Origin of the sequence: Pseudomonas sp. ES4 (genome assembly GCF_050586665.1) — a bacterium.
In the GTDB taxonomy this organism is placed as follows: Bacteria; Pseudomonadota; Gammaproteobacteria; order Pseudomonadales; family Pseudomonadaceae; genus Aquipseudomonas; species Aquipseudomonas frederiksbergensis.
Map to the genome: position 1 here is coordinate 223,947 of NZ_JBOBDO010000002.1, position 226,619 is coordinate 450,565.

Here is a 226,619-nt window from a genome sequence, read left to right on the forward strand (position 1 = left end):
CACTCATTGAGTGGCGTTTTTTGTGAATCCTGGAGCCTTTCTCAAGTTCGGCGCAGGAGTGTATGAGGAGCCACACCAAAGGCCTTGCGAAAAGCATGACTGTAATGGGAAAAATCGGAGAATCCGAAATCCAGTGCAGCTTGGGAAATGCTGCGTACCTGGCCGCGCTCTATAGCCTCACGACTGGCGATCAGGCGCTCTTTCCAGATCTCCGCGACCGGCGTTTTCTGGTAACGGGCGAAAGCGCGTGTGACGGTTCGCGTGGACACATAATGCACTTGAGCGATGCGCTCGATCGACAGGTCCGGATCGGTCAGATTCTGCTGGATGTAGTTCATGATCCGACCATAAAGATCCAGCTCCTCATGGGTCGTCTTGAGATCCTGGAGTTCCAGGCTGATCGCCAGAAGATCCAGCAAGGTGTTGGAGAAGCGGCTGGAAAGCCCCTCGTCTTGAAAGCTTGCAGGAATGCTCGCCGCTTGGTGCAACATCTCGCGCAATGGAATCACCCCTGGACGGCGATCGTCCAGTACCACGGCTGTGCAGCCTGCAATACCTGGCAACCGCTGGCTGAGCAACTGTCGCGGAATGCGGACCAGGTGGTTTTCGGTACCACCCAGGCTGAATCGGAACGTCTGGGATGCGTCATAAAGAAACAAATTGTCCGCCGCCAGCGTTGTCCTGCGCCCTCCCTGCTCCAATTCACCATAGCCACGCCGGGTAAAACCGAGCCATAGATCTTCATCAGGACCACTGCGCAAATGCTGGGGCGAACGCTCCCAAAAATGCAGTGGCGAGGACAGCGTACAGATCTCCAGCGGCCCCATGCCGTGCACCTCCAGCGCCCCGTCGAAATCGCTCTGCGTCAATGGTTTGCTGTCCGCCGCCAGGCAGTGACGGCATACCACTTCTTTCCAGTAATCAAAGCGACGTGGCGCCGCAACGGCGAGGGTTGAATACTGATTGCTATGACTCATGGCATTCACCTCACGGCGGCAGCTGAACAATAAGGGTGACGGTAACGTTAGCTCCCTGTTTAGCAAATAGCAGGCCACTCCACTTTTGTACTGCCAAGGTTATGTGCGCCTGAAATATCAGACCCTTGCGCTCGGGAAGGGGCTGTCACACGGACGACTCCTGCCCATTATCGATACATGCATTCGGAGTGCGCGCACCAATTCAGCTCATCGTGATCCTGTATTCAGGGCCTGTCCTTTCTAGCCAAACGGTTGTCCGTACGAGCCAAGCGTACCGTGCCGTCCCCGCCTAACTTCTACCCCACACCGTGCCCCTTCAACCACAACTGATGAGGTGTCCCATGCAACCGCCAGAGCAGCAGCGACAGTCCGATTCATCCTGGCTTTTGCAGAGGCGCGACTTGGCACCTGAAGAGTTCGCCACCTACCTGTTAGAGCTGGGGACTCTGGTGCTGCAGCGTCGGCTGGTTGCGCCAACCGCAGCCACCCGCGCCCGTCGAAACGTTGAACAGATAACCGCGTACCAAAAATAAAACCAAGGAGCCCACCATGGAATCTGCGATCGATAAGCACCTCAAATGCCCGCGGACGTTGTCTCGTCGCGTCCCCGATGAATACCAGCCCCCCTTCCCCATGTGGGTTGGGCGCGCCGATGAGCAACTGGAACAGGTGGTGATGGGATATTTGGGAGTGCAGTACCGCGGGGAGGACCAGCGTGCGGCGGCCCTGCACGCCATGCGCCACATCGCCGCGAGCCTGAGTCTGCCCGACGGCCCCCTGAGCCATGACCTGACTCACCACACCGACAACAGCGGTTACGACAACCTGATGATCGTCGGTTATTGGAAAGACCCGGCCGCCCATTGCCGTTGGTTGCGCTCGCCTGAGGTGATCGAATGGTGGTCATCGGAGGATCGCTTGAGCGACGGTCTCGGTTATTTTCGGGAAATTGTCGCGCCGAGGGCCGAGCAGTTCGAGACGCTGTATGGCTTTCGCGAGGAATTACCCGGCGTCGGCGCCCTGATGAACACCACCAGTGACGAAATCGAAGAGCACGGTTACTGGGGATCCATGCGTGACCGCTTCCCGATTTCCCAGACCGACTGGATGGCTCCTTCCGGTGAACTGACGGTGATCGCTGGCGACCCGGCCAAAGGTGGGCGCGTGGTCGTGCAAGGCCATGACAATATCGCGCTGATCCGCTCCGGCCAGGACTGGGCGGATGCTGGCGAAGAAGAACGATCGCTCTATCTCAACGAAATTCTGCCGACGCTGCAGGCGGGTATGGATTTCCTGCGCGACAGTGGCAAGGACCTGGGTTGCTATAGCAATCGCTTCGTGAATTACATCGACCTGGACGGCAATCTTCTGAACCTGAGCTACAACATTGGCCACTGGCGCTCCCTGGAAAAACTCGAGCGCTGGGCCGAATCCCATCCGACCCATCTGCGGATCTTCGTGACCTTTTTTCGGGTCGCCACCAGCCTGTCGAAGCTACGGCTCTACCACGAAGTCTCGGTATCCGACGCCAAGGATCAGGTGTTCGAGTACATCAACTGCCACCCGCAGACCGGCATGTTGCGTGACGCGGTGATCCCGACAACCTGAAGTCTGACGCGACCCGGCGTCCACGGGCGGTCTTGATCCGAATTCCGCCCTGACACAGACCTCACCCCCAAACATCTTTTGGCCCCCCATCTCTAGCGCATGGGGTTGGGGGCCCTTTTGTCAGGAAATCGATCATGAAGTTGAGTCACTCTTTACTCGTGCTGTGCATGCTGCCGTTTGTCAAAAGCCAGGCCATCGAGGTAGCTCCCGGTGATTTCGAGCCATTGCCGGCCGGCGCCAACGCCTTGCTGCTCTACTACCAGCACGCCGACCGCTCGGATCTGTACCAGAACGGCCACAAGGTCTCCGACGACGCCAGGCTCAGTTCGGACATCGGCATCCTGCGGTATGTGCACGCCATCGGCCTGTCAGAAAACCTCTCGTGGGAACCGCAGATTTTGTTGCCTTTCGGCCAGATGAACGCCTCAGGAGATATCGGCGCCTTGGGCGATACCCGCGGCATCGGCGATCCGATCATCACCGCGCCGCTGAAGTGGACGCTGCCCACTGCGAACAAGGACATCTTCGCTTTGGCACCCTACCTGTCCGTTCCGGTGGGGAGCTACGACAAAAACGATGCCTTGAACCTCGGCGAGAACCGCTGGCGCGCCACGCTACAGGCGGCGTACATCCACCATTTTTCCCCGAAATGGGCGCTGGACACGGTGGCCGAAGCCTCTTGGGTGTCGGCCAACAATGACTTCGGCCCGTCCGGGGCGAAGCTGGAAGAAAACACCCGCTACGAGTACCAGACCGCCGTGCGCTACAACTGGACGCCGAGCACCACCTTCGCCGTGGGCGGCGGCTACATCACCGGCTCGGCGACCACCGTCAACGGTGTCGATCAGCACGACGGGGTCTCCACTTCCTACGGGCGTTTCACCGTCACGCACTTCATCGAGCCCACGCTGCAGATTCAGGCCCAGATCGGCACCGACATCGAGGTCGAACAAGGCTTTAAGGAAGGCGCACGCCTGAACCTGCGCGTCTTGAAAGTGTTCTGAGCGCGCCACGCTTGGCAGGTTGTCCTTTTCAACCAAATGGCTGTCCTTCTCAGCCAAGCAAAGGCTGAGAAGGATGCCTAACTTGAACCCAGTTACCCACTTGATTGATGTCGCCCCAGGTGCCCGGCGCGAGGTGTTTTGCGAACACCTTCGAACGCTCCCGTACTGACCGAGCCGTTGTCGATCACAGACAAAAGAATAGGAAAATCATGGCCATTGTTCGCCCTACCCTCGACCAACTGCAAGACATCGCTGGCCGGCTGAATATGCAGCTGACCCATGAGCAGGCAGCGGAATACCTGGCACTTATGCAGCCAAGTTTCGACGCCTATGACCTGGTCGACGAGTTGCCGGATTTCACCCCACCGGTGCGCTACGACCGCAGTTCCGGCTACCGCCCGTCTAACCCGCAAAACCTGCTCAACGCCTGGTATTACAGGACTGAAGTAAATGGTGCCCGTGAGGGCAAGCTTGTAGGCAAGACTGTTGCGCTCAAGGACAACATCTCCTTGGCTGGCGTCCCGATGATGAACGGCGCCTCAATCCTGGAAGGGTTTGTACCGTCGTTTGACGCAACCGTGGTGACCCGTTTGCTAGACGCCGGGACGACCATCCTGGGCAAGGCGACTTGTGAGCACTACTGTCTCTCCGGTGGCAGCCACACCTCTGATCCGGCGCCCGTACACAACCCATACCGGCACGGTTTCGCTGCCGGCGGATCCTCCTCCGGAAGCGCTGCATTGGTGGCAGCCGGCGAGGTGGACCTGGCCGTTGGCGGCGATCAAGGCGGCTCGATCCGCATCCCTTCAGCGTTCTGCGGCACCTATGGCATGAAGCCGACCCACGGTCTGGTGCCCTACACCGGGATCATGGCGATCGAGGCCACCATCGACCATGCCGGTCCCATCACCCGCAACGTGCGTGACAACGCGCTGATGCTGGAAGTCATGGCCGGTGCCGACGGGCTCGATCCTCGTCAGGCCGCCCCTCAAGTCGACGCCTATTGCGACTATCTGGAGCGAGGTGTGAGCGGACTGCGGATCGGCATCCTGCAGGAAGGCTTCCAGCTGGCCAACCAGGATCCACGCGTTGCCGACAAGGTACGCGGCGCCATCGCCCGACTCGAAGCCTTGGGAGCTCGCGTCGAAGAGGTCTCCGTTCCCGAGCACAACCTGGCAGGTTCGCTGTGGCACCCCATCGGCTGCGAAGGCCTGACCATGCAGATGATGCATGGCAATGGCGCAGGCTTTAACTGGAAGGGGCTCTACGACGTCGGTCTGCTGGATAAACAGGCCGGTTGGCGCGAACAAGCGGACGCATTATCCGCATCGCTCAAGCTGTGCATGTTCGTCGGCCAGTACGGTCTGGAACGCTACAACGGTCGTTTCTACGCCAAGGCTCAGAACATCGCACGCTTCGCCCGGGCCGGTTACGACAAGGCACTGCAGACCTACGACCTGCTGGTCATGCCGACCGTGCCGATCATCGCCCAGCCCCACCCCGAACCCGATTGTTCGATCACTGAGTACGTGGCCCGGGCACTGGAAATGATCGGTAACACCGCGCCGCAGGACATTACCGGCCATCCGGCCATGTCAATCCCGTGCGGTCTGGTGAACGGTCTGCCGGTGGGGCTGATGTTCGTCGGCAAACACTATGCCGAAGGCACGATTTACCAGGCGGCGGCAGCGTTCGAGGCCGATGTCGACTGGAAGACGTTGTAAGGCTGCCTCCCCCCAAACCTCCCGGACATCAATAAAAAACCGGGGACTGTTCTTCACTTTTTTGACCGTATTAAATCGATGAGGAGTTACACCATGAGCGCCACTGTATCCCCAGCATCCACTTCGACGCCCAGCGAGCGGGCGTGGGCCTTGTTCAAGGTTATGAAAGACAAGGAACTGATTCCAGAGGGCTATATCGAGCAGCTGACCGATTTGATGGAGCACCAATGGAGCCCGGAAAACGGCGCTCGTGTAGTCGCCAAGGCCTGGGTCGATCCGCAGTTCCGGGAGCTGTTGCTCAGAGACGGTACTGCAGCGTGCGCGCAGTTCGGTTTCACCGGCCCGCAAGGCGAATACATCGTGGCCCTGGAGGATTTGCCGCAGCTGAAAAATGTCATCGTCTGCAGCCTGTGCTCCTGCACCAACTGGCCGGTCCTGGGGTTACCGCCGGAGTGGTACAAGGGTTTTGAGTTCCGTGCACGCCTGGTTCGTGAAGGACGCACCGTGCTGCGTGAGATGGGCACAGAGTTGCCAAGCGATGTGGTCGTCAAAGTCTGGGACACCAGCGCAGAAAGCCGCTACCTGGTCCTGCCCTTAAGGCCCGAAGGCTCCGAGCACATGAGTGAAGAAGAGCTTCAGAAACTGGTGACCAAGGATGTGCTGATCGGGGTTGCCCTGCCCCGCGTACGTTGACCCAAAGACTCTTCATCTTCTAACTTTCGGAGGTTTTTATTATGGATGGCTTTCACGATCTCGGTGGTTTTCAAGGCTTTGGCAAGGTTCCCCATGTCATCAATAGCCAGGATTACAAACAAGTCTTCAAACAGGAATGGGAGCACCTGGCTTACAGCCTGATGTTTATCGGTGCCGACCAGTTGAAAAAATTCAGCGTCGATGAAATACGTCACGCCGTCGAACGACTCGATGTCCGCCAGCACGTTGGCACGCAATATTACGAACGCTACGTCATCGCCACGGCCACGTTGCTGGTCGAAACCGGCGTCATTACCCAGGAAGAACTCGATTTGGCATTGGGTTCAACCTTCAAATTGGCCAATCCTCCCCATGACAAGGGCCGCCCCGCCATCACTGGCCGCCCGCCATTTGAAGTGGGCGACCGGGTAGTGGTTCGCGACGAATACGTGGCCGGCCACGTGCGCATGCCGGCCTATGTGCGCGGCAAGGAAGGCATCGTCCGACACCGCACCTCGGAAAAATGGCCGTTCCCGGATGCTATCGGACACGGCGATTTGAGCGCAGCGCATCAGCCCACCTACCACGTTGAATTCCAGGTGAAGGATCTGTGGGGCGATGCTGCGGATGATGGTCTGGTGGTGGTCGACCTGTTCGAAAGCTACCTGGACAAGGCCGTCGATGCGAAAACGGTGGCCGCATGATTGACGGGGCCCTGTCGGGCCGGCTGCCGGTGACGGTCCTTTCAGGCTTCCTCGGCTCCGGCAAGACGACCCTGCTCAACCACATCCTGCGCAATCGCGCAGGCATGCGGGTGGCGGTCATCGTCAATGACATGAGCGAAGTCAACATCGACGCCGAGGACGTAGCGCGCAATGTGTCGCTGCACCGCGGCAGCGATGAACTGGTCGAGATGAGCAACGGCTGCATTTGCTGCACGCTGCGCGCTGACCTGCTTGAGCAGATCAGCCTGCTGGCGCGTCAGCAGCGCTTCGATTACCTGCTGATCGAGTCCACCGGAATCTCCGAGCCGATGCCGGTCGCCGAGACCTTCGCCTTCCTCGACTCGCAAGGTTTCAGTCTGAGCGAACTGGCGCGGCTCGACACCTTGGTCACCGTCGTCGACGGTAGCAACTTCCAGGCGCTGTTGGCCTCGCGGGACACCGTTGGCGGCGAGGACGAAACGGGCACGCCATTACGCCACTTGTCCGATCTGCTGATCGAACAGGTGGAGTACGCCAACGTCATCCTCGTCAGCCGGTTGGACCTGATAGGCGAGAAAGGCTTTCTGGAACTGAGCGCCCTCCTCGCGGGCCTCAATCCGAAGGCGGAAATCCTGCCCATGACCCACGGTGCCGTCGATCTGTCGAAGATCCTCGACACTGGCCGCTTTGATTTGCCGAGTCTGGTGCAGTCACCCGGCTGGATGAAAAGCCTGGAAGCCAGTGACGAGCATCCACCCGAGTCGGACACCTATGGAATAGCTTCCTGGGTGTATCAGGAGCGTGCGCCATTCCATCCGCAACGGCTGCTGGAGTTCCTGCAGTTGCCCTGGCAAAACGGGCGACTACTGCGTTGCAAAGGCTACTTCTGGGTTGCCAGTCGGCATCTGGACATCGGCATGCTGGTGCAAAGTGGCGGGCAATTTCGTTGGGACTATGTCGGGCGCTGGTGGACATTCATCGCGCAATCACAATGGCCTCAGGATGACTATCGCCGCGGAGGGATAATGGCCAAATGGGACGAGATCACCGGGGATTGCCGGCAGGAAATCGTCGTCATCGGTCAGGGTCTCGACCTGGATATGTTGAAGCGGCAACTGGACGCCTGCCTGCTGACCCCGGAAGAGATCATGGACGGTCCACAGACGTGGCCAACCTTGCCAGGCGCAACATCCTTCGACCTCAAGGCATTGTCGCCCTGACCGCTCGGCAGTCTGCCTGGCAATGCACCACTTTAGCGAAGCCCGGCAAGCCTCGTTATAACCTTTGACTTCAATTTCACGGACTGAGAGGCGCTGACTCAGACATAAGAGCGGTGAATACCGTTGGTTCCCCGGCCGTGGCCAGACCCGACGCGCGGCTGACGGTTCGCCTATGACCAATACGAAAATTCATGTCGAGCGCGAGCAACTCGAGATTGAACGACCGCTTCTGGCCGATTTAGTGGCCTTTTGCGAAAGACGCATCTATCTGGATACGGTCGCTCACGAACGTCTGCTTTTGGCCGTTTTCTGCCTGTCGTGATAGGACTACAGCTAGGGATGCCGTTTACCACTAATAAACTGGAGGTGGCTCATTACCGACCTTGATATGGTCGAAAACCTGATCTGGATTTTTCTGGCACCAATATCGGAATAAAAAGCGAGGTTCGATGCCTGCGAAATATTCACCTACCATGCTGTCGGCGGGCACCGTCAGTTTTGGCTCTGACCATTGCTGAGCTAAAACGCCTATTGGTTTTTCAGACGTACAAATTATCCAGGTAGCCTCGCCACCCCTGATGCCTGGCAAGTAGCCCATGGTTTGCACCTTATCTAACAACAGACTTAGCGTTGCGGTGGCTTCGACGTTAATTGATGTCTCATGACTGTGCATATCGTCTCCTGCATGAACGCTATCTCGATCAATGGCAACTTCCAACATGACTACTCCTTTTTACCGCTGTGCTGACACTAGATCGACCAGCGTAGAGACATCAGCGGCTACCTGTCCACAGTCTGCTCTTGGCCGATTTCTGTCTGTCGCCAGCCTCACCGGTCGATTCCCGCCGCTTACAACTTTGGTATCTGGTTAGTCAGGTGCAATGCAAATAATGGGTCAGGTCGAACGCATATAAGTAGTTAGGCCAGATGCGACTTAGCAGATATCGATCACATCTTGACTTCAGCTCGGACCAATCCGGTACTTTGTACGAGGCCCTCTACCAAGCGATAACGTCGTTGGCACAAGAATTTGAAGCAGGGCATTGGAAGACGGAAACAAAAGCTATCGGGCCTAAATCTCTAAACGAGGGCATTACGAAGCCGCCCTTGGGCCTGGACGTAATGTGCGAGTGTCGTCTTCCGACACATAAGCTTGCAGTGTGACGGGATAGACGGTGGTGCTGGAGCCAAAGCAGCTCGCCCCCCAGCACCTACGGCCCGGCTCGCCGGCCGCCCAGGATTACTTCAGTTTCGCCAGCATGGCCACGGCGACTGCCTTGGCCGACTGTGGGTTCTGGCCGGAAATGACTTCGCGGTCTTCGATCACGTTCTCGCTCCATGGCTTGGCTTCGGAGAAGTTAGCACCGGCTGCTGTCAGGCCATCCTGTGGGAACAGTTTCATATGGCCACCGCCGAGGAAACCTTTGGCCTGCTCCTCTTCCGCGTCGGTGAAGGCGGTGACTTTGTAGCCCTTGTAAATCCAATTGGCTGGCGCTGCCGGCTGTTTGCCCGATTCCAGCGCGGAGACAAAACCGCGCGCATCCGGGATCGTCGACAACACGGCTATGGTGCCATGGCAGGTGAAGCCGGTGACCTTGCCTTTTTCATGGAAGTTGGTCAGCAGTTGGCCCAGTTGCTTGTCCTTCAGCAGATCCTGCATCGGGATATGGCCGCCAGGCACGAATACGGCATCGAACTTGTCGTAGCCGATTTTCTGAACCTGCGCGAAGCTGATTGCCGGCGAGTCGCTCTTCGAGGTCAGCTTCAGCGTGGCCAGTAGCGCGAGACTTTCCTGACGGGCCTTTTCATCGCCGCCCCAGAAGCTCACGTCATTGGATTTCTGGTCCGCGGTTGGCGCCTTGCCGCTAGGGGTGGCAAATACGACGGTTTGACCCGCCGCGATGAAGGTCTGCACCGGTTGCATTAATTCGTTCAGGAAGAAACCTGTTTGCATAACCTTGCCGTCAAGCGGGCATAAACGTCATGTTCAATCATGAAATCCCCTCAAACAGGACGCACCAACGCCCGGTTCTACCGGGCGTTGGCCGAGTTGAGAAGCCGCAGGTTCAGCCAGGCATTGATTCGCGGCTGAAAGCGTCCAGCTCCCGCACCAGGCTCTGCGCTGCCAACATCACCAGTTCACGACCTTTTTCTGGCGTCGCCAGCGCCGGGTCCGAGCCCATGCGGCCATCGGGATGGCGTGCGCGGAAGTCCATCGCTTCGCGGATCGGGCCCCAAGGGGCGATCTGCGGCGAGTATTCAGCCGATTTGATCGAATCCGGATAGGCCCATTGTGTGACCGCGATCTCGGACGGCGTGGCGTGCACGCCGTGCCCCGTAGGGAACTGCTCGCGCGCAAGCTCCCCTACCCCCTCAAGGTCCCACCAATTGCACAACTTCAGCGCGAACCCTGCTGGGCGTCGAGCGAAGCTGGCTTCGGCGTAGAGCTCAGAGAACGCCGCCTCGATCGATGCAACGTTGCCACCGTGGCCATTGAGGAAGAGGATTTTTTCAAACCCGTGAGCGGCCAGCGAACGCACCCAATCTCCGATCGCCGCAATAAAGGTCGACGGACGCAGCGAGATGGTTCCAGGGAACCCAAGATGGTGCTGGGCCATGCCGATATTGAAGGTCGGTGCAATCAGGATGTCTGCGTTTTTTTGCGCTTCACCGGCGATGATTTCCGGGCACATCCAGTCGGTCCCCAGAAGACCGGTTGGACCGTGTTGTTCGTTCGAACCGATAGGGATCACGATGGTGCGGCTGCGTTGAAGAAATTGACCGATCTCGGCCCAGGTCGACAGGTGTAAAAGCATTTGAGTTCTCACTTTTAAAGGGTTCCTTGCGGAACATGACAAAGGCGCGGGTGGCAACAGATCAACCCGCACTGTATTCCGGAATCGCGCCGTCACGGGTTTTCGGCTTGGTCGACAGGATCACCAACGCTGCGCACAAAAATACGCAACCCACGATAACGATGCCAAGATTCGCGCTGCCGGTTGCGGTTTTTGCCCAGCCGATCATGGCCGGCCCCCAGAAGCCGCCGGAAAGACCGATGGTATTAATCAAGGCAATGCCGCCCGCCGCCGCCTCGCCCTTGATGTGTTCAGAGGGCATCGCCCACAACACGGTGTAGGCCATAAACATCATGGCGGTTGCCAGGGTCAGCAGGGCCAGCGCGGCCATTAGATTGCCGTCGGCAAAGGGGTACACAAGCAGCAGGATCGCGCCGATCCCCGCAGGCACTGCACAGTGATAGCGTCTTTCACCGACACGGTCCGACCGGCGCCCTATCCAGTACATGCCGCAAGCGGCGGCGACATAGGGAATCGCGGCGTACCAACCCAGTTGCATGGTGTCGTTGACACCCTGGGCCTTGAGGATTGCCGGCAGCCAGAAACTCATGGCGTAGATCGAGAAGATGATGCAGAAATAGGCGCTGGCGAGAATGTAGATTTTCGGGTCGCGCAACACCGCACGGAACGAATGGACACGCCCGGTCGATTCACCCAGCTCACTGGCCAGCAAGGCCTTTTCTTCATGGCTCAGCCAGCGCGCCTCAGCGGGTCGATTGGAAAGGATGAAGAAGGTCAGCACACCAAGGAAGACACACGGCAAGCCTTCAATCAAGAACATCCACTGCCAGCCGGCCAGACCGCCAACGCCTTCGAACGTGGTGATCAACCACGCAGACAGTGGGCCGCCTACAATGCCGCCAATGGGGCCGGCGATAAACACGATCGCAATGGCCCGCGCCATACGTTTCGGACCGTACCAGCAGGACAGGTAATAAATCATGCCCGGTGCAAAACCGGCTTCGAACACCCCCAGCAGAAAGCGCATGGCGTAAAACATCGGCACGTTGCGCACGAACAACATGCAGGCCGAGGTGATACCCCAACACACCAGAATACGGCTGAAGGTTTTCCGTGCGCCGACCTTCGGCAGCATCAGGTTGCTCGGCAATTCGAACAATACATACCCCAGAAAGAAAATACCGGCGCCCGCGCCATAGGCCGCATCGGAAAGCCCAAGGTCATTTTGCATCTGCAGTTTGGCAAAGCCGACGTTGATCCGGTCCAGATACGCAAATACATAACAGATGAACAGGAGTGGCAGCAGCCGCCAGTTGAGCTTGCGGTAAAGGGCTGAAATGGCATCACTTCGTGCCGGCGTCTGAAGAATTGACATGCGAATCTCCCGTTATTCTTGTTGGTCTGCGTTCGTCCCCAAGAATGTTGCACCGGCACCTCAGGACCAGCAAGAGCAACTAAGTTCGTGTAGTGTTGCTCTACAGGCAACGCTACGTCTCTGGAGAGAGTTCCCCGGCATGCGCGAAATCAATCAACAACGGCTTCGGTATTTTCATGAGGTGCTGACGCACGGATCCATTCGTGGCGCGGCCGACAGCATCAATACGTCGCCCTCGGTCATCACACGCCAGATCAAGCTGCTAGAAGAGGAAATCGGCGCAAAACTGTTCGAGCGCCAGGCACGTGGTGTTCAGCCCACTGAGGCCGCGGCGCACCTGCTGGAGTTCTGGCGCGGCTATCGTTCGCACCAGGAGAAACTCGAAGATCAGTTGCAAGCGATCAAGGACCTGCAGCAAGGCCATGTGCGCGTCGTCATCAGCGAAGGCTATGTCGATGCGTTGGTCGACAACGTGCTCGCGCCGTTCTGCAAGCAGTACCCCAAGCTTGATGTGCGGCTGGACATCCTGCCCGTCGACGACGTCCTCAACGAAGTCGCCGAAAACCGTGCGCACATCGGCCTTGCGTACAATCCGCCGCCGCATCCGCACATCGACTATCGCGCGACGTTTTCGCAACCGGTGATGCTGTTGGTTCGCCCGGATCATCCATTGGCATTGCGAGGCGCGGCGGCAACCGTCGAGGATATCCTCGCCTGCCAACTGGTCCTGACGCCCACGACATTCGGTATCGGTCATGCGATCAAGATGCTCGAGTATGCCGAGAAAATCGAGATCCGCCCGGTACTCGTCAGCAACTCCCTCGCGGCGCTCAAGCGCATGGTGGAGGACGGCGGTTTTGCTTCGTTGCTCGGCGAATTCGCGGCCTATCGGGAAATCGCCAACGGCAGCCTGGCGGCGGTATCGATCGACCATCCGTTGCTTCTTGGGGTTGAAGCAAAACTGTTGGTGAAATCCGGTCGACCGTTGGCCGCCCCTGCTCAAGAGCTGCTGAACTGGATGTTGCAGCGCTTGCCGATGTTTGCGTCTGGTACAGGAGTGTCGAGTGCCTGACCTGAGCCCCGCCCGTTCGGCGCCTGGACCCGGCCGCTTGCGCAACCAGCCCCCCTTATCAACCGCCGCCAGTGCCGGCTATGCGCAAAGCGAAGCCGCGACCTCCATTCTGGTCAGCACCGTGCTGTCGATCGTGACGTTCTCCTTTGCGATCTACCTGATTGATGGCGGGCTTGCCGCTGCTTGCCTGCGGGCTCGCGCAGGCGCCGGGCGGAAATCGCTGAGGCGGCAGAGGCGTTGAATAAACGCACTGGAGGCTGATACCACCACCATAAAAAACGGGACGCCAAGCGTCCCGTTTTTGCGAAAACAGATAGCACAAACAACAAGCAACCTGTCGCGAGGGCGCTCGCTCTCGCTGGCCTGCGCAGCAGGCCCATCTGTTGAACCCGTTTCGCCGCTCAGTGGAAACAATCCTCCTCACCACAGGTCAGCGACCGACGCCAGCGTCTCGACCAAAAAACCGCCAGGGTTTCGGCCGTAGCTTCTGGGTCCACGGAAAACAGCCTGCTGGAGGTACGCGGGGGGGCTTTGATATCGGCGTTTGATGGGAAGTGGAAGTCGAGGGCGCGATCGGCGGCTTCGTTGAGTTTTTTTGAATCGGGTTCGTAGGGGACACTGGATCGGTGTCTGGTGGGTTGGGCGTGGAGCATTGATTACATTACGTATCAACTGAAATGCGCGTCAGCGGCATTATCACAAGCGTGCTCTACCTTTAGATTTGGCAGGAATTTTGTGTCTTCAGCGGCGACTCGACTTGACTTGTTTATCAGAGAACCAGATGACGACGCCGATTTATTTATGACGTAACCAAGGTGTCTCTCATGATTCAGAGCATTATGAAAACTGCTAGCCTGACCACCCTTCTTGTCGCGTGTGCAACAGTGTCGCTCGTTCAAGCGCAACCCTTGCCGCTCGGCGAACCCGGGGCTTTGCATAATGAAGACGTGGAGTGGCGCAACTTTCCAGCGTTCCCGAAAGAAGTGAAGCTGGCAGTTCTTGTCGGTGCCCCTAGTAAGCCTGGCCCATACGTTGTGCGAGTCAAAGTGCCTAACGGCATTAAATTAATGCCCCATACACACCCTGAAGACCGTATCTACACCGTAATGTCCGGTGTGTTTTATATTGGTTTCGGGTCTGTATTTGATCCAGACAAGTTAGTGGCTTACGGCCCTGGCAGTGTTGTAGTACTCCCGGCCAATACACCGCATTTTCATTGGGCCAAGTCAGGAGAGTACATCTCTCAAGTGTATGGAACAGGTCCGTTAGGTCTTGAGTATATTGATAGTCATGACGACCCTCGTAATTCGACAAAATAAGGAACCTGCACGGTGGGTCCTATCGAACGGCTGCAGATCAGCCAGGTGGGCAAAAGGCGACACGCGGACACCCACCTTCGAACTACCGATCTGCGCACTCACCCCATCGACCGTCTCAAGCAGCGACTCGCAATCGGTGCACCACCGTAACGATCTTCACGTGTGTTGAAGCCGCCGTTGATGAACTGTTCAAACAGATACCCGTTACCGGCATGAATTTCGAGACTCAAAAAGTGATGACATTTAGTGATTCCTCCGCGTGACTTCAGGAATGTGACGGGAAGTACGGCAGAACGTACTCGCCGAGTTCGTCGAGGATTTCGCCATAGGGTTGACGGCTGACCTTGGGGTTGAGCGCGATATGCGAGACACCGGCAGATTGCGCTTGTTCCAGGTAATTGAGCAGGCCGTTGCGCCCCGCCCGGAAGCCACCTTGGATGCGCTGGAATGGCTGATCCGGGTTGTCGCTGAGATCGAAATAACCACCCAGACCCAACGTTTTGAAGGCATTGCGCTTCTCTGCCTCATGCACGGTGGCGTGCCAACTCTCGCCCAACGATGCCAACCGTTCTGGGCTTTGAACGCCGGCAAGATAGCCATCAAGGTAGGGTCAGTGTCAAAGCTGGCGACGCCTTGATCATGCGTATCGACAAAGCGGGCCTCATACGCACTGAGCTTTAAAAGCTATAAACAACCTCCTACACTGCTGAACACCCGCTCACACCGTATCTGCGCAGCCTCGCTTTCCTGCCGGCCTCTGCATCGCCCTCACATTAGGATCACCGACATGCGCCTGTCCGATTTTATTCTTGAGAACCTTGAGCCGATTCTGCAGGCCTGGGAAGATTTCGCCAGAACCATTGAGACGCCGGGTGCGGACCTCGATAGTGAAGCTCTGCGAGATCATGCCGAACAGATGTTGCGGGCAATTGTAAGTGACCTGCGAACAAAGCAGACGAAGCGAGAGCAAGCGGCCAAGTCTCAAGGCCAAGCCCCTTCAGATGATGAAGAAACCGCAGCTGAAACGCATGCAATGACGCGGCTAATGGCAGGTTTCACGATCGATCAAATGGTGTCGGAATATCGAGCACTAAGAACGAGTGTCGTCAGTCAGTGGATGAGGCAAGTGAAGGATGGCACGCCGATTAATGTCGACGACATGACCCGATTCCATGAGGCCATCGATCAGGCTCTCGCCGAATCCATTGCCAGTTACTCACGCGCGGTGGAGGCGTCACGCAACGTATTTTTAGGCATTCTCGGCCACGACCTGCGCACCCCGCTTGGAGCAATCTTGCTGGGTGCCGATATGTTGAGGCGCTCAGAAGGGGCCGGAGCCCGGGCTACCAAGGTTGCCAATCAGATATATACAAGCGTGCGGCGAGCGAGCCAAATTGTTGGAGACCTACTTGATTTAACACGCTGCCAAATGGGCCCAGGCATTCCTGTCAAAACGACGGATCTAGATCTCTCGCACGTTTGCGAACGTGTTGTCGAAGAAATCCGAGCGTCTCATCCAGAGGCGATTGTCTTGTTCGACGCGAAGACTCCAGTTCAAGGGCAATTCGATGGCGCCAGAATGGAACAAGTCTTCTCGAATGTAATCAGCAACGCTGTACAGCATGGAGATAATCAACTCCCTATCAAGGTGGAGTTAGAGACCTCAGAAGACTGCGCTATTTTTACCGTCCATAACAGTGGAGAGCCCATACCAGAGGACGTTCTCCCGTTTATATTTAACCCTATGGGTCGTTTCTCTCAGCGATCTGCAATTGATCACGGGCCGACAGAGGGGCTGGGCTTGGGCCTGTTCATCGCGTCAGAGATCGTGGCATCACATAACGGTTCAATCGATGTCAGTTCTGACTCAAGTGGAGGCACCACTTTTCTAGTCAAGCTTCCAATAACTGAATCGCCCCAGCTTAAGTAGACACTTTACCGCGGGTCACCCAACAGATTTGTGTCGATTGAAGCCTCAAATATTAGGGGCGTTAGTCGTATCCCGGATTGGATTTAAAACCATCACCCCATCCCACTATCAATGTTTAACTTGTCGCCAACCCCAAACCACATATCTGAGGGTGGCGAAAGGAAAAAATCGACCCATAGCTGCCGGTGAGCACCGACAGAAATCGGCCAGAAGCGGACGGTGGACGGAGCGATAGCAAATGAGTAGCTATGCTTGGTCTACTGCCGAGACTGATTGAGCAGATTGTTATCCACCAAGCCCGTGAAGGCGTTATTACCCCACTTGGGGTCCAATTAGAGTCAGGCCCAAAGAGGAGTCCGCCATGACCTTAGTCGATCGCCTCAGGTATTTACGTGTCGTTCTAATTTTGGCTGGCCTCGCCTGCCTTGCTCTCTACCCACTTATGTTGTTCTGGCCGTCCGGCTGGGCCTGGCACGTCGGTCACTCGGACTACCCGATGATGATCGTTGGCATCTACGCCACACTTGGCGTGTTCTTGATCCTGGCCGCACGTGATCCATTAGCCAATCTGAGCCTGATCTGGTTCACCGTGTGGTCTAGCGCCGTACACGGAGCAATCATGGCCGTCCAGACGGTCACCCAACCGGGGCAAATGGGGCACTTGGCAGGTGACGTGCCGGCGCTCTTCATCGTGACGGTTGCCTTGGCCATCTTGACGCCCCGCTCGCAATTGGCCGCTCGGCCCGGGACACACAAACGGGCCTGAGAGCAGGCATGAAACTACTTTCATCCCGGGTATGCTCACTTGCAAGGCCAGCGCGTCAACGTTAAGGTCTGCGTCATGACTACGCCACGCATCGAATCGACCACAACCTTCACGACCGCCACAGGCGGGTCGTGGGAGGTTGTGTGAGTTAAAACAACTCATAACCCCGAAGACCCGCCAGTGATGGACCGGGTCTTTTTTTTGCCCCCGGATTTATTGGCACAAACGTAAGGAAACGCACATGTATGCACTACTGATTCTCGACATGCAGGTAGGGCTCGTTCACGGCCCGGACAGGCCCTGGGGCCGTGAAGCGCTTCTCGATACATTGAACAGGCTAATCAGAAACGCACGGGAGGCCGGCGCCCCAATCTTTCTCGCTCGCCACCTGGGTCCGGCCGGATCTCCTATTGAGCCGGGCAGTCCGCTCACCGAGCTTGTCCCAGAGTTGCAGCTAATGGGTGACGAAGTGATTTTTGAGAAAAATCGTCCCAACGCCTTTGTGGCGACCGGGTTGGCCGGTCAGCTACGCGAACGCGACTGTGAAGGCATCGTCGTGACAGGAATGAAAACTCAATACTGCGTAGACAGTACTTGCCGTGCTGCCCGCGATTTAGGTTTCGATGCTGTACTCATCGCCGATGGACATACCTGCTCTGATACTCCAACGCTTAATGCAAAGGCCATCATTGCCCACCACAATGCAACCTTGGCGGGGCCATTCTGCCGAGTCGTTCAGGCTGAGGAATGGAGTTTTTAGGACACTCCCCTGATCGACCCAAGCCAAGGGTCGATCAGACCGCGTGGGTGCCGACGCGACGGCTGATATCTTACCCGCGCACCAGATCGCGTCCGATCGACGCTGAGCCCATCAAGGAAGATAAAAACAATGAAAATACTATTCATCGCTTCGCTAGGAATTTTATCGCTGACTCAAACTTCAATAGGCTTCGCGGATAATGCCAATGGAAAAAATCTCTATCTACAGCGATGCAGCATGTGCCACGGAACAGATCTCAAGGCAACAGGACCACTGGCCAATAAAAGCAATCCGCCTACGCCTGATCTAACAACGTCCGCTTTCAAAAAGCGATTGAATGATTATCCAGGCGTGATTGTCTCTTCGATAATACTTCGCCCAAATGGCGACTTGATTCCAAGAACCTTGCGTGAGAATGGTGTAAAGCTTTTGCCGCACTCATGGAGCGTTAAGGATCTGCGCGATTTGAATCAATACATGGGTGGTGTGATTTCACAAAAACGATGACCTTTAAAGTGCCTGGTCCTGTCGCCAGCGCTTGACTCTGTCCCTTGGGGCAACCCCTACCCTGCCTTGTCCATTTCAGGTTCCGCCGTCAGCGGATAAGGCAATCCATGAATATGTTATCGCTGGTCAGAAAAAAACAGCCAAGCGCACTGCGTTGCCGGCAGAGTTTCCACGCACGCCGATCCATCACGAACCGGACAACACCTACTGCCCATGTGGCTGCGCACTGAAACGTATCGGTGAAGACGTCAGCGAGAAGCTGGACTACACGCCCGGCGTGTTTACCGTTGAACGCCATGTCCGTGGCAATTGGGTATGCGATGACTGCGAAACGCTGATCCAGGTACCCCGTTCCGGCGCAGGTCATCGACAAGGGCATCCCGACCGTAGGGTTGCTAGCCCACGTCATGATCGCGAAGTTTGCTGACCATCTGCCTCTTTACCGTCAGGAATCGATTTTCGGTCGAGCTGGCTTGGCGATTCCACGTTCAACTTTGGCTCAATGGGTTGGCGTGACTGGCTTGCAGTTACAGCCTCTGGTGGATGCGTTGCGGGACGTAGTGCTCGGGCAGCAGGTTATCCATGTCGATGAAACACCCGTGCAGATGCTCGTTCCAGGCTCAAAGAAAACCCACCGTTCTTATGTTTGAGCCTACGCCACCAGCCAGTTCTCGGACTTGGCAGCGGTGGTTTATGACTTCAGCCCCAGCCGCGCCGGAAAACATGCACGTAACTTCCTGCAAGACTGGAAGGGCAAGCTGGTGTGCGACGATTTTGGCGGCTACAAAGCCAGTTTTGAACTCGGCGTCACCGAGATCGGTTGCATGGCCCATGCGCGGCGCAAGTTTTTTGAGCTGCACGCCACCAACAAGAGCCAGCCCGCCGAGCAGGCCCTGCGTTATATCCAGTTGCTTTACGAAATCGAACGTGAAGTCCACGACCTAGAGCCGGATTTACGGCGCCGAAAACGGCAAGAAAAAGCGGTACCGGTGATGGATATGCTGCATGCTTGGATAATTGCCCAGCGTGATCTCGTGCCTGAAGGCTCAGCCATCAGCAGAGCATTGGATTACAGCCTGAAACGCTGGGCAGCGCTGTCGCGCTACCTTGATGACGGGACCGTACCCATTGACAATAATTGGGCAGATAACCAGATCCGGCCGTGGGCTCTTGGACGCAAGAACTGGCTCTTCGCAGGATCGCTACGCAGCGGACAACGGGCGGCGGCGATCATGAGCCTGATCCAATCGGCGCGGCTCAACGGGCATGAACCGTATGCTTATTTGAAGGACGTCCTTACGCGCCTGCCGACGCAGCGAGCGAGTGAGATTACGCAACTGCTGCCGCATAGCTGGACTCCCGCCTAATAACGTAAGCTGGGAATGTACGGATGCTCACGTTGAAACTCCACATGGAAGACTTGGAATGACTCGAATTATTGAAATCCTGATGTACACCTTAAAGCCAGGATCGGGATTGGACTTTCATCAAATAATGCAGAATGTAAGTGTTCCGCTTCACCTAGAAGCTGGCATAGATGTCGTTTCTTATGGCAGCTCATTACATGATTGTGACAGCTATCACCTGATTCGTTCCTATGAAAGCGAGAGCCATCGCCAAGTATCTCAAGATGTTTTTTACGCAAGCGATGCCTGGAAACAGGGCCCGAGAGAAGACATTATCAGTCGGATTGAAATCAGTACAACGACAGTTATGGCGCTCGCTCAAGACGTAATTGATGCCATCAGAGCTTCCGTAGATCTATCTAGAGCCGAAGCTCGATCCGCGTAGCTGACATCGACAAAGGCAGACCCCGTAGCCTTAAACACGGGGATCAGGAAGATGTGTTGGCCGGACGGTTACGCCTATCGCGAGGTTGCAATGGGAAGTTTGGTAGCCGTTCCTATCGACTATTCGATATTTCTAAGCGTTGAGGCAAACTATTGGTGAAATCCGGACGGCCGCTGACTGTTCCCGCTCAAGAGCCGCTGAATTGGATGTTGCAGCGCCCGCCAATGTTTGCCTCGGACAAATAAGCACAATGCCTGGCGTCTCCAAAAAAAACCGGAGCCTGATGTAGACTCCGGGTTTTCTGTGAACTGATTAGTCAATAATTAGCTGGCTTTATCCTTCGGGCCGAACGATCTATCTGAATTGAGCGCGACTGGTGAGGTTACTCCGCAAGTGTGACCTTCGCAGTGTGAGTCCTGCGCGCGCGCATGATTCGGAAGGCTAAGAAACCGGCGACGGCGAAGGCGGCATTCAGAGCGACCATCGGTAAGTCCGAGTCGTCCTGAAGTCGACTGAGCAATAGGCCGGAAATAGTCGCGCCAGCCATCTGGGCAAAGCCGATAAAGCCCGCCGCCAGCCCTGCGCGATTCGGGTTGGGAATCACCGCGCCCGCGACCGCCCCCGGCAAGACCATGCCCGCGCCCAAAGTCAGCACCATCTTTGGCAGCATTAGACCAATCACTGATGGGCCAATAAGTTCATGAAATACCAGGACCAGGCTGGCGCCGACCGCAACTAGGCTGGTGCCGATACCCACGATTTTTTCCGGACCGAACTTCATGATGGTACGGTTGGTAAAGATCGCGCCAGCGATCATCCCCGAAACGATGCCGCTGAAAACTAGGCCATACTGGGTCGGGCTCAAGCCGAGTTGACCAACAAACACTCGCGAGGAACCGGCGATAAAGCAGAACATCGCGCCGTAGGTGCAGGCAATGGCAATGGAAAAGCTGCGCAAGGATGAGCCTTTAAGTAACAGGGCGTAGTTGCTCAGAAGCGTTTTTAACCGACCCGCTTGTGGGTCGCGTTGCAAATTGGTCTCCTTGTAGAACAGCGAGGCGATCAGTGCAAGCGCGCCAAACAGTACAGTCGCGAACCCAACCGCGCGCCACCCTCCGGCGTGGGTAGCGATCAGTCCGCCAAGCACCGGTGAGAGCATGATTGCACGTGGTGACAATATGTTGCTCGGCGAAACAGGATGTCGAATTTACCAGGTTCATCAGTTAAAACCCGCATGACGCAATTCGGATCGCCGACATGTGCATGCAGAGTCCGCCAATAAATCGACCGCAGTCGAACGACCCGACCTAGCCTTCTTCGGTCATCAACCGTTACCAACGCTCCTTCCTGGGCTTGGCACCAAAGGCGACGGTGTCCACCTGATTTGAACTGACTAACAAAGTTGGATGATTACTCATCTATGCCTGAGCGTCCTGATTTCTGTTTTCGACAGGGCTTAGGTCGTTGAACTTCAGTCTGAATACTGAATGTACTCGTCGATGCCTGCGTGAAGCCCATCAAGGTCGTTACATTTTCAGATAGATTGCTGTAGGACGTTTCGCTAAAAGCAAAACGCGCCGTAGGATCTGTCCTTACGTCACGGGGGCTATCAGCCAAATCCCACCACTCGTTGTTCATGCAACTGCTGCAACATTGACAATCCGTTATTGAAGAACTCCGGTGATTCGGTCATTCCCGCCTCGCCTGCCAATGCTTGCAAATGCGCCCGTCCATCCAACCTGGGGAATTGCTCGATGCGTTGCAACAATCGAAAGGCCCAAGGGCTCAAGCTAGAAAATTTCACACTGAAGTCCAGATCACGACGCACCAACAGCAAAGTTGGCTGATCCAGCGGCGCATCGGGCTGAAAATCCGGCCCCACCAACTGCACCGGCCAGACATACGCCAACGGCCACGCCAATGACGAGACCTGTAACGGACTATCCAACAACGACTCGCTTTCACCGGATAACAATGGCTCGGCCTCGGACTGTTGCAAAGCCATTTCCACCCATTCGTAGTGCGCAAGCTCCACCATAAACGGTGGCCACGACCCACCGGCCAGTGCTGCAGGCTCAGAGGCGAGAAACTCCACGAACTCCTCAGCGATCTCGCCGAATTTCGGCGTGTGAGCTCGGTAGTCACGCAGGAAAATCCGCACCAGTGCCCGCCACTGTTGGTCACCGAGGATCTTCACCAGCACCGGAAAAGTGCCGCTGATCAACGTCGACAGGTTGGCGAATACTAGGTCGCGATAAATCTGCGCCCGCGCCGGGTCCATCTCGGGTGGTGGCGCGCAGTGGTCGGGATCGCGCAGGTACAGGCCCATGCTGTTTTGCTGCTCGTGCAGTGAACGTTTAGGCACAGTTCATCTCCCCAACCTGCAAATGGCGAATGGTGTCCAGTTCGGCAATTAATTCGGAAAATGCCGGGAAGTTGAAGTCCCGCTCCAGCAAAGTCGGTTGCGCACCAAACCGGGCGTAGGCCTCAGCCAGCAACGACCACACCGCCGGTTTGACTGAGGCGCCATGGGTATCGATTTTCAAAGTGTCCGACTGATCGAAGTGTCCAGCGATGTGCATGGCCACCACGCGCCCGGCATCGATGCCGGCCAGGAATGCATGTGGATCGAAGCCGTGGTTGATCGAATTGACGTAGACGTTGTTGACGTCCAGCAACAGGTCGCAATCGGCCTCGCGCAGCACCGCATTGGTGAACGTTACTTCGTCCATGTCCTGTTGTGGCACGGCGTAATAGGAGACGTTTTCCACCGCCAGCCGACGACCGAGAATGTCCTGGGCCTGACGGATGCGAGCGGCGACGTGATGCACTGCCTCTTCGGTAAAGGGTAGCGGCAACAGATCGTAGAGATGACCGTCGTCGCTGCAGTAACTTAAATGCTCGCTGTATAGCGGCACGTTGTAGTGATCCAGGAAACCCCTCACTTCTTGCACAAAACCGATATCTAGCGGCGACGGCCCGCCCAGTGAAAGCGACAAGCCATGACACGACAACGGATAACGCTCGGCCAATCTGCGTAACGCTGCGCCATGGGCACCGCCAATGCCGATCCAGTTTTCCGGCGCGACTTCGAGAAAGTCGAAATGACCGGCCGGAGCAGCCAATAGGTCATTCATTAAACCGCGTCGCAAGCCGAGCCCGGCGCTGGCTTTGGCTTTGGCTTTGGCTTTGGCGCAAGAGATGAGGGTGTGCATGGTATCGATCTCAAAGTTATCGGTACGGGCTCACAGTTAACCGTAACCGTGTATCGGCCCTGTGTTGCGCACCGCTGGAAAACCGCAGGACTTGTATCGCCGGCGGGTTTGTACACATTGCGGTACAGCCCCGCCGGTGCGCGTTACGCCAAGTCGTACTTCTCGCGCACAAAATGGCCGATGCCGATGCGATCCAGCACAATCATCGGGCACAGGAACGTCACGCGTACGGTGCCCGGCAAGCGACTGATATCGATGGAGCCGGTAATCGTGGCGCGGTTGAGCACTTCGTCATAAGGCAAGCCGGTGACGGCAGCCGCACGCTGCAAGCCGTTTTCGACCGCAATGTTAAGGTTTTCGCCACTGCCAATGAACGTGATCGGCCCGCTCTGCTCGATCTCGTGCTGGCCCCAGCGCTCACCCAGCTCGCGGACTTTCTGAAGCTGCCTGGCATTCATCGGCCGAGCCATGGGCGGCAAGTCGTCGAGGTTTTGCAGCAGGATAGGCCCTTCCAGCGTCAGGTTCTTCACCACTTCCACCACCACTTCGGTTTCCCCGGAGCAGTCGGTGGCATGCCCGGCGATCTCGCCATTGCCCTGCTGGGCGTGCATGTCGCCCATGTACACGCCGGCGCCTGGCACTTTGACCGGGCAGATCAACACGCACCCCTCGCGGATCGAGTTGGTGTCCATGTGACCGTCAGTCTTGGCCGCGTGCAATTCTTCGCGGGTCATGCCGAAACGGTGCGGCGCGCCGATCAGGTACTGGCCGAAATCGGCGCAGTTGTGCGAGTCGGGCAAATCACGGGATGGCAGGGTGCCGATGTTGCCGAGGAACGGCCGCATGTGCGCCGCCACTCCGGGAATGTCTGCGCGCGCCAGGGACAGGATCGAATGTTGCGCGGCGAATTCCGGCAACGCCGACATCTCGGCTGCGTTACCGGCCAGTTGATTGGCGACGTCCTGATTGACGGTCAGGCTGACCTGATTCTGCGCATCGAACACGATCACATAGCCATGGCTGAAGCGAAACGCGCTGACCTCTGCGCCACAGGTGTTACAGCGAATCGAATCCTCGCCAATGCCTTCGACATGGCTGGCTGGATGTTCGGTGCCGCACTTGGCGCAGAATTTGGAGACGAACGGATCGCCGTGGTAACGACCTTCAACGAAGCTCATCACCCCGGACGAAGTGGCCAGCGAGGTGACGCGCATGCGTTTGATCTTGATCGCCACCGCGTCGCCGATTTCCGCACCGGCAATGGCCACCGGTTGCGTCACTTCATGGCCACCCTCGAAGGCCGGCGTGATCATCGGCCCCCAACAACCCGGCGGTGTACCGGTGATCAAGGTGCCGCCGTCGGCCAGCGGCCCAAGCATTGGCTGGCTTGGGCCGATGATGCCGTTGGTGTAGTGATCGACCCGTAGGCGATCGACCGGCGTGGCATTGAGATTGGTTTCAGGCACAAATGTTGTCATTGTGGTCCCCTTGACCGCATCAGGCGCGGAACAGAGTCAGGAGCGAACGGCCGTCGATGAATGAGGCCAAGGAAGGTGGCCTGCATAGTTCAGCGCAGATTTGTATCTGGTCTGTGTTCGACCATGCGCCTGAGTTATAGGGACTGTATCGAGAGTCCGGTTAGATACAGAGAGATACAAACCTATGGTCAACACCTTGTCGGAGCTGGCTTGCCCGCGAGGCGGCCGGGACACGTTGCACCTTCGGCGGCTGATACACCGCCCTTGTGGGCCAGTCAAATCGTAGAGCTGAGCAGGTGAACTCAGCGCAAAGTCCTGGCCATCTCCGTACGCTGGGTGGGGGGCATCGCTCAGTAAGCGTTCTTATCCACCTGATCGATTGGAATAGCGCCTCGACGATACTCGGTGTTGCTCATTGCTGGGGCGCTCTTATACGTATTATCTAGTATCCAATCATGGAAAACTTGGGCCAGTGGAGAGAGCTGCCTGTGTCGCAGGGAAACCAGGTACTCACCCTTATCCGTTTTACCCAGGCCGCCACCGAGCTGTTCCTCACGCAAAGCGCAGTGAGTAAGCAGATGCATGCCTTGGAAGAAAGCCTGGAGATGCCGCTGTTCGAAAGGAAACCGCGTGGTGTCGCGCTGACCACGGCTGGTGAAGAATTGCTCTCAACGGTCGACGTCGTACTTGAGAGGTTGCACCACAGCGTCCGGCTACCGGCGGCGACCAGAATGGAGCATCTTCAGTTGTTTGCGTGGAAGCGAATCGTGCTCTGTCCGGCCCAAAATGGTGATTGCTATGGGCAGGATGCCGTTGATAACTGATGCCGTCGCTACTCCTGTCAGTTGAACCGGCGCTCCGAGAAGGGTGAAGTATAGGAAGGCTTCTCAGTGTAGCGAATTCGCTTCTGTGAACGCACGATCAATGAGCAACGTAGTACTGACGTTTCAGCCAGGACCTCGACGTACGTTTTAACGTACAAGAAAAGCATGGCTGGTAGTAATTTTCAGCAGAACTCGGCGGAACAAAAAAAGAGGCCTAAGCCTCTATTTTCAACGCTTCGTGTAAATATCACGCACAAAAAAACGCCACTCATAGAGTGGCGTTTTTTGTGAATCTTGGAGCGGGAAACGAGACTCGAACTCGCGACCCCGACCTTGGCAAGGTCGTGCTCTACCAACTGAGCTATTCCCGCGTCTTGGTGTGGCGCATTCTATAGATTCCAGAAGCCCCGTCAACCCCTTGATTCAAAAAAGTTTATTTCTTTTCCACGTCGGTCTTCAGATGCGGCCAGGCAGCCCGCAAATACTGGACCATGGACCACAACGTCAGGCCCGCGGATATCAGCAGCAAGGCGTAACCCAGCAGTACCCAGAACGTGAAATCCGACGGATTGGCCAGCAGGATCACCAGCGCCAGCATTTGCGCGGCGGTTTTCCATTTGCCCAGGTTAGACACCGCGACGTGAGCGCGGGCGCCGAGTTCGGCCATCCACTCGCGAAGTGCCGAGACGACAATCTCGCGACCGATGATCACGGCGGCCGGCAGCGTGAGCCACAGGTTACCGTGTTCTTGCACCAGCAATACCAGCGCAACGGCGACCATCAGCTTGTCGGCCACGGGATCGAGAAAAGCCCCGAACGGCGTGCTTTGTTCCAGTCGGCGGGCCAGATACCCGTCCAGCCAGTCTGTGGCAGCGGCAAATGCGAACACCGAGGCGGACGCCAGGTAGCTCCATTGATACGGCAGGTAGAACAGCAAAATGAAGATCGGAATGAGCAGGACGCGTAGTACGGTAATCAGATTAGGGATATTCATCGGCACAACTGGCTACGAGGTGAGGGGGCATTCTACTCGCTGTGCAGATTGGCATAAATCAACTCTGCGAGCTTTTTACTGATCCCGGGTGCTTTGGCGATCTCTTCGATGCTGGCACGAGACAGCTCCTGCAATCCACCAAAATGTTTCAACAAATCGCGGCGACGTGTCGGCCCGACACCGGCAACGCCCTCAAGCGTAGACGTGCGGCGGGTTTTGCCACGACGGGCGCGGTGCCCGGTAATCGCGAAACGGTGAGCTTCGTCGCGTATCTGCTGGATCAAATGCAGCGCGGGGGAATCACCGCGCAAGGTGAATTCGTGGGCAGCATCGTTCAGGTACAGGGTTTCGAAACCGGCCTTGCGCGTGGCGCCCTTGGCGACGCCCAGCAGAATCAGATCAGGCACGGCCAATTCATTGAGCACGTCGCGGGCCATGGACAGCTGTCCCTTGCCACCGTCCACCAGCAAGATGTCCGGCAGCTTGCCCTCCCCGTCCTTCAGTTTGCTGAAGCGTCGGGTCAGGGCCTGATGCATCGCGGCGTAGTCATCGCCCGGGGTGACGCCTTCAATGTTGTAGCGACGGTAGTCGGACTTGATCGGACCTTCGGGGCCGAACACCACACAAGAAGCCACGGTCGCTTCGCCGCTGGAGTGACTGATGTCGTAACACTCCAGGCGCTGTGGCGGTTCGTCCAGGTTCAGCACTTCCGCCAGCGCATCGAAACGTGCAGCAACGTGTTGACGGTTAGCCAGTCGCGCTCCAAGTGCCTGCTCGGCATTGGTGACCGCCAGCTGTTGCCAGCGTGCTCGCGTACCACGAACCCTATGACTGATGGTCAATTCGCGACCACGCAGTTCATCAATGGCCGCGATCAGGGTCGGAAAGTCTTCGTGAACCACGTTGACGATCAGTTCGCTCGGCAGGTCGCGCTCGGGACTGCTGATGAAGTACTGGCCGAGAAACGCCGCCATGACTTCAGAAACGTCCTCTTCAATACCCACCTGCGGAAAGAAGTTCTTGCTCCCCAACACCCGCCCGCCCCGCACACTGATCAAATGAACGCAGGCACCACCTGGATTGACGAACGCTGCGATCACGTCGACGTCGCCCGTCCCGCCTTCCATGCTTTGCTGGTCCTGGACCCGGCGCAGTAATGAAATCTGATCCCGCAGCTCAGCAGCACGCTCGAACTCGAGGTTGATCGCCGCCTCTTCCATGGCTGCGGACAACTCGTCCGTCAGCGCATTGCTGCGCCCCTCAAGGAACATTACCGAGTGCCGGACGTCTTCGGCATACACCTCGGGCTCCACCAATCCGACACAGGGCGCCTTGCAACGTTTGATCTGGTATTGCAGACAAGGACGCGTACGGTTCTTGTAATAGCTGTCTTCGCACTGGCGAACGAAAAACGTCTTCTGCAGCAGGCTCAGGCTTTCACGAATGGCGCCGGCGCTGGGATAAGGGCCGAAATACTTGCCCTTGGCCTTTTTTGCACCGCGGTGGATGCTCAAGCGAGGGAACTGGCCATCCGAGAGAAAGACATAAGGGTAGGATTTATCGTCGCGCAGCAGGATGTTGTAGGGCGGACGCCATTCCTTGATCAGCGTCTGCTCAAGCAACAAGGCTTCGGTTTCATTGGCCGTAATCGTCGTTTCGACCTGAGCGATACGCGCGACCAGCGCCGCGGTCTTGGGTGCAAGACCGGATTTTCGGAAGTAACTCGACAGGCGATTCTTGAGGTTCTTGGCCTTGCCGACGTAGAGCAGGCGTGCTTCGCTGTCGAACATGCGATACACACCGGGACGCCCACTGACCGTCGACAGAAAGGCGCTTGGATCGAAGACTTCAGTCATTTTCAGAGGCTGGCATCGACCATGCCGTGACGAACCGCCAACAGCGTCAACTCGACATCGCTGCTGATCGAAAGCTTCTCGAAAATGCGGTAACGGTAAGTGTTGACGGTTTTTGGCGACAGACACAGCTTGTCGGAAATGATCTGGACCTTCTGACAGCCGACAATCATCAGCGCGATCTGGATTTCCCGCTCCGACAAGGCATCGAAAGGTGAATCATTGGTCGGCTGGAAGGATTTGATCGCCAGTTGTTGCGCGATCTGCGGGCTGATGTAGCGCTGCCCGGCAAACACCAGGCGGATGGCCTGGACCATTTCCGGCAACCCGGCGCCCTTGGTCAGATAGCCCGCGGCACCGGCCTGCAACAACCGGGTCGGAAACGGATCTTCTTCGCACACGGTGACCGCGACGACTTTGATATCCGGGTGACTGCGCAATAATTTGCGCGTGGCTTCAAGACCGCCGATACCGGGCATCTTGACGTCCATCAGGACCACATCGGGTTTCAACTCACGCGCCTTGAGCAGGGATTCTTCGCCTGACTCAGCCTGGCCGACTACTTGCAGGCCATCGATGTCAGCCAGCATTCGTGTAATGCCTGTACGAACGAGATCATGGTCATCGACTACTAGCACCCTAATCAAGCAGACACCTCGCGATATGGTCTTATTGGGTTGCCGACACCTTAGCAAAAAGCAACTGGCAGACCTAGCGGCAAGCGTCATATAAAAAGTTTCAATACATCTTGAAAGGCTTGCCGTATGCGTGTTTCAGCCAGGCGAGGCGTTGATATCACGCTGCATTCTCAGGAAACACTCGTCCGTGCCGACTACCTTGAGGCCCTTTCTCGCATACAACGCTTGCGCAGGATTATTTTCAAAAACCGTCAAGCGCAATGCCGGACGCCGCTCCTTGCACGCCATGGCGAATACCTGATCAATCGTCCAGGAACCGGCGCCCTGCCCTCGAAACGCTTCAATGACATGCAACTCGCGGATGTACAGGGCTTTGGCGTCACGACTCAGGCTGACGAAGCCTAGCAAGGTCTCATTGCGCACAATCAACCAATTTTCGCGCCCTGCCCAGCCAACATCAAAACCTTCGTCCTGCCACAGCAGATCGTGCTGAATGTAATAGCGCAGCATGTTTATTCGGGTCAGTTCACGAGCGAAGGCGAGGTCCCGGTGCGTCGCCGGGCGTAATTCGAATGCCATCAAGCCTCCTCGACAGTCACTATTTGCCCCTGCCAACCATCAGCATCGCGGCGAGCCACGACCATCAGGTTGCCTGTACCCGGCGCGGCCGCAATCAGCGAACCGTCCGACGCCCAGATCGCGCTGCGTCCTGCCGATTCCCAGCCCCCCGTCGCACCGCCATGGTTGGCCATCAGGACCGCCATCGAATGATGGCTGGCGTAGCCTTGTAACAAAGCGGTATCCGGGGCGTAGCCGTTTTCCGTGATCAGCACGCCCGCCGCATAGAGATCGGCACCTTGCTGCGCCGCCGCGGCTGCATGACTGGGATGAGAGAAATCCGCGCACACCGCCAACGCGACCGTATCGGCACCTACGGTCAGGGCCGGACCGCCGGTTCCCGGTGCAAATGCCACCTCCTCGCCTGGATGCAGATGTTGCTTGCTGTAGATCCCGAGCGATCCATCAGCGCCCAACACCAGCGCGCCAATCAATACGGGCGAATCCTCCGACAGGCGAATCGGCATCCCGACGACAGCCGTCACACCGACTTCCCGAGCGAGATCCCGTAACGGTTGCAGAACCCTGGCGTCTGGCGCAATGGCCAATTCAGCCGCAAGTCCACGCTCGTACCCGGTCAGGGACAACTCCGGGAACACCAGCAATTGCACGCCCTGCTCAGCAGCAACCTGCATGAAGCGCTGATGCCACACAATGTTTGCAGCAAGGTCACCGGCGATGGAGACCGATTGAGCAGCGGCGATGATCAGTGGCGTCATGGTTCGTCCTTGCGAGGTTGTACATAAGCGAAGCACAAAGTGTGTCACAACCGGCGACGCACTCAAGCGATAGAAAATGCCTGCGGTGATCGATAGCATTTTCTGATTGAATCCACGTACCGGCCTCTAGTAAGCTCGGCGCACTCATCGGAGACAAACCATGTTCAACACCCTCTCACAGCTTCGTACCGTCAGCGCCCTGCGCTCGGTGGCGGCTGCCCGGGTGAATGACGTTTGTGCTCCGGTCAGCTTTTATTTTGGGTATTGGTTTAGCCACTGGCGCGCCTGATACCCACACGGCGCCCACTTTAAACGGGTCGCCACCAGAGATTTCTCAACCCCCGGTCGGCTTCCCGACCGGGGGTTTTGTTTTTTCAGCCCCGCACATTTTTAGCGACACACCAGACAACCAGAGGATTCAACAATGAACTACGCCACTTATTACCGTTACGACAGTTTTACCGCCTGGCGATTTAGCAGCCTCCGCTCGGGACAGCCTGCCGCCTCCGATCGGTCACCCACAGGTGGCAAGCACACACACGCAGCCAATCCGGCCAATTGTCGAACACCCCAGTAGGGCCGAGCGCGCGGGAACGAACCCGCCGCCAGCCCAGGAAGCCCGAATATGAACTCGTCCGTCTCTGCTCTGCCGCTGTCCACCTTGAGCCCTGCCAATGAAGCGCTGACCCTGCGCCTGCCCAGCTCATTGCAACTCAAACAGCAACTGCCACTCAGCAACGCCCTGAGCCAGCAAGTCGCCGCCCACCGCCAGGCGGTTCGCGCGATCCTCAACGGTGAAGACTCCCGTCTGCTGGTCATCGTCGGCCCCTGCTCGATTCACGATCCTCAGTCCGCCCTCGAATACGCCGGCAACCTCGCCCGCCTCGCCGCCGACGTCAGCGATGAAATGCTGCTGGTGATGCGCGCCTACGTCGAAAAACCCCGCACCACCGTTGGCTGGAAAGGCCTGGCCTACGATCCTCATCTGGATGGCAGCGATGACATGGCCGGCGGTTTGACGTTGTCCCGCGAGTTGATGCGCGAAATGCTCCGCCTGGGATTGCCGATTGCCACCGAACTGCTGCAACCGATGGCTGCTGGCTACTTCGACGATCTGCTGAGCTGGGTTGCCATTGGCGCCCGCACCACCGAATCGCAGATCCATCGTGAAATGGCCAGTGGCCTGAGCATGCCGGTCGGCTTCAAGAACGGCACCGATGGTGGTGTCGGTGTGGCCAGCGACGCCATGCGCTCTGCCGCTCACCCGCATCGCCATTTCGGTGTCGACAGCCAGGGTCACCCGGCAATCATTCAGACACCGGGCAACCCCGACACCCACCTGGTACTGCGTGGCGGACACCGCGGACCGAACTACGACCGCGACAGCGTCGCTCGGGTGAACAGCGACTTGATCAAACTGAAGATCCCGGCCCGGATCATGGTCGACTGCAGCCATGCCAACAGCGGCAAAGACCCGTTGCGTCAGCCGGCGGTGTTTAACGATGTGCTTGAACAGCGCCTGCAAGGCGATCGATCACTGATCGGCATGATGATCGAGAGTCACCTGTTCGAAGGCTGCCAATCGCTGGGCCCGTCCATGCGTTACGGCGTGTCAGTCACGGACGGTTGCCTTGGCTGGAGCGCAACAGAACTGTTGCTGCGCCAGGCAACCGATCGGCTCAGGGCTCGGAACAGGGATCAACAATCGGCGTGAGCCACACACCCAACGTCCAGCCCTCACATTGAGGGCCGGACGTCGGAATCGAGACACGACTCACAGGCAAAGGGTGTTGCCGAAGTAGGCCATTGCTGAAAAATCCTCTGTTACAGATCAAAAGATGTCCAAATATTCCGAACGAGACCTCATCCACTTTCGAACTTTCGTACATTTTCTATTCCGTTTTCATCAGGTTACAGCGGCTTCTTCATACAACGCCGAACAGCGGGTGTGCATTAGAGTGAGCCCATCAACACACCTCTGAACGACTGCGAAAAAGGAAAGAACATGCTACGGAATGCAACTACTCAGTATCCGATTCTGTTGGTCCACGGGCTGTTCGGCTTCGACCGCATCGGCAAGATCGAACTCTTTCATGACGTCAAGCAGGCACTTCGAAGTGCAGGCGCAAGAGTGTTTATCCCGCACTTGTCGGCTACCCATAGCAATGAAGTCCGCGGCGACCAACTTCTGGCGCAGATCGAACGCGTACTGGAGGGAACCGGTGCGAACAAAGTCAACCTGATCGGCCACAGCCAGGGCGCACTCGCTGCACGTTACGCAGCGGCGGCAGCGCCGCAAATAATTGCTTCGGTAACCTCCGTCAGCGGACCGAATCACGGTTCGGAACTGGCCGACTTCTTGCGCAAGGCGCTGACGCCCGGGCGCCTGCCGGAACACGTTGCCTCGACAGTCGCAACGTTGTTTGCAGACTTTCTATCGTTGCTCAGCGGCCACAGTCACCTGCCGCAGAACGCCATCGCCGCACTGAATGCCCTGACCACCGAAGGCGTGGGCGCGTTCAACGACAAATATCCCCAGGGGTTGCCGAAAACCTGGGGTGGCAAGGGTCGCGAACTGGTCGACGGTGTGCGTTATTACTCCTGGAGCGGCACCTTGCAGGGCGACCTCCTCGACAAAGGACTTGATGCACTGAGTCCGTTGCACGGGTTCCTCCGCGCCTTTTCCCACTACTTCACCACCGAAGCCGAGCAGAACGATGGCCTGGTTGGCCGCTATAGCTCCCATTTGGGCAAGTCATCCGGTCCGACTACCCGCTGGATCATCTGGACAGCCTCAACCAGACCGTCGGTCCGCGGCACAAGGGCATCGACCCGATTGTCTTGTATGTGCAGCATGCAGAGCGTCTGAGAAATGCCGGCTTATAAAGGAACACCGTGCCGGCCTGCATAATATGGACGGAACTTTGAGAAGAAATAGACCACTGAATCCGGTAGGCTCCGCACTTTACTGAACATTGAAAGGAGTATTTCACCATGGCTAAAGCCACTGCCCGTCACATCCTCGTTGCCAGCGAAGCCAAGTGCAACGAATTGAAAGCTCAAATCGAAGGCGGCGCTGATTTCGCCGAAGTCGCCAAAGCCAACTCCACTTGCCCATCCAGCCGCCAGGGCGGTGATCTGGGTTCGTTCGGTCCAGGCCAGATGGTCAAGGAATTCGACGCCGTGGTATTCAGCGCACCGATCAACGTGGTGCAAGGCCCGGTCAAGACCCAGTTCGGTTACCACCTGCTGGAAGTGACCAGCCGCCAGGACTGATCAGCCTTTAAGTTTCTGCATAACGGCCCGCCTTCTGGTGGGCCGTTGTGTTTGGGATACGTGATACGGGTGGCGAGGGACGCGCCGCTAGCGTACAAATTGCGGTTACTGACCACCCGGCTCTAAGGCTGACAATGCGACTGGCGTTCCCTACTTTATTGTTCACGGCCGTGGCTCTGTTGTTGAGCATCACCGGCGTGACCGCAGCACCGCAACATGCGTTGACCGTGTACGGTGAACCGGCAAAGTATCCTGCCGGCTTTAGTCATTTTGCCTACACAAACCCGCAAGCCCCCAAGGGCGGCACAATGCGCCGCTCGGCCGTCGAAATCGGTCATTTCGATCATATGTTGCCCTACATCGATAAAGGCATTGGCGTCACACAGGTCGACGGCCTGCTTTACTCGCCCCTTGCCCAGCGTTCGCTGGATGAGCCTTACACCGTGTACGGCCTGGTGGCTCAGAAGATGGAGCGCTCGGATGACGGTTTGTCCCTGCGCTTCTACCTCAACCCCAAGGCCCGTTTCGCCGACGGCAAACCGATCACGGCCGAAGATGTGCGCTACACCTTTGACCTGTTGATGACCCAGGGCAGCCTGCGTTATCGCACCCAATTTGCCGACGTCAAAGGCGTCGAAGTGGAATCACCGCTAACGGTTCGGTTCGACTTTAAAAGCAATGAAAACCGTACCCTCCCCCTTGATATCGCGACCTTGCCGGTGTTTCCCGAGCATTGGTGGAAGACTCGTGACTTCGCCAATGGCGGCGGTTACGAGCCACCGTTGGGCAGCGGCCCCTACAGGGTAGGCAAGGTCGACTCCGGTCGCAGCATCACCTTCAAGCGCAATGCCGATTGGTGGGGCAAGGATCTACCGGTCAGCCGCGGCCTCTACAATTTCGATCATTTCAGTATCGAGTACTTCGGCGATACCGACGTCGCCCGCCAGGTGCTGCGCGGCGGTGCCTACGACTACAACCGGGAATTCTCCGCCACCGCTTACTCCATCGGCTACGAAGGCCCGGCCCTCAGTGACGGGCGTCTGCAAAAGGCGCACCTGGCAACCCAAGCCCCGCAACCGGCCCAGGGCTTTGTGTTCAACTTGCAAAACCCGCTGTTCCAGGACCGTCGAGTGCGTCAGGCGCTGGCCATGCTCTGGGATTTCGAGTGGAGCAACCGGCAGATGATGCGCGACATGTACATCCGCCAGCAGAGTTACTTTTCCAACACCGACCTCGCCGCCCGACACCTGCCGGACGCCGGCGAACTGGCGATTCTCGAACCGCTGCGCGGGCAGGTCCCCGACGAGGTGTTCAGCCAGGTTTTCCAGGCTCCGAAAACCGATGGCAGTGGCGTGATACGCGACAAACAATTGCAGGCACTCGATTTGCTCGGACAGGCCGGCTGGAAACCCGATGGCGATCGACTGGTCAACGCCGAAGGCCAGTCTTTGAGTTTCACTTTCCTGGTCAGCCAGAACGGCATGGACCGATTGCTGTTGCCGTATAAACGCACCCTGAAACAGATCGGCATCGACATGAACATTCGCCGCATCGACTCCTCCCAGTACGTGAATCGCCTGATGAGCCGCGACTACGACATGATTGTCACCGGCTACCCGGTCACGACGTCGCCCGGGGGTGAACTGCTCAATTACTTCGGCTCGGTCTCGGCCAACGACCCTGGCGCCAATAACTACATGGTGTTGAAAAATCCAGCGGTCGACACATTGATCGCCGGACTGATTCGCGCCACCACCCAACCCGAAATGCTGCGCTACGCCCACGCGCTGGACCGGGTGCTGCAATGGAATTACTACTGGATTCCCAACTATTACCCGCCGGGCAGCTCCACCGTGTGGTGGAATCGTTTCGGCAGGCCCAACGAGCAAGCCAGCAATGACGAAGCCATCGAGAGCTGGTGGGAAATCAGCACCACGCCGCTGACCAATCAACAGATGACCGCTGAGCAAATCAGCCGTGGCAGACCCGGAGGGCCGCACTGATGTGGGCTTACACACTGCGGCGTCTGCTGCTGATCATTCCGACGCTGGTGATCATTCTTCTGGTCAACTTCATCATCGTCCAGGCCGCGCCGGGCGGCCCGGTGGAACAGGCCATCGCGCAGTTGCAAGGCATCGGCGGCGCGGGTGTCGGCGGCGGTTCCGGCGAACGCATGTCCGGCACCTCCCGATCCAGTCGCGGCCTCGACCCGCAACTGATCAAGGACATCGAAAAGCAATACGGCTTCGACAAGCCCGCGCACGAGCGCCTGTGGCTGATGCTCACCAGTTACGCGCGCCTGGACTTCGGCAAGAGCTTTTTCCGTGGGGTGACCGTCACCGACCTGATCCTGGAAAAAATGCCGGTGACCATTTCCCTCGGGCTCTGGGCAACGCTGATCACCTACCTGGTGTCGATCCCTCTGGGTATCCGCAAGGCCGTGCACCACGGCAGCCACTTCGATATCTGGAGCAGCACCGCGATCGTCATCGGCTACGCCATGCCGGCGTTCCTGTTCGCCATGTTCCTGATGGTGGTCTTCGCCGGTGGCACTTCGCTGAACTGGTTCCCGGTGCGCGGGCTGGTCTCGGACAACTTCGAATCGCTGTCGACCGTGGGCAAAATCGCCGATTACTTCTGGCACCTGGTCTTGCCGGTGACAGCGCTGGTGGTCGGCGGGTTCGCCACGCTGACCATTTTGACCAAGAACTCCTTTCTCAATGAAATCACGCGCCAGTACGTGGTCACCGCCCGGGCCAAAGGTCTGAGTGAACGCCAAGTGCTTTACGGTCACGTGTTTCGCAACGCCATGCTGCTGGTGGTCTCGGGGATTCCCCAAGCGTTCATCAGCGTATTTTTCGCCGGCTCCCTGCTGATCGAAGTGATTTTCTCCCTCGACGGCTTGGGTCGCATGAGTTACGAAGCTGCGGTTTCCCGGGACTATCCGGTGGTATTCGGTTCGCTGTTCATCTTCACGCTGTTCGGTCTCTTGATAAAACTGGTCGGCGACCTGTGCTACACCCTCGTCGACCCGCGTATCGACTTCGCCGCGAGGAACGCCTGATGTTCAAGCTCTCGCCGTTAGGTCGTCGTCGTTTCGAACGCTTCAAGAAAAACCGGCGCGGCTGGTGGTCGCTGTGGCTGTTTGTCGGCCTGTTCCTGTTGACCCTCGGTGGCGAGCTGATCGCCAACGACAAACCGCTGATCGTCAGCTACCAGGGCTCACTCTACTTCCCGGTTCTGAAGCGTCATACCGAGCAGGAGTTTGGCGGACAGCTGCCCTTCCAGGCCGACTACCGCAGTGACTATGTACAGAAGCTGATTCACCAGGGCGGTGGCTGGATGTTGTTCCCGCCAATCCCCTTCAGCGACGACACGCCGAACTATGACCTCAATCAACCCGCGCCCAGCCCTCCGACGAAGGTCAACTGGCTGGGCACCGACGACCAGGCGCGGGACGTGTTGGCCCGAGTGATTTTCGGTGCGCGGGTGTCAATCCTGTTTGCCTTGATGCTGACCTTTGTCAGCGCACTGATCGGCATCGCCGCCGGCGCCCTGCAAGGTTATTACGGCGGCTGGGTCGACCTGATCGGTCAACGGTTGCTGGAGGTTTGGTCGGGACTGCCGGTGCTGTACCTGCTGATCATCCTGTCGGGTTTTGTCGAGCCCAATTTCTGGTGGCTGCTGGGGATCATGGCGCTGTTTTCCTGGCTGGCCCTGGTGGATGTGGTGCGCGCCGAGTTTCTCCGGGGACGCAATCTGGAATACGTCAAAGCCGCCCGGGCGTTGGGCCTGACCGACCGTAAAGTCATCGTCCGGCACATCCTGCCTAACGCAATGAACGCGACCCTGAGTTACCTGCCGTTCATTCTGACCGGGGCGATCTCGACCCTCACAGCGCTGGACTTCCTCGGTTTCGGCATGCCTGCCGGCAGTGCATCGCTGGGCGAGTTGATCGGTCAGGGCAAACAGAATCTGCAAGCGCCGTGGCTGGGTTTGACGGCGTTTTTTACCCTGGCGCTGATTCTTTCTTTACTGGTGTTTATCGGGGAGGCGTTACGTGACGCTTTCGATCCACGATCATGAAGCGGACGGCTGATATGAGTAACAACCTGATCGAAATCCGTGACCTTAATGTGGCCTTCAGCGGCCAGACCGTGGTGCGCAATCTGTGCCTGGACATCCGCCCCGGTGAATGCCTGGCGCTGGTGGGCGAGTCGGGCTGCGGCAAGTCGGTGACCGCTCACTCGATCCTGCAACTGCTGCCCGAGACCGGTACCGAAACCACCGGCAGTATTCGCTACCGTGGCCAGGAGCTGGTCGGCGCATCGGCCAAGGTGTTGCGAGAACTGCGGGGTGACCGCATCGCGATGATCTTCCAGGAGCCCATGACTTCGCTCAATCCGCTGCACAGCATCGAAAAGCAGATCGGCGAAACCCTGCTGCTGCACAAGGGCCTGGCCGGTAAAGCGGCGCAAGCGCGGATACTTGAGTTGCTGCATCTGGTCGGCATTCAGAAGCCCCAAGAGCGGCTCAAGGCCTATCCCCATCAACTGTCCGGCGGCCAACGGCAACGGGTGATGATCGCCATGGCCCTGGCCTGCGAACCGGAGCTGCTGATCGCCGACGAGCCGACCACAGCGTTGGACGTGACAGTGCAGCGCAAGATCCTGCTGCTGCTCAAATCCCTGCAACAGCGTCTCGGCATGTCGCTGCTGCTGATCAGCCACGACCTCAATCTGGTGCGCAGCATTGCCCAACGGGTCTGCGTGATGAAGGCCGGGGAAATCGTCGAGCAGGCACCTTGCGAAACACTGTTTACCGAACCGAAACATCCTTACAGCTGCGTGTTGCTGAATGCCGAACCGGAAGGTGAAGCGTTGCCCCGGGACGAGCGCGAGAACGTGCTTGAGGTCGATGACTTGCGGGTGCGGTTCGTCGTCGGTGGCGGGCTGTTTCAGCGCAAGATCTACCTGAAGGCCGTGGACGGCATCAGCCTCAACATTCAGCGCGGCAAGACGCTGGGCATTGTCGGCGAGTCCGGTTCCGGCAAGTCGACGTTGGGTCAGGCGATCCTGCGCTTGCTCGATTCCGAAGGCAGCATCCGCTTTCAAGGTGAAGCGCTGGATGGCCTGACGCAAAAACAGCTGCGGCCGTGGCGCAAGAAAATGCAGGTGGTGTTCCAGGACCCGTTCGGCAGCCTCAGCCCGCGGATGTCCGTGGCGCAGATCATCAGTGAAGGCCTTGAGGTGCATAGCCAGTTGACGGCTGACGAATGCAAGGCCGAAGTGATTCGGGCACTGGAGGAAGTCGGCCTCGACCCGCAAAGCCGTCATCGCTACCCGCATGAGTTTTCCGGCGGCCAACGCCAACGCATCGCCATCGCCCGGGCGCTGGTGCTGAAACCGGCGCTGATCCTGCTGGACGAACCGACCTCGGCACTGGATCGCACGGTGCAAAAACAAGTGGTCGCCCTGCTCCGCCAACTTCAGGAAAAACATGGCCTGACCTACCTGTTCATCAGCCACGACCTGGCGGTGGTGCGCGCCCTGGCGCATGACATGATCGTGATCAGGGACGGCAAAGTGGTGGAAAGCGGTGCCAGCCATGACGTGTTCGAATCGCCGCAGCATCCGTATACCAAGGAGCTGTTGGCGGCGGCGCATCCTGAGGCCATCCGATGAACACCACCGAAAGCCTCAAGGACTACCAGCGCGTTCGCCTTCTGGCCATCCGTTCGTTGTTCGAGATCATCGAGCAGTCCAGCGAAGGCACGGTGATTGTCGACCGCGATGCGAACATTGTCTGGATGAACGAGCGCTATGCCCGGCGCTTTGGCCTGGAATCGGCGGAAGTGGCGATCGGCAAGGCCTGCGAAAGCGTGATCCCCGGCAGTCTGTTGCGCGAGGTGGTGCGCACCGGTCGGCCGATCCTGCTCGATATGCAGGACACCCCCAAAGAACCGCTGGTGGTGATGCGCCTGCCGATTCATGACGACGCCGGCGTGGTGATCGGCGCCATCGGGTTTGCGCTGTTCGATGAATTGCGCAGCCTCTCGCCGATGCTCAAGCGCTACATGAGCATGCAGGAAGAACTGGCGTCCACCCGTTCGCTGTTGCGAGCGCGGCAGACCAAGTACAACTTTGCGCACTTTATCGGCACCAGCGCCGCCAGCCTCGAAGTCAAGCGCCGCGCCCGACGCAGCGCCAGCGCCGATTCCCCGGTGTTGCTGCTGGGTGAAACCGGCACTGGCAAAGAGTTGCTGGCTCAAGCGATCCACGGCGCTTCGCCGCGTGCGCACAAAGCCTTTGTCAGCATCAACAGCGCGGCGATTCCCGAATCGTTGCTGGAAGCGGAATTCTTCGGCACCGCGCCCGGCGCGTTTACCGGTGCCGATCGCAAAGGCCGTGCCGGCAAGTTACAGATCGCCCAGGGCGGCACCCTGTTTCTCGATGAAATCGGCGACATGCCGCTACCCCTGCAAAGCAAACTGCTGCGGGTGTTGCAGGAGAAAGAATTCGAGCCGGTGGGGTCCAACGAAGTGATCCAGAGCGATGTGCGAGTAATTGCCGCGACCTCCACGGATCTGGAAGCGGCGATCAAACGCGGCGAGTTTCGTGCCGATCTGTATTACCGCCTCAACGTGCTGCCGATCCAGGTCCCGCCGCTGCGTGATCGACTCGATGACCTGCCGGCCCTCAGTGAAGCGATTCTGGAGGAGCTGCGCAGTCAGCACGAATTGAACCGCGAAGCCCTGGAGTTGCTGGGTCAACATGCCTGGCCGGGGAACATTCGCGAGCTGCGCAACGTGCTGGAGCGGGCAGCGCTGCTCAGTGATGACTTGATGCTGAATGCCGCGGATATCCGCGCGGCGATTGGTACGTTCACACCGGTCGCGCGCGTTGCGCCTGTCACGATTGAGCCGGTTGCGCAAGAGACGTTCAGTGCGGCGCGGGAGCGGTTTGATCGACAGTTGATTGAAGCGGCCCTCGCGCAATGCGGCGGGAAGGTGGTTGAAGCGGCGGCGCGGTTGGGGTTGGGGCGGTCGACGTTGTACAAGAAGATGGTGGCATTGGGGATTGCGGAGTCTCTATAACGAGACACAAATCTCCATCTATAGAAAGACCTTCGCGAGCAGGCTCGCTCCCACATTTGACGGCGTTCTTGCGCGCAACTCAGTCAACCTGTGGAGCGAGCCTGCTCGCGAAGAGGCCTTCAAAATCGACACACGTCTCCGAATAGAGACAACAACCTCAAGCGCGTCATGAGAACCTGAAAAAAATCCATATATTTCAATGCCTTAATCATCTGGCACGAAACTCGCTAAAGCCCTCTCCCACAACAGTTCCACCCTACAAAAATAACAATCCAGGAGACACACCATGAGTGTGATCATTGCCTTGGCAGCCCTCACGCTGCTAATGCTCGCGGCCTACCGTGGCTACAGCGTTATCCTCTTTGCCCCGATTGCCGCCCTCGGCGCCGTGCTGCTCACCGACCCTTCCGCCGTCGCCCCCGCCTTCACCGGGGTGTTCATGGAGAAAATGGTCGGTTTCATCAAACTGTATTTCCCGGTGTTCCTGCTCGGTGCAGTGTTCGGCAAGCTGATCGAGTTGTCGGGCTTCTCCCGCTCCATCGTCGCTGCGGCGATTCGCCTGCTCGGCACCCGTCAGGCGATGCTGGTGATCGTGCTGGTCTGCGCCCTGCTGACTTACGGCGGCGTGTCGCTGTTCGTGGTGGTGTTCGCGGTCTACCCGTTTGCTGCCGAAATGTTCCGCCAGAGCAATATTCCCAAGCGCCTGATCCCGGCGACCATCGCCCTCGGCGCGTTCTCTTTCACCATGGACGCCCTGCCCGGCACCCCGCAGATCCAGAACATCATCCCCAGCACTTTCTTCAACACCACCGCCTGGGCCGCGCCCTGGCTGGGCCTGATCGGCTCGATCTTCGTGGTCTGCGCCGGCATGCTGTTTCTGCAACGCCAGCGCAACAAGGCCCAGCGCACAAGTGAAGGTTATGGCACCGAACTGCGCAACGAGCCGGAAACCGCTGCCGACATCAAACTGCCTAATCCGTGGATTGCTGTGTCGCCGCTGCTGGCGGTGGGCATCATGAACCTGCTGTTTACCCAGTGGATTCCACAATGGTACGGCAAGACCCACAGCCTCGCGCTGCCGGGCATGGCCGCGCCGGTGACCACTGAAATTGCCAAGCTGACGGCGATCTGGGCCGTTCAGGCAGCCTTGCTGGTCGGCATCCTTATGGTGCTGGTGTTCGGCTTCCAGGCGATTCGCGGCAAGTTGGCCGAAGGCAGTCGAAGTGCGGTCGGCGGTTCGTTGCTGGCGGCGATGAACACCGCGTCGGAATATGGATTCGGCGCAGTGATCGCCTCGTTGCCAGGCTTCCTGGTGCTGGCTGACTGGCTCAAAAGCATTCCCAACCCGCTGGTCAACGAAGCGATCACCGTGACCCTGCTGGCCGGTATCACCGGTTCTGCGTCGGGCGGTATGAGCATTGCGCTGGCGGCCATGGCCAATGACTTCATCGCAGCGGCCCACGCCGCCAACATCCCCCTGGAAGTGCTGCACCGGGTGGCGGCGATGGCCAGTGGCGGCATGGACACCCTGCCGCATAACGGCGCGGTGATTACCTTGCTGGCGGTCACCGGCCTGACCCATCGCGAAGCCTACAAAGACATTTTCTGTATTACGCTGATCAAGACCCTGGCAGTTTTTGTGGTGATCGGTGTTTTCTACGCCACTGGCATTGTGTGAGGTATTCATGACAACTCTTTCGGGCAAGACTGCACTGGTCACCGGGTCCACCAGCGGCATCGGCTTAGGGATAGCCCTCAGCCTGGCCAAGGCTGGCGCCAACCTGATCCTCAACGGTTTCGGTGATGCGTCCAAGGTGATTGCCGAGGTCGAACAATTCGGCGGCAAGGTCGGCCATCACCCGGCCGACGTTAGCAACCCTGAGCAGATCGCCGACATGATCGCCTACGCCGAGCGTGAGTTCGGCGGCGTGGACATCCTGGTCAACAATGCCGGCATCCAGCACGTGGCGCCGCTGGAAGAGTTCCCGGTGGAGCGCTGGGATTCGATCATTGCGATCAACCTGTCGTCGGTATTCCACAGCTCCCGTTTGAGCCTGCCAGGCATGCGCGCCAAAGGCTGGGGACGGATCATCAATATCGCTTCGGTGCACGGCCAGGTCGGGTCGGTGGGCAAGGCAGCCTATGTGGCAGCCAAGCATGGGGTGATCGGTTTGACCAAAGTGGTCGGGCTGGAAACGGCCACCACCAATGTCACCTGCAACGCCATCTGCCCGGGTTGGGTGCTGACGCCTCTGGTGCAAAAACAGATTGATGACCGCATCGCCAAAGGCATCGACCCGCAACAGGCGCAGCATGATTTGCTGGCCGAGAAGCAGCCTTCCCTGGAGTTTGTAACGCCGCCACAATTGGGCGAACTGGTGCTGTTCTTGTGCAGCGAGGCCGGTAGCCAGGTGCGTGGCGCGGCGTGGAATATTGATGGTGGGTGGTTGGCGCAGTAACCAACCGGACCCTGATCGTTCCCACGCTCTGCGTGGGAATGCAGCCCGGGACGCTCTGCGTCCCAAGAGCCGAACGCGGAGCGTCCGCTGAGGCATTCCCACGCAGAGCGTGGGAACGATCTGAACGAGAGAGCAACAAGAAGAGGCAAGCCATGTCCGACATCCTCTGGCAACCCAGCGCCAAGCGCATCGGCAAGACCCGCATGGAGGCCTTTCGGCGCTTCATCAATCAGCGACACAACCTCCACGTCGACGACTACCCTGCCCTGCATCAATGGTCCATCGATCAGCGTGAAGCGTTCTGGCAGGCCATCGTCGATTTCTTCGACATCCGTTTCCACGATCAACCGGACGCAGTACTGGTCGAGGGCACGCAAATGCCCAGCGCCCAATGGTTTCCCGGCGCCACCCTGAACTTCGCCGAACACCTGATGCGCCGTCGCGACGATGGCGTGGCGGTCATTGCCATCGGCGAAAACGGCCAGCGTGAACACCTGACCTGGGCCGAACTGGCGGAGCATGTCGCCGGTTTCCAAAACAGCTTGATCGCCGCTGGCGTCGTCATTGGCGATCGAGTGGCCGCCTGCATGCCGAACACCTGGCAAACCCTGGTAGCCATGCTCGCCACCACCAGCCTGGGGGCAATCTGGTCTTGCTCTTCGCCGGATTTCGGCACCCAAGGGGTGATCGATCGATTCGGCCAGATCGAACCGAAAGTGCTGCTCACCTGCGCCGGGTACCGCTATGCCGGCAAGGACATCGACCAGACCGCCAAGGTCAATGAAATCCTCGAGCGCTTGCCGTCCTTGCAGCAGTTGATTGTCGTGCCTTACGCCCGGCCGCAAGCGCGCATCGAACACTTCCACACCACGGCCAACGTGACGCTCTGGGATGACTTCTACGACGTGGGCGGCGAGCCGGAATTCGTCCCCGTGCCGTTCGCGCATCCGCTGTACATCCTCTATTCCAGCGGCACCACCGGCGTGCCGAAATGCATCATTCACAGCACCGGCGGCGTGTTGCTGCAACACGTCAAGGAACACGGATTGCATTGCGACCTCGGCCCCGGCGACCGGTTGTTCTACTACACCACCTGCGGCTGGATGATGTGGAACTGGCTGGTCTCGGCGCTGGCCGTGGACAGCACGGTGGTGCTGTACGACGGCTCACCATTTCATCCGGACCCGGAGCGCCTGATCGACCTGATCGACGACGAACGCATCAGTGTCTTCGGCACCAGCCCCAAGTACCTGGCAACCCTGGAAAGCAGCGGCATCAAACCTCGCGAAAGCCATGACCTGAGCAGCCTGAAAACCCTGCTGTGCACCGGCTCCGCGTTATCGCCGCAAAGTTACGACTACGTCTACCGCGATCTCAAGCCTGACCTGTGCCTGGCCTCGATGTCCGGCGGCACCGACATCGTCTCGTGTTTTGTGAACGGGAATCCGCTGCAACCGGTACGCCGTGGTGAGATTCAAGGCAAAAGCCTGGGCATGGCGGTGGAAGTCTGGAACGACAATGGCCAGCCGGTAGTCGGCGAAAAAGGTGAGCTGGTGTGTACCCGGCACTTCCCGGCCATCCCCATCGGGTTCTGGAATGACCCTCGGCAGGAAAAGCTCCGCGCTTCGTATTTCAGTCAGTTCCCCGGTGTCTGGGCCCAAGGCGATTACGCAGAACAATTGCCCCACGGCGGGATGATGATCCACGGACGCTCCGACGCTGTGCTCAACCCCGGCGGCGTGCGCATCGGAACCGCGGAAATCTACCGTCAGGTGGAGAAAGTGCCACAGGTCCTGGACAGCGTGGCCATCGGTCAGCAGTGGCAGGATGACGTGCGGGTGGTGCTATTCGTGCGATTGCGCGAGGGCGTCGAACTGGACGAAGCGCTGCAACAACAGATTCGCCAGGTCATCCGCGCCAACACCACACCGCGGCATGTGCCGGCGAAGATTGTCGCGGTGACCGATATACCGCGCACTATCAGCGGCAAGGTCGTTGAACTGGCGGTGAGGAATGTGGTGCATGGGCAGAAGGTCAAAAACACTGATGCCTTGGCCAATCCCGAGGCGCTTGAGCAATTCCGAAACCGCCCCGAACTCAACGACTGAACGCCGGGGATCTACTGTGGGAGCGAGCCTGCTCGCGAAAGCGGTGTGTCAGTCGACATCAATACTGACTGACCCGCAGCCATCGCGAGCAGGCTCGCTCCCACATGGGATTTATGTCAGTCCATTAATCCCCATTCACCCGGTGGTGCGGGGGATTGCGGTGACGCCTCGGCGTGCAGCTTCAGCCGCAGACGCAAATTGTTCACTGAATCCGCATACTTCAACGCTTCCTCCTCATTGATCGCCCCCTCGACGACCAATGCGTAAAGCGCTCCGTCGAACGTCTGCATCCCCAGCTCCACAGACTTCTCCATGATCCCCTTGAGTTCGGATAACTCATTGCGCCGGATCAGATCGCCGACAGTTGGCGTGCCAATCATCACTTCCACCGCCGCCCGTCGCTGACCATCCCGGGTGTGCACCAACCGTTGGGACACGAACGCCTTGAGGTTGTTGCCCAGGTCGTGAAGCAGCTGTGTCCGCCGTTCCTCGGGGAAGAAGTTGATGATGCGGTCCAGCGCCTGATGGGCGTTGTGGGCATGCAGGGTGGAAATCACCAGATGACCGGTATCGGCAAACGCCAGTGCATGCTCCATCGTTTCGCGGTCACGGATTTCGCCGATCAGCACCACGTCCGGTGCCTGGCGCAGGGTGTTCTTCAATGCGGCGTGAAAACTGCGGGTATCGACGCCGACCTCGCGCTGGTTGATGATCGATTTCTTGTGCCGATGGATGTATTCGACCGGGTCTTCGATGGTGATGATGTGGCCACTGCTGTGGCGATTGCGGTAGTCGATCAATGCCGCCAGCGAGGTAGACTTGCCCGAGCCGGTAGCGCCGACGAATAGCATCAGTCCTTGTTTGAGCATCACCGTCTCGAGCAGTACCGGCGGCAGTTTTAAGTTTTCGAAACGCGGAATGTCGAGCTTGATGTTGCGCGCCACGATTGACACATCGTTGCGTTGTTTGAAGATATTGACCCGAAAGCGCCCGATACCGGCCAAGGAAATCGCCAGGTTCATCTCCAGTTCACGATCGAACTCAAGACGCTGTTCGGCGTCCATGATGGACGCGGCAATGGCCGCGACTTCTCCCGGCTTGAACGGCTGATCAGCCAAGGGTTTCAGCACACCCTCGAAGCGTGCGCTGGGTGGCGCACCGGTGGACAGATAAAGATCGGAGCCATTCTGGCTGGCCAGAAGCCCTAACAGTGCATCGATTTCCATGGCAAAAAGCACCCGCGAAGCATTCAATGAACAAAAATGACCCAAATGGATCAGCCAGCATCTACTGCGGTACAAGGATAGTCGACACCGCCACACCGACTTAAGTGCAGGACATCTTGATGAACGCAACACCGACCGGCAGCGATGCCCAGGCCTTGATTGCCCGACTGGACTGGAGACTCAGCCCACTGGGCGCTGCCAGTACCTGGCCGCAAAGCCTGCGCACCGCCGTGGATATCGTGATTCATTCGCCGATGCCCATGCTGTTGCTGTGGGGGCCGCAGCTCACCCAGATCTACAACGACGGCTTCGCCCTGCTGTCCGGCAGCAAACATCCACATGCTTTCGGACAACCGACACACCTGGTCTGGCCAGAGTTAAAAGACTTTACCGACCCCATTTACAGCGCCGTCCTACAAGGACAGGTACGGACCTACAGCGAACAGCGCTTCACCTTGCAGCGTAATGGCCAGGATTCCGACTTCTGGCTGGACCTGACCTACAGCCCCATCCGCGATGAAAGCGCCCAGGTCGCCGGGATTCTGGTTACCGCCATCGAAACCAACGAGCGCCGACGCATCGCCCTCGAACTCGAGCAGCGTTCGGCTGCCAGCCTCAAGGCCCAGCACGAAACCGAGGAACGCCTGCAACTGGCCCTCGCGGCCACCGACGCCGTGGGCACCTGGGACTGGGACATCAACGAAGACCGTTTCATCGCCGACGCCCACTTCGCCCAGTTACACGGTATCGACCCGCTGCTCGCCAATCAGTTACCCATCAGCGCCTACCTTCAAGGCGTGCACCCGCAAGACCGCGCCATGGTCGCCCGCAGCATCAAGCACTCCATCACCCACGGCACCGAATACGCCGAGGAATATCGCCTGCTGCAAGCCGACGGTCAGTTGCGCTGGGTGTTTGCCCGGGGTCGTTGCTACAAGGACCACCATGGACGGCCAATCCGCTTCCTCGGCGCAGCCCTGGACCTGACCGAACGTAAACATACAGAACAAGCCTTGCGGCAAAGTCAGACCGAGCTGCAACTGATCATCAACGCCATGCCGATCCTGATCAGCTACGTGGACAGCGAGGAACGCTTTCGCCTGAACAATGCGGCCTACCTCGACTGGTACGGGCTGACGCCTCAGGAGCTCTTTGGCAAAACCATCCGCGAAGTACTGGGTGAAGAAGCCTATTCCTTGCGCGCCGAATACATCGCGCAGGCTCTGTCCGGCAAACCTTGTTGTTTCAGCCTCAGCACCTCGCACCGTGACGGCAGCATCCGCCATGCCCTGATGAACTACTTGCCGCGCCACGGCGCGGATGGTGCGGTCAATGGTTTCTATATCTTTGTGATTGACGAAACCGAGCGCAAACAGACCGAAGAAGCCCTGCGCAATCTCAACGAAACCCTTGAGGAACGAGTCGCCGCCCGCACTCAACAATTGGCGCAAGCCAACCAGCGACTTCAGAACGAGATGTACGAACGCGAACGCGCCGAAGAGGCCTTGCGCCATGCGCAGAAGATGGAAGCCCTCGGCCAGCTCACCGGCGGCATCGCCCATGACTTCAACAATATGCTCACCGGAATTATCGGCAGCCTCGACTTGATGCAGCGCTACATCGCCGACGGGCGCGCCGCCGAGGTGGGGCGTTTCAGCGAGGCGGCAGTGTCCTCGGCCAACCGCGCCGCCGCCCTGACCCATCGCCTGCTGGCGTTTTCCCGGCGTCAGTCACTGGACCGCAGGCCGCTGAACGCCAATGATCTGATCCATTCCCTGGAAGACCTGCTCAGTCGGACCACGGGCGATCACATCGAGCTCAAACTGCAACTGGCCGATGACGTCTGGCCGGTCAGCACCGACGTCAGCCAGCTGGAAAACGGCCTGCTCAATCTGGTGATCAACGCCCGGGACGCCATGCCCGACGGCGGCGAGTTGCGGATCGAAACCGCCAACGTGTACCTCGACAGCAGTGACATCAACACCCTGGAACCGGTCAAGGCCGGGGATTATCTGATGATTGCCGTCAGCGACAACGGCACCGGCATGACCCCGTCGGTGCTGGCCAAAGCCTTCGACCCATTCTTCACCACCAAACCCATCGGCCAGGGCACCGGTCTTGGGTTGTCGATGATCTATGGTTTTGCCCAGCAGTCGGGTGGGCATGTCAGCCTGTTCAGCTTGCCGGGCCAGGGCACCAGCGTTCGTCTGTACCTGCCGCGGCTGCACAACGCAGAGCCCGAAAACGTCTTGATGCCGGTCACCAGCGAAGCGCCGGCCGCGATTGCCGGGGAAACCGTGGTGTTGGTGGAGGACGACCCGGCGGTGCGCATGCTGGTGCTCGACCTGCTCAAGGAGTTGGGTTATCACGCCCATGAAGCCGAAGACGCGAAGACCGCCCTGCCCCTGCTCGAATCCGACCTGCGGATCGATTTGCTGGTCACCGACGTCGGGCTGCCGGGGATGAACGGTCGGCAACTGGCGGAGATTGCACGCCAGCATCGGCCCGAGCTCAAAGTGCTGTTTATGACCGGTTATGCGGAAAAAGCCGCCGAGCGCCAGGGCTTCCTGGAGGAAGGCATGGACATGGTGGCCAAGCCGTTTTCCATTGACCTGATGGCCAACAAGATTCGCGCGATGATCGGCCAACCGGACTGAGTTCAGGCATAATCGCGCGCCCCACGCTGGCACTCACATAGCCACCACCGTTGCAAGGTACTGCCCATGAAAGCTCAAGCCCGCCATATTCTGGTGAAAACCTCGGAAGAAGCCGAACAGCTCAAACAACGCATCGCCAAGGGCGAAGCCTTCGATGTGCTGGCCAAGAAGTATTCCACCTGCCCGTCCGGCAAGCGCGGTGGCGACCTGGGTGAAGTGCGGCCCGGGCAGATGGTCGGGGTTATCGATGCGGTGATTTTCAAAAAACCGTTGCGGGTTGTGCATGGCCCGATCAAGAGCAAGTTTGGCTATCACCTGGTGCAGGTGTTTTACCGGGATTGATCGGTTGGCTGAGGGCCCTGTGGCGAGGGGGCTTGCCCCCTCGCCACAGAATCCCCTCGCCACAGGGATTGCATTTCAGTTTTTCGGAATAAGTGCTCCCGGCACCTGAATCACCCGACTCGCCAATCGATGCCCCGCTTCAGCCGCCTCAACCGGGCTGCCTCCTTTCAGGCGACTGGCCAAATACGCCGCGCTGAACGAATCCCCCGCCGCCGTGGTGTCCACAACCTGTTCGACCACCTGCGCCGGCACTTCAAACGACTCGCCATCACAACGAATCAAACACGCCTCGGCACCACGCTTGAGTACCACTTCAGGCGTGCCAATCTGCTCGTATGCGGCAAACACCGCCTCACAATCGGAAAAATCAAACAGCGCCTGCTCGTCATCAACGGTCAGCAACGCCAGGTCAACATACGGCAGAACGCTGCGATAGGCCGCTCGTGCGTCCTCGATCGATGCCCACAAACGTGGTCGGTAGTTGTTGTCGAACACGATCCGCGCATCCCGCTGCCGGGCTTCGACCAGGGTTTCGAGCAGCTTCTCCCGACCTTGCGCACCGAGCACCGCCAGGGTGATGCCGCTGAAATACAGCACATCGTAATCCGGCAGTGCCGCCAGGATCGGCGCGGCAGCCGGGGTGGTGAAACAGTCGCGGACCGCCGCCTCGTTGCGCCAGTAGAGAAAACGCCGCTCGCCGGCAGCGTCAGTCTGGATGCAATACAAGCCGGGCAAACGGCCGGGCAAGCGCTGGACCAAACCCAGCCCGATGTTTTCATCAGCCCAGCTCTGGCACATGGCGTCGCTGAAACTGTCGTCACCCAGGGCGGAGACGTAATCCACCATGCCGCCCTCGCCCAACTCCCGGGACAGGTAAACCGCCGTGTTCAAGGTATCGCCACCGAAACTCTGTTGCAGACTGCCGTCGGCGCGTTGCTGCAACTCGATCATGCACTCGCCGATCAGGGCGATACGCGGGGTGTTGGGGCCGAGGGTGCTGATGGTGTTCATTGTTTTTGTAGTCTCTGGTGTTTCTGTGTTGTCTGGCCGGCCGTCATCGCGAGCAGGCTCACTCCCACAGGATTTGTGGACACTGAAGATCCAATGTGGGAGCGAGCCTGCTCGCGATGGCCGCGCCGCGATCTGGAGCCTTAGAAACAGGTTTCCATGGTTTCGATGACATTCAGCTGCTCATCCACCAGACACCCGATACGCCACTTGTCGAACGTCAGGCACGGGTGCGAAGTGCCAAAGGAAATAATGTCCCCCACCCGCAACTCAACCCCCGGCGCCACGGTCATGAACGCATGCTGGTCCATCACTGCTGTCACCTTGCAGGCGCTGACGTCGTCGCCCGTCGCCGGCACCACGCCCGCCTTGTAACGCAACAGCGGCACCGGTAACCCGGCGTCGTAGGCCACGTCGCGTTTACCCAGGGCGATCACCGCAAAGCCCGGTTCCGGCAACGACTGCACATGCGCCCAGACTTCCATCGCCGGGCGCAGGCCTTCGTGCAGGTCGCTGCGGCGGTCGAGTACGCAGCATTGCGCTTCTTTGTAGATGCCATGGTCGTGAGCCACGTAGCTGCCGGGACGCAGCACACTGAGGAAACGCCCGCCAGCGTTCTGCGCTTCGAAGGATTCAGCGATCAGGTCATACCAGGCCGAACCCGATGCCGTGATGATCGGCTTGGGAATGGCGAACGCGCCGCTGTCCTGCAACTGCACGGCCAGACGCACCAAAGAATCAGCGAATGCACGAATACCACTCACCGCGTGATCGCCGTGAATCACCCCTTCGTAACCTTCGATCCCGGTCAGTGCCAGGGCAGGTTGTGCAGCAATGGCGTTGGCCAGCGCGACCACTTCGTCTTCCGTGCGGCAACCACAACGACCGCCGACCACGCCGTACTCGATCATCACGTTCAAGCGCACACCGCGGGAGGCGAAATACGCGCCTAGGTCGGCGACGTTGTCCGGGTGATCGACCATGCAATAGAAATCGAAGGCAGGGTCTGTCAGCAGATCAGCGATCAGCGCCATGTTCGGCGTACCGACCAGTTGGTTGGCCATCAGCACCCGATGCACGCCGTGGGCGTAAGCCGCACGAGTCTGGGTGGCACTGGCCAGGGTGATGCCCCAGGCACCGGCATCCAGTTGGCGGCGAAACAGCGCCGGGGTCATGCTGGTTTTACCGTGGGGGGCGAGTTCGGCGCCGCTGTTGCTGACAAAGTCCTGCATCCAGCGAATGTTGTGTTCCAACGCGTCGCGGTGCAGCACCAGCGCAGGCAGGCTGACATCGCGCACCAGATTGGCGCCTGTGTGGGCAAAGCCCTTTTCCACGGTGGCAGTATTTTTCACAGAAAACATACTCGAACTCCTCACATTCGCGGCCGCAGGCAGCCGCTGTTATTCGTTGATGCGACGGGCCAGGCTGTTGGCGCTGTCGATCAGCACCCGGCGGTAGTCGTTGTAGTTGTTCTTGGCATCGGCCCGTGGGGCGACGATGCACAGGGTCGCAATGGCCACGCCGTTCGGGTCTTTGACCGGGGCGGCGAAGCAATGGGTAAAGGTGTCGGCAACGCTATCGAAAGAGAAGAAGCCATCGATAGCGGCTTGACGGATTTCACCGAGAAACTGCTCCAGCGGCAGACGCTCGCCGTTGGGCAGGATGAAATCATCGTGGTCAATCAGGTCGACGATTTCCTGGTCGCTCAAGTGCGCCAGCAGCAGGCGCCCGGAAGCGGTCCAGGGGATCGGCGCGTTCTCGCCGATGTCCGAGGAAATGCGGAAATGCCGCTCGCCCTCTTTCATCAAGGCCACGGTGTATTTGCGCCCGTTGAGCAGGCACATCTGCGCGGTTTCGCGGGTCTGGCTGACGATCTCCTGCAAGGCGTGATCGGCCTCGCGGGTCAGGTCGAAATGGCGTAAATGTGCCTGTCCGAGGAAGTACAGCTGACGGCCGAGGTAGACGTGACCGTCCTTGCCCACGGCCTCCAGAATCCGCCGCTCCAGCAGGGAGGCCACCAATTCGTAGACCGTGGATTTCGGGCTGCCGATGCCGCTGGCGATTTCGTTCGGGCGCAGCGGCTTGCCGACTTCCTTGAGAAAATCGAGGATATCGAACGCCCGGTCCAGACCGCGAGCCCGGCGCTTGATGGTGTCTTCGGTCATTTCATTGGTTCCCATAAAAGTGCCGGGAGTTTAACCAGAGTGCAGCGACGACCGTTAGGCCGTCTTCGCGGGCAAGCCACGCTCCCACATTAGATTGCATTCCCCTGTGGGAGCGTGGCTTGCCCGCGATGGCGCGACTCGGTTCAGGCCTTTTTCTTGTACGCGATGCAATCGATCTCGACCTTGCAATCGACCATCATGTTCGCCTGCACACAGGCTCGGGCCGGTGCGTGTTCGCTTTTGAAGTACTCGGAAAACACCTTATTGAAACTCCAGAAATCCCGCGGGTCTTCCAGCCACACACCGGTGCGCACTACGTCTTCGAGGCCGTAACCTGCCTCTTCGAGAATCGCGATCAGGTTCTTCATGGTCTGGTGAGTCTGTTCGACGATGCCACCCACAATGATTTCGCCATCCAGCGCCGGTACTTGCCCGGACACATGCAGCCAGCCATCGGCTTCAACGGCGCGGGCGAAAGGTCGGGGCTGGCCGCCACCGGCGGTGCTGCCGGTGCCGTAACGAGTAATGCTCATGAGTGTTTCTCCTGGTTGAAAAGTGAAAATGCTTTTGAAAAAAATCAGAACCGCGTGTTCTTAAGAAACTCCGCCAGACGCGGTGATTGCGGGCGTTCGAACAGTTCCTTGGGTGGCCCCTGCTCTTCGATCCGCCCCTGATTCATGAAAACGATCTTGTCCGAAACCTCGAAAGCGAAGCGCATTTCGTGGGTCACCAACAGCATGGTCATGCCGTCCTCGGCCAGGCCTTTGATCACGCTCAGCACTTCGCCCACCAGTTCCGGGTCGAGGGCCGAAGTGACTTCGTCGAACAGCATCAAACTCGGGTTCATCGCAATCGCCCGGGCAATCGCCACACGCTGCTGCTGACCACCGGACAACTGACCGGGATAGTGATCGCGGCGTTCCAGCAAGCCGACCCGCTCCAGCCATTTTTCCGCCAGGGCCACCGCTTCATCCTTGTGCAGCTTTTTGACCTTGAGCAAACCGAGGGTGACGTTCTGCAACGCCGTGAGGTGCGGAAACAGGTTGAACTGCTGGAATGCCATGCCGGTCATGGCCCGATGCCGCGCAATGACTTTTTCCGCGTGACGCACGCGCTTGCCGTTGACCTCGTCATAACCGATGGACTCGCCATCAAGCATGATCTGCCCGCCCTGGAACTCTTCGAGCATGTTCACGCAACGCAGCAGCGTGGTCTTGCCCGAGCCGCTGGAACCGATCAGCGTGACGACGTTGCCGCGCTGCATGCTCAGGTCAACGCCCTTGAGCACTTCGAGCTCGCCGTACTTTTTGTGCAACCCGCGAATGTCCAGCAGGGGCTGATCGTTTTGAGCGTTATTAGATGAAGTCATGGCAAGGCCACCCGCTTTTCAATGTGCCGGCCGAGTAATTCGATGGCGTAGTTGATGACGAAAAACAGCAATCCGGCGAACAGGTAAAACTCGAGGGTCATGAAGGTCCGGGCGATGATCTGTTGCGTGCTGAGTAGCAATTCAGCAACCCCGATCACCGACAGCAGCGTCGAAGCCTTGACGATCTCGGTCGACGAGTTGACCCATGTCGGCAAGATCTGCCGCAACGCCTGAGGCAGCAACACGTAGCCCAAAGACTGAAAGAACGTCAGGCCGATGGCCTTGCTCGCTTCCATCTGACCACTGGGCAGCGCTTGCAACGCGCCGCGTACAATTTCGGCGACGTGGGAGCCGCAGAACAGCGTCAGCCCCAACGCACCCGCCTGAAAGGCACCGATCTGCCAGCCCAGCGCCGGCGCCATGTAAAAGCAGGCGAGCACCAATACAAACACCGGCGTGCCGCGAATGATGTCGACGTAAAACCGAAACGGCGCGCGCATCCAGAATTTGCCGTAGGTCAGCACCAGGCCGGCGACAATGCCGACCATCGTGCCCAGCAGAATCGCCAGGGCCGAGACCTGCACACTGGTCAAAAAGCCTTGCCACAACACTTCCCGGGCAACCCATAACTCATGCAACCAACTGGGGGATTCGTACATGTGGGCCTCCTATCGGCGAATCGCCAGACGCTGTTCGAGGTAGCGCAGCATCATGGCAATGAGGTAACAGGCCGCCACATAGAGCGCGGTGGTCACCAGCCAGGTTTCAATCACCCGGTAGCTCTCGACATTGATCTTGCGTGCGTAATAGGTCAGTTCCGGCACGGCAATCGCCGCAGCCAGCGAAGTGTCCTTGAACAGCGAAATGAAGTTGTTCGACAAGGCCGGCAGCACATTGCGCAGCATCACCGGCACGGTGATGTACGCCTTGACCTGCCACTCGCCCAGACCGATCGCCAACCCGGCTTCGCGCAGGCCTTTGGGAATGCTCAACAGCCCAGCGCGGAACACTTCGGTCAGGTAGGCCCCGGCATACAGCGACAGGGTGATGATGAACGACGGGATCTTGTCCAGACGAATGCCCAGGCTGGGCAAGGCGAAGTAGATCAACAGAATCAACACCAGAATCGGCGTGTTCCGGATCACCGTCACATACACCGACGCCAGCACCCGCAATGAGCGGTGCTTTGACAGCAAAGCAAACGCCATCATCAGGCCGATCACGCAACCGATGGCGATCGACACCAACGCCAGCTCAAGGCCTAGACCGAGCCCCGCCAGCAAGGTGTCGAAATCGCGCCACACGGCGGCAAAATTCAACTGATAGTTCATGGTCAGCAGTACCTTGAGCGGGGCGATACATCACCGCCCCGCTCTCACGGGATCATTTGAATTCGACGGGGAAACCGATCGTAGGTGTTGGAAGGTCTACACCGAACCACTGCTTGAACGACGCGGCATACGTCGGGAACTCAACGCCTGTCATGCCTTCATGCAGGACAGTATTGACGAAGTTCAGCCAGTCCTGGTCGCCGCGCTTGACCGCGCAGGCGTAGGTTTGCGGGCTCCAGGCATACGCCGGGCTGCGATAGCGCCCCTGGTTCTGCACCATCAGGTATTTCACCGACGACTGATCGGTCGCAGCGGCGTCGGCACGGCCGGAGTTCACGGCCTGATACATCAGGTCCACGCTGTCGTACTGATCGACCTTGGCCTTGGGCAAGGCCTGATGCACCAGTTCTTCGGCGTACACGTTCTGCAACACCGCCACGGTCACACTGTCGCCGGCGGCTTTCAGGTCTTCGATTTCCTTGTACTTGCTGTTGGCCGGCAACAGCAGGCCGACGCCTTCGCGGTAGTACGGCAGCGTGAACGCCACTTGCTGGGCGCGGCTGGCGGTGACGGTAATGAACTGACAGCTCATGTCGACCTTGTCGGTCAGCAGGTTAGGAATCCGCGCATCGGACGACTGCACCACGAACTCGACTTTGCTCGGATCGTTGAACAACCCCTTGGCCACCATCCGCGCGATATCGATATCAAAACCCTGCAACTTGCCATCCGCTCCCTGGAAGTGCCACGGCGCATTGGTACTGCCCGTGCCCACAATCAGTTTCCCGCGGGCCAGCACGCTATCGAGCTTGCTGTCCGCCGCCTGGGCCACGCCCATGACAGCAGCCGAAGCCGCGAAAACAAAAACACACGCTTTAAACAAGGAAGGTCGGCGATGCATGGCAAGCACTCCAGGGTGATGTTTATTCCGCTATACCGGAATATGGTATGTAACAACGGAATAGACAGCAGAAAGTGTGCCACAGGATCGGCAGAAAATCCTGGGTTATGGAAAATCCAGTTGATTCAGTTGGTTAGAAAAAACGGCTTGGACTATCTCGCACGACTCCTGGCAATGCGTTCGCTACCGAACGCAACCCATTGGGAAGTAACGCCACATTCAGGTGCATCTGTGTGCTGGATACAGACGCCGCGAGGCTCTTTGCTGCAAGTGACCGCTCATCGAATATACGGCCTTACCTGTCAGAAGTGACAGTTGTGGAATGCCTATTCGAATTGCCTAATTACTCAGCACCTCAATGCGGTGCCCCCCTAAAAACGAACGATTCCGAAAAGGATTTTTGCAATGGCTAATTTGATTAAGAACGGTGACTTTTCTCAGCAAGGCAATGAGTGGACGGCGACCAATTCAGATAACGTGCGCTATGTAACGGGTCATTGCATTATCGGTTACCCGGATTCAATCAGTCAGGACGTCCTCACCGGTCCCGGCGCCGGCGGACAGTTCATGCTGTCCGCAAGAATGAAAACGCTCCCCAGCTCTGCTGCCCGGATTCAAGTGCAGCCACTTCCCACAGGCGAGCCGGTTTACCTTGACCTCCATGGCAATCAAGACTGGACAGTATTATCCAAAAAATTCGAGGTCCAGATCTCAACGATCAAGTTCAAAGTCACACTGGAAGCTAATGATGGTGATTCCGGCACTTTGGGCTCTTATTTCGGCGATGTGACGCTATCGAAGCTTCTCTAGTACACCGCGGAGGCCTGACACGTGAGTTATCGCATGGCGAGGACTCGCGTTATGTTTCGCCTGAACACGCCGCCGATGTATCCCAAGAGGAAGGTGTTTTTTAATGAACTCGACAGCCCCCCACTCAACGCTGGCCCCGGTCTATCGCAAGGCCTTGAAAACCTGGCGCCCAGTGATCCTGTACTTCGGCAGTGAACACTGTCCCGCATGCGAAATGGCTGGACCGGTGTTTCGCCAGATTGCCGAGCCGTATCGGCATCACGCGCAGATCTACATGCTGACCACCAGCGAGTCCCCCCGGCACCCGGACGTCACCGGCACACCCACCGTGCTGTTTTACAAGGAGGGAAAGCTGCTGAAGAAGCTCAAGGGAATCGGCACCGAGCAAACCCTGCAAGAAGACTTCGCCAGGCACATTGGCAAGGTCAAACCCAGATACGTAGCTCGCAAACCGAGCCATGACCTGGCCTGGTTGCATCAAACTCTGCGGACTTTGTGCACCGTACCTCGGGCACGTCTGGTGGGCAGGGCTTGAGTTGTCTGTCGCCGGATTGAGCGCTTTCGCGAGCAAGCCCGCGAAAGCCCCTCAAATCCGGCGAGAATTACCCGTCGATACGCGCCAGCAACACACGTGTGACACGCCGCTCTTCAATCGCCACCACGGTCATCCGCCAGCCTTCCCACTCATGACTGTCACCGATGATCGGCAGGCGATCCAGCAAGCTCACCACCAGCCCGGCCAGAGTCTGATAGTCGTCGGTGGGTTCTGCCGCAAATCCGGTCCGCTGTCGCACGCGCGCCAGGTTCAACGCGCCGCTGACCATGAATCCACCCTTCTGCTCGACCACATCCGGGCCCTCGATTTCGCTGGCGTCAGGTAACTCGCCGGCAATCGATTCGAGAATGTCGGTCATGGTCAACACACCGACGAAGTCACCGAATTCATTGACCACAAACGCAATGTGCGTCGAGGCTTTGCGCATCTGCTCCAGGGCATTGAGGATCGAGTAACTGTCCAGCAAGTTGATGGTCTTGCGCGCTAACTGCTCAAGACCGGGCGAGTGGCCGGCCAGGTGCTCCTTGAGCAATTCCTTCTTGTGCACGAAGCCCAGCGGCTCATCCACGGCGCCATCGCGAATCAGTGGCAGGCGTGAATAGGACGAATGCATCAGGCGCGTGCGAATGGCCTCGGCATTGTCGGACAGGTCGATGTAGTCGACGTCAGCGCGCACGGTCATCAAGGTGCGGATCGGCCGCTCGGCGAGTTGCAGCACACCGCTGATCATCACTCGCTCACGACGATCGAACAGTTCTGCGCTCGGCGCTTCACCGTTGTCCAGCATGTCGGCAATCTCCTCGCCGACCTCCTCCGCCGCCAGCTTGCGGCCACCGAGCAAACGCAGCACGGCGTGGGCCGTGCGCTCACGCATCGGTCGCAGGCCCTGCAAGGATTTCTTGCGGCGAGCCCGGGCGATCTGGTTGAAGACCTCGATCAGGATCGAGAAGCCGATGGCCGCGTACAGGTAACCCTTCGGTATGTGGAACCCCAGGCCTTCAGCGGTCAGCGCAAAACCGATCATCATCAGGAAGCCCAGACACAGCATGATCACCGTCGGGTGTTCGTTGACGAAACGGGTCAGCGGCTTGCTGGCGACGATCATCAGGCCGATGGAAATAATCACGGCGATCATCATCACCGCCAGTTCATCAACCATGCCCACAGCGGTAATCACCGCGTCCAGAGAGAACACCGCATCGAGCACCACGATCTGCGCCACGATCGGCCAGAACAGCGCATAACCGGCGTTGGACGAGCGCTGGCCGATATGCCCCTCGAGCCGCTCGTGCAATTCCATGGTGGCTTTGAACAACAGGAACACACCACCGAACAGCATGATCAGGTCGCGGCCGGAGAAGCTCTTGTCGAACACCTCGAACAGCGGCTGAGTCAGCGTCACCAGCCAAGAAATACTCGCCAGCAGGCCCAGGCGCATCAGCAACGCCAGGGACAAACCGATGATCCGCGCACGGTCGCGCTGCTCGGGCGGCAGTTTGTCGGCGAGGATGGCGATAAACACCAGGTTGTCGATGCCCAGCACCAGCTCCAGCACAATCAACGTCAACAGGCCCAGCCACGCGGTGGGGTCAGCTATCCATTCCATAAAAACGTCTCGATCTCTTCAGTGAATTCAGAATGCCGGGCACGGCAAGGCGCGGCGCGAAAGCCGTGGAACTGCAATGTCAAAAGTCTTCAGAAGTCGAAAGACTGGGTGTTTCGCGTGCATCAAGACCGCGCAGTCGCGCGAGGAGAAAGGATAACCGGGAGGCTCCAAGAGGGTGTTCATGCAGGTCCTGAAAGGAAAAAGGCCTTGGAGCGTACAGGCGAAAGCGACATTTCCTACAGCTGGAAATCATTACAAAATCTGTAATCAGCGATTTTTGACCTGTTCGATATACCTCGCCACTGCCGGTGATTTTTCGAACCGCCGATAAATCAACGACAACCACGAGCTCGCCTCGCAACCCTTGATTGCCCGGTACAACACCCCGGGCAAACCCACATGCCCCACCACTGATTCGGGCACCACCGCAACGCCCTGCCCCAACGACACCAACGCAATCACCGCCACCAGCCCGCCCGGTTGCGCCCCCAGTTTCGGTGCAAATCCGCCCTCGGCGGCGACTTGCAAGGTGCCGCTGATTTGCTCCGGCAGGATGAATGTCTCGTTCTGCAAATGTTCCGGGCCAATTTCTGGCAGTCGGCACAGCCAGGACTCGGCCGGAAGCGCCAACACAAAGCCTTCTGCGTCCAGGCGAATGGCTTCCAGGCCCTCTGGCAAGGTCATGGGTGAGCGGACATAGCCAATATCGAAACGCCCCTCGAGCACCATCATCGGCAATGACGCCATGGGACTTTCCCGTACGTTCAGGCTGACGTCAGGACACTCGCGGCCGAAAGCTTGCACCTGTTTCTGCAGCACGCCCGAATACACCGCCGACGCCACGTAACCCAGTTCGATATGGCCAATATCCCCGCGCCCGGCGCGCTGGGCGTTGTACTGAGCGTATTCGAATTGCCGCACCGTCGCCTCGGCCTCGATCAGCAGCGCGGCGCCGGCCTCGGTCAGGCTGACTTCACGTGTCTGGCGCACGAACAATCGCGTGCCGAGTTCGTTCTCCATGTCCTGGATCTGTCGAGTCAAGGTCGGCGGTGCGATGCCGAGTTGTTCGGCGGCGCGGGTGAAGTTGCCTTGCCGGGCAACGGCCAGAAAATAGCGGAAATGGCGAATATCCATCGGTGCGTTAGCTCAAAGGTAATGAAGTGACAAGGCGTACCTAACAAGGACGGTAGCAACCGGCGATAAGCTGCACTGACTTTTACAGTAGAGAAACGCTGCCATGCCCGTCAAACCCAAGGTGAGCCCGCGCCTGACATTACTCACAGCCTCAGGCGTTTGCTCGCTGATCGTTCTCGACACCAACATCGTCGCCGTTACCCTGCCTGCGATCGCCCGCGACCTGGGCGCAAACTTCGCCGACATCGAATGGGTGGTCAGCGCTTACATGCTGGCCTTCGCGGCCCTTTTGTTGCCGGCTGGCAGCATCGCCGACCGCTTTGGTCGGCAGAAAACCCTGCTCTGCGGGTTGGCCATTTTCATTCTCGCGTCCATTGGTTGCGGTGCCGCGCCCAACGCGCTGTTCCTCGACATCGCCCGGGCGATCAAGGGTGTCGGCGCGGCCTTGCTGCTGACCTCGGCCCTCGCCTCCATCGGCCACACCTTTCACGACGAAGTGGAACGGGCCAGGGCCTGGGCATTCTGGGGCGCATGCATGGGAGTGGCGATGACCGCTGCGCCGACAGTCGGCGGGCTGATCACCGAATACCTGGGCTGGCGCTGGATTTTCTACCTTAACCTGCCCGTCGGATTGTTCCTGATGGTGATGGTCTGGCGTGCCGTGCCAGAGTCCCGCGACACTCAGTCCGCACGCCTCGATCCCTGGGGCAGCCTGGCGTTCAGTGCCAGTTTGCTGTGCCTGATCTGGGGGCTGATCGAGGCAAACCGGATTGGCTGGAGCAACCCGCTGACCTACGCTCGGCTGATCGGCGGCGCCTTGTTGCTGGGGCTGTTCGTGGTGATTGAACGGATGCAGCGGCGGCCGATGGTCGACCTGCAACTGTATTGGGCATGTTTGCCTATGCCGGTTGCGCCCAGGTGATGATGACCTTGCTGCCGTTCTACCTGCAAAACGGCCTGGGCTTCTCGGCCATCGCTTCAGGGTTGGGGATGTTGCCGTTTGCCCTGACCATGCTGATTTGCCCGCGCATCGGTATACGTCTGGCGAGTCGATTTGCCCCCGCCACGTTGATGGCCGCCGGTTTGACCCTGGTCGGCAGCGGCAATCTGCTAAGTGCCTGGGCGGTCAGTAGTGGCGGCTACCTGCCCTTCGCCCTGGCGATTGCCGTGACGGGTGCCGGTGCCGGGCTGCTCAATGGCGATACGCAGAAGAACATCATGGCCTGCGTGCCACGGGAGCGTACCGGTATGGCTTCAGGCATGAGCACCACCATGCGTTTCAGCGCAATCGTGCTGGCCATTGGCGTGTTCGGTGCATTGCTGTCCAGTCACACCGAACTATTGCTGCGTACGAGCCTGACAGCACAAGGTGCGCAATGGCTCGGCCAAACCCAAGACATCGCCTCGCGGGTAGTGGCCGGTGACATGACGGCGGCGATGGGCCTGTTACCGGAAACCGCGCGCACGGTGGTCGAACCGTTGGCCCGGCAAGCCTTCGTCGGTGGCTTCAGTCTGTTGCTGTGGGTCGCGGGGTTGTTGGCATTACTGGGGGCGCTGGTGGTGGGCACGCTGATGCGCAATCCCATTCCCACCCACTCAACTGCGCCAATTCACCAACCTTCATCCCGGCCTCATTTGCGCGCTTGACATTAAAGTTAACTTTAAGCTTAGCCTCTGCTCATCACTGATGAGGAGTCAAAGTATGTCGCCCTTCCAAATGTTGAATTTGCCCAACGGCCAGACCATCGGCAACCGCATCGCCAAAGCCGCGATGGAAGAGAACCTTGCCGACAGCGGGCAGGCCCCTGCGCAGGCCTTGTTCCGGCTGTATCAGGCGTGGGCCGAAGGCGAAGCTGGCCTGTTGCTGACCGGCAACGTGATGATTGACCGCCGCGCCATGACCGGCCCCGGTGGTGTGGTGCTCGAAGATGAGCGGCACCTGGAACGCTTTCGCCAATGGGCCACTATTGGTCGGGCCGGTGGCGCGCAGTTCTGGATGCAGCTCAATCATCCTGGCCGTCAGACCATGGCCAACCTCGGCCAGCAAGCGTGGGCGCCATCCGCAGTGGCACTGGATCTGGGTGGGTTCTCGAAGATGTTTGCCGAGCCCAAGCCCATGAGCGAGCACGACATCGAAGAGGTCATCCAACGCTTCGCCACCAGCGCTGCCCTGGCGGAAAAGGCCGGGTTCACCGGGGTGCAGGTTCATGCCGCACACGGTTATCTGATCAGCCAGTTCCTCTCGCCCTTGACCAACCGCCGAACCGATCGCTGGGGTGGTTCCCTGGAAAATCGCGCGCGTTTGTTGTTGGCGGTGGTCAGCGCCGTGCGCAAGTCTGTATCGCCGCAGTTTTGCGTGGCGGTGAAGCTCAATTCCGCGGATTTCCAGCGCGGCGGTTTCGACGCAGACGATGCCCGGCAGGTGATCCAGTGGCTCAACGATCAATCGATCGATCTGCTGGAACTTTCCGGCGGCAGCTACGAAGCACCGGCCATGCAAGGCGAGGCCCGGGATGGTCGGACCCTGGCGCGTGAGGCGTACTTTCTGGAGATGGCCGGGGAATTGGCCCGGGTGGCGAATATGCCGGTGATGGTGACCGGCGGGATTCGACGCCTGGCGATCGTCGAACAGGTGCTCGACAGCGGCATCGCCATGGCCGGAATCGGCACAGCGCTGGCGATTGAACCGCAACTGGTCAAACGCTGGCGCGAAGGTCAGAACAGCCACCCGCAACTGCCGCCGATTCGCTGGAAGCGCAAACCCCTGGCAGCCCTGGCGAGCATGGCCGTCGTGAAATTCCAGCTCGATCGCCTGAGCCGTGGACGCAAGACCCGCCCTGATGTTTCGGCGCTATGGGCGTTGATTCTCGACCGCGTGTACATCGCCCGGCGGACTCGCCAGTACCGGCAGGCGATGGAAATGAAGTAATCCAATGTAGGAGCGAGCCTGCTCGCGATAGCGCCCCATCAGTCAAAAATTGATATCGCCTGACACACCGCTATCGCGAGCAGGCTCACTCCCACAAGGGCGGCGTTTGCGCTGCGAGGGTGTTTACCGTCCGGAAAAACGCAATCGGGAGACCTGGCGAAAATCGCCTCCAAATGTAGGAGCGAGCCTGCTCGCGATAGCGCCCGACCAGTCAAATCTGATGTCCCCTGATACACCGCTATCGCGAGCAGGCTCACTCCCACAAGGGCGGCGTTTGCGCTGCGAGTGTGTTTACCGTCCGGAAAAACGCAATCGGGAGAGCTGGCGTAAATCCCCGTCGAGGTAATAGTCATCGGTCCAGCTGTCATCCGCCGCCAACGGATGGACCTGCTTGAGCGCGAGTTTTCTGGCGAAGTAGCGAAAGCGGTAATGCTCGTAGAACCGCAGCAGTTCCAGGCCATAACGGTCTGCCAGGTCGGTATCACCGCGAATGATCAGGTAGTTCTCGTCATTGCCATTGCTGGCCGCGGCACTGAGGTTATGGCTGCCGCTGATGATCGTCGGCGCATCGCTGGTGAAGTCCGTGACCACGGCTTTGGTGTGCACCAGCAGGTTGCCCTTCTGGCCTTTCATGTTCTCTCGAAGCCAGCCTTCCAGCCCGGTGTTGAGCAGCGCGGTGGCAGCGAATTCGGCGCTGCGGTCGGCGTGGAAACCGGTGATGCGGCTGGCGGTGTTTTGCAGGCCGTAACGCAAAATGTCGTCGTGGGGCAAGCCGAGCAAAGCGTTCAGGATGTCGTCGGGCAAGGCGAACGCGGTGACGAACAGCACGTCTTTTTTTGCAGCGTTGATGATCTCGACAAACGCTTGCAGGTCCCCTTTGCCCGAGCGGGGTGAGAAACCGGTGAACATCGGCTGCAGCGAATCCATCGGGTTGTTTTGCGTAAGCCAGTTTCGGGTGGCACCGACATCCGCAGGGTTAGCCCAGACCTGCTCGAAGGTGTGCAGATAGCGGGTGCCGACGCGTGTGTCGTCCAGCACATGCACCACGTTGGCCTGGCGGTAAACGCCGTTGGGCGTGAAGTTGGTGCTGCCGCAAAGCACCGCTTCGGGCTGACGCTGTCCCGCTGCGTCGAGCCGGCTCAGCACCATGAACTTGTTATGGAAGATGTTATGGGTGACCCGTCCGCGTTTGTTCTGTGCCGGGATTTTCTCCAGGCTGGCCTCGTTCATGGCGGTGTCCTCATCGCCCGGCTGGGCGTGATAAAGCACGCGAACGTTCACCCCACGTTCGAACGCGGCATTGACCGCATCGACGATGGCCTGCAATTCATACTCGTAGATGGCAATGTCCAGCGCCCACTGGCCATCCACCGCACGCTCGATAAACCCCAGCAAACGCCCGAGCAAACCGTTTTCCAGCCATTGCCGCGGGGCATCCGGCCAGGCTTCGATGGGCAGGTTCTTGTTGGCGCTGATCAGCGCGTCGAGCTCGGGAAACTTGCGCTGGAACGCCTGGCTGGCCGCCACTGCGCGATTGAAGATGACACTTTGGTTGTTCGGTTGACCATTGTCGGAGGTGACCGTCACTTCCAGAAATTCACCCAGTTGCGGCGCATCAACGCTGCCATAGGCCAGGTGGATTCGGTAATGGATCGTCATCCCCGGATTGACCGCGTAATCGGCCCAGCGAAATTTCTGTAATGGCGCGATATCGCTGGGGGTGGCGTGAAACTGGGGAAAGGTATGCGCCTTGCCGGGGAAGGTCAGGCTGTTGAACAGGAACAGCCAGGGTTTGGCGCCTTGCTGCTTTTCGATGGCGAACCCCAAGAGGCCTTTGCGCCGGTGTTCGGCCAGGTCCATGGCCAACAGCACGCCATTGGTGCCGGCGTAGGCTTTGACACGAAAATCGTCCTGAAGGTTGGCGGCTAGAACGCGCATGACTCACTCCTGTGAAGATCTTTTCGGATCACTCCATATCATCGATATGTCGATATTCGGCCTGTAACTCGGCAGCCATCACCTTAGCCCGCCCAAGCCGGATCGGCCCGCGTTCGATGTCGATCAGCAGCCCCTGACAATCAAGCGCCGGCAACATCGACCAGTCCTTCAACCGGCCATCGGTCACCAGCAACAAGCGCTGCCGTTCCGCCGGAAAACGTTTCTGCCTGACCGCCAGCCAGCGCCCCGCCTCACCCAGCGCCGCCAGCAACGGCGTACCCCCGCCGGCTCCCAGCCCATCTAACCAATTGCGCAAACCCGCGGAAGCTTTCAACCCTTGCACTTGCCATTTCGGCACATGTCCACTGGCCGTGAGCAACGCCAGACGTACACGCTGCCGATAGGCATCGTCGAACAATTGCGCGAGCAAGCCCTTGGCATCGCTCAACGCCTGATGGCGGCGAGTTGAAGCCGAGGCATCAACGATCACCAGCCACAGTTCGTGGGGCGAGCGAGTGCGCAGGTGAAACAAGACATCGTCGCGTTGACGCGGACGACCGTTCAGCAAGGTGCCGGGCCAATTGATCGAGCCGCTGCGCGCTGCGTGACGTTTACCCTGTTTGCCGTTGTCCAGCCGTCCGGCCCGGGGTCTGGCATTCGCCCCCGCGTCAGATCGAGGGCGAATGCCTAGGGCTTTTTTGGCCAGCTCGGCACGTCACGTCGGGCACCCACCGGGAGCGCCTGAGCGGGCATTTCACCCCATTGGCCCTGGCCTTCGCTCGGGTTGGAATGTTGCGTAGAGGGCGGCTGATTTTGTTGCGGCGCCGGTGGCGATGACTCGCGACGGCGATGGCGCAAGGCAAACTCGGCAACGGCGTCGATGTCTTCCTCGGCGATGGCACTCGCCCCGCGCCACGCGGCGTGGGCCCGTGCCGCGCGCAACCAGACCAGGTCGGCGCGCAAGCCGTCGACCCCGGCGGCAAAGCAGCGCTCGGTAATATGCGCCAGCGCAAGATCGTCGAGCGGGATGCTGGCCAGCGTGCTGCGTGCTTTCTGGCAACGTTCGCGTAGCGACTGCTGTTGGTGTTCCCATTCGGCGCAGAAGCTGTGGGGATCGCTGTCGAAATCCAGCCGCCGCCGGATGATCTGGCCGCGCTCGACCGGTGCTGTGTGACCGCTGAGGGCGACGTTCAGGCCAAAACGATCGAGCAGTTGCGGACGCAGCTCACCCTCTTCCGGGTTCATGGTGCCGATCAGCACGAACTTCGCCGAATGCCGATGGGAAATGCCGTCGCGCTCGATCAGGTTGGTGCCGCTGGCGGCCACGTCCAGCAGCAGGTCCACCAGGTGATCGGGCAATAAATTGACCTCATCAACATAGAGCACGCCGCCGTCGGCCTTGGCCAGTACACCGGGGGAAAACTGTGCACGACCCTCGCTCAGGGCGGCGTCCAGGTCGAGGGTGCCGACCAGTCGTTCTTCGGTGGCGCCAAGCGGCAAGGTGACGAATTGGCCGCTGGCGAGCAAGTCCGCCAGGCCACGGGCCAGCGTTGACTTGGCCATGCCGCGGGGGCCTTCGATGAGCACGCCGCCGATTTTCGGGTCGATGGCGGTCAGGTAGAGGGCGAGTTTCAGATCGTCGGCGCCGACCACGGCGGAAAGCGGGAAATGGGGGGTGTCGGTCATGTCGGGTCTCGTTTGTGGTCGGTAATGTGATCGTTCCCACGCTCTGCGTGGGAATGCAGCCCGGGACGCTCTGCGTCCCAAGAGCCGAACGCGGAGCGTCCGTTGAGGCATTCCCACGCGGAGCGTGGGAACGATCCGGCTAACTGTCTTCTTCGATGTCCAGCAACAAATTCTCCAGCGCCTCGCGATACTCGCCAGGCGCCTTCCACATCCCCCGCTGCTGCGCCTCCAGCATCCGCTCGGTCATGTCACGCAACGCATGCGGATTATGCTCACGAACAAAATCCCGGGTCGCGGGGTCCAGCAAATACGCATCCGCCAGTAACGCGTACTGGTGATCGTCGATCAGCTGCGTGGTAGCGTCGAAGGCAAACAGGTTATCGACCGTCGCCGCCAGTTCAAACGCGCCTTTATAGCCGTGGCGCTTCACGCCGTCTATCCACTTCGGATTGGCTGCCCGCGAGCGAATCACCCGGTTCAGCTCTTCCTTCAACGTGCGGATCTTCGGCAGGTCCGGCTGACTGTGATCGCCATGGTAACTGGCCGCCGCTTCACCGCTGAGGCTTTCCACCGCCGCGAGCATGCCGCCCTGGAACTGGTAGTAGTCGTTGGAATCGAGCAAGTCGTGTTCGCGGTTGTCCTGGTTTTGCAGCACAGCCTGAACCTGGCTCAAGCGCTGAGCGAACTGCGCTCGCGCCGCGGTGCCTTCGTCAGAACCGCCGTAAGCGTAGCCGCCCCAGTTCAGATATACCTCGGCCAGGTCGTCGCGGCTTTGCCACAGACGACCATCGATGGCGCCCTGCACGCCCGCGCCGTAAGCACCGGGTTTGGCACCAAAGATGCGCCAACCGGCCTGACGCTTGGCTGCCTCTTCATCCAGCCCCGATTGCATTAACGCTTCGCGCTCGGCACGCACCTTGGCGGCCAAGGGGTTGAGGTCGTCCGGCTCATCGAGGGCGGCGACCGCTTGCACGGCGGCGTCGAACAGGCGGATCAGGTTGGCAAAGGCATCGCGGAAGAATCCGGAGACGCGCAAGGTCACGTCCACGCGCGGACGGTCAAGCAGACTCAGCGGCAGAATCTCGAAGTCGTCGACCCGTTGACTGCCGGTGGCCCAGACCGGCCGCACGCCCATCAGCGCCATGGCCTGGGCGATGTCGTCGCCTCCGGTGCGCATGGTCGCGGTGCCCCACACCGACAGGCCGAGCTGGCGCAGGTGATCGCCGTGGTCTTGCAGGTGTCGCTCAAGAATCAGGTTGGCCGACTGGAAACCGATACGCCATGCGGTGGTGGTCGGCAGGTTACGCACGTCCACCGAATAGAAGTTGCGCCCGGTCGGCAGCACGTCGAGCCGTCCGCGACTCGGCGCACCGCTGGGGCCGGCCGGCACGAAGCGGCCGCTGAGGGCGTCGAGCAGACCGCGCATTTCCGCCGGACCGCAGGCGTCCAGCCGTGGCGCGACGACTTCGCGCAGGTTGTCGATGATCGCGCTCACGTCAGACCAACCTACCTCCTGTGGGAGCGGGCCTGCTCGCGATAGCGGTGGGTCAGTCATATCAATGTTAGCTGTCACACCGATATCGCGAGCAGGCTCGCTCCCACAGGGGTCGGGTTTGGCTTGAGGTTGGTTCACCGTTTGGGAGATCAGATGAGCGGCGAACAGTTCCAGACGTTCGCGGGTATCACCGGCTGTGCGCCAGACTTCATCGGTGAGGGTTTGCAGTTCAATCGGACGTGGCCCGGTCCAAGGTTCGGCGAGCGCACAATCCAGCGGATCGAAGCCCAGCGTGAACGCCTTGGCCAAGGCCCGCAGCAGACTCGATTGCGCACCGCGCCCATCGCCTCGCGGAATGCGCAATAACGCCAGCAAGGTGTCGATGCGCAGGCGCCCGGTCGGCGACTCGCCAAACACATGCAGACCGTCGCGGATCTGTGACTCTTTCAAGTCGCACAAATAGGTGTCCAGACGCGGCAACCAGATCGCCGCATCGGCCTCGCTGTCGAGTTTTTCGTCCAGTTGCAGTTCGCGGTCGATGTGCGTCTCGCGCACCAGTTGCAGGATGTCGCGCTGCAATTCCCGGGCACGGCGCGGATCGAGCATTTGCGCTTCGTAATACTCGTCGGCGAGTAGTTCGAGGTTGCGCAACGGGCCGTACGTTTCGGCGCGGGTCAGCGGCGGCATCAGGTGGTCGATGATCACCGCTTGCGTACGGCGCTTGGCTTGGGCGCCCTCGCCCGGGTCGTTGACGATAAATGGATAGATGTTCGGCAGCGGACCGAGCAGCGCATCCGGCCAGCAATGCTCCGACAGCCCGACGCCTTTGCCCGGCAACCACTCGAGGTTGCCGTGCTTGCCGACGTGGATCACGCCGTGGGCGCCGTAGGTGTTGCGCAACCAGAAATAGAACGCGAGGTAACCGTGCGGAGGCACCAGGTCCGGGTCGTGATACACCGCGCTCGGATCGACCTGATACCCCCGCGCCGGTTGAATCCCGACGAAGGTCAGGCCAAAGCGCAGCCCGGCGATCATCATTCGCCCGCCACGGAACATCGGGTCGCTTTGCGGCAAGCCCCAACGTTCCAGCACCGCTTGGCGATTGGATTCGGGCAAGGCGTCGAACATCAGGTTGTAGTCGTCCAGCGCGAGGCTTTGCATACACGGGCGCTGGTCGAGGGTGTCGAGGTCATTGCTGACGCCGCCGAGTAATTGCTGGATCAACGCGGTGCCGCTATCAGGCAACTCGGCCGGCAGCGGATAACCTTCTTTATGCAGCGCACGCAGGATGTTCAGCGCCGCGGCCGGAGTGTCGAGGCCGACACCATTGCCGATGCGCCCGTCGCGGGTCGGGTAGTTGGCGAGGATCAGGGCGATGCGTTTTTCAGCGTTGGGCACTCGCGCCAGATCAATCCAGCGTCGCGCCAGCTCAGCGACAAAATCCATGCGCGCAGGTGCAGGTCGATAGCAGACCACATCGGATTGACTACGCTCGCTGCGCCAGGCCAGGTCCTTGAAGCTGATCGGCCGGCTGATGATCCGCCCGTCCAGCTCCGGCAGTGCGATGTGCATCGCCAAGTCGCGGGGACCGAGGCCTTGTTCGCTGGCGCGCCAACCGGGTTCATTGTCTTGGGCGCAGATCGCCTGGATCACTGGAATGTTGCGGCGAAACGGTCGCAGATGCGGCGCTTCGGGGCTGGATTGGGCGAAACCGGTGGTGTTGAGAATGACGCCGGCCTCGACTTCATCCAGCCAGTCCTCGACCACCGTCAGGCAGCCGGGTTCCTTCAAACTGGCCACAGCAATTGGCAACGGGTTCAACCCCGCCGCCTGCAAACGCTGGCAGAAAACATCGATGAAACCGGTGTTGGCCGCCTGCAAATGCGAGCGGTAGAACAGCACCGCCGCCACCGGTTGACCGGCCTGCCAGTCGGCTTGCCAATCCTTCAGTTCAGCGGGGCTTTTGTGCGGGTGGTAAATCGCTGTGCGCGGCAGGGTTTGCGGCTCGGCCCAGGCGTAGTCGCGATCCAGCCAGCGATTGGCAAGGCAACGGAAAAAATCCAGGGCATTGCCCATGCCGCCCTGACGCAGAAACTGCCAGAGTCGGTCGCGGTCTTGCGCGTCCACCGTGCTCAGGTCGCTGAGTTCCGGGTCCGGGCGGTCATCGCCGGGCACCAGAATCAGCTGTACACCGCGCTCCGACAGTTGCACCAGACGCTCGACGCCGTAACGCCAATAGGCGATGCCGCCGTGCAGCGAGATCAGAATCACCTTGGCGTGGCGCAGCACTTCGTCGACATACAAGTCGACCGAGGCGTGATTCTGCACCTGCATCGGGTTGGCCAGGCGCACGCTGGGGTAATCGTCGGGCAACTGCTGCGCGGCTTCGGCGAGCAGCGCCAGGCTAGAGTCGCCGCTGCACAGGATCACCAGCTCGGCGGGGGTTTGTCCAAGGTCGGCAATGTTGTCATCCGACACGAAACCGCCGGGCTGGGTCCTGAGCAGGTGCATGGCTTAAACGCTGAGCGCAGCGCGCAATTGCGCTTCAAGCAAAGTGGCGTCCAGCTTCTGGCCGATCAATACCAGACGCGTGGTACGCGCTTCGTCGGCGCCCCACTGACGGTCGAAATGCTTGTCGAAACGCGTGCCCACGCCCTGGATCAGCAGGCGCATCGGCTTGTTCGGAATCGCCGCGAAACCTTTGACGCGCAAAATGCCGTGCTGGACCACCAGTTGAGTCAGCGCGTCCAGCAGCAGGCTTTCGTCGGCTTGCGGCAGTTCGATGGAGATGGAGTCGAATGCGTCGTGGTCATGCTCATCGTGATGGCCGTCTTCATCTTCATGGTGGTGATCGTGATGGCTGTGACGGCTGTCGATGTGTTCTTCGGAACCGGCGCCGAGGCCGATCAGCACGTCCAGTGGCACGCGACCGCTGCTGGCTTCGATGACTTTCACCGCTGGCGGCAGTTCTTCAGCGACTTCCAGGCGTACGCGGGCCAGGTCTTCAGGGCTGATCAGGTCGGCCTTGTTGAGGATCACCAGGTCGGCGCTGGCCAGTTGGTCGGCGAACAGTTCGTGCAGCGGCGATTCGTGGTCCAGGTTCGGGTCGAGTTTGCGCTGGGCATCGACCTGGTCCGGAAACGCCGCGAAGGTGCCGGCAGCGACCGCTGGGCTGTCGACCACGGTGATCACCGCGTCAACGGTGCAGGCGCTACGGATTTCCGGCCACTGGAAGGCTTGCACCAGCGGTTTTGGCAGGGCCAGGCCCGAGGTTTCAATGAGGATATGGTCTAGGTCGCCGCGACGGGCGACCAGTTCGCGCATCACCGGGAAGAATTCTTCCTGAACGGTGCAGCACAGGCAGCCGTTGGCCAGTTCGTAAACGCGGCCGTTGGCTTCTTCTTCAGTGCAACCGATGGAGCACTGCTTGAGGATTTCGCCGTCGATGCCCAGCTCGCCGAACTCGTTGACGATCACCGCAATGCGACGGCCCTGAGCGTTGTCGAGCATGTGCCGCAGCAACGTGGTTTTGCCCGAGCCGAGGAAGCCGGTAACGATGGTGACGGGGAGTTTGGCCAGTGTTTTCATCGGATGCCCTTTGGCAAGGTGGCGGGCATACGGGACGACAATCGCAGCGGCGGATGCACGCGCGCAAGAGTTCCGCCACCGGATCACCCCGCCCGGTTGTAGTGAGAATCTGTTTCGAGGCAGGTCTCCTGGCTGACGGTGTGCCGGCTTGTGGGCCTGGCATTCGCTGCGCCTTCCCGCGACCCCGTTGCACAGGGTTTGCAGTGGCGTGGCAGCGAACAGCACCGTTCACAGTTGCGGGGGCAGCCGCGGCATCGACCGCGTTCCCTTCTTAGCTTCGGCAGACACCGAAGAACCTCGAAAGCGCAAGGCTACGCATCGTGTGGGGGCGGGTCAATGTTGACCTGAATTCTGTGGTGCCCCCTTTGATGATCGTTCCCACGCTCTGCGTGGGAATGCCTCAACGGACGCTCCGCGTTCGGCTGTGAAAGGGACGCGGAGCGTCCCGGGCTGCATTCCCACGCAGAGCGTGGGAACGATCAACTCAAACGAGAACCCTTGCCAATTGACGCCCAACCCCCGCCCATGCTCTCCTACACGCCTTGTTACGGGTGCCCTTCACAGGGTGAAACGGGAAACCGGTGAATCATGTGCTTTACTCTAAAGCCATGTCAGTCCGGTGCTGCCCCCGCAACGGTAAGCGAGCGAAGCGTCAGATCCACTGTGCCAGCAGTTCGGCATGGGAAGGTGATGCTTGCAGGTCAAGGCGAAAGCCAGTGCCCCTCGTGAGCCCGGAGACCGGCCCGCAACACAAAGTGACCATTACGATCACTGAATAACAAACCCGCGGTGGGCGGGCGCTGTTTGAACCTCTGCGTGCCCGACTCGCAGGGGTCTTCCATGCGCTCTATATCACCCCGCTGACAGACCAGAGGGAAGCGCCATGTCGATCATCAGCAGCACCGGCAGCAACACCGATAAGAGCACCGCCAGCACCACCCATACCCTGACCCAACGCCTGACCGCCGCCGTATGCGCGTCGATCCTGGGTGCCAGCCTTGTGTATTTCGCCGGTTTCTCGCACATCGAAGCGGTGCACAATGCCGCGCACGATACCCGCCACAGCTCTGCATTTCCGTGCCATTGAGACCTGCTGACATGATCAAGCGTATTGCGCAAACCGCAGGGTTCACCGGGCTGCTGGCCGCCCTGTTGCTGACCCTGCTGCAAAGCTTCTGGGTGGCTCCGTTGATTTTGCAGGCCGAGACTTACGAAAAATCCGAGCCCGCCGCGGTTGAAGTTCACGAACACGCCGCAGGTGCTGTCGCCGCTCACACCCACGATGCCGAGGCCTGGGAACCGGCAGACGGCTGGCAGCGCGTGCTGTCCACCACCGGCGGCAACCTGGTGATAGCGGTCGGTTTCGCCCTGATGCTGGCCGGTCTCTACACCTTGCGCGCACCGACCAAAACCTCCCAGGGCCTGCTTTGGGGCCTGGCCGGTTATGCCACGTTCGTACTGGCACCGACCCTCGGTCTGCCACCCGAACTGCCGGGCACTGCCGCCGCTGATTTGGCGCAACGACAGGTCTGGTGGATCGGCACGGCGGCCTCCACAGCAGTCGGCATTGCATTGATCGTGTTCAGCCGTCACTGGCTGATGAAAGTGCTCGGCGTGGCAATCCTGGCCGTTCCTCACGTGATCGGCGCACCACAACCGGAAGTTCACTCGATGCTGGCTCCACAAGCCCTGGAAGCTCAGTTCAAAATCGCTTCGCAGCTGACCAACGTGGCATTCTGGCTGGCCCTGGGCCTGATCAGTGCCTGGTTGTTCCGCCGCAAAAGCGATGGTCAGTACCACGCATGAGTGAGATCAGCACAGCGCCGACTTTAGTGGTCGGCCTGGGCTGCCAGCGCGGCTGCCCCGTCAGCACGTTGCGGGCGCTGCTCGATCAGGCATTGCAGGCTCATAAGATCGAACTTCACCAAATCAAGGCCCTGGCCAGCATCGACCTGAAGCGCGAAGAACCTGGCTTGATCGAATTGGCCGAACAACTTGCGTTGCCGTTGCAGTATTTCAGCTGCGAACAATTGGCTGTCTATCAACCGCAACTCAGCCACCGCTCCGACATCGCGTTCGAACGCACCGGCTGCTACGGCGTAGCGGAAAGTGCCGCCCTGGCCCTGGCTGAACACCTGGCCCAGGCACCGGCAAAACTGCTGATTTCGCGACAAAAATTTGCCCAGGCCACCTTGGCATTGGCCGGCGCTGCCTGAAATCTTCGATAATCCCCGTCTCGATCATGAGCAATCTTCATCTGAAGCCTTGCCCAGCCCCTTTTTTCACAGGAACCGACGATGACCGTCTACTTCATTGGCGCAGGTCCCGGCGACCCGGAACTGATCACCGTCAAAGGCCAACGGCTGATTCGCAGCTGCCCGGTGATCATCTATGCCGGCTCCCTGGTGCCCGCCGCCGTGCTGGAAGGCCATTGCGCCGAACAGGTGGTCAACAGCGCCGAACTGCACCTGGAACAGATCATCGAGCTGATCAAATCCGCCCACGCCAAGGGCCAGGACGTGGCCAGGGTGCACTCCGGCGATCCGAGTCTTTATGGTGCGATTGGCGAGCAGATCCGCTACCTGCGCGAACTCGACATCCCGTTTGAAATCATTCCCGGCGTCACGGCCACGGCGGCCTGCGCGGCACTGTTGGGTGCGGAACTGACGTTACCCGACGTATCGCAAAGCGTGATCCTGACCCGTTATGCCGACAAAACCGTGATGCCCGCTGGCGAAGAGCTTGGCAGCCTGGCGCAGCACGGGGCGACGATGGCGATTCATCTGGGGGTCAATCATCTGGAGAAGATCCTGGCCGAATTGCTGCCGCATTACGGCGCGGATTGCCCGATCGCGGTGATTCACCGGGCGACCTGGCCGGATCAGGATTGGGTGGTGGGGACGTTGGCGGACATTGCCGCGAAGGTTGAAGCCAAGGGGTTTCGGCGCACGGCGTTGATTCTGGTGGGTCGGGTTTTGGGTAGCGATCACTTCAGTGAGTCGTCGCTGTATCGCGCGGGGCATGCGCATCTCTACAGACCCTGAAGTACTTGTGGCGAGGGAGCTTGCTCCCGCTGGACCGCAGAGCGGTCCCAACATCAGCCAACGCATTCATCACGGGAAAATGCATTAGCTGCTTTGCGATTGCTTCGCAATCGAGCGGGAGCAAGCTCCCTCGCCACAGCGCCGTTTTTTTATGTCTGCAGCGAACACCTTACTTAGTAGTAGGCGTTTTCTTTCTGCGTGTGGTCGGTGACGTCACGAACGCCCTTGAGCTCGGGAATGCGCTCGAGCAAGGTGCGCTCGATACCTTCGCGAAGGGTGACGTCTGCCTGGCCGCAGCCCTGGCAACCGCCGCCGAACTTCAGCACGGCGATGCCGTCTTCGACCACATCGATCAGGCTGACCTGACCGCCGTGGCTGGCCAGCCCCGGGTTGATCTCGGTTTGCAGGTAATAGTTGATACGCTCGTTGATCGGGCTGTCAGCGTTGACCATCGGTACTTTGGCGTTTGGCGCCTTGATGGTGAGCTGGCCGCCCATACGGTCGGTGGCGTAGTCGACAACCGCATCGTCCAGGAACGCTTCGCTGAACGAGTCGATGTAAGCGGTGAAGCTTTTGAGCCCCAGCGCCGTGTCTTCGGGTTTTTCTTCGCCCGGCTTGCAATATGCAATGCAGGTTTCGGCGTATTGGGTGCCAGGCTGGGTGATAAAGACGCGGATGCCGATGCCTGGGGTGTTCTGCTTGGAGAGCAGATCAGCCAGATAATCGTGGGCGGCGTCGGTAATGGTAATAGCGGTCATGGAAACTCCTCGCAGGCTTGGGCGCAGTTTACGCCAATCAACGCGCCGTACAAAGTCCTAGTATTTTTGTCGGGAAAGCACACTGCATCACAGACACCTCAGAGATTCTGATAGCGGTTCATGTCCAGCACGCCCTCTTCCACCGGATCGGTCTCGTGGACGTACCGGTTCAGGTCATGAAAGTAGAACCAGAATTGCGGATGGCTGCGGCGAATCCCCCAGCGCTCGACGATTTTCTCGAAGCGATTGGCGTCCTTGGCGTTTTCCATCTCGTCCACGAACTCAGGCACTTGCTCGGCCGGGATGTTGAATATGAAGTTCGGATAGCTGCTGAGCACGCCCGGGTAAATAGTCGCGGTGTCGAGCCCAGGCTGATACCGCAGCGATTCACCGATCAGGAACGCAACGTTGCTGTGCGCGCGGTTGCGCAGCAGGCTGTAGACCTCACGCTTGCCGCTCGCGGTTTCGATGCGCAGCAGGGTCGCTTCCGGCAGTTGATCGATAACCTTCAGCCCGGCCGCCGGACGCGAAGTCAGGCGACTCAACGCCTGTTCGGCACTCTGCAAGACCGGGTCGATGTTCGGCCGTGAGCAATAAGCGCCAGTACAACGGTTGATCGGGTCCGGCCTGGCGTTGAGGTCGCCGTAGCGGGCCAGCAATTGCTGGGCGAAATCGCGTTTCGGGTCCTTTTCGTCCAGCACCAGCGCTGTCTTTTTGTCGTTATCGATGGCCTCGTAATTCAGCCACATCTTGAATTTGCCGCCGCTCTGGTACCAGTCGTCGAGGTAGTCGTCGCGCGAATCGGCCGGCATCAGGCGCAGGAAGTTCTGCTCGGCGCCGTTGCGGATCAGGTCGAAATACAGGCGGGTCTGGGCTTGATGGGAGACGTTGCCGAACACGTCGAAGTTGACCGCCAACTGATAATACGTGCGCTCCAGCAGCGGGAAGTCGAACAGCCACATCGTTTGCGGCACGTCACCGATCAGGCCTTTGTTCACCGAGGCACTGTCGAAATGCCGGAAGATCGTCAGCAAGGCGTTATCGTTGCCAGCCCATAACGTCGACCAGCTCGGCGCTGGCGCATCGGCGTAACTGTCACGGCGCAGCACCTCGTACTCGTTACGCTTGTCGCGGTAGTCATGCCACAGGCTCAGGATGCTGCCGACATCGTCGTTCTGCCCCGGCATCGCCAACAAAGGCGTGGCCTGGCCGCGGTAATTCGGATCAATGATGTAGAGATCGTGCTCAGGCGCCTGGAACAGTGCCCAGAAGTTATCGCGAATCACGTCAGTGGCGATCTGGCCGCGGCACACCGGCCCGCGAATAAACGTACGGACGAAGTATTCGGCGTTATCGAGCATGAATTGATAACGCGCCTGGGCCGGGATCGCCTCGAACGTGGTGAACGGATTGGCCCGACGTTCCGGCCCGTATCCCGGCAAGGCGTCGACTTGCCAGTTGCCGTTATAGAAGAGGCTTTTGATCCGCGCCATCTTCGCCGGGCTCAGCGGGTAAGTGATGTGGGTCTTCTGCACAATCACGCCTTGCACCGGCCATAAACGGTAATAGACCTGAGTGCCCGGATCGTCATTGGGACGACGGGTGTTGATCAAATCAATGGGCTGGCCGGTCGGCGTGCGCGAACGTACCCACTGAAAGAAATGCCCCGGCTCGCCGTCCTTGAAATAGAGATGAGCGAGAAACCAATGCTCGAACAACCACCGCCCCACCAGGCTTTGCCGTGCCCCCGGGGCGTTGAGCAGGTTTTCCCACAGAACCACCTGCAACGCCTCCTTGGCGCTCGGTACCAGGCCTTGCTCGTCAATCGGCGCGCCGGAGGCCAGCCAGCGTTGCAGCGTCTGGTACTGCTGATCGGTCAGGCCGGTGACCGCCAGTGGCATGCCTTCCTGGGGATGTGATTTGGCATAGCTATCGAACTCGGCCGGCAAGGCGCACATGTTTTCCCGGTTCAGGCCAAGGACGATGTCCTCCGGCAACTTGGCATTGGGTTGCAACGGGGTCTTGTGGCCCAACTCAAGCATCCGCGCCATCAACGCGGCCTGACTGCCTTGAGCGTCGAGCACCGAATAGAAGCCCTTTTGCTGCCAGGCGCGCTTATCGAAGGCGTCATAAAACAGCCGGGTCGGCGCAGCAGCCTGGCGGCGTTCGCCGTCGTAGACCAGGGTCTTGGTCGCACCGCGGGCCACCCCTTCGCCACTGCCCAGATTGAGCTGACAGGCGGCGTCATAGCAGGCATGGCAGGCCACACACTTTTCGGTGAAGATCGGTTGTATGTCGCGGCTATAGGAAATAGCAGGGGAAATGCCAGAGGAAATGGCCGGATCCTGCGCGGCAGCGCCCCAGCTTAAAAACAGCAAAACCATGCTGATGACGCGATAAGACATATCCCTGGTCCCGATCATGAAAAAACGCCGCGATTCTACCGGTCTGCACCCCGCCCCAACATGAGCGATATTCATGCAAAATCGGGACATGCTCTAAAACCGCACAGGTTTGCTATTATTCCGCCCCTTCGTCATGGCCTTACCGAGTAGTCCAAATGTCCGATCGCAGCGTTCGCCTTCAAGCTCTCAAGCACGCCCTCAAAGAGCGCATCCTGATTCTCGATGGCGGCATGGGCACGATGATCCAGAGCTACAAGCTCGAAGAGCAGGATTACCGCGGCAAACGCTTCGCCGACTGGCCAAGTGACGTCAAGGGCAACAACGACCTGTTGATCCTGACGCGTCCGGACGTGATTGGCGCCATCGAGAAAGCCTACCTGGATGCCGGCGCCGACATTCTGGAAACCAACACCTTCAACGCCACCCAGGTTTCACAGGCCGACTACGGCATGCAAGGCCTGGCGTACGAGCTAAACGTAGAAGGCGCGCGTCTGGCGCGCAAGGTCGCAGACGCCAAAACCCTGGAAACCCCGGACAAGCCGCGTTTCGTCGCTGGCGTGCTCGGCCCGACCAGCCGCACCTGCTCGCTGTCGCCTGACGTGAACAACCCCGGCTATCGCAACGTGACCTTCGATGAACTGGTGGAAAACTACACCGAGGCTACAAAAGGCCTGATCGAAGGCGGCGCCGACCTGATTCTGATCGAGACCATTTTCGACACCCTGAACGCCAAAGCGGCGATCTTCGCGGTGCAAGGTGTGTACGAAGAACTCGGCGTCGAGTTGCCGATCATGATCTCCGGCACCATCACCGACGCCTCCGGCCGCACGCTCTCCGGTCAGACCACCGAAGCCTTCTGGAACTCCGTGGCCCACGCCAAGCCGATCTCGGTCGGCCTGAACTGCGCCCTCGGCGCCAGCGAGTTGCGCCCGTACCTGGAAGAGCTGTCGAACAAAGCCAGCACCCACGTTTCCGCGCACCCGAACGCCGGCCTGCCGAACGAATTCGGCGAGTACGACGAACTGCCGGCCGAAACTGCAAAAGTCATCGAAGAATTCGCCCAAAGCGGCTTCCTCAACATTGTCGGTGGCTGCTGCGGCACCACGCCGGGCCACATCGAAGCCATCGCCAACGCCGTGGCCGGTTACGCGCCGCGTGCAATTCCGGACATTCCAAAGGCCTGCCGCCTGTCGGGCCTGGAACCGTTCACCATCGATCGCAACTCGTTGTTCATCAACGTCGGCGAGCGGACCAACATCACCGGTTCCGCCAAGTTCGCCCGCCTGATCCGTGAAGACAACTACACCGAAGCCCTGGAAGTCGCCCTGCAACAGGTCGAAGCCGGCGCCCAGGTGATCGACATCAACATGGACGAAGGGATGCTCGATTCGAAGAAGGCCATGGTGACCTTCCTCAATCTGATTGCCGGTGAGCCGGACATCTCCCGCGTACCGATCATGATCGACTCCTCCAAGTGGGAAGTGATCGAAGCCGGCCTCAAGTGCATCCAGGGCAAGGGCATCGTCAACTCCATCAGCATGAAGGAAGGCGTCGAGCAGTTCATTCATCACGCCAGACTGTGCAAGCGCTACGGTGCCGCCGTCGTCGTGATGGCCTTCGACGAAGCCGGCCAGGCCGACACCGAAGCGCGCAAGAAAGAAATCTGCAAACGCTCCTACGACATTCTGGTCAACGAAGTCGGCTTCCCGCCGGAAGACATCATCTTCGACCCGAACATCTTCGCCATCGCCACCGGCATCGAAGAACACAACAACTACGCTGTGGACTTCATCAACGCCTGTGCCTACATCCGTGACGAACTGCCGTACGCGCTGACCTCCGGTGGTGTGTCCAACGTGTCGTTCTCGTTCCGTGGCAACAATCCGGTGCGCGAGGCGATTCACTCGGTGTTCCTGCTGTATGCGATCCGCAACGGCCTGACCATGGGTATCGTCAACGCCGGCCAGCTGGAGATCTACGACCAGATCCCGGCTGAACTGCGTGACGCCGTTGAAGACGTCGTGCTCAACCGCACCCCGGAAGGCACTGACGCCCTGCTCGCCATTGCCGACAAGTACAAGGGCGATGGCAGCGTCAAGGAAGCCGAGACCGAAGAATGGCGCGGCTGGGACGTCAATAAGCGTCTGGAGCATGCGCTGGTCAAAGGCATCACCACGCACATTGTTGAAGACACCGAAGAATCCCGTCAGTCGTTCGCCCGCCCGATCGAAGTGATCGAAGGCCCGCTGATGTCCGGCATGAACATCGTCGGCGACCTGTTCGGCGCCGGCAAAATGTTCCTGCCGCAGGTGGTGAAATCCGCCCGCGTGATGAAGCAGGCCGTGGCCCACTTGATCCCGTTCATCGAACTGGAAAAAGGCGACAAACCGGAAGCCAAGGGCAAAATCCTGATGGCCACGGTAAAAGGCGACGTGCACGACATCGGCAAGAACATCGTTGGCGTCGTGCTGGGTTGTAACGGCTACGACATCGTCGACCTCGGCGTGATGGTCCCGGCGGAGAAAATCCTGCAAGTGGCCAAGGAGCAGAAGTGCGACATCATCGGCCTGTCCGGCCTGATCACCCCTTCGCTGGATGAAATGGTCCACGTAGCCCGCGAGATGCAGCGCCAGGACTTCCATCTGCCGCTGATGATCGGTGGCGCGACCACCTCCAAAGCACACACGGCCGTGAAGATCGAGCCGAAATACAGCAACGACGCAGTGATCTACGTCACCGACGCTTCCCGCGCCGTGGGCGTGGCGACGCAGTTGCTGTCCAAGGAATTGAAGCCGGCGTTCATCGAGAAGACTCGCCTGGAATACATCGAAGTCCGCGAGCGCACCGCTAACCGCAGCGCCCGTACCGAGCGCCTGAGCTACCCGGCGGCCATCGCCAAGAAGCCGCAGTTCGACTGGAGCACTTACGAGCCGGTCAAACCGACGTTTACCGGTGCCAGGGTGCTGGAGAACATCGACCTGAAGGTGTTGGCCGAATACATCGACTGGACGCCGTTTTTTATCTCCTGGGACCTGGCCGGCAAATTCCCGCGCATCCTCACGGATGAAGTGGTCGGTGAAGCCGCCACGGCGTTGTACGCTGACGCCCGGGAAATGCTCGCCAAGCTGATCGACGAGAAACTCATCAGCGCCCGTGCCGTGTTCGGCTTCTGGCCGGCCAATCAGGTGCGCGAGGATGACATTGAAGTCTACGGCGATGACGGCAAGCCGATTGCCAAGCTGCATCACCTGCGTCAGCAGATCATCAAGACCGACGGCAAGCCGAACTTCTCCCTGGCTGACTTCGTTGCCCCCAAAGACAGCGAAGTGACCGACTACGTGGGTGGTTTCATCACCACCGCCGGGATCGGTGCCGAAGAAGTGGCCAAGGCCTATCAGGATGCCGGCGATGACTACAACTCGATCATGGTCAAGGCACTGGCCGACCGTCTGGCCGAGGCGTGCGCCGAGTGGCTGCACCAGCAGGTCCGTAAAGAGTACTGGGGTTACGCCAAGGACGAGACGCTCGACAACGAGGCCCTGATCAAAGAGCAATACACCGGTATCCGCCCTGCCCCGGGCTACCCGGCCTGCCCGGATCACACCGAGAAATCCACATTGTTCAAGTTGCTGGACCCCGAGGCCTCGGAAATGAAAGCTGGCCGCAGTGGTGTGTTCCTTACCGAGCACTACGCCATGTTCCCGGCGGCAGCGGTCAGCGGTTGGTACTTCGCTCACCCGCAGGCGCAATATTTTGCCGTGGGCAAGATCGACAAGGACCAGGTGCAGAGCTACACCTCGCGCAAAGGCCAGGAATTGAGCGTAACCGAGCGCTGGCTGGCGCCGAACCTGGGTTACGACAACTAATAGAGGCAACTCGGTCGAGTGCCCGATCGTTCCCACGCAGAGCGTGGGAACGATCAATCACTGCAACATTGTCTATGCTTACTTCTCACACATTGGTGACGAGGGGTTTATGGACGATCCAGCCGACAACAAGCCGCCTACTTTCTGGCAAATGCTGCACAGCGTCATGGCGGCGGCGTTCGGGGTGCAGAGCGGGAAGAACCGGGCCCGGGATTTCACTCACGGCAAGCCCAGTCATTTCGTGATTCTGGGGATTTTGTTCACCGCGGTGTTTGCGTTGACGCTGTACGGCATCGTGCAACTGGTGGTGCATCTGACCGGGGTTTAACGCAATTGCGCTCGTGCACCGGGCTCGTAAACCGCGCCGCACATCAGCAGGAACGAGTAGAAAACTTTCAACATTAATCGTTCGAGCCCCCGGCGATTCGCCGCGCATCATAGTCAGCGAAGCCCCGGGAAACGGCGCTTGCCCCGGTTATTGTCCGACAATCGTCGGAATGGGGCCCGGACGGGGTCGGTTATTGATGGCTGACCCAAAATACCGCTGTGCCCACGACCAGGATGATCAGGAACAGAATGGCCCAAGCATCGACCGTGCTATCGGGTTTTGACGTTTTGGTAGGGTTGCTCATTGCATCGCCTCTTGTCGGTTTTATCGGTGATTGCATAAAGACTCGAGCACAGTTAAGACGATGATTGCCCGCACCACAAATGTGGGTTCTGGCAAATTGGTATTCATTAGTCGTTTTGGTTCTTTACATATACTCAAACATCACTTTTGCGCATAACTGCAAACTGGTATCTTGCCCCGGCTCCGTTGGGAGTGCGCGGCCGTGCGCGCAGAATTGCCGAGGCAGTATCGGAAACTCTAGGCGAAAAACGCAACTGGATCCGACCGGCCCAAGCCTGAGAACAGGACTTATATGTACGTATATGACGAGTACGATCAGCGGATCATCGAGGACCGCGTCAAGCAGTTCCGTGATCAGACCCGACGCTATCTGGCAGGCGAGCTGAGCGAAGAAGAATTCCGCCCCCTGCGCCTGCAAAATGGCCTTTACATCCAGCGCTTCGCGCCGATGTTGCGGGTGGCGGTGCCTTACGGCCAACTGACTTCGCGCCAGACGCGAATGATGGCCAAAATTGCCCGCGACTATGACAAGGGCTACGCCCACATCAGCACCCGGCAGAACGTGCAGTTCAACTGGCCGGCGCTGGAAGACATCCCGGACATCCTTGCCGAACTGGCGACCGTGCAGATGCACGCGATCCAGACCAGCGGCAACTGCTTGCGCAACGTCACCACCGACCAGTTCGCCGGTGTCGCTGCCGACGAGCTGATCGATCCGCGCCCGTGGTGCGAGATCGTCCGCCAATGGACCACTTTCCACCCTGAATTCGCTTACTTGCCGCGCAAGTTCAAGATCGCCATCAACGGTTCGACTTCCGACCGTGCGGCCATCGAAGTCCATGACATCGGCCTTGAGCCGGTGCACAACGCCGCTGGCGAGCTGGGTTTCCGTGTGCTGGTGGGTGGTGGTCTGGGCCGTACCCCGGTGGTGGGCGCGTTCATCAATGAATTCCTGCCGTGGCAAGACCTGTTGAGCTACCTCGACGCCATCCTGCGGGTCTACAACCGCTATGGCCGTCGTGACAACAAGTACAAGGCGCGGATCAAGATTCTGGTCAAGGCCTTGACCCCTGAAGTCTTCGCGCAAAAAGTCGACGCGGAAATGGAGCACCTTCGCGGTGGCCAGACCACGTTGACCGAAGCCGAAGTGCATCGTGTAGCCAAACACTTCGTCGACCCCGAGTACAAGGCTCTGGACAACCAGACCCAGGCGTTGGCCGAACTCGATAAAGAGCACCCGGGCTTCGCGCGCTGGCGCACCCGCAATACCATGGCCCACAAGAAGCCGGGTTATGTGGCCGTGACCCTGTCCCTGAAGCCGACCGGTGTTGCACCGGGCGACATCACCGACAAGCAGCTCGATGCCGTTGCCGACCTGGCCGATCGTTACAGCTTCGGTCAGCTGCGCACCTCCCACGAGCAGAACATCATTCTGGCCGACGTTGAGCAGACCCAACTGTTCGCGATGTGGGGCGAGTTGCGTGAGCAGGGCTTCGCCACGCCAAACATCGGTTTGCTGACCGACATCATCTGCTGCCCGGGCGGTGACTTCTGCTCCCTGGCCAACGCCAAGTCGATTCCGATCGCCGAGTCGATCCAGCGTCGCTTCGAAGACCTGGATTACCTGTTCGATATCGGCGAACTGGACCTGAACATCTCCGGCTGCATGAACGCCTGTGGTCACCACCACGTCGGCCACATCGGCATTCTCGGGGTGGACAAGAAAGGCGAAGAGTTCTACCAGGTTTCCCTGGGTGGCAGCGGAAGTCGCGACGCCAGCCTGGGTAAAATTCTCGGCCCGTCCTTCGCCCAGGACGCCATGCCTGACGTGATCGAAAAGCTGATCGACGTGTACATCGAACAACGTACCGAAGACGAGCGTTTCATCGACACCTATCAGCGTATTGGCATCGACCTCTTCAAGGAGCGCGTCTATGCAGCGAATAATTAAGAACAACGAAGTCGTCGACGAGACCTGGCACTTGCTGCCCAAGGACTTCAACATCGACGAGATCAGCAACTGCGACGACTACATCGTCCCGTTGCAGCTGTGGCGCGAACACAGCCGTATGCTCAAGGCCCGCGATGGCGGCCTGGGCGTGTGGCTGGATGCCGATGAAGAAGCGGAAGAAATCGGTGACGACGTGGAAAATTTCCAGGTGATCGCCCTGAATTTCCCTGCCTTCACTGATGGTCGCAACTACTCCAACGCCCGCCTGCTGCGTGACCGTTATGGTTTTAAAGGTGAACTGCGAGCGATTGGCGATGTGCTGCGCGACCAGCTGTTCTACCTGCACCGCTGCGGTTTCGACGCTTTTGCGATTCGCGCCGATAAAGACCCGTACGAAGCCCTGGAAGGTCTCAGGGACTTCTCGGTGACCTATCAGGCCGCCACTGACGAACCGCTGCCGCTGTTCCGTCGCCGCTGATCGTCAAACCTTGAACCCCTTCGCGGGGTTCAAGGCTCCCTCCTTGTACAGTCACGCCACGAACAAATCCGTTCAAAAACCTGCGCGCTGTTCCAATGCCCTGAACGCCACCCATGGGTTTTCAAGCCGGCCTAGCACTGCGCTCAATCGACTCAATACTTCGTCCGAAGCATCTGCTGCCTCCAAAAGTCGCCAGACTCGCGCCTGAAGCGACAGATAACTGACCTGAAAGTCGGCGGTCAGGCTCAGCCTGTCGATTGCGCTTAAGAACCGCGTACCGGAGGGTTTGTCTACCAGCCGCTGCCAAAGGGCTTTTCGGGACTGTTGCAGCGGTTCATCGCAGTCTCGTAGCCACACAATCGGCTGTCCATAGTCAGCACCTGGCGCGCTCAGCCATAAATTGATTCCCGTTTGTTCACGATGGCTGATCAGTCGGCGGAGCGTGTCCTCGTCTGTCAGTGGATTGCCCCAAAGCAGCACCCGATCCACCGAGACGGCCTGATTTATCACCGCGGGGGGAACGCGGGTGATCCGGTTATCACGCAAGTCCAGAGAGGTCATATAGGGCTCATCCCTGATGCCGATCGGGCACCGGGTAATCCGGGTGTCGCTGAGATTCAGCCGACGCAAGTCATTCATCCCGAGCAACATGGGGGGTACGCCCAAGGGATTTTCACTCAGGTCCAGCGTTTGAAGCCTGGTCAACCCGCTCAGCTGTGACGCCGTCTCTTCGGTGAAGACCAGGCCGGTAGCCTTGAGATTCAGCGACGTGAGATGAGTCAGGCTGAACATGGCCGTCGGCAGAACAGCCTGCACCTCACCCTCGGGGTCGAATTGGGTCAACTCGACACCCTCAAGATTCAAGGTCTGCAGATTCGGAAAACACTCCAGGAACCCATTCAAGGATTCACGCTCGGTCACGTGGAAGTGCGGCATCGACAACTCGACGACCTCGTTGAAGCGGATGTTCATCACCGGCAATCGATGATAGTCCTCGCCCGCCATGTCGAGCTTGAACCCGACAAGCTGTTCGCCTGAATAGACGCGCTGATCTTGCGATGCCCGCTTTCGCCAGAGGGTGATCAGCTCGTCAGCCAGCTCGATCCTGGTTTCACGCTCGTAGTCCATGGCGCTCTGAACCATGTTCTCGTTATGTACTTCAATCTGCTCTTCAGTCAGCCCCTGTGCCTCGTTGTCAGCTTCGTTCAGGAAGGGAATGTCCATTTCCACAATGTCTTGCGCCACCTGATCGATCCAGCCGCTCAGGTCGATGTTCAATTGTTGAAACGCCTGCTTCAGCGCGTCGATATGAGCCTGGGCCCTGCCACCGCTACGCAGTAGGACTTCATCGGCCTCAGCATCCGAGAAATCCGGATAAAGCTCCTTGAGCTGCAACCTCATCATCTCGTGCGTCAGCTCTTCGGCCTGAGGCGTACCGGGAAAACCGCCGCCACGCAGCCCTTGCGCCTCGAAGGACAGGCCGGAGTCCATCCTGCCCAGACCGAGCATGAATTCGGAACGCTGCATTGCCTGATCCCCGAGTTTCAGCCGCAATTCGTGGGCTGGATCAAGCGATGAAAGTTGCAGCGCCTCGCGTTCGTCCACGGACAGAACGTCAAGAAGTGCCTCGTAAAAGTCCGTTTGCACATCGCGACTCTGATAATGGTTTCCCACCTTGATCAACCGTCGAACGTCGGTGGCGTCAAATGCACCGCAACGGTCCAGAACCCGGCTTGCGAGAGAACCGTCCTGGATTTCGATTCGAAGGTTCTTTGGCCATCCGGGCAGATTTTTGAGGGAATGCAGGGCCAGCGTGTCGGACGCCGGGTTGACCACCGAGGGAAGGTACACCCCCTCATACGCACGATTGAGCCGTACATGCTGTTGGTATTGCCGAGCCTTGCTGTCGAGACGGCTGAACATTTGCCGGAGCTGGACCGCGTCGGAAGGGCTCTGGATATCCACGCCATAACGGTCAAGCATTTGCTCAATGGCGCTTTTGGGCAGGCCGGGGTATTGGCGCTGAAACAACCGGACCCACTCATGTTCCGAGTGCTGAAGCGCTTCGTAACGGCTGTTGAACTGTTCAACTCGCTCGCCCTGGGCCACAGCGGCTTGCTCGAGTTCCTGATCGATCCTGAAACGGCTGATGGTATCGGCCAGCAAAGGCGTCGGCGGACGCCCGGCCTGCATCAGTCGCAGCATGTCATCATCGACAGCACTGACCTTGGCGATCTGCGCCAGCATTTCATCGCTGAAAGACGCCACCGACGGGCCGAGTCCGCGCAGAAGCTCCAAGCGGGTCGACGGCACCCGGTTGGGTAATTCGGCAGCCGGAGCAACGGCCTGGTCCGGCGTCGGTCTGGCAACCTCCTCCCCCGGCGCTGCGCCAGGTTCACGAGCGCTCTCGGCAATGGCACCGGCCTCGGCCGCTTCACCCTTGAGCGCCGCACCTGCGCCGGCCAGCGGCAGCGCATTAAGCAAGCCAAATACCGTGCGCGTCACGCCCGCCGCTCTATCGCTCGATGTCGCACCGTTGACAACCTGATCAAGGCCATACCCGGCATCGATGATACCGGCCAGCACCAACAACCCTTCTCCGCCGGGCACGAACAACGCCAAAGGACCGAAACGGTTGATCCATTGCACAACCGGTTCGGTGACGGCACTCAAGTTATCCCGGTTGACCTGCGCATCGTCACGAATGGTGTTGACCCCGGCCAGGGAGGCCTCCTTCATGGTCAGGACCAGCTGGGCAAACGGATCGGTGCCTGATGGCGAGTCATCGAAGCCGATGTATCGGGCAGGCTCCCAAAAGCCGTCATCGTTGAAGAACCCCGCCTCTTTGGTCAGCCGGTGTTCCCTCGGGTAGACCGCCATGCCGTCCATCGCCGTCAACACTCCGGCATGGAAAGTGCCGTCCTTGCGATCATCCTCGGCGAAGTGAGCGGCCAAGGCCTGTTTCGTATCGTCACGCCGGCCCTGCTCTACAACCCACTGGTGCAATTGCCCGGAGTCCTCAAACGCATGCAGGGGCGACGAGTTGCCGGGGATGTACAACACAATCCTGCCGCCAGGTTCACGGAAGCCCCAGATGTCTTTCGAGGTGTAGCGATAAAGCTTCAAGCGTCCCGTAACAAGCATCGCAGGCACCCTGGTGGGGGCCTGTAATTGTTCGAATGTGAGTGTTGCCCATGCTTGATCCGACGGCAGCCCTGCCGCCTGCATGGCCAGTGCGAGCCCTTCCGGGTCCAGACTGTTCTCACCCCGCTGCAGTAAAGCGGCCATGACGAAGGCGGCTTTGGCCGAGGTTTTCAGTGCATGGGGGGCAGGTGCGACGATCACTTCGTCCGATGGCCAGGCTTGATCAAGATAGGCCTGATACAGATCCTTGAGAGCCAGCTCCCAGACCCACTTTTTGAAGTCCGCCGGTCGCACGGCGATCTGGTTGGCTGGCCCGAAGATTTGCCCGACGTTTCGGCGATAGAGGCCTTCATAACTGTCGTGGTTGCCATCGCCACTATCGGCAAACTCGTCGACGTGCTCCACGATCTGTATGGATGGCCCGATGTCAGGCGGCGTATACAACCCAAACGCTGTTTCACCGAAGCGCCCGTCACCCACGGTTTGATAGTTGGAAATCAGCACCTGCACCAGCGACATGGCACTCGCCACCCGTCCCTGGTGGATGCCGTTCTGCGCGGGATGCCCTTTGTAGTCGTAATCGAGGGTCACCAGCTGTGCGGTGGCGGGATCAATATCATGACCCCACTTTTCTTTGATCAGGTGTTCGCCAAACTGGCTGGGAGTGAGTGGCAGCGCAGCATCCATGGCGGACTTCAACACTTGGCGCATGCCGGGAGAGGTCAGTACATCGTCGGCTTTTTGAGGGTGGTCGATCATGGTGCATTCCATTGCAAGCATTTCAGGAACACCAGCCTAACCGACCACGGATCAACCGGAAGCGGGAGCGATCGACACAGATCTCAGGAAAATTCGCAAACACCGTAAGGAAAATGGATGGACTTGAAACCCGCCCAAAAAAAATGAAACCGGGGAAGAATCCACGGTTTCATTTTTTAACGGTGATGCTTGTCGAGTATTACCAGAAGCGTTGCTGGGTCAACCGGCTCCACCAGCTCAGCAGCACACGATCGACCGAGCCACTGGCCGCCATGCCGATGCGCTCCTGCAGGCTTTTGCGTTCGGCGTAGTGCAAGTGGTACAGCTCGGACTTCTTCGCTCGTTCGGCGAGGTATTCATCGCTGGTCTTGAGTTCGTCCACCAGTTGCTTGTCCAGCGCGGCGATACCGAGCCAGATTTCGCCGGTGGCCACTTCGTCGATGGCCAGTTGCGGGCGATAGCGCGAAACGAAGTTCTTGAACAACTGGTGAGTGATGTCCAGGTCTTCCTGGAACTTCTCGCGGCCCTTCTCGGTGTTTTCGCCAAACACCGTCAGCGTGCGCTTGTACTCGCCGGCGGTCAGCACTTCAAAGTCGATGTCGTGCTTTTTCAGCAGACGGTTGACGTTAGGCAACTGCGCCACAACACCAATCGAGCCGAGGATCGCGAACGGCGCGCTGATGATCTTCTCGCCGATGCACGCCATCATATAGCCGCCGCTGGCCGCGACCTTGTCAATGCACACGGTCAACGGCACGCCGGCATCCCGGATACGCGCCAGTTGCGAGGACGCCAGGCCATAGCTGTGAACCATGCCGCCGCCGCTTTCCAGGCGCAGCACCACTTCATCCTTGGGCGTGGCGAGGGTCAGCAGTGCGGTGATTTCATGGCGCAGGCTTTCAGTGGCCGAGGCCTTGATGTCGCCGTCGAAATCCAGCACAAACACCCGTGGCTTGGCTTCGGTTTTCTTCTTTTGCTTTTTCTCGGATTTAGCTTCGACCTTGCGCAAGGCCTTGAGCTGGTCCTTGTCGAGCAAGGTTTGCTCCAGGCGTTCGCGCAGCCCTTTGTAGAAATCATTGAGTTTGCTGACTTGCAACTGGCCGACCGACTTGCGTCGACCTTTGCTGCGCAACGCCGCGAAACTGGCCAGGACCACCAGAATGGCGATCACCAGTGTCACGGTCTTAGCCAGAAAAACTGCGTACTCGGCAAAAAACTCCACAGGGACTCCTTTAATACGATGCGCTGCATGAACGCGCGCGGGATGCCTCCAGCATACCCATGCGCCGCCCTGGCGGCCAGCCGTGAAACCTCTGGCAACAGCCCTGTATCGGGCATTTCAAACAAGCGTATGTTTTTTCATTGACAGCTTACCGTCATCCTCATAACCTCGCCGAACCTTCAACGTACCGGGATGACGCGGACGTGGGCAGTATCTACTTGATTCGACATGGCCAGGCCTCCTTTGGTGCAGACGACTATGACGTCCTGTCGCCGACCGGTGTTCGCCAGGCAGAAGTCCTCGGCCAGCACCTCGCCGAGCTGGGCATCAGCTTCGATCGCTGCCTCTCGGGCGACCTGCGCCGCCAGCAGCACACGGCCAACAGCGCGCTGGAACAGTTCGCTGCGGCAGGCCTGCCGGTTCCCGTCCTGGAAATCGATTCCGCTTTCAATGAGTTCGACGCCGACGCGGTGATCCGCGCACTGCTGCCAGAAATGTTACCGGACGAACCCGAAGCGCTGCACATCCTGCGCAATGCCGCGCAAAACCGCGGCGAGTTCCAGCGCATCTTCGCCCTGATCATCGAACGCTGGCTGGCTGGCACCTATGACACTCCGGGCCTGGAAAGCTGGCTGGGGTTTGTCGAACGGGTGCAAGCCGGTCTGCAGCGAATCCTCGAAAGCGCCGATAACACCCAGAAAATCGCCGTATTCACCTCTGGCGGCACTATCACGGCCCTGCTCCATCTCATTACGCAAATGCCCGCCAAGCAGGCGTTTGAACTGAACTGGCAAATCGTCAACACCTCGCTCAACCTGCTGAAGTTTCGCGGTCGCGAAGTGGCGCTGTCTTCTTTCAACAGTCATGCGCACCTGCTGCTGTTGAAGGCCCCGGATCTCATCACGTTTCGCTGAGTCCGGACTATTGTGACCCTGGCTGTATTCACCCAGCTCTAATTACCCAAGAAAGGATCAAACCATGACCTCCGTAGCTGACGCCGTACAAGCAATGAAAGCCAAGTTCAACCCAGCCGCTGCTGCCGGTCTGGACCTGGTATTCGGTTTCCGCATCGACGACACCAAGAATTTCTCGCTGATCGTCAAGGACAGCACCTGCGAGCTGCAGGAAGGCGAAAACCCGGACGCCCAGGTGACTCTGGTGATGGACGGCGAAACCCTGGAAGGCATCGTCAGCGGCGAAACCGACGGCATGCAAGCCTTCATGGGCGGCAAGCTGCGCGCCGAAGGCGACATGATGCTGGCCATGAAACTGTCCGAGCTGTTCCCGGCCTAAGCGTGCCGCCCCCGACCTTCGGGGGCACGCCTGGCTGCAAATGAATCCCGCCCCTCGTGGCGGGATTCGTCGTTTTTCGCCATTGGAAAACGGCTACCTGTGGATTTGCCGTCTATATTCCTTCTGGCCGCATGCGTCAGACATCGGCTGCTTGCCTCGCTTTTTTATCAAGAACCTTTGCGCGGAGCACTGCCCATGAGCCCACCTGACGACCACGACGGATTTAACCGCCGACGTGTACTGCAAGGCCTTACGGCAGGCGCCGTCGGTGCCTGGATCAGCCCGCTAATCGCAGGGAGTAAAACCATGCCCGACGCCCCCGCCGACCTCATCCTGTACAACGGACGCCTGCACACCGTCGATCGCAAGAAACCTCAGGCCAGTGCCGTCGCGATCAAGGACGGACGCTTTGTGGTGGTTGGCAGCGACGCCCAGGCCATGGCCCTGCAAGGCCCCGGCACACAAATTGTCGACCTGCACGGTCGCACGGTGATTCCCGGCCTAAACGACTCGCACCTGCACCTGATCCGTGGTGGCCTCAACTACAACCTTGAACTGCGCTGGGAAGGCGTGCCATCCCTGGTCGACGCGCTGCGCATGCTCAAGGATCAGGCCGACCGCACGCCCACGCCACAATGGGTGCGGGTGGTCGGTGGCTGGAACGAGTTCCAGTTCGCCGAAAAACGCCTGCCGACGATTGATGAACTGAACAAGGCCGCGCCGGATACCCCCGTATTTGTCCTGCATCTCTACGACCGTGCCCTGCTCAACCGCGCCGCGCTGAAGGTGGTCGGCTATACCCGCGATACGCCAAATCCGCCGGGTGGCGAAATCCAGCGTGATGCCAATGGTGACCCGACGGGCATGCTGATCGCCCGCCCCAACGCGATGATTCTCTACTCGACCCTGGCCAAGGGACCGAAACTGCCGCTGGAATACCAGGTCAATTCGACCCGTCAGTTCATGCGTGAACTCAACCGCCTGGGTGTCACCAGCGCCATCGATGCCGGCGGCGGTTATCAAAATTATCCGGACGACTATCAAGTCATCCAGCAACTGGCCAAAGACCAGCAACTCACAGTGCGGATCGCCTACAACCTGTTCACCCAGAAGCCGAAAGAAGAACTGACCGATTTCAAGAACTGGACCAGCACCTCCCACTACGGTCAGGGCGATGATTTTCTACGGCACAACGGTGCCGGGGAAATGCTGGTGTTCTCGGCGGCCGACTTCGAGGACTTTCTCGAACCCCGCCCCGACCTGCCGCAAACCATGGAACAGGAACTGGAACCGGTGGTCCGCCATCTGGTGGAGCAGCGCTGGCCGTTCCGTTTGCACGCCACGTACAACGAGTCCATCAGCCGCATGCTCGACGTGTTCGAGAAGGTTAATCGCGACATTCCGTTCGACGGTTTGCCGTGGTTCTTCGACCACGCCGAAACCATCACCCCGCAGAACATCGAACGGGTCAAAGCCCTGGGTGGCGGCATCGCGATCCAGGATCGCATGGCCTTCCAGGGCGAATACTTCGTCGACCGTTACGGCGCCAAGGCTGCCGAAGCCACCCCGCCCATCGCTCGTATGCTCGCCGAAGGCATTCCGGTCGGCGCTGGCACCGATGCCACACGCGTTTCCAGCTACAACCCCTGGACTTCGCTGTACTGGCTGATCAGCGGTCGCACCGTCGGTGGTCTGGCGCTGTACCCGCAAGGCTTGAGCCGCGATACCGCGCTGGAACTCTTCACCCACGGCAGCGCCTGGTTTTCCTCCGAGCAGGGTAAAAAAGGCCAGATCAAGGTCGGGCAACTCGCGGACCTGATTGCGCTGTCGGCGGACTATTTCCACATCGAGGATGAAGCGGTCAAATGGATCGAATCGGTCCTGACCATCGTTGACGGCAAGATTGTCTACGGCAGCGTCGAGTTTGAAAAACTCGGGCCGCCTCCCATCCCGGTGGTACCGGAGTGGTCGCCCGTTGCCAAAGTGCCGGGCCATTGGAAACCCCTGGCGCCGCTGACGGCGCAGGTTCATCAATGTGTCGGGGCTTGCGCGGTGCATGCCCATCGTCATGAACGGGCGCGGCTGTCGTCGGCGCCGGTCAGCGATTTCGCCGGTTTCTGGGGCGCGTTTGGTTGTTCGTGTTTTGCGTTTTGAACGAATAGCCAAGTGAAAGGGGAAACTGTGGCGAGGGAGCTTGCTCCCGTTCGGATGCGCAGCAGCCGTAAACCATCCGACCGGGAGCGTATCTGGAGAATCGTGGCAACAGGTTTTGGGGCCGCTTCGCGCCCCAGCGGGAGCAAGCTCCCTCGCCACAGCTGAGCGGTGCTCTTACAATGGCGCACCTCCCCCTCCGGCCGCCCCATGGATATCGATCTCGCCCGCACCTTTCTGGAAATCGTCCGCCACGGCAGCCTTGCCGCAGCCGCCGAAAAACTCCACGTCACCCAGACCGCGATCACCGCGCGCGTGCAAAAACTCGAAAGCCAACTTGGGAGCACCCTGTTCGTGCGCAACCGAGCCGGTGCGCGCCTGACGCCGAACGGTGAAGCCTTCGTGGTCTACGCCAATCAACTGGTCGAAACCTGGGAAGCGGCGCGCCGGGACTTGCCGTTACCCGAAGGTTATCGCGACGTGTTGCACATCGGTGGCGAGGTCAGCCTGTGCAATCCGCTGATGCTCAGTTGGGCCGGAGCGCTGCGCGAGAAGATCCCCAGCCATGCCCTGCGCATGGAAATTCGTGACGGTGAAAATCTGCTGCGACAGCTGGAACTGGGGGTTCTGGATGCGGCGCTGGTTTACCAGCCCGAGTATTGGCCACGCTTGCAAGTCGAACAGGTACTGGAAGAAAAACTGGTCCTCATCCGCCTGGCCGCAAGACCTGATCCCTACGTGTACATCGACTGGGGCCCGGACTTCCGCCGTCAACACGATGCGGCCCTGCCGGAAAAAGCCAAGGCCGCGTTGAGCTTCAACCTTGGCCCACTGGGCTTGCAGTACATCCTGGAAAACGGCGGCAGCGGCTACTTCCGCACCCGGGTGGTCCAGAGTTATCTGCAAAGCGGTGTGCTGGAGCAAGTGCCCAAAGCCCCCGAATTCAGCTACCCGACCTATCTGGTTTACTCCCGCGACCGCGACTCGGCGACCCTGCAACAAGCCTTCGACCTGCTTCGCGAAGTGATCAAATCCGACGATGACTGGTCGCAACGCTGGAACCCGCTGACCTGAATCCGGTTTGCACCGAAGCATGGCGGTTAAGTCCTCAAGGTTGCGCCAGCCAAAACGCCGGGATCGGCTACGCTGCTGGAGATAACAATAACGACAGGTGATTGCAGTGAGGCAGACCACCGAAGCATTCCGCGCCCGCTACCGCGCTGCAATTCATCCACTCTACAACCCATGGCTGCACGGCACTTTTGTGCTGCTGTTCGGCTTGCTGGCCATCGGCGGATTCTGGAGCACGGTGCACCAGGTTCAGCCACTTCAATGGCTGGCGGTGCCGTTGACGTTGTTGTTTTTCAACTTCGGCGTGTACATGGTCCATCGGCACTTGGGACATCACAAAAAGAACTTCGCGCGAATGTTCTATGCCCGCCATGCCGGCGACCATCACAGCTTTTTCGCCCCTGGCCACATGACCTACGAAACGGCGCGAGACTGGCGGGTGGTTCTGTTTCCAGCCTGGCTGATCGTGTTGCACACGCTCGTCATCGCCCTGCCCGTCTGGTGGCTGTTCAAGCAGTTCGATGCCAACGTCGCCGGGTTGATCGGCGGCTGCCTGGTCCTCGGCTACCTGGCCTACGAAGTGTTCCATGCCTGCGAGCACCTGCCGCCGGAAAATCTCCTCACACGGTTGCCGTGGATCTGCCAGATGCGCCGCCTGCACGAACTGCATCACCGTCGTGAGCTGATGCAGGAGCGCAATTTCAATATCGTTTTGCCGCTGATGGACTACCTGTTCGGCACCCTCTATTGGGAACCGGAGCCGACTGACCTGCACTCGACGAGAACGCCCATGACCTGCATGCAGCATCACATCGACATTGCTGGAGACCCGATTGACGTGCTCGCCTATGCCTGCACTGTGACCCGCTGGCCGGAGTGGCATCCCTCGTCTCTGAAGGTCAATGGCCAGGGCGGTCCGCTGCATGCCGGAGGGCGATTCGAGGAAGACATCAAGGCCGGCGGGCGTGAGGGACACCTGCACTGGGAGGTTAACGAATACCTGCCAGGACGCCGCTGGAGTGCCTGGGCCCATGACGATCACGGGTTGTCTTTGGTAGTGACTTACGAATGCGAGGCCCGGGGCGATAGCACACGCTTTGTCCGCACCCTGGAGTATCAGTTCAGAAGCCTGGCGATGCGCATTGCCAATCGACTGCTGCTCAAGCGCCGCATCGATCGTGAATCGGCAGCGTCGATGCTGACATTGCGCGAGATGGCGCAAAAACAGCTAGCCCCGGCAGGAGTCAGCGCGTGAGTCGAACCGCCAGGTTTCGCCATGTGGTATTGCTGCTGATCATTGCCATCGGCGCCTTTTTGCTACTGATGCCGACCAAGGTACAACCGGTGGCCTGGACACCGTCACCGGCGCCCTCCCTCACCAGCGGCATCTATGCCGACAATCAGCGCCTCAAAGGTGTGGAGCGCGTTGGCGCCGCTGATATCGACGGCCCGGAAGCGTTGCTGCTGGAGGAAGACGCGCTCATCACGGGTTTGCATGACGGCCGATTGATCCATACCAGCCTCGACGGCAAGGTCACCAAGGTCCTGGCCGATACGGGCGGCAGACCCTTGGGGCTGGCCCGTCATCCCAACGGGATGCTGGTGATTGCCGACGGAGTCAAGGGCTTGCTGTCTCTGGATGTCCAGGGCCGCTTGATTCCATTGACCACCACGGCCAACGGCGTGCCCTTCGGTTTCACCGACGACGTGGTAATCGACAAGTCCGGGCACTACGCCTATTTCAGCGATGCCTCCAGCCGCTTTGGCTACGGCAGTGACGGCGACGCGATCATCGAGCACGGCGGCGATGGCCGCTTGCTGCGTTATGACTTCCAGACCGGCAAGACCGCGGTCCTGCTGGATAAGCTGGAATTCGCCAACGGCGTGACGTTGGGACCGGACGATGCCTTCGTGTTGGTCAACGAAACGGGCGCCTATCGCATCAGTCGCTACTGGTTGAGCGGGCCGAAAGCCGGCACCCGTGATCTATTCATCGACAACCTGCCAGGGTTGCCGGACAACCTCGCGTTCAATGGTCGCGACCGCTTCTGGGTGGCGCTCTATGCGCCGCGCAATGCCTTGCTCGATGCCACCGCGCCGCATCCATTCGTGCGCAAGATGATTGTGCGGGCCATGACTTTCCTGCCTAAACCGGTGGAGAAACGCGCCTTCGCCCTGGGCCTGGATCTGGACGGCAAAGTGATCGCCAACTTGCAGGACGGTAGCCGCGACAACTATTCGCCGATCACCACCGTTCGCGAGTATGGAGACTGGTTGTATTTCGGGTCGTTGAAGGCCAGACACATGGCGCGTTTACCACTCAGTACGGCGTTACAAAAGTAAGCTCAATAATGTAGCAGCTGGCGAATCCTGGATTCATGGGGCACCTCGCATGGAGCCGTAGATTCGGACCCTGAACATTCGAGGTGCCGGTATTTATCGCCGTTCCAATTTTTCAGTCACCGATCGTCGGTGACCAGACAGAACGCGTCAGGACGGCGTCTGGAGCCGATCAACGATCTTTTGCTTAACCTGCACGCGCTTCTCCTTGAGTTTCTTCAATGCGTCATCGCTGGGCGCATCCGATTTGGCGGTTTCGGCCTTTACGACCTCAGCATCCGCCTGCAAATACTTGTTGATCAGTGAATCCAGTAACGGATCCTTGGTGCGTTTTTGCTGGATTTCTTCCTTTGAAAGATTGAGATCCTCAGTAAGGCTGTGTATCACCGGCATGGAACACCTCCGTTTGTTGATCGGAGGCAAACGCGATCAATGGCGTTCACCAACTATCAGAATGGCCTCGGTTAGCCCCTCCTGTCGACCGCCTATCAGACCAGCGGTGCCCGTTCGTCGCCCTGCCGTAAATGCAATAAAACCTTTGCCCGCTCGTCGGCATCCACAGGTTAACGATCAATCGATCGCCCATGAAAACCTGTGTGGAGAATAACCAATGGACGGATTTACCCTGCGCTACCTCACGTTGGCCGTTGCCTTGAGCACCAGCATGGGCACGGCTTTCGCTGCCACTTCCAATGACTTCGTCGACAAGGCGGCCGCGGGTGGTATCGCGGAAGTCGAAACGAGCCGATTGGCCCTGGAAAAAAGCTCATCGGCGGACATCAAGGCATTCGCCAACATGATGATCACCGACCATTCCAAGGCCAACGATGAACTGGCGGCGCTGGCGAAAAAGCACGACATCGAGGTACCGGACAGCACGACGATAGTCAAACAGGCGAAAGAGAAAATCCTCGACTTGCGCGATGAATCTTTCGACGCGGCCTACGCCAACAATCAGGTGAAAGCCCATGAAGACACTATCGAACTGTTCAAGAAAGAAGCCAACACCGTGACGGACGACAAAACCAAAGGCGCCACGGATCTGAAAGGTTTCGCGCAGAAGATGCTGCCGGCGCTGGAGAAACATCTGCAAATGGCGAAAAAGCTCCAGGCTGCTCATCCAGACAAATAACCCTCCCACGAAAAGGCCGCATCGTTTGATGCGGCCTTTTCAGTTCCTGACTAACCACCATCAGTATCGATATCGGCATCGGTGTCATCCCCGGGTTTGGGCCGGTCGGGATTCGGCTTGAAGCCCGGGCTGAACTCATTGTCGTTATCGGTGTGGCGTTGCTTCTGGTCGACCGCTTTGTCTGCGCTTTCCGGTTCGGGGGTTTTTGCGTTTTCCTCAAGATCACTGTCATCGTTCATAAGTACCTCGTTCATCACTGCACATGCGCGGCTGAAACAGTCGGGCCTTGAAGATTCGAAGCCGCTGCGCAAACAACGTTCCATCGAATGAATCGCCTATGCTCGAGTGAACGGCTGGACAAAATCCGGCGCAAGCGGGACGGTATGTGAACCGATCGTTCCGCGCGGGAACGATCAAAGGATTCTGGCCAAAAATGGCGCCGTCCGGCTCTTTTTACTCTTGGTGATCTTCTGGGGTGTGCCTGCCACAACAATCTTTCCGCCCTGATCCCCCGCACCGGGGCCGATGTCGATCACCCAGTCACTCTGCGCCACCACGCGCATTTCATGTTCGACGACGATCACCGTATGCCCCGCCGTCACCAGCGTATTCAACTGTTCGAGCAAGCGATCGACATCACGTGGGTGCAAACCGGTGGTGGGCTCGTCGAGCACATACAAGGTTGCCCCGCGCTGGTTGCGTTGCAGTTCGGTGGCCAGTTTGATCCGCTGGGCTTCACCGCCCGACAACTCGGTCGCCGGCTGACCGAGGCGCAGGTAACCCAGGCCGATATCGCGCAGCACCTCCAGCGACCGGCGAATACCCGGTTGCTCGGCAAACACCGTGACCGCCTCGTCCACCGTCAGTTGCAACACCTGGGCGATGTTCAACCCTTGCCAGATGATTGCCAGCGTCTCGGGGTTGTAGCGCGCGCCGTGGCAGGTCGAACACGGGGCATAGACGCTGGGCATGAACAGCAACTCGACGCTGACAAAGCCTTCACCTTCGCACGTGGGGCATCGCCCCTTGGCGACGTTAAAGGAAAACTGGCCCGCGTCGTAACCCTCGGCCTGGGCTTGAGGCGTGGCGGCGTACAGTTTGCGCACGTTGTCGAAGAGCCCGGTGTAGGTCGCCAGGTTCGAGCGCGGTGTGCGGCCGATGGGTTTCTGATCGACTTGCACCAGGCGCTTGATCGATTCCAGCCCCGCCGTGACCTGTCCGCCGCTGACTTGCGGTGCGTCGTCCTCAAGGCTCAACTCTTGCGGCTCGCTGTCACTTGCCGCACGCCCCAGATGCGCGCCCACCAGTTCCAGCAACGCCTGACTGACCAGGCTCGATTTGCCGGAACCGGAGACACCGGTCACCGCGGTGAAACAGCCCAGTGGAAACTCGGCGCTGAGGTTGTTCAGGTTGTTGCGGGTGATGCCTTCGAGTCGCAACCAATCGGTCGGTTTGCGGCTGACACGTGATGCGGGGACCTGCTCGGCGAACAGGTAGGCGCGGGTCTGGGAATTCGTTATCCCGGCCAGCCCTGGCGGCGGTCCGCTGTACAGGACTTGGCCGCCATGCTCGCCAGCCGCCGGGCCGACGTCGATCAACCAATCGGCGCGGCGCATGGTTTCCAGGTCATGCTCGACCACAAACAAAGTGTTGCCGGCGGCTTTCAAGCGTTGCAAGGCTTCGAACAAGGCTTCGCCATCCGCCGGGTGCAATCCGGCTGACGGTTCATCCAGCACGTAAATCACGCCGAATAACTGCGAACCCAATTGCGTCGCCAGGCGCAGGCGCTGCAATTCACCGGACGACAGCGTCGGCGTGCTGCGGTCCAGCGCCAGGTAACCAAGCCCCAAATCGGTCAACGTGCTGACCCGTTCCAGCAAGTCCTGAGCGATCCGCTGCGCGGCCAGGCGTTTCTCCACCGACAGGTTCGGTGTGTGGCGTACATCCGGCGCGTTGGCGTGACCACTGGCGCCGTGGGCCACTCGTTGCTCGCGGGCTTCGCGGGTCTGGTCGTGCGTCAGCACTTCGCCCACTGCCTCGGCCTGTTCGAGGTAGCTGTGAGCGGCGACTGGTTTCAAGACTTCGGCCACTTGCAGCAATGGCATCTGCGACAGTTCGCCGATGTCGTAACCGGCAAAGGTCACCGACAGCGCCTCGCGCTTGAGCCGTTTGCCATCGCACAACGGGCACGGGCTGCCGAGCATGAATTGCGCGACGCGCTTCTTCATCAACGCGCTTTGGGAATGGCTGAAGGTGTGCAGGATGTAGCGCCGGGCGCCGGTGAACGTGCCCTGGTAACTCGGTTCCATGTTGCGTTTGAGCGCGACTCTGGTTTCTTCGGGGGTGAGCCCGGCATACACCGGCACCGTGGGGGTTTCTTCAGTGAAGAGAATCCAGTCGCGCAGTTTTTTCGGCAAATCGCGCCAGGGTTTATCAACGTCGTAACCCATCGTCACCAGGATGTCGCGCAGGTTCTGTCCCTGCCAGGCCGTGGGCCAGGAGGCCACCGCGCGCTGGCGAATGGTCAGGCTCGGGTCCGGCACCATCAACGCTTCGGTGACTTCATACACCCGCCCCAACCCATGACATTCGGGGCACGCGCCCTGTGGCGTGTTGGGCGAAAAATCTTCCGCATACAGCATCGGTTGCCCCGGCGGGTAACTGCCGGCCCGGGAGTACAGCATGCGGATCAGGCTCGATAACGTCGTCACGCTGCCCACCGAAGAGCGCGTGCTCGGCGTACCCCGTTGTTGCTGCAGCGCCACCGCCGGCGGCAAGCCTTCAATGGAGTCGACGTCCGGCACGCCGACCTGATCGATCAGGCGCCGCGCATAAGGCGCCACGGATTCGAAATAGCGACGTTGCGCTTCGGCGTAGAGGGTCGAGAACGCCAACGACGATTTCCCCGAACCGGACACGCCAGTGAACACCACCAGGGCATCCCGGGGAATGTCGACATCGACGTTTTTCAGATTGTGTTCCCGGGCGCCACGCACCCTGACCATGCCGGAGGGGGGATTGGAAGTGCGCTTGGATGTCATGAGCGGCCTTGATTGGAAGGTTCAAAAAAATGCGGTTCACCTGTACCTGATCATTCCCACGCTCCGCGTGGGAATGCAGCCCGGGACGCTCCGCGTCCCTTTCGAGAGCTGGAACGCGGAGCGTCCCTAGAGGCATTCCCACGCGGAGCGTGGGAACGATCAATCGAGTTAGCCATTGAGGACGGTGCGCACCATTCGGGTCAGCGCCTGGGGACCATAGGGTTTGCTCAGCAAATGCGTATCAGGACTGAGCTGGTGATTGCGCGAAATAATGTCACGGGTGTGACCCGAGGTGAACAGCACGGCCACCGGCGGCGTCTGCACTTTGGCCCAGGCGGCCAGGTCCGCGCTTTTGATCAGGCCGGGCATGACCACGTCAGTGAAAATCAGGTCCACCACCGCGCCCTCCAGCAACATCTGCATCGCCACGTCGCCATTGGCCGCCGTCAGTACTCGATAACCTTCTTCACTCAGCAACTCCACCGCTGAGCTGCGCACCGCCTCGTTGTCCTCGACCACCAGAATGGTTTCGTGTCCGCCTCGCTGTTGTGGGTCATGCCGTACCGTTTCGTTGAGCATCGGGCGCAAGCTGCGAGGGAAATACAGCTGCACCCGCGTGCCGTGCCCGATCACGCTGGAAATCTCGATATGCCCGCCACTCTGCTTGACGAAACCGAACACCATGCTCAGGCCCAGCCCCGTGCCCTGGCCATCGGCCTTGGTGGTAAAAAACGGCTCGAAAGCCTGTGCGAGTACTTGCGGGGACATGCCGATACCTTTGTCAGCCACCGCCACGCAGGCATAGTCGCCGGCGACGATGCCCTTGCCTGCACAAAACTTGCGATCAAGGACAATGTTCTCGGCGCTCAGGTCAATGGTCCCCTCGCCCTTCATGGCGTCGCGGGCATTGATCGCCAGATTGAGGATGGCGTTTTCCAGTTGATTGCGGTCCACGTAGATGTGCCAAAGGGCTTCGGCCGCGCTGACGTTGATCTGGATGGTTTCCCCCAGCGCCCGCTGCAACAATTCCCCGAGCCCATCGAAGACCTGGCGCAGATCACAGACCGCTGGTGACAAGGGCTGACGACGGGCGAATGCGAGCAATTGCGAAGACAGTTTGGCGCCACGTTCGACCGCGGCAATCGAAGCGCTGACCCGGCGCTGCACATTGGCATTGTCCGGTTCATGCCGCGCCAGCAAGTGCAGATTGCCGGCGATCACCTGCAACAGGTTGTTGAAGTCATGGGCCACGCCGCCGGTGAGGCCGCCGATGGCTTCGAGCTTCTGCGATTGACGCAGTTGTTCTTCGGCAGCCAGTCGCGCTTCGACTTCGTCGGCAACGCGTTGCTCCAGATTACGGGTGAACTTGAGCAGGGATTCTTCGGCGATCTTGCGTTCGTGGATATCGATCAACACCCCGGGAAAACGGAACGGTTCGCCCTGCTCGTTGAACTCGCAGCCTCCACTCGCCAGTACCCACAGGTAACTGCCATCAGGGCGCAGGACCCGACATTCGGCATTGAAGGGTTCGCCGGTTTTCATTGCTTGATTGATCTGCTCCTGCATCCAGATGCGGTCATCGGGATGGATCCGTGCCTGCGCGATGTCCATTGGCAGGTCGGCCAGGTTCTGGTCGGGCGGGTAGGAAAAAGTACGGGCGAAACGCTCATCGCCGGAGAGCACATTGTCCTTGATGTCCCAAACGAACGAGCCGAGCAGAGCCCCGGCATTGAGTGCCAGGCGCACCCGCTCGTTGTCGGCGTGATAGGCGTCCTCGGCGGCCTGACGACGGCGCTCGGAAATCACATGTTCAGTGGTCTCGACCACCATCGCCATGACCCCGGCCGGTTTCCCGTCGTCATCCGCCACCGGACTGTAATAGAGATCCAGCCAGACGTCTTCGGGTATGCCGTCCCTCAAAAGCACAAGCTCTTTGTTGCGATAGGACAGCGTGCCGCCGGCCAGGCAAGTGTCGACCACATGCCGATTGAATTCGGCGACTTCCGGCCAGCCCAGTTCCACCGGGGAACCCAACAGGTAAGGATGGCGGCCACCGGCAAATTTCGAGTACGCATCGTTATAGATCATGTAACCCGGCCGGCCCCACAGCATCACCATCGGCAGTGGCGACGCGAGCATCAACTGCACCGCGCTGCACAAGCTTCTGGGCCAGGCGTGCATGGGCCCGAGCTCAGTCACGCTCCAGTCGAACGCGCGGATGCGCTCGGCCATTTCACCGTTCCAGCCTGCACACCCATGGCTATCGTCTAGAAACTGCATCGACTGACTCTGTATCCCTGTAGATGACCGGCTTAAGGGATCGCAACGGCATGAGGACGGTGCGTGCCCGTTTGTTTCGAGCATCGTCGTCGCCAATGGTTTCATAGAGGTTAGCTGATTCTGGACTTGCAGATTTTTGTGGGTTTTCCCTGAGGACTTTGTAGCAGCTGTCGAGCCTGCGAGGCTGCGTTCGGCTGCGTTCGGCTGCACAGCAGTCGTAAACCCTGCATCCAAGATTGTCCTGACACACCGAGGTGTTTGTTTTCACGACTGCTTCGCAGCCGAACGCAGCCTCGCAGGCTCGACAGCTGCTACACGGTTTCAGCGTGGTTAGACCTCGATCAGGTGCTTGAGCGGGTGGTAGTCGGTTTTCAACGTGGCGGCGACGTCGAGAATGGCCTTCTCGATGCCATTCAAATGCATGCAGGTCAGTTCGATCGCGGCGCTCTGGTTGCCGGCTTCGATGTACTCGATCAGCCGCAGGTGTTCGTCGTCGCGGCACGCTTCGTGACTGTCGTCATCCAGTGCCGCGGCGTACAGCGAGGCGCGGGAAATCAGCTTGCGGAACCAGTCCAGCAACACCGGGTTGTTCAGGCTTTGCGCGAGTTTGATGTGGAACTCACCCAGCAAATGAATCAACCGTTCATGGTCGCCACTGCGGTGCGCTTCATCCTCCAGCAACAGGTGATCACGCAGGTCCTGGGTCACGGCAGTATCACGACGGCGGCAGAGCTCGGTGACGATGCCGATCTCGACCAGGCGCCTCGTTTCAAACAGCGAGCGAATTTCCTCATCACTGGGCAACGACACCGACGCCCCTTTGTTGGGCTCGGTGGTCACCAGGCCATCGGCTTCCAACTGCTTGAGCGCGGCACGAACCGATGTCCGGCTGACATTAAAAAGTTCGGCCAATGACGCTTCGCCCAGCTTCATCCCGGGCCGCAATGAACGTTTGCTGATCGCCTCGTAAACCCCTTGGTAGACGCGGTCGACCGTGGTCTCGAGTTTTTTCTCGGTCATCTGAACACTCCTTTAGCGCTAAACAACCGGCCCCAGGCGATGAACAGCCTTTGAAAAAGGGGGTTGCACGAGCACATTAATCCGGTTATTTGTAGATTGCATCCAGATATTGCATACAATAATTAGAGGAATGCACCAATATGGGTCATCCAACTGCGATTGAAGTGCGTAACGTCTCCAAGCGGTATTCCGACGATCCGGGGCTGGCTCCAGCCCTCGACAACGTTTCAGTCGACATTGCCGACAATGAATTCTTCACCTTGCTCGGCCCTTCCGGCTGCGGCAAGACTACCCTGCTGCGCACCATCGCCGGCTTCGAACAGGTCAGCGAAGGCGAGATTCGTCTGGCGGGCGAACCGGTCAATGATTTGCCACCGTTCAAGCGCCGGGTCAACACCGTGTTCCAGAGCTACGCGCTGTTTCCGCACATGAGCGTCGCGCAGAATATCGCCTTCGGCCTTGAGATGCAGGGTCTTGATCGCAAGCTCATCCCGCAACGGGTCGATGAGATGCTCGCGCTGGTACAAATGCAACACCTGGCCCAGCGCAAACCGGCCGAATTGTCCGGCGGCCAGCAACAGCGCGTGGCGCTGGCCCGGGCTCTGGCGCCGAAACCCAAAGTGCTGTTGCTCGACGAACCGCTGTCGGCGCTGGACCTGAAGCTGCGCAAGGAAATGCAGGTCGAACTCAAGCGCGTGCAGAAGGAAGCCGGGATCACGTTCATTTTCGTCACCCACGATCAGGAAGAAGCCCTGACCCTGTCCGATCGAATCGCCGTGATGTCCGCCGGCAAGATCCTGCAAATCGGCACGCCGAACGATATCTACGAAAGTCCCAAGCATCAGTTTGTCGCCCAGTTTATCGGCGACATCAACTTCCTCCCCGGCCACATCAAGCGCGGCCAGCAAAACGAAAAACTGTTCGTCCCGAACGGCATGCCGGTGGAAATCCCCTGCCCGGCCCAAGGCTTCGACGGCGCCAGCGTGCAATTGGCCTTCCGCCCGGAACGCTCTCAATTGGTCGACCAGTCACAACCGCATCACCTGCGCGGCGTGATCGAAGCGGTGTTGTATGTCGGCACTGCCACGCTCTATCAGTGCCGGTTGAACAACGACATCAAGGTCATGCTGCGCGAGAACAACGAAGGCCTGAACCGTGGGCGGGTGGTCGGTGATCGCGTCGCGGTCAACCTGCCGCCCCATGCCTGCCTGTTGATGGAGGCCTGAGATGAGCGTCAGCAGCACTTCTCCCGCCCTCAGCCGTGCGCTGTTGCTCAGCCCGGTGGTTCTGACTTTGCTGGCGTTGATCGCCATTCCGCTCGGCATCATGGGCTACATCAGCTTGCTGCCGCGCAATGTGTACGGCGGCGTCGACTGGCAGGCCGACTGGCAATTGCAAAGCTACGTGCAGCTGTTTTTCCAGGAAGGTTTCGACGGTGAACTGGAGCTGAACTGGGTCTACGCCCAGGCGTTGTTGCGCTCGGTGTTCCAGGCCGGCGGCACCACGTTGCTGTGTTTCCTGTTCGGCTTCCCGGTGGCCTTGTGGATGTCGAGCCTGACACCCCAGCGGCGCAACCTCATGGTGTTGCTGATCACCATTCCGTTCTGGACCAACCTGCTGATTCGCAACTACGCCTGGCTGATCATCCTGCGTGAGCACGGCTGGGTTGCGCAGAGCCTCAACGCGCTGTTCCCGCAGGCCGGTGGAATCACCCTGCTCTACAACGACTTCGCCGTCAGCGTCGGGCTGGTCTACAGCTTCCTGCCGTTCATGATCTTGCCGATCTATTCGACCCTGGAAAAACTCGACTGGCGTCTGGTGGAAGCCGCGTACGACCTCGGCGCCAATCGCTGGCACGCGCTGAAGCGGATCATTCTGCCGCTGTCGATGCCCGGCGTGATTGCCGGCGCGTTGCTGGTGTTTGTGCCGAGTCTCGGTGCGTTCATTACCCCGGCGATTCTCGGCGGCGGCAAGACACTGATGATCGGCAACCTGATCCAGCAACAGTTCGGCACCGCGCGCAACTGGCCGCTGGGCAGTTCGCTGTCATTCCTGTTGCTGGGGATTCTGCTGCTGTCCCTGGTGCTTTACGCCCTCTACAGCCGCAGCGCCGCCAAAACTCTACGTCGGGGAGCCACCGCATGATCGCCCTGCACCTGAAAAAACTGCCCCTGACCCGCGAAGTCAGCCTGTTGATCCTGGCCTATCTGTACGTGCCGATCTTCGTGCTGATCGCCTACAGCTTCAACGCCAACCGCTCGGCCACGGTATGGACCGAGTTCTCGTTCGCCTGGTACGGCAGGATTCTGGCCAACCCGTCGATTCAGACGGCAGCGCTGAACTCGATCATCGTCGCCGGCATCGCTACGGTCTGTGCCACGGCCATTGCGTTGCTTGCGGCGTTGGCGACGTACCGGCCGTTCTATGGACAGAAGATGGTCGAGGGTGGGATCAACCTGCCGCTGATCCTGCCGGAGATCGTCACCGCCGTCGCCACGCTGCTGCTGTTCATGGCGCTGGGGATCAAGCTCGGTTTGCTGACGGTGATCGTCGCGCACATTGGCTTCTGCATTCCTTTCGCCTACCTGCCGATCCGTGCGCGGCTCAATGATCTGGACAAGAGCTTGCTGGAGGCGGCGAACGATTTGTACGCCAACCCGTGGCAGGTGTTTCGTCGAGTGACGCTACCGCTGCTGTGGCCCGCAGTGTTGTCCGGTTCGGTGCTGGCGTTCGTGGTCAGCCTCGACGACTTCATCATGACCTTCTTCGTGGCCGGCCCCGGTTCGACGACGTTGCCGGTGTACATCTTCTCGGCGATCAAGTCCGGGGTCACACCGGAGATCAACGCGATCTCGACCCTGATGCTGGTGATCTCCATCGTGCTGGTGGTGCTGGCCTTCTGGCTGGGACAGCGCGGCAAAAACCAATGAGCCCTTTCCTTCGCGGTACTTTCGGAGCGTAAAACCATGATGTTGAAAAACACGATCTTCAAAAGCATGCGTTACGGCGTCGCCGGTCTGGCCCTCGGTTGCTTCAGTGTTTTCACCGCGCAGGCCGCCGAACCCAAGGAATTGTTCTTCTATAACTGGACCGACTACTACCCGGTGGAACTGCTGGCCAAGTTCGAAAAGGAAACCGGGATCAAGGTCACCATGGACGGCTACGACAGCAACGAAACCCTGCTGGCCAAGTTGCAGGCCGGTGGCGCGGCGTATGACGTGATCGTGCCGTCGCAGTCGATCATGCGCACGTTGATCAACCAGAACCTGCTGTTGCAAATCGACGCGTCGACCCTGCCCAACTTCCAGTACGTCAAACCGGCGTTCCGCAACCCGAGTTTCGACCCGGGCCGCAAGTTCTCCGCTCCGTACCTGTGGGGCACCACCGGGTTTTCCTATGACAGCGCGCGGGTGCCCGGCGGCAAGCTCGATGACTCTTGGAAAGAGTTCTTCGAACCACGCAAGGAACTCGAAGGCCAACTCGCCGCCCTCGATACGTCCAGCAGTGTGATCAACGCGGCCAGCCATTACCTGAACGTGGACGAATGCAGCGAAAACCCGCAGGACGCCAAGCGCATTCTGGAGCTGCTGCAAAAACAGAAACCGCACTTGAAGATGTACAGCTCGGACAACACCGTCGACCGCATGGCCTCCGGTGAAGTGATCATGATGCAAAACTGGAACGGTTCCACCGCACGGGCCACGTTGCAAAAAAACACCATCAAGTACGTGTACCCGCGCGAAGGCCTGGCGATGTTCCAGGACAACTTCGCCGTACCGAAAAGCGCCCCGCACCCTGGCAACGCGAAGCTCTTCATCGACTGGATGATGAAACCGGAAAACGCCGCCGCCGTGTCCAACGCCATCGCCTACGCCAACGGTATCCAGAGCGACAAACTGATCGACGCCAAATGGCGGGTGATGGACGCGATCAACATGCCCGACGAGTTCGCCTCGCGCCTGCGCCCGGAAAAAGAGTGCAGCAACAAGGCGCGTGAGTTGCAGGACCGGATCTGGTCGAAGCTCAAGGGTTGATTGGCTGGGTTTGAGACCGAGTCGCGGCCATCGCGAGCAGGCTCGCTCCCACAGGGTATTGGGTTGTTCACACATTCCATGTTCAACACAAAACCACTGTGGGAGCGAGCCTGCTCGCGATGAGGCCCGCCCAGACACCACAAAAATTTGAGGTATGTAATGACCTGGCTACGCAACGTGCGCCCCTACGGCTCCCCCGCCGAAGACCTGCTTCTGGAAAACGGCCTGTTCAAGGCTCGACGCCCCGCGTCCAACGCGCCGCCGGCCCCCACCGACATCGACGGCCAAAACCAGCTCCTCACCCCGGCCCTGGTCGAAAGCCACGTCCACCTCGACAAAACCCTCTGGGGTCAACCCTGGCGCCCGAACAGCGCCGGCCCGACGCTCAAGGACTACATCGCCAACGAGCGCCGTGTGCTGCGTGACGTCCAGGCACCGATTGTCCAGCGTGCCGGCGCCCTGCTGGAAAACTGCATCGCCCGTGGCTCGCTGACGATGCGTTGTCACGTCGACATCGACCCGGAATTCGGCCTGCGCCACGTCGAGGCCATGCAACAGCTGCGCGAAGCCTACCGCGACCTGATCGACCTGCAACTGGTGGTGTTCCCGCAAACCGGCCTGATCAGCCGCCCCGGCACCGCCGAACTGATGCGCGAAGCCATGGCCCTGGGCGTGGAAAACGTTGGCGGACTCGACCCCTGCGGCATCGACAATGACCCCATCGCCCAGCTCGACTTCGTGTTTAAGCTGGCCAGCGAATTCGAACGTGGCGTCGACATTCATCTGCACGACAAGGGCGAACTGGGCCTGTGGCAGATCGCACTGATCGCCGACTACACCGAACGCTTCGGGCGTCAGGGTCGGGTGATGATCAGCCACGCGTACTGCCTTGGGATGTTGCCGTGGAGTCAGGTCAAACCGGTGGCCGAGCGTTTGGCGGCCCTGGGCATTTCCCTGATGAGTTCGGCGCCGGCCGATTGCGCGGTGCCGCCGTTTCTCGCATTGCGCGAGACCGGGGTGAACGTGTGCCTGGGTTCGGACGGCATTCGTGATGCCTGGTCGCCCATGGGCAACGGCGACATGCTCGAACGGGCGATGCTGCTGGCGTTTCGTTTCGATTTGAACAAAGACGATGAACTGATGGCGGCGTTTGAAGCCGCCACAGTGAATGGCGCTCGGGCGTTGGGCTGTGAGGGTTATGGTCTGGAGATCGGTCAGCCGGCGGATTTTTTGCTGATGCCGGTGCAGACGCTGGGTGAAGCGGTGGTGTCGCGGCCGATGCGCCAGGTTTATCGCGGCGGTGAGTTGATCGCCTCGGGTGGCCAACTGCAGGAAAGCCGTCTGTGAAAAGGATTGGATTGAAAGCCAGTTGCGTGGTCGGGTTCGACGGCACCCGGCATGTGCTGTGGCGCGACGGCGAAGTGGTGTTCGAAGGTTCGCGCATTGTGTTTGTCGGGCGTGGCTATCCAGGGCCGGTGGACCAGTGGGTCGATTACGGCAACGCATTGATCGGACCCGGTTTCATCGACCTGGATGCACTCGGCGATCTTGATTCGACGGTGCTGACGCTGGACAACGGCGATGAACGCGACATGGGCCGGATGTGGTCCGAGGATTACCTGGCGAGCGGTCCGCGGGAGAGTTACAGCCCCGATGAAGAAGTCTTCAAATACCGCTACGCCTTCACCCAGCTGATCCGCAACGGCATCACCACCGCCATGCCGATCACCTCGATGTATTACCGCGAATGGGCCGAGACCTACGACGAGTTTTCTGCGGTAGCCGGTGTGGCGGGCGAGTTGGGGCTGCGCACTTACCTCGGCCCCTGCTACATGAGCGGCATGAGTTACTGGCGCGCCGATGGAAGCCTCGGGCATCACTGGGATGAAACGCGGGGCATGGCGGGGCTCGACGCGGCTGCGCGGTTTTTCCGTGATTTCGACGGTGCGCACGAGGGTTTGATTCGTGGCGCGCTGCTGCCGGACCGGATCCAGACCTGCACCCCGGCCCTGCTGCAACGCACCGCCGCGCTGAGTCGGGAACTGAACGCGCCGATGCGTTTGCATTGCTGCCAGGGGCTCGGTGAAGTGGCGATGGTCGAGCAACTGCGTGGTACTTCGCCGCTGGGTTGGTTGCAGCAATTGGATTTGCTGACCCCGCGCTGCCTGCTGCCCCACGGCATCTACACCTGCGGCGATGACGATCTGCAACGCGTGGTGGATGGCGGCGCGAGTCTGGTGCATTGCCCAGTGGTGTTTGCCCGTGACGGCGAAGCGTTGAACTCTTTCGGTCGCTATCGGGCCAAGGGCATCAACTTCGCCTTGGGCACCGACACCTGGCCGGCGGATGTGCTGGAAAACATGCGCCAGGGTCTGAACATCGCGCGCTTGATGGAGGGCGATGGTTCCTTGACCTGCACGCTGGATTTTTACAATGCCGCCACCCTCGGCGGCGCCAAGGCTCTGGGCCGCGACGATCTGGGTCGCCTGGCACCGGGCGCCAAGGCCGACATCACGGTGTTCAGCCTTCGCGGCCTGCATTTGGGGCCGTTGTTCGATCCACTGAAAAACCTGGTGCTGGCCGGGCGCGGTGACGACTGCATCGCCAGCTACATCGACGGCCGCTGTGTGATGCAGGACGGTCAGGTTCAAGGCGTCGACTACCCCGCCCTGCAACGCCAGGCGCAACAACAATTCGAAAAACTGATGCGCAGCCACAGCGACCGGGCCTTCGGCCAACCGGACTGGAAAGGCCTGTTCAAACCGGCCATTCCGTTCGCTGACGACTACAGCGCAGACGCGCCACTGAGCGCGATTGATCCCCTTCTTTAGAGAATTCTGCCCATGCAAAGCTTTGACTTCAGCCAATTGAGCCCGCGAGACAAGTACAAGATTCTGATCGGCAGCGTGGTGCCCCGGCCGATTGCCCTGGTCACCACCATCGACGGCGAAGGCCGAATCAACGCCGCGCCCTTCAGCTTCTTCAACGCCCTCTCGGCCGACCCGCCGATCCTCGCGTTGGGCGTGGAAAACTACGGCGACCAAAGCCCCAAGGACACCACGCGCAATATCCAGCTCAACCAGGAATTCACCGTGAACATCGTCAGCGATGCCCTGGTGGAAGCCATGAACGTCTGCGCCGTGCCGTTCGCTCCCGGTTTCGACGAACTGACGGCCGCCGGCCTCACCGCCATTCCCGGCACCACGGTCAAATGCCCACGAATCGGCGAAGCCCCGGTGGCCTTGGAATGTCGACGGATGATGGCGCTGTCTATCGGGCAGTCGCGGGAGATTATCTTTGGCGAAGTGTTGATGGCGCATGTGCGGGATGAATTGATCGACCCGAAAACCTTGTACATCGATCAACTCGGGCTCGATGCAATTGGCCGGATGGGTGGGCATGGGTATGCGCGCACGCGGGATTATTTCGATTTGCCGACACGCTCGTTGCAGGCGTGGACGGATGCGCCGGGAGGCGGCGAAAGGTTTTGGCCGTCAGGTAAATGATCGTTCCCACGTTCTGCGTGGGAATGCAGCCAGGGACGCTCTGCGTCCGCTGTGACGCAGAGCGTCACGGGAGGCGTTACCACGCAGAGCGTGGGAACGATCAAGTTGGGTTCAGCGGAAATCCCGGCTGCGTACGCTGATGCCGTCGAGCAATGGGCTCAGGTCGCTCAACCGTCCGGCAATCAAATGCCGCACCTCGCCTTCCTTTTCCCAACGCCCGTCGACCTTGAGCAATTGCGAACCGACCAACACCTGGCGCTGCCGGTCGGCCAGGTCGCGCCAGACGATGACGTTGACGTTGCCGAACTCATCTTCAAGGGTGACAAAGGTCACGCCACTGGCGGTGCCCGGGCGTTGTCGGCCGGTCACCAGCCCGGCGACACTGACCGGTCGTCCATGCTCGACCTCCAGCAGTTCCTTCGAACTGCGGCAGCGCCGGGCTTTCAATTCACCCCGCAATAGAGCCAGCGGATGCGGGCCGAGCGTGGTGCCGACACTGTTGTAATCGGCCAGCAGGTCCTCGCCCACGGTGGGTTTTGGCAACGACACCGCGCCCTCCTCCTGACTCGGCAGACCGGCAAACAAACCGAGCTGTTTTTGCACACCCGCCACTTCCCAGCGCGCCCGATGACGGTCACCCGCCAGGCCACGCAACGCACCGGCATCGGCCAGTTGTTCCTGGGCGCGGGCGTCGAGTCGCGCCCGTTCGCCGAGATCGGCAATGTCGATAAACGCCCCCTTCGACCGTGCAGCTTCGATGCGCCGGGCATCGTCCTCGCGAAAGCCCTTGATCATCCGCAATCCCATGCGAATCGCCGGTTGAGCCCCAGTGATCGGCTCAAGGTTGCAATCCCAATCGCTGGCGCGCACGTCCACCGGGCGAATCTGCAAATGATGCCGGCGCGCGTCCTGCAGAATCTGGTCCGGGCTGTAGAAACCCATGGGCCAACTGTTGATCAGCGCACAGGCGAAGGCCGCCGGCTCATGGCATTTCAACCAGCAACTGGCGTAGGTCAGCAAGGCGAAACTGGCGGCGTGGGACTCAGGAAAACCATAACTGCCGAAGCCTTTGATCTGCTCGAAGATCTGCGCGGCAAACTCGGCCGTGTAGCCGTTTTTCTTCATCCCGGCGGCCAGGCGATCCTTGTGCGGTTCCAGCCCGCCGTGGCGTTTCCAGGCCGCCATGGAGCGGCGCAGTTGATCGGCCTCGCCGGGGCTGTAGTCGGCGGCGACGATCGCAATCTGCATCACCTGTTCCTGGAACAGCGGCACGCCCAGCGTGCGCTTGAGCACCACTTCCAGTGCCGGAGACGGATAGACCTCCGGTTCTTCCTTGTTTCGGCGGCGCAGGTATGGATGCACCATCCCGCCCTGAATCGGCCCCGGACGGACAATTGCCACCTCGATCACCAGGTCATAGAAGGTCCGTGGCTTGAGCCTCGGCAGCATCGACATCTGCGCCCGGGACTCGATCTGGAATACGCCAATGGTATCGGCACGGCCGATCATGTCGTAGGTCGGCGAGTCTTCGGCCGGGATCGTCGCCAGACTGAGGTCCCGATGACGATGACGGCGCAACAGATCGAAACAGCGGCGGATCGCACTGAGCATGCCCAGCGCCAGGATATCCACCTTGAGCAGCCCGACGGCATCAAGGTCGTCCTTGTCCCACTGGATGATGGTGCGCTCGGCCATGGCGGCGTTTTCCACCGGGACCAGGCTGTCCAGAGGCTGCTCGGAAATCACGAAACCGCCGGGGTGCTGGGACAGGTGTCGGGGGAACCCGATCAACTGCCCCGTCAGGCTCAGCACCCGGCGCAGCACCGGACTCTCGGGATCGAACCCGCCTTCAAGCAGGCGCTCCACGGGCGGTGTTTCATCACTCCAGTGGCCACAGCAATCGGCCAGGGCGTTGATCTGATCCGGCGGCAAACCCAGGGCCTTGGCCACATCACGCACCGCGCCGGCCGCGTGATACGTGCTGACCACCGCCGTCAGCGCCGCACGGCTGCGGCCATAACGCTGGAACACGTACTGCAAGACTTCTTCGCGGCGTTCGTGTTCGAAATCGACGTCGATGTCCGGCGGTTCGTTGCGCTCTTTGGAGAGAAAGCGCTCGAACAACAGCGTGGTGCGATCCGGATCGATTTCCGTGATGCCCAAGGCAAAGCACACCGCCGAGTTGGCCGCCGAACCACGGCCCTGACACAGGATTTTTTGCTCACGGGCGAATCGCACAATGTCGTGAACCGTCAGGAAATAGCTTTCGTAGCCCAGTTCGGCGATCAGCTCCAGCTCCTTGTCGATCTGCGTCAGCACCTTGGCCTGCGGTCCTTTTGGCCAGCGCCACGCGATGCCCTCTTCGGTCAGATGCCGCAGCCAGGAGGTGGCTGTCTGGCCTTCAGGGACCAATTCCCGGGGATATTGATAACGCAACTGACCGAGATCGAAAGTGCAGCGCCGGGCGATGTTCAGCGTTTCGTCGAGCAGGGTTTGCGGGTAGATCGATTGCAGAGCCTCAAGACTGCGCACATGCCGCTCGCCATTGGGATGAAGACGCAACCCGGCCTCCGCCACCGGCACGTGATGACGGATCGCAGTCATGGTGTCCTGCAAGGCGCGCCGTCCACGAGCGTGCATGTGCACATCACCGCTGGCCACTGCCGGGATTCGCAGCTCCCTTGCCAGCATCAACAGCTCGTTCAGCCGTCGGGTATCGTTCTGGCCGCGATGCAGCTGGACGGCCAGCCACAGGCAATTGGCGAAGGTCTGTTTCAGCCAGCGGCCCTGTTCGAAGTCATCGACCGCGTCCGGCACCCACAATGCCAACAGGCCCGGCAAGGGTTCGCTGAAGTCCTCGCGCAGCACTTGATACTGGCCTTTCTGCGTGCGGCGTCGGGCTCGGGTAATCAATCGGCACAGCGCTTGATAACCCTCGAGGTTTTCCACCAGCAACACCAGTTTCGGACCGTTCTCGATGCGCACTTCGCTGCCGATGATCAGCGGCAGCTCCACGGCTTTGGCCGCTTGCCAGGCGCGGACGATACCGGCCAGGGTGCATTCATCGGTGATCGCCAAGGCCTGATAGCCGTGCTTTTTCGCCCGCTGAAAGAGTTCGAGGGCACTGGAAGCACCGCGCTGGAAACTGAAGTTCGACAGGCAGTGCAGCTCGGCATAGTCGATGCTCATGCGAACCAGCCTTGCAGCCACAACGGACCGTCCTCACCGACCGCACGGTAGGCCCAGCCCTGCTGGCCGGAACGGGTTTCGATCAGGAAGTAATCACGGCGCACATCGGCGCCGTCCCACCAACCGGACTCGATGCGCTCCGGCCCCATCAGGATGCGCGCCGAACCTTCGTGCACCGCCAGTGGTTCGGTCAGCAGCCAACCCGGACGTTGCACGCCGGGCAGCCCTGCACAGCGCTGACTGTCGACACTGGCCTGCCACGCGCATTCCGGCCGGTGATCGGCCTGGAACCGCAAGCCCTGCACCGCGTCATCCCCCAACCGCGCGCGCAAGCGTTCGCGCAGTTGCTCCCAGGGCAAGGACTGCTGCGGGCGGTCGTCGAACAGCTCCTGATACTGGGGAACGAAGGCCGGCAAGTCTTCGGCGCGCAGGCGAAAACCGCGCACCGGGGCCTCGACCTGAACGTGCTCCAACCGGCCCCGGGCCAGTTCGAAGAGCATCGCCGGCTCACGTTCGGCGCTGAGCAGGCCGACCTTGATGACGGTGTCCGGCAACCCGGCGTGTTCCAGGTGCAGGTCAAAACGCTGCACGCCGCTGTCCCGACCGCAAAGAAACGCCGACAGGTCGCCGGTCAGCCGGCGTAACGGAAACAGCAGCGCCTGATGGGACTGCACGTCGAAGTTGAGCTCGATGCGCACATCGAACCGGTCCGGCGGCAGGTAGAACGCCAGCGCCAGCCGCCGTAACCCGAGCAAGGCGTCCAGATGCTTGAGCACCCGGGCCTCGAAACGCCGGGCCAGACTATGGCGAGGCAACGCCTGAACCTGGCTCAAGGTGCGCAGCCCCATGCGCGACAACGCGGTGGCCACGCTGGTTTCCAGCCCGATCCGGTCGATGGGCAACTGCCCTAGATGATGCTGCAAGGCTTGATCGTCGGGCACCACCAGACCGTCATAAGCATTGGCCAGTACCCGTGCCGCCACCGGGTTGGGCGCGGCAACAATCCGATGGCGAAACCCCAACTCGCCGAGTTCGGCGCGTAACCGCGCCTCGAATTGCGGCCAGGCGCCGAACAATCCCAGGCTGGACTCGATTTCAAACACCACCGCACGCGGGTAATGCACGCTGACTTGTGAACTGAATCGATAAGCCCAGGCGGCCAGAAACTGCTGCCAGTGCTCGATCTCGGCAGCGTCGTATTCAGCCGTGACAAAGCCTTTGCTCAAGGCCTGGGCGGCGGTCATCGACTGGCCCGGACGCAAGCCCAGCGCCCGGGCCGAAGCGTTGACCGCTTGCAACACCCGACGTTGGGCCGGGCCGGTCAGCAGCGCCAGCGGTTCATCGGGATCGGAACGCTGACGCAGTACCGCGTCCAGCGCCAATTGCGGGAAGAGAATGCACACCCAGCGCATGGCAACCTCAATGTCCCACGGGGAAGGCAATCGGCGCCGAACGCGCCAACCCGCCCCGACACTTGAGCACGCGCAATTGTGCAGGCCTGGCATCGATGGCGATGCGCAGTGCCGCGGGCGAAGGGTTGATCGCCTCATTGATCGAGCGGTAGGCAAACGCCAGGGTCGAGCCGGTTTCCGCCGCCACCTGCAAGCGCCGCAACGCCCGGTCATCGGCCTTGTGCGGCCAGCACAGCACTGCGCCACAACTGCCTGAACGCAGGCATTGTTCCGCTGCCCACAAGGCATCGCGCTCGCAAGCCTGGATGATCGACAACTGACGCAGATCGACCCCGGCGTTCTGCCAGGCCTGGGGATATGGCACGTAAGGCGGCGCCACCAGCACGATGCGCTCGCCCGCGGCGGACAACCGCGCCAGCGCCGGCCACACCAGTTGCAACTCGCCAACACCCTGCCCGGCCAAAAGGATTTCGGTCAGCGCCGCTTCCGGCCAGCCACCGGTGGGCAACGCCGCATCCAGCGCAGCATGCCCGGTGGGTTGCGGGCTGACGGCCGGTGGCGCAGGCCGGCCCTTCCAGACCTGGCCGCCATTGAACAGCGTATCCAGCGCAACGACGGCGCCCATCACCCTTGCCTCACCAAGCCGCAGAACACTCCTTCGATGGCCAGGTCCTGACTGGCTTCGACGATGATCGGCTTGTAGGCCGGATTGCGTGGCAGCAATCGGACAACCTCGCCGACCCGCTCGAAACGTTTGATGGTGACTTCGCCGTCGAGTCGCGCGACGACGATCTGGCCGTTGACCGCCTCGGGATTGCGGTGCACGCCCACCAGGTCACCGTCGAGAATGCCGTCCTCGATCATCGAGTCACCCTGGACCCGCAGCATGTAATCCGGCACCCGCGAGAAGATCGACGGGTCGAGCAGCAAGCGGCTGTGAACCTCGGCATCGGCACCGATCGGCGCACCCGCCGCCACTCGACCGAGTACCGGAATGTCCAGCAACTCGGGCCGCGCCGGTTGTCCGAGCAAACGAATGCCCCGGGCCTGATGCGCATTGACCTCGATAAAACCGGCCTCGGTCAGCGCCAGCACATGCTTGCGCGCCACGCTACGGGAGGCGAAACCGAACGCCTCGCTGATTTCAGCGAGGCTCGGGGACTGGCCCTGCTCGGCGATTCGATCGCGGATAAAGGTCAGGATGGCGGTACGGCGGGGAGTTAAAGTCGTCATGGAGTACATTTGTACTCTTTTGGTTTTTTCCTGGCAAGGACCGCCAGTCAGCTGGCTGGTCGACCACACAACCCGAGGTAAACACAAATTACAGTGTCGGCGGAGGCCGACAGGGTGAATGAGGCTCCGTACTACTCAGGGCCGGCCTCATCGCGAGCAGGCTCACTCCTACAATGGATCGAAGCCAGCCGCAAATCCTGCCTACACCACGAAACCTGTGGGAGCGAGCCTGCTCGCGATGGCGACCGTTCAGTCAATGCAGATGGAAGCTATGCCGGCCTCTTCGCTCTCCATTTGGATTGAGTTTCAACGGAGCAAGGGATTTCGACTTTCAGATGCGCCGAACCGCAGCCTCACGCTGCTCGGCAACTGCTACATCGGTGAGGCATTCAGTGAGCGTTAGCCGCGCTTGAGGATCTGGTCCATCACCCAATCGGTTTTCAGTGCTTGTTCGGCCAGCGCCGGATGCCGCGCTTCTCCCCGAATATGCGCGTTCATGCCCAGCACGTGATGCCACTGAATGTGCTCATGGTTCTCGATGTGCAGGCTGAGGCTTTCATCGGCTTCAAGCTGAACCGGATGCTCATCGAATACGGAAAAGCTGATCCGGCCTGTGCTGCCAATCAGCTCGACCCGATCTTCGCGGCGGTCTGCGACGAAATTCCAGCAGCCCATACCCAGAGCGCCGGAAGCAAATCGCCAACTGGCGCTGACGGCATCCTCGGCGGTATACAAACCGGCCTGGTGCGCGGTAAACCCGGCGACTTCGACGATGTCGCCAAGCAGGTACTGGAACAGATCGAAGCCATGACTGGCCAGGTCGGCGAAATAACCACCACCCGCAATAGCCGGGTCGGTGCGCCAGTTATCGGTACCGCCAAGATCGGTCGGGGATGGCGCTTTGGTCAGGGTCCAGGTCAAATGCCGGACCTCGCCGATCCGCCCTTCCTCCAGCCATTGCCGCACTTGCTGGAAGCGCGGAAGTGAACGCCGATAGTAGGAAACAAACAGGTGCAGCCCGGCATCGGCAAAGGCCTTTTGCATCTCGCGGCTTTGCCCGGCATTCAACGACATGGGTTTCTCGACGCAGCAATGTTTGCCGGCGGCGGCCACCCTCAAGGCGTAGGCGTGATGGCTGTCAGGTGGCGTTGCGATGTACACCGCGTCGACTTCGGGATCATTGATCAGCGCGTCGACATCGGTGTAGACCCGAGCGATGCCGTGACGCGCGGCGTAATCCGACACCGCGTCCAGACGCCGGCCCATCACCGCCACCAGCGCCGAGCCGGGCGCCTTGTAGAAGGCCGGTCCGCTCTTGCGTTCAGCGACGCTGCCACACCCGATCATGCCCCAGCGCACCACGTTCATACTCACTCCCAGATGTTTAGCCGACGCGCAGTGCGCGCAGGTCCAGATGCCCGTCCTTGAGCGGCGGGCACCAGTAGTAGCCGCCGGTGATCGGCCGGCTGATGCGATACAAACCGTCGGTGATGCCGTCTTCCAGACCGCTCATGCGGCGCAGTTGGGCTTCGAAGGCGTCGAGGGAGAAACCGAAGGCCAGGAACATCAGGCCGGCGCGATCGCCTTCGATCCACGGCATGGAACGGCGCACCACGAAGGCCTCGGGGGCGAAGCTTTCCTGGGCGGTACGTTTGACGTGAGCGGAGATCGGCGCGTCGTCGATTTCTTCGTTGTCGCTCAAACGACGGCCCATGATGTTGTCCTTCTCATCGGACGGCATCGCGTGGAAACCCTTCAGGTCGTGCTGCCATTGCTGGATCGCGGCGAAACTGCCGCCGACCGTTCCGTCAGCGCCGTTACTCACCAGCGCGGCGGCGACGGCGGCTTCGTCGTGAGGGTTTTCGGTGCCGTCTTCGTAACCGGTCAGATCATGGCCAGTAAGGTGGCGGAAGGTTTCGTTCATCTGCACCAGGCGCAGGGCCGGGGCCAGCGCGGCTTCGATGGCGTTGCTACGGTTGAGCAATTCGCCACGGTCGACACCGTGCAACCAGCACCAGAGCGCGTGCTGGGTGGACGGGTTGTCGACGCCGACACCGGTCAACGCTGGAAAGGTGCGCAGGCCGTCGATTTGCCCCTTGAGGGCCTTGACCAGGGACTCACCGAACCCGACCACGGCCGACTTCCCGTCCACCAGTCCCTTGAGATTCTCCAGCGCGGCCGGCAAGGCAGCGGCGGATTCGAGTGCGAAGAACATATGACGAGCTTGAGGCGGAACTGGGGTGGCGAGAATGCCCGGCTGGTAGTAACTCATATGAACTCCTTCAGAAAGAGCGCGAAGTTTAACCGCAGGATCGTAACTTGTGTGTTTTCAGGGCAAAAGGTCGCAGCCCCGTAACCCTGTAGCCGCTACGACGATCCGCAACGTCGAGCTAAAAGAATCCTAAGATGAGTCATGACAAGCGAGTCCGAGGTCTGCTAAAACGATTCATCAATTGCATCACCCAATCCAGACGGGGTAGCGACATGACCACAGCACACATCCTTGGCAACCTGTTTCCCGACGCCAGCGACATCCCGGAAAAATACCGCCTCGACGGCCAGACCGAGCAGCGTGAATACCTGGTCGACGGTGAGCTGAAAACCTGGTCCGGGCCCCTCGCCCAAGTCCGCAGCCCGGTGTACCTGACCGGCGAAAATGGCGACGAACAAGTAATCCTCGGCAGCACGCCGCTGCTCGATGCCGACACCGCATTGACCGCGCTCGACGCCGCCGTCCGCGCCTATGACCGGGGCCAGGGTCTGTGGCCGACGATGCGCGTAGCCGAACGCATCCAGCACGTCGAAGCCTTCCTCGCACGCATGCGTGAACAGCGCGAAGCCGTGGTCAAGTTGCTGATGTGGGAAATCGGCAAAAACCTCAAGGACTCGGAGAAAGAGTTCGACCGCACCTGCGATTACATCGTCGACACCATCAATGCGCTCAAGGAGCTCGACCGCCGCTCCAGCCGTTTCGAACTGGAACAGGACACCCTCGGCCAGATCCGCCGCGTACCGCTGGGCGTGGCGTTGTGCATGGGACCTTACAACTACCCGTTGAACGAAACCTTTACCACGCTGATTCCAGCGCTGATCATGGGCAACACCGTGGTGTTCAAACCGGCCAAGCTCGGTGTACTGCTGATTCGTCCGCTGCTGGAAGCGTTCCGCGACAGCTTCCCGGCTGGGGTGATCAACGTGATCTACGGCAGCGGCCGCGAGACCGTCAGCGCGCTGATGGCCAGCGGCAAAATCGACATCTTCGCGTTTATCGGCACCAACAAAGCCGCCAGTGACCTGAAAAAACTCCATCCAAAACCGCACCGCTTGCGTGCGGCATTGGGCCTGGACGCGAAAAACCCCGGCATCGTGCTGCCCGAAGTCGATCTGGACAACGCGGTCAGCGAAGCGCTCACCGGCTCCTTGTCTTTCAATGGCCAGCGCTGCACCGCGTTGAAAATCCTCTTCGTCCATGAAGACGTGGTCGAAGCGTTCATCGACAAATTCAACGCCAGACTCGCCAACCTCAAACCCGGCATGCCGTGGGACAACGGTGTGGCGCTGACGCCGTTGCCGGAAGCGAGCAAGGTCGATTATCTGCACTCGCTGGTGGCGGATGCCGTGAGCAAAGGCGCCGCCGTGGTCAACCCCAATGGCGGTGAGGCCCGCGCTTCGTTCTTCTACCCCGCCGTGCTGTACCCGGTGACGCCGCAGATGCGCGTCTATCAGGAAGAACAGTTCGGCCCGGTCGTGCCAATCGTGCCTTACCGACATCTGGACACGGTGATCGATTACGTTCTGGAATCAGACTTCGGCCAGCAGCTGAGTATCTTCGGCACCAACCCGGTGGCGGTCGGCCGGCTGGTCGATACCTTTGCCAACCAGGTCGGCCGGATCAACCTCAACGCCCAGTGCCAGCGCGGCCCGGACACTTTCCCGTTCAACGGTCGCAAGAACTCCGCCGAAGGCACGCTATCGGTGCATGATGCGTTGCGGGTATTTTCGATTCGCACGCTTGTGGCGACCAAGTTCCAGGAAACCAACAAAGAACTCATCAGCGAGATCATCAGCGGACGCAGTTCGAGCTTCCTGACCACCGATTACATTTTCTGAGGAAACCGAGCCTGAGCACATTCAGAGACCATCGACTGCCACCTCTGTTGCGCCGACTGCTGCGTCCGTTACTCGACCCGTATCGGCGCTATCGCCACGCCCGGGTGATCCACGCGGTGCGTGTGTCGCTGGGGTTGCTGGCAACGATCCTGCTGACCACCGGCATCAACCTGCCCCACGGTGAGTGGGCGTCGGTGACGATGCTGGTGGTGATCGGCGGCCTGCAGCATCACGGCAACATCGGCAAAAAAGCCGCCGAACGCGCCATCGGCACCTTGATCGGAGCCGGCGTCGGCTTGCTGCTGGTGGCGCAACAGGCGTGGCTCGGGATGCCGTGGCTGACCTATTTCGCGATGGCCGTGGTCTGCGGATTCTTCTCCTACCACGCCATCGGCAAGGGCGGTTACACCGCGCTGCTCTCGGCGATTACCGTGTTTATTGTCGCGGGGCATGGCGACAACCCGATCACCGACGGGCTGTGGCGTGGGGTGGACATCCTGATCGGCATCGCCCTGGCCCTGGCGTTTTCTTTCGCCTTGCCGCTCTACGCGGTTTATTCCTGGCGCTACAACCTGGCCGATGCCTTGCGCGACTGCGCGACGATCTACGGCCGCATCATCAATGGCCAATCGGTTACCGATGACGAACACCATAAACTGGTGGGCCGCCTGAACACAGTGATGGTGCAACTGCGCTCGTTGATGCCGTCGGTGTCCAAGGAAGTGCGGATTTCCATGACCGAACTCGATGCCATTCAGCGCCACTTGCGCATGTGTGTCAGCACTCTGGAAATCCTCGGCAACACCCGACCTGACGCCAGTGACCCCGATGCGATGGCCCGTCTTCAATTGGCGTTGAAAGCCGAGCATCGGCTGATTCGGGTGCAACTGATCGGTATGGCCAGGGCGCTGAAATCCGGTGCCTCCCAGCGGTTGAACCGGCCCGTCGAACTGCCGTCGGATTCAAGCCTGACCGCAACGGTTTACAACCCGCTGGACGGATATCAGTTATTGGTCCGACAGCTAGCCGCCAACATCGGCGAGATGCGCCAGCGCTTGGCCAAGACGGCACCGCGCTGGAACATCTGAAGTTTGTTTACGGCTTACTGCGTTGTTACCGTCCGACGAAATTTCAGGGTCCAACCCTGTTGCATGCCGGCAGCGGCCAACAGAATCGCGGCTACACCGATCCATTGCAGCGGCTCCAGGCGATGGCCGAAGGCAAACCAGTCAACGAAAATCGCCGCAATCGGGTAGATGAAGGACAACGCACCGGTCAGTGCCGTCGGCAGTTTTTGGATCGCGCCATAGAGCAGCACATACATCACGCCGGTATGGACAATGCCCAGGGTTACCAGACTGGCCCAGGCACTCGGCGCTTGCGGCAGTGCCGAAAAGTGCGCGAACGGCGCGAGTAACAGCACGCCGGTGGTGACCTGAATCAGCGCGATCAGATGCGGCGGTGTGCCAGTCAGGCGCTTGATGATCAACGCGGCAATCGCGTAAAGAAATGCCGCCCCCAACGCCAGAGCGATGCCCATCAGGTAATCATTACCGCTCTCGCCCTGCCCGCCATGTGCGCTGACAATCGCCAGCATCCCGAGAAACGAAATACCCAGCCAGAACAGTTTCTGCAGAGTGATTTTCTCGTTGAGGAACAACGCGGCCAACCCCACCAACATGAACGGCTGAACGTTGTAAACCGCGGTGCCGATGGCAATCGAGGCGCGGGAGTAAGAAGCAAACAACAGCACCCAGTTGCCGACAATCGCCACGCCGCTGAGCACAGCCAGCAAGAACGTGGTGCGGGTAAGAATGCCGGGACGGAGGAAGCCGAATGCCGCGCAGATCAGCAACAACGTGCCGGCGCCGAACACGCAACGCCAGAACACTACGTCCAGCACCGGTTGCCCGGACACCAGCACGAACCAGCCGATGGTCCCGGAAATCAGCATGGCGGCGGTCATTTCAAATGACCCGTGACGTATGGTTTTGTCCATCATCAGACTCCTGTGTTTGAGCCCAAAGTATGCCAATCCGACGAGGGGCTTCTCCAGCGCAAAAAGCAGGCTAAACTCGAAATCTGCCTTTTTTATCAAGGCGGTTTTAATTAATTGCCTAATAGGGGTTCGTCATGACCGACGATATCGACCAAGTGCTGATCACGGCATTGATGGAAGACTCACGCCGCTCGCTCAAGGCTCTGGCGCAAATCAGCGGCCTGTCTTCGCCCAGCGTCGCCGAGCGTTTGCGTCGTCTCGAAGAGCGTGGCGTGCTCAAGGGTTACACCGTCGAGATCGACCCCAAATGCTTTGGCTATCAACTCCAGGCCATCGTCCGTATTCGCCCGCTGCCAGGCCAGTTGCAGGAAGTGGAACGGCAGATCCAGGCCATTCCCGAATTTACCGAGTGCGATAAAGTCACCGGCGACGACTGTTTTATCGCTCGCCTGCATGTGCGTTCGATGGAACAACTGGACACCCTGCTCGACCGCCTCAACACCCACGCCGAAACCAACACTGCAATCGTCAAGAAAACCCCGGTCAAGCGCCGCTTGCCACCGATGGCGTGAGTTCTCACTCAAATCGCAGGCAAGAAAAAACCCGCCGAAGCGGGTTTTTTCCTCAAGGCTGACGATTAATCATCGCGACTCATGATGCCGAACAGCTGCAACAAGCTGACGAACAGGTTGTAGATCGATACATACAGGCTGATGGTCGCCATGATGTAGTTGCGCTCACCGCCGTGAATGATGGCGCTGGTCTGGAACAGAATGCAGACCGAGGAGAACAGCACGAAACCTGCGCTGATCGCCAGTTGCAGACCACTGATCTGGAAGAAGAAGCTGGCAACCACCGCACCCAGCAACACGAAGAAACCCGCAGTGATGAAGCCACTGAGGAAACTCATGTCCTTGCGGGAGATCAGCACATAGGCCGACAGACCGCCGAACACCAGCGCAGTCATCGCAAACGCGGAACTGACCACCTCGGCGCCGCCCTGCATACCCAGGTAACGGTTGAGGATCGGGCCGAGCAGGAAACCCATGAAACCGGTCAGGGCAAATGCCGACACCAGGCCCCAAGCCGAATCACGGAGTTTGTTGGTGAGGAAGAAAAGGCCGTAGAAACCGATCAGCACCACGAAAATGTTCGGGTAGCCGACGCGCATCTGCTGAGCGACATACGCCATCACGCCGCTGAATGCGAGGGTGAGAGCGAGTAAGCCGTAAGTGTTGCGCAGGACGCGGCTAACCTCTAGCTGCTCAGCCTGCACGCTGTTATTAACTGCGTAATCCTGTTCGCGCATGGCGACACTCCTGTTGGTTTGAAACGTTCAGTCGCAAAGATCATAACAGACGCTCTGTAACAAGCTATGCGGAGAGTTTGACAGTGTGTTTCATTCAGGTATTATGGCGCCCGCAACGCAAACGGAGGTGTGGCCGAGTGGTTTAAGGCAACGGTCTTGAAAACCGTCGACTGTAACAGGTCCATGAGTTCGAATCCCATCGCCTCCGCCATATTTGTATCGATAGAGCCCTGATTATTCAGGGCTTTGTCGTTTCTGGCTTTTGGAAAAATCGTCGAGCCCACACCTCAGCCCACACCCTGGATGAAGTATGGCTTTTCGACCAGCGGCTAATTTTTCGAATGGTCTCTTACCTGTATCTGCAGCCGTGAAGAACGGGGTTTGAATCAGCGTCCACAGGAAGCGCCGGAACGAAAACAGAGGTTGTGATCTCTTTTCGACACAGCCCAACAAACTACGCGTAAATCGGCATAGGGGTGGCCTTCATAGGCCGTTCCCCTGCGAGCAACCGACTCACTTGCGCCCAACTTACCGTTTGAACCGCTTTTTTGCCTTGTAAGACGCTACACACTTGACCTCGTTTCGGGAGAACCACAGTTCGTAGCCCAGAAACTTGCGACCCAATGCACTCGCCACCGCACTCTTGCTCTCGTTGACCCTCAAGTGCAGCTTTTCATACAGACGCTTCAGCAAAGCCATCACCCGCTGCCCGACCCTCTGGCTGCGCACGTAAACGTTCACATCATCGGCATATCTAATAGCCTTGAGACCGATCAACCACATTCAAGAGTGGCAGTCCCTCACACTCTCTTTGGAGATTCTCAACAATCACCGCCACACCACCTTCAATCTGCAAATCACTTGCAACATGAGGAGTCAGGAGCACTCGAGGGTGTTTCCAGAGTGGGTTGTCTTGGGCGGGAGGCTCTTGTACCAAAACATCCAGTACGGCACCTCCCAGACGGCCTTCATCCAACGCAGAGAGCAGATCCGCGTCTACAACGTGGGCGCCACGTCCCACGTTAATCAGTCCAGCGCCATAAGGGAGACAATCAAGCCTTGCTGCATTGAGTATTCCGTCTGTTTCGGGAGTCAGCGGCAACATGTTCACAACGATGTCGCACTGCCCTAAAAATTCCTCTAATTCGTCCAGGCCGACGTAACAGTGACCACCTGGCACCTCCTTCGAAGAACGACTCCAGCCGCTGAGTTGAAAGTCCAATGGCTGAAGGCGATCAAGCGCGGCGCGTCCGAGATTACCAACCCCCATGACACCAACACGCCGCTGTGAAGCGTGCACGATTGGTCGAGGTTGCCAGCGACCCCTGCGCTGATCCTCTTGGTAAGCGAGGATGTCTCGATGCAAGGCAAGAACACCAAACAGAACATACTCAGCCATGATGTCCGCCATCGAGCTATCTACCAGCCGTATGAGCGACACGTGAGCAGGCAAACGGGCCAAATCGAACTGATCAACTCCAGCCCCCGCAGCATAGAGGAGCCGAAGATTACCAAACTGCTCCACAAGGCTGGGAAGAGGCTCCCAAGCCAGGATGTAGTGCACCTCTGCCGGGTTACCGATATCAGGCCATTGGCGGAACTCTAGTTGAGGGGCGAGCGTTGACAGGCAATCTCGCCATTTCTGCGCATCGGCGGGATTGGCCATGTATAGGATGCACATTGAAAACCCCCTATTCGCCTTTCAAATGCGCATAGCTATCAACGAAACGCTTAAATTTGTGTTGGCCACACGTGTACGCTTCATACTTCGCGGGTAGAGCCTCACTCACGCAGGTTGGCACAGGTTCAACAACCGCATCGAAATCCAAATCAATAAAGAAAGGTATTGAATAGCGCTCTAGACCGCTGGTATTTATGACGCGATGCATTGTCGAGGTGTAGCGATCGTTGGTGAGGGTTTGAACCAGATCACCAATATTGACGATAAAAGTGCCTTCAACTGGAGGGGCAGTAACCCACTCCCCTGCACGGTTCCTGACTTGCAAACCGCCAACTGCATCTTGGGATAGGACCGTCAAGAAACCATAGTCCGTGTGCGCCCCAATACCAATCTCCTCTTGGGAAACTCTTCCGATCTGGGGCGGGTAACGCAAAATCCGCTGAATCGTGATGGGCTTACGCTGAAGGTGTTCAAAGTAATTTTGTGGTAGACCCAAGCTCAGCGCGATCCCACCAATAAGCATTCGCGCGAGTGCCAATACAGAGGAATGGTAATCTTCGGCAACCTTCTCAAATTGCGGCAGTGCCGACGGCATTTGATTAGGACCAAAAAATGGAGAGACCTCATCGTAATGAGCTCCGCAATCAAAACATTCTTTGAAATCGCGGGTATTAGCAGGATCGACGTTTTCCGCGTACATCGGTATATAACCACGTAGCGTGGGCCCGGAATTTACGACATTAAGCTTGTTCTTCTCATCAAAAGGAAGCTTGAAAAAGCTTTTGGTAAGCGCATACATCTCATCTATTAACTGCTGGTCAATACCGTGATTTTTTATATAAAAAAAACCCACCTTTTCGCATGCATCACCTATTTGGCTTGCCACCTCCTGTGGATTTTCGCCGTTTATGAGCGACGATATATCTATGACTGGAATTTCAGTGAAAGCTGTTTGTTTGCTAGCCAGACGAATATCAAATAACTCTGTCATGTATGTTCTCCTTTCAAGAATGTCAATTAGGCAGAAGATTTAGAAAGCACGGCGACGCCCTCTTTGATCTCACTGAGCCACATAATTCAACAGCATGCCCGCATGCTACTGCTCGTTTATTTTTCTCAAACTAATGTTCAAGAACCACTCATCATATAACGCCGCAAGGCAATACAATGGCCTGTGTCCGGCATTTATAAAAATCCGATCCAAAGATAAACACTCAACACCCTTCACTCACTGCAAAGGGCATCGAACTGCAAAATAGTGACAAAACAGTGGCCGTCGTCACTGGCCCGCTGTTGTTGCAGCAGTCGTGCCGTCAAACATTGCTGAAAAGCGGGGCTTGTTGGCTGAGTAGTATTCTGCAACTACCTTATCTGCCGAGCTATCACGCGCAGTAGCCATCATTTTCTCAAGGTCAGCTTTAGGGATTTTGAAGTTGGCGAAGAATCGAGCAACATCGGGGTGTTCTGCGCTAAAACCTTTGCGTGCGACCGCGTGGATTTGCTCAGAGCCTCCGAAAATCTGCTTCGGATCATCCAAATATCGCAGTGACCACTTGGAGAACATCCAGTGCGGGCTCCATGCGTTAATCAAAGACCACTTGTCACGTTTCAGATTACGGTCCAACTCGCTCAACATTCCAGACTCTGAAGAAGCGACCATCTTATAACCATCAAGACGATATTCTTTAATGGCCTTTTCCGTAAGTTTGTACTGACCATTACCCACTTCGGAAGTCAAAATCTTGCCGCCGAGTTTTTCCCTTACCTCTGGCTTGTTAAGGTCTTCGACACTGGCGATTTCACTGACAGAAATAGAAGTGGGTACCGCCATGCCAATCCGCCCCTCATAAAGCACCCCTAAGTCTTCGAGCTTGTCGCGGTATTTGTCATAAAAGGACTTGTGAGTGCTTGGCAGCCAAACCATAGGAATCAGGTCGATATTACCGTTAGCCAGCGCCTGGAACTGAATACCAATATCGGCCAGAACCAATTTAACCGGTTGTTTCAGGTGATCTCGCAACGCTGTATCTGCCAGCTTTACAGCGATCTCCGTATCCGACCAATTCACCCAACCAATACGGATAGGCGCGGGCTCCTCGGCTTGAGCTATCAGGCTGCTGGAGATCATAACCAAACCTGCAAGCCAGCCGGTACAAGTTTTACTGGATAACGTAATCATGTGCATCTCCGCGTGCTGTATTAATAGTTATTGGCAGGACAGCAGAAGCATCAACTTCCCTCATAAAAATGCGAAGCTAATATTAAACTTTCAAATATAAAGTTTCGCACCTTGTTCTGCCATGGAATCATTATCAACTCACTCACAATGCCTGTTCGAGCGCCGGTAATGCCTCAAACAAATCCGCAACCAACATGTAATCTGCAACTTGGGCGATCGGCGCCTCAGCGTCCTGGTTGATCGCGACGATTACCTTTGATCCACTCATACCCGCCAGGTGTTGAATGGCGCCACTGATACCTGCGGCGATGTAGAGATCCGGTGCCACTATTTTCCCCGTCTGCCCGACTTGCAAGTCGTTGGGGGCAAAACCTGCGTCCACTGCAGCGCGTGATGCGCCTACGGCGCCACCGAGCTTGTCTGCAACACGTTCGATCAATGCAAAATTCGCTTTGCTCTGCATCCCGCGACCACCGGAAACGACGACACGAGCGCTCGACAGGTCAGGCCTTTCGCTCACCGTCAGCTGTTCGCTTACAAAGCTGACAGTGCTTGCACTGCGCCCCCCATTTACGGCCGTGACTTCGCAGCGATCCTGATGGGACGAGGCTTGGGCAAAAGCCGAGGCACGGAGGGTCAACAACTTGACTGAATCGATGGACTGAACGGTGGCGATCGCATTACCCGCATAAATGGGTCGCTCGAAAGTGTCTGCCGACACAATTTTGATGACGTCCGAAAGCATTCCGACATCCAGGCTGGCCGCTACCCGTGGCAACACATTGCGACCCATGCTGCTCGCATCGGCCATTACATGGGTATAAGTGTCGCCCACTAGCGAAGTGATCAGTGGCTGGACATTTTCGGCCAGCGTCTTCTCGAACATCTCATCCTGCGCGAGCAGCACTCGATGCAGGCCCTTGGTAAGCGCGGCCTGTTCCGCAACGTCTGATGCCTCCGCCCCTCCCATCACAAGCAAATCCGTTTCGAAGCCCAGATCGATAGCAGCAGTAATTGCACTCAACGTGCCTGCCGTGAGTTGACTACCTGTGTGCTCGGCTATAACCAATGTGCGCATCAAACTAACCCCGCCACGTTTCTCAGTTTTTCCACCAGTTCAGATACCGAACTGACGTTGATACCTGCTTTTCGCACTGGAGGTGGCGTCACCTTGAGCAGCCGGGTGTGCTCCCTCACGCTCGCGCCCAAGCCATCAGCGGCAATCACCTCGAGCGGTTTTTTCTTGGCCTTCATGATGTTCGGTAACGAGGCGTAGCGCGGTTCATTAAGGCGCAGATCACAGGTAACAACTGCGGGTGCCGTAAGGGCCACAACCTGGCTGCCACCATCGACTTCACGCTCAACAACCCATCGGCCATCGGCATAGCTGATGGCTGAGGCAAAGGTGGCCTGACCACTACCTATTAATTGCGCAACCATCTGCCCGGTCTGGTTGTTCTCCTGGTCGATAGCCTGTTTACCAAAAAGGATCAATTGAGGCTTTTCGTTATCGATCACTTTGCTTAGGTATTTGGCCACGTTGAGCGGCTCGAGCATCGCGTTCGTTTCCACCAGGAGTGCTCGATCTGCGCCAAGCGCTAATGCCGTACGTAATTGTTCTTGCGCAGCAGAAGTGCCAACTGAAACGACCACCACCTCGCAAACCACGCCTTTTTCCTTAAGGCGAGTAGCTTCTTCCACTGCGATTTCGCAGAAAGGGTTCAAGGCCATTTTTACGCCATTCAGGTCGACGCCTGAACCATCGCCTTTAACACGAACTTTCACGTTCGGGTCGATGGCGCGTTTTACCGCTACGAGCACTTTCATAATTCCCTCGGGCACTCATCAATCGATGCAATGGATGAAAGGCGTGGATGAGCCAGTTCAGTCCTTGTTTTGACGGATGTTAATCCTGGATTTTTTGTTGCGCAAGCAAAATGTACACATGTGTCACCAACCATTGACACAGGTGTACATTTATCCTAATTTCTAGTCACCAAGCCTGATGAAGCCCACTTTGGAGCGCACCACGATGTCCAGCGATCCCTTGCTGCAACCCTATAAAATCAAGAATCTGACCCTCAGAAACCGGATCATGACCACCTCCCATGAACCGGCCTACCCTGTGGATGGCATGCCCAAGGATCTCTATCGCGCCTACCACGTGGAGCGCGCAAAGGCCGGTGTCGCCCTGACCATGACTGCCGGTTCCGCAGCCGTCTCCCGAGACAGCCCGCCGGTATTCAACAATGTGCTCGCCTACAAGGATGAAGTGGTCGGATGGTTGAAGGACCTGACCGATGAATGCCACGAACATGGCGCGGCAGTGATGATCCAGTTGACTCACCTGGGCCGCCGCACCCGCTGGGACAAGGCCGACTGGTTGCCGGTGGTGTCGCCGTCACACCGTCGCGAGGCTTCACACCGCTCCTTCCCGAAGAAAATGGAGGAATGGGACATTGAGCGGATCATCAAGGACTATGTAGACGCCGCGGAACGCATGAAGGCGGCAGGTCTCGATGGTCTGGAGCTTCAGGCTTACGGGCATTTGATGGACCAGTTCTGGTCGCCGTTGACCAATGACCTCGACGGCCCTTATGGCGGCTCGCTGGAAAACCGCATGCGCTTTACCTTCGACATCCTGCGTGGCATCCGCCAACGGGTCGGCGAAGACTTTCTGCTCGGGGTTCGCTACACCGGAGATGAAGAACTGCCCGGTGGCTTCAATGCCAGCGAGGGCATGCAGATATCCCACATGCTCAAGGACAGCGGACTGGTCGACTTCCTGAACGTGGTACGCGGCCACATCGATACGGACGCTGGCTTGACCGATGTCATCCCGATTCAGGGTATGCGCAACTCACCCCACCTCGACTTCGCTGGAGAGATCCGTTCGGCAACAGGCTTCCCGACCTTCCACGCGGCGAAGATTCCCGATGTTGCCACGGCGCGCTACGCGATCGCCTCGGGCAAAGTGGACATGGTGGGCATGACCCGCGCGCACATGACCGATCCGCACATCGTGCGCAAAATCATCGAGAAGCGCGAAGAAGATATTCGCCCGTGCGTCGGCGCCAACTATTGTCTGGATCGCATCTATCAGGGTGGCGCGGCCTACTGCATCCACAACGCAGCGACGGGGCGGGAAACCACCATGCCTCATGACATTCCCAAAGCCGCGGTCAAGCGCAAGGTGCTGGTGGTCGGTACGGGCCCTGCCGGGCTGGAAGCGGCGCGGGTCGCCGGTGAGCGCGGCCATGATGTAACGGTACTTGAGGCGGCTGACCAACCTGGCGGGCAGATTCGTCTGACGGCATTGAGCGAGCGTCGTCGCGAGATGATCAGCATCATTGATTGGCGCATGGCGCAATGCGAACGACTGGGGGTGAAGTTTCATTTCAACACCTGGGCCGAAGCCGACACCGTGCAAGCCTTCGAGCCTGACGTGGTCATCGTTGCGACCGGCGGTCTACCGGATACCGAGGTGCTCCGCAAAGGCAACGAACTCGTGGTTTCAACCTGGGACATCATTTCCGGTGACATCAAGCCCGGTCGCAACGTACTGATCTTCGACGATGCCGGGGATCATGCCGCCCTGCAGGCAGCCGAAGTCATCGCCAATAGCGGCGCGAAAGTAGAAATCGTGACCCCTGACCGCTCGTTTGCACCTGAAGTCATGGCCATGAACCTGGTGCCCTACATGCGCAGCCTGCAGGACCTGGACGTCACCTTCACCGTCACCTATCGGGTCGACACAGTGGAAAAACGTGATGACGGGCTCGTTGCAACCTTTGGCAGCGATTACGGGCAGGTTCACAAGCAACGCGTGGTCGATCAGGTGGTCGTCAACCACGGCACTCTTCCTCTGGACGACTTGTACTTCGACCTGCGTCCTCTCTCCACCAATGGCGGCGCGGTAGAGCAGCATGACCTGATAGCCGGCACGGCACAGAACATCGTCACCAATCCCGAAGGACGTTTCCAGCTGTTCCGGATCGGCGACGCCGTGTCTGCTCGCAACACCCACGCGGCCATCTACGACGCTTTGCGCCTGGTGAAAGAAATCTGAATTCGAGCCTTCATTCTTGTTGGAACGGAGGCTCGCCAAAAACAAGAGGGGGAACCATGTCAGCAGTGACCATTAAATCGAAGGCGGCAGTCGCTTTTGGCCCAGGACAGCCGTTGCAGCTGGTGGACATTGATGTCGCACCGCCCAAGGCTGGCGAAGTACGGGTGCGAATCGTGGCAACCGGTGTCTGCCACACGGATGCTTTTACTCTGTCGGGCGACGATCCCGAGGGGATCTTTCCTGCCGTGTTGGGTCATGAGGGTGGCGGGATTGTCGAGTCGATCGGCGAAGGCGTGACGTCATTGTCGGTCGGCGACCATGTGATTCCGCTGTACACGGCCGAGTGCCGGCAATGCAAATTCTGTCTGTCGGGCAAGACCAACCTGTGCCAGGCAGTCAGAGCGACACAGGGCAAGGGCTTGATGCCTGACGGAACATCGCGCTTCTCCTTTGAGGGCCAGCCGGTGTTCCATTACATGGGCTGCTCGACCTTCTCCGAGTACACGGTATTGCCAGAGATCTCCCTGGCCAAAATCCCCAAGGATGCGCCTCTAGAGCAGGTGTGCCTGCTGGGCTGTGGCGTGACCACAGGCATAGGTGCCGTACTCAACACTGCCAAGGTCGAGGCCGGGGCAAGCGTTGCGATATTCGGGCTCGGCGGGATCGGGCTGGCGGCCATCATCGGCGCGAAAATGGCCAACGCCGGGCGAGTCATCGCCATTGATATCAACCCGGCCAAGCGGGACGTCGCCCTATCGCTCGGCGCCACCGATTTCATAAACCCCATGGACTATGACAAGCCCATCCAGGACGTGATTGTCGAGCTCACCGACGGTGGCGTGGACTATTCGTTTGAATGTGTCGGCAACGTCAAATTGATGCGAGCTGCTCTGGAGTGCTGCCACAAGGGCTGGGGTGAATCGATCATTATCGGTGTTGCCGGTGCGGGCCAGGAAATCAGTACCCGCCCTTTCCAACTGGTAACCGGGCGCGTCTGGCGTGGCAGCGCGTTTGGTGGAGTCAAGGGCCGCACGGAGCTTCCCAGCTACGTCGAGAAAGCGAGCACCGGCGAAATTCCGCTGGAAACCTTCATCACTCACAACCTTGGCCTTTCAGACATCAACAAGGCTTTCGAATTGATGCATGCAGGGCAAAGCATCCGCACCGTCATTCATTTTTGACCAAGGCACTGCCGTGATACCGGCCAGCGCTCACACCCGCATCACAACCCAAAGGAAATCAAAATGTCTGTTTTTACCCATGTCACTGTCGGTACCAATGACCTTGCCGAAGCACGGACCTTCTATGATCGTGTTCTCAAAGAAATTGGTCTTAACCGTGTTGCCGACCTTGATGAATCCGGCTCCATTTGGGGCGTGGATAAACCGTCGTTCTTCGTGCTAAAACCCGCCAATGGCAATCCTGCCAACGTTGGCAATGGCGTGACCGTGAGTTTCGAAGCGCCAAGTCGCGCTGCAGTACATGCATTCCACGAAACCGCACTCGCGGCGGGTGGCACCTGTGAAGGCCAACCGGGTTCGCGTAGCTGGGCTGAAAATGCCTATGCCGCTTACGCTCGGGACCTTGATGGCAACAAACTGGCTGTCTACTGCTTCAAGGCCGAATAATCGCAATCGGTTGACGCTTTCTACAGTGAAGGCCCTTCAGCGGGCCTTCACTGTCAATCCCCTGCCCTGGCTACATTCCCCGACGCGCAACTTCAGCGCCGGCCTTTACCGCCGTCCCCACAATGGACTCGATGTTCTGATCGGCCATCGACTGCAGCGCTGCCGCCGTCACGCCACGATAAGCCATCAACGACTCAATCATTTGTCGCGGATCGCGGCTGGCAAGCATCTGGCCTCCCCCCACCACCACGCCTTGTGCAGCGCGCTGCGCGATGGCTAGGGGAATTCCCGCAGCCACCGCCTGATTAGTCAGTGCCATTTGCAACATCGCCGGGAAGGCCGGCCCAGTCCCGGACAATGCACTGAGATAATCAATACAGTCTTCATCAGGCACTTCGTCCGCCGAACCTACGCACTCGAACAGTCGCTGCACCCATTGGCGGTCGCGCTCAACAAGGTTTCCGGCACAGTACCAGGGCGTGAACGACTGCTTGATTTCCACGGCCGCATTCGGCATGGCCCGCACGATTACATCTGCACCGGTTGCCGCGCTGATGACTGCCGCCGGAACTCCGGCCATCAGAGAAATCACTAACTTGCCGCGGGCGTTGATCAGCAGTTCGCGAAACTGCTCCGGCCGGATGGACAGCACGACAATATGGCTGAGGTCCACCAACTGCTGGTTGTCGGCCAGCAGCCTCACGCCTGGCTCGAAAGCACTGACGCCGGAGCGGTTCGAGATCAACAAATGGTCAGGCTTGATGAAGCCGCTTTCAAGGAGCGCCTGCGCGATTGCGCGCCCGAGCCAGCCGGTGCCCCCAATGATACCCAGGGTTCTATTCTCCATCGGCAGGAGACTCCTCGAATGTATCGACCAAGGGAACGAAAACACCGGGCTCTTTTTCTGCGTAGCCGAACTTTCCATAAAAGCGGTCCAGCTCGCGACGCTTCGGTACCTTGCCGGTAAACACGCTCACGTACTGAGGAATCCGTCGAAATCGCACGACAATATCTTCATTGGTTTTCATCGAGATGTAGCCGATCTGTGTGAGATAGATCGTCCTGGCCCGAACGTCAGCCCCCTCGACGTCGTAACCAAACCGTCGGAACATCGCGGCCAGGGCATTCATCCGCGCTTCATCGGCTAAAGCGATTTCAGCTTTGACTTCGTCCGATTGCAGCGCCCAACTGCGCACGGCAAATTCAAACTGCGAGTCGAACAGCTCAGGGTTCAGCCAGCACTCGAAGACGTTGAGAATCGCTTCGGAAATACTTTCTGCATAACTCTCACATTGGCTGACCATACCGCCGGTGTTCTTGTCCCGCCAACGAGCCAGGAGTGCCGCTAGCAGCTGTTCTCGATCTTCATAGAACCAGTAGAAGCTGGTACGAGACAAATTCAAACGCTTGGCCAGCGGCATCACCCGCACAGCATCCACACCCGACTCTTTGAGAGCATCGTAAGCGGCATCCAGCCAACCATCGACGGAGCCTCGCCAGCCTGCGTCCTGCGCTTTGGTTTTCGCCCTTCCTGTCTGTGACATTCGGGTTGCACCTTTCTTTGAAAATTCTTCGTCACTGTACACCTCGGAATCTGTGGCGTACACGGCATGTACATCGGCGTACATTTTTTAGACATATGTTCGCCATGCCAAGAGGATATTGCGCGCGCGATTTTTTTTGGATAACGCCACGTCATCCTTTGGCCCAGTAAAAAAGTTGTTGGACGTTGCGATCCATTGAAACCAAATAATGGCTGCGCCAAAAACTTCAGGCAGGTTGCCCTATGAAATTCAATAATAAAGTGGTGGTCATTACCGGCGCTGCCGGCGGTGTCGGACAGGCGCTAGCACTATTGTTCGCCCGAGAAGGCGCCAAGCTTGTCTTGTCTGATCTTGATGAAGCCGGTTGCAAATCAATCTCCGCCAAAGTCCGTGACCTGGGCGCAGAAGTCCACTACGTGGCAGGCGATTTACGCCGAAAAGAATATTGCGAAGCGATTGTCCAAACGGCCGTCGATGTTTTTTCGGGGATCGACATCGTATTGAACAATGCGGGCATCATTCCCCGCGGCACGATTGAGGAAACCACCGACGACATGTGGTTCGACGCCATGGGCGTAAACCTGAATGCGGTGTTCTTCATTTGCCGTGCCGCGATACCGCACATGAAAAATCGCCCGGGCGCCGCAATCGTCAACACATCATCTGTCTGGGGCATTTATCCCGGCCCCGCTCATGTGGCGTATTGCACAAGCAAAGGGGCTGTTGCGGCATTAACCAAAAATCTGGGCCGCGATTGCGCCCCTTTGGGCATCCGTGTCAACGCCGTATGCCCGCACGAAATCAACACCCCGATGATACGCAGCGGCTTTGAGCGTCGCGGCCTGGATCCGGACAAAGCCGTGCAAGAACTGAACAAGAGCGTGCCATTAGGCCGCATCGCCGAGCCTGAAGACATTGCGGATGTCATCGCATTTCTGGCGTCCGACGAGGCCAGGTACATCGCCGGTGAAACGGTAGAAGTCACAGGCGCCAAGCCGGTATCCGGCTAAGGAGAGGTAGCGATGCTCAACGGTAAAAATGTAGTGGTGACCGGGGGCGGCAGAGGGATTGGCCGAGGCATCACCGAACAATTGCTTGAGGCGGGAGCTTCTGTGTTGATCGCTCAGCGTCAGGCACTGGACGCCGACTTGCAAAATCACCCTCAAGTCTATTTCGTCGAGGCTGATCTCGCCTCGATGGAGTCACCCAATTTGATTGCCAAGTTCGCCCAGGAGCAGCTTGGCGGAATCGATGTCCTGGTTAACAACGCCGGGTTCATGTTCGAGAAATCCATTGATGATATGAACGAGCAGGACTGGGATCGCATGATGGCAGTCAATCTGCGGGCGCCAGCATTCTTGTGTAAGGCGTTGGTGCCTCAGATGCGTCATCGAGGCGGTGGCAGCATCATCAACATCGGGTCGATCGAAGGGATAGGCGCCAACCCTGAACATGCCGCGTACTGTGCCTCCAAGGCCGGCATCCATGGGCTGACCCGAGCCTTGGCAATCGATCTCGGCCGGGACGGGATCCGCTGCAATGCCATTGCTCCAGGGTGGATCAATTCCGAGTTGAGTGATGCGTACCTCGCCGCTCAAGCTGATCCGCGTGCGGCGCGCCAGGCACTCCTGCGCCTTCACCCGGTCGGGCGTACCGGATTGCCGGCGGATGTTGGCGGGACAGTCGTTTTCCTGGCCTCCGAATCATCGGCCTTCATCACCGGGCAGGTGCTGGTGGTGGATGGTGGGCGCACTGCGAAACTACCACTGCCGTTTTGATCGAATTCGCCCAGCTCGGTCGAAACTGACGATGCCTCGAGAGTTCGCGTATGCACAGTTGAGCGTCCTGAAACTGGTGGCGAATGGGTGCTAAATGCTCTCGCCGGGTACTGATACCAGGCGTAGGATCGATACGATGACTGCTAATCATGCGTCGTTGGAAGGTGACTTCCAACCAATCTGCATTCACGCGCAAACGCAAGACATATACCGCCGCACTGTAAGGCCACGCGACCCTTCGCAGTACAAGGGCCGTGTTCTCACAACAACAAAAGCGAGGTGAAATCATGTCTGGTAATCGTGGTGTCGTGTATCTCGGCGCAGGCAAGGTCGAGGTGCAGACCATCCCCTATCCGAAAATGCAAGACCCGCGCGGCAAGCGCATTGACCATGGCGTGATCCTGCGCGTGGTTTCGACCAATATCTGCGGCTCCGACCAGCATATGGTACGTGGCCGGACCACGGCCCAGGTCGGGCTGGTGCTTGGCCATGAGATCACAGGCGAGGTAATCGAGAAGGGCCGCGACGTGGAGAACGTGCAGATCGGTGATCTGGTCTCGGTGCCGTTCAATGTCGCCTGCGGCCGTTGTCGCAGTTGCAAGGAACAGCACACAGGCGTTTGCCTGACGGTCAACCCGGCGCGCCCCGGCGGTGCCTATGGCTATGTGGACATGGGCGACTGGGTTGGCGGCCAGGCCGAATACGTGCTGGTGCCGTATGCCGACTTCAACCTGCTGAAGCTGCCTGATCGCGACAAGGCGATGGAGAAAATCCGCGACCTGACCTGCCTCTCCGATATCCTGCCGACCGGCTACCACGGCGCGGTGACCGCCGGTGTCGGCCCTGGCAGCACGGTGTATATCGCCGGTGCCGGTCCGGTCGGACTGGCTGCCGCCGCCTCCGCCCGTCTGCTGGGTGCGGCGGTAGTGATCGTCGGCGACGTCAATCCACTGCGTCTGGCCCATGCCAAGGCTCAGGGCTTCGAGATCGCCGACCTGACCAAGGACACTCCACTGCACGAGCAAATCGCCGACCTGCTCGGTGAGCCGGAAGTCGATTGTGCGGTCGATGCGGTGGGCTTCGAAGCCCGTGGCCACGGCCATGACGGCGCACAGCACGAGGCCCCGGCCGAAGTACTCAACGCGCTGATGGGCGTGGTGCGGGTCGCCGGCAATATCGGTATCCCCGGTCTGTATGTCACCGAAGACCCGGGCGCGGTCAACAAAGCCGCCAAGCATGGCAGCCTGAACATCCGTTTCGGCCTCGGCTGGGCCAAGTCCCACAGCTTCCACACCGGCCAGACCCCGACGATGAAGTACAACCGCCAGCTGATGCAGGCGATCATGTGGGACCGCATTCACATTGCCGAGGTCGTCGGCGTGCAAGTGATCAGCCTGGACGACGCGCCGCGCGGTTACCACGAGTTCGACGCCGGGGTGCCGAAGAAATTTGTCATGGACCCGCACAAGCTGTTTAGCGCGGCCTAAGGGGTAGGTTGGGAAAAGGGCAGCGTTGAGCTGCCCTTTTTTATCGCCGTGCCTCGCCCTGAAAACCAACCACGCATTGATTACTTCATACACTCAGGTGCGTTCACGCCTTTGCCTTAATCGCATACAGCCCACCAATAATCACCAACGCAGCACCGACAACCACCCAGGTGTCCGGGCGCTCGGCAAACACGATCACACCAATCAACGTGGCGAACACCAGAAGCGCATAGTTGAACGGCTGCAGGGAAGAAGCGGTCGCGTATTTCAGTGCTTGTATGAAGAGAATCTGTGCGACTACTCCGGTCAATGCCAGGATCCCCATCAAGAGGCCCTGGACTGGAGTCGGAGTCACCCATGCAGGCAGCCCCGCAAATGTGACCGTCAGGGCACCCACACTTGCCATGTAGAGCATGTTCGTTGCGAAGGAGTCGTGCTGGCTAATCCGGCGCGTCAATACGTTGAACACCGCGAACGCCAAAGCAGCCAGCAGGGGGATCAGCGCCGCGAGTTCAAAGACGCCCGCGCCTGGTCGGAGAATGATCAGTGTGCCGGTGAACCCTATCGCCGCAGCAACCCAGCGCCGCAGCCCTATGAACTCCCCAAGCACCGACCCCGCCAATGCCAGTGTCATCAGCGGAAATACGGCATAGAGTGCATGCATTTCGGCCAGGCCCAAATATCGTAGCCCCACTGCAAACAGTACGGTTTCACCCACAGCCAGCAACGCTCGAATGATTTGCAGCCAGGGGTGCTTACTGCGAAACGACGCTTTTGCCCTACCGTGGCAGGCGGCATATCCGAGTGCAAAAACGACAAACACCCAATAGCGCATCATGACCAGTTGGGCGACCGGGAAGTCTTTGACAAGCACCTTGGTTATTCCGTCCTGGCTCGCAAAGATAAGCATTGAAAGCAGGCATAGAAAGATCCCGAGTTGTGGTCTCGCGACCCCAGGGTTAGCGGCGACAGTGGGCGCAGTATTTTTTGTTCGGTCGCTCTTCAATCGCAACTCGGCCATGCCCTCCTCCTTAAAATTTCAGCAACGGCCTGTTTTTTACTTCGCCATTCGCATTTCTCTCGAAGGCCGGTAACCAAAACTCATCACGCCCACAAGCGCGAGCGCGCAGGATGCCTTCCAGATATTTCTCATGGATTATTCCGTTCTTATTAGTGACTTGTTAAACGGCCTTTATTGGAAAGTCCGACAACTTAAATTTGTTAACCTTCTCGCCCGGCCCAAAACTCATGCCAGCGAATAACCGAACTGACGCCCAGTTTCGTTATTATTTTAGGTGGTAGCTTGCTGGGGCCTGGTGCGTGACAGAAGCTATCGAGAAACGCCGAACGCGTGCCCGATGCCAACTCCGCAGCCATCACACCTGCCAGGGTGCTTTTCACAGTACCCAGTCCATTTTCGCAACATGCCGAATACAGATTTTCTTCAATCTCGCCAAATGCCGCAGCACTGTTACGACTTAAGCACAGGCGGCCGGCCCAACTGAATTCCAACGCCGTGGATTTCAGCTCGGGAAAGCGCGCATCCAGGGAGTGACGCTGCTCCTTAGCCACCGCAGCTACCTGCTCTGGAGTGACTTGGATGCTCGGTTCATAGGTGAACTTTGTCCGAATGACAATTCGCGAGAGACCGTCTGAAGAGATCTTGCGAACGGTCGCTCCCATTGGATCAGCCGGCAGCAACGCCCACTTGGCTTTGCCCGGCACCTCTTTCCTGAATTCATCATCACTGTATGCCGCCGTCATGGACGCGTAAGTGAAGACGTGCAGCAGGCGCCCTTGATAATGGCCGAAGTTTTCAATGTGCCCGTTAACCCCGAGGATGACCTTGGGTGCGTGCACCGTACCGTTATGAGATCGAGCGCTCCAACCGCTTCCCTGCTTGGTCAACTCAATAATCGGAGAGCGCTCGAACAGCGTGATTTTCCCGTCGAGCCCTGCTGCCAGGTCTCTAATGTATTGCGCGGGTTGAATCATCACCGCGCCGGGAGTGTAGATCCCACCGTGGTAATAGGTGGACCCGGTGATTTCACGCATTTGCGCGGCATCAAACATCTCGAACTTTTCGCCAATGCGCTCAAGGGATTGAGCGTAATTGACGTTCAGCTTCAATCCCCGCTCAGTGGCGGCCGCGTTGATCTTCCCTGAAGGGTCGAAGGTGTCGGCGGACATGCCGTACTCCCGCGCAGCTTCAGCGGCAAATGCAATCGCAAAACGATTTTGCGTGATTTCCAGGGCCGTTGCAGACTCGCTCGCCACGGAGTATTCCCCGGACGACAGACTGTGCGGCACATCGATCATGAAACCAGAGTTTCTGCCCGCCGGCCCCTTGGCGACTTCATGAGCATCGACCACAACAATGCTGTCACCCGGGTGTAACTGTGAAAGCCTGCGAGCAGCGGACAGGCCAGCAAAACCGGCACCGATAATCAGCCAATCCGCCGTCACGTTTCCATCAAGCATGCGGACAGGCGCAGTGCGTGCGGAAATCGCCTCCCAACCTGAAACCCCGGTATCTACCGGCAGGCGCTTGATGGTATGGGCGCTCATTTTTCGGTCTCTTCGTCCGACCGATCAGACACATCGATCCAGATGGTTTTGATTTCGGTGTACTGGTCATGGGCGAAAATGGATTTGTCCCGACCGCCGAAGCCCGACTCCTTGTAGCCACCGAATGGTGTCGATGCGTCGCCCTCACCAAAGCAGTTCACGGTAACGATGCCCGCGCGAATTTCCCGCGACAACTTGATTGCCCGCCGCAGACTGCCTGTATATACCGAGGCGGCCAAGCCGTAGACCGTGTCATTGGCCAACGCAATGGCTTCGCTGATCGTGTTGAACGTGGTGACCGAAAGGATCGGGCCGAAGATCTCTTCCTGGAACAGCCGGTCGTCTCGACCAACACCGTCAATCACCGTTGGCTCTACAAAGGCACCGTTTTGGGTCGCGCCACCGTAAACAACTTGAAGCTTTCCGGCGGTGGCGTGCTCAAGGTACGACTTCACTTTTGCGAAATGCTCTGGGCTGACCAGCGACCCTACGCGATTCTGCGGATCGAGTGGGTCACCCATCTTCCATTCGCGGATGTAGGCGCCCATGCGCTCCAGCAGCTCGTCTTTAACAGACGCATGGACGATCAGACGTGAAGTCGCGGAGCAGTTTTCGCCCATGTTCCAGAATGCGCCATTGACGACATGCTGAGCGACGAGATCCAGGTCTTGGGCATCGTCCATCACCACGGCCGGATTTTTTCCGCCGCACTCAAGGACGATGCGTTTCAGGTTCGAATCGGCGGCGTAATGCAGGAAACGGCGGCCGGTCGCGGTGGAGCCGGTGAAGCTGACCATGTCGACATCGTTATGCAAACCGATGGGCTCACCAACGTCTTTACCCGTGCCGGTGACAATGTTGAGTACACCAGCGGGTATACCGGCTTCAAACGCCAGCTGAGCGACACGCAGCGTAGTCAGCGAGGTTTGTTCAGCAGGTTTGACGATGACCGAACAGCCCGCAGCAAGCGCCGGACCGATTTTCCAGGCAAGCATCAGCAGCGGGAAGTTCCAGGGCAATACACAGCCCACCACGCCGATCGGCTCCCGGACTACCATGGTCAGCGCGTCGCTGCCAACCGGTGCTGTGTTGTCATAAATCTTGTCAATCAGTTCTGCGTGCCAGCGGATCGTGTGGATGGTGTCCGGGATGTCGACCAACTGACATTCACTGACCGGTTTGCCGCTATCGAGACTTTCGAGGACGGCCAGTTCGTGTTGATGGCTTTCAAGCAGGTTTGCAAACTTCAACAGAACCGCTTTGCGCTCCCGAGGAGAGATAGATCTCCAGCGTCCATCCTCAAAGGCCTCCTTGGCATTGCTCACTGCGAAGTCGACATCATCGGACGAACACGCTGCAACGTCGGTCAAAAAGTCACCGGTCGCCGGATTGTTCGTGGCGAAGGTTTTGCCAGAGAGCGCAGGTTTAAACGCACCATTGATGAACGCCTTGGATGGCAACGAAATGTCTTTGGCCAGAGCGGCATATTCGGCCTTGCTCAGAAGATCACCCATGGCTGGCTCCCGAAGAAATGTTGGCTACGTTACGTTTGAGTTCTGTAATGACCGACGCGAAACTCTGTTTTTCGTCCGCTTCAAGTGGCTGCAATGGCAGGCGCACGTTACCGACTTTCAATCCCGCAACTTCGCAGCCGTACTTGATCGACTGCACGAACTTGCCACCGTCCAACGCATTCATCAGCGGCATCATCGCCGACATGATTTGACGGCCTTTGTCGAAGTTCTTTTCGATCACGCAGGCTTCATAAAGCGCAACGTGTTCCTTGGGCAAAAAGTTGGAACCTGCGCACACCCAACTGCGGGCGCCCCAGGCAAAAAACTCAAGGGCCTGGTCGTCCCATCCGCAGGACAAGGCGATGTTGGGGAACTGCCGGGCCAGCCTATGCACCTGGCCCATGTCGCCAGAACTTTCCTTGATGGCGACAACGTTTTTCGATTGGCTGACACGCGTGAAATATTCTTCGTCCATCGAAACGCACATGCGCCCCGGATAGTTGTAAAGCATGATCGGCAAGTCCGCCGCGCGATCGATAGTGAGCGCGTGAATCGCGTTTTCCTGTGAGGTTGGCAGCGCATAAGGCGGGGACGTGACGAGAATGGCGTCAGCTTTGATCGATTTGGCATCCTTGGCGTACTGAACCGCATCTTCGGTACGAATCGCCCCGGTACTGACGATCAGTTGCACCCGAGTGCCGATCACATCTTTGGCGTAGGCCGCCAACTCGGTGCGTTCTTCGGAGGTCTGCGCATAATACTCGCCGGTCGACCCGCCGATAATAATGCCGTGCACCTTAGCCTCAATCAGCGACTCCAAAACTTGCGAGTACACATTCCAGTCAATCTCCCCGTCCGAGTTATAAGGAGTTACTGCTGGCGTATAAATACCTTCAAATTTCAAGATAAATGCTCCGAATGCGAGTCAGGTGGAAGATAAACGAGCGCGTCAGCGTTGATGCCTTGAGGCGCAATAAAAAACTCCATGTTTCACGGGACACAGGCCCTGACGTTTAAAGTCCCTGCAAAGAGCAGTTTTCTGCTTTCACAAATGACCTGCAGAGGCTGTGTTACCAACTAGTGCGGTGGACTGCTGAATCCAGACTCGCATGCGCCAAGAAGGTGGTCAATAGTGTGTATTGCTGCCGCATACCTTTCTGAAAGGGTAAATCCTTCAGTCAATAAAATTAATTTCCCTTAATATTCAACAACATAAAAAATCATCGCCGAAGCGGCGGCATCAATCGATAACATTTGTTTATGCATTGATAAGAGTAAATGTTTCTTGTTGACGCACGATTGCCGTCGTAGCCTTACAACAGCGATATTCTACCGATACATTGGATAAAGATTTTCTCGTACAGTCGTCTCATTAATTTAAGATCTGGTTTCCCAGGCTCGAATTAAGGTGATGTAGAAATATAGCTATTGATGCAAACATTGGCATTCCGGAAATGTCTGCATGAGTAAGGACTTGAACGAAATGAGTGCACGGATGGCACCACCATCCAAGAAGGCACACTTTTCGTAAGGCGCTTTCTGGACGTGGTAAACCGTTCCGGTTCGCGGATAGAAGCAGCACAGTTTGATGGGCTTGCATCCTCAGACGGTACTGCGAACTCAAGACCGTTTGGCCTCACCTCGCTGAGCAGGCTGAACGTTTCGCCCCCTTGGTATTTTGGAGTGTGTTGACCGTGAGCACTAAATCGGCAGTTTCAAATCTTATCGCGCAGCGCAAGCCTGACCACGCGCTGCCAGGTGCCCTTTATAGCGATCCAGACGTTTACAGGCAGGATCTGCAACAGATCTGGCACAAAAGCTGGATCTTCGCAGGGCACACATTTGAGCTGGAGAAGTCAGGTCAGTACCTGTCGCTGCAAATCGGCGACTACCCTGTCGCTATCGTGCGCGGCGCAGACAAGCAGATTCGTGCATTCCACAACGCCTGCCGCCATCGCGGTTCCAAGGTGTGCCCGGAAGCCAGCGGCAAAGTTGCCAAACTGGTGTGCCCTTACCACAAATGGACATTCGAGCTGGACGGCAAACTGCTTTTCGCCGGGAACATGGGGGACGATTTCGACAAGTCTCAGCATGGGTTGAAGTCGGTGCATTGTGAGGTCGTCGAAACGTACATCTATGTGTGCGTTGCAGAGGTCGCCCCAGACTTTTCGTCGTTCAGAAAATCCGTCACCCCTTTCGTTGCGCCTCATAACCTGGACGACTGCAAAGTCGCGTTTGAGTCGAACATCATTGAGAAAGGCAACTGGAAACTGGTTTTCGAGAACAACCGTGAGTGCTACCACTGCGATTGTACTCACCCGGAATTGATGCACTCATTCGTGGACAACCCATCGGTGGGTGGCGCCGGCGGCGATGAAGATCCCGAACTCAAAGAGCACTGGGATCGCTGCGAGGCGGCAGGTCTGCCTAGCCGATTGGTCATGGATGATAAAGGTCGTTTCCGAATGACGCGCATCCCCCTGTTTTCCGGGGCTGTCAGCTACACAATGGATGGCAAGCCTGCGGTCGCTGGCCGGTTGGACACCACCGGAGAAGCCAACATCGGAGCGCTGCTGTATTTCAACTACCCATCAACCTGGAACCACTTTCTAGGCGATCACGCGCTGAGCTTCCGCGTACTGCCCATTGGTCCGGGCGAGACGTTGGTCACCACAAAATGGATCGTCAAGAAGGACGCGCAAGAAGGTGTCGACTACGACATCGATCACCTCACCAAGGTTTGGCTTGCAACCAATGACCAGGATCGCACCTTGGTTGAAGGGGCACAGGTCGGCGTCAGTTCTCCTGCTTATGAGCCTGGCCCATTGTCGGTAGCCAGCGAAATTGGTGTGTGTCAATTTGATGATTGGTACTGCAAAACGATGCTTGATCAGCTCAATGACACTATCCCGCTAAGATCTGTCGGCTAAGTGCAACACTGCCGGTGGTGAGAATCATGAATGATCACCACCGGCATCCCCTTCAGTTCTGCCTTGAGCAATACCTGTTGGCGGTGGAGCTCCCCGCACCTCGAGTGATTGCTCAATCACGGCCGCCTTCCTTTCTTCTAAACGGCTCAGGAAAACTGGGCCAGAATCCAGTCGCGTAGCCGGCAACAGGCGTCGTCATTGATCCGGTCTTCACGAAATGTCAGATAGTGCTGGCTTTCATGGAGAACCACTTCCTCGTCGATCGGCCGAATCAGCGTGCCGTTTTCGATCAGGTTCTCGACCAGATGATTCCAGCCCAGCGCTACACCTTGGTGTGTCAACACCATGCTAATCACCAGGTTGTAGTCATTCGCGTTGAAAACGTGAGGACTGTCGTGGGGGCGTTTCTCGATATCAACATCGTGATAAGCCAGCCAAACACCCCAGTCGACGTGCTCCGCTACCTGGGATCTGCCATAGGGGCTGAGGTTTAGCAAAACCCCGTCGCGTAATCCTTCCAGGCTGGATAGCTCAGGGTGCTCCGCTTTGTAACGAGGCGTGCACACCGGGTAGATGACGTCATGGAACAACGGATAGCTACGATACCCATCCTGAATCCTGGCCATCTTGGTGATGAAGATGTCCGGAGTTACACCCGGCTCCATCGACAAAAAGTTTTGAGTGGTTACCAGATTGAGGTCGATGTCTGCGTTCTTGGTAAAAAACCCCGGCAGCTTCGCTGCGAGCCAGAGGGCTGAAAACGCGGGAGAACAGCAAAGCGTCAGCGTGCGTTTGCCTGCATTGTTGGTGCGAATGCGCTCCGCCGCTTGGGAAATATTGACGAAAGATAGCTGTGCCGCATCAAAAAAGATGGACCCGGCTTCCGTCAACTCGACCGCTCGACCCACCCTCTTGAAAAGATCCACCCCAAGGTACGCCTCAAGCTCCCGAATCTGACGGCTGATTGCCGCTTGGGTAACGCACAGCGCTTCAGCCGCACGCGTAAAGCTCTGATATTTGGCGGCGGCTACGAATGACTTCACTGCTTTCAGAGACGGCATTTTCAGCAGCGTCATGTCTGGATCGATGTGCTTAACCATAACCTAGAGTATTGAATATCCGGTTTGGGGCCCTTCGGAGGGCCGTTAGGGATGAGATCCGGCCGAAGGGTTCCACCTAGAGCCTACACTGGAGCGTAGCTGAAACAGTGGGTCTAAGACAGGCCCAGCGGCAGTGTTCTTCGCAACTAGCACTGTCGCAGTCGCAATTTGACCTATTTAAATGATTGATAACATCACGTTATTGATTGGCGGGAAGAAATGTTGTTAGACGCTGACCCTATTAGGTAATAACTTGGTTCTCAAGGAACTGCTTAATTCAGCGCCGATAAAACAAAAATAATAAACATCACATAATAAAGAGGATGGTCACAATGACTAATTCCCAATCTGTCTCCCATTTTGTCTGCCCCCACAAGCACCGTCTTAACTGATCAAGACACGTACACCTAAATTCTTGATCTTACGTCGTAATTGCAGCAGGAGGGGTTATGAGTCTTGGTGACGAGATACTCTCGGTAAAAAACATTTACAAAGTCTTTGGTACTCAGCCAAAGCTCGCGATGGAGATGCTGGCTCGCGGTGCTGACAAGAATGAAATTTTCAGCAAAACCGGTCAAGTCGTTGGCGTTTTTGATGCCAGTTTCTCCGTAAAACGCGGTGAGATTTTCGTCATCATGGGACTTTCCGGCTCTGGAAAGTCGACGATGGTTCGGCTGTTCAACCGACTGATCGAACCGACCTCGGGCACCATCCATCTCAACGGCCAGGAAATCACCGGTCTGTCAGATGCTGATCTCCTCAGCGTTCGTCGCAAAGACATGAGCATGGTGTTTCAGTCATTCGCCCTGATGCCCCACATGAGTGTGATCGACAACGTCGCTTTCGGCCTGGAAATCTCGGGTGTCGAGGAAAGTGAACGGCATAAACGTGCACTCGAGGCACTCAAACAGGTGGGGCTCGATGGCCACGCCTACAGCTATCCGCATCAACTGTCCGGCGGCATGCAGCAGCGGGTAGGTCTAGCCCGAGCGCTGGCCAACGATCCCGCCATCCTGCTGATGGATGAAGCCTTCTCGGCACTCGACCCACTGATTCGCCACGAAATGCAGGGCGAACTGATCCGTCTGCAGGCAGAACAGCATCGCACCATCATCTTCATCTCCCATGACATTGACGAGGCTATTCGCATCGGCCATCGCATCGCGATCATGGAGGGTGGTCAGGTCGTTCAGATCGGTACCCCGCAAGAGCTGCTTTGCAACCCAGCGAACGATTACGTCAGAGCTTTCTTCAAAGGCTTTGATGCCTCGAAGATCCTCAAGGCGGGTGATGTCGCCAAAATTTGCGCAGAGCATCCGTACGCCATGGATCACTCCACTCCTACGCTTCGCGACGATGTACTTCTGCAGGACGTCTTTCACATCGTTGCTGATGCCGTTAATCCAGTTGCCGTGCTCGATCGCCAGGGTGTGTTCAAAGGCACGATCTCCAAGAGCCTACTGCTTCAAACAATGAGCCGACACTAACAGGCTCTATTTGCTGGCTTGCCAGGCTCGGACATTCAGGTGATGACATGAACGAATTCAATTTCCTAGACCCCTTTCAATCCATCAACGTCCCTTTGGGCCAATGGGTAGAAGTTGCCCTTAACTTTCTGGTTCATAATTTCCGCGAGGTTTTCCGATCGATAAGATGGCCAATCGACCAAGTACTTAATGGTATTCAGTTCGGATTGTTGGCTATTCCTCCGTCAATATTCATTATTATTGCAACGCTCTTCGGCTGGCAGATAGGAGGGAAAAAGATAGGCATACTTTGTTTCGTCACCCTCACTCTCTTAGGAGTGATCGGCGTATGGAATGACGCCATGATCACCCTCGCCCTGGTGCTCACTTCACTGTTTTTCTGTGCAGTTATTGGCATTCCGCTGGGCGTCCTGTGTGCCCGAAGTGACCGACTAGAGATGCTTCTGCGCCCGGTACTCGATGCAATGCAAACACTGCCTGCATTTGTTTATCTGGTGCCCGTGGTGATGCTGTTTGGCATCGGTAACGTACCGGGAGTACTGGTCACGATCATCTTTTCGGTCGCACCACTGGTCAGGCTCACCAATCTGGGCATTCGCCAGGTACCGGAAGACAAGGTTGAAGCTGCACGGGCTTTCGGATGCACCCCACGCCAGATGCTGAGGCGGGTTCAACTTCCCTTAGCTGCACCGACGATCATGGCGGGTCTGAATCAGGCATTGATGTTGTCACTGTCCATGGTGGTGATCGCTTCAATGATATCGGTTGGTGGACTGGGGATGATGGTACTTCGAGGGATTGGCCGCCTCGATATGGGCTTGGCAACCGTCGGTGGATTGGGTCTGGTATTGCTGGCGATTTTCCTCGACCGACTGACCCAGGCAATGGGCGAACGCAGTAACAGGGCAACCAAAGGTGAACACTGGTACCAGACAGGACCGGCGGGCGTCATTTATCGCCTGAAAAGAAAAAACACTGTCATGAAAATAGAAGTCAGTCCTAAAGAAAGCTAACTCCGCTAAGCGGCGCGTCGTGAACCAAAAGAAATGCCAACTTCTTTAATCCAGCCAAGGCAAACGATAATGAACTTCACAACCTTCGGAATAAAACAGAAATTCATTCACTCTGTGGCGCTTTTAGTACTAGCGGTCTCCCCTGTTTTCGCATCAGCCGCCACGGCGCAGGAGCCCGGAAAAGGTGTATCAATCACCCCGATTTTCCCGTCAATTGCCGAAGAGCGATTTCGCGGAGAGATCGCAATGGCGGGGCTCAAGGAATTGGGCTACGACGTTCAGACGCCTAAGGAAACCGAATACTCCACCATGATGATTGCGATTGCCAATGGTGACGCTGATTTCTCGGTTCATCTGTGGGAGGAACTGCACAAATCGTTCTACGCTAAGGCCGGCGGTGATGAAGCGATGGTGAAAACCGGCAATATTATGCCGGGCGTACTACAGGGCTACATGATCGATAAGAAAACGGCTGACCAGTATCACATCACCTCTCTCGATGATTTGAAAAAGCCAGAGATTGCCAAGCTGTTCGATAGTAACGGTGACGGTAAAGCGGACCTGACTGGTTGCAACCCCGGCTGGGGCTGTGAGCTGATCATTGCCCACCATATGAAAGCCTATGGCCTGGATAAGACTGTCACAAATAACCAGGGCTCCTATTTTGCCCTGATGGCCGACACCATTGCTCGTTACAAAGAAGGCAAGCCGATTCTCTATTACACCTGGGTACCTCAGTGGATCTCCGGTGTTCTGATCGAAGATAAAGATGTTGTTTGGTTAACCGTGCCACGTACGGATCTTCCAGGTGGTAAAAACGATGTCAACACTACCTTCAACGGTAAAAACCTTGGTTTCGCGGTCGACAGTGTCAGAGCGGTCATCAACAAAGAGTTCGCCGAGAAAAATCCGGCTGCCGTGAAGTTCCTGTCTGAAATGCAGATCTCTACTGACGATGAAAGCGCGCAAAATCTCAAAATGCACAATGGTGAAAAAAGTGCAGCTGACATTACTCGTCACGCCAAAGAATGGATCGCGGCCCATCACGCGAAATACAACAGCTGGCTGGTAGACGCACGAGCCGCGGCTAATACCGCCACCGCAAAAAATTAATCCCGTCATTTAAATCTGCATAAAAGGTTGCCCTTCCCCGGGCAACTTTTTATCCGTTTCGGCGTTCATCATTCAGGAATCATGAAATGCAGTTGTATTCATTCGTCCAGAATTTCAGTTACAAGGACGCGCCCCTGCATACACGCGAGTTGGTTAAAACTTGCCTGCTCGACATCATTGGTGTGGCCGCCGGTGCTCGCGACAATCAAACCAGCGTGATGCTCAAAACCTACGCTGACACCCACTACTCTGCCAACAAGCTGTCCAGCCGCCTTTGGTTCGACGGCAGAGCCGTGCATCCATTGGGCGCTGCGTATGCAGGCGGTTTCTGCGTTGATAGCCTGGATGCACATGAAGGTCACTTCACCTCCAAGGGACATGCGGGTGCAACCGTTGTCCCGGCCCTTGTTGCATTGGTTGACGCGTATCGCAGCCAGGGCAAAGAGATCAGCGGCGAGGAGTTCCTCAGCGCACTGTGCATCGGTTACGAGACCGCCCTGCGTGCGGGCCAGGCATTGATGGCCACCGCTCCTGAATATCATGCCTCAGGCGCCTTTTCCGGAATCGGGGTCGTTTGCGCCGGTGCCCGCCTGCTGAAGCTTGATGAAGCGACATTCCGTCATGCGCTGGGTATCGCAGAATACTTCGGCCCGAGATGCCCGATGATGCGCCTGGTGAGCTTTCCGACAATGTTGCGTGATGCCCACGGCGCCGGGGCGTATGCCGGACTGAACGCACTACTGATGGCGCAGCTCGGTGTCACTGGCGCCCCAGCCGCCACCGTTGAACCGTTGGAGATTTCCACTTTCTGGCAGGACATTGGAACCCGTTGGGAGATCGACAAGCAATATTTCAAGCCTTGGCCGGTATGTCGCTGGGCGCAACCGGCACTCACCGCCATGACCGATTTGATGCGAGCACATCCGGTCATCACTGCAGAGTTGATAGAGACCATAGATGTCGAAACATTCCATGAGTCTGTGTGCTTGCAGGGGCATTTTCCGAAGAACGCGGACGAAGCCCAGTATGCGCTGGCGTTCCCGCTGGCGGCCTTGATCGTTCGCGGGAAGCTGGGGCCAAAAGAGGTCACCGGTGATTCCATTCATGCACCAGACATTTTGAGCATCAGCGAGAAAATCACCCTTCATGAGGCGCCTGACCTGTCGACCAGGTTCCCGGAGGAAATTCTGTCCCGCGTCACGGTTACCCTGAAAGACGGCACGCGTCTTACGAGCCCAACCGCGACGGCCAAGGGCGACCCCGGCAACCCTATGTCGAGTGACGAACTCACCGCTAAATACCATTTACTGGCTGATGACAGTTTGGGAACCACACTCAGCAATGCCATCAAAAACAGTGTTGAAGCATTGCCCGGTAGCGATGACTGCCAATCATTCTTTGATTTGTTGCTGTCTGCTCCAAAAACCGCTGCGTAGATCCGCAACGGTTTCTTAGCTATTCGTTCAGGTGTCAAAGAGGATTTATGCCATTCGTATTCGAGAGCGTGCTCAAAGACAAGAACATGGGGTACTCCTATACGGCAGAGAAACCAATAAAGCCGCAGGCGGTGACTCGTGTAGCTTTCGTGCTTTTGAGCAACTTCTCGATGATGTCGTTCACCGGCGCTATCGATGCGCTGGTGACCGCCAACCTGATTAGCGAGACACCGGCATTTGAGGTGTTGACTGTCGGCATCAAAAACCGTCTGGTAATGAGCGATTTGGGCATTGCGATTTCAGCAGACTTGGAGCTGTCACAACTACCGGATCGTATCGACGTTCTCATTGTCGCCGGTGGTTTACGAGTGAAGCTGGTCAGCGATCCACTATTACGACGCAAGCTGCGTAACGTCGCCTCTCTTGGCGCGACGATGGGAGGTTTGTGGAACGGTGCATTTTTCCTGGCGGAAGCTCAGCTAATGGACGGTGTCGAGTGCGCCTTCCATCCCGATGGACGAGCGATGATGGAGGATGTTTTCCCCAAAGTCCTGGTCTCTTGTCGAACTCACGTAATTGACAAAAACCGTATCACGTGCGCTGGCGCCAGCAGCTCGTTACGCATGATGCTCGAGCTCATCACTACTAAACAAAGCGTCTCGCTGACCCATGCTGTCGAGGAAATACTCAGTTGTGATCAGACCGCTGAAGTGTCTGGGATATCGACGGTCATCGTTGACTCTGACCCTACCTTGCCTCAAACCCTGAAGCTTGCTTTAGAACTGATGCAAAAGAACATTGAAGAGCCGTTATCCATCGACGAAGTCGCTGAGTGTGTGAACATTTCCCGACGACAATTAGAGCGTCGCTTCTGCCGTTTCGTGGGGGCCACGCCCACACGCTACTACCTTGAGCTGCGCTTGACTCGAGCGCGGCAGCTTATTCTGCAGAGCAATCGGCCCATCACCGATATCGCGATAGCGACCGGTTTCTGTAGTTTCGCCAATTTCCATTTGCGCTTTCGTGACTTCTTTGGCGTAGCGCCAAGTAGTTATAGAGCAACGTATGAGCGCAGGCGCTAGGTTTTCCGAAACCTCGGCCCGCCAAGCACACACAAGAAACCCGTACTGTCTAAGCCCAACAAACGATGGCTAGCATCATCGATAAGGATTACCGAGAACTATGAATGCTCCATCGCCCGTGTTGGTACCCACGGCTAACCACAGCGAGCGGATGTCTACACGCATCGCCTTCCTTATCGCGGGTTTACTCATGTCCGCATGGGCGCCTCTGGTCCCATTGGTTAAAGCCCGCGCTGGCCTGGACGATGGCGGCCTAGGGTTGTTGCTGCTTGGCCTGGGCGGTGGATCTATCGTGGCCATGCCCTTCGCTGGTTATCTCACTGCACACTATGGATGCCGACCGGTCGTAATCTGGGCGACGATTGTCTTGTGTGCCCTTCTTCCGCTATTGAGCACCGTGGCGTGGCTGCCGGGCCTGGTGATCGCGGTCATTCTCTTCGGCGCCAGCATGGGCATGCTGGATTGCGCCATGAACATTCAGTCCGTCATTGTCGAAAAAAACAGCGGCCAGGCACTTCAGTCCGGCTTCCATGGACTGTACAGCGTCGGTGGCATAGTGGGCGCCGGGGCGATGACTGCTTTATTGACCTTCGGGCTGGATCCATTGATTGCGGCGCTTTGTATCGTTGCCGCCGTTCTGGGATCGCTTTACAAGGCTGCGCCGGCTTTGCTGACTTACGGCACTGAACGGGGTGGACCCATGTTCGCGGTGCCCAGGGGTATCGTGCTGTTTTTAGGGGCGCTCTGTTTCATCGTCTTCCTCACCGAAGGCGCAATCCTCGACTGGAGCGCGGTTTTCCTTGTCTCGAACCGAGGGTTAGAGCCGAGCATCGCCGGCTTGGGCTACGCATCCTTCGCCGCTGCGATGACGGTGGGTCGCCTGACAGGAGATGCCATCGTCATCAAACTAGGAGGCGTGCGCGTCGTTGCACTTGGCGGACTCTGCGCAGCCGCAGGCATGATCGTGTCGCTTGGAATCGATGGCTGGGCCGCATCCTTGATTGGCTACGCTCTGGTCGGTGCTGGATGCTCAAACATTGTCCCTGTGCTCTTTACTGCTGTAGGCCGCCAGCAACGTATGCCACAGGCGGTAGCTATCCCCGCTGTCATCTCGATGGGCTACACGGGGATTCTGATAGGACCAGTATTTATCGGGGCGGTCGCCCATCTAAGTACCTTGTCATTTGCTCTGGGCTGCGTGAGTGTTTTGCTGATTTTTGTCAGTGCGACAGCGCGATTACTTCGCAATTAACCGGATCTTTTCAGAGGTAAAGGTCATGCTGTCACCCCGAACAGAACGGGACTTCAAGATTCTCGGACAAGCTGCCAGACATCAATAGAACTCGAAATACGTCAAATTAGCGGACATCGCCTCCGCCATATTTATACGAAAAAGCCCTGATTATTCAGGGCTTTTTCGTTCCTGTCTTTTGAAAAAGTGACCAGCCACCTGCGAGCATTGCTACGTCCAGTAATCGACCTGATGAGGCCAGCCGCTCGAAAGAAGTCGCCATTCAATCCCGAGCAATCTTGTCATTTGCCAAGGCTTAGGGCAGGGTCGATACCACTGAGATCTCTGTCAAAGGAGTCACCCCATGTCAAAGCTATATCCCAGTGTCGATCCCGAGGGGCTGGTCGAGTATTCAGTGGTCTACACCGACCGCTCGCTCAACCACATGTCACAGTCATTTCAAGACGTGATGAAGAACATTTCCAAAACCCTGAAACAGGTCTACAACGCCCAGGCTGTTGCGGTGGTGCCGGGCAGCGGCACATTCGGCATGGAAGCGGTGGCGCGACAGTTTGCCACCGACCAGCAATGCCTGGTGATACGCAACGGCTGGTTCAGTTATCGCTGGAGCCAGATCCTTGAGATGGGCAACATCCCGGCGGCCACCACGGTGCTGAAAGCCCGACCGGTCGACACGGGTCGTCAGGCTGCCTACGCCCCACCCCCTCTGGACGAAGTGCTGGCAGCCATTCAGGCGCAGAAGCCGCAGATTGTCTTCGCCCCCCACGTTGAAACCTCGTCAGGGATTCTCCTGCCCGACGAGTACCTGCGAGCCGTCGGCGACGCCGTGCATGCGGTGGGTGGTCTGTTCGTCCTGGACTGCATCGCCTCAGGCACGCTTTGGGTCGATATGCAGAAATGCGCAGTCGACCTGCTGATCAGCGCACCGCAGAAAGGCTGGAGCGCCTCCCCTTGCTGCGCCCTGGTGATGCTCAGTTCTCTGGCTCTCGAGCGCATCGAACAGACGCAAAGCAGCAGTTTCGCCTGCGACCTGAAAAAATGGTTGCAGATCATGCAGGCCTACGAACAGGGCGGACATGCCTACCATGCGACCATGCCCAGCGATTCCCTCGCGCGATTTAATGACGTGATGAAAGAGACGCAAGCCTACGGTTTCGACAAGGTCCGCGGCGACCAACAGGCTCTGGGCGATCGGGTGCGCGCAATGTTGGCCGGCAAAGGCATCAAAAGCGTGGCCGCAGCCGGCTTTCAGGCTCCTGGCGTAGTGGTGAGCTACACCGATGATGCCGACATCAAGAACGGTAAGAAATTTGCCAACCACGGCCTACAGATCGCCGCCGGAGTGCCGTTGCAATGCGACGAGCCGGCCGACTTCCAGACCTTCCGCATCGGTCTGTTCGGACTCGAAAAGCTGCACAACATCGAGCGCACGGTCAGCACCCTTGAGCAGGCACTGGACGAGGTGATGGTTAACTAAGCCCTCATCTTGCCCGCATCGAACTTGTGAATTCCGGGAGGGCTGGTTCTAACATCACGTCCGGGCGATAAGCGTCATATTCGCCGCACAATCGCGGATCAAAGGCACGGGATTGTCATGAAGTGAAAAGGCGTTGTCGCCAAATGTAATGTCCACCGCTGCCCCGTCTATAAGCTGCTCCTCTAGATCTGCGTGGCAAGCCCTGCATTTTCCCAATGCACAACTTGCTCGTAGCCCTATAACCGCAAAGTGCCCGTCTTTTGGGCCTTACCGGAGTGGCGCAATGAACAAGAAAAATAAAGATTTGTCCCAGCTAGCTGCAACGCACACGTTGAACCTGAATCCGGCGGTCAGTCCTCGCGCGCGCGACCTGCTCGGCACCGCCCGCATGGTCCTTCGACAGGTGTTGAAGCAGCCGGTGCATAGCGCGCGGCACATGGCTGCATTCGGTATCGAGCTGAAAAATGTCTTGCTCAACCGCTCGCCGCTCAAGCCGGCGGCGGGCGACAAGCGCTTCGACGAGTTGGCCTGGCAGCGCAACCCGCTCTACCGTCGCTACCTGAAGACTTATCTGGCCTGGTGCCAGGAGATGAACGACTGGATCAGCACCAGCAACCTCAGCGAACAGGACGCTCAGCGTGGTCAGTTTGTCATCGGCCTGCTGACCGATGCCATGGCGCCGACCAACACCCTGGCCAACCCGGTAGCGCTCAAACGTTTCTTTGAAACCGGTGGAAAGAGCATCCTCGATGGTTTCTCGCAGCTGACCCGGGATCTGATCAAAAACGGCGGCATGCCCAGCCAGGTGGACAAGACGGCGTTCGAGGTGGGCCACAATCTGGGCATCACTGAAGGTGCAGTGGTGTTTCGCAATGACGTGCTGGAGTTGATCCAGTACAAGCCCCGTACCGCGCAGGTGCAAGTGCGTCCGTTGTTGGTGGTGCCGCCGCAAATCAACAAGTTCTACCTGTTTGACCTGACGCCGGAGAAGAGCCTGATCCGTTTTCTCCTCGACAGCGGTATCCAGACCTTCGCGATCAGTTGGCGCAATCCGGGCAAGGCACAGCGTGAATGGGGTTTGTCCAGCTACGTGGAAGCCTTGAAGGAAGCAATCGACGCGGTGCTTTCGATAACCGGCAGCGCCGACCTGAACACCTTCGGTGCCTGTTCCGGGGGCTGCACCCTGTCCTCGCTGCTGGGTCACTACGCCGCCCTGGACGAGAACAAGATCAATGCCTTTACCCTGGGTGTCAGTATGCTGGACATACAACCCGACACCCAGCTCGGGCTGTTCGCCGACGAAAAGACCCTCGAGGCAGCCAAGCGTCGTTCCTGGAAAGCGGGCGTGCTGGAGGGCCGCGAACTGGCCAAGGTCTTCGCCTGGATGCGCCCTAATGACCTCATCTGGAGTTACTGGATCAACAACTACCTGCTCGGCAACGAGCCGCCGGCCTTCGATGTCCTCTACTGGAACAACGACACCACCAACCTGCCCGCCACGCTGCACGGCGAATTCATCGATATGTACCAGAGCAATCCGTTCGCCCGCGCCGGTGCGCTGGAAGTTTGCGGCACATCGATAGACCTCGGCCAGGTCACCAGTGACTTCTACTGCATCGCCGGCCTGAGCGACCACATCACCCCGTGGGACGCCTGCTACCGCTCCATGCATCTGTTTGGCGGCCAGGGCGAGTTCGTGGTGTCCAACAGCGGGCATATCCAGAGCATCCTCAACCCGCCGGGCAACCCCAAGGCACGCTTCATGACCGGCAGTCATCTGCCGGACGAGGCTCAGGAATGGATGGACGCCGCCAGTCAACAGGCCGGCTCCTGGTGGCCCCACTGGCTGGAATGGCTGCAGACACGCTCGGGTGATCACAAAAAAGCTACGCGTAGACTGGGCAACCGAGCCTATGCAGCTGCCGAGGCTGCGCCGGGAACCTACGTGCACATGCGCTGAGCCTGTTGGCATCAAATGGGGCTACGCTGTCCTTAAAACCGAGGAATCGCGATGCCACATTCAGACCTGCTCCCCTCCTTGTTGTACAAGATCAACGAAAACCAACTCGCCCTGGAGGCCGCCATCCTGGAAATTTCCAACTGGGTCGAGGCGCGCGGCTCGGCTGACATTGCAGACAACGTGCGCGCCGAATTGGACACCATCGACAAGAACGAGGAGTTCATCAAGCTGACACTGGCAGTGCTGATGACCCCGGAGTGACCTGGAGCGACAGCTCGTCGCCTCGTCCGCGCCGCGATAGCCGCGTCTCGATTTGGCCAGGTTCTACGCCTGCCCCGCCGCCATGAAGATTGCCAGACATGCGCTGGAAGAGGTTTTGTAACGACGCCTTCACCCGCTGGTCTACCCTGAATGAACAGCAGGAGGGTTCAATCATGTGCGGACGCCTTTCACAGTACCGGGGAATTCACGACTTCGTCGCGGCGCTCAGTATCCCCCATGCACTGATCAACTATGCCGGCGACCAGCCTTTCGAGCGCTACAACGCCGCTCCGACCACTCAGCTTGCCCTCATTCACCAAGAAGGTCAGTTTCTGCGCGCTGACATGGTTCGCTGGGGCTGGCGCCCGCACTGGGCCAAAGACCGCGTCGCGCCGATCAATGCCCGGGTTGAGAAAGTTGCCCACGGACCGTTCTTCAAAGCGATCTGGCCTCATCGGGCGATCATTGCGATCGACAACTGGTTTGAGTGGGTTTATGAAGGCGGGCCAAAGAAACAGCCTTACCTCATTCGCCACCGTGACCGGACACCGATCCTCTGTGCCGCGATCGGTCAGTACCCCATCGCTGAGCGTGAACCGGGTGAGCAGGACGGCTTCGTGATCATCACCGCCGACAGCGCCGGAGGCATGGTCGATATCCACGACCGACGCCCGGTGACATTGAGCCCGGAGCTGGCCCGAGAATGGCTGGACCCGGCCCTGCCGAAAGAGCGCGCCGAGCAAATGGTCCTTCTTGAGGGAGAACCTGCCGAGGCCTTCGAGTGGTTCAAGGTTGACAATGCTGTCGGCAACGTACGGAATCAGGGGCGGGAGCTCATCACCCCCCTTGACCGAGACGAAGGCTGATCGAGCAATCGGTCAAGCGATTCGGACTCAGGATCGATTTCGCACCACTCATCGATAAAACTAAATAATCGAAAGTGCCTGCCGATAGTCAAAACAATGCCCCAGCATCATGGGATTTTAGAACGTGCAGTAGCGAGTTCAGGCTTATGAAAGATATCTATCTACTGATCGAGCATGGTATGGATCAGGGCGAAGTTTACGTACTGGGTTGGTTCGATGACGAGAAAAGGGCCAAGGAAGTGGCCGAGGAGAAAGAGTGGGAGGTTTACCGAGCCAGCTTGAAAGCTGAGCATCCCTGGTCAAATCACAAACCGTTGTCACCAGACCAAACCAAATACCGTCGCTTCTGGATCAAAGAAATTTCCAGATTTGATCACGTCCCGGTTCCCAGGTCTTCGGCAGTTCATTGACCCGGCAGGGCAGCGACGGCGTTCACGGTGCGAACTGAATCAGCTCCGCACCCTACTGGGTCTGGACTTCTCGCAAAAAGGACGCTCACTGACAATGCCAAAGAAGCGGCCAGTTGACACTGCTGCAAGTGCTGCAGATATCGAGAAATCGATCCAAGCCCTGAACAAAATGGCTGAACGCCTGTGGGGAGATGGTCGAGAGAGCGAGGCTAAAGCCCTCCTCGATGCCTTGGATGCGTTAAACCGGGCGCTGGACCGGATCAGGATTGGTGAAAGTCGCAGGGTTCTTCATTGAATACCGTCTTGGATCTGGAACGAGGGTTGATGGCATGGCGCACTCATTTCAATACCAGATAACCGAATCCGTTCGGGTGGTTGAGATCGAGATTGGAAAACTGCTCGATTTGGCGGCAATGCTGAAAGAGGATGGAAACGATGCCTTGGCGACGGCCGTCTCGAATCAGGCGAATAAGCTGCTTGAGGCTGCGGTGGCACTGAGAATTGCAATGGCAGGCTAGCTGCATGCCGATCGTTCAATAGTCTGCCCCACCCCGGGCTTTGCACCTGTCATGCCTTCGTCACACTGACCAAGCACACTGCAGGCAGCCAAAGGGATTTGGCCACGTGTATAAAGAGCCCGGCCTGGCGCCGGGCTTTTTCGTTCTTGAGCACCTCACAACGACAGCAATCCACTGTACAACCCATACGCTGCCAACCCGGCCCCGGCGATAACGCAGGCAAAAATCCCTTTCTCGACAGGCGAAAACAAAGGCTCGCCCTGCTCATGTTTTGCCTTGGCAAATAAAATCACTCCGGGCGCATACAACAACGCCGAGAGCAGCAAATACTTCACCCCGCCGGCATACAACAGCCACACCGCGTAACACAGTGCGATCCCGCCAATCATCAAGTCTTTGGTGCGCTCGGCCGATGCGTGTTCGTAGGTTTCGCCGCGCCCGCTCAACAATACTGCATAGGCCGCCGACCACAGGTAGGGCACCAGAATCATCGATGACGCGAGGTAGATCAGACTGGTGTAGGTGCCGGCAGAGAACAGTGTTATCAGCAGGAAAATCTGGATCATCACATTGGTCAGCCACAAGGCGTTGACCGGTACATGGTTGGCGTTTTCCTTTTTCAGGAAGGCCGGCATGGTCTTGTCCTTGGCCGTGGCAAAGAGAATTTCAGCACAGAGCAGCGCCCATGACAGCAACGCCCCCAACAGCGAAATCGCCAAACCAATGCTGATCAACAGCGCCCCCCAATGACCGACGATATGCTCCATCACCGTCGCCAGTGACGGATTCTGCAGTTTGGCCAATTCGGGCTGGCTCATGACGCCGAGGGACAGCACGTTAACCAATACCAGCAGCGCCAACACCCCGAGGAAACCGATGACCGTCGCTCGGCCTACATCCGAACGCTTTTCCGCCCGGGCCGAATACACACTGGCGCCTTCGATGCCGATAAAGACGAAGACCGTTACCAGCATCATGTTGCGCACCTGATCCATCACACCGCCAAAATCCGGATTGCTGCGGCCCCAGATATCCCGGGTAAAGATGTCAGCCTTGAAGGCCACGGCAGCGATCACGATAAACATGATCAACGGCACGATCTTGGCGACGGTGGTCAGTTGATTGATGAAGGCGGCCTCTTTGATTCCGCGCATCACCAAAAAATGCACCGACCACAGAAGGATCGAGGCGCAGCCGATGGCGATCGGCGTGTTGCCTTGGCCAAAAACCGGAAAAAAATAACCCAGGGTGCTGAACAGCAGCACGAAGTAACCGACGTTGCCTAGCCAGGCGCTGATCCAGTAACCCCAGGCGGAAGAAAAACCCATGTAATCGCCAAACCCGGCCTTGGCATAGGCATACACCCCGGAATCCAGCTCGGGTTTGCGATTGGCCAGCGTCTGAAAGACGAAGGCCAGGGTCAGCATGCCAACGGCAGTGATTGCCCAGCCGATCAATATCGCGCCTACGTCGGCTTTCTCGGCCATATTTTGCGGCAGGGAAAAGATCCCGCCACCGATCATCGATCCCACTACTAAGGCAATCAGCGCATTCAAGCGGAGCTTTTGTGTCGTCTGTGACATTTTTTTTGCGCCTCCGTTTACCCGCGGGGACTTTCATAGTCGGTATTAACCAATTGACAAAGCGTAATAGGGGTTACCGATTAACGCCAGGCAAAGGATTTTTTATAACTTTTCGCAATAAAAACAGCAGTGTAATTATCAGCACCTCATTGGGCACCCATGAAACAGCAATTAAAATTTGCCAAACACTGGAAACCAACTAGCGTGAAGTCAGCAATTATTTTCTCCCTGGCCGCTTAAAAACAGTCACGACAACAAGATTATTACGAACAGCCTTATTTTCGTAAGTCTTTAAATAACAATGAAATATAGATATGCATTAATCGAAAGAACATAACGAAACCAATGTTGTTTCTCCTCCCCTGCAATGGAGTCATGCAATGTCTGAATCCCCGGGAAAACTGAAACTCGGCGCGCTGGTTGCATTGGTCGTCGGTTCCATGATCGGGGGTGGGATCTTTTCCCTGCCGCAGAACATGGCCGCCAGTGCTGACGTCGGTGCCGTTCTGATCGGTTGGGCAATTACGGCCGTTGGCATGCTGACCCTGGCCTTTGTTTTCCAGACGCTGGCCAACCGCAAGCCCGATCTGGACGGCGGTGTCTACGCCTACGCCAAGGCGGGTTTCGGCGACTACATGGGTTTCTCGTCTGCCTGGGGCTACTGGATCAGTGCCTGGCTGGGTAACGTTGGTTACTTTGTTTTACTGTTCAGCACCCTTGGTTACTTCTTTCCGATCTTCGGTGAAGGCAACACGGTGGCGGCGATCATCGGCGCGTCGGTGCTGCTCTGGGCCGTGCACTTTCTCGTGCTGCGCGGGATCAAGGAAGCCGCATTCATCAACCTGGTGACCACGGTCGCCAAAATCGTACCGCTACTGCTGTTTGTCCTGATCGCGATTTTCGCCTTCAAGCTGGATATCTTCACCGCCGATATCTGGGGCCTCAAAAACCCGGACCTGGGCAGCGTGATGAACCAGGTGCGCAAGATGATGCTGGTTACCGTCTGGGTATTCATCGGCATTGAAGGCGCGAGCATCTTCTCGGCCCGTGCGGAAAAACGCAGCGATGTGGGTAAAGCCACCGTGATCGGGTTCATCACCGTGCTGCTGTTCCTGGTGCTGGTCAATGTACTGTCGCTGGGGATCATGACCCAACCGGAATTGGCCAAACTGCAGAACCCGTCCATGGCCGCGGTGCTGGAACACGTGGTCGGTGAGTGGGGCGCGGTACTGATCAGCGTCGGCCTGATCATTTCGTTGCTCGGTGCGCTGCTGTCGTGGGTGTTGTTGTGTGCGGAAATCATGTTTGCCGCCGCCAAGGACCACACCATGCCGGCCTTCCTGCGCAAGGAAAATGCCAACCAGGTGCCGGTCAACGCCTTGTGGCTGACCAATGCGATGGTGCAACTGTTCCTGATCATCACGCTGTTCTCGGCCAGTACCTACCTGTCGCTGATCTACCTCGCCACCTCGATGATTCTGGTGCCGTACTTGTGGTCTGCGGCTTATGCGCTGCTGCTGGCGATGCGCGGTGAGAGCTATGAAAACGCTCTGGCCGAACGCAGGAAAGACTTGTTCATCGGCGCCATTGCGGTGATTTATGCGATCTGGCTGATTTATGCCGGCGGCGTCAAATACCTGCTGCTCTCCGCCCTGCTCTACGCCCCCGGCGTCATTCTGTTCGCCAAGGCTAAACTTGAAGTCAATAAACCGGTTTTCACCAACGTCGAGAAGTTGATTTTCGCAGCAGTCGTCGTCGGCGCCCTGGTCGCAGCCTACGGGCTGTATGACGGCTTCCTGACCCTGTAACGCCTAAGTGTTTTGTCATCTGGAGGATCACTGCAATGACCACCGAAAAAGTTAAGTACGGCGTCCATTCCGAAGCCGGCAAACTGCGTAAAGTCATGGTTTGCTCCCCAGGCCTGGCTCACCAGCGGCTAACCCCGAATAACTGTGACGAACTGCTGTTCGACGATGTGCTGTGGGTCGCCCAGGCCAAGCGTGACCATTTCGACTTTGTCACCAAAATGCGCGAGCGCAACGTCGATGTGCTGGAAATGCACAACCTGCTGACCGATATCGTCGCCATCCCCGAAGCGTTGGACTGGATCCTGGAACGCAAGATCACCGCCGACTCGGTTGGGTTGGGTTTGATCAACGAAACCGGTTCCTGGCTGCGCAGCCTCGAGCCACGCAAGATCGCCGAGTTTCTGATTGGCGGGGTGTCTGCCGATGACCTGCCGACCAGTTTCGGTGGCAAGACCATCGAAATGTTCCGCGATTTCCTCGGCCATTCCAGTTTTATTCTGCCGCCACTGCCCAATACCCAGTTTACCCGCGACACCACTTGCTGGATCTACGGCGGTGTGACGCTGAACCCGATGTACTGGCCGGCGCGCCGTCAGGAAACCTTGCTGGCGACGGCCATCTACAAGTTCCATCCGCAGTTCACCAACGCCGACTTCCAGATCTGGTATGGCGATCCGGACAAGGACCACGGCAATTCCACCCTGGAAGGAGGTGACGTCATGCCGATCGGTAACGGCGTGGTCTTGATCGGTATGGGCGAACGCTCGTCTCGTCAGGCTATCGGCCAACTGGCAGTCAATTTGTTCAAGAACAAAGCTGTTGAGAAAGTGATTGTCGCCGGCCTGCCGAAATCCCGTGCAGCGATGCACCTGGACACGGTGTTCAGTTTCTGCGACCGCGATGTAGTGACCATCTTCCCGGAAGTGGTGAACCAGATCGTGGCCTTCACCCTTCGCCCTGACGAAAGCAAACCCGGTGGCATCGACATCCGTCGCGAAGAGACCAACTTCCTCGACACCGTGGCCAAAGCCCTCAACCTCAAAGCGCTGCGCGTCGTCGAAACCGGCGGCAACAGCTTCGCCGCCGAACGCGAGCAGTGGGATGACGGCAACAACGTGGTCGCTGTGGAGCCGGGTGTGGTGATCGGTTACGACCGCAACACCTACACCAATACGCTGCTGCGCAAGGCTGGCGTGGAAGTCATCACCATCAGCGCTGGCGAACTGGGTCGCGGCAGAGGCGGCGGCCACTGCATGACGTGCCCGATCATTCGCGACCCTATCGACTATTAATTTGCCCACCTGCGCCTGCGCTTATAAAGCACAGGCGTTGGGATAACCGACATCCAAGGAGATCCAAAATGGCCTTTAATATTCACAACCGTAATTTGCTGAGCCTGGAGCACCACACGCCTCGCGAATTACGCTATCTGCTGGACTTGTCTCGCGACCTCAAGCGCGCCAAGTACACCGGCACCGAGCAGCAACACCTCAAAGGCAACAACATCGCGTTGATCTTCGAAAAAACCTCGACCCGGACCCGTTGCGCCTTCGAAGTGGCAGCCTATGACCAAGGCGCCAATGTCACCTACATCGACCCGAACTCTTCGCAAATCGGCCACAAGGAAAGCATGAAGGACACCGCCCGCGTATTGGGTCGCATGTATGACGCCATCGAATACCGTGGCTTCAAGCAGGAAATCGTCGAAGAACTGGCCAAGTTCGCCGGTGTGCCAGTGTTCAACGGTCTGACCGATGAGTACCACCCGACGCAAATGATTGCCGACGTGCTGACCATGCGTGAAAACGCCGACAAGCCGATTCATGAGATCAGTTACGCCTATTTGGGCGACGCCCGTAACAACATGGGCAACTCGCTGCTGCTGATCGGCGCCAAGCTCGGCATGGACGTGCGCATTTGCGCGCCGAAAGCCCTGTGGCCGGCGGACGATCTGGTCGCTCGCTGCAAAAAATACGCAGAGGAAAGCGGCGCTCGCATCACCCTGACCGAAGACCCTAAAGCCGCCGTCAAAGGCGTGGACTTCATTCACACCGATGTCTGGGTATCGATGGGTGAACCGGTTGAAGCCTGGGCCGAACGCATCAAACAACTGCTGCCATACCAGGTCAATGCGGAATTGATGAAAGCCACCGGCAATCCGCGCACCAAGTTCATGCACTGTCTGCCGGCATTCCACAACTGCGACACCAAGATCGGCAAACAGATCGCCGAACAATACCCGCACCTTAGCAACGGTATTGAAGTCACCGATGACGTGTTCGAGTCGCCAGCCTGCATTGCCTTCGAGCAAGCGGAAAACCGCATGCACACCATCAAGGCGATTCTGGTGTCGACCCTTGCTGACCTGTAACGGCTGATGCGGTTTGCCTTTCTGTGGGAGCGTGGCTTGCCTGTATCGCGGGCAAGCCACGCTCCCACAGGAGACCGAGCCGTCCGTTGCCTCACTGTTTAGAAGGACTGCATTATGCGTATCGTCGTTGCTCTGGGTGGTAACGCCCTGCTCCGCCGTGGTGAACCCATGACCTCGGACAATCAGCGCGCCAACATCCGGATCGCCACCGAACAGATCGCCAAGATTCATCCTGGCAATCAACTGGTCATCGCCCATGGCAATGGTCCGCAGGTCGGCCTGTTGTCGCTGCAAGCCGCGGCCTACACCTCGGTTTCGCCGTATCCGCTGGACGTGCTGGGTGCCGAAACCGAAGGGATGATCGGCTACATCATCGAACAGGAACTGGGCAACCTGCTGGACTTCGAAGTGCCCTTCGCCACCCTGCTCACTCAAGTCGAAGTCGATGCCAATGACCCGGCGTTCCAGAACCCTACCAAACCCATTGGCCCGGTCTACACCAAGGCTGAGGCGGAACAACTCGCGGCCGAAAAAGGCTGGGCGATTGCCCCGGACGGTGACAAGTTCCGTCGCGTAGTCGCCAGCCCAAGACCCAAGCGTATTTTTGAAATTCGCCCGATCAAGTGGCTGCTGGAAAAAGACAGTATTGTGATTTGCGCGGGGGGGGGCGGCATCCCGACGATGTACGGCGCCAGCGGCAAACTGCAGGGCGTGGAAGCGGTGATCGACAAAGACCTGTGCTCGGCGCTGCTGGCTGAACAGCTGGAAAGCGATCTGCTGGTGATCGCCACCGACGTCAATGCCGCCTACATCGATTTCGGCAAACCCACCCAGAAAGCCATCGCTCAGGCTCACCCCGACGAAATGGAAAAACTCGGCTTTGCGGCTGGGTCCATGGGGCCGAAAGTCCAGGCCGCCTGCGAGTTCGCCCGCCATACCGGCAAAGTCGCGGTAATCGGTTCACTCTCGGACATCGAGGCTATCGTTCAGGGCACAGCGGGCACCCGTATCAGCACCAAGGCATCTGGCATTACCTATTTGTGAGGAGAGACGACAATGGCAACGTTCGACCCCGGACATCTGCACATCGAGCGCCACGCGCTGACCAAGGACGATGTCAACTACAACCTGCACCTGGACTATGAAGTGTTCAAGGATCCCAAGGAAGGCAAAGGGATGCAGTTCACATTGCACGGTTCGATCCAGGGCAAGGAGATGACGGAAACGTTCTTCCTCCCCAAGGATCAAGCCTACAACTTCGCCAGGAATGTCACGAAAATTCTTGAAAAGCACGGTATCCCCAAAGTGCACAGCAGCCTTGGGTCAAATCACAAATTCTACGACTTGATGTTCGAAGACATGAGGGAGCAGCTGGATATGAAATCAGGCGACCCGGTCAAACCAGAACATCTGGAGTGATCCGGGCGCGCTTTTCTATCGTTATCAGTGAAGCGGCCAGAACCACGCGTGTTGCTGTGGGCACTGGCCGCGCAAATCCCTGAGGGATATCGGCAAGGCTTCAGCCCAATTCACTTTCCCGGATGAGCTTCTTGTTAATCTTCCCGACGCTGGTTTTAGGGATCTCGGCAACGAACTTGAACTGCTTGGGAATCGCCCACTTGTTGATGCGACCACGCTCGACAAACCCTTGAAGGTGCGCCTCCAGGATCTTGCGGTCCAGGTACTGCCCGGGCTCGCACACCACCAGCGCCATCGGCCGTTCGCCCCATTGCTCATCGGCGATGCCTACCACCGCGACCGACATGACAGCCACGTGTTCGCTGATCAGGCTCTCCAGCTCAAGAGAACTGATCCACTCCCCGCCCGTCTTGATCACATCCTTGATGCGATCCTTGATTTCCACTCCTCCCAGCGGGTCGATAGAGGCCAGGTCACCGGTGTGCAGCCAGCCGTTGTGCCACAACTCGGCGCCCTTTTCCGGCTCCTTGAAATAGCCTTGGGTCAGCCAGGGTGCGCGTACCACGATCTCGCCCAAAGACTCGCCGTCATGGGTAACCTCATTGCCATCGGCATCGATGATTTTCAGGTCGACCATCGGTACAGGCGTGCCCGTCTTGATGCGGGTGGCCAGTTGGGCTTGCGGGGATTGTTCGAGGTCTTCATCACGCAGGTAAGTCAGGCACAGCAACGGACAGGTTTCCGACATGCCGTAGCCGCTGTGCACCTGAATGCCTTTGGCGCTCGCTTCGCTGGCAATACCTAATGTCAGCGCGCTGCCCCCCAGGAGCATTTTCCAGCCATCGAATCGAGTTCGTTCAGCTTCTTCGCAGTTCAGGATCATTTGCAAAATGGTCGGTACACAGTGGGAGAACGTGACTTTCTCCTCTCGATACAGCCTGACCAGACTGTTGGGCTCGTAGCGACCGGGGTAGACCTGCTTGATCCCCATCAGGGTGGCGACATACGGCACACCCCAGGCATGCACGTGAAACATCGGCGTGATCGGCATATAGACGTCATCCGAGCGCAGCAGCGGCAACCCCTGATAGACGCCCAACGTGCCGACGGCATTCAAGGTGTGCAACACCAGTTGGCGGTGGGTGAAATACACGCCTTTGGGGTCGCCAGTGGTGCCCGTGGTGTAGAACAGGGTCGCCACGGAGTTTTCATCGAAATCGGGAAAGTCGTACTGGTCAGCCGCCCCGGCCAACAGGTTTTCATATTCCCCCAGCACCGGTAGCGACGTCTGGATGGCGGTGTCGTCCGTCAACTGCAGGTAGCCTTTGACGGTTTTGAGCTGCCCGTGAATCTGTTCTACCAGAGGCAGGAAGTCGTCATGCACCAGCACCAGGTCATCCTCGGCATGGTTCATGGTGAACAGCACCTGATCCGGCGAAAGACGGATATTCACCGTATGCAGCACCGCACCGATCATCGGTACGGCAAAGAAGCATTCCAGGTAGCGGTGGCTGTCCCAGTCGAGCAGGGCCACCGTGTCCCCGGCCTTGACGCCGGCAGCGGTCAAGGCGTTGGCCAGCCGGCGGATCCGCTGGTTGAGGGTCTGGTAGCTGTAGCGCAGTTTGTCGGCATACACGATTTCCCGACCCGGCTCGTAGCGCACGCCGGACAGCAGCAATTGCTTGATCAGCAAGGGGTAGGCATAGGCGCCGTCGGCGGGCGGAATTATTTTTGTCGCCATCATGGTTGTGGTTCCCGGTCCTTTTTACGTGGGCTCAGAACTGCGCTGCGTCCAATTGATAGAGGCATTCGCTGCCCGCCTTGGCCGATGCACTCAACGAGTGGATGCGTGGCAGCAGACGGGCGAAGTAGAAGCGCGCGGTGGCCAGTTTGCTGGCGTAGAAATCGTCTTTTGAATGCGTGCTCATGGCCGCCTTGGCCATTCGCGCCCACATGTAGGCGTACGCGGTGTAGCCGAACACGTGCAGGTACTCGACCGAAGCCGCGCCGATTTCATTCGGGTTGCTCTGGGCCCGGTCCAGCAGCCATGCGGTCAGTTCGTCGAGGGTGTCGACGGCGGCGTTCAACGGTTGGGTGAACTCTCTGAGGTCAGCGCAGGCATTGGCGGTATAGGTGCGGATTTCCGAAGCGAACAGCCGGTACAGCGCCCCGCCACTGCCGACGATTTTGCGCCCGGCCAGGTCCAGTGACTGGATACCGTTGGTGCCTTCGTAGATCTGGGTGATGCGCACATCGCGAACCAGTTGTTCCTGGCCCCATTCGCGGATGTAACCATGGCCGCCGAAGACCTGCTGGCCGTGCACCGTGGTTTCCAGCCCCATGTCGGTGAGGAACGCCTTGGCCACCGGGGTCAGCAGCGACACCAAATCTTCCGCCCGCTTGCGGGTGGTGGCGTCATCGCTGTACTTGGCAGTGTCCAGTTGCAGCGCCACGTAGCTGGAGAACGCCCGCCCGCCTTCGTTCAACGCTTTCATGGTCAACAACATGCGCCGTACGTCCGGGTGCACGATGATCGGATCGGCGGCCTTGTCCTTGTTCTGCGCACCGGTCGGCGAACGGCTTTGCAGGCGGTCACGGGCGTATTCGACGGCGTTCTGGTACGAACGCTCACCCAACGCCAGACCCTGGATACCCACGCCCAGACGCTCGTAATTCATCATGGTGAACATGGCCGCCAGGCCCTTGTTCGGCGCATCGATAATCCAGCCGGTCGCCCCGTCAAAGTTCATCACGCAGGTGGCCGAAGCCTTGATGCCCATCTTGTGCTCGATGGAACCGCAGGACAGCGAGTTGCGCTCGCCCAGCGAGCCATCGTCATTGACCAGCACCTTGGGCACCAGAAACAGGGAAATGCCTTTGGGGCCGGCGGGTGCATCAGGCAACCGCGCCAGTACCAGATGAATGATGTTTTCAGTCAGGTCGTGCTCGCCGCCAGTGATGAAAATCTTGCTGCCACTGATCTTGAAACTGCCGTCGGCCTGAGGTTCGGCACGGGTGCGAATCAGGCCAAGGTCCGTGCCGGCATGCGCCTCGGTCAGGCACATGGAACCGGTCCAGGTGCCGGCGTACATGTTTGGCAGATAGCGTTCCTTGAGCGCTTCACTGGCATGGGCATTGATCGACAGGCACGCACCGGCGGTCAGCATCGGGTACAGGCCGAACGACAGGCTTGCCGAGTTGACCATCTCTTCGACCTGAGCCGAAATCGCCTTGGGCATGCCCATGCCACCGAACTGTGGATCGCCGCCCACACCCACCCAACCGCCTTCGGCGAATGCCTGGTAGGCCGTAACAAAACCATCCGGCGCCGTGACTGCGCCATTGCTCCAGGTGCAGCCCTGCTCGTCGCTGCTGCGGTTCAGTGGCGCGATGACTTCGCCACTGATTTTGCCGGCCTCTTCAAGGATCGCAGCGGCTGTTTCTTCATCGATCACCTCGGCCAGGCCAGGCAACCGGGCCCATAAGCTGGACACCTTGAAGACTTCGTTGAGTACGAAGCGCATATCGCGCAAAGGAGCTTTGTAATCAGACATGGTTGGCTTACTCGGAAGTGGTCAGGGCATGGGGCATACCCTGGCGTTGAGAGGTGTCGGTTTCAGCGGCTTGCGCCACGTGAGCTTGCAAAACGGGGTGACGCAGCAGGAAGTACGACAGGGCAGGAATCAACACCAGCGCGCCAAGCATGTTCCACAGGAACATGAAGGTCAGCAGGATGCCCATGTCGGCCTGGAACTTGATCGGCGACCAGACCCAGCACACCACGCCCGCCGCCAAAGTGATGCCCACCAGGCCCACGACCCGGCCGGTAAACGACACGGCGTTGCGGTACGCCTGAGACAGCGGCAGGCCCTGACGCTGGTAATGCAACTGCACGCTGAGCAGGTACAACGCGTAATCCACGCCAATGCCCACGCCCAATGCGATCACCGGCAGGGTGGCGACCTTCACGCCAATGCCCATGGCGACCATCAACGCTTCGCAGAGGATCGAGGTCAGCACCAGCGGCAACAACGCAACCAACGTGGCGCGCCAGCTGCGGAAGGTGATCAGGCAGAACAGCGTGACCGCCGCATAGACGTAAAGCAGCATGGTGCGATTGGCCTCGCGCACCACGATGTTGGTCGCCGCCTCAATCCCGGCCGACCCGGCCGCCAGCAGGAACTGCCGATCTTCGCTGTTGTTCTCGCGAGCGAATTTTTCGGCAATGCCCACCACGGCATCCAGGGTCTCGGCCTTGTGGTCCTTGAGGAAGGTGATCACCGGCATCAGCGAACAGTCGGTGTTGAACAACTCCGGGGAGTTGACCGAGGCTTGCTGTGCGGCGTAGTTCAGCACGTCCTGATTGCGCTGGATGCTGTTGAGCTTGGGGTTGCCTTCGTAGGTGCCGGCGGTGATTTGGCGCACCGCGTTGACCAACGACGCCGTGGCCTGTACGCCCGGATACTGCTGCAGTTCCCAGGCCAGGCGGTCAGCGAGGACCAGCGTCTTGTAGTTCAAGCAGCCTTCTGGCGCAGTCTTGATCATCACCGCGAACAGGTCGCTGGACAGCGCGTAGTGGCTGGTGATGTAGGCGTTGTCACGGTTATAGCGCGAGTCGGCACGCAACTCCGGCGCGCCACTTTCCAGGTCGCCGATCTTCAGCTGCAAACTGACCATGAAGCCGCCGATGCCCATCAGCATCGCGACCAATACCGCCCCCGTGGCCCACTTGCGCGTGGTGAAACGGTCGAGCAAGTCCCACAGTTTGCCGAAGCCTTTGTGCCCCTCTGCGCGGGTGTCGATTTTCAGCGCACGCTCGGCAGCCTTGGCGCCGACGCCGACATAAGACAGCGCCACCGGCATCAGCAACAGCGAGGTGAAAATCAGCACCGCCACACCGATACTGGCGGTGATCGCCAGGTCGCGGATCACTGGAATATCGATCAGCATCAGCACCGCGAACCCGACAGCGTCGGCCAGCAGTGCAGTGACGCCGGCAATGAACAGGCGGCGAAAGGTGTAGCGTGCGGCGATCAGCCTGTGGGTGCCGCGGGCGATGTCTTGCATGATCCCGTTCATCTTCTGCGCCGCGTGGGACACACCGATGGCGAAGATCAGGAACGGCACCAGCACCGAGTACGGATCGATGGCATAGCCCAACCAGGCGACGATGCCCAGTTGCCAGACCACCGCGATCAACGAGCAGCCGACCACCAGCAAGGTGCTGCGCACGCATCGGGTGTAGGCGTAGATGATGATCAGCGACGTGACCACGGCCAGGCCGAAGAACATCATCACCTGGATCAGGCCGTCGATCAGGTCGCCCATCAGTTTGGCGAAACCGATCACCCGGACTTTGTACTGGCCCTTGCCCTCCTCCCCGGCCTTGCGTGCAGCGCTGTCGCCGGCGAACTCGATCTTGTCGCGCAACTGCTCTTCGAGCATCTGCGAAAAGGCGTGGTAGTCGATGCGCTGACCGCTGGCCGTGGCCTTGTCCAGCAGTGGCACGATCAGCATGCTCGATTTGTAGTCGCTGGCCACCAGGCTGCCGACGATACCGGCGCGGGAAATGTTCTGGCGCAGCTGTTCTATTTGCTCAGGCTTGCCCTCATAGGTATCGGGCATCACCGGGCCACCCTGGAACCCTTCCTCGGTGACTTCGGTCCAGCGCACCGCCGGGCTCCACAACGACTTCATCCAGGCGCGGTCGACGCCTTCGGTGAGGAACAACTTGTCATTGACCTGCTTGAGCACGTCCAGGTAACCGGGGTCGAAAATATCGCCCTGGGTGTTCTCCACCACCACCCGGACCGAGTTGCCCAAACCGCGCAGCGACTGGCGGTTTTCCAGGAAGTTCTGGATGTACGGCTGACTCTGCGGAATCATTTTTTCGAAGCTGGGGCGAAGCTCCAGACGCGTTGCGGCCATGTAGCCCAACACCACGGTGGCCAGCGCCATCAGCAGCATGAACAACGGGCGGTAGTTGAACACCAACCGCTCCAGCAGGTTGCCGGAATGGCGGTCGAAATCCCGCAGATCGCGGATTACCGGCATGGTTTCTTGTTTGATATTGCCCATGTCTGGGTACTCGCTCTAAGGGTTCGAGGGCTTGTCAACGGACAGCGTCCGTGCACCACGGCTGCCAACCACTACCAGCGCACCGTTGGCGGCACGCGTGACGCCCGTCACCGGGACTGGTTCGGCTTGCTGCAACCAGTGCATTTGCGCACCGCCCCCCTGGCTCACCAGCATCTGCCCGCCCTGAGTGAACAGGCGGTAATCACCCTGGGCATCGACGATTCCGGCAGTGATGCTGACGCGCAGGCCACTGTCCTGCGGGGTCCAGCTGAGGCCGCCATCGGTGCTGCGCAGCACATTGCCGCGCAAGCCGTAGACGAGGACTTCCCCGGGTTTGCCGAGCACCCCGAAAAAACTGCCCTGATAAGGTGTCTGCACGGCGGCGAAACGCTGTTGGGCGTCATCCCATTTCAGCAACAAGCCCTGCTCGCCGGCGATGTACAGCGCATCCCCGGTGGAGGCGATGGCGTTGAGGTGAAAACCCTGCGGGTTGTCGGTGCGGTCCTGGAACGGTGTCCAGCTCTGGCCGCCATCCTCGGTGCGCAGGATCAGGTTGAACACCCCGACCACATAGCCGAGGCGCTCGTTGGCAAACCAGACATCGAGCAACGGTTTGTCGGCGCCTTGCGCCACCAGGCGCTCACCTTCGGCGACCAGCAGCGGCCATTGTTCGTTGCCCGGTTCTGCACTGGCCAACGCACCGTAATGCTTGACCAGCAAGGCCCCGATCTCGCGACCGTCCAGTTGCTTGCGCCAGGTCGCGCCCGCATCGTTGCTGTGCAACACCACACCGTCGCCGCCCACCGCCCAGCCTTGGGTCGAGGAAGGAAAACTCACGGCATTGAGGTCGGCACTGACCGGCACCGCTGCCTGCTGCCAGTGCTGGCCGGCATCATCGGAAAACAGAATATGGCCACGCTGGCCGACGGCGATCACCCGCTCACCGGCGCGGGCCATGCCGGACAACGGACTGTTGATGGCCAAGGCACTGACCCTGGCGGGCAGGTCCAGCACATCGACGTAATCGGCCGCGTGGGTGACGCCCTGCAACAGGCCGAGCACCACACCAAACGCCACCTGCAAATAATTCTTATACGAACACATACCGCGTCCTCTTCGGAAAACCGCGCCGGGACACACATCCGTGTGTCTGACGTTCACACCTGGCGCCCGCGACGATCGGCGTGCACCGACCGCCACACGATCCACGCTTGGTGAGCCGTGGACCTTGCGGGCGCTTTTTGCGGTTGGCTTAGCGAATGCCGCTGCCGGCCAGGGATTCCGACGACCATTGCGCCTTGGAGAGCGGATCGATGTACTTGATGCCGCCGTAAGGCCCGACCACGCCGTTGATGTTGTACGAGCCTCCTACCAAGTCGTAGATCATGAAGGGCGTGGAATCCGGGATCTGCTTGTCGTAGCTCTGGCTGAGGAAGGCGAAGGAGCCACGGTACAGCTGACCACGGGCGTCGTATTGGTCAGAAGCCAGAGCGGTCCAGCTGTCTTCATCGAGGTAGAAGCGGCGCTTCTGATAGATGTGTCGGGCGCCGGCCTTGAGGTTGCCTTCCACGACCCACACGCGATGTTTTTCCCAACGCACGTAATCGGGAGCCAGGTGATTGGCGGTGGTCAGCGACTTGGGATCCTGGGCGTAGGTCAGCTTGTAGGTGTTGTAGGGCACGATCATTTCCTGCTTACCCACCAGCTTCCAGTCGTAGCGATCCAGTGCACCGTTGAACACGAAAACATCGTCGTAGGTGCCCGCGCCGGCGGTGCCGGGGTTAGGCGTGTCGTAAGCCAGGTTCGGTGCCAGCTTGACCCGACGCTGGCCAGGCAGGTATTGCCAGGCGCGACGCGGCTGTTGCAGCGGGTTGGCGGCGTCCTTGAGCATCACCGCTTCACCGGCCCGGCGCGCAGGGCCGGTGTAGGACAGCTTCATCTGGTAGTACACGTCAGCGCTGCTGATCGGCTGCGCGAGGTTTTCGTAGATCGGGTAGGAAATGAACGCCTGGCCGGTGGTCGCCAGGCTCGGCACGCCGGCGGAGTCGACGTTCCAGGAGTCGTACTTGGAGTTGATGCTCACGCCTTGATAGCGCAGCAGGAAGTTCCACATTGCTTCGTTGCCCGACTGCGGGATCGGGAACGGCACGCCCGGCAGCACGTTATCGATGGCCAGACCGCCTTCGAGGGACTTGGCGCCGCTGGCATTCTTCACGCCGTTATCGAGGATGGCTTTGGGCAGCGAAACGGTGCGGTGGGTCGGGTAGACATTGACGTGGAAACTCGGGAAACGTTTGGCCAGTTCCGCCGTGGTTGCACTGAGCAAGCCCTTGTACTGATCGACGTTTTTGCCGTCGATCACCAGCAATGGTTTTTCGTTGGCGAAGGGATCCGGACGCATGCTGTCACCGGATTTGAAACTGGCCGGCGGCGTGGTCAAGCCACCCTCATAGGCGGGGATGGAACCATCAGCGTTCCCGGCCTTCTCGGCGCCCACCAGGGTCAGGCTGCTGCCCAATTTGGCAGCCTCCTGAGGTGAAACAGCGGCCTGTGCCTGGGCGGCAAGGACCATGGCCAGCGAAGCGGCCAACACGGTTTTTGCGAATTTCATCTTGTTATTCTCCTGCTTGCATTGAGCAAATCAGTGGTGCATCAAAAAGTGGTTTTCATCGTCAGGTAAACGGCGCCACGGTCCTCAGTCGTGGCCCCTCCACCGGAGAAGGCTGAGTAGCCACCGCCGTAACAGGCGTAGTTTTCATTGCCGCTAAAGGCATTGGGTGTGGAACCGTCGCCGCTGCCGGCATTGGCCGCGCCGGTGCTCAGACCGCTGGTGTCGCACTTGTCGGTCTTGCCGAAGGAGTCCACGTACTTCAGGTCAACGAAGTATTTGTTGTACACAACGGCCCCGAGGCCGATGGCGTAGTTTCCGGTGTCCTTGGCACCGCCACCGGAGACCGGTGAGACGCCGTCGAGACCGACGTTGATGGACATCGGTGCGTTGAGGTCGACGCCGGGAAACACCTGGTACCAAGTCGGCGTGAAGTTGACCGCGATGCCCCAGTTGTCCCGGGTCGGCTGGTCGATGCCGCGATAGGTGTCCTTGCCTTTGTAGAGCGCCTCGTTCTTGCTATCGAGCTTGAGCAGGTTGCTGTAATACAGCTCGCCCAGCAGGGTTGCCGAATCGAACACCGGCGTTTTGGCAATGGTCATCAGACCGTTGAGCGTCCAGTGCAAGGTGTCGCCAGTGGCGGCCATGCTGTCGCCCCCCTGCGGGGTGTCATACACCACACCGGTGGCCGCCGTACGCGCCGGCAACAGGCCAAGACCCGCGCCCAGGCCCAGCGGACTGTTCGTGCTGACAACCGCCGGAATACTGGCCAGCGGCATGTTGTGACGGATGTTCAGGTCAGAACCGACGCTCACCCCGCCCACATCCTTGGACAGGCTCAAGCCAACGATCTTGATGTTGTCGGCATAGGCCATTTGATAGGTGGCGGTGCTCAGCGAGTTGAGCGTGTTGATCACCGCAGGCACTTGCCCGGCCGGCCGGGTGCCGTTGGGGTTGGCCGAACTCAGGCCTCTGGCATCCAGCCAGGCTTGCGGCAGGATTTCCGAGGTTTCGCGGTAGTAAACGCCGAGGGTGCCATCCAGCCAGGCCGGCGACCACTTGGCCATAACGCCCCAGTCACCGCGCTTGTCCGGTGTCAGGTCATGACCGCGACGCACATTGGTCAAGCCATTGCAGGGCGCCAGGCCACAACCCAGGGGGCTGCCCGGCACCACGCCATTGGTGTTGCCCAGCAGGAACGACTGCGCACCGAAACCGACCAGATCGGAACCACCATAGTAAGTACCGGCTTCAGGCAGGCGCGCAGCATCCCAATCGAGGAAATACTGGGCACCCACGGTCAACTCGGGATTGACGGTGAACGACATCGACAACTGGTTACGCGGAACGAACAGTTCCTTGGCTTCGGTACCGGGCGAGGCAGCCAGTTTGGCCAGGTCCAGGCCCGATTGGCCGTAACTGTTCGAGTGCACCGGGTTGAGAATGGTCTCGCCCCAGAACACGTTGTGCTGACCGGCCTTGACGCTCAGCAGTGACTCCTCGCCCACTTCGGTGCTGTAGAACACGAAGGCATCGAGGATTTCGCCGGACGGCCCGGTGTAGTAACGCTGGGCATAGTTGCTCAAGTGCGGGCTGCCGTTGCCAACGTTGTCACCGGTGACGCCGGCCAGACGTGGATCGTTGGCGACCAGCCCCGACCTTGCGTCGTTGCCGTTGACGAACGGGTTGGAATTGGAACCGGTGTTTTCATAGGCCTTGTCATACCAACTGGCCGCACTGACACGAAAACCCATGTGGTTCTGGTAGACCACATCCAGCTCGGTCAACAGGTCGACACGGTTGGTGATGTTGGTCCCGGCCTTGCGGAAGTTGTAGTCGCCGTCGTTGTTGTTCGGCGTTGCCAGCATGCGTTTGTCAGCGCTTTCGGTGCGTACGCCGTAGTTGTACTTCACGGTGTTATCAAGACGTACGGTCCAGTCCGGGTTACCTGTGTCGAGCTCGATCGCCTGCGCGACCGGCACGGCTGCGGCCAGGATGGCCGAGGCCAACAAGGTGTAACGCGAGGGTGCGAACCCGTGACTCTTATTGTTGTGCATTGCGTTGTCTCCGCCTTTTTGTATTTGTTTTAAGCGCAGCCGCCCTCGCGCAACCCCTTGTTCCAGGGGTTTACGGTTTCAGGAATGAGGGCAAATGCCGGATGGCGCGGGCCAAACGGCGCCTGAACTAACGATCCAGCTCGAGGATGAGGGCTTCGGCGTGTGGCCAGTGCCCATACCCGGCAGCAGGATTGAGGTGACCGACTTCGCCGAGGTTGAGCAGTTCGCTGCCCCAGCCGTCGGCCATGCGCGTGGCGGCATCCAGGCTGGCAAGGTGGTCGTTGGTACTGGCGGCCACCAGGCTGCGGAACGGCAACCGGCCTTTGGGCAGAGGGTCCCAACCCTGGCTACGCAGGGTTTCAGCGGATGGGTAGCCCTGCGGCCACTGGGCATCGAGGTCCGGCGGAGCGGCCAGCAGCGCACCCTTGATCGGCCGACTGTGCTGCGCCGCCCAGTGCGCGACCATCAGCACACCCGCGCTGTGAGCGACCAGAATCACCGGCCCGTCGATCTGCTCCAGCGCGTGCTGGATCGCTTCGACCCGCTTGGCGCAATCGAGCTTGTCGGTGTCCAGCGGTGGCACACTGCGTACTTTGCACAGCCTGGCCTCCAGCAGCGTTTGCCAATGCTCGGCTACGTGCTCGCGCAGGCCCGGTACGATCAGAACGGTTGCTGCAGTTTGCAGTTTGTTCACTTTCAACACCTTCGCTTTCTCGATGACTCGACTGGCTCTGTTCGCCAGGGGCTTTTTGTAGGACTGACATTAAAGAGCGCCCGCCCGAAGCGCTTTTCATTAGACGTCAGGCACTTTTCTTTTCATGACAGATTTCCAGGTGTCGGGCACACAGCGACCATTGGTCTAATATCCCCACAGGTTCTCTACAGCTCACTGTAATCAAAGGGTGAGCGTCGATTGCTGGACAACGACGGTGTGATTTTGGACAGCATTGGGCGAACGCCCTCGACAACGTCACAACTGTTCAATCGTTGATGTGCTGGATATAGTCGCCACGCAAATTTGAATCGCAACTGGCCCAGGAAAGACCTTCGCATGCCCAAGCTTGTTCGCGCCGCCGTCTTGACCAACTACCTGGAGGTTACTCAATACCTGGGGTTCAACCCGCGCGATGTATTGGCCGGCGTCGGCTTGAGCAAAGCCAAGCTGCTAGCCCCTGAACATCGCATTCCCATCGATGCCGCCGTGCGTTTGCTGGAGGATTCGGCCGTCGCCAGTGGCTGCCAGAGTTTCGGCCTGAGCATGGCCGAGTCGCGCCAGCTCTCGGACTTCGGCGTGGTCAGCCTGCTGCTCAGCCACCAGCGTACGCTGCGCGACACGTTGCAAGTGTTGGTGCACTACCGTCATCTGATGAACGATTCGCTGGCCCTCTTCATCGAGGAGGCGGGCAAGATGGTGATCATTCGCGAAGAGGTGGTCACCGAATCGCCGATGCCCTGCCGACAAGCCAATGAACTGGCGATCGGGGTGATGTTCCGCCTGTGCGCCGCCCTGCTCGGCGCGCACTGGCAACCCTACAGCGTCAACTTCACGCACCAGCCTCCCGACAACCTGCAACTGCATCGCCGCCTGTTCGGTTGCAAACTGGAGTTCGGCAGCGAGTTCAATGGCATCGTCTGTCCCAATGCTAGCCTCGACATGACCAACCCCCATGCCGACCCGGCCATGGCGCGCTACGCCCAGAGTTACCTCGACTCACTGCTGCACCACGAAGGCCCGTCGATGCTGTTCGAGGTGCGCAAAGCCATTTACCTGTTGTTGCCGATGGGGCGCGCCACCATCGAGCAGATCGCCCAGACCCAGGGCATGAACGTACGCACCCTGCAACGTCGCCTCAAAGACGACGGCTGCGCCTTCAACGACCTGATCAACGACGTGCGCCGTGACCTGGTGTTGCGCTACCTGGAAAACCCGAATTATTCGTTGGGCCGGATCGCCGACATGCTCGGCTACTCCATGGCGAGTTCCTTCACCCGCTGGTTCATCACCCAGTTCGGCATGCCGCCCGCCGCTTGGCGCAGCGCGCAAAAGCACACCGTCAAGGCACCGTCGGACCTGAGCCCCCTGCCCGGCCCCAGCGAACCCTGAACCGGACGGAACAGACGCAGGACAGGCAAAAAAAAACGGCGACTGCTGGCACAGTCGCCGTAAAAAGAACCGGTGTTTATGACACACCGGCCGAGGAGTTCCACTGCAATGTGGAGCGAGGTCCGGCTGTAGCAGCTGTCGAGCCTGCGAGGCTGCGTTCGGCTGCGAAGCAATCGTGAATCCGGCTGACACGTTTTGCCTGATGCACCGCAGGTTCTGGTTTTACGACTGCTCCGCAGCCGAACGCAGCCTCGCAGGCTCGACAGCTGCTACGGATCGCATTACCGCCGCCAATATTTTTAACGGACTTAGAGGCCCCAACGCAGCAACAGCAGCACCAGCACGACGAGGAACACCGTTTCCCCCACCATCAGCAGGATCGGTTTGATGCCCACCGCCGCCAGCTCCTTGAGCTGGGTTTTCATGCCCAGGGCGCTGATGGAAACCACCAGGCACCAGCGCGACAGTTCATTGACCGACCCTTGCACCACCGGGGCCACCCAGCCGGTGCTGTTGATACAGGCCAGGATCAGAAACCCGACGGCGAACCAAGGCAGCAGCGGCGGCCGTTTTCCGGCCGGATCGGCACCTTGCATGCGGGTGATCATGGCGGCACAGACGATCACCGGCAGCAGCATGGCAACCCGCATCAACTTGACCACCGTGGCCGTATCGCCGGTCTCGGTCGACATGCTGTAACCGGCACCGACCACCTGGGCGACATCGTGAATGGTCGCCCCCAGGAACACGCCCGCCACTTGTGGCGACAACGACAGCCAATTGGCAATCATCGGGTACACGATCATCGCCAGGGTCGACAGCGCCGACACCCCGATCACCGTGAACAATGTCGCGCGTTCTTTCTGCGGATGATTGGGCAATGCCGCCGCCAGCGCCAATGCGGCCGATGCACCACAAATCGCGGTGGCGCCACCGGTGAGCATGCCGAACAAACGCTGGAAGCCCAGCGCCTTGGCTGCGATCACTGAAACGCCGATGGTCACCACCACCACAATCACCACCAGCGCCACAGGCTTCCAGCCCAGCGCGGCAATCTGCTCAAGCGTGATGCGCATGCCCAGCAGCGCCACGCCAATGCGCAACACGGTGCGTGCGGTGAACTCGATGCCAGCCTTGCAGGCACCGTCACCGGCCAGGAAGTTCAGCGCCATGCCCAGCAACAAAGCGAACAGCATTACCGGCGCGCCATAGTGCTCGGACAAAAAGGACGCAGCGGCTGCGACGATCAGGCTAACGACAAAGCCTGGCGCCAGCTCGCGCGTTCGGCTGTGGATACGGGTGAGAGCGATGGCGCTCATGGCGCGGACTCCTCGGCAACGATAACGATGAATGCCTGGCCGTCGATGATCTCGACCGGATAATTGGCGACTTTGACTGCGGTGGAATTGAGCAAGTAACCGCTGCGCAAATCGAAGCGCAGGCCATGGGCGCAGCATTGAATCACCCGTCCATCAAGGCGCCCGCCACACAGCGAGGCGCCCTGGTGCGGGCAACTGTCGTCGATGGCGAACACGTCACCTTCGACGTTGAATAACGCCAGGCTTTTGTCATCGAATTCGAACAGTGCACGACCGCCCGCCTGCGGAAGTTTTCCGGCAGGCACGGGGATACGCCGGTTCATGCCGGTTGCCGCTCGTTATCACTTTCTTTCAGTGCCTGGCTCATGGCCCCGAGCAGCGCCTGGGCAGGTTGTGCACCGATCACCGTCATACGGCGGTCGAACTGAAAGCTCGGCACCCCACTGGTCGCGCCGGGCAAGCCTTCAAATGGCGTGGCGTCGCCCTTCAGGCAATCGAGCACCACGTCCGTATCGACGCCGCAGGCGCGGGCAATGGCGAGCAAGGTCTCGCGGCACCCGAGGTTTTCGCGTTTGCGGAAATAAGCGGCGAACAGCCGTTCAAGCAACATTTCACGCTGAGCAGCATTGCCCAGTACGCTGACGCGTTCGAACAAACGGTGGGCGTCGGCGGTGTTGGGCATCGTCTCGATACGGCTGAGGTCGATGGTCAGTCCAACCGCCGCAGCAGCCTGCTGTACCTGGGCCTGGCGCATGGTCATGGCGTCGGCATTGCCCAGACGTTTGCGATAGAAATCGGCGAAGGGTTCACCTTCTACCGGCAACTGAGGCAGCAACTGCACGCCATGCCACACCGTGGTGATCTGCACGTCCGGGTGGCGACTGCGAAACTGTACCTGCGCATGCTCCAGTTGACGCTTGCCGATCAGGCACCAGGGGCAGATGAAATCGAAGAACACATCAATACGTAAACGACGACCACTCACAACTTCACCTCTAACACCGCTTTGCTAATCGAATCTCGGACTTGCTCGCCCTTAAGCCGGGCAATGTCCTTGTGGTAATGACACTTGGCATAAAAGAACACCGCCGCCGCCGCGATGCTGACCAGTGGCACCAGCTGAAAAGCAGCCTGCAAGCCAATCAGGTCGGACACCCTGCCCGTGATGAACGGCCCAGGCGCGAGCCCCAGCATGTTGTTGGCCAGGGTCAACGTGGCGAAGGCCGTGCCGTGGACCGAGTAATGCGTCAGGTTGGCAACCATCGCTCCGCAAGGGCCGGTCGTGCCGGCGGCAATCAACATGCCCAGGCAGATCAGCAGCAACTGCCCAGGCCCCGCCGGCAGAGCGAACGCCGCCGACAACAACAGGCAACTGCCCAGGCAATAAGCGATGGCCAACGCCACTTTGCGCTCCGGCGAATGGCGACACAGTCGATCACTGAGCATGCCGCACAGGATCATCCCCGCCCCGCTGCACAGCACGATGATTGCCGCGAGGCCACCTGCCTTGTCGGTGGCCATGTCGTAATAACGATTGAGGTAACTGGGCATCCACACAATCACGGTGCCGCCGACGAACAGTTGCAAGCCACTGCCGATGTAGGCCGCGATCACCGAGCGGCTGGAAAACAGCGTACGCAACGGGCGCTTGACCGCGGCAGCTGCCTTGTTCGCCACCTGAGCGGCACGTTGCGGCGCAATGCGTGCTTCCTTGACGATGATCGGATAAAGCACCGCCAGCAGCAGGCCGAACAGCGCCATGCCGGCAAACGACCATCGCCAGCCAAGCTTGGCGGCGATTGCACCGCCCAGCGCCATCCCTAACACCGAACCGAACATGCCACCCGCCATGAACGCACTGGCCAGGGTTGCCCGCATGTGTTTGGGAAATACCGAGATCACCACGGCGATGCCTACGCTGCCGTACGCCGCTTCACCGACGCCGACCATGAACCGTGCAATGAACATCTGCTGATAGTCCTGCGCCAATGCGCAGCCCAGCGTCGCCAGGCTCCACAGCAAAGCCATCAGCGCCAGGCTTTTTACCCGGCCGAAGCGATCCGCCAGCAATGACAGGGGAATGGTCAGCAGCCCCACCATCAGGGCGACAATGCCACTGAGCAGGCCGAGCTGGCCGTCGCTCAGGGCCCATTCGCCCTTGAGCATCGGGAACACCGCGTTCAGCACCTGACGTGACATGTAATCGGAAATCAACAGCCCGAACGTCAGTGCAAAGACGATCCAGGCGTACTTGCGCGCAACGCCGACGCCACTGCAGTCGTCATCGTCTGCAGCGATTGGGTGAAAGGCCATGCAGCCTCCTCAAAGCTTTGTTTTATTGTTGTTATCAAGCGTGTTGCAGTGCAGCGAGCGGGAGGCCATTGACCGCCCGCTTCGTCTGCCGATCAGCCGCGTTGCGGCACACCTTTCTGCCCGGCCTTGCGGTTGGGGGCCATGCCATTGGCCAACAGGGTTTCTTCGATGCTTTGGTACTGCACACCGATGCGGTAGATCTCACGGGCTTCTTTACCCGTGGCGATTTCGCGACCCAGCTCATGAGCGATGCGCACGGTTTGCTTGATTTGCGCAACCGAGCCGAAACGATCGCCCTTGTGATCAATGATAGTGTCTTCATTGCCCACACGCGGGTGCATACCCATGGCCATCGACATGGTGTTGAACGGCATGACGTTTTTCAGCAGCGACTCAGAGGTCAGGGTGCAACCGTCTGGCGCGCGGTGGATGAAGTTGAAGAAGTTAAACGGATTGGGGCCATCGAAACCGCCGCCGATACCGATCCAGGTCAGGTTCAACGGGCCCTTGTAGACGCCCCTGCGCACCAGACGCTCGAGGGTTTCCATGGCATGCATGCCCGTCAGCTGGAAGTGCGGCTGGATGCCGTTGTCCATCAGACGCTTGAGGTGCTCGGCGACCCAGGCCGGGCCTGCCGGAACGGTCATTTCGCTGTAGGCGGCCTGATACAGCGGATTGGCCAGGGACGTGCCTTCCAGGTATTCCGGATACAGCAGCTCCATGATGTTCATCTGGGTGGTGTTGATGGCCACCGTGACCTGATCCGGTTTTGGCGTCAGCTCGGCCAGCATGTGCCGGGTATCGTCAGACAGCCACTTGGCGGCTTCGCCATCGCTTTCCGGCGCAAAGGAAATCGAGCCACCGACCTGGATGATCATGTCCGGCACGGCTTCACGCACGCCGGCGATCAACTCGTTGAATTTGGACAGGCGCTTGGAACCCTTGCCGTCCAGCTCGCGAACGTGCAAGTGCAGGACGGTGGCACCGGCCTCGTAACATTCGACCGCTTTTTGCACCTGTTCGTCCATGGTCAGCGGGATGTCTTCGGGGAAGTCTTCAGGCATCCATTCCGGGCCGTACGGGGCCACGGTGATCACCACCTTTTCCATGTTTTCCGGGTGCAGGGAATCGTCGAAGAATTGCATGAGTTACTCCTGTTCTTATGATTGTCGCGCCCACCCGGGATCGTGCCGGGCAGGCGTGTTTACGAGTGCGAATGCAGTTGCGGTCGATCAGTAGGTCTTGTCGCCGATGATCCCGGCACGCTCCATCTTGCGATGGCACGGCGGGTAATCCATGACGGCGTAATGCTGGGTGCTGCGGTTGTCCCAGATGGCGATGCTGTTGGGTTTCCAGCGCCAGCGCACCTGATACTCGGGGATGTAGGCCTGGCTGATCAGGTAGCGCAGCAACTCGCTCGCGCCAGGGTTGGCATCCTGGCCGAAGCGCACCCGCTCGGGGGTGTGGTAGTTGCTCAAGTGCGTGGTGAAGGCGTTGACGAACAGCACCTTCTCCCCGGTTTCCGGGTGGGTACGCACCACCGGGTGCTCGGCATCCGGATACATCGCCTTGAGCGCCAGACGCTTTTCGATTGGCATGGCGGCACCGAAACTCGCTTCGATGCTGTGGCGGGCGCGCAGGTCGGCAATCTTCACCTTCACGTCCTCCGGCAAGCGCGCATAGGCCTCGACCATGTTGGCCCACATGGTGTCGCCGCCCACCGGTGGGCATTCCACGCAGCGCAGCACGCAGCCCATCGGCGGCGCCTCGCGCCAGGTCGCATCGGTGTGCCAGGCATTTTCGTAGCGGTCCATCGGCTGGTCCGGGTTCTTGTAGATGCGCACCAGCCCGGGATGATCCGGATCACTGCCAGCCACCGGATGGTCCTCCAACTCACCGAAGCGGCGGGCGAAAGCCACGTGCTCGGCACGAGTGATGTCCTGATCGCGCAGGAACACCACTCGATGCTTGAGCAACTGAGCACGAATCTCGGCAAAAAGACCGTCGTCATGCACCGCGTCGGCGAGGTTGACGCCGATCAGTTCGGCGCCAATGCTGCAGGTCAATTGTTCGACTTTCATGGCGGACAACTCCCTTAAATGACGAAAATCGAAGAGCCCGTGGTTTTGCGTGATTCCAGGTCGCGATGGGCCTGCACGGCATCCTGCAAAGCATAGTGCTGGTTGATCTCGATCTTGATCCGACCGCTACCAACGTGGTCGAACAATTCGCCAGCCAGGGCCGCTTTTTCCGCGGGGTCGGAAATGTAATCGGCCAGGGCCGGACGCGTCATGAACAGCGAGCCTTTCATCGCCAGCATTACCGGGTCGAAGGCCGGGATCGGACCGGATGCCGTGCCGACGCACACCATCAGGCCACGACGCTTGAGCGAATCCAGCGAACCCATGAAGGTGTTCTTGCCGACGCTGTCGAACACCACGTTGACCCCCACGCCATCAGTCAACTCGCGCACGCGCTGGGCGACATCTTCGTGGCTGTAATTGATGACATGGTCGCAGCCATGGGCCAGGGCAATTTCACCCTTGACCGCGGTGGACACGGTGCCGATGACGGTCAGGCCGAGCAGCTTGGCCCACTGCGAAACGATCAGGCCCACACCACCGGCAGCGGCGTGCAGCAGAATGCTGTCGCCAGCCTTGAAATCGTAAATGCGCCGCATCAGGTACGAAGAGGTCAGGCCGCGCATGGTCATGGCGGCGGCGGTCTCGAAACTGATGGTTTCCGGCAGCTTGATCAACGGCGCGGCCGGGATCAGGCGTTCGGTGCTGTAGGCCCCCAAGGTATTGAGAAACCCGGTGTAGGTGACGCGATCGCCTACACGGACATTGGTAACCCCCTCGCCGATGGCCTGGACCACACCGGACGCTTCAACCCCCATGCCGTTGGGCATCGGGATCGGGTAAGTGCCGTTGCGAAAGTAGGTGTCGGCATAGTTCAGGCCGACCGCCACATGACGAAGACGAACCTGGCCTGGACCGGGGTCGCCAACTTCGACCTCCTCATAGCGGAGGACTTCGGGACCACCGGTTTCGTAGAAGCGTACGGCTTTGGCCATTTTTCTTATTCTCCAATCTGCAAGATGGGCGTGCTGCGTCGAATTGCGCTGATTGGACTGTAGGACGACGTCTGCAGGGTCGCTTCTCATCAGACGACAATGGCTTTTCATTTCATGACAACCGGGTGGTTGTACAAGATCCCGGGAACCAGAAAGCCTTGGCCATTGGGAGAGTGAGTGAACAGCTTACGGACCACGAAGAGATCAAAAAGCGACTTCAACTGAAATGGCCAAAAACGCCACCCCCCTTGAGCAGTTTTGGCATAGGCCAAAATCATCACGGTGTCTAGACTCACTCCAAATAACAGTGCAAAAGCACACTTGAATCCAGGACTGTTCCAGGGGAACCCGCATGAACCCATCCGACATTTTTGTCATCAGCGCCGTCCGCTCCGCTATCGGCAGCTTTGGCGGTTCGCTCAAAGATGTGCCGCCCATTCAATTGGCGACTGATGTTTGCCGCGCCGCCATTGAACGTTCGGGGCTGGCGCCTGAACACATCGGTCACGTGGTGATGGGGCATGTGATCCCGACGGAAGCACGTGATGCCTACATCTCTCGTGCCGTGGCGATGAATGCCGGCCTGCCGAAAGAGACGCCCGCCTTCAACGTCAACCGCCTCTGCGGTTCTGGTTTGCAGGCCATTGTCAGTGCCGCTCAAAGTTTGATGCTCGGGGATGCCGGGGCTGCGCTGGCGGGTGGCGTCGAATCCATGAGCCGCGGGACTTATCTGTTGCCGCAGGCGCGCTGGGGCGCACGCATGGGCGATATGCAAGCCATCGACTACGTGCTCGGCGTTCTGCAAGACCCGTTTGGCGGTTTCCATATGGGCATTACTGCGGAAAACATCGCCGAGCGCTATGGCATCACTCGTCAGGCTCAGGATGAGTTGGCGCTGCTCAGCCAGCAACGAGCGGCCCGGGCGATTGCCGAAGGGCGATTTACCGACCAGATCGTGCCGATCGAAGTGGCATCGCGCAAAGGCACCGTGACGTTTGCGACGGACGAGCATGTGCGCGCCGAGGTCAATGCCGAGCAATTGGGCAAGATGAAGCCGGCCTTCAAAAAAGATGGCAGCGTCACCGCCGGCAACGCGTCCGGCCTCAACGATGGTGCCGGTGCATTGATCCTGGCCACGGGTCAGATGGTTCTCGACCAAGGCCTCAAGCCCATCGCCCGACTGGTCGGCTATGCCCATGCCGGCGTGGAACCCGAGCTGATGGGGTTGGGACCGATTCCCGCCACCCGTCTGGTCCTCAAACGCGCCGGCCTGTCCGTTGCCGACCTGGATGTCATCGAATCCAACGAAGCATTCGCGGCCCAGGCGTGTGCCGTGGCGCAGGAGCTGGGCTTCGACCCGGAGAAGGTCAACCCGAACGGTTCGGGGATTTCTCTGGGCCACCCGGTGGGCGCGACCGGTGCGATTATCGCCACCAAGGCGATTCATGAACTGCAGCGTGTTCAGGGTCGTTATGCCCTGGCAACCATGTGCATCGGCGGCGGCCAAGGCATCGCCGTGTTGTTCGAACGCGTCTGATCGACCCAAACGAAGGCGGCGCCGATTATGGCGCCGCCTCGTTTTAGTGCGATGGAATCAGTGCGCAATGCACGCAGATTCCAGCTCGGTGCAAGCCTCGAATACTGCACGACCCCACTCGAACTCCCTCCCCGATTGATTGCAAGGCGGACAACAGCACGCTGGCGAGTTATCAGCCTTGGCGCGCTGACGACATGGCGGTATTTGCGCAAAAAACATGTTCTACCTCCCCGGCACCCGCGCCGAACTGATCAAGCAAATGCGTGCGCAAGGTTCTACTAAACTACGCAGAACCAAGCAGTTCCAGTGAATGATTTCACAGCACTGCTAAAGTGATAGCACGCGCCCCCACATGCCCCCAACGCTTGTCATTTTCGAAGGTGGGTGGCTGATCACGGTGACGCCAATGCTCTCAAGCGAGGGCTGCATGAACTGAATCGCGTCATCGAGCGCGAGGGGCAGCAGACATGAGGTCTAAATATGATATTTGAGCCCAACAGTACCCGTTCCGTTCTCCAGCGAAGAAGCAGCACCAGTATCGTTGTCCAGGCGGGTCTCGATTGTGTTGCGGTGACCGGTGTTGCATGGTTTTTGATCAATTATCATATCGGCTTCATAACGCAGTCCTATGTCATCCTGCTCCTGTTGCTGCTGGGGGCTTTGGCCGTCGTGTACGACCACTACGCCATTTACCGCAGCAATGTCGGTTTTACCGTCAAAGCCTTCAAGCTTTTGAAAGCATGGACTGCCACGTTTGGCTTTCTCGTTGCCATGGCCTTTCTTACCAAGCAAAGCGAACAGTACTCGCGTTTATTGGTCGGGCAGTTATTCGTTGTTGGATATTTTGCTCAGTTGCTTTTGCACCTCGCGACCCGCGAGATGCAAAAAAAGTTTTTGGCCCATCCGACTCAATTGGAAAACTCGCTCATCATTGGCTCGGGCGAACTGGCCAGCTATCTTCACAAGAAAATCAGCAATAACCCCTGGCTCGGCGAGCGCATAGTTGGCTGTGTGTTGATTGGCGCGGACGATGACCGGGGAAAGGAAAGTCTGGAAGGCGCTCAGCGTCTGTCGATCCTGGGCGATATCGCCGACCTTGATGAGTTAGTTGTCAAACATGCCATTCGTACCGTCTATTTCGTGACCCCTCTGGGTGGCTCAGAGGTCATCCAGGATGTTTACTTAAGGCTGTTCGATAAACACATCTCTGTTAACTGGGTGCCTGACATTTTCTCGTTGCGCCTGATCAACCACAGCGTTCGCGAAATTGCCGGCATTCCCGTCCTGACCCTGTCTGAAACTCCGTTGATGGGGATGCGCCTGTTTCTGAAGAACCTTGAGGACAAAGTCCTGGCCTTTCTCATTTTGGTTCTTGCAGCACCCGTCCTGGTAGTCGTCGCCATTGCCATCAAGCTCGATAGCCCCGGCCCGATATTCTTTCGTCAGCAGCGGATGGGCTGGAGTGGAGAAGCTTTTCGGATCTGGAAGTTCAGAAGCATGGTCGTCCATCAGGATGAAGACGGCATCGTCAAACAGGCGCAAAAGAACGACCCGCGCATGACCAGGGTTGGGGCCTTTATTCGGCGAACCAGCCTGGATGAACTACCGCAGTTGTTTAACGTTTTGATGGGGGAAATGTCTTTGGTGGGGCCTCGCCCGCACGCTATCCAACACGATGTGCAGTACTCGCCCGATGTCTCGGGCTACTTTGCACGTCACAACATTAAGCCGGGCATCACAGGCCTGGCTCAGGTACGTGGCTATCGAGGTGAAACGAAGGATATCGATCAGATGATTCGGCGTGTTGACTCAGACATCGAGTACATCAACAACTGGTCGCTATGGCTCGATTTCGTCATCCTTTTACGAACGGTGTTTGCCTTCTCCGGCAAACATGCCTACTAGCCATTCTCGAGTGTCTGGGCGATCTCAAGGCCATTCAGGGTTCCCCCGGAACAATGGAGGTTATTTAAAAAGACCGCCAAACGGATATGAACTTACGCATTACCCCTGCCCTTGTCCCTGTAGATCAATGTACGCAACAAGAACATCGGATTACCCAGCACATAGCGTCTGAATAAGCGCTTTGGCTCACCTATCAGCCTGAACACCCACTCACAACCGAGACGCCGCACCCACTGCGGAGCACGAGTGACTTTGCCGCCGAGAAAATCCAGGATCGCCCCTCCGCACACGACCAGACAGGGCGTGCCATTGGCGGCTAACCTCGCAGCAACGGCTTCCTGCTTGGGCATGCCCATACCCAGCACAACCAGTTCCGGCTGAAACTGCCGGGCAAGGTTTACATAGGTATCCACCGACGCAAAACCATGGTGAGCAGAGACGACATTGACCGCAAATATCGCTTCGCTTCGCTGCACCGCGTTGGCCAGAAAGGGCTCTTCAGTACCCCAGAAAGCCACGCGACGGCCCTTGAACGCGGCCAATAACTTGGGAATGAAATCGGTGCCATTCATATTCAACCCCGGCTCCAGGCCGAGGCGACGAAACAGAATAGCCATGCCGGAGCCATCCCGTAGTAACACGTCCGTAGCCAACAGGGCGTTGAAGTAGTCGGGGTTGGCCGCCACCAGATTCATGGCATGGGCATTGGCGAACCCGAGCACTGTCGTTACGTCAGGTCTGGATAACGCATCAATCAATGCTTGCTCGTCATCAGCATCGCTGACCACCCTGAGTTTCCGGGTAATCGTTTGCCAGCTGTGCTGCCAGGATAAAGCGCGCATTAGCTGTCATCTCGCTTCGACCGCACCCATTCAACCTGGCGTTTGAGCAAAAACCCGAGATACAGCGGGATTTTCCTCATCGCGTAGAACGGCGCATACATCAAGGCTGAAAAAGAAATAATCCCGCGACCAAATTGGCTCCATGCCAGCAAGATAGCCACACCCAAAATTGCCACCCCGCAAGAAGCTATCAATGCGGGCGCCAACGCTCCGGACAGTAGAAAGACCAACCATGACAGAACAAATGCCGCCGCCAAGGCCAACGTCAATAAGGCCAACGGAGGGACCAGCAAATCCAGGGTCATCGCCAGCAGACGCCAGTTACGCTGGCCAAGCGACTCGACCAGCAACTTTGGCGTGTCCCCAAGAATTACGCCTAAATGACCATGTTCCCAGCGCGTACGCTGGGTCGTTAAGCCTTCATCGCTGCGCGGAAAGTAACTGGTCACCAGAGCATCGGGGCAGAACACCGGCGGCTTGCCGTTTCGGCATAAATCCAGGCCCATCTTCAAATCTTCAACGATGTGGCCACTGGCCAAATTGATCAACGTCAGATCCTGCCAGACGAAAGCCATTCCCGTGCCCATTAGCTGACAGGGCAAACCAAGTCGGGTCCAACCCTGCGGCCGTACCCGATTCTTCACACACCAGGCAAACTCGGCAAGCCGCACTTTTAGCCCGGAACCTGCCGGAGCAAGCATTAAATTAAGAGCTTGCGCTGGCCGCCCTGAGTCGATGCAACGGATGGCCAAACGCTCAATTGAGCCCTCGGCCACCTGGCAGTCCGCATCGACAACAATCATGACGTCCGGCGCATCGCTGGCCAAATGACGTACCCCACAGTCCACCGCATAACCCTTGCCACGCTGCTGAGCATTGCTGCGCTCCACCACCTCGGCGCCCGCCGTGCGGGCCAGCGCCGCCGTGTCGTCAGAACAGTTATCCGCTACCACCAGCAGGCGATCACCCGAAAGCAACTGCGGCCGAATGCTATTCAACGTCGCGACGATGACCGAGGATTCATCGTGTGCCGGTATCAACACCGCCACCCGCGGTCGCGAGCCTTGCGCCGACGCAGGCGAACGCGCAGGCAGGCAGGCCATCAACACCTGCACAAACAGCACCAACACCGGCAGGAGGATGAGCATCAGCAGTGAGCTGAACAGCCAACCAAGTAATGTAGTCATGCTTGCGCCCTGAACAAATTAGCCAACTTGGCCGCTTCGATGTCGATGTCGTGTCGCTCCAGCACTCTCTGGTAAGCCGCCTCGCCCATCCGCTGCAACACCTCGACAGGTTGCGCGAGGCAGTCCGCCAGCGCCGCCGCCAATTCATCCACGGCTCCCGCGGGAAACAACCAACCGTTCACACCCTGTTGTACCAACTCGGGAATCCCTGCCACATAGCTCGTCAATACTGGTCGGCGCAACGCCATGGCTTCCATGATGACCACTGGCAACCCCTCGGCGAAACTCGGCAACACCAAGGCCCGCGCCGCGAGAATTTCCGCCCGCACCTGATCGCTGCTGATCCAGCCGGTAATTCGCACCCGTGCTTGCAAGCCATGCCGTGCAATCAGGCTTTCGATTTCTGCGCGCATTTCCCCATCACCCGCCAGTACCAGTTCGAACTCCACGTCTTGTGCTGCCAGGCTGCGGACAGCCTCAAGCAACAACAGTTGTCCCTTTTGCTCACACAAACGACCGACGCAAACCAACCGCGGCGCAGATGGCACGGCAACGGCCGGCACATCGTGAAACGCCCGCTCCAGCCCGCAGTGCACCACCTTTACTCTTGGCCAATGCGCATGAGCCACCCAGCGAAACAGCTGGCTACGCCCATAAGAACTGATCGCCGCGACAAAAGCCGCGCGCCGGACTTTCTCGCCCAAATGAATAAACTGCGGTTTGTCGAACTCTTCCGGCCCGTGCACGGTAAAACTGTACGCTGGCCCACCGAGTACATTGGCCAGCATCACCACCTCGGTTGAGTTGGTGCCGAAATGCGCATGCACGTGCTCGGCTCCAAACGCCTGCAACCACATCAGCACACCACACGCCTCGGATAAATAAACCAAATGGTATGGCCAGGGACGATCAGCACGCTGGCCCATGCGCAGCGCCAGCCACAGCGCCGAAAAAAACCGTCGCGGTTGGGCGCGCAATACCTGCAGCACAGGCACTAACAGCGCTTTGACTCCGCCCTCCAGCACATACTGGGTTTTATCGCGTTCAGACACGTCCTCGGCATCCACCAGTTCGGCATCCCAGCCACGCAGAGCAATGCGCTGCACCACAAACCCCTGACGTTCCAACGCCAAAATCTCCCGGCGAATGAAACTATGGCTGACTTTGGGGTATTGATTGATGAAATAGGCGATGCGCATAGGAACCAGACTTAGTTGTCGTTGCGGTGGATTATTACTGCAAGCAATCCCACAGTAGTACAGGTAGCAGGAACCTCAACCAGCTTCACGGTTACTGCAATAACTACCTATCAACACGCTGTCTATCTTTTTAAAAGTGTCGTCCAGCAGCTCATAGCGCCGGCGATACATGGCGCGTTTTTTTGACGCAATACTGTCGAGCGGTTTCCTGGACAGAACCATTGGAATCTCAAAAAAATCTTCGCGCTCTGACGGCGTCGCGCCATGCTCTAACCAGATCACATCGTAATTTGCCGCCAGTTCCAGAGCTTTGTGAGCGCCAAAATACGGATGACGATGGTGGCGATACCCGTCCCCTACTGCGTAAATTTTCTCAACACCGATGTTAATGGCAATGTATTTAATGACTTCAATCAGAAAGCTTCTTGGTCGAAGACCTTCAAAGTCTTTTGTCAGGTCCCTGTAGATACTCAACGACAGTTCACTGTCGACGCCTTTATGTATCCCCTGAACGGCGCCAATAAAAATACATAGTTCAGTGTCTGTACGACACAAAGTAAATGCTATAGATGCAATGCGCAGATCCCCCTGAAACAAGTTCAGCACCAATTCCCCTTCACGCATAAACCAGAAGGGACGATCCAGCACCAGGGAGCAGCCAGCAGCAAACTCCGATAAATCACTCAGCAGCAAACTTTCATTTCGCCCCAACAGCAATAGTTGCGGACAGCGTTGGGTGACCACTTCGTAATGCGAGGCCAACACGCCAAGTTTATTCTTCGGGCCCCAGTTTCTGCTGATGTAGGGCCAATGAACAACGCCGACACAATCCCCGCCTAATTTCTCGACACCGGACTTACCCAAGGCGCTCGACATACGCCCGCAAAACAACTTAAGTTCGGACCAGTTTTTTACAACCAGCACCAGCATCTTAAACTTATTATTCAACGCCCTTAAAGAGTACCCGGCATGTAAAAAAAATACACTTTTTACTATCACCCAATTATTCATATAAGTCTCACTTGTATTCGATCAACGCCGTCTTGCTGGCGCCGAATCTGTTCAGTAGAAACTTGACTTGCCCGAGCATCTCGGGAAATTTCCCCAGCACCAGAAAAAAAGCCCGCAGCCAGTTCTCGCGTGTGGATCTGTCGCCCCTGCGGGCGAGGCGCACGACTTGCAGTGGATAGACCAGCAGCACAAGCAGTCCAAACCACCCCGCCACCAAACTCGCGATAACAGTTGCCAGCGGGACACCCAATCCCCAGAACCAGGCACGGCGTGACTCGCGCAACCAATGTTGCTCCGGTGCGGCCCCATGTAAAAATGCGCCCTCGGCAAAGGCATAACCACCGCGCAGGGTACGCTGCCACCATTGGCCGAACCGGGTCATGGTTGCATCATGCAAGGTCATTTCCTCGCCCAGACGCCAGACCTTCCAGCCATTCCCGCGCAGACGCACGCACAATTCAGGCTCTTCCCCGGCAATAAGTCCCGGTCGAAACCCGGATGCTTCGGCAAAGGCGTCGGCCCGCATCAGCGCATCGCCACCACATGCCTTGGCCTCGCCTACCGGCGTATCCCATTCGAAATCACACAGCAGGTTGTAAACCGAGTGCTGCGGAAAACGTTCACGGCGCCGTCCGCAGACCACCGCGACGTCAGGATGCTTATCAAGAAAGGCCTGCGCCCGGGGGAGCCAACCGCCGACAACCTCGCAATCACCGTCGACGAACTGCACATAACTCATCTGCGGCAATGAGCGTTTCAGGCAGGCAAATCCTTCATTGCGTGCACGCGCAGCCGTAAAGGGAATCGTCATATCCAACTCAACCACATCGACCCCAAGCCTGAGTGCCGTCTGCACTGAATCGTCCGTTGATCCAGAGTCGACATATACAACCTTCTGCGCCGAACCGACGAGGGAAGTCAGGCAACGCTCAAGTCGTAGGCCTTCGTTGCGACCGATAACAACGACACCCATCCCCATAACCATGGCGTTCACTCAGCGACGCAATTGAAGTAATCCATCGGGTGGTTCATGAGAACTCCCTCGATTCTGCGTATTTCCTTTTCTTGATAGTCGCCGGCACGCCCACTGCCACCGAGTCGTCCGGTACATCGGTCAGCACCACCGCATTGGCACCAATCACGACATTGTTACCGATGCGGATATTGCCCAGCACCTTGGCCCCTGCCCCGATATCAACATTGTTACCCATCACCGGAGCAATCGGCTCATTCACGTTCTTGAGGCCTACAACGACACCATTGCGGATACGGCAATCATCGCCGAATTGCGCATAGCCGCTGATGACGATTCCGCCGAAATGATCGATGACGAAGTTGCGCCCGACCACCACCTCACAGGGCAATTCGATCCCCGTGACGATCTGCATCAGCTTGAAGAGCACTTTGTAAATAAAGGAGAACAACTTGCGTAACAGTGCCGGTCGCACACCGTAACGCCAGCGTCCAAAGCGATAAACCACCATCACCCAAAACCCCTGAGCCCCCCAGTCTCCGGCGTATGCACGTAAATCCGCACGTATGTTTTCGAACATAACTGGCTCTACCGTGTTGGTTGGCTAGCGAATTTGGTGTCACGCAACAACGCCCAGGTCACACGAGTATGCTGCCAACACGCTGCTAAAGCGGCCCGACCGCGGCCTTTCAATAACGCCTTGAGCGCCACAATCAGATCCCCCAGACTCACCAGCAGCATATGTGAGGCCAAACCAGGCAGACCGTAGTGCTTGCGAAAGTACAACAGCTGACTTTCGATTTGTAACGTAGGTAACTGGCGATTATCCGCATTGAGCTTGTCAACAGACTTGGCACTTTCACCGCCGATATGCACCACCGTGGTATGCGGGTAGTAAACGACCTTCCAGCCTGCCTGTTTAACGCGTTTGCAGTGATCGATCTCTTCGAAATAAAGGAAGTAGCGCGGATCGAACAAGCCAACCTCGTCGATGACTTCACGGCGGATCAGGTAATAGCACCCGGGCACCCAGTCGCACTCACGCACCGAAGCATGGTCCCAGGCCATGTCGTCGATTCTTTTCACCACAGGGACAAAACGTTCAAGCCCTGTATGCGAAAGGAAGACATTTAACGGTGTTGGAAAATAGCGACAGGAGGGCTGCAAATCACCCTCTCGTCCAACCAATCGAACGCCGAGGACACCGCAATCAGGATGAGTCTCCATGTAGTCGAGCGTCTTGCTCAGCGTATCCGCGGCCACAAAGGCATCGGTATTGAGGAGCAACGCATACTTGCCCTCCAGGTGTTCAACCAATTGATTATTGGCACGACCAAAGCCAACATTATTTTCATTGGCGAGTTGCACTGCCTCTGGACAGATAGTTGCCAGACATTCCAGCGAATTATCGACAGAGGCATTATCCACCACCAAATAGCGCGTGCGATTCACGCTATTTGACTGGCGTAACGCATTAAACATCGGTTGCAACAACTCCGCTGTATTGTAATTGACTACCAATACGTCAAGAGGAGCACTAACCATTGGATCGCGCGCCAAAAAAGTATTCCGCTCTCATTTTAATGAGCGTCGGTTCAAGTTCCGAGTCGTATACACCACTGCGCTGCCTGATAAGGTCAATCCACGGATAAGTGGCACTACGCTCTTCGACTTTCGCCAACACCTCTTCCAGCGTACAAATAACCTTGGCTGGATTACCCGCAACCACCACCCCAGGCGGAACATCTTTTACGACTACAGCACCGGCTGCGACAATCGAATTAGGGCCAACAGTCACACGCGGCAAGATCATAGCGCCATAGCCGATAAAACAATTATCAAGAATGTCGACAGGACCGACAGAATCAAGTTTTCTATCAAAGACCACCTCGAGCATGCCGACTACTCCATCGTGGCCGAACAGCGTGCAACAAGATAAACCTACATTATTTCCGAGTCGTACTAGTGAAGGGTCAGGTATGTTGGCAGCAGGATTGATCCATACGCCTTGACCGATGGAGTGCAGCCCCCCCCACCGAACCATATGTTTAGCCCATTCATACCCGTCCGGTTTACAGAATTTTTTATAGAGCGGAGTCCCATACCCCGTTGTTTTTGCAATATAAGCAATAGTGCGTTTTAGTAGACCAATCATCCTGTCAGCCTCATTAATTCAGCGATAGACACCTGTGCCAAGGTTAGATACACCCTGATTCTTCATTACCACTACCCTAAGCGTAGACGCTTCCCTAAAATCCAACACTCCAATAATCCACCTGCGCCGCGCTCAGGAATACCTGCCCACCCCGGGCCCCATCTGATGGTTGAGATGTTCTGCCAGCCTTAAAGCAAGTTGCAAAAGAGGCATCGTGGGGTTACAGGCACCACCTGTAGAGAACACACTGCTGCCCGCAACGTAAAGATTCTCAACACCAAACACTTTGCAGTTCTCATCGACCACACCAAACTCTGGCGAACTCGCCATCCGCGTTGTCCCCATATGATGAGCATGTGGATTGAGCCTCAGTGGCACATCGACGTCATACACATATTCTTCCAGCTTGACGAAGCCCAGCCCTGTGTCGGCAAAACACTTCGCCACTTCCAGCCCTATGGACTTGACGGTTTCCCTGTCTGCTGGCGTTAGCTCCCAATGAATCTCGACCTTTCTCATCCCCAATGCATCTCGCTCGTCGAGCAATGAAATTCTGCTATCGGGGTTGGGAAACTGCTCAATCAACGTGCCGATCACCCCATCTCCAGGGCAATCGAACTTGGCAATGAACTCAACCTTGCGCTCCGCGCCTACTTCGCAAATGAGGTTCTCGAAAAAGCTTTTGATGGCAGCCATTCGTCCATAGGATTTCACTTCCGAGACAAGCGTGGCCGTCACATTCCCTTTACCTGAGTTGTGCGCCATCACGAATGCATCGGTCGTGAAGTATTCCTGCCGAGCATCTGTGTCCTGCCCGTCTTTCAGGATGAAGTTTCCCATCTCGACGTTCAGGTGCTCCATGAAGCATCTGCCGACGAAACCGTCCTTTTTTACGATACCGCCAGCCGCCAGGGACTCGCTGTTGAGCAGGTGCCTGGCATTCTCGATTCCGCCTGTCGCCAGAATGAATCGTTTTGCCGTAACTCGCTCTCGATGTAACTGGTAGTCCGAGACGACTATCGTTGCGATGCGGCCGGTCTTGCTGTCGAACTCAAGATCGACGCAATTGCAATGGATGAAAACATCCAGCCCCTCGGTCTCATTAAGTTCCTTGGCATATTTTTGTGCAAATCGCGTCGGCGGGCTAAGCAGGAAACGATCCGCTTCAAAGTCGGTACCGTCCAGACTTGCATTGATCGCCTTGAATCCGGAGTGCGGCGCAAGATCAACAATATCCATGGCCGCCGACAAATTGCGCTCGATCTCGGAAAAGGCGATGGGCCAACCCGGCACGGGACCCGGAGGTCCTACGGTAAAGTCCGACTTTTCGAATGGGCGGCATCGCCCGGCCCAGTGATTGGAGGTCCCACCGAGGTAACGCAGGCGGGTTTCATGGGCGTACATCTCGAGGCCTGAAGATGAAATCTTATAAAGGTCCTGCGAAGTCGACGAATACTCGTGCCCTCCACCCTCGACAAGCAACACACGTCGACCATTACCAGCTAAACGCAAGGCCAGCGTAATGCCGGCGGGGCCCCCACCGATGATGCAGAGGTCATAGTGATCGCGGAGTTCTTTCTGCGATTGGTAGTCTTTGATCATGCTGGCGTTTGCCGAAAATGCTGGGCAGGCAGCACCCATCCGTTGATTACAACAAACTCGGATTTAACAGCAGACGGCCGGGCAACGGCTTTGGAAAATCCGAACATGAGTCCTCCGATACTCAATAGAACAGAAGCCTGGAGAAAGCTTCTGCGTCCCATCACAGAGGTATTCAAATCAGCTTCTCTCATGATTCAAAGCTCCACGACATCGAGATTGCGTTGAAAATTCCAACTACACATCAAGGCCACATACTTTGGCGACGGCCATCAATACCTCAATGGCGACGCTGTGCCACAGCTTTGAAAACTTGAGAGAAACAGATCAGATCAAAGCCATTTAAAAAGATCCGTCAATAACTCCCCACACAAAGCCCCCACCGCGAGCATGGGCAGCACTATCAATTCACGCTTGAGGCTGAATAGCCCCAGACGATAATTGACGTAAAAAACCAGGATAAGCGTAGGAAACGTGTACAGGGCTGCACCCCAAATCGCATAGTCGACCCCGCCAATCGCCAACAGCAGAGGCAGCAGCACCCACAACGAGACGGCGCGAATAATGTTATCCATGGCCTGGTACTTGGTCAGTCCCAAGGCAATCCAGACCTGATTCGCCAACAGGTAGCGCATTGTGAAAAAAGAGAGTGAAAGAATGGCCATCATGTTGCCGGCCTGAGCGTAACGCTCATCGTACAAGATGCCGATGAGCAGTGGACTGCCGGTCAGGAACAGTCCACAGAGAAACAGGCAGGCAAGATCGAGCATCAATTTCAAGCGGTAATACAAAGCGTGGAGCCGTACGGTGTCATTAGTTCTTGAGGCCTCACTGAAGGCCGGCAAGGCCACGGCCCCGACGATCTTTTGCAACGCAAGCTGAACAGCGCCCAGAATCAGCACGGCAATGGAGTAAACGCCCAGTTCGCTGGCCGTCATGCTGCCGCCGAACCAGACGCGATCACCGTACATGGCCAATACGCCCACCGCTGACGACAACAGAATCCAACGGCCGAAACCGACTAATTCATTGAGCGCAGCACGCTCCCACCGTAGACGGTTGGAAGGGCCTTCAAACCAGAAATGCCCCAGCAGCGTGCTGACCATCGACTGGACCAGACCTGCAATCACCAGCGACCAGATGGACCTGGTGAAGTAACCGATACCCAGCATGACCAACAGCCCGACGACCTGAGAACCAAACTCGGTGAGTACCACTTTCTTTTGCTGGAAAGTGCGCACTGCCAGGTCCATTTTGGTCGACTGAAAACCAACAATGATTGCCGAGAAACTGGTCACGGCCAACACCAACGGCAACTCGGGGGCGGCGTAGGTGGAATTGGGCGCCCACAAATTAATGGTCTGTGCATACCAGGCGAGGGCCGCAAGAAGAAGTGTTGAAGCAAAAAGGATAAAGCCGCGCACGATCTGCACGGTCCAGATGGTATTGAGAAACACCGGATCGTCGCCACGTGGGCTCTGGATGATGTTCTGGCGCAAGCCGGCATCGGAAAGCATGTGCAGAACCAGAGAAACGGTTATGGCGATCATCATGATGCCGAACATCTCCGGCATCAGCAGACGGGCCATTATCAGGTTGCCGCCCAAGCGAAAGGCTTGAGAGGTAACCAGCGCCCCGAAATTCCATGCGCCGGCAGAGATCGCTCGCTTACGAAGGCCCAACACTGGCGAATCGACTAACGACATAACATCATCCCCGGACTCAATGGCTCAAAACGAACTATAGTCGCGTTTAGCCATTCCACTAGCCGTCGATCAACAATCAATAAGTGCAATCATCCATGCCTGAGCACTTCCGAGCGTTAGTAGTCATTCTGGTCCTCACCGGCATCGTTTTTGCCATGGCACGTCGACCAGCAGCAGACCTGATTTCCGACCGTAATTTCACTCGTCGGCGCAACTTGTGGTTCGTATTGACGCTATTGGCATTTGTTTCGCACAGTTTCTGGGTGTACGCAGGCATTGCCACGATCGTTTTGACCTTCGCACGAAGTCGCGAACGCAATCCGATGGCGCTATTTTTTCTTCTGCTGTTTCTCATCCCGCCGGCCACGGCGGAGATTCCGGGCTTCGGCCTGGTCAACTATTTTTTTTCCCTCAACCATATTCGTGTGCTGGCACTGTGCGTGTTGCTTCCGGCTTTTTTCACTTTGCGCAGGCGCGCCGACACGGTCTCTTTCGGGCGCACCTGGCCTGACAGACTGTTAGCCGCCTACCTCCTGCTGACGAGTCTGCTTTTCCTGCGCGAAACCACCGTCACCGACACCTTGCGCCAAATGCTTTACCTGTTCATCGAAGTTTTTTTGCCTTACTACGTTGCCAGCCGGGCGCTGAAAAACCTCAGCGACTTCAAGGACGCTTTGCTCGGTTTTGTACTCGCCGCCATGGTGCTGTCGCTTATAGGTCTCTTCGAATATGCCAAGCACTGGCAGCTGTATAGCGCGGTTGTTACCGCCATGGGCATGCAATGGGATCCTGGCTACTTGAGTCGCGGTGGCTCACTACGTGCCAGCGCCACTACCGGCCAGGCCATTGCCCTGGGCTTCGTCATCAGTGTGTCCATCGGCTTTTACCTGTACTTGCAGGAGGAAGTACGTAGCAAATTACAGCGCACCCTCGGCGCACTGTTGCTAGCCGGTGGTCTGTTCGCACCGCTGTCGCGTGGCCCCTGGATTGGTGCAGCCGTCATTATCGTCGTGTTCATCGGCACTGGCCGCAAAGCGATCAAACGCCTGACGCTGCTGGCGGTCGCCGGGATCCTCGCACTTCCCTTGCTGGCCATCGTGCCGGGCGGGCAAAAAGTGCTTGATCTGCTACCGTTTATCGGCACGGTGGAAGTCGAAAACATCACCTATCGGCAGCGCTTGATTGATAACGCCGTGATCGTTATCCAGCGCAACCCTTGGCTGGGCTCTTTCAATTTCCGCAGCACACCGGAAATGCAGTCCATGATTCAAGGCCAGGGAATCATCGATATCGTGAATACCTATATCGGCATAGCGCTGTCGTTCGGCTTGATTGGCTTGACACTTTTCGTGGTTTTTTTCGTCAGTGTCCTGCAGGGCCTGCGCAAGGGGATTCGTTCTTTCCCCAAAGAAGACGATGAGGCACGCCGACTCGGACGTGCACTGCTGGCGACACTGGCCGGGATCCTGATCACCATCGTCACCGTTAGCAGTATTACGGTAATCCCCGTGGTGTATTGGTCGGTGGCTGGACTGTGCGTGGCCTACGCTCAGATGGCACGCAGGCTCAAGAACACCTCGACGGCCGTTGCGGCGAGTGCCCACCTCCAACTCAGGTAGCCCCCATGATCCAGTTGTCTCGCCGCCCTCAAATACTGCTCCTGCTGCTTTTTGCCATTTGGCCGCTTGGCACCTGGGCATCGGACTGGGTCGTCAGTGTGGATGAGCGCAACGGCCTGCCAATGCTGGAGCGTGGTGGCAGTCCGGTGTTCGTTACGACATTCTCGTTTTTTGGACCCAGCTGGGGCTGGACGTATTTGCACCCTGAATTCAAGGTAAACACCCCTTATCGATACTCCTTCGCGGGTAAAAACAAAGCGCTGGATTTCGACTTGACTGCTCAGATTCAGAAGCAAGGCGAGCAAAAGCTGACCTGGAACTTTGTACTGGATGCACGCAGTGGGAAGTCGGGCCTTTCAGGTGGTGGCATCGTCTTCACATTCGACCCCGCTCTGTTCGCTGGAGAAATGGGCGAGCCCACTTTGCTACCCGACAACCGCGGCTGGACCTGGGGCAATGCACAAGGGCGGCGCATCGAAATGCGCTTCGAGCCCGCACTGGAGAGCGTGTACTTTGAACCGGGCAGCAAATCCGAGGTACGTGCTTTTCTCTACAAGAACACGCTCAAACGTGGCCGCCAGGATTTCACGGCTACCTTGAGCGTTTCTGGTGATGTGACGGTCGGCCCAACCACAACCGAGCGCTTCGGGCTGTCGGACCCCAAGAGCTGGCCGACCGACAAGCTCGACTGGAAAACCTCGCCAGTCGACCTGTCCTTTCTCAACGCTCAGGAAAAACCAGCCGGCAAGCGCGGCTTCATCAAAGCCTCCGGTGAGCAACTGCAATTTGCCGACAACACTGTGGCGCGTTTCTGGGGCACCAACCTTTCGGCCTACTCGCTGTTCCTCACGTCAGACGATGCCATCAAGCTACAGGCCAAACGCCTGTCAGCACTGGGCTTCAATCTTGTACGACTGCACCACCATGACTCGCCATGGGTCTTCCCGAACATCTTTGGCGACGGCAGGATCACGCGCAGCACCCAGCAACTAAGCCCGGAATCGCTGAAAAAGATCGACTGGTGGATCAAGTGCCTGAAAGACGAAGGCATTTATGTCTGGCTCGATCTGCACGTCCAGCGCGTCTTTACTGAAAAAGACAACATTTATGGCTTCGATGAATTGCCAAAAGAAGAACAGAACTACACCTATCTCAAGGGCTATTCCTATGTGAATCTCACCATTCAGAAAGCCATGAAGCGCTTTACCGAAGACTACCTGACCCATGTAAACAGCTATACCGGTCTCGCCTACAAAGATGACCCGGCGATTGCCGCCGTACTGATTACCAACGAAAACGACGTCACCAACCACTTTGGCAATGCCCTGCTGCCAGACAAGAATTTACCGAAACACAACCGCATCTATATGGCCGAGGCCGAGGCTTTTGCCAAACAGCACAACCTGTCCGCAAACCAGACCTGGCGCTCCTGGGAGCCAGGCCCCTCCAAGATGTTCCTTAACGATCTGGAACGACGTTTCAACGTCGACATGATTCAACACTTGCGTGGTATAGGCGTGAAGGTCCCCATCGCCACGACCAGTAGCTGGGGTCGCAATGGCCTGAACTCCCTGCCGGCCCTTACCGCCGGGGACGTCATCGATGTCCATAGCTACGGGGGTTCGGGACAGATAGAGAAAAATCCGCACTACAGCGAAAGCATAGTGAACTGGATTGCCGCCGGCCAGGTCGTCGGCAAACCCTTGACCGTTACCGAGTGGAACAATGAGCCCTTCCCGACAGCAGACCGTCACTCGCTGCCACTCTATATCGCCGGCACCGCCAGCCACCAAGGCTGGGATGCACTGATGCAATATGCCTATAGCCAGGAGCCAATGGGCGGCAACGGGATGAGTGCCAATAACTGGCATGCCTATAACGACCCTGCAATGCTGGCCACCCTGCCCGCCGCCGCTTTGCTTTATCGCCGTGCAGACGTTCGCGGAGCAACGACGACCTACGTCTTCGCTCCGACGCCAGGCACTCTTTTCAATCAAATGATCACACCGGCCAGCTCTGCTTTCCTGCGTACAGCCATGGAGAAAGGCAAGCTGGAAATCGCGATGCCACAGACACCGGAATTGCCATGGTTGCAACCGAGCGTTATCCCAAGCAATGCACAGGAATTTCATGATCCTGACCAGTCGCTGCTGGACGCCAACACCAGCGAGTCCACGACCGACACCGGTGAGCTAAAGCGCAACTGGAAACAAGGCGTCTACACCATCAATACGCCGCGCACCCAGGCTGCGACCGGCTGGATCGGCGGCGAGTCGATCAGCCTTGGCAACATCAAGATTCAAGTGAAGACTGCCAACGCCAGTGTGGCGGTGCAAAGCCTGGACGACTCACCTTTGGGTCAATCGCAGGATTTAATGATTTCGTTGGGCTCCCGTGCCATCCCCCAAGACGGCGACAAAATACCTTTTTACGTGGAGCCCCTCGAGGGCACGTTAACCATTCAGGCGCCGCAAGGTTTGACACTGTTTACCCACGGTATTCTGCGGCAAATGAAGAAACTGCCTGCGACCTACCTCGATGGCCGCTACACAATCAAGCTCGACGGCTTACAGGCCTCAAACTGGTTGTTCTTGAAAAAGGACGTCACGCCAGCACAACCTTAGGCGCCGTAACCGGCCTCAACCTGAGAACAACGCCTTGCGGCGTTGTTCAACGAGGGGTATTTAAAGAGCGTCAAAATCAAACGATGGAACATAGCCTGCGCCGAGTAAATGCGGACATTTCGACGAAACGAAATCATCACTTGATAAATCATCCGAACTTTTATACCTGTTCGTAAAAACCCCGGTGATATTTAAAAGCGTATGGGGCAAGGACGATATGCTTATTTTCTGACTTTCTCTTTCCTTCAGCTTTAAAAATTTGAGCGATTGCTGGTTTGAAACATTCTCGGACGCCCAGATAAACGCCGAAACCGGAAGATCATATTTATTGCCAATCCCGTGACCCAACAACCCTCGACTGTCATCCATCATGTTTTCGCCATGATCTGATGAGTAAAACAAGACGGATGGTTTTTTGCTCGACTTCAACTGATCAATAATCGTACTCAACAACCAGTCTGTATACAAAATACTATTATCATATTCTGCAGTGATCTTGTCTTTGAAGCTGCTTGTTGCCGGCTTGAATTGATCGAAGCTTTCCGGGTATCGGCGTGAATACTCGAAATGGCTTCCCTTGACATGAATGAATATGGCTTTCTTTTCCGTTTCGTTTTTATTGAGTATTTTTTCATATTCCGACATCAACGCCCCATCATAACTTCTCTCAAAGTATTGACGGTATTGTGCCTCGGCGGCTATTTGTGGAATTATTCCGCCAAAACTATCAACCTCCTGCACTGACAACCAATAGGTCATGTACCCGGCCGCCCGATATATACTCACCAACGATTTCGTTGACGCAATGGAGTCCCAATCCGATATAGGCTCAAGGCTCAGCATTGAAGGCACGGCGAACGAGGTGTATGGGGCTGTCGTACAGATCTGATTAAACTTGAAAATGCCCGCCTGCTTACCAAGATTCGGAGTTGTGTCCTTGTCATAACCGTAGAGGGACCAGTTGTGCGGCCGCGATGACTCACCGATTACAAAAACAATGGTTTCTATAGTTGACTGATCCGATAGGCTGGTTATTTTTACGTCAGATTCCCGACGACGTTTGATGAGCTTCTCCGTCCCAAAATACAAGTTTGCAGTAAGGGTAATTTGCGACAAATAACCTACTGGCGTGCTTTGATCTTTTGCAAGGAGATCCATGACTGCAGACTTCCCGAAAGAGTTAAGCTGAACGGTTTTATAAAAATACGCCCCATACCCTGCGATCAAGGCGCTAATAGCCAAAACAAAAACACCTTTGCTCTTATATAATTTGCGTTTATGCAGGCCTATTAATCCAGCCCCATAGCACAGTATGAAAATCATCAAAACGATACTGATGGGTCGCCAATAGGTCGGCAGGAATTCGCTTGCTTCCTGGAAGTTCGTCAAGCCAATAAACAGATAGGCAGCCGTTAATCTTGAGTTGAAGTTCAAAACCAAAAATAGATCAATAGCTGCTACCAAATAGAATGGCAGTAGAATGAGGTGAACCTTGAATTGATTGGAGGAAATAAATCTGATTGCCAAAAGCCACAACACCGACATGCCAAGGGTGTAAAAGACTAACAAATCAATTTTAGAGTACTGATAGCTTGTCAGCATTCTAACCACCAAGGGTGAAAGCAAATATGACCACAACACTAAATTTGGCCATTCTGCTTTTAATATTTTTAATAAACCATCGATAATTTTGGCAGAATTTTTCATTGGTAATTATTCCCGCAGGATGCCCATATGCCTCCTCAGAGGGTAGCTCCAATTGGCGTACTCGCTGCATCACGTTCAAAAATACTCCCTCGTTTGGTGCTCCAGACGTAGCGAGCTGCAAGGTTTGGCGCTGTGCATCCTTGGCATGCAGGAGCAAATGAAGAAGCTGTTTGCGACCTGCCTTGATTGCCGCTATACAATCATTTGAGCTCACAGCAAAGCGCCCAGGAAATCGGAGATCAGGATGAAATTTTTGGTGGTGGGTGGCGCGGGTTATATTGGCTCGCACATGGTGAAGCAGCTACTGAGCGCAGGTCACGATCTTGTGGTGGCAGACAATTTCTCAACGGGTTATCGCAGCGCGTTGAGAGGCGGGACATTGGTCGAACTGGACATAGCCGACGAACAGGCACTGGACACCCTGTTTGCGGGACACCACTTTGATGCCGTGTTCCACTTCGCCTCCTTTATACAGGTGGGCGAATCTGTCGCTGAACCTGCCAAGTATTATAAAAACAACTTCACCGCCACCCTGACGCTGCTCCAGGCGATGGTTCGCGCCGGGGTTAAAAACTTCATTTTTTCCTCTACCGCCGCAGTCTACGGTGACCCGGTGTATGTACCGATAGACGAAGAGCATCCCAAGGCAGCGATCAACCCTTATGGGCGCAGCAAGTGGATGGTGGAGCAGATGCTAGAAGATTTCGATCGTGCATACGGGCTGAAATCTGTCTGCCTGCGCTACTTCAACGCCGCCGGAGCAGACCCTGAAGGACAGTTAGGTGAACGCCATGAACCGGAAACCCACCTGCTGCCCCTGATCCTGCAAGCAGCCTCGGGACGGCGCGCAACCATCACCGTCTACGGCTGTGATTACGACACACCTGACGGTACTTGCATCCGCGACTACGTCCACGTTGTCGACCTCGTTGCCGCTCACGCGCTTGCCTTGGATTATCTGCTGGCAGGCGGTGCAAGCACGGCGTTCAACCTCGGTAACGGTCAAGGTTTCTCAGTACAGCAAGTGATCGATACCGCGCGCTACGTGACCGGCCAGGCTATATCTGTCAGCGCAGCGCCACGTCGCGCGGGCGATCCACCCCGCCTGGTGGCCGATCCCCGCAGGGCCAACACATTACTTGGCTGGCACCCGCAATTTGGCTCACTTGAACAGATAGTGGCGCATGCCTGGAGCTGGGAGCAGAAGTACCCTTGGCACTGAGCGTCGGCGCCAGCCGATAGCGCCGACCTCGTGCGGATGATGCTCTAGTAGTAAGAGCGGTTTTCAGGCTCGGCTTTGTTCAACACCGTGCCAATCAGGTTGGCGGTGCCAAGATGATGCAGACTTTCCTCGATCTCTTTCTTGCTGTTCAATCCATTAGCGACAACGAGCAGGACGCAGTCGAACCTGGGCAGGACGTTAATCACATCATCCGAACTCAACAACGGCGGCAAGTCGAAAATCACGATGCGTGAGTTGTAGCGCTCGCGCAGATCAGCAATCAAATGGCTCACTGCAGGCGATGACAACACTTCGGTGGAAAGAGGAATCGGCTCGCGCGTCGGCAGGACTACAAAGCGCGGCAAAGTCGGGTTGACCAGTACCTCTTGCAGTTCAGCTTCATCTGCCAACAATTCATTAAGCGATTTATCCATCGGCAGTCCCAGATATTCACCCACCTTCGGACGACGCAAGTCGAAGTCCACCAGCAACGCCGTCTTGGTGGTGTGATGCGCAATACTCATCGCCAGGTTTATAGCCAACACCGTCTTGCCTGCCTCCGGGGTCGGCGAGGTGATGGCGAGCGTGCGCCAACCATTTTCCTCCATGATTTTCAGCACTTGTGTACGCAGTAGATCGAATGCTCCGCCCACATTCGAATTTTTGTTGTAAGCCACAATTCGGTTGCGCTCAAGGTGACCCGGTCGCAAAGGTACAACCTTGGTTTGCACATAACTGAGCGCATTCAGACTTGTTGATTGCGCGGTCGGTGTCATGGCTTTTGACGAGGTCTGTTGCTCGGCTTTTTCGGTATCGGAATTGATTATTTCCATGGCTATATTCCTTATGCAAACCGGCCCAAAGCTTTAAATATCAGAAGATCCAGAGGCATATAGAGGAAGTGCAAGAGCACCAGAAAGATCGCGATTAATGCGACTCCACAGACGATCGATAGCATTCGCCACTTCCTGCGGCGTGCCAGTTCAGCCTTGGTGTGAATGTAAGGAATGGAGACCAGTACGCGTCTACCCAGCACGCTGGCCAAGGCCTGGGCACCGCGCACACGCTGACTCATCATCTCGAGGAGCATCACCAGCGCGCCAGCACCCACCGGGGCAAGCAAGAAACCCATGGCGACCACTTTTTTACGGTTTGGCCGTACCGGTTTTTCGGGCATCAGCGGCGATTCCAGAAGAACGAAACGCTCGGCTTTGTTCTCCTGCTCCAGGCTTTCTGAAATTTTCGCACTCATTTCCTTGGTGCGGATTTCTTCATATTTTTTACGAGCATTATCATGGTCACGCATCACCGTGACCAAGCCGCGCTCGATTTGCGGCGTCTCAATAATTTGTGCCTCGTATTCGGCTATTTTTCCGAGTATTTGCTGCTTTTGATCGGCCAGCGACTTGATCCGTGCTTCGGCTGCGGAGATCCGCGCCTGAGCCCTGGCAACGTCCAGATTGACCGAAGCTGATGCGCCAGCGCCTTTGCCGGCCTGAAGTGCAGCAATTTTGCGCTTGACGGCACGCACGTCGGGGTGGGCTTGCGTATACAGCGACTGCAAGCGGATGTACTCCGCTTTGAGGCTAGCCAGATCCTGTGGTTTATCAGCAGCCGTACCGAGTGCTCCAGGTCTTGTCGCTAGCCCGGCATTTGCGGCGGAAAGCTCCAACTCATTGAAGCGCAACTCCTCACGGGCAGTCTTGTAGTCACGGTCGATCTCCTTCAGCTCGGTTTCGGCGCGCGTCAACATGTTCATGCGCAGCTCTTGATGCTCGGGCAGCGCGTTGCTGTGTGCCTGCTTGAAGTCCGCCAGCCGATTCTCAAGGGTTTCCAGTTCCACCCTCAGTTTGTCCGCTTCCTGCGTCAGGAACTCTGTGGTTTCACTGGCGCGTTCGGTGCGCTGCTTGATGTTTTCATCCAGAAACAGCGTCACCAGCTCCTTGGCAACTTTGTTCGCAATCTCTGGCTGGCGGTGCTCAAAGGAAAGACGGAAAGCAATCGTCACCTCTCCGCGCCCCTTGACGGCAGCACTGACGAGGGAGACCACAATCGCATTGCGCATTTCTTCGATCTTCTCGGTAACGGTCAGTTGCCGACTTTGCGAAGCAAAAAGATTGTATTTGTTGATGATCCCTTCCAGATGCTCACGGGTCATCACGCGCTGGCGAATGACTTCGATACGCTCATCGGCAAAGGTATTGTTGTTGGCCGCCACCAGGTCTGGCGAAATCTGCTGAGACTCCACCAGTATCGTGCCGGATGACTCATAGGTAGGCGGGAGAGAGATTGCTACCGCTACGCAAACGCCGAGTATGACCACGAAACTCACGATCAACAGCAGGGCGTGGTGCTTGATGATAGCTAGGTAGTCGTTGAACGACATTTCGTATTCAGTGGCCATATTTCTCACACAGCTGAATGTCAGAGACCGGGATAACTATAAGTCAGCGTCAGCCCGACTACGTTTGCAGTGGCATCCGGCAAGCCATCTTGCTGGCGTTGTTTGTATGTGTAGGATAGGCGGGCAATCCAAAAAGGCGAGAGTTCTTGGCTAAACCAGGCACCGTAATTTTGCAGGGTATTAGGCGTCCGGCCTTTGGCGTCTTGCCAGGAAGCATCGAAACCGGTGCGTCGGGTCTCGTCGATGGCATAGCTCCATGAACCTCTCAGGGCATCAACCTCGACGAAACCACCGTCGCCACTGGCGAGCGTGCTGCGACTGGCATCGATGCTGGTATCAATACGCTCACCGGCATATTGCAGCAACAAACCGCCCTGGCCTTTTGGGCCGCTACCTGTGCCGGAGACTTGGTTGAGACCCACGTAAGCCGTCCCCCTTAGCCGCTCGGAGAATTGGACATTCAAGCCGGCCGTTGGGGTGTAGCTGTTTGAGGAAGCCACCGCAGAACCCTCCTCCGGCTCATAGCGCCTCACGCCAAGTCGGGTGAACAGCTCGACCTGCTCACTCCACGCATAGTTCCAGCTGAAGCGGGTTGCCAGCTCGTCATAGTCGGTCAGTGAATCAATATCGTAAGTGACATGAGTGTAGTCAGTTTCGTTAACCAGGGTACTTCGCTCGCTGAGAGCAGTGCTCCAGTTGCCGCCCACCAAATACATCTTTTGCGTGCCATCAGAGGCAACTACGCCGGTTTCCTGGACCACCGTGGAAAGCGTAGAGTTTTCTTCATACCTCGCCACAAGCCCAAAAGCCCCCGTTTCGGTCTCGCGCTGCCACCCCAACCTTAATCTGGGATCTTCACGGTCCGAAACGATCGACGTATCCGACGAACGCACGATATTCACCCCCAGACCGAACCGGTACTCATCCGGCCCGGAAGTACCCACAAGGCTGTAATCGGGGGCGATGATGGTACGAGTCACCCCTTCCTCATCACTCGTGAGCAGCAGTGGGTTGCTGTCGTACTCGACCGTCGAAGGCACGGCTATAGCTGATTGCCAAGTAGCAGCAGAGGCCATGTCCGAACACGACAAAGCCAGGATTGCCGTCGCAACCCCGGTAGTTCGAAATCCAAGCAAGATAATCCTTAGTGCCAAGGCTAAGGCACGACCAGCGTATCGCCGGCTTTAAGTAGAAAATTGGTGGACATGTCATCCCCCGACATCAACTTGCTGTAGTTGACGCGCAGGATCTCTTGTTTAGTCCCGTTGAGTCGCACGACCTTAATGTCGTCTTTATCGGCGAATTTGTCGAGCCCACCCGCCATGCTTATTACCTGCAGCACTGACGTTTGACCTGACATATGCACGGTGCCGGGTTTCAGCACTTTGCCCTGAACGTAGACGAGATTACCTTCGGTGCCGGTGACGACCACGCTCACCTGCGGATCAGGTATGAATTTCTCAAGCCTGGCAGCGATTTGCTGCTCGACAGCGGTGGTATCAAGCCCCTCAACATCGACTCGCCCTACCAGCGGAAAGGTAATGCTGCCGTTGGGGAGTACGCGTACATCCTGCTTGAGCTTGTCTTCCCCCCAAACGGAAATAGAAAGGTTGTCTCCCTGATTCAGCTTGTAAGCCCCATCATTTTCGACGGCATTGGAAATGCTGGGCCAAACGGCCAGCGCGCACAGCACAGGTATCAATGAACGGAACATCGGGATCCCTCCGTCTAAGTAGCCATGCAAAGAGCTTAGAACAAAAAAACCTAGTCAAATGACTCTAGCCCATTTCACGCAAAAGAAATTACCAAACAGGATCGCTTTGAGCTTCCGGGTGGTCAATTCCGACAATGCAACACACCCGAAACCGGAACGTTAGTGCAAGACAACAAAATAGCGTTATTTAACAACAGGTTGGAACAAGCAAGCTGCCTTCGACGTATTTGCGTCAATATTAGCCACACCCTACCCGCTTGAGCCGGTTTAACTGCAACACCGTCAATCTGTTAATAGCAACCTTTGCCGATGCAACTAACTTTATATCCATACTTACAACCAACGCTTAGTGTCATCCATCTATATCTTCCGTCGGTTGGCAACCACAATAAAACCAATCAATGCGGAAGAGAACAACCATGCTGCCGCTGAAAGCGGTACCGCATTCGGTTGATTGGTATCAGTTGTTTCAGCCAGACTTTTAACCTGGATTGCCGAATCAGTCTTGATCTGCTTATTGTTTGCCGCCGCCATTAATCCGTCACTCGAAGAAGAATTGACGGATACGCCAACGCCTGAGTCAGCGTGATCGATGACACCATTAAATTTGGAGGAATCGGCATTATCGAAATAAATATCGGTGATCAACGAAGGCAAACCAAGACCCTTTCCCAAAGTAAGCGAAGCGCCATCCGCATACTTCTCAAGAACCGCGCCAAGTTTGGGCCTCAACGCCTCGCTGGTATTGCCTATGCGACTAATTTCATAGGCCAGACTGGTCGCCTGCGCACTAGCAACGGCTGCACCATTCAGGATCACGGACAACAACACGAATTTAATGACAAATGTTGAGCGCATAACACCGCCTCCTTGCGTAAGGGGGTTATTCTTTTGTCGGTTTAAGAAATCTATATCGGCTAAATTGAGCCTATAAGCACATCGCCATTACGTCAATAGCTCGTCACAATAATAAATCCAAATTTAATTTTAGGGTGGGTGGCGTCAAAATAACGCCACAATATGCCCCGCAACCCAGTAAATTCTATCCCTGTGAAATGGCTTTGCGCATGAGGCGTCAGCCCGCTTCGGGCTGTTGGCGTCGACCCGGAACAGCTTCCCCGCAACGGGCTACGGCGGCTCAGGGAAAGCCATGCACTGGACCGACGACGCCTGCATCGCGATTGAAGGCAGGATGATCACCTGACCATTACTTCGGTTGCGCTACCGTACGCAAATACGGTTTCACCGTCTTAAAGCCTTCCGGGTACTTCTTCCTTGCATCGTCGTCGGATACCGACGTCGGAATGATCACGTCCTCGCCCGGACGCCAGTTCACCGGAGTGGCAACCGTGTGCTTGGCGTTCAACTGGATAGCATCGAGCAGCCGTAATACTTCATCGAAATTGCGCCCGGCACTCATCGGGTAGACCAGCATCGCCTTGATCTTTTTATCCGGACCGACAATGAACACTGAACGCACCGTTGCGTTGTCCACGGCAGTACGAGCGCCGCCACTGGCGTTCGGGTGAATCATGTCGTAGAGCTTGGCCACCACCAGATTCTCATCGCCGATCATTGGGTAGTTGACTGCATGGCCCTGGGTTTCTTCGATGTCTTTGGACCAGCTCTGATGGTTACCGACCGGGTCGACGCTGAGACCGATAATCTTGGTGTTGCGTTTGTCGAATTCCGGCTTGAGCCCGGCCATATAACCGAGTTCAGTGGTGCAGACCGGGGTAAAGTCCTTCGGGTGTGAGAACAGGATGGCCCACTTGTCGCCAATCCATTCGTGGAAATGGAGCGTGCCTTCAGTGGTTTCGGCGGTGAAATCCGGGGCTTCGTCGCCAATACGAATGGTCATATGCGTTCTCCTCGCTGTGAAGGGTAGGGACACTCTCGGAACGATCCAGTATAGGAGACCTTGAAGACTTCGCTCTGTATCCGCGATCCGCCAAAGGGCTAGCAGACCTATCCGCTGCATACCGATTTACGAGACGAAATGCTGCCTATACTGCAATCCGGGGTCGATAGAGAAACGGACAAAGCGCCAAGTACTCAGCCTGTCAGGTTGAGGTCATGGAAGCTGACGCCGAGCCGTCAGGAAATGCAGAAAGTGGCCCTGCTCTGATGCTGCCCGCACGGTGTTTTCCGCACTCGGGTTCCCCAATCCAGCTGCCCTGATTGTCTGCGCCAAGGACCTGACAGATGAATGTGATCGAATATTTTGATCGAGTAAGAATCATCAATATCTCGTCAAGAAAGGATCGCCGTTTAGAAACAGTTGAAGAGTTCACTCGCAACGGCTTTCACATCGATGATGAAAAAACAGGCTTTTTTGAGGCTATTACGCCCACTGAGGGAAATGGCTTCCCGAGCGTCGGCGTCAGAGGCTGCTTTCTGAGTCATCTGGGGGTGCTGGAAGAGGCAATCCGCCTGAATTTGAAAAATGTCTTGATCCTGGAGGACGACATACAGTTTTCCAGACACATTTCTCAATACGGTAGAGAGGCCATCAAGGCTCTGGAAGGTTTGGAGTGGGACATCGTCTATTTCGGGCATCCGTTTGAAGAAAATTCAAACTTGCCCGCCTGGAAAGCAGTCGACCGGCCAATACACCTGGCCCATTTCTATGCTGTAAACGGGAAGTGCTTTGGGAAATTGAGGGATTTTTTATTCGAGATTCTGGAGCGGCCACCGGGACATCCTGACGGAGGCCCAATGCATTATGACGCGGCTCTCAATACGCTCATTCATAAGAACAAAGAAATTTCGGCTTACTATTTCACCTGGAATTGCGGCTACCAAAGGCCCTCGCGGACCGACCTGCATGAGCTTTCCCTGTTTGACAGGGTGCCTCTCCTGCGGCCGGTAATGGGTATGCTCAGGAGGTTAAAGGCAAAAAACCTGAGAAGGACTCGATAGTTCTCCCTCTACAGGAAAGGCCTCAATTACCCGACTGACGTACCAGGCCGGCACGGCGCAGAACCGTGTCCGGATGATTGTGGCGGGCCGCCCTCCTCATTTGCGTGCCAACTTGTACCGCACGCACTCCTCGTAAAAGCTCTCGCGCAGGGCTGCGGGCTTCATCCGCGAATGACTGTCATAGGTCTGCTCGGTAATGCCCATCGCCATCATGTGCATCCACGGCTTGCTGAATTTGTAGGTATGTAGCTTCTGCCGCGCTGCATACAGGGAAACCCCGGACAGCTTGAGTTCCTGGGCTTTTGCCGCGGTACCTGCGCCCCAGCTGCAAATGTAACGATCACTCGATGCCAGCTCTTTGGCCTGGACAGAGGCGGCAACGCTCGCCAGGCCTAACGAAATCAGCGCAACCATCACATTCCGCATTTAAATTCGATCCCAACTAACTGAAAGTAAATTGATTTTGGTCAAAAGATTCAATCTTCGGGGCCAGCAAAATGCCTTAAGTGCGCTATAGCCGGTTTTTCTCCTGTCGTACGGACGTTTCTTGCGCCAATTCAATCCTTTGCTATAGCTAACGCTCTCTCCCGCCAACAAATGAGGCAACGGAATGTCAGTCGCAAAGAAAATGACAGTGGGGCAACTGACGATGTTGACAGCCGTCAACATGTTGGGCTCCGGTATTGTGCTACTCCCCACAAAACTTGCCGAAGTCGGCGGTATTTCCATCCTTTCCTGGCTGATCACGGCCACCGGCTCCCTGGCGCTGGCCTATGCCTTTGCGCGCTGCGGGATGCTCAGCCGAAAGACCGGGGGCATGGGCGGCTATGCCGAATACACTTTCGGCAAGGCAGGCAACTACATCACCAACTACACCTATGGCCTCTCGTTGTTGATTGCCAACGTGGCGATCAGTATTACCGCGGTCGGCTATATCCAGGAGCTGTTCCATGTTCAGCTTGATTCACTGCAAGTGGGTCTGGCGACCATCGCTCTGTTGTGGATCACCACTTTCGCCAACTTCGGCGGCGCGCGGATTACCGGCCGGATCGGTGCGATTACGGTTTGGGGGGTGATTGCGCCTGTAGTGCTGGTTTCCACCATTGGCTGGTTCTGGTTCGACAGCAGTGTCTACGCTGCCGGCTGGAACCCGCATAACATGGGCTGGTTCGATGCCGCAGGTGCATCGGTGGCGATCACCTTGTGGGCCTTCCTCGGTCTGGAGTCGGCGTGCGCCAACACCGATGCTGTGGAAAATCCGGAGAAGAACGTACCGATTGCGGTCCTCGGCGGCACCCTCGGCGCGGCGGTGATCTACATCGTCTCTACCAACGTCATTGCCGGCATTGTCGATAACCCGGAACTGGCCTCCTCCACCGCACCGTTCGGGCTGGTCTTTGCCAAGATGTTCACGCCTATGGTCGGCGACATTGTGATGGCTGCGATGGTATTGGCGTGCATCGGTTCGCTGCTGGGCTGGCAGTTCACCATCGCGCAGGTTTACAAAAGCTCTGCGGACACCGGTTATTTCCTGTCGATCTTTGCCAAGTCCAACAAGGCCGGAACACCCATTATCGGCATGCTGGTGCTGCTGGCAGTGCAAACGGCGCTGGCTTTTCTCACCATCAGCCCTGACCTGAGCAAGCAGTTCGACACACTCGTCAACCTCGCGGTGGTCACCAACCTGGTGCCCTACATCCTATCCATGGCCGCGCTGATGACCATGCAAAAAGTGTCCAACGTACCGGCGGGCAAGGCCTTGGCCACCAACATCATTGCGTGGGTGGCTGCGGCTTACAGCTACCTGGCGCTCTACAGCTCGGGCCCGCAGGCGCTGATGCTCGGCGGCGTGGCAACGATCTTCGGCTATACGCTGTTCGGCTTCGTCAACAACCGCCTGATCCGCCTCGAAGCACTCAATAACAGCGTACCAACACAGACCGTCAACGCTCGGCACATCACGGGCAAACCGGTGCCGGTCAATAACTTGCATGCAGTCAGAGTGGAGGCTTAATCATGATGGAACATAGACATTCGCTTGGAATGCTCACGCTGTTGGTCAGCAGCCCGCCGGACAAACGCACCGTCTTCGGTCGCGCACTGGATCAGTTGATCAACGATGTGGAGGAACGCGCAGTCCAGGTGCTGGCGTCGGAAACCCTGAGTGATGCCACGTCGATCCTGCGCTCGGACCCAGCCATTCAATGCGTGCTACTCAGCTGGGAGATGGACAAAAGCGCAGGTCACGAGGAATGCATCCAACTGCTGGTCAGTCTGCGTGAGCGCAACACCCGCGTGCCGGTTTTCCTGATTAGCGATCGCAGTACCGCGTCGAGCATTCCGCTGGTGGTCATGCAGCACGCCGACGACTTCATCTGGTTGCCCGAGGACACCAGCCGCTTCCTCAGCGGGCGCATCCTGGCAGCCATCGAACGTTATCGCCAAGCCGCACTGCCTCCCATGTTCGGGGCGCTGGTGAAGTTTTCCCGAAGCTATGAATACTCCTGGCACACCCCTGGACATGCTGGCGGCACAGCTTTTTTGAAGAGCACCGCGGGGCGCGCTTTCTATGAGTTTTTTGGCGAGAACCTGCTGCGTTCGGACCTGTCGATTTCGGTCGGCGAACTCGGTTCGCTGCTTGATCACAGCGGCCCTATCGGCCAGGGCGAGCGCTACGCCGCCAAAGTGTTCGGGGCCCACCGCACCTACTACGTCACCAACGGCTCGTCGATGTCTAACCGCGTCATCCTCATGGCCAGCGTTACGCGCAATCAGATCGCCCTGTGTGACCGCAACTGCCACAAGTCCGCCGAACATGCGATGACCCTGTCCGGTGCCATCCCGACCTATCTGGTACCGACCCGCAATCGCTACGGCATCATTGGCCCGATTCTGCCGCAAACCCTGAGCGCCAGCGGCGTGAAAGACGCCATTGCCAGTAACCCGCTGGTCAAGCAAGGCATCGACCCGACACCCGTCCACGCGATCATCACCAACTCCACCTACGACGGCCTGACCTACAACGTCACCCGCGTCGAAGAGTTGCTGGGGCAAAGCGTCGATCGTCTGCATTTCGATGAAGCCTGGTACGGTTATGCGCGTTTCAACCCGCTGTACCGCGAGCGCCACGCCATGCACGGCAGCCCGGACGATCACGACGACTCGAAGCCGACGGTGTTCGCCACCCAGTCGACCCACAAGTTGCTGGCCGCCCTCTCCCAGGCCTCGATGATTCACGTGCGTAACGGCCGCAATCCGATCGATCATGGTCGCTTCAACGAGTCGTACATGATGCACGCCTCGACTTCGCCGAATTACGCGATCATGGCTTCATGCGACGTCAGCTCGGCGATGATGGACGCGCCCAGCGGGCAAATCCTCACCACCGAATCGATCGAAGAGGCTATCAGTTTCCGCCAGGTAGTCTCGCGCATGCACAACGAGATGTTGAGCAAGGAAGAGTGGTTCTTTACCTGCTGGCAGCCGCCGACCGTGCAGGTTGGCGCGGCCACCGTGCCGTTCCATGAAGTCGACCCGGTGCTTTTGAAAACCGAGCCGAACTGCTGGGTACTGCATCCCAACGCGGTATGGCACGGCTTCGGCGACATCGAAGAAGGCTACTGCATGCTCGACCCGATCAAGGTCTCGGTGCTCAGCCCCGGCATGGGCGACGACGGCAACCTGCTCGACTCGGGCATCCCGGCCTGTGTGCTCACGGCCTACCTGGGACGCCAGGGCATCGTGGTCGAGAAAACCACCGACTTCACTATTCTGTTCCTGTTCTCTATCGGGATCACCAAAGGCAAATGGGGCACTTTGCTCAATGCCCTGCTCGACTTCAAACGCGATTATGACGACAACGTCGAACTGGAACTGTGCCTGCCGGATCTGCTGGCCGCCAACCAGGCTCGTTATGCCGGCATGGGCCTCAAGGACCTGGCCGACGAAATCTTCGCCGCCATGAAGAAACACAAAACCACCGCCAACATGGCCCAGGCGTTCGGCACACTGCCCAAAGCCGAATTCAGCCCGGTGGAGGCCTACGAAAAACTGGTCAGAAACGACATCGAACGGGTGACACTCGAAGAAGCCGCCGGGCGTATCGCTGCGACCGGGATCGTGCCGTATCCACCGGGCATTCCGTTGCTGATGCCGGGCGAAAACGCCGGGGCTGCGGACGGGCCGTTGCTGGCCTATCTCAAGGCGCTGGAAGCCTTCGACAGATCCTTCCCGGGTTTCACCCATGACACCCATGGGATCGAAAGCGAGGGCGGGGTTTATAGCTTGCTGGTGTTGAAATGAACTAGCGCCTGTACACAGTGCAAAGTAAAACAACGGGCGCCTTGAAGGCGCCCGTTTTACATGTCTTTTCCTGAGCGGGTAATCCGTGGGGTTTAAACCCTCACATTGCGTCCCGGCAACGAAGATCGCGAACTCGATGAAGCGCTGGGTTTTCGCCGGCAGCAACTGCGTCTCGGTGAGGGCATACACCGACTGATCAAGGCGTTGAGCAGTGGTGAACCGCACGTCCTTATGACTGGATGCGATTCCCCTTGAAAGCCTCACGCCGTGCGTTTCGTTCTTCGATGTAGGCGGCGCTCGGCTCGCTGATCAGCTCTTCACGGCGCAACAGTTCGCCGCAATGTTCGCAAAGCGGCCCCAGCCCGGCAGGTTGGCCACAAGTTTTGTGGGTGTAAACGACCGCCAACTCTTCCTCTGGCGACTTGCACCAGGTTTCACCCCACGCGCGCAGCGCAAGGATCACCGAATAGAAGGCCTGCCCTTTCGGGGTGAGGTGATACTCGTAGCGTGGCGGCCGCTCGTTATAAGGACGGCGAGCGACGAGTCCGTCAGCCTCCATATTTTTCAGGCGTGCGGCAACCATTTGCGGGGTTCCTCCGGTCTGCGCCTGGATTTCGTCGAATCGATGGCTCCCCATGAACAACTCACGCAGGACCAGTACGGTCCAGCGGTCCCCCACGACCGCCTCGGCCCGTGCAATCGGGCACAGGGTTTGAACAGCACTTGTGTTTACCGACATAAGGACTTGCCTCTTTTGCAGTTGCTATGATTATCATATCAACAGCGCACCAAGGCAAGCCTTCGGCGCGAGTCATCCAAAATCCCTGGAGAAAATCGCCATGTCCAAAGCCATTTATCCCCTCACCAGAACCGCGTATCTGCTGGTCGATCCTTACAATGATTTTCTGTCGGAAGGCGGAAAGGTCTACCCCTTGATCAAGCCGATTGCCGAGCAAGTCGGCCTGCTCGAAAATCTGCGCGCCCTCGACCGCGCCGTCCGTGCACTCGATATTCCGGTGGTCATCGTACCGCACCGCCGTTGGGAACAAGGCGACTACGAAGGATGGGATCATCCGAGCCCTACCCAGTGCAAGGTCATGCACATGCATCACTTCGCACGCGGGGAATGGGGCGGGGAATGGCACCCCGATTTCACGCCCAAGGACGGCGACATCGTCGTTCAGGAACATTGGGGCTCGAGCGGCTTTGCCAACACCGACCTTGATTTTCGCCTCAAGCAGAAAGGCATCACGCACGTGATCATCGTGGGTCTGCTGGCGAATACCTGCATCGAGGCAACCGCGCGCTACGCCGTGGAACTCGGTTACCACGTCACACTGGTACGTGATGCGACCGCTGCCTTCAAGCCGGAAATGATGCAGGCCGCGCATGAACTCAACGGCCCCACGTTCGCCCACGCCATTGTGGCGACGAACGAGCTCATCGCGTCTCTGGCACTGCAGGGGTGACACACATGACATTGACTGGAAACCTCACTATCGGCGCAAACGAAGTCCCGGCCATTGAAGGGACAATGAAGGCGCTCAACCCCGCAACCAACCAGTTGATCGAGCCGGATTTCGCACTCGGTGGTATGGCAGACGTCAACCAGGCCGCGATGCTTGCCGACGAAGCATTCGACCATTACAGCCATACCTCGCTCACCCGGCGCGCGGCGTTCCTGGAATGCATTGCCGACAATCTCGACGCTGTCCGTCATGAGCTTGCCGCACGGGCCGCGCTCGAAACGGGCCTGCCTGAGGCTCAGCTTGAAGGCGAAGCGGTAAAAGCTGCCACCCAGTTTCGCCAGTTCGCGGCGGTCGTACGTAAAGGACGCTTCCTCCAGCTGGCCATCGATCCGGCCCAGCCCCATCGTCAGCCTCGCCCACGCATGGATCATCGACTTCAGAAAATGGCAATCGGCCCTGTGGCTATTTTCGGCGCGAGTAATTTTCCCATTTCCTATTCGGTCGCAGGTGGCGATACCGCTTCGGCATTGGCAGCTGGCGCGACCGTCATCGTGAAGGCGCATAACGCCCATCCAGGCGCATCGGAAATTCAGGCGCGTGCCATCCGCAAGGCGGTACAAGAGAACGGACTGCCTGAGGGTGTTTTCTCGATGGTGCGTGGCATTGGCAACACGATCGGCGAAGCCTTGGTCGATCATCCGTTGATCAAGGCCGTGACGTTCACCGGCTCGGAGCATGGCGGCATGGCGCTGTATCGGCGTGCGCAGCTACGCCCTGATCCCATTCCCGTATTCACCGAGATGACCAGCGTCAACCCCACGTTCATCCTGCCCCATGCGCTGGCCGAGCGTGGAGCGCAAATCGGTGCTGGCTTTATCGAACGCATGCTGGTCAATGTGGGGCAAGCCTGCCTCAGACCCGCCATCCTCTTCGCCATCAAAGGAGCTGGCTTTGAAGCGCTGCGCGCCGCCATGGCAAAAGGCGTCACCGAAGCATCGGCGCGCACGATGTTGACGCCAGGTATTCATGCCTCCTACTTGAGCGGACTCGGCGCAATGGAGAGCGTCGGTGCAAATCGCATCGCCGAAGGCTCGCGAGCCAACGCTGATTTTGATGGCCAATCGGTGTTGCATGAGGTCGACGGTCAACGCTTCCTGACCGAAACGGTACTTGCGCAAGAAGTATTCGGTCCCTCAGCACTGCTGGTGAACGTCAAGGATGAGGATGAACTGCTTGTCGTCGCTCGCTCGCTCAAGGGCCAGCTCAGCGCCGCCATGCATCTTGATGAGCGCGATATGCCGCTGGCTCATCGCATGCTGCCGGTCCTGGAGCGGCGTACCGGGCGAATCGTGGTCAACGCTTTCGCGCACCCTCAGGAGGTGACTTTCGCCACCATCCACGGTGGACCGTTTCCGGCAACGTCGGACAGCCGTTTCACCTCGGTGGGCATGACGTCGATTGAACGCTTTTTGCGCCCGGTGTCCTACCAGGGTTTTCCGGATGCGCTATTGCCTGAGACGTTGCGCGAGTTTGATCCCTTGGGGCTGCCTCGCCTCGTAGACGGCCAATAAAAGCCGTCCTTGAGGCAGTCTTTGCCAATCCGCCCGGTAGTACCCGTTCGTTGAGCGAGGCTGCCGGTCAACCCCATGGACTCAGCCCTTGGCCGCCATCGCCGTGACTTCCACACGCATGCCTTCAACCGCCAGGGAGGCCACGCCAACGGCGGCCCGAACCGGCCAGGGCTTGGCGAAGAAACGCTGGTAAACCTCGTTGAAGGCGGCGCGGTCGGCCATGTCGGTAAGGTAGATGGTCAGATGCAGAACCCGGTCCATGGAACTGCCGGCGTGCTCCAGCGCAACCTTGAGCGCCTGCAGGGTGCATTCGCTTTGCAAAGTGATGTCGCCCAGTTCCAGGCTGCCGTCAGCGCGGGTGGGAATCTGAGTGGAGACCAGCAGGCCGCCGAAACCGGCGACATCGGAAGAGATGGATTGCGGATCGGGGTCGGGGAGAAAGGTCAGATCGTGGTTTGCCATGGGTGTCTCTTGCTTGAGGGGGTGAAGAGGCTGTCGAGTATATAGCGGCTGGGAACTCGGTGTGGAAGGCCCCGTTTTGAAAACGATATCTACTGGATTGAGAGTCCAAGTCTTGTGTAGCAAGCCCTGGATTCATCAATCGGCACCTACTCCTCAAAGCGACCAGCGGGGTCACGATCGCGCTCGTAGCGTCTCATGAGCGGAAACGCCGGCAACCAGGATTCACGACGCACGATCCAGCTTTCGTAGGTAGGCCTCAGTTGGTCCGGGGCATCCAGCGACCCCAGGTTCACTTCGATTTCGTCGTCGCTGCGGGCGAAAACAGACGAGCCGCAGCGGGGACAGAAAAATCGCCCGCCGTAGTCGCGTGTTTCACCTTCAATCGTCACCGCATTCTGAGGAAATATCGCGCAAGCATTAAAAAGCGCCCCATGATGCTTGCGGCAGTCGAGGCAGTGACAAAGGCCAACCCGATACGGGAGTCCCGACGCCTCAATTCGGACGTTGCCGCACAGGCAACCCCCCGTGAATCGCTCCATGCTGCGTCTCCTCTGAAATCAAACAGTCGGAACGTGATGAATTGCACCCTGCCAGTGCCCGACTTTTAAGCCTAGACCCGGCGTTTCCCGTTCGCCAGAAGGGCAAAAACCCTATGGGCAAATCCGATTGCAGCACTCTATGATTGACCCCATGACCACCACGCCTCCGATCCGCCAACCCTGCCCACCCGGCGTCTGCGACTGCGGGCGAGACCCGCTGCTGGAAACACCGGGGGCGGACGTGCGCATTCTGTTTCTGACCCGCTCAGAGGAAAAGCGCCTGATCGAACGCCTGGAAAACCTCCAGAGCCTGAGCGATCTGGAACGCCTGCAACAGCGGATGTATGAGCAGTTGGGCATTCGCGTCGACATCGCCCCCGGTTTCAACGAAGTACGCACCATGCGCGGTATCGGTATCAACCTGGGTGAACAACCGGGGCTATGCCGCAAAACCCGTCAGTCGATCCCGGCCGCGATTCGTCGCGCACTGGAGAAGCGCCCGGAAATCGCCTACGCGCTGCTTAACGCCAACGACCTGTTGCGCGATGCGTGAAATCAGCGGCATGAATATCGCCCTCCAGGCACCGGAAAAATTCGTTGCCATATAGCGAAACAGGATCAGCGGTCATGCGCCGAGTCTGACCCGCTGCTATGCCTTCTCATGGGAGCAGTGGTTTCAAGCCAGTCAGGGATGAAACTGGACATTCAAGCGTGACCTTGGTCCCGGCACCCGCCAGGTGCGCGAAGAGCAACAGGTGCCAATCCGTCGCAGGAGGTGGCAAATGTTATTCATAGTCAGTTGGTCTATCAGTTCGGCAAATCGTAACAACGCGATCGAGCGTTTCCTCAAGACCGGAGGTGCGCCACCCGCTGGCGTCAAGATGCTTGGACGTTGGCACGCCATCGGTGGTGCATCCGGTTTTGGCGTGGCAGAGGCCAGTGATCCGGCAACCATTCAGAAGTGGGTGCTGGAATGGAGCGACCTTATGACCATGGAAGTCCAGGCGGCACTGACCGATGAACAGATAGCGCCGCTGCTGGCGGCCGCTGTCGGCAAGCAATAGTCGTTGGGGCGGCGAGCCGGGCTCGCCGCCCCATGCCCTTCCGCGTTGGAACAATACATTCTCTATGATCGATCCAGGCACGGGAAACAAAGGCCTGTGGTCGAAAAACCAATAACTGGAAATTTAACGATTCATACCTACGCTCATCGCGGGGGGATCCAGTGGATGGCCGGTCGGGGGGCTCGTCTCAGGGTACGCCAGACGCAAACCGGACTTTTACCGTGCCAATGCGAGAATCCTGGCGCATTGCGGCCGGAGCCACCTATGCTCTGAGCAAGGTCACCGACATTAATGTCAGCGGGGTCATGGTCTGGCTCGGCGACATGCCGGTAGATCAGACCAAATCCACGTCGGGAACGCGAACTTCCGGTCAGTTCGACAATGCCTGGATTCAAGCCGTGACCGGCAATATGACCTGGCGTTTCTGATGCCCTGCGAACGAAAAAAAACGAATTCATCCAAGGAGCACACACCACTATGAATCTGTCTCGAAAGCTGTTTATTGGCGTTGCGCTGACCAGCCTGCTGCTCGGCGGTTGCACCTCGAAAGTCACCGAGCGTGAGCAGTATTCCGGCTTCCTGTCCAACTACAACAATTTGCAGCAAGTCACCACCACCAGCGGCGAAACAGCCATGCGCTGGGTCAGCCCGTCCTGGAATCCAGAGGCCTATAACACCGTGGTTTTCAATAAGCTGGAGCTCTACCCGGCGCCCAAGCCTACTGAGCGGGTCAACCAGCAAACCCTGGACGAGTTGCAGAGCTACATGACCAGCAAAGCCAAAGGTGTGCTGGGTCAGAAATATCGGGTGGTATCGAGCACGAAATCAGCGCCAGCCGGTTCAAAAACCTTGATCATGCGCGCGGCGATCACCGGAGTGAGTGCCGAAACCGAAGGCATGAAGTGGTATGAAGTGGTGCCGATTGCCGCCGTCGTCGGGGGTGTTTCCGCCGCCAGTGGTCACCGCGATCAGGACACCACACTGTTCATCGAGGCCGAGTTCGTCGATGCCAGCAACAACCAGACCGTGGCCAAAGTCGTGCGCAAAGTCTTTGGCACCACACTGGAAAACGCCAGCCAGAAGATCACCACCAAGGATTTCAAAGTCGCAATCGACAAGCTGACCAGCGACCTG

General features: G+C 58.2%; 193 protein-coding genes, 2 tRNA genes, 7 pseudogenes and 2 riboswitches. Of the genes and pseudogenes, 101 read left to right on the forward strand and 101 right to left on the reverse strand.

From position 1 onward, the window contains the following. Nucleotides 1–41: 41 nt before the first annotated feature. Entirely contained in the window at nt 42–977 is a 936-nt protein-coding gene (locus ACQ4OB_RS03225; RefSeq protein ID WP_430955117.1) for a helix-turn-helix domain-containing protein, read from the reverse strand. A gap of 549 nt (nt 978–1,526) precedes the next feature. Here ACQ4OB_RS03225 and oxdA point away from each other — a divergent pair. The 7 genes from oxdA (at nt 1,527) to ACQ4OB_RS03260 (ending at nt 8,252) form a co-directional block, all read left to right on the forward strand. Next, entirely contained in the window at nt 1,527–2,585 is a 1,059-nt protein-coding gene (gene oxdA, locus ACQ4OB_RS03230; protein ID WP_430955118.1) for an aliphatic aldoxime dehydratase, read from the forward strand. 134 nt (nt 2,586–2,719) lie between these two features. Then, the gene (locus ACQ4OB_RS03235; RefSeq protein ID WP_430955119.1) at nt 2,720–3,589 is read left to right on the forward strand and encodes a transporter; all 870 of its coding nucleotides are present in this window, start codon (nt 2,720–2,722) and stop codon (nt 3,587–3,589) included. 209 nt (nt 3,590–3,798) lie between these two features. Further along, nucleotides 3,799–5,313 carry an amidase gene (locus ACQ4OB_RS03240; protein ID WP_102616566.1) on the forward strand — a complete coding sequence of 505 codons (1,515 nt, stop codon included), beginning with the start codon at nt 3,799–3,801 and terminating at the stop codon, nt 5,311–5,313. Between the two features lie 93 nt (nt 5,314–5,406). After that, nucleotides 5,407–6,006, forward strand: coding sequence for a nitrile hydratase subunit alpha (gene nthA, locus ACQ4OB_RS03245; protein ID WP_102616567.1), 600 nt, complete (start codon nt 5,407–5,409; stop codon nt 6,004–6,006). Nucleotides 6,007–6,047: 41 nt separating this feature from the next. After that, nucleotides 6,048–6,710, forward strand: a complete 663-nt coding sequence (gene nthB, locus ACQ4OB_RS03250; protein ID WP_074877475.1) for a nitrile hydratase subunit beta — start codon at nt 6,048–6,050, stop codon at nt 6,708–6,710. Continuing rightward, complete coding sequence (locus ACQ4OB_RS03255) at nt 6,707–7,930, forward strand: GTP-binding protein (protein ID WP_430955120.1); 1,224 nt, start codon at nt 6,707–6,709, stop codon at nt 7,928–7,930. Before nthB ends, ACQ4OB_RS03255 begins: the two co-directional genes overlap by 4 nt. Before the next feature lie 172 nt (nt 7,931–8,102). Next, on the forward strand, nt 8,103–8,252 hold the full coding sequence (locus ACQ4OB_RS03260; RefSeq protein WP_430955121.1) for a hypothetical protein: 150 nt from the start codon (nt 8,103–8,105) through the stop codon (nt 8,250–8,252). Nucleotides 8,253–8,282: 30 nt separating this feature from the next. Here the strand turns inward: ACQ4OB_RS03260 and ACQ4OB_RS03265 are convergent, their stop codons facing one another. The 4 genes from ACQ4OB_RS03265 to ACQ4OB_RS03280 form a co-directional block, all read right to left on the reverse strand. After that, complete coding sequence (locus ACQ4OB_RS03265; protein WP_430955122.1) at nt 8,283–8,651, reverse strand: hypothetical protein; 369 nt, start codon at nt 8,649–8,651, stop codon at nt 8,283–8,285. Between the two features lie 519 nt (nt 8,652–9,170). Beyond that, nucleotides 9,171–9,884, reverse strand: a complete 714-nt coding sequence (locus ACQ4OB_RS03270; protein ID WP_430955123.1) for a type 1 glutamine amidotransferase domain-containing protein — start codon at nt 9,882–9,884, stop codon at nt 9,171–9,173. A gap of 112 nt (nt 9,885–9,996) precedes the next feature. Next, nucleotides 9,997–10,746: a creatininase family protein gene (locus ACQ4OB_RS03275; RefSeq protein WP_074877481.1), complete on the reverse strand. Its 750-nt coding sequence runs from the start codon at nt 10,744–10,746 to the stop codon at nt 9,997–9,999. Nucleotides 10,747–10,807: 61 nt separating this feature from the next. Further along, entirely contained in the window at nt 10,808–12,121 is a 1,314-nt protein-coding gene (locus tag ACQ4OB_RS03280; protein WP_074877483.1) for an MFS transporter, read from the reverse strand. A gap of 139 nt (nt 12,122–12,260) precedes the next feature. On the opposite strand from ACQ4OB_RS03280, the gene ACQ4OB_RS03285 reads away from it, so the two are divergent. Together ACQ4OB_RS03285 and ACQ4OB_RS03290 are read left to right on the forward strand one after the other, a co-directional pair. Next, nucleotides 12,261–13,193 carry a LysR family transcriptional regulator gene (locus ACQ4OB_RS03285; protein ID WP_430955124.1) on the forward strand — a complete coding sequence of 311 codons (933 nt, stop codon included), beginning with the start codon at nt 12,261–12,263 and terminating at the stop codon, nt 13,191–13,193. Nucleotides 13,194–13,230: 37 nt separating this feature from the next. Further along, nucleotides 13,231–13,434, forward strand: a complete 204-nt coding sequence (locus tag ACQ4OB_RS03290; protein ID WP_139273410.1) for a hypothetical protein — start codon at nt 13,231–13,233, stop codon at nt 13,432–13,434. A gap of 194 nt (nt 13,435–13,628) precedes the next feature. Here ACQ4OB_RS03290 and ACQ4OB_RS03295 read toward each other — a convergent pair. After that, a pseudogene (locus ACQ4OB_RS03295) lies at nt 13,629–13,812 on the reverse strand (DUF6124 family protein); the annotation flags it as partial. Nucleotides 13,813–14,017: 205 nt separating this feature from the next. Between ACQ4OB_RS03295 and ACQ4OB_RS03300 the strand changes: the two are divergent. Then, entirely contained in the window at nt 14,018–14,512 is a 495-nt protein-coding gene (locus ACQ4OB_RS03300; protein WP_074877489.1) for a cupin domain-containing protein, read from the forward strand. A gap of 98 nt (nt 14,513–14,610) precedes the next feature. Here the strand turns inward: ACQ4OB_RS03300 and ACQ4OB_RS03305 are convergent, their stop codons facing one another. Continuing rightward, entirely contained in the window at nt 14,611–14,742 is a 132-nt protein-coding gene (locus tag ACQ4OB_RS03305; RefSeq protein WP_250637977.1) for a hypothetical protein, read from the reverse strand. Nucleotides 14,743–14,777: 35 nt separating this feature from the next. Next, nucleotides 14,778–15,068, reverse strand: a complete 291-nt coding sequence (locus ACQ4OB_RS03310; protein ID WP_235865016.1) for a hypothetical protein — start codon at nt 15,066–15,068, stop codon at nt 14,778–14,780. Between the two features lie 231 nt (nt 15,069–15,299). Here ACQ4OB_RS03310 and ACQ4OB_RS03315 point away from each other — a divergent pair, with 231 nt between their 5' ends. The 6 genes and pseudogenes from ACQ4OB_RS03315 to ACQ4OB_RS03340 all read left to right on the forward strand — a co-directional run bounded on the left by ACQ4OB_RS03315 (nt 15,300) and on the right by ACQ4OB_RS03340 (nt 20,266). After that, nucleotides 15,300–16,442, forward strand: a complete 1,143-nt coding sequence (locus tag ACQ4OB_RS03315) for a sensor histidine kinase (RefSeq protein WP_074877491.1) — start codon at nt 15,300–15,302, stop codon at nt 16,440–16,442. A 361-nt stretch (nt 16,443–16,803) separates the two neighbouring features. Continuing rightward, complete coding sequence (locus ACQ4OB_RS03320) at nt 16,804–17,208, forward strand: DUF6632 domain-containing protein (RefSeq protein ID WP_074877494.1); 405 nt, start codon at nt 16,804–16,806, stop codon at nt 17,206–17,208. A gap of 241 nt (nt 17,209–17,449) precedes the next feature. Continuing rightward, entirely contained in the window at nt 17,450–17,968 is a 519-nt protein-coding gene (locus tag ACQ4OB_RS03325) for a cysteine hydrolase family protein (RefSeq protein ID WP_074877496.1), read from the forward strand. Nucleotides 17,969–18,097: 129 nt separating this feature from the next. After that, nucleotides 18,098–18,475, forward strand: a complete 378-nt coding sequence (locus ACQ4OB_RS03330; protein WP_074877497.1) for a c-type cytochrome — start codon at nt 18,098–18,100, stop codon at nt 18,473–18,475. 142 nt (nt 18,476–18,617) lie between these two features. Next, a pseudogene (gene tnpC / locus ACQ4OB_RS03335) lies at nt 18,618–19,842 on the forward strand (IS66 family transposase); the annotation flags it as partial. 58 nt (nt 19,843–19,900) lie between these two features. Further along, complete coding sequence (locus ACQ4OB_RS03340) at nt 19,901–20,266, forward strand: NIPSNAP family protein (protein ID WP_074877499.1); 366 nt, start codon at nt 19,901–19,903, stop codon at nt 20,264–20,266. Nucleotides 20,267–20,648: 382 nt separating this feature from the next. On the opposite strand, the gene ACQ4OB_RS03345 is transcribed toward ACQ4OB_RS03340, so the two are convergent. The 4 genes from ACQ4OB_RS03345 to ACQ4OB_RS03360 all read right to left on the reverse strand — a co-directional run bounded on the left by ACQ4OB_RS03345 (nt 20,649) and on the right by ACQ4OB_RS03360 (nt 24,959). Continuing rightward, the gene (locus ACQ4OB_RS03345) at nt 20,649–21,425 is read right to left on the reverse strand and encodes a hypothetical protein (protein ID WP_430955125.1); all 777 of its coding nucleotides are present in this window, start codon (nt 21,423–21,425) and stop codon (nt 20,649–20,651) included. Nucleotides 21,426–21,875: 450 nt separating this feature from the next. Next, on the reverse strand, nt 21,876–22,631 hold the full coding sequence (locus ACQ4OB_RS03350) for an HvfC family RiPP maturation protein (protein WP_074877503.1): 756 nt from the start codon (nt 22,629–22,631) through the stop codon (nt 21,876–21,878). Next, nucleotides 22,624–23,481, reverse strand: a complete 858-nt coding sequence (locus tag ACQ4OB_RS03355) for an HvfB family MNIO-type RiPP peptide maturase (protein ID WP_074877505.1) — start codon at nt 23,479–23,481, stop codon at nt 22,624–22,626. The genes ACQ4OB_RS03350 and ACQ4OB_RS03355 overlap by 8 nt, the downstream gene beginning before the upstream one ends. Nucleotides 23,482–23,624: 143 nt before the next feature. Further along, nucleotides 23,625–24,959, reverse strand: coding sequence for an acetamidase/formamidase family protein (locus ACQ4OB_RS03360; protein WP_430955126.1), 1,335 nt, complete (start codon nt 24,957–24,959; stop codon nt 23,625–23,627). Nucleotides 24,960–25,423: 464 nt separating this feature from the next. On the opposite strand from ACQ4OB_RS03360, the pseudogene ACQ4OB_RS03365 reads away from it, so the two are divergent. Continuing rightward, nucleotides 25,424–25,669 (forward strand): annotated as a pseudogene (locus ACQ4OB_RS03365) (LysR family transcriptional regulator); the annotation flags it as partial. Between the two features lie 409 nt (nt 25,670–26,078). On the opposite strand, the gene ACQ4OB_RS03370 reads toward ACQ4OB_RS03365, so the two are convergent. The 6 genes from ACQ4OB_RS03370 to ACQ4OB_RS03395 all read right to left on the reverse strand — a co-directional run bounded on the left by ACQ4OB_RS03370 (nt 26,079) and on the right by ACQ4OB_RS03395 (nt 30,605). Then, nucleotides 26,079–26,154, reverse strand: a tRNA-Gly gene (locus ACQ4OB_RS03370). 62 nt (nt 26,155–26,216) lie between these two features. Further along, a complete protein-coding gene (gene pgsA / locus ACQ4OB_RS03375) occupies nt 26,217–26,777 on the reverse strand; it encodes a CDP-diacylglycerol--glycerol-3-phosphate 3-phosphatidyltransferase (protein WP_008150904.1) in 561 nt (186 codons plus the stop codon). A 32-nt stretch (nt 26,778–26,809) separates the two neighbouring features. After that, entirely contained in the window at nt 26,810–28,633 is a 1,824-nt protein-coding gene (gene uvrC / locus ACQ4OB_RS03380) for an excinuclease ABC subunit UvrC (protein ID WP_074877509.1), read from the reverse strand. Nucleotides 28,634–28,635: 2 nt separating this feature from the next. Next, nucleotides 28,636–29,277 carry a response regulator transcription factor GacA gene (gacA, locus tag ACQ4OB_RS03385; RefSeq protein ID WP_008015884.1) on the reverse strand — a complete coding sequence of 214 codons (642 nt, stop codon included), beginning with the start codon at nt 29,275–29,277 and terminating at the stop codon, nt 28,636–28,638. A 126-nt stretch (nt 29,278–29,403) separates the two neighbouring features. After that, complete coding sequence (locus ACQ4OB_RS03390) at nt 29,404–29,847, reverse strand: GNAT family N-acetyltransferase (RefSeq protein WP_430955127.1); 444 nt, start codon at nt 29,845–29,847, stop codon at nt 29,404–29,406. Then, entirely contained in the window at nt 29,847–30,605 is a 759-nt protein-coding gene (locus ACQ4OB_RS03395; protein ID WP_430955128.1) for a carbon-nitrogen hydrolase family protein, read from the reverse strand. The genes ACQ4OB_RS03390 and ACQ4OB_RS03395 overlap by 1 nt, the downstream gene beginning before the upstream one ends. Nucleotides 30,606–30,765: 160 nt before the next feature. Here ACQ4OB_RS03395 and ACQ4OB_RS03400 point away from each other — a divergent pair, with 160 nt between their 5' ends. The 12 genes and pseudogenes from ACQ4OB_RS03400 to ACQ4OB_RS03455 all read left to right on the forward strand — a co-directional run bounded on the left by ACQ4OB_RS03400 (nt 30,766) and on the right by ACQ4OB_RS03455 (nt 45,544). After that, a complete protein-coding gene (locus ACQ4OB_RS03400) occupies nt 30,766–30,894 on the forward strand; it encodes a hypothetical protein (protein ID WP_256581310.1) in 129 nt (42 codons plus the stop codon). Nucleotides 30,895–31,230: 336 nt separating this feature from the next. Further along, complete coding sequence (locus tag ACQ4OB_RS03405; RefSeq protein WP_430955129.1) at nt 31,231–32,319, forward strand: 3-deoxy-7-phosphoheptulonate synthase; 1,089 nt, start codon at nt 31,231–31,233, stop codon at nt 32,317–32,319. Nucleotides 32,320–32,610: 291 nt separating this feature from the next. Continuing rightward, nucleotides 32,611–33,491 (forward strand): annotated as a pseudogene (locus tag ACQ4OB_RS03410) (esterase/lipase family protein). A 108-nt stretch (nt 33,492–33,599) separates the two neighbouring features. After that, the gene (locus tag ACQ4OB_RS03415) at nt 33,600–33,881 is read left to right on the forward strand and encodes a peptidylprolyl isomerase (RefSeq protein ID WP_046048458.1); all 282 of its coding nucleotides are present in this window, start codon (nt 33,600–33,602) and stop codon (nt 33,879–33,881) included. A gap of 134 nt (nt 33,882–34,015) precedes the next feature. Then, nucleotides 34,016–35,884: an extracellular solute-binding protein gene (locus tag ACQ4OB_RS03420; RefSeq protein WP_430955130.1), complete on the forward strand. Its 1,869-nt coding sequence runs from the start codon at nt 34,016–34,018 to the stop codon at nt 35,882–35,884. Continuing rightward, the gene (locus ACQ4OB_RS03425) at nt 35,884–36,945 is read left to right on the forward strand and encodes a microcin C ABC transporter permease YejB (protein ID WP_430955131.1); all 1,062 of its coding nucleotides are present in this window, start codon (nt 35,884–35,886) and stop codon (nt 36,943–36,945) included. Before ACQ4OB_RS03420 ends, ACQ4OB_RS03425 begins: the two co-directional genes overlap by 1 nt. Next, nucleotides 36,945–37,967, forward strand: a complete 1,023-nt coding sequence (locus ACQ4OB_RS03430) for an ABC transporter permease (RefSeq protein WP_074877523.1) — start codon at nt 36,945–36,947, stop codon at nt 37,965–37,967. The genes ACQ4OB_RS03425 and ACQ4OB_RS03430 overlap by 1 nt, the downstream gene beginning before the upstream one ends. A 14-nt stretch (nt 37,968–37,981) precedes the next feature. After that, a complete protein-coding gene (locus ACQ4OB_RS03435) occupies nt 37,982–39,565 on the forward strand; it encodes an ABC transporter ATP-binding protein (RefSeq protein ID WP_430955132.1) in 1,584 nt (527 codons plus the stop codon). Then, nucleotides 39,562–40,977 (forward strand): sigma-54 interaction domain-containing protein, encoded by a 1,416-nt coding sequence (locus ACQ4OB_RS03440; protein WP_430955133.1) that lies wholly within the window; start codon nt 39,562–39,564, stop codon nt 40,975–40,977. Before ACQ4OB_RS03435 ends, ACQ4OB_RS03440 begins: the two co-directional genes overlap by 4 nt. A gap of 286 nt (nt 40,978–41,263) precedes the next feature. Next, on the forward strand, nt 41,264–42,655 hold the full coding sequence (locus tag ACQ4OB_RS03445; protein WP_430955134.1) for a GntP family permease: 1,392 nt from the start codon (nt 41,264–41,266) through the stop codon (nt 42,653–42,655). A gap of 7 nt (nt 42,656–42,662) precedes the next feature. Beyond that, on the forward strand, nt 42,663–43,436 hold the full coding sequence (locus tag ACQ4OB_RS03450) for a 3-hydroxybutyrate dehydrogenase (RefSeq protein WP_074877531.1): 774 nt from the start codon (nt 42,663–42,665) through the stop codon (nt 43,434–43,436). Between the two features lie 152 nt (nt 43,437–43,588). Continuing rightward, entirely contained in the window at nt 43,589–45,544 is a 1,956-nt protein-coding gene (locus ACQ4OB_RS03455) for an acetoacetate--CoA ligase (RefSeq protein ID WP_074877533.1), read from the forward strand. A 116-nt stretch (nt 45,545–45,660) separates the two neighbouring features. Here the strand turns inward: ACQ4OB_RS03455 and ACQ4OB_RS03460 are convergent, their stop codons facing one another. After that, nucleotides 45,661–46,770, reverse strand: coding sequence for a PilT/PilU family type 4a pilus ATPase (locus ACQ4OB_RS03460; RefSeq protein ID WP_074877534.1), 1,110 nt, complete (start codon nt 46,768–46,770; stop codon nt 45,661–45,663). Between the two features lie 119 nt (nt 46,771–46,889). On the opposite strand from ACQ4OB_RS03460, the gene ACQ4OB_RS03465 reads away from it, so the two are divergent. Then, complete coding sequence (locus ACQ4OB_RS03465) at nt 46,890–49,427, forward strand: PAS domain S-box protein (RefSeq protein ID WP_430955135.1); 2,538 nt, start codon at nt 46,890–46,892, stop codon at nt 49,425–49,427. Between the two features lie 66 nt (nt 49,428–49,493). Then, a complete protein-coding gene (locus tag ACQ4OB_RS03470) occupies nt 49,494–49,769 on the forward strand; it encodes a peptidylprolyl isomerase (protein WP_007898282.1) in 276 nt (91 codons plus the stop codon). A gap of 75 nt (nt 49,770–49,844) precedes the next feature. On the opposite strand, the gene ACQ4OB_RS03475 is transcribed toward ACQ4OB_RS03470, so the two are convergent. From ACQ4OB_RS03475 to ACQ4OB_RS03510, 8 genes are all read right to left on the reverse strand, one after another. Next, on the reverse strand, nt 49,845–50,780 hold the full coding sequence (locus ACQ4OB_RS03475) for a sugar kinase (RefSeq protein WP_430955136.1): 936 nt from the start codon (nt 50,778–50,780) through the stop codon (nt 49,845–49,847). Between the two features lie 140 nt (nt 50,781–50,920). Further along, a complete protein-coding gene (locus tag ACQ4OB_RS03480; RefSeq protein ID WP_074877541.1) occupies nt 50,921–52,138 on the reverse strand; it encodes an amino acid deaminase in 1,218 nt (405 codons plus the stop codon). Between the two features lie 39 nt (nt 52,139–52,177). Further along, nucleotides 52,178–52,942 carry an IclR family transcriptional regulator gene (locus ACQ4OB_RS03485; protein WP_033061664.1) on the reverse strand — a complete coding sequence of 255 codons (765 nt, stop codon included), beginning with the start codon at nt 52,940–52,942 and terminating at the stop codon, nt 52,178–52,180. 143 nt (nt 52,943–53,085) lie between these two features. After that, nucleotides 53,086–53,475: a RidA family protein gene (locus tag ACQ4OB_RS03490; protein ID WP_007898265.1), complete on the reverse strand. Its 390-nt coding sequence runs from the start codon at nt 53,473–53,475 to the stop codon at nt 53,086–53,088. A gap of 44 nt (nt 53,476–53,519) precedes the next feature. Further along, nucleotides 53,520–54,311 (reverse strand): amino acid ABC transporter ATP-binding protein, encoded by a 792-nt coding sequence (locus ACQ4OB_RS03495; protein ID WP_430955137.1) that lies wholly within the window; start codon nt 54,309–54,311, stop codon nt 53,520–53,522. Beyond that, nucleotides 54,308–54,970 carry an amino acid ABC transporter permease gene (locus ACQ4OB_RS03500; protein WP_074877545.1) on the reverse strand — a complete coding sequence of 221 codons (663 nt, stop codon included), beginning with the start codon at nt 54,968–54,970 and terminating at the stop codon, nt 54,308–54,310. Before ACQ4OB_RS03500 ends, ACQ4OB_RS03495 begins: the two co-directional genes overlap by 4 nt. A gap of 9 nt (nt 54,971–54,979) precedes the next feature. Next, a complete protein-coding gene (locus ACQ4OB_RS03505) occupies nt 54,980–55,642 on the reverse strand; it encodes an amino acid ABC transporter permease (RefSeq protein WP_076030775.1) in 663 nt (220 codons plus the stop codon). Between the two features lie 52 nt (nt 55,643–55,694). Next, the gene (locus ACQ4OB_RS03510; RefSeq protein ID WP_076030774.1) at nt 55,695–56,543 is read right to left on the reverse strand and encodes a transporter substrate-binding domain-containing protein; all 849 of its coding nucleotides are present in this window, start codon (nt 56,541–56,543) and stop codon (nt 55,695–55,697) included. Between the two features lie 405 nt (nt 56,544–56,948). Between ACQ4OB_RS03510 and ACQ4OB_RS03515 the strand changes: the two genes are divergently transcribed. Both ACQ4OB_RS03515 and ACQ4OB_RS03520 read left to right on the forward strand, forming a co-directional pair. Then, nucleotides 56,949–57,353 carry a hypothetical protein gene (locus tag ACQ4OB_RS03515; RefSeq protein WP_074877552.1) on the forward strand — a complete coding sequence of 135 codons (405 nt, stop codon included), beginning with the start codon at nt 56,949–56,951 and terminating at the stop codon, nt 57,351–57,353. Nucleotides 57,354–57,456: 103 nt separating this feature from the next. Further along, nucleotides 57,457–57,888, forward strand: coding sequence for a thioredoxin family protein (locus tag ACQ4OB_RS03520; protein ID WP_430955138.1), 432 nt, complete (start codon nt 57,457–57,459; stop codon nt 57,886–57,888). A 67-nt stretch (nt 57,889–57,955) separates the two neighbouring features. Here the strand turns inward: ACQ4OB_RS03520 and ACQ4OB_RS03525 are convergent, their stop codons facing one another. Then, complete coding sequence (locus tag ACQ4OB_RS03525) at nt 57,956–59,515, reverse strand: TerC family protein (RefSeq protein ID WP_102614309.1); 1,560 nt, start codon at nt 59,513–59,515, stop codon at nt 57,956–57,958. 267 nt (nt 59,516–59,782) lie between these two features. Further along, the gene (locus ACQ4OB_RS03530; protein ID WP_074877560.1) at nt 59,783–60,649 is read right to left on the reverse strand and encodes a LysR family transcriptional regulator; all 867 of its coding nucleotides are present in this window, start codon (nt 60,647–60,649) and stop codon (nt 59,783–59,785) included. 103 nt (nt 60,650–60,752) lie between these two features. Here ACQ4OB_RS03530 and ACQ4OB_RS03535 point away from each other — a divergent pair. Then, nucleotides 60,753–62,296: pseudogene (locus ACQ4OB_RS03535) on the forward strand (MFS transporter). Between the two features lie 55 nt (nt 62,297–62,351). Beyond that, nucleotides 62,352–63,578: an NADH:flavin oxidoreductase/NADH oxidase family protein gene (locus ACQ4OB_RS03540; RefSeq protein WP_102614307.1), complete on the forward strand. Its 1,227-nt coding sequence runs from the start codon at nt 62,352–62,354 to the stop codon at nt 63,576–63,578. Nucleotides 63,579–63,869: 291 nt separating this feature from the next. Here ACQ4OB_RS03540 and ACQ4OB_RS03545 read toward each other — a convergent pair whose 3' ends face one another. The 5 genes from ACQ4OB_RS03545 to cobW all read right to left on the reverse strand — a co-directional run bounded on the left by ACQ4OB_RS03545 (nt 63,870) and on the right by cobW (nt 72,285). Next, nucleotides 63,870–65,516 (reverse strand): phospholipase D-like domain-containing protein, encoded by a 1,647-nt coding sequence (locus ACQ4OB_RS03545; protein WP_430955139.1) that lies wholly within the window; start codon nt 65,514–65,516, stop codon nt 63,870–63,872. Nucleotides 65,517–65,544: 28 nt separating this feature from the next. Further along, nucleotides 65,545–66,084, reverse strand: a complete 540-nt coding sequence (locus ACQ4OB_RS03550; protein ID WP_167837241.1) for a vWA domain-containing protein — start codon at nt 66,082–66,084, stop codon at nt 65,545–65,547. A gap of 119 nt (nt 66,085–66,203) precedes the next feature. Continuing rightward, a complete protein-coding gene (locus tag ACQ4OB_RS03555; protein WP_430955140.1) occupies nt 66,204–67,202 on the reverse strand; it encodes an ATP-binding protein in 999 nt (332 codons plus the stop codon). 139 nt (nt 67,203–67,341) lie between these two features. Then, nucleotides 67,342–71,208 carry a cobaltochelatase subunit CobN gene (cobN, locus tag ACQ4OB_RS03560; protein WP_430955141.1) on the reverse strand — a complete coding sequence of 1,289 codons (3,867 nt, stop codon included), beginning with the start codon at nt 71,206–71,208 and terminating at the stop codon, nt 67,342–67,344. A 3-nt stretch (nt 71,209–71,211) separates the two neighbouring features. Further along, nucleotides 71,212–72,285, reverse strand: coding sequence for a cobalamin biosynthesis protein CobW (gene cobW, locus ACQ4OB_RS03565; protein ID WP_430955142.1), 1,074 nt, complete (start codon nt 72,283–72,285; stop codon nt 71,212–71,214). 101 nt (nt 72,286–72,386) lie between these two features. Next, a riboswitch (cobalamin riboswitch) is annotated at nt 72,387–72,600 on the reverse strand. A gap of 217 nt (nt 72,601–72,817) precedes the next feature. Next, nucleotides 72,818–73,046: riboswitch (cobalamin riboswitch) on the forward strand. A 122-nt stretch (nt 73,047–73,168) separates the two neighbouring features. Between cobW and ACQ4OB_RS03570 the strand changes: the two genes are divergently transcribed. The 4 genes from ACQ4OB_RS03570 to cobM all read left to right on the forward strand — a co-directional run bounded on the left by ACQ4OB_RS03570 (nt 73,169) and on the right by cobM (nt 75,329). Continuing rightward, nucleotides 73,169–73,372, forward strand: coding sequence for a CbtB domain-containing protein (locus tag ACQ4OB_RS03570; RefSeq protein ID WP_074877577.1), 204 nt, complete (start codon nt 73,169–73,171; stop codon nt 73,370–73,372). Between the two features lie 11 nt (nt 73,373–73,383). Next, entirely contained in the window at nt 73,384–74,091 is a 708-nt protein-coding gene (locus ACQ4OB_RS03575; protein ID WP_430955143.1) for a CbtA family protein, read from the forward strand. Next, nucleotides 74,088–74,501 (forward strand): cobalamin biosynthesis protein, encoded by a 414-nt coding sequence (locus ACQ4OB_RS03580; RefSeq protein WP_430955144.1) that lies wholly within the window; start codon nt 74,088–74,090, stop codon nt 74,499–74,501. The genes ACQ4OB_RS03575 and ACQ4OB_RS03580 overlap by 4 nt, the downstream gene beginning before the upstream one ends. Before the next feature lie 81 nt (nt 74,502–74,582). After that, a complete protein-coding gene (cobM, locus tag ACQ4OB_RS03585) occupies nt 74,583–75,329 on the forward strand; it encodes a precorrin-4 C(11)-methyltransferase (protein WP_074877584.1) in 747 nt (248 codons plus the stop codon). A gap of 173 nt (nt 75,330–75,502) precedes the next feature. On the opposite strand, the gene nfuA is transcribed toward cobM, so the two are convergent. Together nfuA and ACQ4OB_RS03595 are read right to left on the reverse strand one after the other, a co-directional pair. After that, nucleotides 75,503–76,087 carry a Fe-S biogenesis protein NfuA gene (nfuA, locus tag ACQ4OB_RS03590; RefSeq protein ID WP_046048486.1) on the reverse strand — a complete coding sequence of 195 codons (585 nt, stop codon included), beginning with the start codon at nt 76,085–76,087 and terminating at the stop codon, nt 75,503–75,505. A 98-nt stretch (nt 76,088–76,185) separates the two neighbouring features. Beyond that, a complete protein-coding gene (locus ACQ4OB_RS03595) occupies nt 76,186–78,492 on the reverse strand; it encodes a fatty acid cis/trans isomerase (RefSeq protein WP_430955145.1) in 2,307 nt (768 codons plus the stop codon). Between the two features lie 155 nt (nt 78,493–78,647). Here ACQ4OB_RS03595 and metH point away from each other — a divergent pair, with 155 nt between their 5' ends. The 4 genes from metH to ACQ4OB_RS03615 all read left to right on the forward strand — a co-directional run bounded on the left by metH (nt 78,648) and on the right by ACQ4OB_RS03615 (nt 85,418). After that, a complete protein-coding gene (gene metH, locus ACQ4OB_RS03600) occupies nt 78,648–82,358 on the forward strand; it encodes a methionine synthase (RefSeq protein WP_074877587.1) in 3,711 nt (1,236 codons plus the stop codon). Nucleotides 82,359–82,467: 109 nt separating this feature from the next. Beyond that, nucleotides 82,468–82,686: a DUF2970 domain-containing protein gene (locus ACQ4OB_RS03605; protein ID WP_074877590.1), complete on the forward strand. Its 219-nt coding sequence runs from the start codon at nt 82,468–82,470 to the stop codon at nt 82,684–82,686. Between the two features lie 595 nt (nt 82,687–83,281). Continuing rightward, nucleotides 83,282–84,940, forward strand: coding sequence for a nitrite/sulfite reductase (locus ACQ4OB_RS03610; RefSeq protein WP_074877592.1), 1,659 nt, complete (start codon nt 83,282–83,284; stop codon nt 84,938–84,940). After that, nucleotides 84,924–85,418, forward strand: a complete 495-nt coding sequence (locus ACQ4OB_RS03615) for a DUF934 domain-containing protein (protein ID WP_074877594.1) — start codon at nt 84,924–84,926, stop codon at nt 85,416–85,418. The genes ACQ4OB_RS03610 and ACQ4OB_RS03615 overlap by 17 nt, the downstream gene beginning before the upstream one ends. Nucleotides 85,419–85,490: 72 nt before the next feature. On the opposite strand, the gene ACQ4OB_RS03620 is transcribed toward ACQ4OB_RS03615, so the two are convergent. Both ACQ4OB_RS03620 and sohB read right to left on the reverse strand, forming a co-directional pair. After that, nucleotides 85,491–89,321: a dermonecrotic toxin domain-containing protein gene (locus ACQ4OB_RS03620; RefSeq protein WP_430955146.1), complete on the reverse strand. Its 3,831-nt coding sequence runs from the start codon at nt 89,319–89,321 to the stop codon at nt 85,491–85,493. A gap of 199 nt (nt 89,322–89,520) precedes the next feature. Continuing rightward, nucleotides 89,521–90,543: a protease SohB gene (gene sohB, locus ACQ4OB_RS03625; RefSeq protein WP_102614296.1), complete on the reverse strand. Its 1,023-nt coding sequence runs from the start codon at nt 90,541–90,543 to the stop codon at nt 89,521–89,523. Nucleotides 90,544–90,746: 203 nt separating this feature from the next. On the opposite strand from sohB, the gene ACQ4OB_RS03630 reads away from it, so the two are divergent. From ACQ4OB_RS03630 to ACQ4OB_RS03655, 6 genes are all read left to right on the forward strand, one after another. Next, on the forward strand, nt 90,747–91,457 hold the full coding sequence (locus ACQ4OB_RS03630) for a histidine phosphatase family protein (protein WP_430955147.1): 711 nt from the start codon (nt 90,747–90,749) through the stop codon (nt 91,455–91,457). A 64-nt stretch (nt 91,458–91,521) separates the two neighbouring features. Then, nucleotides 91,522–91,836, forward strand: a complete 315-nt coding sequence (locus ACQ4OB_RS03635; RefSeq protein ID WP_008154977.1) for an SCP2 sterol-binding domain-containing protein — start codon at nt 91,522–91,524, stop codon at nt 91,834–91,836. Nucleotides 91,837–92,142: 306 nt separating this feature from the next. Further along, nucleotides 92,143–93,990, forward strand: a complete 1,848-nt coding sequence (locus tag ACQ4OB_RS03640; protein WP_074877603.1) for an amidohydrolase — start codon at nt 92,143–92,145, stop codon at nt 93,988–93,990. A gap of 207 nt (nt 93,991–94,197) precedes the next feature. Further along, nucleotides 94,198–95,061 carry a LysR family transcriptional regulator gene (locus ACQ4OB_RS03645; protein ID WP_074877605.1) on the forward strand — a complete coding sequence of 288 codons (864 nt, stop codon included), beginning with the start codon at nt 94,198–94,200 and terminating at the stop codon, nt 95,059–95,061. A gap of 106 nt (nt 95,062–95,167) precedes the next feature. Further along, a complete protein-coding gene (locus ACQ4OB_RS03650) occupies nt 95,168–96,313 on the forward strand; it encodes an SRPBCC family protein (RefSeq protein WP_074880751.1) in 1,146 nt (381 codons plus the stop codon). Further along, nucleotides 96,310–97,401, forward strand: a complete 1,092-nt coding sequence (locus ACQ4OB_RS03655; protein ID WP_074877607.1) for an SMP-30/gluconolactonase/LRE family protein — start codon at nt 96,310–96,312, stop codon at nt 97,399–97,401. Before ACQ4OB_RS03650 ends, ACQ4OB_RS03655 begins: the two co-directional genes overlap by 4 nt. A 147-nt stretch (nt 97,402–97,548) precedes the next feature. On the opposite strand, the gene ACQ4OB_RS03660 is transcribed toward ACQ4OB_RS03655, so the two are convergent. After that, complete coding sequence (locus ACQ4OB_RS03660; RefSeq protein WP_430955148.1) at nt 97,549–97,791, reverse strand: hypothetical protein; 243 nt, start codon at nt 97,789–97,791, stop codon at nt 97,549–97,551. Nucleotides 97,792–98,008: 217 nt separating this feature from the next. Here ACQ4OB_RS03660 and ACQ4OB_RS03665 point away from each other — a divergent pair, with 217 nt between their 5' ends. Continuing rightward, the gene (locus ACQ4OB_RS03665) at nt 98,009–98,530 is read left to right on the forward strand and encodes a DUF4142 domain-containing protein (RefSeq protein ID WP_074877611.1); all 522 of its coding nucleotides are present in this window, start codon (nt 98,009–98,011) and stop codon (nt 98,528–98,530) included. A 50-nt stretch (nt 98,531–98,580) separates the two neighbouring features. Here the strand turns inward: ACQ4OB_RS03665 and ACQ4OB_RS03670 are convergent, their stop codons facing one another. From ACQ4OB_RS03670 to ACQ4OB_RS03685, 4 genes are all read right to left on the reverse strand, one after another. Next, nucleotides 98,581–98,769, reverse strand: a complete 189-nt coding sequence (locus ACQ4OB_RS03670) for a hypothetical protein (RefSeq protein WP_074877613.1) — start codon at nt 98,767–98,769, stop codon at nt 98,581–98,583. Between the two features lie 174 nt (nt 98,770–98,943). Next, a complete protein-coding gene (locus tag ACQ4OB_RS03675; RefSeq protein WP_430955149.1) occupies nt 98,944–101,571 on the reverse strand; it encodes an excinuclease ABC subunit A in 2,628 nt (875 codons plus the stop codon). Nucleotides 101,572–101,739: 168 nt separating this feature from the next. Next, nucleotides 101,740–103,851: an ATP-binding protein gene (locus tag ACQ4OB_RS03680; RefSeq protein ID WP_430955150.1), complete on the reverse strand. Its 2,112-nt coding sequence runs from the start codon at nt 103,849–103,851 to the stop codon at nt 101,740–101,742. A gap of 330 nt (nt 103,852–104,181) precedes the next feature. Continuing rightward, nucleotides 104,182–104,871, reverse strand: coding sequence for a GntR family transcriptional regulator (locus ACQ4OB_RS03685; RefSeq protein WP_074877619.1), 690 nt, complete (start codon nt 104,869–104,871; stop codon nt 104,182–104,184). A gap of 140 nt (nt 104,872–105,011) precedes the next feature. Here ACQ4OB_RS03685 and ACQ4OB_RS03690 point away from each other — a divergent pair, with 140 nt between their 5' ends. The 7 genes from ACQ4OB_RS03690 (at nt 105,012) to ACQ4OB_RS03720 (ending at nt 112,411) form a co-directional block, all read left to right on the forward strand. Beyond that, nucleotides 105,012–106,097 (forward strand): ABC transporter ATP-binding protein, encoded by a 1,086-nt coding sequence (locus ACQ4OB_RS03690; RefSeq protein ID WP_430955151.1) that lies wholly within the window; start codon nt 105,012–105,014, stop codon nt 106,095–106,097. A 1-nt stretch (nt 106,098) separates the two neighbouring features. Next, complete coding sequence (locus tag ACQ4OB_RS03695) at nt 106,099–107,016, forward strand: ABC transporter permease (RefSeq protein WP_074877623.1); 918 nt, start codon at nt 106,099–106,101, stop codon at nt 107,014–107,016. After that, complete coding sequence (locus ACQ4OB_RS03700; RefSeq protein ID WP_046048507.1) at nt 107,013–107,801, forward strand: ABC transporter permease; 789 nt, start codon at nt 107,013–107,015, stop codon at nt 107,799–107,801. Before ACQ4OB_RS03695 ends, ACQ4OB_RS03700 begins: the two co-directional genes overlap by 4 nt. 39 nt (nt 107,802–107,840) lie before the next feature. After that, nucleotides 107,841–108,905 carry an extracellular solute-binding protein gene (locus tag ACQ4OB_RS03705; protein WP_430955189.1) on the forward strand — a complete coding sequence of 355 codons (1,065 nt, stop codon included), beginning with the start codon at nt 107,841–107,843 and terminating at the stop codon, nt 108,903–108,905. A 159-nt stretch (nt 108,906–109,064) separates the two neighbouring features. Next, nucleotides 109,065–110,252 (forward strand): amidohydrolase family protein, encoded by a 1,188-nt coding sequence (locus ACQ4OB_RS03710; protein WP_430955152.1) that lies wholly within the window; start codon nt 109,065–109,067, stop codon nt 110,250–110,252. Then, complete coding sequence (locus ACQ4OB_RS03715) at nt 110,249–111,736, forward strand: amidohydrolase family protein (RefSeq protein ID WP_430955153.1); 1,488 nt, start codon at nt 110,249–110,251, stop codon at nt 111,734–111,736. The genes ACQ4OB_RS03710 and ACQ4OB_RS03715 overlap by 4 nt, the downstream gene beginning before the upstream one ends. 12 nt (nt 111,737–111,748) lie before the next feature. Next, nucleotides 111,749–112,411: a flavin reductase family protein gene (locus ACQ4OB_RS03720; RefSeq protein WP_074877629.1), complete on the forward strand. Its 663-nt coding sequence runs from the start codon at nt 111,749–111,751 to the stop codon at nt 112,409–112,411. Between the two features lie 111 nt (nt 112,412–112,522). Here the strand turns inward: ACQ4OB_RS03720 and ACQ4OB_RS03725 are convergent, their stop codons facing one another. From ACQ4OB_RS03725 to ACQ4OB_RS03750, 6 genes are all read right to left on the reverse strand, one after another. Further along, complete coding sequence (locus ACQ4OB_RS03725) at nt 112,523–115,621, reverse strand: error-prone DNA polymerase (protein WP_430955154.1); 3,099 nt, start codon at nt 115,619–115,621, stop codon at nt 112,523–112,525. After that, nucleotides 115,597–117,012 (reverse strand): Y-family DNA polymerase, encoded by a 1,416-nt coding sequence (locus ACQ4OB_RS03730; RefSeq protein WP_430955155.1) that lies wholly within the window; start codon nt 117,010–117,012, stop codon nt 115,597–115,599. Before ACQ4OB_RS03730 ends, ACQ4OB_RS03725 begins: the two co-directional genes overlap by 25 nt. Before the next feature lie 7 nt (nt 117,013–117,019). Continuing rightward, nucleotides 117,020–117,637 (reverse strand): translesion DNA synthesis-associated protein ImuA, encoded by a 618-nt coding sequence (gene imuA / locus ACQ4OB_RS03735; RefSeq protein WP_102614280.1) that lies wholly within the window; start codon nt 117,635–117,637, stop codon nt 117,020–117,022. Further along, entirely contained in the window at nt 117,637–118,254 is a 618-nt protein-coding gene (gene lexA, locus ACQ4OB_RS03740) for a transcriptional repressor LexA (protein WP_074877639.1), read from the reverse strand. The genes imuA and lexA overlap by 1 nt, the downstream gene beginning before the upstream one ends. Nucleotides 118,255–118,644: 390 nt before the next feature. Then, nucleotides 118,645–119,613, reverse strand: coding sequence for a Gfo/Idh/MocA family protein (locus ACQ4OB_RS03745; RefSeq protein WP_430955156.1), 969 nt, complete (start codon nt 119,611–119,613; stop codon nt 118,645–118,647). Nucleotides 119,614–119,629: 16 nt separating this feature from the next. After that, nucleotides 119,630–120,517, reverse strand: a complete 888-nt coding sequence (locus ACQ4OB_RS03750; protein ID WP_076030741.1) for a Dyp-type peroxidase — start codon at nt 120,515–120,517, stop codon at nt 119,630–119,632. A 212-nt stretch (nt 120,518–120,729) separates the two neighbouring features. Here ACQ4OB_RS03750 and ACQ4OB_RS03755 point away from each other — a divergent pair, with 212 nt between their 5' ends. Both ACQ4OB_RS03755 and ACQ4OB_RS03760 read left to right on the forward strand, forming a co-directional pair. Continuing rightward, nucleotides 120,730–122,355 carry an NADP-dependent glyceraldehyde-3-phosphate dehydrogenase gene (locus ACQ4OB_RS03755; RefSeq protein ID WP_076030740.1) on the forward strand — a complete coding sequence of 542 codons (1,626 nt, stop codon included), beginning with the start codon at nt 120,730–120,732 and terminating at the stop codon, nt 122,353–122,355. A 44-nt stretch (nt 122,356–122,399) separates the two neighbouring features. After that, nucleotides 122,400–123,443 carry an FUSC family protein gene (locus ACQ4OB_RS03760; RefSeq protein ID WP_074877646.1) on the forward strand — a complete coding sequence of 348 codons (1,044 nt, stop codon included), beginning with the start codon at nt 122,400–122,402 and terminating at the stop codon, nt 123,441–123,443. Between the two features lie 14 nt (nt 123,444–123,457). On the opposite strand, the gene ACQ4OB_RS03765 is transcribed toward ACQ4OB_RS03760, so the two are convergent. Next, nucleotides 123,458–124,354 carry a DMT family transporter gene (locus tag ACQ4OB_RS03765; protein WP_076030739.1) on the reverse strand — a complete coding sequence of 299 codons (897 nt, stop codon included), beginning with the start codon at nt 124,352–124,354 and terminating at the stop codon, nt 123,458–123,460. 134 nt (nt 124,355–124,488) lie between these two features. Between ACQ4OB_RS03765 and ACQ4OB_RS03770 the strand changes: the two genes are divergently transcribed. Beyond that, nucleotides 124,489–124,926, forward strand: a complete 438-nt coding sequence (locus ACQ4OB_RS03770; RefSeq protein WP_008155029.1) for an Lrp/AsnC family transcriptional regulator — start codon at nt 124,489–124,491, stop codon at nt 124,924–124,926. A gap of 65 nt (nt 124,927–124,991) precedes the next feature. On the opposite strand, the gene ACQ4OB_RS03775 is transcribed toward ACQ4OB_RS03770, so the two are convergent. Next, on the reverse strand, nt 124,992–125,663 hold the full coding sequence (locus tag ACQ4OB_RS03775) for a Bax inhibitor-1/YccA family protein (protein ID WP_045057637.1): 672 nt from the start codon (nt 125,661–125,663) through the stop codon (nt 124,992–124,994). 123 nt (nt 125,664–125,786) lie between these two features. Here ACQ4OB_RS03775 and ACQ4OB_RS03780 point away from each other — a divergent pair. Further along, nucleotides 125,787–125,874, forward strand: a tRNA-Ser gene (locus tag ACQ4OB_RS03780). A gap of 320 nt (nt 125,875–126,194) precedes the next feature. Here the strand turns inward: ACQ4OB_RS03780 and ACQ4OB_RS03785 are convergent. The 6 genes and pseudogenes from ACQ4OB_RS03785 to ACQ4OB_RS03810 form a co-directional block, all read right to left on the reverse strand. Beyond that, nucleotides 126,195–126,422, reverse strand: a pseudogene (locus ACQ4OB_RS03785) (reverse transcriptase domain-containing protein); the annotation flags it as partial. After that, nucleotides 126,418–127,329 carry a 2-hydroxyacid dehydrogenase gene (locus tag ACQ4OB_RS03790; RefSeq protein WP_430955157.1) on the reverse strand — a complete coding sequence of 304 codons (912 nt, stop codon included), beginning with the start codon at nt 127,327–127,329 and terminating at the stop codon, nt 126,418–126,420. The pseudogene ACQ4OB_RS03785 and the gene ACQ4OB_RS03790, both read right to left, overlap by 5 nt. A gap of 25 nt (nt 127,330–127,354) precedes the next feature. Continuing rightward, entirely contained in the window at nt 127,355–128,335 is a 981-nt protein-coding gene (locus ACQ4OB_RS03795) for an isopenicillin N synthase family dioxygenase (RefSeq protein WP_102614275.1), read from the reverse strand. A gap of 288 nt (nt 128,336–128,623) precedes the next feature. Beyond that, entirely contained in the window at nt 128,624–129,523 is a 900-nt protein-coding gene (locus ACQ4OB_RS03800; RefSeq protein ID WP_430955158.1) for a glycine betaine ABC transporter substrate-binding protein, read from the reverse strand. 142 nt (nt 129,524–129,665) lie between these two features. Further along, entirely contained in the window at nt 129,666–130,601 is a 936-nt protein-coding gene (locus ACQ4OB_RS03805) for an electron transfer flavoprotein subunit alpha/FixB family protein (RefSeq protein ID WP_102614273.1), read from the reverse strand. Next, nucleotides 130,601–131,350 (reverse strand): electron transfer flavoprotein subunit beta/FixA family protein, encoded by a 750-nt coding sequence (locus ACQ4OB_RS03810; RefSeq protein WP_430955159.1) that lies wholly within the window; start codon nt 131,348–131,350, stop codon nt 130,601–130,603. The genes ACQ4OB_RS03805 and ACQ4OB_RS03810 overlap by 1 nt, the downstream gene beginning before the upstream one ends. A 205-nt stretch (nt 131,351–131,555) precedes the next feature. Here ACQ4OB_RS03810 and ACQ4OB_RS03815 point away from each other — a divergent pair, with 205 nt between their 5' ends. The 3 genes from ACQ4OB_RS03815 to ACQ4OB_RS03825 all read left to right on the forward strand — a co-directional run bounded on the left by ACQ4OB_RS03815 (nt 131,556) and on the right by ACQ4OB_RS03825 (nt 135,220). Next, nucleotides 131,556–133,592, forward strand: coding sequence for an NADH:flavin oxidoreductase (locus ACQ4OB_RS03815; RefSeq protein WP_102614271.1), 2,037 nt, complete (start codon nt 131,556–131,558; stop codon nt 133,590–133,592). A 56-nt stretch (nt 133,593–133,648) separates the two neighbouring features. Beyond that, nucleotides 133,649–134,773, forward strand: coding sequence for an S-(hydroxymethyl)glutathione dehydrogenase/class III alcohol dehydrogenase (locus tag ACQ4OB_RS03820; RefSeq protein WP_183679611.1), 1,125 nt, complete (start codon nt 133,649–133,651; stop codon nt 134,771–134,773). Between the two features lie 63 nt (nt 134,774–134,836). Continuing rightward, nucleotides 134,837–135,220, forward strand: a complete 384-nt coding sequence (locus ACQ4OB_RS03825; RefSeq protein ID WP_095631894.1) for a VOC family protein — start codon at nt 134,837–134,839, stop codon at nt 135,218–135,220. A 70-nt stretch (nt 135,221–135,290) separates the two neighbouring features. Here ACQ4OB_RS03825 and ACQ4OB_RS03830 read toward each other — a convergent pair whose 3' ends face one another. After that, the gene (locus ACQ4OB_RS03830; protein ID WP_430955160.1) at nt 135,291–136,067 is read right to left on the reverse strand and encodes a pyrroline-5-carboxylate reductase family protein; all 777 of its coding nucleotides are present in this window, start codon (nt 136,065–136,067) and stop codon (nt 135,291–135,293) included. Continuing rightward, complete coding sequence (locus tag ACQ4OB_RS03835; RefSeq protein ID WP_095632016.1) at nt 136,057–136,764, reverse strand: TetR/AcrR family transcriptional regulator; 708 nt, start codon at nt 136,762–136,764, stop codon at nt 136,057–136,059. Before ACQ4OB_RS03835 ends, ACQ4OB_RS03830 begins: the two co-directional genes overlap by 11 nt. A 242-nt stretch (nt 136,765–137,006) precedes the next feature. Here ACQ4OB_RS03835 and ACQ4OB_RS03840 point away from each other — a divergent pair, with 242 nt between their 5' ends. From ACQ4OB_RS03840 to fdhA, 3 genes are all read left to right on the forward strand, one after another. Beyond that, nucleotides 137,007–137,774 carry an SDR family NAD(P)-dependent oxidoreductase gene (locus ACQ4OB_RS03840; protein WP_095942149.1) on the forward strand — a complete coding sequence of 256 codons (768 nt, stop codon included), beginning with the start codon at nt 137,007–137,009 and terminating at the stop codon, nt 137,772–137,774. Between the two features lie 12 nt (nt 137,775–137,786). Further along, nucleotides 137,787–138,542 carry an SDR family NAD(P)-dependent oxidoreductase gene (locus ACQ4OB_RS03845; RefSeq protein ID WP_102614268.1) on the forward strand — a complete coding sequence of 252 codons (756 nt, stop codon included), beginning with the start codon at nt 137,787–137,789 and terminating at the stop codon, nt 138,540–138,542. 287 nt (nt 138,543–138,829) lie between these two features. Then, nucleotides 138,830–140,029 carry a formaldehyde dehydrogenase, glutathione-independent gene (gene fdhA / locus ACQ4OB_RS03850; RefSeq protein WP_102614267.1) on the forward strand — a complete coding sequence of 400 codons (1,200 nt, stop codon included), beginning with the start codon at nt 138,830–138,832 and terminating at the stop codon, nt 140,027–140,029. 103 nt (nt 140,030–140,132) lie between these two features. Here fdhA and ACQ4OB_RS03855 read toward each other — a convergent pair whose 3' ends face one another. From ACQ4OB_RS03855 to ACQ4OB_RS03870, 4 genes are all read right to left on the reverse strand, one after another. Next, nucleotides 140,133–141,050 (reverse strand): DMT family transporter, encoded by a 918-nt coding sequence (locus tag ACQ4OB_RS03855; RefSeq protein WP_430955161.1) that lies wholly within the window; start codon nt 141,048–141,050, stop codon nt 140,133–140,135. A 200-nt stretch (nt 141,051–141,250) separates the two neighbouring features. Next, nucleotides 141,251–142,597 (reverse strand): NAD(P)/FAD-dependent oxidoreductase, encoded by a 1,347-nt coding sequence (locus tag ACQ4OB_RS03860; RefSeq protein WP_430955162.1) that lies wholly within the window; start codon nt 142,595–142,597, stop codon nt 141,251–141,253. Next, nucleotides 142,594–144,111 carry an aldehyde dehydrogenase gene (locus ACQ4OB_RS03865; protein WP_430955163.1) on the reverse strand — a complete coding sequence of 506 codons (1,518 nt, stop codon included), beginning with the start codon at nt 144,109–144,111 and terminating at the stop codon, nt 142,594–142,596. Before ACQ4OB_RS03865 ends, ACQ4OB_RS03860 begins: the two co-directional genes overlap by 4 nt. Beyond that, a complete protein-coding gene (locus tag ACQ4OB_RS03870) occupies nt 144,104–145,015 on the reverse strand; it encodes a dihydrodipicolinate synthase family protein (RefSeq protein ID WP_102614263.1) in 912 nt (303 codons plus the stop codon). Before ACQ4OB_RS03870 ends, ACQ4OB_RS03865 begins: the two co-directional genes overlap by 8 nt. 790 nt (nt 145,016–145,805) lie before the next feature. On the opposite strand from ACQ4OB_RS03870, the gene ACQ4OB_RS03875 reads away from it, so the two are divergent. After that, nucleotides 145,806–147,041: an aromatic ring-hydroxylating oxygenase subunit alpha gene (locus tag ACQ4OB_RS03875; RefSeq protein ID WP_102614262.1), complete on the forward strand. Its 1,236-nt coding sequence runs from the start codon at nt 145,806–145,808 to the stop codon at nt 147,039–147,041. Between the two features lie 146 nt (nt 147,042–147,187). Here the strand turns inward: ACQ4OB_RS03875 and ACQ4OB_RS03880 are convergent, their stop codons facing one another. Further along, entirely contained in the window at nt 147,188–148,141 is a 954-nt protein-coding gene (locus ACQ4OB_RS03880) for a LysR family transcriptional regulator (protein ID WP_173860435.1), read from the reverse strand. Nucleotides 148,142–148,590: 449 nt separating this feature from the next. Here ACQ4OB_RS03880 and ACQ4OB_RS03885 point away from each other — a divergent pair, with 449 nt between their 5' ends. The 13 genes from ACQ4OB_RS03885 to ACQ4OB_RS03945 all read left to right on the forward strand — a co-directional run bounded on the left by ACQ4OB_RS03885 (nt 148,591) and on the right by ACQ4OB_RS03945 (nt 161,016). Continuing rightward, nucleotides 148,591–149,628, forward strand: coding sequence for a quaternary amine ABC transporter ATP-binding protein (locus ACQ4OB_RS03885; protein ID WP_095631884.1), 1,038 nt, complete (start codon nt 148,591–148,593; stop codon nt 149,626–149,628). 8 nt (nt 149,629–149,636) lie between these two features. After that, nucleotides 149,637–150,641: a glycine betaine/L-proline ABC transporter permease ProW gene (gene proW, locus ACQ4OB_RS03890; protein WP_223527127.1), complete on the forward strand. Its 1,005-nt coding sequence runs from the start codon at nt 149,637–149,639 to the stop codon at nt 150,639–150,641. A 69-nt stretch (nt 150,642–150,710) separates the two neighbouring features. Next, on the forward strand, nt 150,711–151,754 hold the full coding sequence (gene proX / locus ACQ4OB_RS03895; protein ID WP_430955164.1) for a glycine betaine/L-proline ABC transporter substrate-binding protein ProX: 1,044 nt from the start codon (nt 150,711–150,713) through the stop codon (nt 151,752–151,754). A gap of 86 nt (nt 151,755–151,840) precedes the next feature. Next, a complete protein-coding gene (locus ACQ4OB_RS03900) occupies nt 151,841–153,190 on the forward strand; it encodes an MmgE/PrpD family protein (protein WP_430955165.1) in 1,350 nt (449 codons plus the stop codon). A 47-nt stretch (nt 153,191–153,237) separates the two neighbouring features. After that, nucleotides 153,238–154,272, forward strand: a complete 1,035-nt coding sequence (locus ACQ4OB_RS03905; protein WP_430955166.1) for a GlxA family transcriptional regulator — start codon at nt 153,238–153,240, stop codon at nt 154,270–154,272. Nucleotides 154,273–154,372: 100 nt separating this feature from the next. Next, nucleotides 154,373–155,524, forward strand: a complete 1,152-nt coding sequence (locus ACQ4OB_RS03910; RefSeq protein WP_102614258.1) for an MFS transporter — start codon at nt 154,373–154,375, stop codon at nt 155,522–155,524. Between the two features lie 343 nt (nt 155,525–155,867). After that, the gene (locus tag ACQ4OB_RS03915; RefSeq protein WP_074877684.1) at nt 155,868–157,001 is read left to right on the forward strand and encodes an aminotransferase class V-fold PLP-dependent enzyme; all 1,134 of its coding nucleotides are present in this window, start codon (nt 155,868–155,870) and stop codon (nt 156,999–157,001) included. A 283-nt stretch (nt 157,002–157,284) separates the two neighbouring features. After that, the gene (phaC, locus tag ACQ4OB_RS03920; protein WP_430955167.1) at nt 157,285–158,961 is read left to right on the forward strand and encodes a class II poly(R)-hydroxyalkanoic acid synthase; all 1,677 of its coding nucleotides are present in this window, start codon (nt 157,285–157,287) and stop codon (nt 158,959–158,961) included. A gap of 51 nt (nt 158,962–159,012) precedes the next feature. Next, a complete protein-coding gene (locus ACQ4OB_RS03925; RefSeq protein WP_074877699.1) occupies nt 159,013–159,222 on the forward strand; it encodes a hypothetical protein in 210 nt (69 codons plus the stop codon). Between the two features lie 173 nt (nt 159,223–159,395). After that, nucleotides 159,396–160,088 (forward strand): SOS response-associated peptidase family protein, encoded by a 693-nt coding sequence (locus ACQ4OB_RS03930; protein ID WP_430955168.1) that lies wholly within the window; start codon nt 159,396–159,398, stop codon nt 160,086–160,088. A 146-nt stretch (nt 160,089–160,234) separates the two neighbouring features. Further along, nucleotides 160,235–160,498: a hypothetical protein gene (locus ACQ4OB_RS03935; RefSeq protein ID WP_074877703.1), complete on the forward strand. Its 264-nt coding sequence runs from the start codon at nt 160,235–160,237 to the stop codon at nt 160,496–160,498. Between the two features lie 94 nt (nt 160,499–160,592). Then, nucleotides 160,593–160,793 carry a hypothetical protein gene (locus ACQ4OB_RS03940; protein ID WP_076030655.1) on the forward strand — a complete coding sequence of 67 codons (201 nt, stop codon included), beginning with the start codon at nt 160,593–160,595 and terminating at the stop codon, nt 160,791–160,793. A gap of 34 nt (nt 160,794–160,827) precedes the next feature. Beyond that, the gene (locus ACQ4OB_RS03945; RefSeq protein WP_076030654.1) at nt 160,828–161,016 is read left to right on the forward strand and encodes a hypothetical protein; all 189 of its coding nucleotides are present in this window, start codon (nt 160,828–160,830) and stop codon (nt 161,014–161,016) included. Nucleotides 161,017–161,171: 155 nt separating this feature from the next. Here the strand turns inward: ACQ4OB_RS03945 and arcD (ACQ4OB_RS03950) are convergent, their stop codons facing one another. Continuing rightward, nucleotides 161,172–162,599: an arginine-ornithine antiporter gene (gene arcD, locus ACQ4OB_RS03950; RefSeq protein WP_430955169.1), complete on the reverse strand. Its 1,428-nt coding sequence runs from the start codon at nt 162,597–162,599 to the stop codon at nt 161,172–161,174. Between the two features lie 380 nt (nt 162,600–162,979). On the opposite strand from arcD (ACQ4OB_RS03950), the gene arcD (ACQ4OB_RS03955) reads away from it, so the two are divergent. From arcD (ACQ4OB_RS03955) to ACQ4OB_RS03975, 5 genes are all read left to right on the forward strand, one after another. Continuing rightward, nucleotides 162,980–164,407: an arginine-ornithine antiporter gene (gene arcD / locus ACQ4OB_RS03955; RefSeq protein WP_102614253.1), complete on the forward strand. Its 1,428-nt coding sequence runs from the start codon at nt 162,980–162,982 to the stop codon at nt 164,405–164,407. A 35-nt stretch (nt 164,408–164,442) separates the two neighbouring features. Beyond that, nucleotides 164,443–165,699 (forward strand): arginine deiminase, encoded by a 1,257-nt coding sequence (gene arcA / locus ACQ4OB_RS03960; RefSeq protein ID WP_102614252.1) that lies wholly within the window; start codon nt 164,443–164,445, stop codon nt 165,697–165,699. Between the two features lie 68 nt (nt 165,700–165,767). Further along, the gene (locus ACQ4OB_RS03965) at nt 165,768–166,778 is read left to right on the forward strand and encodes an ornithine carbamoyltransferase (RefSeq protein WP_074877720.1); all 1,011 of its coding nucleotides are present in this window, start codon (nt 165,768–165,770) and stop codon (nt 166,776–166,778) included. Nucleotides 166,779–166,892: 114 nt separating this feature from the next. Beyond that, a complete protein-coding gene (gene arcC, locus ACQ4OB_RS03970) occupies nt 166,893–167,822 on the forward strand; it encodes a carbamate kinase (RefSeq protein ID WP_102614251.1) in 930 nt (309 codons plus the stop codon). Nucleotides 167,823–167,834: 12 nt separating this feature from the next. Further along, nucleotides 167,835–168,197 (forward strand): DUF5064 family protein, encoded by a 363-nt coding sequence (locus ACQ4OB_RS03975; RefSeq protein ID WP_074877724.1) that lies wholly within the window; start codon nt 167,835–167,837, stop codon nt 168,195–168,197. A gap of 100 nt (nt 168,198–168,297) precedes the next feature. Here ACQ4OB_RS03975 and ACQ4OB_RS03980 read toward each other — a convergent pair whose 3' ends face one another. The 7 genes from ACQ4OB_RS03980 to ACQ4OB_RS04010 all read right to left on the reverse strand — a co-directional run bounded on the left by ACQ4OB_RS03980 (nt 168,298) and on the right by ACQ4OB_RS04010 (nt 179,634). Beyond that, complete coding sequence (locus tag ACQ4OB_RS03980) at nt 168,298–169,941, reverse strand: fatty acid--CoA ligase (RefSeq protein WP_430955170.1); 1,644 nt, start codon at nt 169,939–169,941, stop codon at nt 168,298–168,300. Between the two features lie 31 nt (nt 169,942–169,972). Continuing rightward, on the reverse strand, nt 169,973–171,751 hold the full coding sequence (locus ACQ4OB_RS03985) for an acyl-CoA dehydrogenase C-terminal domain-containing protein (RefSeq protein WP_430955171.1): 1,779 nt from the start codon (nt 171,749–171,751) through the stop codon (nt 169,973–169,975). A gap of 7 nt (nt 171,752–171,758) precedes the next feature. After that, nucleotides 171,759–174,275 (reverse strand): efflux RND transporter permease subunit, encoded by a 2,517-nt coding sequence (locus ACQ4OB_RS03990; protein ID WP_074877730.1) that lies wholly within the window; start codon nt 174,273–174,275, stop codon nt 171,759–171,761. 15 nt (nt 174,276–174,290) lie between these two features. Next, entirely contained in the window at nt 174,291–175,379 is a 1,089-nt protein-coding gene (locus tag ACQ4OB_RS03995; protein WP_430955172.1) for a WD40/YVTN/BNR-like repeat-containing protein, read from the reverse strand. Nucleotides 175,380–175,527: 148 nt separating this feature from the next. Beyond that, complete coding sequence (locus ACQ4OB_RS04000) at nt 175,528–176,886, reverse strand: DUF1329 domain-containing protein (RefSeq protein ID WP_074877733.1); 1,359 nt, start codon at nt 176,884–176,886, stop codon at nt 175,528–175,530. Between the two features lie 41 nt (nt 176,887–176,927). Further along, entirely contained in the window at nt 176,928–178,940 is a 2,013-nt protein-coding gene (locus ACQ4OB_RS04005) for a DUF1302 domain-containing protein (protein WP_430955173.1), read from the reverse strand. 127 nt (nt 178,941–179,067) lie between these two features. Beyond that, the gene (locus tag ACQ4OB_RS04010) at nt 179,068–179,634 is read right to left on the reverse strand and encodes an RBBP9/YdeN family alpha/beta hydrolase (protein ID WP_074880755.1); all 567 of its coding nucleotides are present in this window, start codon (nt 179,632–179,634) and stop codon (nt 179,068–179,070) included. A gap of 357 nt (nt 179,635–179,991) precedes the next feature. Here ACQ4OB_RS04010 and ACQ4OB_RS04015 point away from each other — a divergent pair, with 357 nt between their 5' ends. After that, nucleotides 179,992–181,044: an AraC family transcriptional regulator gene (locus tag ACQ4OB_RS04015; protein ID WP_074877738.1), complete on the forward strand. Its 1,053-nt coding sequence runs from the start codon at nt 179,992–179,994 to the stop codon at nt 181,042–181,044. A 308-nt stretch (nt 181,045–181,352) separates the two neighbouring features. Here the strand turns inward: ACQ4OB_RS04015 and ACQ4OB_RS04020 are convergent, their stop codons facing one another. The 7 genes from ACQ4OB_RS04020 to ACQ4OB_RS04050 all read right to left on the reverse strand — a co-directional run bounded on the left by ACQ4OB_RS04020 (nt 181,353) and on the right by ACQ4OB_RS04050 (nt 187,752). Then, nucleotides 181,353–182,363, reverse strand: coding sequence for a YeiH family protein (locus tag ACQ4OB_RS04020; protein ID WP_074877741.1), 1,011 nt, complete (start codon nt 182,361–182,363; stop codon nt 181,353–181,355). After that, entirely contained in the window at nt 182,360–182,686 is a 327-nt protein-coding gene (locus ACQ4OB_RS04025; protein ID WP_102614247.1) for a Rieske (2Fe-2S) protein, read from the reverse strand. Before ACQ4OB_RS04025 ends, ACQ4OB_RS04020 begins: the two co-directional genes overlap by 4 nt. Beyond that, complete coding sequence (locus tag ACQ4OB_RS04030; protein ID WP_074877746.1) at nt 182,683–183,348, reverse strand: DsbA family oxidoreductase; 666 nt, start codon at nt 183,346–183,348, stop codon at nt 182,683–182,685. The genes ACQ4OB_RS04025 and ACQ4OB_RS04030 overlap by 4 nt, the downstream gene beginning before the upstream one ends. Further along, nucleotides 183,345–184,676, reverse strand: coding sequence for an MFS transporter (locus ACQ4OB_RS04035; RefSeq protein WP_074877748.1), 1,332 nt, complete (start codon nt 184,674–184,676; stop codon nt 183,345–183,347). The genes ACQ4OB_RS04030 and ACQ4OB_RS04035 overlap by 4 nt, the downstream gene beginning before the upstream one ends. Before the next feature lie 92 nt (nt 184,677–184,768). Beyond that, on the reverse strand, nt 184,769–185,821 hold the full coding sequence (locus ACQ4OB_RS04040; RefSeq protein WP_008155072.1) for a 3-keto-5-aminohexanoate cleavage protein: 1,053 nt from the start codon (nt 185,819–185,821) through the stop codon (nt 184,769–184,771). Between the two features lie 87 nt (nt 185,822–185,908). Next, nucleotides 185,909–186,757 carry a TauD/TfdA dioxygenase family protein gene (locus ACQ4OB_RS04045; protein WP_008020209.1) on the reverse strand — a complete coding sequence of 283 codons (849 nt, stop codon included), beginning with the start codon at nt 186,755–186,757 and terminating at the stop codon, nt 185,909–185,911. 14 nt (nt 186,758–186,771) lie between these two features. Then, nucleotides 186,772–187,752 carry a quinone oxidoreductase family protein gene (locus ACQ4OB_RS04050; RefSeq protein ID WP_074877750.1) on the reverse strand — a complete coding sequence of 327 codons (981 nt, stop codon included), beginning with the start codon at nt 187,750–187,752 and terminating at the stop codon, nt 186,772–186,774. A gap of 352 nt (nt 187,753–188,104) precedes the next feature. On the opposite strand from ACQ4OB_RS04050, the gene ACQ4OB_RS04055 reads away from it, so the two are divergent. Continuing rightward, nucleotides 188,105–189,289 carry an acetyl-CoA C-acyltransferase family protein gene (locus ACQ4OB_RS04055; RefSeq protein WP_074877752.1) on the forward strand — a complete coding sequence of 395 codons (1,185 nt, stop codon included), beginning with the start codon at nt 188,105–188,107 and terminating at the stop codon, nt 189,287–189,289. 480 nt (nt 189,290–189,769) lie between these two features. Beyond that, nucleotides 189,770–191,194, forward strand: coding sequence for an undecaprenyl-phosphate glucose phosphotransferase (locus ACQ4OB_RS04060; RefSeq protein WP_074877754.1), 1,425 nt, complete (start codon nt 189,770–189,772; stop codon nt 191,192–191,194). Nucleotides 191,195–191,286: 92 nt separating this feature from the next. Here the strand turns inward: ACQ4OB_RS04060 and ACQ4OB_RS04065 are convergent, their stop codons facing one another. The 11 genes from ACQ4OB_RS04065 to ACQ4OB_RS04115 all read right to left on the reverse strand — a co-directional run bounded on the left by ACQ4OB_RS04065 (nt 191,287) and on the right by ACQ4OB_RS04115 (nt 201,866). Then, a complete protein-coding gene (locus ACQ4OB_RS04065) occupies nt 191,287–192,036 on the reverse strand; it encodes a WecB/TagA/CpsF family glycosyltransferase (protein WP_430955174.1) in 750 nt (249 codons plus the stop codon). Next, on the reverse strand, nt 192,036–193,223 hold the full coding sequence (locus ACQ4OB_RS04070; RefSeq protein ID WP_102614244.1) for a glycosyltransferase family 2 protein: 1,188 nt from the start codon (nt 193,221–193,223) through the stop codon (nt 192,036–192,038). The genes ACQ4OB_RS04065 and ACQ4OB_RS04070 overlap by 1 nt, the downstream gene beginning before the upstream one ends. Next, a complete protein-coding gene (locus tag ACQ4OB_RS04075; protein WP_074877760.1) occupies nt 193,220–194,422 on the reverse strand; it encodes a glycosyltransferase in 1,203 nt (400 codons plus the stop codon). The genes ACQ4OB_RS04070 and ACQ4OB_RS04075 overlap by 4 nt, the downstream gene beginning before the upstream one ends. A gap of 75 nt (nt 194,423–194,497) precedes the next feature. Then, nucleotides 194,498–195,433 (reverse strand): DUF535 family protein, encoded by a 936-nt coding sequence (locus tag ACQ4OB_RS04080; RefSeq protein ID WP_074877761.1) that lies wholly within the window; start codon nt 195,431–195,433, stop codon nt 194,498–194,500. A 7-nt stretch (nt 195,434–195,440) separates the two neighbouring features. After that, nucleotides 195,441–196,418, reverse strand: coding sequence for a glycosyltransferase (locus tag ACQ4OB_RS04085; protein WP_074877763.1), 978 nt, complete (start codon nt 196,416–196,418; stop codon nt 195,441–195,443). Nucleotides 196,419–196,461: 43 nt separating this feature from the next. Further along, on the reverse strand, nt 196,462–196,986 hold the full coding sequence (locus tag ACQ4OB_RS04090; protein ID WP_076027750.1) for a serine O-acetyltransferase: 525 nt from the start codon (nt 196,984–196,986) through the stop codon (nt 196,462–196,464). A gap of 8 nt (nt 196,987–196,994) precedes the next feature. Next, a complete protein-coding gene (locus ACQ4OB_RS04095; protein ID WP_074877767.1) occupies nt 196,995–197,951 on the reverse strand; it encodes a glycosyltransferase family 2 protein in 957 nt (318 codons plus the stop codon). Then, the gene (locus ACQ4OB_RS04100) at nt 197,944–198,561 is read right to left on the reverse strand and encodes an acyltransferase (RefSeq protein WP_074877768.1); all 618 of its coding nucleotides are present in this window, start codon (nt 198,559–198,561) and stop codon (nt 197,944–197,946) included. Before ACQ4OB_RS04100 ends, ACQ4OB_RS04095 begins: the two co-directional genes overlap by 8 nt. Nucleotides 198,562–198,693: 132 nt before the next feature. After that, complete coding sequence (locus ACQ4OB_RS04105; protein ID WP_430955175.1) at nt 198,694–200,163, reverse strand: FAD-dependent oxidoreductase; 1,470 nt, start codon at nt 200,161–200,163, stop codon at nt 198,694–198,696. Beyond that, the gene (locus ACQ4OB_RS04110; protein WP_074877772.1) at nt 200,160–200,354 is read right to left on the reverse strand and encodes a hypothetical protein; all 195 of its coding nucleotides are present in this window, start codon (nt 200,352–200,354) and stop codon (nt 200,160–200,162) included. The genes ACQ4OB_RS04105 and ACQ4OB_RS04110 overlap by 4 nt, the downstream gene beginning before the upstream one ends. Nucleotides 200,355–200,492: 138 nt before the next feature. Then, on the reverse strand, nt 200,493–201,866 hold the full coding sequence (locus tag ACQ4OB_RS04115) for an oligosaccharide flippase family protein (protein ID WP_430955176.1): 1,374 nt from the start codon (nt 201,864–201,866) through the stop codon (nt 200,493–200,495). A 95-nt stretch (nt 201,867–201,961) separates the two neighbouring features. Between ACQ4OB_RS04115 and ACQ4OB_RS04120 the strand changes: the two genes are divergently transcribed. Together ACQ4OB_RS04120 and ACQ4OB_RS04125 are read left to right on the forward strand one after the other, a co-directional pair. Next, the gene (locus ACQ4OB_RS04120; RefSeq protein ID WP_074877775.1) at nt 201,962–203,485 is read left to right on the forward strand and encodes an O-antigen ligase family protein; all 1,524 of its coding nucleotides are present in this window, start codon (nt 201,962–201,964) and stop codon (nt 203,483–203,485) included. Nucleotides 203,486–203,490: 5 nt separating this feature from the next. Continuing rightward, nucleotides 203,491–206,109: a glycosyl hydrolase family 5 gene (locus ACQ4OB_RS04125; RefSeq protein ID WP_102614236.1), complete on the forward strand. Its 2,619-nt coding sequence runs from the start codon at nt 203,491–203,493 to the stop codon at nt 206,107–206,109. A gap of 60 nt (nt 206,110–206,169) precedes the next feature. On the opposite strand, the gene ACQ4OB_RS04130 is transcribed toward ACQ4OB_RS04125, so the two are convergent. After that, nucleotides 206,170–207,816, reverse strand: coding sequence for a phosphoethanolamine transferase (locus ACQ4OB_RS04130; RefSeq protein ID WP_430955177.1), 1,647 nt, complete (start codon nt 207,814–207,816; stop codon nt 206,170–206,172). Between the two features lie 244 nt (nt 207,817–208,060). Between ACQ4OB_RS04130 and galE the strand changes: the two genes are divergently transcribed. Continuing rightward, nucleotides 208,061–209,038 (forward strand): UDP-glucose 4-epimerase GalE, encoded by a 978-nt coding sequence (gene galE, locus ACQ4OB_RS04135; protein WP_430955178.1) that lies wholly within the window; start codon nt 208,061–208,063, stop codon nt 209,036–209,038. 44 nt (nt 209,039–209,082) lie between these two features. On the opposite strand, the gene ACQ4OB_RS04140 is transcribed toward galE, so the two are convergent. From ACQ4OB_RS04140 to ACQ4OB_RS04165, 6 genes are all read right to left on the reverse strand, one after another. Continuing rightward, entirely contained in the window at nt 209,083–209,814 is a 732-nt protein-coding gene (locus tag ACQ4OB_RS04140) for a CpsD/CapB family tyrosine-protein kinase (RefSeq protein ID WP_232252300.1), read from the reverse strand. Nucleotides 209,815–209,882: 68 nt separating this feature from the next. Further along, nucleotides 209,883–211,442, reverse strand: a complete 1,560-nt coding sequence (locus tag ACQ4OB_RS04145) for a GumC family protein (protein ID WP_102614234.1) — start codon at nt 211,440–211,442, stop codon at nt 209,883–209,885. A 20-nt stretch (nt 211,443–211,462) separates the two neighbouring features. Continuing rightward, nucleotides 211,463–212,518 (reverse strand): hypothetical protein, encoded by a 1,056-nt coding sequence (locus ACQ4OB_RS04150; protein WP_430955179.1) that lies wholly within the window; start codon nt 212,516–212,518, stop codon nt 211,463–211,465. A gap of 80 nt (nt 212,519–212,598) precedes the next feature. Beyond that, nucleotides 212,599–213,156, reverse strand: coding sequence for a polysaccharide biosynthesis/export family protein (locus ACQ4OB_RS04155; protein WP_074877788.1), 558 nt, complete (start codon nt 213,154–213,156; stop codon nt 212,599–212,601). A gap of 360 nt (nt 213,157–213,516) precedes the next feature. Continuing rightward, a complete protein-coding gene (locus tag ACQ4OB_RS04160) occupies nt 213,517–214,014 on the reverse strand; it encodes a hypothetical protein (RefSeq protein WP_074877790.1) in 498 nt (165 codons plus the stop codon). A 349-nt stretch (nt 214,015–214,363) separates the two neighbouring features. Then, nucleotides 214,364–215,017, reverse strand: coding sequence for a peroxiredoxin (locus ACQ4OB_RS04165; protein WP_430955180.1), 654 nt, complete (start codon nt 215,015–215,017; stop codon nt 214,364–214,366). A 344-nt stretch (nt 215,018–215,361) separates the two neighbouring features. Between ACQ4OB_RS04165 and ACQ4OB_RS04170 the strand changes: the two genes are divergently transcribed. Beyond that, the gene (locus ACQ4OB_RS04170) at nt 215,362–216,078 is read left to right on the forward strand and encodes a glycosyltransferase family 25 protein (protein WP_102614233.1); all 717 of its coding nucleotides are present in this window, start codon (nt 215,362–215,364) and stop codon (nt 216,076–216,078) included. A gap of 96 nt (nt 216,079–216,174) precedes the next feature. Here ACQ4OB_RS04170 and ACQ4OB_RS04175 read toward each other — a convergent pair whose 3' ends face one another. Then, complete coding sequence (locus tag ACQ4OB_RS04175; RefSeq protein ID WP_074877794.1) at nt 216,175–216,504, reverse strand: hypothetical protein; 330 nt, start codon at nt 216,502–216,504, stop codon at nt 216,175–216,177. Between the two features lie 184 nt (nt 216,505–216,688). Between ACQ4OB_RS04175 and potE the strand changes: the two genes are divergently transcribed. Together potE and ACQ4OB_RS04185 are read left to right on the forward strand one after the other, a co-directional pair. Continuing rightward, entirely contained in the window at nt 216,689–218,092 is a 1,404-nt protein-coding gene (gene potE, locus ACQ4OB_RS04180) for a putrescine-ornithine antiporter (protein WP_074877797.1), read from the forward strand. A 2-nt stretch (nt 218,093–218,094) separates the two neighbouring features. Continuing rightward, nucleotides 218,095–220,380, forward strand: a complete 2,286-nt coding sequence (locus ACQ4OB_RS04185; RefSeq protein WP_074877800.1) for an Orn/Lys/Arg decarboxylase N-terminal domain-containing protein — start codon at nt 218,095–218,097, stop codon at nt 220,378–220,380. A gap of 229 nt (nt 220,381–220,609) precedes the next feature. On the opposite strand, the gene ACQ4OB_RS04190 is transcribed toward ACQ4OB_RS04185, so the two are convergent. Next, nucleotides 220,610–221,119 (reverse strand): winged helix-turn-helix transcriptional regulator, encoded by a 510-nt coding sequence (locus ACQ4OB_RS04190; RefSeq protein WP_430955181.1) that lies wholly within the window; start codon nt 221,117–221,119, stop codon nt 220,610–220,612. Between the two features lie 100 nt (nt 221,120–221,219). Here ACQ4OB_RS04190 and ACQ4OB_RS04195 point away from each other — a divergent pair, with 100 nt between their 5' ends. Continuing rightward, on the forward strand, nt 221,220–221,849 hold the full coding sequence (locus tag ACQ4OB_RS04195; protein ID WP_430955182.1) for an isochorismatase family cysteine hydrolase: 630 nt from the start codon (nt 221,220–221,222) through the stop codon (nt 221,847–221,849). A gap of 5 nt (nt 221,850–221,854) precedes the next feature. Further along, on the forward strand, nt 221,855–223,420 hold the full coding sequence (locus ACQ4OB_RS04200; protein WP_430955183.1) for an aldehyde dehydrogenase (NADP(+)): 1,566 nt from the start codon (nt 221,855–221,857) through the stop codon (nt 223,418–223,420). A gap of 81 nt (nt 223,421–223,501) precedes the next feature. Here the strand turns inward: ACQ4OB_RS04200 and ACQ4OB_RS04205 are convergent, their stop codons facing one another. Beyond that, complete coding sequence (locus ACQ4OB_RS04205; protein ID WP_074877808.1) at nt 223,502–223,882, reverse strand: RidA family protein; 381 nt, start codon at nt 223,880–223,882, stop codon at nt 223,502–223,504. Between the two features lie 146 nt (nt 223,883–224,028). Then, nucleotides 224,029–224,421 (reverse strand): GFA family protein, encoded by a 393-nt coding sequence (locus ACQ4OB_RS04210; protein ID WP_074877810.1) that lies wholly within the window; start codon nt 224,419–224,421, stop codon nt 224,029–224,031. 151 nt (nt 224,422–224,572) lie between these two features. On the opposite strand from ACQ4OB_RS04210, the gene ACQ4OB_RS04215 reads away from it, so the two are divergent. From ACQ4OB_RS04215 to ACQ4OB_RS04230, 4 genes and pseudogenes are all read left to right on the forward strand, one after another. Next, nucleotides 224,573–224,974, forward strand: coding sequence for a hypothetical protein (locus ACQ4OB_RS04215; RefSeq protein WP_074877812.1), 402 nt, complete (start codon nt 224,573–224,575; stop codon nt 224,972–224,974). A gap of 229 nt (nt 224,975–225,203) precedes the next feature. Next, entirely contained in the window at nt 225,204–225,485 is a 282-nt protein-coding gene (locus tag ACQ4OB_RS04220) for a DUF3303 domain-containing protein (RefSeq protein ID WP_102614228.1), read from the forward strand. Between the two features lie 200 nt (nt 225,486–225,685). Continuing rightward, a pseudogene (locus tag ACQ4OB_RS04225) lies at nt 225,686–225,913 on the forward strand (transporter); the annotation flags it as partial. Nucleotides 225,914–225,962: 49 nt separating this feature from the next. Further along, nucleotides 225,963–226,619: DUF3313 domain-containing protein (locus ACQ4OB_RS04230; RefSeq protein WP_430955184.1), on the forward strand; the 657-nt coding region annotated here is incomplete at its 3' end.

Bases quoted from the DNA above. Each gene is read 5' to 3' on its own strand.
- ACQ4OB_RS03225 (WP_430955117.1), bottom strand. From the start codon at position 977: ATGAGTCATAGCAATCAGTATTCAACCCTCGCCGTTGCGGCGCCACGT.
- oxdA (WP_430955118.1), top strand. From the start codon at position 1,527: ATGGAATCTGCGATCGATAAGCACCTCAAATGCCCGCGGACGTTGTCT.
- ACQ4OB_RS03235 (WP_430955119.1), top strand. From the start codon at position 2,720: ATGAAGTTGAGTCACTCTTTACTCGTGCTGTGCATGCTGCCGTTTGTC.
- ACQ4OB_RS03240 (WP_102616566.1), top strand. From the start codon at position 3,799: ATGGCCATTGTTCGCCCTACCCTCGACCAACTGCAAGACATCGCTGGC.
- nthA (WP_102616567.1), top strand. From the start codon at position 5,407: ATGAGCGCCACTGTATCCCCAGCATCCACTTCGACGCCCAGCGAGCGG.
- nthB (WP_074877475.1), top strand. From the start codon at position 6,048: ATGGATGGCTTTCACGATCTCGGTGGTTTTCAAGGCTTTGGCAAGGTT.
- ACQ4OB_RS03255 (WP_430955120.1), top strand. From the start codon at position 6,707: ATGATTGACGGGGCCCTGTCGGGCCGGCTGCCGGTGACGGTCCTTTCA.
- ACQ4OB_RS03260 (WP_430955121.1), top strand. From the start codon at position 8,103: ATGACCAATACGAAAATTCATGTCGAGCGCGAGCAACTCGAGATTGAA.
- ACQ4OB_RS03265 (WP_430955122.1), bottom strand. From the start codon at position 8,651: ATGTTGGAAGTTGCCATTGATCGAGATAGCGTTCATGCAGGAGACGAT.
- ACQ4OB_RS03270 (WP_430955123.1), bottom strand. From the start codon at position 9,884: ATGCAAACAGGTTTCTTCCTGAACGAATTAATGCAACCGGTGCAGACC.
- ACQ4OB_RS03275 (WP_074877481.1), bottom strand. From the start codon at position 10,746: ATGCTTTTACACCTGTCGACCTGGGCCGAGATCGGTCAATTTCTTCAA.
- ACQ4OB_RS03280 (WP_074877483.1), bottom strand. From the start codon at position 12,121: ATGTCAATTCTTCAGACGCCGGCACGAAGTGATGCCATTTCAGCCCTT.
- ACQ4OB_RS03285 (WP_430955124.1), top strand. From the start codon at position 12,261: ATGCGCGAAATCAATCAACAACGGCTTCGGTATTTTCATGAGGTGCTG.
- ACQ4OB_RS03300 (WP_074877489.1), top strand. From the start codon at position 14,018: ATGATTCAGAGCATTATGAAAACTGCTAGCCTGACCACCCTTCTTGTC.
- ACQ4OB_RS03315 (WP_074877491.1), top strand. From the start codon at position 15,300: ATGCGCCTGTCCGATTTTATTCTTGAGAACCTTGAGCCGATTCTGCAG.
- ACQ4OB_RS03320 (WP_074877494.1), top strand. From the start codon at position 16,804: ATGACCTTAGTCGATCGCCTCAGGTATTTACGTGTCGTTCTAATTTTG.
- ACQ4OB_RS03325 (WP_074877496.1), top strand. From the start codon at position 17,450: ATGTATGCACTACTGATTCTCGACATGCAGGTAGGGCTCGTTCACGGC.
- ACQ4OB_RS03330 (WP_074877497.1), top strand. From the start codon at position 18,098: ATGAAAATACTATTCATCGCTTCGCTAGGAATTTTATCGCTGACTCAA.
- ACQ4OB_RS03340 (WP_074877499.1), top strand. From the start codon at position 19,901: ATGACTCGAATTATTGAAATCCTGATGTACACCTTAAAGCCAGGATCG.
- ACQ4OB_RS03345 (WP_430955125.1), bottom strand. From the start codon at position 21,425: ATGCTCTCACCGGTGCTTGGCGGACTGATCGCTACCCACGCCGGAGGG.
- ACQ4OB_RS03355 (WP_074877505.1), bottom strand. From the start codon at position 23,481: ATGCACACCCTCATCTCTTGCGCCAAAGCCAAAGCCAAAGCCAAAGCC.
- ACQ4OB_RS03360 (WP_430955126.1), bottom strand. From the start codon at position 24,959: ATGACAACATTTGTGCCTGAAACCAATCTCAATGCCACGCCGGTCGAT.
- pgsA (WP_008150904.1), bottom strand. From the start codon at position 26,777: ATGAATATCCCTAATCTGATTACCGTACTACGCGTCCTGCTCATTCCG.
- uvrC (WP_074877509.1), bottom strand. From the start codon at position 28,633: ATGACTGAAGTCTTCGATCCAAGCGCCTTTCTGTCGACGGTCAGTGGG.
- ACQ4OB_RS03390 (WP_430955127.1), bottom strand. From the start codon at position 29,847: ATGGCATTCGAATTACGCCCGGCGACGCACCGGGACCTCGCCTTCGCT.
- ACQ4OB_RS03395 (WP_430955128.1), bottom strand. From the start codon at position 30,605: ATGACGCCACTGATCATCGCCGCTGCTCAATCGGTCTCCATCGCCGGT.
- ACQ4OB_RS03400 (WP_256581310.1), top strand. From the start codon at position 30,766: ATGTTCAACACCCTCTCACAGCTTCGTACCGTCAGCGCCCTGCGCTCG.
- ACQ4OB_RS03405 (WP_430955129.1), top strand. From the start codon at position 31,231: ATGAACTCGTCCGTCTCTGCTCTGCCGCTGTCCACCTTGAGCCCTGCC.
- ACQ4OB_RS03415 (WP_046048458.1), top strand. From the start codon at position 33,600: ATGGCTAAAGCCACTGCCCGTCACATCCTCGTTGCCAGCGAAGCCAAG.
- ACQ4OB_RS03420 (WP_430955130.1), top strand. From the start codon at position 34,016: ATGCGACTGGCGTTCCCTACTTTATTGTTCACGGCCGTGGCTCTGTTG.
- ACQ4OB_RS03425 (WP_430955131.1), top strand. From the start codon at position 35,884: ATGTGGGCTTACACACTGCGGCGTCTGCTGCTGATCATTCCGACGCTG.
- ACQ4OB_RS03430 (WP_074877523.1), top strand. From the start codon at position 36,945: ATGTTCAAGCTCTCGCCGTTAGGTCGTCGTCGTTTCGAACGCTTCAAG.
- ACQ4OB_RS03435 (WP_430955132.1), top strand. From the start codon at position 37,982: ATGAGTAACAACCTGATCGAAATCCGTGACCTTAATGTGGCCTTCAGC.
- ACQ4OB_RS03440 (WP_430955133.1), top strand. From the start codon at position 39,562: ATGAACACCACCGAAAGCCTCAAGGACTACCAGCGCGTTCGCCTTCTG.
- ACQ4OB_RS03445 (WP_430955134.1), top strand. From the start codon at position 41,264: ATGAGTGTGATCATTGCCTTGGCAGCCCTCACGCTGCTAATGCTCGCG.
- ACQ4OB_RS03450 (WP_074877531.1), top strand. From the start codon at position 42,663: ATGACAACTCTTTCGGGCAAGACTGCACTGGTCACCGGGTCCACCAGC.
- ACQ4OB_RS03455 (WP_074877533.1), top strand. From the start codon at position 43,589: ATGTCCGACATCCTCTGGCAACCCAGCGCCAAGCGCATCGGCAAGACC.
- ACQ4OB_RS03460 (WP_074877534.1), bottom strand. From the start codon at position 46,770: ATGGAAATCGATGCACTGTTAGGGCTTCTGGCCAGCCAGAATGGCTCC.
- ACQ4OB_RS03465 (WP_430955135.1), top strand. From the start codon at position 46,890: ATGAACGCAACACCGACCGGCAGCGATGCCCAGGCCTTGATTGCCCGA.
- ACQ4OB_RS03470 (WP_007898282.1), top strand. From the start codon at position 49,494: ATGAAAGCTCAAGCCCGCCATATTCTGGTGAAAACCTCGGAAGAAGCC.
- ACQ4OB_RS03475 (WP_430955136.1), bottom strand. From the start codon at position 50,780: ATGAACACCATCAGCACCCTCGGCCCCAACACCCCGCGTATCGCCCTG.
- ACQ4OB_RS03480 (WP_074877541.1), bottom strand. From the start codon at position 52,138: ATGTTTTCTGTGAAAAATACTGCCACCGTGGAAAAGGGCTTTGCCCAC.
- ACQ4OB_RS03485 (WP_033061664.1), bottom strand. From the start codon at position 52,942: ATGACCGAAGACACCATCAAGCGCCGGGCTCGCGGTCTGGACCGGGCG.
- ACQ4OB_RS03490 (WP_007898265.1), bottom strand. From the start codon at position 53,475: ATGAGCATTACTCGTTACGGCACCGGCAGCACCGCCGGTGGCGGCCAG.
- ACQ4OB_RS03495 (WP_430955137.1), bottom strand. From the start codon at position 54,311: ATGACTTCATCTAATAACGCTCAAAACGATCAGCCCCTGCTGGACATT.
- ACQ4OB_RS03500 (WP_074877545.1), bottom strand. From the start codon at position 54,970: ATGTACGAATCCCCCAGTTGGTTGCATGAGTTATGGGTTGCCCGGGAA.
- ACQ4OB_RS03505 (WP_076030775.1), bottom strand. From the start codon at position 55,642: ATGAACTATCAGTTGAATTTTGCCGCCGTGTGGCGCGATTTCGACACC.
- ACQ4OB_RS03510 (WP_076030774.1), bottom strand. From the start codon at position 56,543: ATGCATCGCCGACCTTCCTTGTTTAAAGCGTGTGTTTTTGTTTTCGCG.
- ACQ4OB_RS03515 (WP_074877552.1), top strand. From the start codon at position 56,949: ATGGCTAATTTGATTAAGAACGGTGACTTTTCTCAGCAAGGCAATGAG.
- ACQ4OB_RS03520 (WP_430955138.1), top strand. From the start codon at position 57,457: ATGAACTCGACAGCCCCCCACTCAACGCTGGCCCCGGTCTATCGCAAG.
- ACQ4OB_RS03525 (WP_102614309.1), bottom strand. From the start codon at position 59,515: ATGGAATGGATAGCTGACCCCACCGCGTGGCTGGGCCTGTTGACGTTG.
- ACQ4OB_RS03530 (WP_074877560.1), bottom strand. From the start codon at position 60,649: ATGGATATTCGCCATTTCCGCTATTTTCTGGCCGTTGCCCGGCAAGGC.
- ACQ4OB_RS03540 (WP_102614307.1), top strand. From the start codon at position 62,352: ATGTCGCCCTTCCAAATGTTGAATTTGCCCAACGGCCAGACCATCGGC.
- ACQ4OB_RS03545 (WP_430955139.1), bottom strand. From the start codon at position 65,516: ATGCGCGTTCTAGCCGCCAACCTTCAGGACGATTTTCGTGTCAAAGCC.
- ACQ4OB_RS03555 (WP_430955140.1), bottom strand. From the start codon at position 67,202: ATGACCGACACCCCCCATTTCCCGCTTTCCGCCGTGGTCGGCGCCGAC.
- cobN (WP_430955141.1), bottom strand. From the start codon at position 71,208: ATGCACCTGCTCAGGACCCAGCCCGGCGGTTTCGTGTCGGATGACAAC.
- cobW (WP_430955142.1), bottom strand. From the start codon at position 72,285: ATGAAAACACTGGCCAAACTCCCCGTCACCATCGTTACCGGCTTCCTC.
- ACQ4OB_RS03570 (WP_074877577.1), top strand. From the start codon at position 73,169: ATGTCGATCATCAGCAGCACCGGCAGCAACACCGATAAGAGCACCGCC.
- ACQ4OB_RS03575 (WP_430955143.1), top strand. From the start codon at position 73,384: ATGATCAAGCGTATTGCGCAAACCGCAGGGTTCACCGGGCTGCTGGCC.
- ACQ4OB_RS03580 (WP_430955144.1), top strand. From the start codon at position 74,088: ATGAGTGAGATCAGCACAGCGCCGACTTTAGTGGTCGGCCTGGGCTGC.
- cobM (WP_074877584.1), top strand. From the start codon at position 74,583: ATGACCGTCTACTTCATTGGCGCAGGTCCCGGCGACCCGGAACTGATC.
- nfuA (WP_046048486.1), bottom strand. From the start codon at position 76,087: ATGACCGCTATTACCATTACCGACGCCGCCCACGATTATCTGGCTGAT.
- ACQ4OB_RS03595 (WP_430955145.1), bottom strand. From the start codon at position 78,492: ATGTCTTATCGCGTCATCAGCATGGTTTTGCTGTTTTTAAGCTGGGGC.
- metH (WP_074877587.1), top strand. From the start codon at position 78,648: ATGTCCGATCGCAGCGTTCGCCTTCAAGCTCTCAAGCACGCCCTCAAA.
- ACQ4OB_RS03605 (WP_074877590.1), top strand. From the start codon at position 82,468: ATGGACGATCCAGCCGACAACAAGCCGCCTACTTTCTGGCAAATGCTG.
- ACQ4OB_RS03610 (WP_074877592.1), top strand. From the start codon at position 83,282: ATGTACGTATATGACGAGTACGATCAGCGGATCATCGAGGACCGCGTC.
- ACQ4OB_RS03615 (WP_074877594.1), top strand. From the start codon at position 84,924: ATGCAGCGAATAATTAAGAACAACGAAGTCGTCGACGAGACCTGGCAC.
- ACQ4OB_RS03620 (WP_430955146.1), bottom strand. From the start codon at position 89,321: ATGATCGACCACCCTCAAAAAGCCGACGATGTACTGACCTCTCCCGGC.
- ACQ4OB_RS03635 (WP_008154977.1), top strand. From the start codon at position 91,522: ATGACCTCCGTAGCTGACGCCGTACAAGCAATGAAAGCCAAGTTCAAC.
- ACQ4OB_RS03640 (WP_074877603.1), top strand. From the start codon at position 92,143: ATGCCCGACGCCCCCGCCGACCTCATCCTGTACAACGGACGCCTGCAC.
- ACQ4OB_RS03645 (WP_074877605.1), top strand. From the start codon at position 94,198: ATGGATATCGATCTCGCCCGCACCTTTCTGGAAATCGTCCGCCACGGC.
- ACQ4OB_RS03660 (WP_430955148.1), bottom strand. From the start codon at position 97,791: ATGCCGGTGATACACAGCCTTACTGAGGATCTCAATCTTTCAAAGGAA.
- ACQ4OB_RS03665 (WP_074877611.1), top strand. From the start codon at position 98,009: ATGGACGGATTTACCCTGCGCTACCTCACGTTGGCCGTTGCCTTGAGC.
- ACQ4OB_RS03670 (WP_074877613.1), bottom strand. From the start codon at position 98,769: ATGAACGATGACAGTGATCTTGAGGAAAACGCAAAAACCCCCGAACCG.
- ACQ4OB_RS03675 (WP_430955149.1), bottom strand. From the start codon at position 101,571: ATGACATCCAAGCGCACTTCCAATCCCCCCTCCGGCATGGTCAGGGTG.
- ACQ4OB_RS03680 (WP_430955150.1), bottom strand. From the start codon at position 103,851: ATGCAGTTTCTAGACGATAGCCATGGGTGTGCAGGCTGGAACGGTGAA.
- ACQ4OB_RS03685 (WP_074877619.1), bottom strand. From the start codon at position 104,871: ATGACCGAGAAAAAACTCGAGACCACGGTCGACCGCGTCTACCAAGGG.
- ACQ4OB_RS03690 (WP_430955151.1), top strand. From the start codon at position 105,012: ATGGGTCATCCAACTGCGATTGAAGTGCGTAACGTCTCCAAGCGGTAT.
- ACQ4OB_RS03695 (WP_074877623.1), top strand. From the start codon at position 106,099: ATGAGCGTCAGCAGCACTTCTCCCGCCCTCAGCCGTGCGCTGTTGCTC.
- ACQ4OB_RS03700 (WP_046048507.1), top strand. From the start codon at position 107,013: ATGATCGCCCTGCACCTGAAAAAACTGCCCCTGACCCGCGAAGTCAGC.
- ACQ4OB_RS03705 (WP_430955189.1), top strand. From the start codon at position 107,841: ATGTTGAAAAACACGATCTTCAAAAGCATGCGTTACGGCGTCGCCGGT.
- ACQ4OB_RS03710 (WP_430955152.1), top strand. From the start codon at position 109,065: ATGACCTGGCTACGCAACGTGCGCCCCTACGGCTCCCCCGCCGAAGAC.
- ACQ4OB_RS03720 (WP_074877629.1), top strand. From the start codon at position 111,749: ATGCAAAGCTTTGACTTCAGCCAATTGAGCCCGCGAGACAAGTACAAG.
- ACQ4OB_RS03730 (WP_430955155.1), bottom strand. From the start codon at position 117,012: ATGCGCTGGGTGTGCATTCTCTTCCCGCAATTGGCGCTGGACGCGGTA.
- imuA (WP_102614280.1), bottom strand. From the start codon at position 117,637: ATGGGCGCCGTCGTTGCGCTGGATACGCTGTTCAATGGCGGCCAGGTC.
- lexA (WP_074877639.1), bottom strand. From the start codon at position 118,254: ATGTACTCCATGACGACTTTAACTCCCCGCCGTACCGCCATCCTGACC.
- ACQ4OB_RS03745 (WP_430955156.1), bottom strand. From the start codon at position 119,613: ATGAACGTGGTGCGCTGGGGCATGATCGGGTGTGGCAGCGTCGCTGAA.
- ACQ4OB_RS03750 (WP_076030741.1), bottom strand. From the start codon at position 120,517: ATGAGTTACTACCAGCCGGGCATTCTCGCCACCCCAGTTCCGCCTCAA.
- ACQ4OB_RS03755 (WP_076030740.1), top strand. From the start codon at position 120,730: ATGACCACAGCACACATCCTTGGCAACCTGTTTCCCGACGCCAGCGAC.
- ACQ4OB_RS03765 (WP_076030739.1), bottom strand. From the start codon at position 124,354: ATGGACAAAACCATACGTCACGGGTCATTTGAAATGACCGCCGCCATG.
- ACQ4OB_RS03770 (WP_008155029.1), top strand. From the start codon at position 124,489: ATGACCGACGATATCGACCAAGTGCTGATCACGGCATTGATGGAAGAC.
- ACQ4OB_RS03775 (WP_045057637.1), bottom strand. From the start codon at position 125,663: ATGCGCGAACAGGATTACGCAGTTAATAACAGCGTGCAGGCTGAGCAG.
- ACQ4OB_RS03790 (WP_430955157.1), bottom strand. From the start codon at position 127,329: ATGGCCAATCCCGCCGATGCGCAGAAATGGCGAGATTGCCTGTCAACG.
- ACQ4OB_RS03795 (WP_102614275.1), bottom strand. From the start codon at position 128,335: ATGACAGAGTTATTTGATATTCGTCTGGCTAGCAAACAAACAGCTTTC.
- ACQ4OB_RS03800 (WP_430955158.1), bottom strand. From the start codon at position 129,523: ATGATTACGTTATCCAGTAAAACTTGTACCGGCTGGCTTGCAGGTTTG.
- ACQ4OB_RS03805 (WP_102614273.1), bottom strand. From the start codon at position 130,601: ATGCGCACATTGGTTATAGCCGAGCACACAGGTAGTCAACTCACGGCA.
- ACQ4OB_RS03810 (WP_430955159.1), bottom strand. From the start codon at position 131,350: ATGAAAGTGCTCGTAGCGGTAAAACGCGCCATCGACCCGAACGTGAAA.
- ACQ4OB_RS03815 (WP_102614271.1), top strand. From the start codon at position 131,556: ATGTCCAGCGATCCCTTGCTGCAACCCTATAAAATCAAGAATCTGACC.
- ACQ4OB_RS03820 (WP_183679611.1), top strand. From the start codon at position 133,649: ATGTCAGCAGTGACCATTAAATCGAAGGCGGCAGTCGCTTTTGGCCCA.
- ACQ4OB_RS03825 (WP_095631894.1), top strand. From the start codon at position 134,837: ATGTCTGTTTTTACCCATGTCACTGTCGGTACCAATGACCTTGCCGAA.
- ACQ4OB_RS03830 (WP_430955160.1), bottom strand. From the start codon at position 136,067: ATGGAGAATAGAACCCTGGGTATCATTGGGGGCACCGGCTGGCTCGGG.
- ACQ4OB_RS03835 (WP_095632016.1), bottom strand. From the start codon at position 136,764: ATGTCACAGACAGGAAGGGCGAAAACCAAAGCGCAGGACGCAGGCTGG.
- ACQ4OB_RS03840 (WP_095942149.1), top strand. From the start codon at position 137,007: ATGAAATTCAATAATAAAGTGGTGGTCATTACCGGCGCTGCCGGCGGT.
- ACQ4OB_RS03845 (WP_102614268.1), top strand. From the start codon at position 137,787: ATGCTCAACGGTAAAAATGTAGTGGTGACCGGGGGCGGCAGAGGGATT.
- fdhA (WP_102614267.1), top strand. From the start codon at position 138,830: ATGTCTGGTAATCGTGGTGTCGTGTATCTCGGCGCAGGCAAGGTCGAG.
- ACQ4OB_RS03855 (WP_430955161.1), bottom strand. From the start codon at position 141,050: ATGGCCGAGTTGCGATTGAAGAGCGACCGAACAAAAAATACTGCGCCC.
- ACQ4OB_RS03860 (WP_430955162.1), bottom strand. From the start codon at position 142,597: ATGAGCGCCCATACCATCAAGCGCCTGCCGGTAGATACCGGGGTTTCA.
- ACQ4OB_RS03865 (WP_430955163.1), bottom strand. From the start codon at position 144,111: ATGGGTGATCTTCTGAGCAAGGCCGAATATGCCGCTCTGGCCAAAGAC.
- ACQ4OB_RS03880 (WP_173860435.1), bottom strand. From the start codon at position 148,141: ATGGTTAAGCACATCGATCCAGACATGACGCTGCTGAAAATGCCGTCT.
- ACQ4OB_RS03885 (WP_095631884.1), top strand. From the start codon at position 148,591: ATGAGTCTTGGTGACGAGATACTCTCGGTAAAAAACATTTACAAAGTC.
- proX (WP_430955164.1), top strand. From the start codon at position 150,711: ATGAACTTCACAACCTTCGGAATAAAACAGAAATTCATTCACTCTGTG.
- ACQ4OB_RS03900 (WP_430955165.1), top strand. From the start codon at position 151,841: ATGCAGTTGTATTCATTCGTCCAGAATTTCAGTTACAAGGACGCGCCC.
- ACQ4OB_RS03905 (WP_430955166.1), top strand. From the start codon at position 153,238: ATGCCATTCGTATTCGAGAGCGTGCTCAAAGACAAGAACATGGGGTAC.
- ACQ4OB_RS03910 (WP_102614258.1), top strand. From the start codon at position 154,373: ATGAATGCTCCATCGCCCGTGTTGGTACCCACGGCTAACCACAGCGAG.
- ACQ4OB_RS03915 (WP_074877684.1), top strand. From the start codon at position 155,868: ATGTCAAAGCTATATCCCAGTGTCGATCCCGAGGGGCTGGTCGAGTAT.
- phaC (WP_430955167.1), top strand. From the start codon at position 157,285: ATGAACAAGAAAAATAAAGATTTGTCCCAGCTAGCTGCAACGCACACG.
- ACQ4OB_RS03925 (WP_074877699.1), top strand. From the start codon at position 159,013: ATGCCACATTCAGACCTGCTCCCCTCCTTGTTGTACAAGATCAACGAA.
- ACQ4OB_RS03930 (WP_430955168.1), top strand. From the start codon at position 159,396: ATGTGCGGACGCCTTTCACAGTACCGGGGAATTCACGACTTCGTCGCG.
- ACQ4OB_RS03935 (WP_074877703.1), top strand. From the start codon at position 160,235: ATGAAAGATATCTATCTACTGATCGAGCATGGTATGGATCAGGGCGAA.
- ACQ4OB_RS03940 (WP_076030655.1), top strand. From the start codon at position 160,593: ATGCCAAAGAAGCGGCCAGTTGACACTGCTGCAAGTGCTGCAGATATC.
- ACQ4OB_RS03945 (WP_076030654.1), top strand. From the start codon at position 160,828: ATGGCGCACTCATTTCAATACCAGATAACCGAATCCGTTCGGGTGGTT.
- arcD (WP_430955169.1), bottom strand. From the start codon at position 162,599: ATGTCACAGACGACACAAAAGCTCCGCTTGAATGCGCTGATTGCCTTA.
- arcD (WP_102614253.1), top strand. From the start codon at position 162,980: ATGTCTGAATCCCCGGGAAAACTGAAACTCGGCGCGCTGGTTGCATTG.
- arcA (WP_102614252.1), top strand. From the start codon at position 164,443: ATGACCACCGAAAAAGTTAAGTACGGCGTCCATTCCGAAGCCGGCAAA.
- ACQ4OB_RS03965 (WP_074877720.1), top strand. From the start codon at position 165,768: ATGGCCTTTAATATTCACAACCGTAATTTGCTGAGCCTGGAGCACCAC.
- arcC (WP_102614251.1), top strand. From the start codon at position 166,893: ATGCGTATCGTCGTTGCTCTGGGTGGTAACGCCCTGCTCCGCCGTGGT.
- ACQ4OB_RS03975 (WP_074877724.1), top strand. From the start codon at position 167,835: ATGGCAACGTTCGACCCCGGACATCTGCACATCGAGCGCCACGCGCTG.
- ACQ4OB_RS03980 (WP_430955170.1), bottom strand. From the start codon at position 169,941: ATGATGGCGACAAAAATAATTCCGCCCGCCGACGGCGCCTATGCCTAC.
- ACQ4OB_RS03985 (WP_430955171.1), bottom strand. From the start codon at position 171,751: ATGTCTGATTACAAAGCTCCTTTGCGCGATATGCGCTTCGTACTCAAC.
- ACQ4OB_RS03990 (WP_074877730.1), bottom strand. From the start codon at position 174,275: ATGGGCAATATCAAACAAGAAACCATGCCGGTAATCCGCGATCTGCGG.
- ACQ4OB_RS03995 (WP_430955172.1), bottom strand. From the start codon at position 175,379: ATGTGTTCGTATAAGAATTATTTGCAGGTGGCGTTTGGTGTGGTGCTC.
- ACQ4OB_RS04000 (WP_074877733.1), bottom strand. From the start codon at position 176,886: ATGAAATTCGCAAAAACCGTGTTGGCCGCTTCGCTGGCCATGGTCCTT.
- ACQ4OB_RS04005 (WP_430955173.1), bottom strand. From the start codon at position 178,940: ATGCACAACAATAAGAGTCACGGGTTCGCACCCTCGCGTTACACCTTG.
- ACQ4OB_RS04015 (WP_074877738.1), top strand. From the start codon at position 179,992: ATGCCCAAGCTTGTTCGCGCCGCCGTCTTGACCAACTACCTGGAGGTT.
- ACQ4OB_RS04020 (WP_074877741.1), bottom strand. From the start codon at position 182,363: ATGAGCGCCATCGCTCTCACCCGTATCCACAGCCGAACGCGCGAGCTG.
- ACQ4OB_RS04025 (WP_102614247.1), bottom strand. From the start codon at position 182,686: ATGAACCGGCGTATCCCCGTGCCTGCCGGAAAACTTCCGCAGGCGGGC.
- ACQ4OB_RS04035 (WP_074877748.1), bottom strand. From the start codon at position 184,676: ATGGCCTTTCACCCAATCGCTGCAGACGATGACGACTGCAGTGGCGTC.
- ACQ4OB_RS04040 (WP_008155072.1), bottom strand. From the start codon at position 185,821: ATGCAATTCTTCGACGATTCCCTGCACCCGGAAAACATGGAAAAGGTG.
- ACQ4OB_RS04045 (WP_008020209.1), bottom strand. From the start codon at position 186,757: ATGAAAGTCGAACAATTGACCTGCAGCATTGGCGCCGAACTGATCGGC.
- ACQ4OB_RS04050 (WP_074877750.1), bottom strand. From the start codon at position 187,752: ATGGCCAAAGCCGTACGCTTCTACGAAACCGGTGGTCCCGAAGTCCTC.
- ACQ4OB_RS04055 (WP_074877752.1), top strand. From the start codon at position 188,105: ATGAACCCATCCGACATTTTTGTCATCAGCGCCGTCCGCTCCGCTATC.
- ACQ4OB_RS04060 (WP_074877754.1), top strand. From the start codon at position 189,770: ATGATATTTGAGCCCAACAGTACCCGTTCCGTTCTCCAGCGAAGAAGC.
- ACQ4OB_RS04065 (WP_430955174.1), bottom strand. From the start codon at position 192,036: ATGCGCGCTTTATCCTGGCAGCACAGCTGGCAAACGATTACCCGGAAA.
- ACQ4OB_RS04070 (WP_102614244.1), bottom strand. From the start codon at position 193,223: ATGACTACATTACTTGGTTGGCTGTTCAGCTCACTGCTGATGCTCATC.
- ACQ4OB_RS04075 (WP_074877760.1), bottom strand. From the start codon at position 194,422: ATGCGCATCGCCTATTTCATCAATCAATACCCCAAAGTCAGCCATAGT.
- ACQ4OB_RS04080 (WP_074877761.1), bottom strand. From the start codon at position 195,433: ATGAATAATTGGGTGATAGTAAAAAGTGTATTTTTTTTACATGCCGGG.
- ACQ4OB_RS04085 (WP_074877763.1), bottom strand. From the start codon at position 196,418: ATGGTTATGGGGATGGGTGTCGTTGTTATCGGTCGCAACGAAGGCCTA.
- ACQ4OB_RS04090 (WP_076027750.1), bottom strand. From the start codon at position 196,986: ATGTTCGAAAACATACGTGCGGATTTACGTGCATACGCCGGAGACTGG.
- ACQ4OB_RS04095 (WP_074877767.1), bottom strand. From the start codon at position 197,951: ATGGTTAGTGCTCCTCTTGACGTATTGGTAGTCAATTACAATACAGCG.
- ACQ4OB_RS04100 (WP_074877768.1), bottom strand. From the start codon at position 198,561: ATGATTGGTCTACTAAAACGCACTATTGCTTATATTGCAAAAACAACG.
- ACQ4OB_RS04105 (WP_430955175.1), bottom strand. From the start codon at position 200,163: ATGATCAAAGACTACCAATCGCAGAAAGAACTCCGCGATCACTATGAC.
- ACQ4OB_RS04110 (WP_074877772.1), bottom strand. From the start codon at position 200,354: ATGAGAGAAGCTGATTTGAATACCTCTGTGATGGGACGCAGAAGCTTT.
- ACQ4OB_RS04115 (WP_430955176.1), bottom strand. From the start codon at position 201,866: ATGTCGTTAGTCGATTCGCCAGTGTTGGGCCTTCGTAAGCGAGCGATC.
- ACQ4OB_RS04120 (WP_074877775.1), top strand. From the start codon at position 201,962: ATGCCTGAGCACTTCCGAGCGTTAGTAGTCATTCTGGTCCTCACCGGC.
- ACQ4OB_RS04125 (WP_102614236.1), top strand. From the start codon at position 203,491: ATGATCCAGTTGTCTCGCCGCCCTCAAATACTGCTCCTGCTGCTTTTT.
- ACQ4OB_RS04130 (WP_430955177.1), bottom strand. From the start codon at position 207,816: ATGAAAAATTCTGCCAAAATTATCGATGGTTTATTAAAAATATTAAAA.
- galE (WP_430955178.1), top strand. From the start codon at position 208,061: ATGAAATTTTTGGTGGTGGGTGGCGCGGGTTATATTGGCTCGCACATG.
- ACQ4OB_RS04140 (WP_232252300.1), bottom strand. From the start codon at position 209,814: ATGACACCGACCGCGCAATCAACAAGTCTGAATGCGCTCAGTTATGTG.
- ACQ4OB_RS04145 (WP_102614234.1), bottom strand. From the start codon at position 211,442: ATGGCCACTGAATACGAAATGTCGTTCAACGACTACCTAGCTATCATC.
- ACQ4OB_RS04150 (WP_430955179.1), bottom strand. From the start codon at position 212,518: ATGGCCTCTGCTGCTACTTGGCAATCAGCTATAGCCGTGCCTTCGACG.
- ACQ4OB_RS04155 (WP_074877788.1), bottom strand. From the start codon at position 213,156: ATGTTCCGTTCATTGATACCTGTGCTGTGCGCGCTGGCCGTTTGGCCC.
- ACQ4OB_RS04160 (WP_074877790.1), bottom strand. From the start codon at position 214,014: ATGCGCTCAACATTTGTCATTAAATTCGTGTTGTTGTCCGTGATCCTG.
- ACQ4OB_RS04165 (WP_430955180.1), bottom strand. From the start codon at position 215,017: ATGACCATTCGTATTGGCGACGAAGCCCCGGATTTCACCGCCGAAACC.
- ACQ4OB_RS04170 (WP_102614233.1), top strand. From the start codon at position 215,362: ATGAATGTGATCGAATATTTTGATCGAGTAAGAATCATCAATATCTCG.
- ACQ4OB_RS04175 (WP_074877794.1), bottom strand. From the start codon at position 216,504: ATGCGGAATGTGATGGTTGCGCTGATTTCGTTAGGCCTGGCGAGCGTT.
- potE (WP_074877797.1), top strand. From the start codon at position 216,689: ATGTCAGTCGCAAAGAAAATGACAGTGGGGCAACTGACGATGTTGACA.
- ACQ4OB_RS04185 (WP_074877800.1), top strand. From the start codon at position 218,095: ATGATGGAACATAGACATTCGCTTGGAATGCTCACGCTGTTGGTCAGC.
- ACQ4OB_RS04190 (WP_430955181.1), bottom strand. From the start codon at position 221,119: ATGTCGGTAAACACAAGTGCTGTTCAAACCCTGTGCCCGATTGCACGG.
- ACQ4OB_RS04195 (WP_430955182.1), top strand. From the start codon at position 221,220: ATGTCCAAAGCCATTTATCCCCTCACCAGAACCGCGTATCTGCTGGTC.
- ACQ4OB_RS04200 (WP_430955183.1), top strand. From the start codon at position 221,855: ATGACATTGACTGGAAACCTCACTATCGGCGCAAACGAAGTCCCGGCC.
- ACQ4OB_RS04205 (WP_074877808.1), bottom strand. From the start codon at position 223,882: ATGGCAAACCACGATCTGACCTTTCTCCCCGACCCCGATCCGCAATCC.
- ACQ4OB_RS04210 (WP_074877810.1), bottom strand. From the start codon at position 224,421: ATGGAGCGATTCACGGGGGGTTGCCTGTGCGGCAACGTCCGAATTGAG.
- ACQ4OB_RS04215 (WP_074877812.1), top strand. From the start codon at position 224,573: ATGACCACCACGCCTCCGATCCGCCAACCCTGCCCACCCGGCGTCTGC.
- ACQ4OB_RS04220 (WP_102614228.1), top strand. From the start codon at position 225,204: ATGTTATTCATAGTCAGTTGGTCTATCAGTTCGGCAAATCGTAACAAC.